Annotated in this window: 213 protein-coding genes, 4 tRNA genes, 1 other RNA gene, 2 pseudogenes and 1 riboswitch (2 of these 221 running past the window's edge); of the genes and pseudogenes, 104 read left to right on the top strand and 116 right to left on the bottom strand. The window is 51.4% G+C overall.

The features are described from left to right. Positions 1-79, bottom strand: partial view of a YfgG family protein gene (locus tag D5398_RS03620; protein ID WP_120506366.1) — the start only. It extends 140 nt beyond the left edge of the window; only the first 79 of its 219 coding nucleotides appear in the window; the start codon lies at positions 77-79; its stop codon lies off the left edge, out of view. 516 nt (positions 80-595) lie between these two features. On the opposite strand from D5398_RS03620, the gene D5398_RS03615 reads away from it, so the two are divergent. Next, the gene (locus tag D5398_RS03615; protein ID WP_120506365.1) at positions 596-2,827 is read left to right on the top strand and encodes a sensor domain-containing phosphodiesterase; all 2,232 of its coding nucleotides are present in this window, start codon (positions 596-598) and stop codon (positions 2,825-2,827) included. A gap of 96 nt (positions 2,828-2,923) precedes the next feature. Here D5398_RS03615 and ppx read toward each other — a convergent pair whose 3' ends face one another. The 5 genes from ppx to purM form a co-directional block, all read right to left on the bottom strand. Further along, positions 2,924-4,468, bottom strand: coding sequence for an exopolyphosphatase (gene ppx, locus D5398_RS03610; RefSeq protein WP_120506364.1), 1,545 nt, complete (start codon positions 4,466-4,468; stop codon positions 2,924-2,926). 22 nt (positions 4,469-4,490) lie between these two features. Further along, positions 4,491-6,560 (bottom strand): polyphosphate kinase 1, encoded by a 2,070-nt coding sequence (gene ppk1 / locus D5398_RS03605; RefSeq protein ID WP_120506363.1) that lies wholly within the window; start codon positions 6,558-6,560, stop codon positions 4,491-4,493. A 320-nt stretch (positions 6,561-6,880) separates the two neighbouring features. Next, a complete protein-coding gene (gene speG, locus D5398_RS03600; protein ID WP_120506362.1) occupies positions 6,881-7,456 on the bottom strand; it encodes a spermidine N1-acetyltransferase in 576 nt (191 codons plus the stop codon). Positions 7,457-7,676: 220 nt separating this feature from the next. Next, entirely contained in the window at positions 7,677-8,315 is a 639-nt protein-coding gene (gene purN / locus D5398_RS03595; RefSeq protein WP_120506677.1) for a phosphoribosylglycinamide formyltransferase, read from the bottom strand. A gap of 45 nt (positions 8,316-8,360) precedes the next feature. Next, entirely contained in the window at positions 8,361-9,398 is a 1,038-nt protein-coding gene (gene purM, locus D5398_RS03590; RefSeq protein ID WP_120506361.1) for a phosphoribosylformylglycinamidine cyclo-ligase, read from the bottom strand. Between the two features lie 232 nt (positions 9,399-9,630). Between purM and upp the strand changes: the two genes are divergently transcribed. The 3 genes from upp to hda all read left to right on the top strand — a co-directional run bounded on the left by upp (position 9,631) and on the right by hda (position 12,518). Further along, the gene (gene upp, locus D5398_RS03585; protein ID WP_095925026.1) at positions 9,631-10,257 is read left to right on the top strand and encodes a uracil phosphoribosyltransferase; all 627 of its coding nucleotides are present in this window, start codon (positions 9,631-9,633) and stop codon (positions 10,255-10,257) included. A gap of 96 nt (positions 10,258-10,353) precedes the next feature. Continuing rightward, positions 10,354-11,646: a uracil permease gene (uraA, locus tag D5398_RS03580; RefSeq protein ID WP_120506360.1), complete on the top strand. Its 1,293-nt coding sequence runs from the start codon at positions 10,354-10,356 to the stop codon at positions 11,644-11,646. Between the two features lie 164 nt (positions 11,647-11,810). Continuing rightward, the gene (gene hda / locus D5398_RS03575) at positions 11,811-12,518 is read left to right on the top strand and encodes a DnaA inactivator Hda (protein WP_013576559.1); all 708 of its coding nucleotides are present in this window, start codon (positions 11,811-11,813) and stop codon (positions 12,516-12,518) included. A gap of 48 nt (positions 12,519-12,566) precedes the next feature. Here the strand turns inward: hda and arsC are convergent, their stop codons facing one another. Together arsC and bepA are read right to left on the bottom strand one after the other, a co-directional pair. Continuing rightward, complete coding sequence (arsC, locus tag D5398_RS03570) at positions 12,567-12,923, bottom strand: arsenate reductase (glutaredoxin) (RefSeq protein ID WP_120506359.1); 357 nt, start codon at positions 12,921-12,923, stop codon at positions 12,567-12,569. A 27-nt stretch (positions 12,924-12,950) separates the two neighbouring features. After that, positions 12,951-14,480 (bottom strand): beta-barrel assembly-enhancing protease, encoded by a 1,530-nt coding sequence (gene bepA / locus D5398_RS03565; protein WP_162940719.1) that lies wholly within the window; start codon positions 14,478-14,480, stop codon positions 12,951-12,953. Between the two features lie 260 nt (positions 14,481-14,740). Here bepA and D5398_RS03560 point away from each other — a divergent pair, with 260 nt between their 5' ends. Continuing rightward, a complete protein-coding gene (locus tag D5398_RS03560) occupies positions 14,741-15,805 on the top strand; it encodes an AI-2E family transporter (protein WP_120506357.1) in 1,065 nt (354 codons plus the stop codon). 88 nt (positions 15,806-15,893) lie between these two features. Here D5398_RS03560 and bcp read toward each other — a convergent pair whose 3' ends face one another. Together bcp and D5398_RS03550 are read right to left on the bottom strand one after the other, a co-directional pair. After that, positions 15,894-16,361 carry a thioredoxin-dependent thiol peroxidase gene (gene bcp / locus D5398_RS03555; RefSeq protein WP_120506356.1) on the bottom strand — a complete coding sequence of 156 codons (468 nt, stop codon included), beginning with the start codon at positions 16,359-16,361 and terminating at the stop codon, positions 15,894-15,896. A gap of 25 nt (positions 16,362-16,386) precedes the next feature. Then, complete coding sequence (locus D5398_RS03550) at positions 16,387-16,953, bottom strand: glycine cleavage system transcriptional repressor (protein ID WP_120506355.1); 567 nt, start codon at positions 16,951-16,953, stop codon at positions 16,387-16,389. 145 nt (positions 16,954-17,098) lie between these two features. On the opposite strand from D5398_RS03550, the gene dapA reads away from it, so the two are divergent. The 7 genes from dapA to ypfH all read left to right on the top strand — a co-directional run bounded on the left by dapA (position 17,099) and on the right by ypfH (position 24,296). Then, a complete protein-coding gene (gene dapA, locus D5398_RS03545; protein WP_120132684.1) occupies positions 17,099-17,980 on the top strand; it encodes a 4-hydroxy-tetrahydrodipicolinate synthase in 882 nt (293 codons plus the stop codon). Positions 17,981-17,996: 16 nt separating this feature from the next. Next, positions 17,997-19,076: an outer membrane protein assembly factor BamC gene (gene bamC / locus D5398_RS03540; protein WP_120506354.1), complete on the top strand. Its 1,080-nt coding sequence runs from the start codon at positions 17,997-17,999 to the stop codon at positions 19,074-19,076. A 56-nt stretch (positions 19,077-19,132) separates the two neighbouring features. Further along, positions 19,133-19,846, top strand: a complete 714-nt coding sequence (gene purC / locus D5398_RS03535; protein WP_015698209.1) for a phosphoribosylaminoimidazolesuccinocarboxamide synthase — start codon at positions 19,133-19,135, stop codon at positions 19,844-19,846. Between the two features lie 219 nt (positions 19,847-20,065). Continuing rightward, a complete protein-coding gene (ypfJ, locus tag D5398_RS03530; protein ID WP_120506353.1) occupies positions 20,066-20,944 on the top strand; it encodes a KPN_02809 family neutral zinc metallopeptidase in 879 nt (292 codons plus the stop codon). A gap of 114 nt (positions 20,945-21,058) precedes the next feature. Further along, the gene (locus D5398_RS03525) at positions 21,059-21,511 is read left to right on the top strand and encodes a DUF441 domain-containing protein (protein ID WP_120506352.1); all 453 of its coding nucleotides are present in this window, start codon (positions 21,059-21,061) and stop codon (positions 21,509-21,511) included. A gap of 5 nt (positions 21,512-21,516) precedes the next feature. Next, positions 21,517-23,511 carry a tRNA(Met) cytidine acetyltransferase TmcA gene (locus D5398_RS03520; protein ID WP_120506351.1) on the top strand — a complete coding sequence of 665 codons (1,995 nt, stop codon included), beginning with the start codon at positions 21,517-21,519 and terminating at the stop codon, positions 23,509-23,511. A gap of 134 nt (positions 23,512-23,645) precedes the next feature. Further along, entirely contained in the window at positions 23,646-24,296 is a 651-nt protein-coding gene (gene ypfH, locus D5398_RS03515; protein ID WP_120506350.1) for an esterase, read from the top strand. An 86-nt stretch (positions 24,297-24,382) separates the two neighbouring features. On the opposite strand, the gene D5398_RS03510 is transcribed toward ypfH, so the two are convergent. The 6 genes from D5398_RS03510 to D5398_RS03485 all read right to left on the bottom strand — a co-directional run bounded on the left by D5398_RS03510 (position 24,383) and on the right by D5398_RS03485 (position 29,276). After that, positions 24,383-25,483 carry a phosphoserine transaminase gene (locus D5398_RS03510; protein ID WP_120506349.1) on the bottom strand — a complete coding sequence of 367 codons (1,101 nt, stop codon included), beginning with the start codon at positions 25,481-25,483 and terminating at the stop codon, positions 24,383-24,385. 2 nt (positions 25,484-25,485) lie between these two features. After that, positions 25,486-26,766: an ATP-grasp domain-containing protein gene (locus D5398_RS03505; RefSeq protein ID WP_120506348.1), complete on the bottom strand. Its 1,281-nt coding sequence runs from the start codon at positions 26,764-26,766 to the stop codon at positions 25,486-25,488. Positions 26,767-26,896: 130 nt separating this feature from the next. Further along, positions 26,897-27,082 carry a YpfN family protein gene (locus D5398_RS03500; protein ID WP_120506347.1) on the bottom strand — a complete coding sequence of 62 codons (186 nt, stop codon included), beginning with the start codon at positions 27,080-27,082 and terminating at the stop codon, positions 26,897-26,899. A gap of 10 nt (positions 27,083-27,092) precedes the next feature. Next, a complete protein-coding gene (locus D5398_RS03495; RefSeq protein WP_120506346.1) occupies positions 27,093-27,767 on the bottom strand; it encodes a M15 family metallopeptidase in 675 nt (224 codons plus the stop codon). Further along, a complete protein-coding gene (gene dapE / locus D5398_RS03490) occupies positions 27,764-28,891 on the bottom strand; it encodes a succinyl-diaminopimelate desuccinylase (protein ID WP_120506345.1) in 1,128 nt (375 codons plus the stop codon). Before dapE ends, D5398_RS03495 begins: the two co-directional genes overlap by 4 nt. Before the next feature lies 1 nt (position 28,892). Then, entirely contained in the window at positions 28,893-29,276 is a 384-nt protein-coding gene (locus tag D5398_RS03485) for an ArsC family reductase (RefSeq protein WP_120506344.1), read from the bottom strand. 200 nt (positions 29,277-29,476) lie between these two features. Between D5398_RS03485 and ypfM the strand changes: the two genes are divergently transcribed. After that, complete coding sequence (gene ypfM / locus D5398_RS25825) at positions 29,477-29,536, top strand: protein YpfM (RefSeq protein ID WP_152328030.1); 60 nt, start codon at positions 29,477-29,479, stop codon at positions 29,534-29,536. 189 nt (positions 29,537-29,725) lie between these two features. Here ypfM and acrD read toward each other — a convergent pair whose 3' ends face one another. After that, entirely contained in the window at positions 29,726-32,881 is a 3,156-nt protein-coding gene (acrD, locus tag D5398_RS03480) for a multidrug efflux RND transporter permease AcrD (protein ID WP_120506343.1), read from the bottom strand. A 335-nt stretch (positions 32,882-33,216) separates the two neighbouring features. Here acrD and D5398_RS03475 point away from each other — a divergent pair, with 335 nt between their 5' ends. Then, positions 33,217-33,501, top strand: a complete 285-nt coding sequence (locus tag D5398_RS03475) for a winged helix-turn-helix domain-containing protein (protein ID WP_208645890.1) — start codon at positions 33,217-33,219, stop codon at positions 33,499-33,501. Between the two features lie 72 nt (positions 33,502-33,573). Beyond that, entirely contained in the window at positions 33,574-34,164 is a 591-nt protein-coding gene (gene nudK / locus D5398_RS03470) for a GDP-mannose pyrophosphatase NudK (RefSeq protein ID WP_120506341.1), read from the top strand. Positions 34,165-34,257: 93 nt separating this feature from the next. Here nudK and D5398_RS03465 read toward each other — a convergent pair whose 3' ends face one another. Then, positions 34,258-35,433 (bottom strand): DUF3298 domain-containing protein, encoded by a 1,176-nt coding sequence (locus D5398_RS03465; RefSeq protein WP_120506340.1) that lies wholly within the window; start codon positions 35,431-35,433, stop codon positions 34,258-34,260. A gap of 253 nt (positions 35,434-35,686) precedes the next feature. Here D5398_RS03465 and D5398_RS03460 point away from each other — a divergent pair, with 253 nt between their 5' ends. After that, a complete protein-coding gene (locus tag D5398_RS03460; protein WP_120506339.1) occupies positions 35,687-36,757 on the top strand; it encodes a DUF1176 domain-containing protein in 1,071 nt (356 codons plus the stop codon). Positions 36,758-36,834: 77 nt separating this feature from the next. On the opposite strand, the gene ybcJ is transcribed toward D5398_RS03460, so the two are convergent. After that, positions 36,835-37,053, bottom strand: a complete 219-nt coding sequence (gene ybcJ, locus D5398_RS03455) for a ribosome-associated protein YbcJ (RefSeq protein WP_112287597.1) — start codon at positions 37,051-37,053, stop codon at positions 36,835-36,837. Between the two features lie 32 nt (positions 37,054-37,085). Beyond that, entirely contained in the window at positions 37,086-37,958 is an 873-nt protein-coding gene (gene folD, locus D5398_RS03450) for a bifunctional methylenetetrahydrofolate dehydrogenase/methenyltetrahydrofolate cyclohydrolase FolD (protein WP_120506338.1), read from the bottom strand. Positions 37,959-38,154: 196 nt separating this feature from the next. On the opposite strand from folD, the gene D5398_RS03445 reads away from it, so the two are divergent. The 5 genes and pseudogenes from D5398_RS03445 (at position 38,155) to D5398_RS03430 (ending at position 44,235) form a co-directional block, all read left to right on the top strand. Further along, entirely contained in the window at positions 38,155-39,066 is a 912-nt protein-coding gene (locus D5398_RS03445) for an L-lactate dehydrogenase (RefSeq protein ID WP_120506337.1), read from the top strand. Positions 39,067-39,212: 146 nt separating this feature from the next. Continuing rightward, a tRNA-Arg gene (locus D5398_RS03440) sits at positions 39,213-39,289 on the top strand. Between the two features lie 195 nt (positions 39,290-39,484). Next, a pseudogene (locus D5398_RS03435) lies at positions 39,485-40,693 on the top strand (tyrosine-type recombinase/integrase). 289 nt (positions 40,694-40,982) lie between these two features. Then, positions 40,983-41,642 carry a hypothetical protein gene (locus D5398_RS25585; RefSeq protein ID WP_244216705.1) on the top strand — a complete coding sequence of 220 codons (660 nt, stop codon included), beginning with the start codon at positions 40,983-40,985 and terminating at the stop codon, positions 41,640-41,642. After that, positions 41,605-44,235 carry a hypothetical protein gene (locus tag D5398_RS03430; RefSeq protein WP_244216704.1) on the top strand — a complete coding sequence of 877 codons (2,631 nt, stop codon included), beginning with the start codon at positions 41,605-41,607 and terminating at the stop codon, positions 44,233-44,235. The genes D5398_RS25585 and D5398_RS03430 overlap by 38 nt, the downstream gene beginning before the upstream one ends. A 566-nt stretch (positions 44,236-44,801) precedes the next feature. Here D5398_RS03430 and D5398_RS03425 read toward each other — a convergent pair. From D5398_RS03425 to D5398_RS03325, 21 genes are all read right to left on the bottom strand, one after another. Then, a complete protein-coding gene (locus D5398_RS03425) occupies positions 44,802-46,724 on the bottom strand; it encodes a UvrD-helicase domain-containing protein (RefSeq protein WP_120506336.1) in 1,923 nt (640 codons plus the stop codon). 10 nt (positions 46,725-46,734) lie between these two features. Next, positions 46,735-48,783: an ATP-dependent nuclease gene (locus tag D5398_RS03420; RefSeq protein WP_120506335.1), complete on the bottom strand. Its 2,049-nt coding sequence runs from the start codon at positions 48,781-48,783 to the stop codon at positions 46,735-46,737. Positions 48,784-48,865: 82 nt separating this feature from the next. Further along, on the bottom strand, positions 48,866-49,612 hold the full coding sequence (locus D5398_RS03415; RefSeq protein WP_120506334.1) for an HNH endonuclease: 747 nt from the start codon (positions 49,610-49,612) through the stop codon (positions 48,866-48,868). Positions 49,613-49,796: 184 nt separating this feature from the next. Then, positions 49,797-50,897 carry a type VI secretion system baseplate subunit TssG gene (tssG, locus tag D5398_RS03410; protein WP_120506333.1) on the bottom strand — a complete coding sequence of 367 codons (1,101 nt, stop codon included), beginning with the start codon at positions 50,895-50,897 and terminating at the stop codon, positions 49,797-49,799. Further along, on the bottom strand, positions 50,861-52,636 hold the full coding sequence (gene tssF / locus D5398_RS03405; protein ID WP_120506332.1) for a type VI secretion system baseplate subunit TssF: 1,776 nt from the start codon (positions 52,634-52,636) through the stop codon (positions 50,861-50,863). Before tssF ends, tssG begins: the two co-directional genes overlap by 37 nt. After that, positions 52,633-53,154: a type VI secretion system lipoprotein TssJ gene (gene tssJ, locus D5398_RS03400; RefSeq protein WP_120506331.1), complete on the bottom strand. Its 522-nt coding sequence runs from the start codon at positions 53,152-53,154 to the stop codon at positions 52,633-52,635. Before tssJ ends, tssF begins: the two co-directional genes overlap by 4 nt. Next, positions 53,151-55,460 (bottom strand): T6SS phospholipase effector Tle1-like catalytic domain-containing protein, encoded by a 2,310-nt coding sequence (locus tag D5398_RS03395; protein ID WP_120506330.1) that lies wholly within the window; start codon positions 55,458-55,460, stop codon positions 53,151-53,153. The genes tssJ and D5398_RS03395 overlap by 4 nt, the downstream gene beginning before the upstream one ends. Continuing rightward, a complete protein-coding gene (tli1a, locus tag D5398_RS03390) occupies positions 55,448-56,005 on the bottom strand; it encodes a Tli1a family immunity protein (RefSeq protein WP_120506329.1) in 558 nt (185 codons plus the stop codon). The genes D5398_RS03395 and tli1a (D5398_RS03390) overlap by 13 nt, the downstream gene beginning before the upstream one ends. Beyond that, positions 55,993-56,505 (bottom strand): Tli1a family immunity protein, encoded by a 513-nt coding sequence (gene tli1a / locus D5398_RS03385; protein ID WP_341868504.1) that lies wholly within the window; start codon positions 56,503-56,505, stop codon positions 55,993-55,995. The genes tli1a (D5398_RS03390) and tli1a (D5398_RS03385) overlap by 13 nt, the downstream gene beginning before the upstream one ends. 10 nt (positions 56,506-56,515) lie before the next feature. Further along, positions 56,516-57,292, bottom strand: coding sequence for a toxin Tle1 chaperone Tla1 (tla1, locus tag D5398_RS03380; protein ID WP_120506328.1), 777 nt, complete (start codon positions 57,290-57,292; stop codon positions 56,516-56,518). Positions 57,293-57,309: 17 nt separating this feature from the next. After that, the gene (locus D5398_RS03375) at positions 57,310-60,648 is read right to left on the bottom strand and encodes an ImcF-related family protein (RefSeq protein ID WP_120506327.1); all 3,339 of its coding nucleotides are present in this window, start codon (positions 60,646-60,648) and stop codon (positions 57,310-57,312) included. Then, a complete protein-coding gene (locus D5398_RS03370) occupies positions 60,635-61,777 on the bottom strand; it encodes a hypothetical protein (RefSeq protein ID WP_120506326.1) in 1,143 nt (380 codons plus the stop codon). Before D5398_RS03370 ends, D5398_RS03375 begins: the two co-directional genes overlap by 14 nt. Next, complete coding sequence (locus tag D5398_RS03365; protein ID WP_208645864.1) at positions 61,774-62,037, bottom strand: PAAR domain-containing protein; 264 nt, start codon at positions 62,035-62,037, stop codon at positions 61,774-61,776. Before D5398_RS03365 ends, D5398_RS03370 begins: the two co-directional genes overlap by 4 nt. Then, the gene (locus D5398_RS03360) at positions 62,034-64,412 is read right to left on the bottom strand and encodes a T6SS phospholipase effector Tle1-like catalytic domain-containing protein (protein ID WP_120506325.1); all 2,379 of its coding nucleotides are present in this window, start codon (positions 64,410-64,412) and stop codon (positions 62,034-62,036) included. Before D5398_RS03360 ends, D5398_RS03365 begins: the two co-directional genes overlap by 4 nt. Further along, the gene (gene tli1a / locus D5398_RS03355) at positions 64,400-64,909 is read right to left on the bottom strand and encodes a Tli1a family immunity protein (RefSeq protein WP_120506324.1); all 510 of its coding nucleotides are present in this window, start codon (positions 64,907-64,909) and stop codon (positions 64,400-64,402) included. The genes D5398_RS03360 and tli1a (D5398_RS03355) overlap by 13 nt, the downstream gene beginning before the upstream one ends. A 10-nt stretch (positions 64,910-64,919) precedes the next feature. Further along, positions 64,920-65,141 (bottom strand): YceK/YidQ family lipoprotein, encoded by a 222-nt coding sequence (locus D5398_RS03350; RefSeq protein ID WP_120506323.1) that lies wholly within the window; start codon positions 65,139-65,141, stop codon positions 64,920-64,922. After that, entirely contained in the window at positions 65,138-65,911 is a 774-nt protein-coding gene (tla1, locus tag D5398_RS03345) for a toxin Tle1 chaperone Tla1 (RefSeq protein ID WP_120506322.1), read from the bottom strand. The genes D5398_RS03350 and tla1 (D5398_RS03345) overlap by 4 nt, the downstream gene beginning before the upstream one ends. 12 nt (positions 65,912-65,923) lie before the next feature. After that, on the bottom strand, positions 65,924-68,308 hold the full coding sequence (locus D5398_RS03340) for a type VI secretion system Vgr family protein (protein ID WP_120506321.1): 2,385 nt from the start codon (positions 68,306-68,308) through the stop codon (positions 65,924-65,926). A gap of 44 nt (positions 68,309-68,352) precedes the next feature. Further along, on the bottom strand, positions 68,353-68,997 hold the full coding sequence (gene tssL, locus D5398_RS03335) for a type VI secretion system protein TssL, short form (RefSeq protein WP_120506320.1): 645 nt from the start codon (positions 68,995-68,997) through the stop codon (positions 68,353-68,355). Positions 68,998-69,364: 367 nt separating this feature from the next. Beyond that, complete coding sequence (locus tag D5398_RS03330) at positions 69,365-70,324, bottom strand: glycosyltransferase (protein ID WP_120506319.1); 960 nt, start codon at positions 70,322-70,324, stop codon at positions 69,365-69,367. A gap of 487 nt (positions 70,325-70,811) precedes the next feature. Next, positions 70,812-71,240, bottom strand: a complete 429-nt coding sequence (locus D5398_RS03325) for a putative zinc ribbon protein (RefSeq protein ID WP_120506318.1) — start codon at positions 71,238-71,240, stop codon at positions 70,812-70,814. Between the two features lie 163 nt (positions 71,241-71,403). Here D5398_RS03325 and D5398_RS03315 point away from each other — a divergent pair. Beyond that, positions 71,404-72,572, top strand: a protein-coding gene (locus D5398_RS03315; protein WP_120506316.1) for an IS3 family transposase whose coding sequence is annotated in 2 segments (ribosomal slippage) — positions 71,404-71,653 and positions 71,653-72,572 — 1,170 coding nt in all. Because the reading frame shifts where the segments join, the coding sequence is not laid out codon by codon here. A gap of 38 nt (positions 72,573-72,610) precedes the next feature. On the opposite strand, the gene D5398_RS03310 is transcribed toward D5398_RS03315, so the two are convergent. The 4 genes and pseudogenes from D5398_RS03310 to D5398_RS03300 all read right to left on the bottom strand — a co-directional run bounded on the left by D5398_RS03310 (position 72,611) and on the right by D5398_RS03300 (position 78,605). After that, complete coding sequence (locus tag D5398_RS03310; protein ID WP_162940710.1) at positions 72,611-73,726, bottom strand: hypothetical protein; 1,116 nt, start codon at positions 73,724-73,726, stop codon at positions 72,611-72,613. Positions 73,727-75,763: 2,037 nt separating this feature from the next. Continuing rightward, a pseudogene (locus D5398_RS25760) lies at positions 75,764-75,897 on the bottom strand (integrase); the annotation flags it as partial. Between the two features lie 76 nt (positions 75,898-75,973). Beyond that, a complete protein-coding gene (locus D5398_RS03305) occupies positions 75,974-77,563 on the bottom strand; it encodes a carboxylesterase/lipase family protein (RefSeq protein ID WP_120506314.1) in 1,590 nt (529 codons plus the stop codon). A 328-nt stretch (positions 77,564-77,891) separates the two neighbouring features. After that, complete coding sequence (locus D5398_RS03300; protein ID WP_120506313.1) at positions 77,892-78,605, bottom strand: DUF2461 domain-containing protein; 714 nt, start codon at positions 78,603-78,605, stop codon at positions 77,892-77,894. Positions 78,606-78,921: 316 nt separating this feature from the next. On the opposite strand from D5398_RS03300, the gene D5398_RS03295 reads away from it, so the two are divergent. From D5398_RS03295 to D5398_RS03265, 7 genes are all read left to right on the top strand, one after another. Next, entirely contained in the window at positions 78,922-79,485 is a 564-nt protein-coding gene (locus tag D5398_RS03295) for a YagU family protein (protein WP_120506312.1), read from the top strand. Between the two features lie 245 nt (positions 79,486-79,730). Beyond that, on the top strand, positions 79,731-80,294 hold the full coding sequence (locus D5398_RS03290) for a sugar O-acetyltransferase (protein WP_120506311.1): 564 nt from the start codon (positions 79,731-79,733) through the stop codon (positions 80,292-80,294). Positions 80,295-80,464: 170 nt separating this feature from the next. Then, positions 80,465-81,229 carry a bestrophin-like domain gene (locus tag D5398_RS03285; RefSeq protein WP_120506310.1) on the top strand — a complete coding sequence of 255 codons (765 nt, stop codon included), beginning with the start codon at positions 80,465-80,467 and terminating at the stop codon, positions 81,227-81,229. Between the two features lie 462 nt (positions 81,230-81,691). Further along, entirely contained in the window at positions 81,692-82,087 is a 396-nt protein-coding gene (locus tag D5398_RS03280; protein WP_120506674.1) for a (R)-mandelonitrile lyase, read from the top strand. A gap of 295 nt (positions 82,088-82,382) precedes the next feature. Then, positions 82,383-83,450, top strand: coding sequence for a diguanylate cyclase (locus D5398_RS03275; protein WP_120506309.1), 1,068 nt, complete (start codon positions 82,383-82,385; stop codon positions 83,448-83,450). Between the two features lie 32 nt (positions 83,451-83,482). Next, entirely contained in the window at positions 83,483-83,836 is a 354-nt protein-coding gene (locus D5398_RS03270; protein WP_120506308.1) for a hypothetical protein, read from the top strand. A gap of 24 nt (positions 83,837-83,860) precedes the next feature. Next, positions 83,861-84,379 (top strand): cupin domain-containing protein, encoded by a 519-nt coding sequence (locus D5398_RS03265; protein WP_120506307.1) that lies wholly within the window; start codon positions 83,861-83,863, stop codon positions 84,377-84,379. 50 nt (positions 84,380-84,429) lie between these two features. Here D5398_RS03265 and D5398_RS03260 read toward each other — a convergent pair whose 3' ends face one another. After that, entirely contained in the window at positions 84,430-84,675 is a 246-nt protein-coding gene (locus D5398_RS03260; protein ID WP_120506306.1) for a hypothetical protein, read from the bottom strand. 311 nt (positions 84,676-84,986) lie between these two features. On the opposite strand from D5398_RS03260, the gene D5398_RS03255 reads away from it, so the two are divergent. The 4 genes from D5398_RS03255 to cspE all read left to right on the top strand — a co-directional run bounded on the left by D5398_RS03255 (position 84,987) and on the right by cspE (position 89,774). Beyond that, positions 84,987-87,077 carry a prolyl oligopeptidase family serine peptidase gene (locus D5398_RS03255; RefSeq protein ID WP_120506305.1) on the top strand — a complete coding sequence of 697 codons (2,091 nt, stop codon included), beginning with the start codon at positions 84,987-84,989 and terminating at the stop codon, positions 87,075-87,077. Between the two features lie 202 nt (positions 87,078-87,279). Continuing rightward, positions 87,280-88,410 carry an ABC transporter substrate-binding protein gene (locus tag D5398_RS03250; RefSeq protein WP_120506304.1) on the top strand — a complete coding sequence of 377 codons (1,131 nt, stop codon included), beginning with the start codon at positions 87,280-87,282 and terminating at the stop codon, positions 88,408-88,410. Between the two features lie 215 nt (positions 88,411-88,625). Continuing rightward, positions 88,626-89,387 carry a DUF2076 domain-containing protein gene (locus D5398_RS03245; RefSeq protein WP_120506303.1) on the top strand — a complete coding sequence of 254 codons (762 nt, stop codon included), beginning with the start codon at positions 88,626-88,628 and terminating at the stop codon, positions 89,385-89,387. Between the two features lie 177 nt (positions 89,388-89,564). Continuing rightward, a complete protein-coding gene (gene cspE, locus D5398_RS03240) occupies positions 89,565-89,774 on the top strand; it encodes a transcription antiterminator/RNA stability regulator CspE (protein ID WP_009636912.1) in 210 nt (69 codons plus the stop codon). A gap of 64 nt (positions 89,775-89,838) precedes the next feature. On the opposite strand, the gene D5398_RS03235 is transcribed toward cspE, so the two are convergent. From D5398_RS03235 to crcB, 3 genes are all read right to left on the bottom strand, one after another. Then, a complete protein-coding gene (locus tag D5398_RS03235) occupies positions 89,839-91,026 on the bottom strand; it encodes a multidrug effflux MFS transporter (protein WP_120506302.1) in 1,188 nt (395 codons plus the stop codon). A gap of 8 nt (positions 91,027-91,034) precedes the next feature. Next, positions 91,035-91,691, bottom strand: coding sequence for a TetR family transcriptional regulator (locus D5398_RS03230; RefSeq protein ID WP_120506301.1), 657 nt, complete (start codon positions 91,689-91,691; stop codon positions 91,035-91,037). A gap of 458 nt (positions 91,692-92,149) precedes the next feature. Next, positions 92,150-92,533, bottom strand: a complete 384-nt coding sequence (gene crcB / locus D5398_RS03225; RefSeq protein WP_120506300.1) for a fluoride efflux transporter CrcB — start codon at positions 92,531-92,533, stop codon at positions 92,150-92,152. A 113-nt stretch (positions 92,534-92,646) separates the two neighbouring features. On the opposite strand from crcB, the gene D5398_RS03220 reads away from it, so the two are divergent. Next, on the top strand, positions 92,647-93,081 hold the full coding sequence (locus tag D5398_RS03220) for a GNAT family N-acetyltransferase (protein ID WP_120506299.1): 435 nt from the start codon (positions 92,647-92,649) through the stop codon (positions 93,079-93,081). 4 nt (positions 93,082-93,085) lie between these two features. Here D5398_RS03220 and D5398_RS03215 read toward each other — a convergent pair whose 3' ends face one another. After that, positions 93,086-94,432 carry an aminotransferase class I/II-fold pyridoxal phosphate-dependent enzyme gene (locus tag D5398_RS03215; protein WP_120506298.1) on the bottom strand — a complete coding sequence of 449 codons (1,347 nt, stop codon included), beginning with the start codon at positions 94,430-94,432 and terminating at the stop codon, positions 93,086-93,088. Between the two features lie 210 nt (positions 94,433-94,642). Between D5398_RS03215 and D5398_RS03210 the strand changes: the two genes are divergently transcribed. The 5 genes from D5398_RS03210 (at position 94,643) to D5398_RS03190 (ending at position 99,338) form a co-directional block, all read left to right on the top strand. Further along, positions 94,643-95,599, top strand: coding sequence for a substrate-binding domain-containing protein (locus D5398_RS03210; RefSeq protein WP_120506673.1), 957 nt, complete (start codon positions 94,643-94,645; stop codon positions 95,597-95,599). A gap of 44 nt (positions 95,600-95,643) precedes the next feature. Then, positions 95,644-96,438, top strand: a complete 795-nt coding sequence (locus D5398_RS03205) for a deaminated glutathione amidase (protein ID WP_120506297.1) — start codon at positions 95,644-95,646, stop codon at positions 96,436-96,438. 217 nt (positions 96,439-96,655) lie between these two features. Next, entirely contained in the window at positions 96,656-97,564 is a 909-nt protein-coding gene (locus D5398_RS03200) for an ABC transporter substrate-binding protein (protein ID WP_120506296.1), read from the top strand. Further along, on the top strand, positions 97,561-98,544 hold the full coding sequence (locus tag D5398_RS03195; RefSeq protein WP_120506295.1) for an amino acid ABC transporter permease: 984 nt from the start codon (positions 97,561-97,563) through the stop codon (positions 98,542-98,544). Before D5398_RS03200 ends, D5398_RS03195 begins: the two co-directional genes overlap by 4 nt. After that, a complete protein-coding gene (locus tag D5398_RS03190; RefSeq protein WP_120506294.1) occupies positions 98,541-99,338 on the top strand; it encodes an amino acid ABC transporter ATP-binding protein in 798 nt (265 codons plus the stop codon). The genes D5398_RS03195 and D5398_RS03190 overlap by 4 nt, the downstream gene beginning before the upstream one ends. Before the next feature lie 33 nt (positions 99,339-99,371). On the opposite strand, the gene D5398_RS03185 is transcribed toward D5398_RS03190, so the two are convergent. Continuing rightward, positions 99,372-100,436, bottom strand: coding sequence for a diguanylate cyclase (locus D5398_RS03185; protein WP_120506293.1), 1,065 nt, complete (start codon positions 100,434-100,436; stop codon positions 99,372-99,374). A gap of 257 nt (positions 100,437-100,693) precedes the next feature. Between D5398_RS03185 and tatE the strand changes: the two genes are divergently transcribed. Beyond that, complete coding sequence (gene tatE, locus D5398_RS03180; RefSeq protein WP_120506292.1) at positions 100,694-100,900, top strand: twin-arginine translocase subunit TatE; 207 nt, start codon at positions 100,694-100,696, stop codon at positions 100,898-100,900. A 144-nt stretch (positions 100,901-101,044) separates the two neighbouring features. Here tatE and lipA read toward each other — a convergent pair whose 3' ends face one another. The 14 genes from lipA to leuS form a co-directional block, all read right to left on the bottom strand. Beyond that, entirely contained in the window at positions 101,045-102,010 is a 966-nt protein-coding gene (lipA, locus tag D5398_RS03175) for a lipoyl synthase (protein WP_095921145.1), read from the bottom strand. 308 nt (positions 102,011-102,318) lie between these two features. Then, a complete protein-coding gene (locus tag D5398_RS03170; RefSeq protein ID WP_120506291.1) occupies positions 102,319-103,257 on the bottom strand; it encodes a YbeF family transcriptional regulator in 939 nt (312 codons plus the stop codon). 165 nt (positions 103,258-103,422) lie between these two features. Continuing rightward, positions 103,423-104,106 carry a lipoyl(octanoyl) transferase LipB gene (gene lipB, locus D5398_RS03165; RefSeq protein ID WP_120506290.1) on the bottom strand — a complete coding sequence of 228 codons (684 nt, stop codon included), beginning with the start codon at positions 104,104-104,106 and terminating at the stop codon, positions 103,423-103,425. 72 nt (positions 104,107-104,178) lie between these two features. Continuing rightward, the gene (gene ybeD / locus D5398_RS03160; protein WP_013576500.1) at positions 104,179-104,442 is read right to left on the bottom strand and encodes a DUF493 family protein YbeD; all 264 of its coding nucleotides are present in this window, start codon (positions 104,440-104,442) and stop codon (positions 104,179-104,181) included. A gap of 124 nt (positions 104,443-104,566) precedes the next feature. After that, on the bottom strand, positions 104,567-105,775 hold the full coding sequence (gene dacA / locus D5398_RS03155; protein ID WP_120506289.1) for a D-alanyl-D-alanine carboxypeptidase DacA: 1,209 nt from the start codon (positions 105,773-105,775) through the stop codon (positions 104,567-104,569). 172 nt (positions 105,776-105,947) lie between these two features. Beyond that, a complete protein-coding gene (gene rlpA, locus D5398_RS03150) occupies positions 105,948-107,096 on the bottom strand; it encodes an endolytic peptidoglycan transglycosylase RlpA (protein ID WP_120506288.1) in 1,149 nt (382 codons plus the stop codon). A gap of 9 nt (positions 107,097-107,105) precedes the next feature. After that, positions 107,106-108,218 (bottom strand): peptidoglycan glycosyltransferase MrdB, encoded by a 1,113-nt coding sequence (gene mrdB / locus D5398_RS03145; RefSeq protein ID WP_120506287.1) that lies wholly within the window; start codon positions 108,216-108,218, stop codon positions 107,106-107,108. Positions 108,219-108,224: 6 nt separating this feature from the next. Beyond that, complete coding sequence (gene mrdA / locus D5398_RS03140; protein ID WP_120506286.1) at positions 108,225-110,129, bottom strand: peptidoglycan DD-transpeptidase MrdA; 1,905 nt, start codon at positions 110,127-110,129, stop codon at positions 108,225-108,227. A 38-nt stretch (positions 110,130-110,167) separates the two neighbouring features. Then, positions 110,168-110,638, bottom strand: a complete 471-nt coding sequence (rlmH, locus tag D5398_RS03135) for a 23S rRNA (pseudouridine(1915)-N(3))-methyltransferase RlmH (protein WP_112287631.1) — start codon at positions 110,636-110,638, stop codon at positions 110,168-110,170. A 3-nt stretch (positions 110,639-110,641) separates the two neighbouring features. Next, entirely contained in the window at positions 110,642-110,959 is a 318-nt protein-coding gene (rsfS, locus tag D5398_RS03130; RefSeq protein ID WP_015698163.1) for a ribosome silencing factor, read from the bottom strand. A gap of 206 nt (positions 110,960-111,165) precedes the next feature. Continuing rightward, positions 111,166-111,846, bottom strand: coding sequence for a nicotinate-nucleotide adenylyltransferase (nadD, locus tag D5398_RS03125; RefSeq protein ID WP_120506285.1), 681 nt, complete (start codon positions 111,844-111,846; stop codon positions 111,166-111,168). 14 nt (positions 111,847-111,860) lie between these two features. Beyond that, on the bottom strand, positions 111,861-112,901 hold the full coding sequence (gene holA, locus D5398_RS03120; RefSeq protein ID WP_120506284.1) for a DNA polymerase III subunit delta: 1,041 nt from the start codon (positions 112,899-112,901) through the stop codon (positions 111,861-111,863). Continuing rightward, a complete protein-coding gene (lptE, locus tag D5398_RS03115) occupies positions 112,898-113,536 on the bottom strand; it encodes an LPS assembly lipoprotein LptE (protein WP_120506283.1) in 639 nt (212 codons plus the stop codon). Before lptE ends, holA begins: the two co-directional genes overlap by 4 nt. Positions 113,537-113,550: 14 nt before the next feature. After that, complete coding sequence (gene leuS, locus D5398_RS03110) at positions 113,551-116,133, bottom strand: leucine--tRNA ligase (protein WP_120506282.1); 2,583 nt, start codon at positions 116,131-116,133, stop codon at positions 113,551-113,553. Between the two features lie 268 nt (positions 116,134-116,401). Between leuS and D5398_RS03105 the strand changes: the two genes are divergently transcribed. Further along, positions 116,402-116,899, top strand: coding sequence for a zinc ribbon-containing protein (locus D5398_RS03105; protein ID WP_120506281.1), 498 nt, complete (start codon positions 116,402-116,404; stop codon positions 116,897-116,899). A 45-nt stretch (positions 116,900-116,944) separates the two neighbouring features. On the opposite strand, the gene D5398_RS03100 is transcribed toward D5398_RS03105, so the two are convergent. The 9 genes from D5398_RS03100 to miaB form a co-directional block, all read right to left on the bottom strand. Further along, positions 116,945-117,670, bottom strand: coding sequence for an amino acid ABC transporter ATP-binding protein (locus tag D5398_RS03100; protein ID WP_013576488.1), 726 nt, complete (start codon positions 117,668-117,670; stop codon positions 116,945-116,947). Beyond that, a complete protein-coding gene (gene gltK, locus D5398_RS03095) occupies positions 117,667-118,344 on the bottom strand; it encodes a glutamate/aspartate ABC transporter permease GltK (RefSeq protein ID WP_120506280.1) in 678 nt (225 codons plus the stop codon). The genes D5398_RS03100 and gltK overlap by 4 nt, the downstream gene beginning before the upstream one ends. Before the next feature lie 2 nt (positions 118,345-118,346). Continuing rightward, the gene (locus D5398_RS03090; protein WP_120506279.1) at positions 118,347-119,087 is read right to left on the bottom strand and encodes an amino acid ABC transporter permease; all 741 of its coding nucleotides are present in this window, start codon (positions 119,085-119,087) and stop codon (positions 118,347-118,349) included. 188 nt (positions 119,088-119,275) lie between these two features. Then, positions 119,276-120,172 carry an amino acid ABC transporter substrate-binding protein gene (locus D5398_RS03085; RefSeq protein WP_120506278.1) on the bottom strand — a complete coding sequence of 299 codons (897 nt, stop codon included), beginning with the start codon at positions 120,170-120,172 and terminating at the stop codon, positions 119,276-119,278. Positions 120,173-120,610: 438 nt separating this feature from the next. After that, complete coding sequence (lnt, locus tag D5398_RS03080; RefSeq protein ID WP_120506277.1) at positions 120,611-122,140, bottom strand: apolipoprotein N-acyltransferase; 1,530 nt, start codon at positions 122,138-122,140, stop codon at positions 120,611-120,613. Positions 122,141-122,147: 7 nt separating this feature from the next. Next, entirely contained in the window at positions 122,148-123,026 is an 879-nt protein-coding gene (gene corC, locus D5398_RS03075) for a CNNM family magnesium/cobalt transport protein CorC (RefSeq protein ID WP_056771527.1), read from the bottom strand. Positions 123,027-123,126: 100 nt separating this feature from the next. Continuing rightward, the gene (gene ybeY, locus D5398_RS03070; RefSeq protein ID WP_120506276.1) at positions 123,127-123,600 is read right to left on the bottom strand and encodes an rRNA maturation RNase YbeY; all 474 of its coding nucleotides are present in this window, start codon (positions 123,598-123,600) and stop codon (positions 123,127-123,129) included. Next, positions 123,597-124,673, bottom strand: a complete 1,077-nt coding sequence (locus D5398_RS03065) for a PhoH family protein (protein WP_208645860.1) — start codon at positions 124,671-124,673, stop codon at positions 123,597-123,599. The genes ybeY and D5398_RS03065 overlap by 4 nt, the downstream gene beginning before the upstream one ends. Before the next feature lie 244 nt (positions 124,674-124,917). Further along, entirely contained in the window at positions 124,918-126,342 is a 1,425-nt protein-coding gene (miaB, locus tag D5398_RS03060) for a tRNA (N6-isopentenyl adenosine(37)-C2)-methylthiotransferase MiaB (protein WP_120506672.1), read from the bottom strand. A 187-nt stretch (positions 126,343-126,529) separates the two neighbouring features. Here miaB and ubiF point away from each other — a divergent pair, with 187 nt between their 5' ends. After that, positions 126,530-127,714, top strand: coding sequence for a 3-demethoxyubiquinol 3-hydroxylase (gene ubiF / locus D5398_RS03055; protein WP_120506274.1), 1,185 nt, complete (start codon positions 126,530-126,532; stop codon positions 127,712-127,714). A 129-nt stretch (positions 127,715-127,843) separates the two neighbouring features. Here ubiF and D5398_RS03050 read toward each other — a convergent pair. The 7 genes from D5398_RS03050 to nagB all read right to left on the bottom strand — a co-directional run bounded on the left by D5398_RS03050 (position 127,844) and on the right by nagB (position 134,433). After that, a tRNA-Gln gene (locus tag D5398_RS03050) sits at positions 127,844-127,918 on the bottom strand. 44 nt (positions 127,919-127,962) lie between these two features. Then, positions 127,963-128,039 (bottom strand) — tRNA-Met (locus D5398_RS03045). Positions 128,040-128,267: 228 nt separating this feature from the next. Further along, entirely contained in the window at positions 128,268-129,932 is a 1,665-nt protein-coding gene (gene asnB, locus D5398_RS03040) for an asparagine synthase B (RefSeq protein WP_120506273.1), read from the bottom strand. Positions 129,933-130,295: 363 nt separating this feature from the next. Beyond that, positions 130,296-131,048, bottom strand: a complete 753-nt coding sequence (locus D5398_RS03035) for an HAD-IIA family hydrolase (RefSeq protein ID WP_120506671.1) — start codon at positions 131,046-131,048, stop codon at positions 130,296-130,298. Positions 131,049-131,105: 57 nt separating this feature from the next. Beyond that, positions 131,106-132,329 carry a DNA-binding transcriptional regulator NagC gene (gene nagC, locus D5398_RS03030; protein WP_120506272.1) on the bottom strand — a complete coding sequence of 408 codons (1,224 nt, stop codon included), beginning with the start codon at positions 132,327-132,329 and terminating at the stop codon, positions 131,106-131,108. A gap of 20 nt (positions 132,330-132,349) precedes the next feature. Beyond that, a complete protein-coding gene (nagA, locus tag D5398_RS03025) occupies positions 132,350-133,489 on the bottom strand; it encodes an N-acetylglucosamine-6-phosphate deacetylase (protein ID WP_120506271.1) in 1,140 nt (379 codons plus the stop codon). Between the two features lie 143 nt (positions 133,490-133,632). Then, entirely contained in the window at positions 133,633-134,433 is an 801-nt protein-coding gene (nagB, locus tag D5398_RS03020; RefSeq protein ID WP_120506270.1) for a glucosamine-6-phosphate deaminase, read from the bottom strand. Between the two features lie 500 nt (positions 134,434-134,933). Here nagB and nagE point away from each other — a divergent pair, with 500 nt between their 5' ends. The 4 genes from nagE (at position 134,934) to chiQ (ending at position 141,000) form a co-directional block, all read left to right on the top strand. Continuing rightward, entirely contained in the window at positions 134,934-136,880 is a 1,947-nt protein-coding gene (nagE, locus tag D5398_RS03015) for a PTS N-acetyl glucosamine transporter subunit IIABC (protein WP_120506269.1), read from the top strand. Positions 136,881-137,086: 206 nt separating this feature from the next. Beyond that, positions 137,087-138,757, top strand: coding sequence for a glutamine--tRNA ligase (glnS, locus tag D5398_RS03010; RefSeq protein WP_120506268.1), 1,671 nt, complete (start codon positions 137,087-137,089; stop codon positions 138,755-138,757). A gap of 424 nt (positions 138,758-139,181) precedes the next feature. Beyond that, positions 139,182-140,645 (top strand): chitoporin ChiP, encoded by a 1,464-nt coding sequence (chiP, locus tag D5398_RS03005; RefSeq protein ID WP_120506267.1) that lies wholly within the window; start codon positions 139,182-139,184, stop codon positions 140,643-140,645. A gap of 13 nt (positions 140,646-140,658) precedes the next feature. Next, on the top strand, positions 140,659-141,000 hold the full coding sequence (chiQ, locus tag D5398_RS03000; protein ID WP_162940709.1) for a ChiQ/YbfN family lipoprotein: 342 nt from the start codon (positions 140,659-140,661) through the stop codon (positions 140,998-141,000). 162 nt (positions 141,001-141,162) lie between these two features. Here the strand turns inward: chiQ and fur are convergent, their stop codons facing one another. Together fur and fldA are read right to left on the bottom strand one after the other, a co-directional pair. After that, positions 141,163-141,618: a ferric iron uptake transcriptional regulator gene (gene fur / locus D5398_RS02995; protein WP_015698140.1), complete on the bottom strand. Its 456-nt coding sequence runs from the start codon at positions 141,616-141,618 to the stop codon at positions 141,163-141,165. A 314-nt stretch (positions 141,619-141,932) separates the two neighbouring features. Continuing rightward, positions 141,933-142,460 (bottom strand): flavodoxin FldA, encoded by a 528-nt coding sequence (gene fldA / locus D5398_RS02990; RefSeq protein ID WP_112287653.1) that lies wholly within the window; start codon positions 142,458-142,460, stop codon positions 141,933-141,935. A gap of 408 nt (positions 142,461-142,868) precedes the next feature. Here fldA and D5398_RS02985 point away from each other — a divergent pair, with 408 nt between their 5' ends. Then, the gene (locus tag D5398_RS02985) at positions 142,869-144,542 is read left to right on the top strand and encodes a methyl-accepting chemotaxis protein (RefSeq protein ID WP_120506265.1); all 1,674 of its coding nucleotides are present in this window, start codon (positions 142,869-142,871) and stop codon (positions 144,540-144,542) included. 75 nt (positions 144,543-144,617) lie between these two features. On the opposite strand, the gene ybfE is transcribed toward D5398_RS02985, so the two are convergent. Together ybfE and ybfF are read right to left on the bottom strand one after the other, a co-directional pair. After that, a complete protein-coding gene (gene ybfE, locus D5398_RS02980) occupies positions 144,618-144,899 on the bottom strand; it encodes a LexA regulated protein (protein ID WP_056772022.1) in 282 nt (93 codons plus the stop codon). 262 nt (positions 144,900-145,161) lie between these two features. Then, complete coding sequence (gene ybfF / locus D5398_RS02975) at positions 145,162-145,944, bottom strand: esterase (protein ID WP_120506670.1); 783 nt, start codon at positions 145,942-145,944, stop codon at positions 145,162-145,164. A 238-nt stretch (positions 145,945-146,182) separates the two neighbouring features. Here ybfF and seqA point away from each other — a divergent pair, with 238 nt between their 5' ends. From seqA to D5398_RS02960, 3 genes are all read left to right on the top strand, one after another. Next, the gene (seqA, locus tag D5398_RS02970) at positions 146,183-146,740 is read left to right on the top strand and encodes a replication initiation negative regulator SeqA (protein ID WP_120134903.1); all 558 of its coding nucleotides are present in this window, start codon (positions 146,183-146,185) and stop codon (positions 146,738-146,740) included. 25 nt (positions 146,741-146,765) lie between these two features. Then, on the top strand, positions 146,766-148,409 hold the full coding sequence (pgm, locus tag D5398_RS02965; protein WP_120506264.1) for a phosphoglucomutase (alpha-D-glucose-1,6-bisphosphate-dependent): 1,644 nt from the start codon (positions 146,766-146,768) through the stop codon (positions 148,407-148,409). Between the two features lie 172 nt (positions 148,410-148,581). After that, positions 148,582-149,298: a PadR family transcriptional regulator gene (locus D5398_RS02960; RefSeq protein ID WP_120506263.1), complete on the top strand. Its 717-nt coding sequence runs from the start codon at positions 148,582-148,584 to the stop codon at positions 149,296-149,298. On the opposite strand, the gene kdpE is transcribed toward D5398_RS02960, so the two are convergent. The 6 genes from kdpE to D5398_RS02930 are packed head-to-tail and all read right to left on the bottom strand — an operon-like array spanning position 149,288 to position 157,189. Beyond that, on the bottom strand, positions 149,288-149,977 hold the full coding sequence (gene kdpE, locus D5398_RS02955; protein WP_112287658.1) for a two-component system response regulator KdpE: 690 nt from the start codon (positions 149,975-149,977) through the stop codon (positions 149,288-149,290). The genes D5398_RS02960 and kdpE overlap by 11 nt on opposite strands. Beyond that, a complete protein-coding gene (gene kdpD / locus D5398_RS02950; RefSeq protein WP_120506262.1) occupies positions 149,974-152,670 on the bottom strand; it encodes a two-component system sensor histidine kinase KdpD in 2,697 nt (898 codons plus the stop codon). Before kdpD ends, kdpE begins: the two co-directional genes overlap by 4 nt. An 18-nt stretch (positions 152,671-152,688) precedes the next feature. Next, on the bottom strand, positions 152,689-153,282 hold the full coding sequence (kdpC, locus tag D5398_RS02945) for a potassium-transporting ATPase subunit KdpC (protein WP_120506261.1): 594 nt from the start codon (positions 153,280-153,282) through the stop codon (positions 152,689-152,691). An 18-nt stretch (positions 153,283-153,300) separates the two neighbouring features. Then, positions 153,301-155,367: a potassium-transporting ATPase subunit KdpB gene (kdpB, locus tag D5398_RS02940; protein WP_120134898.1), complete on the bottom strand. Its 2,067-nt coding sequence runs from the start codon at positions 155,365-155,367 to the stop codon at positions 153,301-153,303. Positions 155,368-155,410: 43 nt separating this feature from the next. Beyond that, positions 155,411-157,099 carry a potassium-transporting ATPase subunit KdpA gene (gene kdpA, locus D5398_RS02935; RefSeq protein WP_120506260.1) on the bottom strand — a complete coding sequence of 563 codons (1,689 nt, stop codon included), beginning with the start codon at positions 157,097-157,099 and terminating at the stop codon, positions 155,411-155,413. Further along, positions 157,100-157,189: a K(+)-transporting ATPase subunit F gene (locus tag D5398_RS02930; protein WP_071823630.1), complete on the bottom strand. Its 90-nt coding sequence runs from the start codon at positions 157,187-157,189 to the stop codon at positions 157,100-157,102. It abuts the gene before it with no gap. A 305-nt stretch (positions 157,190-157,494) separates the two neighbouring features. On the opposite strand from D5398_RS02930, the gene D5398_RS02925 reads away from it, so the two are divergent. The 5 genes from D5398_RS02925 to D5398_RS02905 all read left to right on the top strand — a co-directional run bounded on the left by D5398_RS02925 (position 157,495) and on the right by D5398_RS02905 (position 162,158). After that, positions 157,495-157,701: a YbfA family protein gene (locus D5398_RS02925; protein WP_013576456.1), complete on the top strand. Its 207-nt coding sequence runs from the start codon at positions 157,495-157,497 to the stop codon at positions 157,699-157,701. 276 nt (positions 157,702-157,977) lie between these two features. Continuing rightward, positions 157,978-158,931 (top strand): YbgA family protein, encoded by a 954-nt coding sequence (locus D5398_RS02920; protein WP_120506259.1) that lies wholly within the window; start codon positions 157,978-157,980, stop codon positions 158,929-158,931. A gap of 10 nt (positions 158,932-158,941) precedes the next feature. After that, the gene (gene phrB, locus D5398_RS02915; protein ID WP_120506258.1) at positions 158,942-160,372 is read left to right on the top strand and encodes a deoxyribodipyrimidine photo-lyase; all 1,431 of its coding nucleotides are present in this window, start codon (positions 158,942-158,944) and stop codon (positions 160,370-160,372) included. A 33-nt stretch (positions 160,373-160,405) separates the two neighbouring features. Beyond that, a complete protein-coding gene (locus D5398_RS02910) occupies positions 160,406-161,389 on the top strand; it encodes an MBL fold metallo-hydrolase (RefSeq protein WP_120506257.1) in 984 nt (327 codons plus the stop codon). A 25-nt stretch (positions 161,390-161,414) separates the two neighbouring features. Beyond that, a complete protein-coding gene (locus D5398_RS02905) occupies positions 161,415-162,158 on the top strand; it encodes a type 2 GTP cyclohydrolase I (RefSeq protein WP_120506256.1) in 744 nt (247 codons plus the stop codon). Between the two features lie 117 nt (positions 162,159-162,275). Here D5398_RS02905 and D5398_RS02900 read toward each other — a convergent pair whose 3' ends face one another. Next, the gene (locus D5398_RS02900) at positions 162,276-163,667 is read right to left on the bottom strand and encodes an MFS transporter (protein ID WP_415838525.1); all 1,392 of its coding nucleotides are present in this window, start codon (positions 163,665-163,667) and stop codon (positions 162,276-162,278) included. A 278-nt stretch (positions 163,668-163,945) separates the two neighbouring features. Between D5398_RS02900 and pxpB the strand changes: the two genes are divergently transcribed. Genes pxpB through nei form a run of 5 tightly spaced genes read left to right on the top strand, consistent with a single transcriptional unit; the run spans position 163,946 to position 167,721 of the window. Then, complete coding sequence (pxpB, locus tag D5398_RS02895) at positions 163,946-164,611, top strand: 5-oxoprolinase subunit PxpB (protein WP_120506254.1); 666 nt, start codon at positions 163,946-163,948, stop codon at positions 164,609-164,611. Then, a complete protein-coding gene (gene pxpC, locus D5398_RS02890; protein WP_120506253.1) occupies positions 164,605-165,534 on the top strand; it encodes a 5-oxoprolinase subunit PxpC in 930 nt (309 codons plus the stop codon). The genes pxpB and pxpC overlap by 7 nt, the downstream gene beginning before the upstream one ends. Beyond that, complete coding sequence (pxpA, locus tag D5398_RS02885; protein ID WP_120506252.1) at positions 165,524-166,261, top strand: 5-oxoprolinase subunit PxpA; 738 nt, start codon at positions 165,524-165,526, stop codon at positions 166,259-166,261. Before pxpC ends, pxpA begins: the two co-directional genes overlap by 11 nt. A 15-nt stretch (positions 166,262-166,276) precedes the next feature. Further along, a complete protein-coding gene (gene pcp, locus D5398_RS02880; protein ID WP_120506251.1) occupies positions 166,277-166,927 on the top strand; it encodes a pyroglutamyl-peptidase I in 651 nt (216 codons plus the stop codon). Then, a complete protein-coding gene (nei, locus tag D5398_RS02875; protein ID WP_120506250.1) occupies positions 166,927-167,721 on the top strand; it encodes an endonuclease VIII in 795 nt (264 codons plus the stop codon). Before pcp ends, nei begins: the two co-directional genes overlap by 1 nt. A gap of 63 nt (positions 167,722-167,784) precedes the next feature. On the opposite strand, the gene D5398_RS02870 is transcribed toward nei, so the two are convergent. Then, positions 167,785-169,068: a citrate synthase gene (locus D5398_RS02870; RefSeq protein ID WP_120506249.1), complete on the bottom strand. Its 1,284-nt coding sequence runs from the start codon at positions 169,066-169,068 to the stop codon at positions 167,785-167,787. Positions 169,069-169,953: 885 nt separating this feature from the next. On the opposite strand from D5398_RS02870, the gene sdhC reads away from it, so the two are divergent. The 23 genes from sdhC to pnuC all read left to right on the top strand — a co-directional run bounded on the left by sdhC (position 169,954) and on the right by pnuC (position 191,995). Beyond that, positions 169,954-170,343 (top strand): succinate dehydrogenase cytochrome b556 subunit, encoded by a 390-nt coding sequence (gene sdhC / locus D5398_RS02865; protein ID WP_101077384.1) that lies wholly within the window; start codon positions 169,954-169,956, stop codon positions 170,341-170,343. After that, complete coding sequence (sdhD, locus tag D5398_RS02860; protein WP_112168980.1) at positions 170,337-170,684, top strand: succinate dehydrogenase membrane anchor subunit; 348 nt, start codon at positions 170,337-170,339, stop codon at positions 170,682-170,684. Before sdhC ends, sdhD begins: the two co-directional genes overlap by 7 nt. 3 nt (positions 170,685-170,687) lie before the next feature. Beyond that, positions 170,688-172,454 carry a succinate dehydrogenase flavoprotein subunit gene (sdhA, locus tag D5398_RS02855; RefSeq protein WP_095921203.1) on the top strand — a complete coding sequence of 589 codons (1,767 nt, stop codon included), beginning with the start codon at positions 170,688-170,690 and terminating at the stop codon, positions 172,452-172,454. 19 nt (positions 172,455-172,473) lie between these two features. Then, positions 172,474-173,190: a succinate dehydrogenase iron-sulfur subunit gene (locus D5398_RS02850; protein WP_120134884.1), complete on the top strand. Its 717-nt coding sequence runs from the start codon at positions 172,474-172,476 to the stop codon at positions 173,188-173,190. Positions 173,191-173,595: 405 nt separating this feature from the next. Beyond that, positions 173,596-176,403, top strand: a complete 2,808-nt coding sequence (sucA, locus tag D5398_RS02845; RefSeq protein WP_120506248.1) for a 2-oxoglutarate dehydrogenase E1 component — start codon at positions 173,596-173,598, stop codon at positions 176,401-176,403. 45 nt (positions 176,404-176,448) lie between these two features. Further along, positions 176,449-177,678: a 2-oxoglutarate dehydrogenase complex dihydrolipoyllysine-residue succinyltransferase gene (gene odhB / locus D5398_RS02840; RefSeq protein WP_120506247.1), complete on the top strand. Its 1,230-nt coding sequence runs from the start codon at positions 176,449-176,451 to the stop codon at positions 177,676-177,678. A 92-nt stretch (positions 177,679-177,770) separates the two neighbouring features. After that, positions 177,771-178,937 carry an ADP-forming succinate--CoA ligase subunit beta gene (gene sucC, locus D5398_RS02835; protein WP_113876027.1) on the top strand — a complete coding sequence of 389 codons (1,167 nt, stop codon included), beginning with the start codon at positions 177,771-177,773 and terminating at the stop codon, positions 178,935-178,937. Continuing rightward, positions 178,937-179,809 (top strand): succinate--CoA ligase subunit alpha, encoded by an 873-nt coding sequence (sucD, locus tag D5398_RS02830; RefSeq protein ID WP_013576436.1) that lies wholly within the window; start codon positions 178,937-178,939, stop codon positions 179,807-179,809. Before sucC ends, sucD begins: the two co-directional genes overlap by 1 nt. 701 nt (positions 179,810-180,510) lie before the next feature. Next, complete coding sequence (gene cydA, locus D5398_RS02825) at positions 180,511-182,079, top strand: cytochrome ubiquinol oxidase subunit I (RefSeq protein ID WP_120506246.1); 1,569 nt, start codon at positions 180,511-180,513, stop codon at positions 182,077-182,079. Positions 182,080-182,093: 14 nt separating this feature from the next. Then, positions 182,094-183,233 (top strand): cytochrome d ubiquinol oxidase subunit II, encoded by a 1,140-nt coding sequence (gene cydB / locus D5398_RS02820; RefSeq protein ID WP_120506245.1) that lies wholly within the window; start codon positions 182,094-182,096, stop codon positions 183,231-183,233. Between the two features lie 10 nt (positions 183,234-183,243). Next, entirely contained in the window at positions 183,244-183,357 is a 114-nt protein-coding gene (cydX, locus tag D5398_RS02815) for a cytochrome bd-I oxidase subunit CydX (RefSeq protein WP_013576433.1), read from the top strand. A gap of 2 nt (positions 183,358-183,359) precedes the next feature. Further along, positions 183,360-183,653 (top strand): cyd operon protein YbgE, encoded by a 294-nt coding sequence (gene ybgE, locus D5398_RS02810; RefSeq protein ID WP_120506244.1) that lies wholly within the window; start codon positions 183,360-183,362, stop codon positions 183,651-183,653. Positions 183,654-183,802: 149 nt separating this feature from the next. Beyond that, complete coding sequence (gene ybgC / locus D5398_RS02805; protein ID WP_095921211.1) at positions 183,803-184,207, top strand: tol-pal system-associated acyl-CoA thioesterase; 405 nt, start codon at positions 183,803-183,805, stop codon at positions 184,205-184,207. Next, on the top strand, positions 184,204-184,893 hold the full coding sequence (gene tolQ / locus D5398_RS02800) for a Tol-Pal system protein TolQ (RefSeq protein WP_120506243.1): 690 nt from the start codon (positions 184,204-184,206) through the stop codon (positions 184,891-184,893). Before ybgC ends, tolQ begins: the two co-directional genes overlap by 4 nt. Positions 184,894-184,904: 11 nt before the next feature. Next, a complete protein-coding gene (gene tolR / locus D5398_RS02795; protein ID WP_013576429.1) occupies positions 184,905-185,336 on the top strand; it encodes a colicin uptake protein TolR in 432 nt (143 codons plus the stop codon). Positions 185,337-185,449: 113 nt separating this feature from the next. Beyond that, the gene (gene tolA, locus D5398_RS02790) at positions 185,450-186,682 is read left to right on the top strand and encodes a cell envelope integrity protein TolA (protein WP_120506242.1); all 1,233 of its coding nucleotides are present in this window, start codon (positions 185,450-185,452) and stop codon (positions 186,680-186,682) included. A gap of 130 nt (positions 186,683-186,812) precedes the next feature. After that, positions 186,813-188,105 (top strand): Tol-Pal system beta propeller repeat protein TolB, encoded by a 1,293-nt coding sequence (tolB, locus tag D5398_RS02785; protein ID WP_120506241.1) that lies wholly within the window; start codon positions 186,813-186,815, stop codon positions 188,103-188,105. A 47-nt stretch (positions 188,106-188,152) separates the two neighbouring features. Then, positions 188,153-188,662: a peptidoglycan-associated lipoprotein Pal gene (gene pal, locus D5398_RS02780; protein ID WP_095921214.1), complete on the top strand. Its 510-nt coding sequence runs from the start codon at positions 188,153-188,155 to the stop codon at positions 188,660-188,662. Between the two features lie 9 nt (positions 188,663-188,671). Further along, positions 188,672-189,463 (top strand): cell division protein CpoB, encoded by a 792-nt coding sequence (gene cpoB / locus D5398_RS02775; RefSeq protein ID WP_120506240.1) that lies wholly within the window; start codon positions 188,672-188,674, stop codon positions 189,461-189,463. A gap of 197 nt (positions 189,464-189,660) precedes the next feature. Then, a tRNA-Lys gene (locus D5398_RS02770) sits at positions 189,661-189,736 on the top strand. 13 nt (positions 189,737-189,749) lie between these two features. After that, a non-coding RNA gene (locus D5398_RS02765) (RtT sRNA) lies at positions 189,750-189,869 on the top strand. Between the two features lie 297 nt (positions 189,870-190,166). Then, entirely contained in the window at positions 190,167-191,231 is a 1,065-nt protein-coding gene (gene nadA, locus D5398_RS02760) for a quinolinate synthase NadA (protein ID WP_120506239.1), read from the top strand. A gap of 41 nt (positions 191,232-191,272) precedes the next feature. Beyond that, positions 191,273-191,995 carry a nicotinamide riboside transporter PnuC gene (gene pnuC / locus D5398_RS02755; protein WP_120506669.1) on the top strand — a complete coding sequence of 241 codons (723 nt, stop codon included), beginning with the start codon at positions 191,273-191,275 and terminating at the stop codon, positions 191,993-191,995. Positions 191,996-192,062: 67 nt separating this feature from the next. On the opposite strand, the gene zitB is transcribed toward pnuC, so the two are convergent. Both zitB and D5398_RS02745 read right to left on the bottom strand, forming a co-directional pair. Continuing rightward, on the bottom strand, positions 192,063-193,016 hold the full coding sequence (gene zitB / locus D5398_RS02750; RefSeq protein WP_120506238.1) for a CDF family zinc transporter ZitB: 954 nt from the start codon (positions 193,014-193,016) through the stop codon (positions 192,063-192,065). Between the two features lie 126 nt (positions 193,017-193,142). Then, a complete protein-coding gene (locus tag D5398_RS02745; RefSeq protein WP_120133721.1) occupies positions 193,143-193,472 on the bottom strand; it encodes a protein YbgS in 330 nt (109 codons plus the stop codon). 200 nt (positions 193,473-193,672) lie between these two features. Between D5398_RS02745 and aroG the strand changes: the two genes are divergently transcribed. After that, a complete protein-coding gene (gene aroG, locus D5398_RS02740; protein ID WP_120506237.1) occupies positions 193,673-194,725 on the top strand; it encodes a 3-deoxy-7-phosphoheptulonate synthase AroG in 1,053 nt (350 codons plus the stop codon). 68 nt (positions 194,726-194,793) lie between these two features. Here aroG and D5398_RS02735 read toward each other — a convergent pair whose 3' ends face one another. Then, positions 194,794-195,267: a GNAT family N-acetyltransferase gene (locus D5398_RS02735; protein WP_120506236.1), complete on the bottom strand. Its 474-nt coding sequence runs from the start codon at positions 195,265-195,267 to the stop codon at positions 194,794-194,796. A gap of 137 nt (positions 195,268-195,404) precedes the next feature. Here D5398_RS02735 and D5398_RS02730 point away from each other — a divergent pair, with 137 nt between their 5' ends. Continuing rightward, positions 195,405-195,728: a hypothetical protein gene (locus D5398_RS02730; protein ID WP_120506235.1), complete on the top strand. Its 324-nt coding sequence runs from the start codon at positions 195,405-195,407 to the stop codon at positions 195,726-195,728. A gap of 256 nt (positions 195,729-195,984) precedes the next feature. Here D5398_RS02730 and gpmA read toward each other — a convergent pair whose 3' ends face one another. From gpmA to galE, 6 genes are all read right to left on the bottom strand, one after another. Further along, complete coding sequence (gene gpmA, locus D5398_RS02725; protein ID WP_120506234.1) at positions 195,985-196,737, bottom strand: 2,3-diphosphoglycerate-dependent phosphoglycerate mutase; 753 nt, start codon at positions 196,735-196,737, stop codon at positions 195,985-195,987. Positions 196,738-196,941: 204 nt separating this feature from the next. After that, on the bottom strand, positions 196,942-197,277 hold the full coding sequence (locus tag D5398_RS02720; protein WP_120506233.1) for a PsiF family protein: 336 nt from the start codon (positions 197,275-197,277) through the stop codon (positions 196,942-196,944). A 164-nt stretch (positions 197,278-197,441) separates the two neighbouring features. Continuing rightward, positions 197,442-198,488: a galactose-1-epimerase gene (gene galM, locus D5398_RS02715; RefSeq protein ID WP_120506232.1), complete on the bottom strand. Its 1,047-nt coding sequence runs from the start codon at positions 198,486-198,488 to the stop codon at positions 197,442-197,444. Then, entirely contained in the window at positions 198,482-199,630 is a 1,149-nt protein-coding gene (galK, locus tag D5398_RS02710; protein ID WP_120506231.1) for a galactokinase, read from the bottom strand. Before galK ends, galM begins: the two co-directional genes overlap by 7 nt. Beyond that, positions 199,627-200,679, bottom strand: coding sequence for a galactose-1-phosphate uridylyltransferase (gene galT / locus D5398_RS02705; protein ID WP_120506230.1), 1,053 nt, complete (start codon positions 200,677-200,679; stop codon positions 199,627-199,629). Before galT ends, galK begins: the two co-directional genes overlap by 4 nt. 19 nt (positions 200,680-200,698) lie before the next feature. Continuing rightward, positions 200,699-201,715: a UDP-glucose 4-epimerase GalE gene (gene galE / locus D5398_RS02700; RefSeq protein WP_120506229.1), complete on the bottom strand. Its 1,017-nt coding sequence runs from the start codon at positions 201,713-201,715 to the stop codon at positions 200,699-200,701. Positions 201,716-201,890: 175 nt separating this feature from the next. Between galE and D5398_RS02695 the strand changes: the two genes are divergently transcribed. Beyond that, positions 201,891-202,157: a hypothetical protein gene (locus tag D5398_RS02695; protein WP_162940708.1), complete on the top strand. Its 267-nt coding sequence runs from the start codon at positions 201,891-201,893 to the stop codon at positions 202,155-202,157. Here D5398_RS02695 and modF read toward each other — a convergent pair. Both modF and modE read right to left on the bottom strand, forming a co-directional pair. Then, positions 202,152-203,621, bottom strand: coding sequence for a molybdate ABC transporter ATP-binding protein ModF (modF, locus tag D5398_RS02690; RefSeq protein ID WP_120506227.1), 1,470 nt, complete (start codon positions 203,619-203,621; stop codon positions 202,152-202,154). The two genes, D5398_RS02695 and modF, sit on opposite strands and share 6 nt — an antisense overlap. Before the next feature lie 123 nt (positions 203,622-203,744). Then, positions 203,745-204,527, bottom strand: coding sequence for a molybdenum-dependent transcriptional regulator (modE, locus tag D5398_RS02685; RefSeq protein WP_120506226.1), 783 nt, complete (start codon positions 204,525-204,527; stop codon positions 203,745-203,747). Between the two features lie 188 nt (positions 204,528-204,715). Here modE and D5398_RS02680 point away from each other — a divergent pair, with 188 nt between their 5' ends. Continuing rightward, positions 204,716-204,871: an AcrZ family multidrug efflux pump-associated protein gene (locus tag D5398_RS02680; protein ID WP_120506225.1), complete on the top strand. Its 156-nt coding sequence runs from the start codon at positions 204,716-204,718 to the stop codon at positions 204,869-204,871. Here D5398_RS02680 and D5398_RS02675 read toward each other — a convergent pair. Then, positions 204,868-205,062, bottom strand: coding sequence for a hypothetical protein (locus tag D5398_RS02675; RefSeq protein WP_120506224.1), 195 nt, complete (start codon positions 205,060-205,062; stop codon positions 204,868-204,870). The two genes, D5398_RS02680 and D5398_RS02675, sit on opposite strands and share 4 nt — an antisense overlap. A gap of 70 nt (positions 205,063-205,132) precedes the next feature. On the opposite strand from D5398_RS02675, the gene modA reads away from it, so the two are divergent. The 3 genes from modA (at position 205,133) to modC (ending at position 207,840) form a co-directional block, all read left to right on the top strand. Beyond that, positions 205,133-205,906 carry a molybdate ABC transporter substrate-binding protein gene (gene modA, locus D5398_RS02670; protein ID WP_120506223.1) on the top strand — a complete coding sequence of 258 codons (774 nt, stop codon included), beginning with the start codon at positions 205,133-205,135 and terminating at the stop codon, positions 205,904-205,906. Positions 205,907-206,087: 181 nt separating this feature from the next. Then, positions 206,088-206,777 carry a molybdate ABC transporter permease subunit gene (modB, locus tag D5398_RS02665; protein ID WP_120133709.1) on the top strand — a complete coding sequence of 230 codons (690 nt, stop codon included), beginning with the start codon at positions 206,088-206,090 and terminating at the stop codon, positions 206,775-206,777. 1 nt (position 206,778) lies between these two features. Next, complete coding sequence (gene modC, locus D5398_RS02660) at positions 206,779-207,840, top strand: molybdenum ABC transporter ATP-binding protein ModC (protein ID WP_120506222.1); 1,062 nt, start codon at positions 206,779-206,781, stop codon at positions 207,838-207,840. Positions 207,841-207,851: 11 nt separating this feature from the next. On the opposite strand, the gene D5398_RS02655 is transcribed toward modC, so the two are convergent. Then, positions 207,852-208,115: a helix-turn-helix transcriptional regulator gene (locus D5398_RS02655; RefSeq protein WP_120506221.1), complete on the bottom strand. Its 264-nt coding sequence runs from the start codon at positions 208,113-208,115 to the stop codon at positions 207,852-207,854. Between the two features lie 144 nt (positions 208,116-208,259). Here D5398_RS02655 and D5398_RS02650 point away from each other — a divergent pair, with 144 nt between their 5' ends. After that, positions 208,260-208,529 carry a helix-turn-helix domain-containing protein gene (locus D5398_RS02650; protein WP_120506668.1) on the top strand — a complete coding sequence of 90 codons (270 nt, stop codon included), beginning with the start codon at positions 208,260-208,262 and terminating at the stop codon, positions 208,527-208,529. A gap of 63 nt (positions 208,530-208,592) precedes the next feature. Here D5398_RS02650 and D5398_RS02645 read toward each other — a convergent pair whose 3' ends face one another. Next, positions 208,593-209,414, bottom strand: coding sequence for a pyridoxal phosphatase (locus D5398_RS02645; protein ID WP_120506220.1), 822 nt, complete (start codon positions 209,412-209,414; stop codon positions 208,593-208,595). A 181-nt stretch (positions 209,415-209,595) separates the two neighbouring features. Between D5398_RS02645 and pgl the strand changes: the two genes are divergently transcribed. Then, the gene (gene pgl, locus D5398_RS02640; protein ID WP_120506219.1) at positions 209,596-210,594 is read left to right on the top strand and encodes a 6-phosphogluconolactonase; all 999 of its coding nucleotides are present in this window, start codon (positions 209,596-209,598) and stop codon (positions 210,592-210,594) included. Positions 210,595-210,847: 253 nt separating this feature from the next. Next, positions 210,848-211,069 (top strand): hypothetical protein, encoded by a 222-nt coding sequence (locus tag D5398_RS02635; protein ID WP_120506218.1) that lies wholly within the window; start codon positions 210,848-210,850, stop codon positions 211,067-211,069. A gap of 98 nt (positions 211,070-211,167) precedes the next feature. On the opposite strand, the gene D5398_RS02630 is transcribed toward D5398_RS02635, so the two are convergent. The 4 genes from D5398_RS02630 to D5398_RS02615 all read right to left on the bottom strand — a co-directional run bounded on the left by D5398_RS02630 (position 211,168) and on the right by D5398_RS02615 (position 214,862). After that, complete coding sequence (locus D5398_RS02630; protein ID WP_120506217.1) at positions 211,168-212,448, bottom strand: putative acyl-CoA thioester hydrolase; 1,281 nt, start codon at positions 212,446-212,448, stop codon at positions 211,168-211,170. 122 nt (positions 212,449-212,570) lie between these two features. Beyond that, complete coding sequence (locus tag D5398_RS02625; protein ID WP_120506216.1) at positions 212,571-213,053, bottom strand: kinase inhibitor; 483 nt, start codon at positions 213,051-213,053, stop codon at positions 212,571-212,573. Positions 213,054-213,090: 37 nt separating this feature from the next. After that, positions 213,091-213,783, bottom strand: a complete 693-nt coding sequence (locus tag D5398_RS02620; RefSeq protein ID WP_120506215.1) for a type 1 glutamine amidotransferase domain-containing protein — start codon at positions 213,781-213,783, stop codon at positions 213,091-213,093. A gap of 41 nt (positions 213,784-213,824) precedes the next feature. Then, positions 213,825-214,862: an NADP-dependent oxidoreductase gene (locus D5398_RS02615; protein WP_120506214.1), complete on the bottom strand. Its 1,038-nt coding sequence runs from the start codon at positions 214,860-214,862 to the stop codon at positions 213,825-213,827. A 271-nt stretch (positions 214,863-215,133) separates the two neighbouring features. Here D5398_RS02615 and aphA point away from each other — a divergent pair, with 271 nt between their 5' ends. After that, positions 215,134-215,847 (top strand): acid phosphatase AphA, encoded by a 714-nt coding sequence (aphA, locus tag D5398_RS02610; protein ID WP_120506667.1) that lies wholly within the window; start codon positions 215,134-215,136, stop codon positions 215,845-215,847. Between the two features lie 53 nt (positions 215,848-215,900). Here the strand turns inward: aphA and D5398_RS02605 are convergent, their stop codons facing one another. Together D5398_RS02605 and D5398_RS02600 are read right to left on the bottom strand one after the other, a co-directional pair. Beyond that, positions 215,901-216,680 carry an ABC transporter substrate-binding protein gene (locus tag D5398_RS02605; RefSeq protein WP_120506213.1) on the bottom strand — a complete coding sequence of 260 codons (780 nt, stop codon included), beginning with the start codon at positions 216,678-216,680 and terminating at the stop codon, positions 215,901-215,903. Positions 216,681-216,720: 40 nt separating this feature from the next. After that, positions 216,721-217,875, bottom strand: coding sequence for a methionine aminotransferase (locus tag D5398_RS02600; protein WP_120506666.1), 1,155 nt, complete (start codon positions 217,873-217,875; stop codon positions 216,721-216,723). 155 nt (positions 217,876-218,030) lie between these two features. Between D5398_RS02600 and D5398_RS02595 the strand changes: the two genes are divergently transcribed. After that, positions 218,031-218,984 carry a LysR substrate-binding domain-containing protein gene (locus tag D5398_RS02595; protein ID WP_120506212.1) on the top strand — a complete coding sequence of 318 codons (954 nt, stop codon included), beginning with the start codon at positions 218,031-218,033 and terminating at the stop codon, positions 218,982-218,984. Here D5398_RS02595 and bioA read toward each other — a convergent pair whose 3' ends face one another. Next, the gene (gene bioA, locus D5398_RS02590; protein ID WP_120506211.1) at positions 218,985-220,262 is read right to left on the bottom strand and encodes an adenosylmethionine--8-amino-7-oxononanoate transaminase; all 1,278 of its coding nucleotides are present in this window, start codon (positions 220,260-220,262) and stop codon (positions 218,985-218,987) included. A 128-nt stretch (positions 220,263-220,390) separates the two neighbouring features. On the opposite strand from bioA, the gene bioB reads away from it, so the two are divergent. The 4 genes from bioB (at position 220,391) to bioD (ending at position 224,233) form a co-directional block, all read left to right on the top strand. Further along, positions 220,391-221,428, top strand: a complete 1,038-nt coding sequence (gene bioB, locus D5398_RS02585) for a biotin synthase BioB (RefSeq protein WP_120506210.1) — start codon at positions 220,391-220,393, stop codon at positions 221,426-221,428. 3 nt (positions 221,429-221,431) lie between these two features. Then, complete coding sequence (gene bioF / locus D5398_RS02580) at positions 221,432-222,583, top strand: 8-amino-7-oxononanoate synthase (RefSeq protein ID WP_120506209.1); 1,152 nt, start codon at positions 221,432-221,434, stop codon at positions 222,581-222,583. Next, positions 222,567-223,358, top strand: coding sequence for a malonyl-ACP O-methyltransferase BioC (bioC, locus tag D5398_RS02575; protein WP_120506208.1), 792 nt, complete (start codon positions 222,567-222,569; stop codon positions 223,356-223,358). Before bioF ends, bioC begins: the two co-directional genes overlap by 17 nt. A 197-nt stretch (positions 223,359-223,555) precedes the next feature. Further along, a complete protein-coding gene (gene bioD / locus D5398_RS02570) occupies positions 223,556-224,233 on the top strand; it encodes a dethiobiotin synthase (RefSeq protein WP_415838526.1) in 678 nt (225 codons plus the stop codon). Positions 224,234-224,237: 4 nt separating this feature from the next. Here the strand turns inward: bioD and D5398_RS02565 are convergent, their stop codons facing one another. After that, positions 224,238-224,948 (bottom strand): ABC transporter ATP-binding protein, encoded by a 711-nt coding sequence (locus tag D5398_RS02565; RefSeq protein WP_120506206.1) that lies wholly within the window; start codon positions 224,946-224,948, stop codon positions 224,238-224,240. A 16-nt stretch (positions 224,949-224,964) separates the two neighbouring features. On the opposite strand from D5398_RS02565, the gene D5398_RS25410 reads away from it, so the two are divergent. From D5398_RS25410 to D5398_RS02550, 4 genes are all read left to right on the top strand, one after another. Further along, positions 224,965-225,288: a hypothetical protein gene (locus D5398_RS25410; RefSeq protein WP_162940707.1), complete on the top strand. Its 324-nt coding sequence runs from the start codon at positions 224,965-224,967 to the stop codon at positions 225,286-225,288. A gap of 649 nt (positions 225,289-225,937) precedes the next feature. Then, positions 225,938-227,944: an excinuclease ABC subunit UvrB gene (uvrB, locus tag D5398_RS02560; protein ID WP_120506205.1), complete on the top strand. Its 2,007-nt coding sequence runs from the start codon at positions 225,938-225,940 to the stop codon at positions 227,942-227,944. 59 nt (positions 227,945-228,003) lie between these two features. Beyond that, positions 228,004-228,372, top strand: coding sequence for a VF530 family protein (locus tag D5398_RS02555; protein ID WP_120506204.1), 369 nt, complete (start codon positions 228,004-228,006; stop codon positions 228,370-228,372). Between the two features lie 40 nt (positions 228,373-228,412). Next, positions 228,413-228,937: an isochorismatase family protein gene (locus tag D5398_RS02550; protein ID WP_120506203.1), complete on the top strand. Its 525-nt coding sequence runs from the start codon at positions 228,413-228,415 to the stop codon at positions 228,935-228,937. Positions 228,938-229,003: 66 nt separating this feature from the next. On the opposite strand, the gene D5398_RS02545 is transcribed toward D5398_RS02550, so the two are convergent. After that, a complete protein-coding gene (locus tag D5398_RS02545) occupies positions 229,004-229,912 on the bottom strand; it encodes a gluconeogenesis factor YvcK family protein (protein ID WP_120506202.1) in 909 nt (302 codons plus the stop codon). Between the two features lie 270 nt (positions 229,913-230,182). Continuing rightward, positions 230,183-230,340, top strand: a riboswitch (molybdenum cofactor riboswitch). Between D5398_RS02545 and moaA the strand changes: the two genes are divergently transcribed. Beyond that, positions 230,330-230,686, top strand: the 5' end (the start) of a protein-coding gene (gene moaA / locus D5398_RS02540) for a GTP 3',8-cyclase MoaA (RefSeq protein WP_120506201.1). 630 nt of this gene lie beyond the right edge of the window; 357 of the gene's 987 nt are visible here — the first part of the coding sequence; its start codon is at positions 230,330-230,332; its stop codon lies beyond the right edge, outside the window. Its footprint overlaps the riboswitch before it by 11 nt.

The raw sequence follows: 230,686 nt of genomic DNA, 5'->3' as shown, positions 1-230,686 counted from the left end.
AGACCAGGCGTCCTAACAAAATAATGAAGCTGATCGATAAAACGATTTTCGTCATTGTGATGTTGGTTTTTCGAGACATAATGTGATCGCTTAAGTAAATCGTTGCTCCGGTGGAAGGATGAAGAACTGCAAATGATAACGTTTACAATATATAACACATCTAAACGAGCAGCCAGATAATCAAATAAAGGTGAAGTGGCGTTTTATCCTTTTTTGGAAAAAATTCTGATTTCAGGAATTTTCCTTTTTCTTCGGATTATTCTATCTGACTGGATATAAAAAGCATTTTTGTTAATCACAAGGTAAATTTGTTTAAGATGATTTTTATGTGAAATCACAAAGATTGTGTTTAATGATCTGCATCAAGAGATTTAAGATAAGTCACATTAGAATCCAGCCATATTTTTAAAGCGTTGTACTCTGGCCTCCGCTGTATTCTTTTTTCTTCAGTTGTTTTATGTGAAATGACGTTTTTACTACGATAATTCAGGACGGAGCCTGCAACTGCGGTTGTCAGCCTGCTTGTCTGACGTCCGTTACACAATGAATCATTCACCGCGGCATGAAGTTCATGCGCAAAACTTAGATGGGCTGAATGCGTAAACTTTTTTCCTGGCATGAGATTCGCCATAAATGGTGGGGACTTCCCGTCATTTGCGCGCTGGTGTTGATCCCCTTAACCTCATGGCTTTCTCCGGTCATATATTTGCCAGAAGGTCGCACCTATCTGATTTATATGCCATTGGCGACGAGTGTTGCGTTGCTGATGGTTTTTGACTGGGCCGCTTTGCCCGGGATCATCCTGACATTGTTCCTGCGTTATTATTTCAGAGTCGGCGCAGAAATGGCGACGCTGCTGACGGTGATTTATTTCACCTCTCTTTTTCTGGCCTGGCTCGGATACCGCTGGCAGGCCGGGAACCGCTGGTCGGCACCTTTAGGCCTGATGAATCTGGCATGGATCCGTGTCGGTTGGCTGCTTATCTTCCTCACTTTTTTCTTCATGATTGTGCTGCAAATTGTGGTTGAAAGCGGGTTGCTGCCGGGTTACCTGGGGCTGGTCACTGCTGAGTTTGTGACGTTGCGCACCCTCATCAATTTGCAGGCGATGATCATCGGTATTTTGCTCAATTCGCATATCATTTACCTGGTTATCCGCATGATGCGTCAACCCCGCTACTGGCGCGTGTTGCGTATGATGCTGCGAAAGCAACGGGCGCCTGGTGTGAAAACCACCGAAATGGTGCTTTGGTTCCTGGTCTTGGGAATCATGGTGACGCTGCTGTGCGTGCCAGGGATAAGCGAGCCCTTCACTAAAATTTTGCTGAGTGACTACACTCTGACGCTGCTTTTCCCTGTGATGCTGTTCGGGGCATTACGCTATGGCTATTACTTCATCAGCATCGTATGGAGTATTACCCTCACTATTTTATTCTTCAATTATCAAGGCTATATCTCAGAAACTGGTTTTATTCATAATCTGGTATTTGTCTCTGCGCTAATGCTGGTTTACACCATCACTCTGTTGCTGATGGCGGCGCTTTCTTCCCGTCAGCGTCTTCTGATGAAGAAATTCAGCTCAGCTGCCTTGCAGGATCCGGTATTTGGTTTGCCCAATCTGCGTGCCTTTAACCGCGATTTAGCACGCCATCCGCGTTCCATGCTCTGCTTCATCCGCGTGTCGGATATGGATGTGCTCAGCCGTAACTACGGTATGCAGCTGCGGATCCAGTTCAAACAGCAGCTGGCGGCCGGACTTAAACCTTCCCTCCAGCCTGGCGAGCGCGTGTATCACTTACCCGGCTATGATCTGGTTCTGCGCCTCAACTGCGAAGATGCGGATATGAAATTGCAGGGGCTGCATGATTATCTGGAGGATTTCCGCCTGATCTGGAACGGGTTGCCGTTGCATCCCAACATTGGTTTGTCCTACTGCACGGTGTATTCGCCTGTCGAACATCTGCCTATTCTGCTGGGTGAACTCAGTGGTATTGCGGAAGTTTCACTGACCACCGGTCAGCCGGAGTCGAACAAAAGTGATCACAGCCAGGTTCAGCTCGAGATCAGAGACAAAGTCGACATGTTGCACAAAATTCAGCGTGCGTTAGACGACGATCGCTTTGTGCTGATGGCCCAGCCGATACTGGGTGTGCGCGGTGACAGCTACCACGAAATCCTGCTGCGAATGTTTGATGGCTCGCAGGAAGCGCTGGTGACGCCGGACAAATTCCTGCCAGTCGTCCACGAATTTGGGTTGTCTTATCAGATGGATATGTGGGTGCTCAAACATTCACTGATGTTTATCAATCAGAACCGTGTCCGTTTGCCGAGCCTGCGTTTTGCCGTGAACTTCACGCCCTCGACGTTATGCCGCCCGACATTTACCCGCGACTTTAAATCGCTGATGCTTGAATATGAAATTGAGCCGTTCCAGATCGTACTGGAAGTCACCGAATCGCATCTCCTGCAGAATATGAAATATGCTGATTTCGCGATGCGGGAATTGCGCGCTTATGGCTGCCGGATTGCGATTGACGATTTCGGTACGGGTTACGCCAGTTACGGGCGTCTGAAAGCCATTCAGGCCGATATCCTGAAAATTGACGGCAGCTTTGTGCGCAATATGCTTACCGATTCACTGGATGCTTACATCGTGCAGTCTATTTGTCAGGTTGCACGTATGAAGCACCTGTCGATTGTGGCGGAGTATGTGGAAACGGAAGAACAGAAAGCCGCGCTTCATGCGCTGGGTGTCGATTACATGCAGGGTTATCTGGTAGGTAAACCGCAGCCACTGACCACATTGCTCGATTTCCAGACATCCTGATTTTTGCGGGAAACCAGCACGTAGAAACTAAAAAGCCCTCTGAGCACGCTGTGCCAGAGGGCTTTTTTATCGCGACTTTTTTAAAGCAATAACCGATCAGTCTTCCGCTGTCGCGTCTTCTTCTTCGAGCATCAGTTTCCAGCCCGTGACGTCATTCCAGTAACTCTGTTCTTTCTCAAAATCCAGCTGAACCAGATTGTTCTGCGCCAGATATCCGGCCGGGAAACGCAGTGTCCAGTGGTTATCATCGGTAGATAACCGCAGGGATTCCGGCGTGGTCGTCGACTGGCGCTGGTTATTGAGCAACGCGCCAAGGCGCAGCAGCTGGATCAGCGGAATGTAGTGCTTCTTCTTAAACAGGTTCAGGCGCGGCAATTCTTCCAGCCTGATGGCCTTACGATGAAAACGCACCAGCGTCGCCAGCAGCGTTTGCTGTTCCTGATTAAAGCCCGGCAAATTGGTGTTTTGCAGGATATAAGAAGAGTGGCGATGCATACCTGTGTGATTAATGCTCAGACCGACTTCATGCAACATAGCGCTGAATTTCAGCAGAGATTCCAGCTGTGGCTGCACCAGTTTGGTATTTTGCGCTAACCACTGGCTGTAAAGTTGCTCAGTAGTTTCCAGCACACGGCGTGCCTGCTCCCGGTCGATATTGTAATGCTCGGCCAGACTTTTCGCAGTCCGTGTGCGGATGTCCTGATGGCGGAATCGTCCTTCCATCTCATACAACACACCTTCACGCAGCGCACCGTCGGAAAGACGCAGCTCTTTCACCGCCAGCGCATCAAATACGCCGCGCAAAATCGCGAGTCCCGGCACAAACACTGACTGACGGTCTTCCGATAAGCCCGGCAGATCCAGTGCATCGAAATTTTTAAAGTTCAGCACCGCTTCAGTCAGCATTTCCAGTCGTTCAGGCGTGATCAGTCCGTCTTTTTCACCCATCTCGACCAGCACTTCATGAGCGGCTTTGATGCTGCCGGACGCGCCCAGGGCATACTGCCAGCCCTGCAATCGATATTGCCAGGCCAGAGTTTCCAGCTTCTGAGCGGCGGCAAGTTGTGCGCGCTTGAAGTTGCTGCGACTGATTTCGCCTTCCGGGAAAAACATCTGAGCAAAACTGACACAACCCATACGGCGACTTTCCGCCAGTAAAGGCTCGAAATCTTCACCGATGACCAGTTCCGTCGAGCCGCCACCGATGTCGATCACCAGCTTGCGGCCTTTTTCCGGCTGTGTATGTTCAACACCCATAAAAATCAGACGTGCTTCTTCCTGCCCGGAAATAATTTCAATCGGGTAGGGGATCACTTCTTTGGCGCGCTTGAGGAATTCCTCAGCATTCACCGCCTGACGCAGGGTATGTGTTCCCACGATAGTGACGTTACTTTCCGGAAAACCTTGCAGACGTTCTGCAAATAAAGCCAGGCAATCCAGCCCACGTTGAATGGCTTCTTCACTGAGCACACTCTTATTGTCGAGACCATCCGCCAGATGAACCCGTTGTTTCAGGCGACCTAAGACCTGCATCGCGCCATTAACCACGCGCGCGATGACCATGTGGAAACTGTTCGAACCCAAGTCGATTGCCGCAATTTCCTGTGGCTTGGCGTTCATTGGGCTGTTTTTAAGGGGCATAGTTATGTAGCGCTCCAGAGGTTCAGGCTTGCTGACTTTGTTGTTCCAGATCTTTCAGATATTCGTAAATCGCCAGCTGCGCACGCACCTTGCGACGATTTCCGCGTGGAACATACCGGTTGCTCAGTTCTTTATCAATCACTCTGGCTTTTACCGTGTCATTAAACAGCAGTTCGAGAATATCCAGAACGCGCTGTTTAAGGCGTGGATCGAGCAGGGCGACAGCAACCTCAATTCGGTAATCGATATTGCGGGTCATCCAGTCAGCAGAAGACAGGAATACTTTAGTATCGCCACCATTTTCAAACACATAGACACGGTCGTGCTCAAGATAGCGGTCAATAATACTGGTGACCTGAATGTTTTCGCTAAAATCCGGTAAATTCGGTACCAGCGAACACATGCCGCGGATCAACAGACGGATTTTCACTCCGACGTTAGACGCGACGTAAAGACGATCAATCAGGCCTTTATCTACCAGGTTATTGATTTTCAGTGTAATGCTGCCGGTGCCACCTGCCTGTACATTAGCAATTTCTTTGTCGATCAGGCGATACAGCATGTCACGCGAGTTTTGCGGCGACACCATCAGATGTTCGAAAGAGACCGGCCGGTACGGGTTCTCAATAAAGTTGAATACCCGGCGGACTTCGTTGGTGATGCGGGCATCGGCAGTGAGCAGCGAATAGTCGGTATAAAGGCGGGCAGTTTTCTCGTTAAAGTTGCCGGTCCCAATATGAGCATAGCGGACAATCTCATCACCTTCGCGGCGGGAAATAAGAAAGAGTTTTGCGTGAATTTTCAGGCCCGGCGCAGAGAAAATAACGTGTACACCGGCTTCTGTCAGACGTTTCGCCCAGTGAATGTTAGCTTCTTCATCGAAGCGTGCCTGAAGTTCGACGACGACCGTCACTTTCTTGCCGTTATGCGCAGCGTGGATCATCGATTCGATGATGCGTGAATCTTTCGCAACGCGGTAAATATTGATTTTTATGGATAAAACGTTCGGATCGAACGACGCCTGACGCAGCAGTTCCAGCACGTGTTCAAACGTGTGATACGGATAATACAGCAGCACGTCCTGTTCGCGGATCGCCGCAAAGCCGTTACGGAATTTATCGAACCATAAATGGCGCAGACGTGGCAGCGGGCGGTTGACCAGATTGGCTTTACCGACGTTCGGGAAGCCGATGAAATCTTTAAAGTTATGGTAGCGGCCACCGGCAATCACTGAATCATAATTGGAGATGCCCAGCTTGCCGCGCAGCAGTTCCACCATTTCATCTGGCATATCGCGCTGATAAACAAAACGTACCGGCTCGGCGGTCAGACGCTGTTTCAGGCTCGACGACATCAGTTCCAGCAGGCTCGATTCCATTTCTGTGACCAGATCATATTCGGCATCACGGGTCATTTTCATCGAATAGGCATTCAGTGCATCGTAATCAAAGAAGCCTTTGAAAATATCATCCAGACAATAACGCAGAATGTTATCCAACAGGATCATTGGCTTACGGCGACGCGGCGCTTCCGGTGGCAGATTGACGAAACGCGGCACTTTATCCGAAGGAATTTCCAGCAGCGCGTAGTGAATTTCTTCGCCACGGATGATTTCAACCGCCAGATAGGTGTAATCGTCTTTAAGGAACTGCACCAGATTGGTGTCATGATTAATCAAAATCGGCGTGATGTGCTGGCGCAGGTGATGTTTGAAATACTGGCGCAACCAGGCTTGCTGGTTTTCAGAAACCTGACGTTCGTTAATCAGGAAGATCTGATTACGTGCCATTTCCAGCAGCAAATCGTTGTAAAGGCTGTCAAATTCCTGATCAATACGCAGAACTTTTGCCTGAATTTTCTTCAGCAAATGGCGGGATGCGCCCAGAAAGCCTTGTTCTTCACTGATGAGGATCCGCCGTTTTAAATCGGCAAAACGGACTTTATAAAACTCATCCAGGTTATTGGAGTAGATCCCTAAGAAACGCATCCGTTCGATCAGGGGATTGCTTTTGTCTGCCGCTTCCTGCAACACGCGCTCATTGAAGGACAGCCAGCTTAGTTCTTTCTCGATATAAAGCTTTTCCTGACCCATTTTCACTCCGTTCATTTGGCTTGCAACCTGGCCCATACAGGCAAATTTGCCCGAAAACACCGCAATTTAGCTCAACCTATTCTTCATGTTACGGGCCATTTTTAAAATCAGCGCAACAGGAAGCTGTCAGTGAGAGGGGCCTAGTGTCTACTATCAATATTGCGAAAGATTGACAGGAAAGTCCAACACAACAGGGGATGATTTCAGGAGAGTTTATATCAGGGGAATAAATGAGAGAAAAAGGTGGGAAAAGTCTTTCCGGTGAAGGAGTTCATCTCCCCCCCACCGGTAATTTTTTGAATGATTTTTACCGCGTAAAATTAAACCGCGCTGGCGCCAATCAGTGATTCAGGTTTGACCTGAACCGGTTTAGTTTTGTACTTCGCCAGGAATTGCGGCTGGAAAATACACATGCGGATAGCACTGCGGTATTCACCGTTCACAAAAAATTCCTGTTTCAGTTCACCTTCAAGCTCAAACCCTAATTTGCTGTAAATGTGGATCGCCTTTTTATTTTCTTTATCGACGATTAAATACAGTTTGTAGAGGTTCAGAACCGAGAAGGCATAATCCATTGCCAGACGGACGGCATCACCGGCGAAACCTTTGCCCTGATGCTGCGGGTCGATGATGATCTGAAATTCTGCACGGCGGTGGATATGATTAATTTCAACCAGCTCCACTAAACCCACAGGTCCGCCCTGGAATTCAATGATAAAGCGACGTTCGCTCTGGTCATGGATATGTTTGTGATACAAGTCGGTCAGTTCGACGAAAGCCTCGTAAGGTTCTTCAAACCAGTAACGCATGATGCTGGCGTTATTATCAAGACGATGAACAAACGACAGGTCGTCCTTTTCCAGTGGACGTAATCTGACGCTGTTATTGCTAAACATGGGGTGTTCCTCAACTATAAAAGCCGTTTTATGAGGGTAACCTTCGTAAATATGAGGTCTGAAACAACCGTGTTTCAGATGAAGGTCGGCGCACAAACGACGTTTAAACGTGCGCCGGGATGTGCATTATATCGGGTGAAATGTAAACAAATGTCAAATGACGGAAAATAAAAAACCGGCACATGGCCGGTTTATAGTGAAATCATTGCCTTTAAGCAGCTTAATCTTCGGCGTAACCCTGCACAGACAGCGGATTATTATCGAGAATTGCCTGACCGTTTTTCAGTGACAAACGTTCGTCAGCGAACCAGCCGACCACCAGCGGATAAATGTTGTGCTCCTGCGTTTGCACGCGGGCAACCAAATCTTCTTCCGTATCGTCAGCAAAAACCGGCACTTTGGCCTGCAAAATAACCGGGCCGCCGTCGAGTTGTTCAGTCACGAAGTGCACGGATGTACCGTGTTCAGCATCCTGATTTTCAATCGCCTGACGGTGAGTATGCAAACCCGGATATTTCGGCAACAGGGAAGGGTGGATATTGATCATGCGTCCGGCAAATCGCTGAACGAACTCAGCGCTCAGAATACGCATGTAACCGGCGAGCACCACTAAATCTGGCTGGAAAGTCTCAATAGCATCGGCCAGTGCAACGTCAAAAGCGGTGCGATCTTCATAGGCTTTGACATCCAGCGCATGGGCCGGAATATCAGCTAAACGGGCTCTTTCAAGCCCGTATGCGGCCGCTTTATTACTGAAGACTGCACTGATTTTTGCGTTGATTCGTCCCTGCTGGCAGGCATCGATCAGGGCCTGTAAATTGCTTCCCTCGCCCGATACCAGAACCACAATCCTTTTCATATCCATACCTGTCGTCTTCAGTGAGTAGAGTGAGCTGACGCCTGCTTACCCGATAACGACGCGCTCAGCGGAGTCAGAGGCCTTAACATAGCCAATTTTCCACGCTTTTTCACCATTGTCATTCAGCAACGTAATTGCCTTGTCGGCAAGCTCAGCCGGAAGTGCGACAACCATGCCCACGCCACAGTTAAAGGTGCGGTACATTTCGTGACGGCTGACGTTACCGGTAGTCTGCAACCACGTGAAGACATCCGGCCATTGCCAGCTGGCTTCTTCGATGATGACCTGAGTATTTTCCGGCAGTACGCGCGGAATGTTTTCCCAGAAGCCGCCACCGGTCAGGTGGACGATGCCGTGAACTTCCACATTTTCGATCAGGTTGAGGATCGACTTCACGTAAATTTTGGTCGGTGCCAGCAGATGATCGGCCAGAGACTTGCCTGCCAGTGTGGTGGTTTCCGGGTCAGTTTTGCTGACTTCCAGAATTTTGCGCACCAGAGAGTAACCATTGGAGTGCGGGCCGCTGGCTGCGAGGCCGATCAGCACATCGCCGTCAGCCACTTTGCTGCCGTCGATAATTTCTGATTTTTCCACCACGCCAACGCAGAATCCGGCGACGTCGTAATCTTCGCCGTGGTACATGCCCGGCATTTCAGCGGTTTCGCCGCCGACTAACGCGCAGCCAGACTGTTTACAGCCTTCTGCAATGCCGGTGATCACACTGGCGGCGATATCGACGTCCAGTTTGCCGGTGGCGTAATAGTCGAGGAAGAACAGCGGTTCAGCGCCCTGAACGATCAAATCGTTGACGCACATCGCGACCAGGTCGATACCGATAGTATCGTGGCGTTTTAAATCCATCGCCAGACGCAGCTTGGTGCCAACGCCGTCGGTACCCGAAACCAGTACGGGTTCACGATATTTTTGCGGCAGCGCGCAGAGAGCACCAAAACCGCCCAATCCACCCATAACTTCCGGGCGACGGGTCTGTTTTACTACACCTTTAATGCGATCTACCAATGCGTTACCGGCATCGATATCTACGCCTGCGTCTTTATAGCTGAGAGAGGTTTTGTCGGTCACTGCGAAGTCCCCACGGCGGTTTGGGTTGGTGGTTGAAGAATAAAGCGGGGCAATTCTAACAGTGGAAGCAAACGTTTGCGAGCGCCTTATTCGATGATGGTTTTCAGGCTGTCTATACTCTAACCGAGTTCCTAATGATCTGGATCAGGCAATTGGCTGTGGCGTTCAAAAAAAATGGCGTTATAATCTCGCGATTTTTTTTTGCAGCTCAACCACCTTAGGAGAATAAACAATGAAGATCGTCGAGGTGAAACACCCGCTGGTGAAACACAAGCTGGGCCTGATGCGTGAGAATGACATCAGCACGAAACGTTTTCGCGAACTGGCTTCTGAGGTGGGAAGTCTGCTGACATATGAAGCGACGGCTGATTTAGAAACTGAAAAAGTGACCATCGAAGGCTGGAATGGCCCGGTGGAAATCGATCAGATCAAAGGCAAGAAAATTACCGTAGTACCCATCCTGCGTGCCGGTCTGGGCATGATGGAAGGCGTACTGGAACACGTTCCGAGCGCGCGTATCAGCGTTGTCGGCGTGTACCGTGATGAAGAAACCCTCAAGCCTGTGCCTTATTTCCAGAAGCTGGTTTCTAATATCGAAGAACGTCTGGCGCTGGTCGTTGACCCGATGCTGGCCACCGGTGGTTCTATGATTGCCACCATTGACCTGCTGAAAAAAGCCGGCTGCCAGAGCATTAAAGTGCTGGTGCTGGTTGCCGCTCCTGAAGGGATCGCCGCTCTCGAAGCCGCGCATCCGGACGTTGAGCTCTACACCGCCTCGGTGGATCAGGGACTCAACGAGAAGGGCTACATCATTCCGGGGCTCGGTGATGCGGGCGACAAGATATTTGGTACGAAGTAAGCAATTAGCCGACTGAAGAGTCGGTTTTTTTTTGGAATTTTTTTGCACGTCATACACAACACAACACAACATCACACCATTGAGAGGATCACATTCATGACCCGTCGTGTCATCGGGGTAAGCGAGCGTCCGCCATTGCTGCAGACAATCCCCCTGAGTTTTCAGCATCTGTTTGCCATGTTTGGTGCCACCGTTCTGGTTCCCATTCTGTTTAAGATAAACCCGGCAACGGTGCTGCTGTTTAATGGCATAGGGACGTTGCTGTATTTATTTGTCTGTAAAGGGAAGATACCGGCATACCTCGGTTCAAGCTTCGCGTTTATTTCTCCGGTGTTGTTACTGTTGCCGATGGGGTATGAAGTGGCGCTGGGCGGATTTATTGCCTGTGGCGTGCTGTTCTGTCTGGTGGCGCTGATTGTTAAGAAAGCAGGGATTGGCTGGATCAACGTGATGTTCCCGCCTGCGGCGATGGGCGCAATCGTGGCTGTCATCGGGCTTGAACTGGCGGGTGTGGCGGCGAATATGGCCGGATTACTGCCTGCCGAGGGTGCACCGGTGGATTCCACCACCATCACTATTTCTCTGGTGACGCTGTCGGTGACGATTTTGGGGTCCGTATTATTCCGCGGTTTCCTGGCGATTATCCCGATCCTCATCGGTGTGCTGGTCGGATATGCGCTGTCGTTCTTTATGGGCGTGGTCGATGTTTCTGCCATTGCCAACGCGCACTGGTTCGCGCTGCCAACCTTCTATACGCCGCGTTTTGAATGGGTCGCTATCCTCACGATCCTGCCTGCGGCGCTGGTGGTCATTGCCGAGCACGTCGGGCATCTGGTCGTCACGGCCAACATCGTGAAGAAAGATTTGCTGCGTGATCCGGGCCTGCACCGTTCGATGCTGGCGAATGGTTTGTCGACCGTGTTGTCCGGTTTCTTCGGTTCTACTCCGAACACGACGTATGGCGAAAACATCGGCGTGATGGCGATCACCAAGGTTTACAGCACCTGGGTCATCGGCGGCGCGGCTATTCTGGCAATCCTGCTTTCCTGTATCGGGAAACTGGCAGCGGCTATTCAGGCGGTACCGGTTCCGGTTATGGGCGGCGTTTCACTGCTGCTTTACGGCGTGATCGGCGCATCAGGTATCCGCGTGCTGATTGAATCGAAAGTCGATTACAACAAAGCGCAGAACCTGATCCTGACTGCGGTGATCCTTATCATCGGCGTCAGCGGTGCGAAAATCCACATCGGGGCCGCTGAGCTGAAAGGCATGGCGCTGGCGACGATCGTCGGTATTTTCCTGAGCCTGTTGTTCAAAGTGATCGAGATTTTCCGCGGCGAAGAACAGATCATTGATGTTGAAGATGAGCGGGAAAATCCGCCAGTCTGATCATGATCATTCCTGGCCGGCAGGCAGCCGCTTGCCGGTCAGGTGCTCGGATCGCAAGCGGTCGCACCGGGCACAGTTCATTTCACAACGGATCCTTGCTAGAATTCGGCAGTTCCTTTTATTGACGTGACAACATCTGCGGTCTTCATGCCGCTTCGGTTGAGGTGCTTCTGAATACGCCGGCACAGCTTTCCCTGCCACTTTATCTACCCGATGATGAAACCTTTGCCAGTTTTTATCCGGGGGAAAACCCTTCTCTGCTATCTGCCATTCAGAGCGCATTGCATCAGGAACACGGCACTTATATTTATTTCTGGTCACGCGAAGGCGGCGGCCGCAGCCATCTTTTACACGCAGCTTGCGCAGAATTATCGCAGCGCGGTGAGGCGGTGGGGTATGTGCCATTAGACAAGCGGGCTTATTTCGTGCCGGAAGTTCTGGACGGCATGGAGCATCTGGCGCTGGTGTGTATCGATAATATCGAAGGCATTGCCGGTGATGATGAATGGGAAGCGGCTGTTTTCCATCTCTATAACCGCATTCTTGAAACCGGTCGCACGCGTTTGTTTATTACCGGCGATCGTCCTCCGCGTCAGCTGAATCTCAGCCTGCCGGATCTGGCTTCCCGTCTCGACTGGGGTCAAATCTATAAACTTCAGCCACTTTCTGACGAAGAAAAACTTCAGGCATTGCAGCTGCGCGCCAAACTGCGTGGTTTTGAACTGCCGGAAGACGTAGGCCGTTTCCTGTTGAAACGTCTGGACAGGGAAATGCGTACGCTGTTTATGACGCTGGATCAGCTGGATCGCGCTTCAATTACTGCACAGCGCAAACTGACGATCCCGTTTGTGAAGGAAATTCTCGGGCTGTAACCTGAAGGGATGTCCGGGTTCGTGAACCGAACCCGAACGCAAAGCAGATTATAAAATCTCTTTCACTTGTTCCGGCGGACGCCCTAATCGCGCTTTGCCGTTGGCGACCACAATCGGACGTTCAATCAGCCGCGGATGATCGGCCATCGCCTGTAAAAGTTGTTCCTCGCTCAGGTCGGTATCTTTCAGGTTCAGATCCTTGTAAATCTGTTCACCTTTTCGCATCAGTTCCCGTGCTGAGCTAAAACCCAGCAGCCCGATCAGTTCTTTCAGCTTATCCACCGAAGGCTGCGTTTCCAGATACAAAATTACTTCCGGCTCAATGCCTTTCGCTTCCAGTAATTTCAGTGTCTCACGGCTTTTTGAACAAGCCGGATTGTGGTAAATCGCGACATCATGTGGCATTAAAGTATCTCCATTCTTGTGCTGAAATCAGCCTTTCTGATACTGACGGAATCGCCCTTGCAACTGACGAAGCTGGTCGATGCGTGCGTCATATCGGGCCTGTTCCAGACTGCCTAATTTTTGCAATGCGCTGGCGTTGCTCAGCATTTCAATCGCCTGATCCAGACGACCGATTAACGCCATGCTTTCCGCTCTGGCGGCCAGTTCCTGCGCGCGTAAACCCTGCGCTGCGGCGGCCTGAGATAATAAATCCCAGCCATTCGGGTCACCTGGGTAATTGAAAGTATAGCGGTTGAGAATCTTCATGGCATTGGCCGGTTTCGCCCCTTCAAGGTAAGCGTTGGCCAGATTGAGCTGCAGAACCGGATTTGAGCTGGTCGCCGCACCGGCCTGTTCCAGCCGTGCAATAGCCTGCGGCGCACGTTTGCTGTCGATATCAGTATCGGTCGCTAAATCCAGTAACCATTCATTGCCGGGATTTTGTGCCAGCAGCGGATCGAGGATCGCGCGCGCCTGATCGTATTTTTTCGCTTTATAGAATTGCAGCGCATGACCGTATTTTGACGCCAGTTGCTCACGGATATTGCCGTTGCTCAGCTTCAGCAAATAGTCATCGCTCAGCGGGAAACTGTCGGAACCGTACATCCCCAATATGCGCACTTTTGCCATGGTGTAATCTTGTGAAGATTGTACAACCGGGTGCGCCATCTGGTTCGCGCGGTTGCGGATATCGGCCAGACGGCTGTCCGGCAGGGGATGAGTCAGCAACATTTCCGGGGGACGGGTCGAGTAACTGGCCTGATCGGCGAGTTTTTGCAGGAATGCAGGCATCGCCTGCGGATCGAAACCGGAACGCTGTAATACCTGAATGCCGATACGGTCCGCTTCCTGTTCATTGCTTTGCGTGAAGCTGATCATACCTTGCTGCGTTCCCGCCAGCGTACCGGTCAGCGCCGCCATCCCCATTTGCGGGCTGGCCATCGCCAGCAGAATAGAGCCTAATGCGCCCACCCAGGTCAGCGGGGCATTACGCTGTTGATCTTCCATTGCTCGCGCCAGATGGCGCTGGGTCACGTGGGAAATTTCGTGCGCCATAACGGACGCCAGCTGGCTCTCATTATCGGTATAACGGAACAGGGAGGAGTGGATCACCACGTTGCCGCCGAAGAAAGCAAAGGCGTTCAGCTCATCGTTATTGACGATGAAAAAATGGAAAGGGGTACGCACAGAATAAGCGTGAGCCACCAGACGCTGCCCCAGTTCGTTGATGTACTGATTGAGCAGCGGATCGTTAATCAGCGGCGTACTGGCGCGCATCTGACGGACGTAAAAATCGCCCATCTGCAATTCCTGATTAATACTCAGCGTGCCACCGGCGGTCGTACCGATATCAGGTAACTGGTCGCTCACCGGCGGAGCTAAAGGTGAACTGGTTTTGGCAGAACTCACCGGCGTTGACCAGAATGAGCTGTCATCAGCGCCTGCCGGCAGGATACTGCCAGCAAACAGGCTGCCCAGACACAGGGCAATCACCGTTTTTTTCAACCGCATTACCATAAACATTTGCTTCCCAATGAGTTAACCGCGTTACTAATAAGCTTTTAAAGCCTTTCTTCCATGAACTGCATTGCAGACCGTTATTTTGTGGCGCTTTTCTTTGCGCCGCTCTCTATAGTAGCTATCCTCGTGAGAGTTTAAAACACTGTGCACCTACAGTTGTGTGACAACGAATTTTGAAGATAGTTACTTGTGTCTGAGCGCGCAGGGAACGAACAGCGCAAACTCGTCAGGCCGGGAAATTACAGGAGCGTTATCTGATGTTGGACATGTTATTACAGTGGTATCGCCGTCGCTTTACCGACCCGCAGGCTATCGCCCTGCTGGCCATTCTGGTCGCGGGTTTTTGTATTCTTTATTTTCTCAATGGCATCCTTGCTCCGCTTCTGGTGGCGATTGTTCTGGCGTATTTACTGGAATGGCCAACCGTTCGTCTGCAGCATCTCGGGCTTTCCCGTACGCTGTCGGTCAGCGTTGTACTGATTATTTTCGCCGGTATTTTGCTGCTGGGAATGTTCGTGATTGCGCCGGTTACCTGGCAACAGGGCGTGAATCTGATGACAGATTTACCCAGTATGCTTAACCGTTTTTACGATTTTGCGGCCACCTTACCTAAGCGTTATCCGGCGCTGGTCGATGCCGGTATCATCGATATGATGGCTGAAAATATGCGCAGCAAATTGTCCGGGCTGGGCGAGTCAGTAGTGAAATATTCACTGGCGTCGCTGGTCGGCCTGCTGACACTGGCGATTTACCTGATTCTGGTCCCGATGATGGTGTTCTTCCTGCTTAAGGATAAAGAGCAAATGCTCAACGCTGTCCGCCGTATTTTACCGCGCGATCGCGGGCTGGCAGGGCAAGTCTGGGAGGAGATGAATCAGCAGATCACCAATTATATTCGCGGAAAAGTGCTGGAGATGATCATCGTCGGTGTCGCCACTTATCTGGTGTTTGTGGTGATGGACATGCGTTATTCGCTGCTGATGGCGGTGCTGGTTGGCGTGTCGGTGCTTATCCCTTATATCGGCGCGATGCTGGTGACAATTCCGGTGGTGATTGTGGCAATGTTCCAGTGGGGGCTCGGCGCAGATTTCTGGACGCTGATTGTCGCGTATCTGGTTGTTCAGGGGCTGGATGGCAACGTGATCGTGCCGCTGTTGTTCTCAGAGGCGGTGAACCTGCATCCGCTGGTGATTATTCTGGCGGTGGTGGTGTTTGGCGGGCTCTGGGGATTCTGGGGCGTATTCTTTGCGATACCGCTGGCGACGCTGGTGAAAGCCGTAGTGCACGTCTGGCCGGATGAATCACTGAACGAAACGGTCTGAAAACCGGCACCAGGTAAAAATAAAAAAAGCGCGTCTGCGCTTTTTTTTATGTCCACAAACCAGCCACTTAGGCTGTTTACTGTAACGGTTATTTACCGTTTAAGTATTCCATGACGATGTCATGGTGATTAGTGGTTTTGAAGTCGTCGAACACTTTCTCAACTTTGCCATTGCCATCGAGCAGGAAGCTGATGCGGTGGATGCCGTCGTAGGTTTTACCCATAAAGGATTTTTCACCCCAGACGCCAAACTGCTCACAGACCTGGTGATCTTCATCGGAAAGCAACGTGAAGTTCAGCAGTTCTTTTTCAGCAAAACGCGACAGTTTTTCTGGCTTATCGGTGCTGATCCCCAGCACTTCAACGCCTGCACTTTTCAACTGATCCATGTTATCGCGCAGTCCGCAGGCCTGTACCGTACAACCGGGGGTCATGGCTTTTGGATAGAAATAGACCAGGACTCTCTGTCCCTGGAAGTCGGCCAGATTAATTTGTTCACCGTCTTGGTCGGGTAAACTAAATTGCGGCGCAGGATCACCGGCTTTCAGTGGGCTCATTGTCATTCTCCGTATCTTTCAGCTGTTACTGCAGTTTATCTTCATTCTCAGAATAACTAACGACGTTAATACTGCCTTGCGCTTTCAGTTCTGTACATAGCTGATGAAACGCCTGCTCAATAATTGTCGGATCGGTATTCGCCGCACTGTGGGCGGTGATCTGGATAGAGAGCTGCGCAGGCAATGTCGCGTCCGCCGGACGGGTTTTTGACGCGAGTTCGGCGATATTCATCTGATGTGTATCGAATAAATCTGTAAAACGCTCAATCAGATGTGGCGAATCTTTCACTTCTACTTTCACCCACACTGTCGCAGGCATCGGCGGGCGTTCATGCGCGCTGGTGCGTTTCATCACAATCAGCAATTCAAGTTCCGCCCCTTTTTGCGGCAGGGTGGATTCAATCAGGGTGATGGCGTTCCAGCTGCCGGAAAGCAGCATGATGAACGTAAACTCATCGCCCAGCATTGCCAGCCGGCTGTCTTCAATATTACAGCCGCAGCTGCTCACCTGTCGGGTAATAGTGTTCACGATACCAGGGCGGTCGGCACCTAACGCGGTGATGACCAGATAATGTTGTTGTGGCTGCGGCAAAATGAGTCTTCCTGTCGTGCTTTGGAGTATTCCCAAGGTAAACATAAAAAAAACCGCCGGACAAGCGCTTACCGCTCGTTGATTGCTTGCTTTTGCAGTGGTGTCAAAAGTACCATGAGTGACCTGTTTGTGGAGGGGAAGGTCAATGTTTACGGGAAGTATTGTTGCACTGGTTACGCCGATGGACACCAAAGGTGCCGTCGATCGCGCAAGTCTGAAAAAACTGATTGATTATCATGTGTCCAGTGGTACTGCGGCGATCGTTTCCGTTGGTACAACCGGCGAGTCGGCAACGCTGAGCCACGATGAGCACGGAGACGTGGTCTTACAAACACTGGAGCTGGCCGATGGTCGCATTCCGGTGATCGCAGGCACAGGTGCAAATGCCACCGCTGAGGCGATTTCTCTTACGCAACGTTTTGAAAATAGTGGCGTTGTTGGCTGTCTGACAGTCACCCCTTATTACAACCGTCCGACCCAGGAAGGCCTGTATCAGCACTTTAAAGCTATCGCTGAAAACACCTCCCTGCCGCAAATTCTCTACAATGTGCCTTCACGTACCGGCTGCGATATGCTGCCGCCGACCATCGCGCGTTTAGCAAAATTGAAGAATATTGTTGCTGTTAAAGAGGCAACAGGGAACTTAAGTCGTGTTAGCCAGATCCAAGTGCTGGTTGATGATGAAGATTTCATTCTGCTGAGCGGCGATGACGCCAGTGGTCTGGACTTTATGCAGCTCGGAGGCAAAGGCGTTATTTCCGTTACTGCTAACGTCGCTGCCCGTGAAATGGCACAACTTTGTGAGCTGGCTGCTCTTGGCAACTTTGCCGAGGCGCGTCGCCTGAATCAGCGCCTGATGCCTTTGCATCAGAATTTGTTTGTAGAAGCAAACCCAATCCCGGTGAAATGGGCCTGTAAGGCACTGGGCTTGATGGCAACCGATACGATGCGTCTGCCTATGACGCCGTTAACAGATGCTGCCCGTCCGGTCGTGGAAGAAGCATTAAAAAGCGCCGGTTTGCTGTAACTCTTAGGAAGATTTGATGGCCTCTTTATTTGACAAGAATAGTTTCCAGATGACCCGATTGCAGAAGACTGCCGTAGCGAAAGTCGTGGGTGTTTCCCTGATTATGCTGCTGGCCGCCTGTTCCAGCGACCAGCGCTACAAGCGCCAGGTGAGCGGTGATGAAGCCTACCTGGATGCACCAGCTCTGCATGAGCTGAAAGCACCATCAGGCATGATCCTGCCTGTGCAGAACGGGACTTATGATATTCAGTCTGGCGCAATGCAAGGCGCTGTGGGCAAACAGCTCGACATTCGTCCACCAGCCCAGCCGCTGGCCTTGCTGAACGGCTCCCAGACTCAGTTCTCCGGCGACACCAGTACCGTGCTGCTGGAAAACACGCCGCAAAACCGTGACTTGTGGAACAACGTTGTTAAAGCTGTTGAGCAAAATAAATTCAAAATTGCCAGCCGTGATGACGCAAACCAGACGCTCTCCACCGATTTCGTTGACTGGAATCGTGCGGATGAAGACTTCCAGTATCAGGGCCGTTATCAGATCAGCGTGAAACAGCAGAGCTATCAGCTGGCATTGACCGTGAAAACGCTTGAGCTGAAACAGCAAGATAAAGCGGTGACCGCGACAGCTGAAATCCAGCGTTACAACAGCCAGATGATGAACGCCATCACGGCGAACCTGGATAAAGTGCAGCAGGATACTCAGGCGCGTCTCGATAACCGTCGCGTAGGCGAAATCGACGTCCAGAGTGGCGCTGATGATACCGGCTTACCGGTGCTGATCGTCCGTGAATCTTACGGTGTCGTCTGGGATCGTCTGCCTAATGCCCTGGCGAAAGCAGGCATGAAAGTGACCGACAGCAGCCGTCCGCAAGGCACAATGTCTGTGACATACAAACCGCTCAATGACGATGCGTGGCAGACGCTGGGTGCGAAAGATCCGGGCCTCAGCTCCGGTGATTACAAACTTCAGGTTGGCGACCTCGACAACCGTAGTAGCTTGCAGTTCCTTGATCCGAAAGGACATGCTCTCAGCCAGTCGCAGAACGACGCGATGGTGGCGGTCATGCAGGCCGCGTTTAGCCAGAGCAGCGCAAAATAATACCAAGGGGCTCCGGCCCCTTTTTACATCTGTTTTTTCCACTGGAGTAAGTAAAGATGCAAAAGTTAGCTGAGTTGTATCGCGGCAAGGCGAAAACCGTCTACACCACCGAAAACCCGGACCTTCTGGTACTGGAGTTCCGTAACGATACGTCAGCACTGGATGGTCAGCGTATTGAGCAGTTCGACCGTAAAGGTATGGTTAACAACAAATTTAACCATTTCATCATGGCTAAGCTGGAAGAAGCCGGTATTCCTACTCAAATGGAACGCCTGTTGTCTGACACTGAAGTGCTGGTGAAAAAACTGGATATGGTCCCGGTTGAATGCGTTATCCGTAACCGTGCTGCTGGTTCGCTGGTAAAGCGTCTGGGCATTGAAGAAGGTCTGGAACTTAATCCGCCATTGTTCGATCTGTTCCTGAAAAACGATGCGATGCACGATCCGATGGTCAACGAATCTTACTGTAAGACGTTTGGCTGGGTGAACGAAGAAAATCTCGCGCGCATGAAAGAGCTGAGCTACAAAGCCAACGACGTGCTGAGCAAATTGTTTGATGATGCAGGTCTGATCCTGGTCGACTTCAAACTGGAATTCGGTCTGTTCAACGGAGAAGTGGTGCTGGGTGATGAATTCTCTCCAGACGGCAGCCGCCTTTGGGATAAAGAAACCCTGAACAAGATGGACAAAGACCGTTATCGCCAGAGCCTCGGTGGCCTGATCGAAGCTTATGAAGAAGTGGCTCACCGTATCGGCGTAAAACTGGACTAAGTGAAGTAACTTTTTTTAGCCGGACTGCGCAATCGTTTACGCGGTTTACTCTAAACGGGTGATGGCCTCTGTCACCCGTTCTCTTTCGTGCTTTTAATTTTCCTCTTTTCAAACTGTTTTCTTTCATTTAATTCCCCGCCCCCTAAAATTACCTCCTTTCGCAGATGGTATTAACTGCATGTGCTGGCTAGTCTTAAAAAAACAGTCTGGAGGTGGATTATGCGTTGGCAAGGGCGTCGCGAAAGCGACAATGTAGAAGACAGACGCGGACAGGGATCTAACGGCGGCGGCGGTTTGGGTGGCGGAGGAATGCGCCTGCCTATTCGCGGCAAAAGCGGTATTGTGATCATTATTGTGGTGTTGGTTGCCGGTTATTACGGCATCGACCTGTCTCCGCTGATTGACGGCGGGCAGTCCGGCGGTATGCAGCAACAGACACAGTCGCAATCGATCAGTCCGAAAGATGATGAACAGGCTAAATTCACCTCGGTGATCCTCGCCTCGACGGAAGACACCTGGAAAGAAATTTTCCAGAAACAGGGCATGACTTATCGTGAGCCGAAACTGGTGATGTATCGCGGGGCAACCCGTACCGGCTGCGGTACCGGGCAGTCCGTAATGGGCCCGTTCTATTGCCCGGCGGACAGCACGGTGTATATCGATTTGTCTTTCTATCAGGAATTACAAAACAAACTCGGCGCAGGCGGTGATTTTGCGCAGGGGTATGTTGTGGCGCACGAAGTCGGCCACCATGTGCAGAATTTACTGGGTACCGAACGTAAAGTCCGCCAGATGCAGCAGGGTGCATCGCAGACTGTGGTGAATCAGCTGTCGGTGAAAATGGAATTGCAGGCTGACTGTTACGCCGGTGTCTGGGGACACGCCATGCAGCAGCAGAAAGTTCTGGAAGAAGGCGACCTGAAAGAAGCGCTGGATGCTGCGCGTGCCATCGGCGATGACCGCTTACAGCAGCAGAGTCAGGGGCGCGTTGTGCCGGACAGCTTCACTCACGGAACGTCCGAGCAGCGTTATACCTGGTTCAAGCGCGGATTTGATACCGGTAATCCTGATCAGTGCAACACCTTCGCCAGTCGCTGATTTAGGGGCAATAAGCTCTGGTCTGCCGGTAAAAACTGTTCAATAATCAATGACCGATCCAGGGGGGCTCCGTGAGCCTCTCTTTTTTCCTCATGTTGAACCGCTGGGATTGCCATGGCTTTTCTCGATCCAACCCTTTTGATTTTACTCGTCTTCGCCGGTCTGGGCATCATCAGCCATAACAGCGCCGTCACCATCGCAATGTTCTTCCTTCTTACCGTGCGGATTACGCCGCTGAACAACTTTTTCCCGTGGATTGAAAAATACGGCCTGACCATCGGCATTATTATTCTGACCATTGGCGTGATGGCACCGATTGCCAGCGGAAAAATCAGCGCCAGCACCGTGATGCATTCATTCTTCCACTGGAAATCCATTGTCGCCATTCTGGTCGGCGTTCTGGTGTCCTGGCTTGGCGGGCGTGGTCTGACGCTGATGGGCACGCAGCCGCATCTGGTGGCGGGTTTACTGGTGGGCACCGTGCTGGGTGTGGCGATGTTCAAAGGTGTGCCGGTCGGGCCGCTGATCGCCGCCGGTCTGTTATCGATGATTGTCGGTAAAACCTGACGGCAATGGATATCGTGCTGAAAAACAGCCTGCAACAGCAGATGCAAAAGCAAGGCGTGCGCCGGTTACTGGTTATCAGCGGCGAGGCCCGCTGGTCTGCCGTTCAGGTGGTGCAGTTCATCGACGGGCAGGCGGGGGACTGGCTGTGGCTGAGTGATTCACCGCCGGATAACGTGAATGCCTGTTCGGCCACAGCGGCGCATACGTTGCTCGGACAAGACATTCTGCATGGCGTGTTTGATGCACGCTACGGCCTGAATGCGGAGGCGCTGGCGGCATTCTCCGGCACGCTGAAAGCCGGAAGCTGGCTGATTTTACTGGTACCGCAATGGAACCAGTGGGCAGAAAGCCCCGACGCCGACAGCCTGCGCTGGAGCGAACAGCCGCAGGCCATTCCGGCTCCTCGTTTTATTCAACGTTTTCAGTCTTTGCTCGTACAAGATCGCAGCATTACGGTATGGCGTCAGGGACAGCCTTTTGAACTCGCGCCGCTGCCAGCTGCACCCGACTGGCAGGTACCCGACGGCCAGCCTACGCCCGCGCAGCAGCAAATTTTACAGCAACTGATGCAGGCCACATCCGGCGTCTGGGTGTTGACGGCGCCGCGTGGCCGGGGGAAATCGACTCTCGCGGGCATGCTCACTTTACAATGGCCGGGTATTTGCCTTGTGACCGCACCGGGTAAAGCCTCAGCCAGTCAAATCCTTAATCAGCAGACAGAGCCGGCCCGATTTATCGCGCCGGATGCGTTGCTTTCGTTATGTCGCGAAGGCGCGGTGACTGACGCTGACTGGCTGATTATCGATGAAGCGGCGGCAATTCCGACGCCGATGCTGTCAGAACTGATTGCGGCATTTGTGCGTGTTTTACTGACCACCACGGTGCAGGGTTACGAAGGCACCGGGCGCGGATTCTTACTCAAATTCTGTGCGTCGTTGCCGCAGTGGCAGGATCTGCGTCTGAAAGCTCCGATCCGCTGGTCATCCGCCGATCCGCTCGAGCCGTTCATCAGCGATTTATTGCTGTTTGATGAGCATCTGCCGGATGCCGATGCGACGGGCGGCGCATCAGAAATATTCCCGGTTCAGGCCGACGACTGGCTGACGGAACCGGCGCTTTTAGAAGATTTCTACGGTCTGCTGACCAGCGCGCATTACCGCACCTCACCGCTGGATTTACGCCGTCTGCTGGATGCACCGGGCATGACTTTCAGCGCGTCACGAATCAAAAATACGCTGACCGGCGCGCTATGGCTGGTGGATGAGGGCGGACTGAGCGCTGAACTGGCGCAGGAAGTCTGGGCAGGCAGGCGGCGTCCGCGCGGTAATCTGGTGGCGCAGTCGCTGGCGGCACACGCAGGTTTCCCCGAAGCCGCCGTATTACGTTCACGGCGCGTCAGCCGGATTGCGGTACATCCCGCGTTTCGCCGTCAGGGCATCGCCCTCGATTTGCTGGCGGAACAAAAACAGTGTGCGCAGCAGGCGGGGCTGGATTTTCTGTCGGTGAGTTTTGGCTACACTTCAGATCTGGCGTCATTATGGCAGCAGGCCGGATTCCGGCTGGCGCGGATCAGTACACAAAAAGAAGCCAGCAGCGGATGTTATGCCGCGATGGCGATATTACCGCTCAGTGCGGCAGGACGTGCGCTGGCGGATAAGGCCTGGCATCAGCTTAACCGCGACTGGCGCTGGCTGGCACCGCAGATGGCGCTGGAATTGCCGTTAAACAGCGCGGCAGATACACAGCCTGATGACGCAGACTGGCGCGAACTGAACGGATTTGCCTTTGCTCATCGTCCGCTGGAAAGCAGTTTACCGGCGCTCAACCGCCTTCTCTTACACAGCGCTTTGCCGCTGACCGGGCTGCGTGCTCATTTGCAACGGGGAGAGAGCGTGGCGGAAATTGTCGTGGTGCTCAAGCTTTCCGGCCGCAAAGCCCTGCTGAGCCACTGGCGTCAGGAAGCACAACAGGCGCTGAGAGACGCAGGGGCTGCGGAATAAATCAGCGGTTTCGTTGTAAAAAATGGAAAGACTCGTTCAATAAATCCCAATTTCACTGACCGGCAGGCGGCGTATAGTGACATCATTAATTTAGATCAGGAACTTACAATGGCAACTTACGTCGGGAGACAGCAATGAGCTCAGAACAGATTATCGTCCAGCAGCCGGAAGAAAGCGCTGACCAGCTGATTCTATTATTTCATGGCGTGGGTGATAACCCGATTTCCATGGGCGAAATCGGTAAGTTTTTCGCTGTTTCATTCCCGCGGGCGCAGGTGATCAGCGTCGGCAGTCCGGATATTTGTGATTTTGGCCGCGGCTTCCAGTGGTTCTCCGTGCAGGGTGTGACAGAGCAAAACCGTCAGCCGCGCGTGGATGCTGCGATGCCGGCCTTCGTGCAGATTATCCGCGACTGGCAGCAGAAAACCGGTATCACCCCGAAACATACCACGTTGGTGGGCTTCTCTCAGGGCACCATCATGGCGCTGGAATCGACGAAAGTAGAAGAGCATCTGGCGTCGCGCATTGTCGCCTTCAGCGGACGTTTTTCTTCACTTCCGGAAAAACCGATTGCTGCCGGTACGGTGGTGCATTTCATTCATGGCGATCAGGATCCGGTGATCAATCCGTTCCAGTCGAAAAGTGCGGCGGAGCGCCTGAAAACGCTGGGCTGCGACTGTACTCTGGATCTTCAGGCAGGTATGGGACACGGGCTGGATTCGCACATGATCAACACCGCCATTGCGCATCTGAAAAACTACGAGCCTGAATCACATCAGAACTGATTTTACCGCGCATCTCTCATAAAAAAGCCCCCGGCAGTCTGACAATCGGGGGCTTTTACTCTCTGTTTTTCTCTGACAGCCGGTAATTATTTGCGGTTTTTCCGCATGAAATCATCCATGAAGTTAGTCAGCTTTTCTGCTGCCGGCAGCGACAATGCGTTGTAGATAGACGCACGGATACCGCCAATGGCGCGGTGACCCGACAGACCCGAGAAACCGGCTTCATGGCTTTCTGCCAGGAATTTCTTCTCCAGCACTTCATCCGGCAGTTTGAACGCCACGTTCATTTGTGAACGGTCCGCTTTGCTGCTCCAGCCGTTGTAGAAACCGTCGCTGTTATCAAGCATTGCGTACAGCAGTTCCGCTTTGTGGCGGTTGGTCTGTTCCATATTCTCCAGGCCACCGACGTCATTGAGCAGCCAGCGTGTGACCAGCAGCACCACATAAATCGCAAATACCGGCGGGGTATTGAGATTGGAATGGGATTCCACCTGACGACGGTAATTCAGAAACGATGGCAATTCATCAGGCGATGCTTTCACCACGGTGTCATGCACCAGTACGATAGTGACGCCAGCCGGGCCGATGTTTTTCTGGGCATGGGCGTAAATCACTGAGAATTTATTGGCATCGCAGGGTTTAGACAGGAAATCAGAGGACATATCGCAGACGCGCGGTACATCGTCGCGGCCGAGAACGCGCTGGAACTGCAATCCTTCTACCGTTTCGTTGGAAACGTAATGCAGATAAGGTGCGTCCGGAGAAAACTCCAGTTCCTCATCCGCTGGAAGGCGGTTGAAGCCGCAAGATTCGCCGCTCCACAGCACTTTCACCGGCCCCTCGCGACGCGCTTCGGTTACTACTTTACTGCTCCAGTAGCCGGTATCCAGGTATTCCGCCGCATGTTTCTGACCACGCAGCAGCGTCATCGGCACCATCGAGAATTGCTGCGTCGCGCCGCCCTGCAGGAACAGAATGTGGAAATCTTTCGACAGGCCAAGCAGCGTGCGGATGTTGTTTTCGGTTTCTTCGACAACGGAAGCAAACCAGTCAGAGCGGTGGCTGATACCGAGGATCGACAGACCCATTTCCGGGACTTCTTTAATTGCGGCTTCAACCTGCGCGAGTACCGTTTCCGGTAATGCGCCGGGACCACCGGAGAAATTCAGAGCGTTACGTGAAATCATGATTATTTTTTTCCTTCTGGCGCATCAGCCGATGCACCGCTGTGCGCAAAAGCACGGGATAACAGCAACTCGCGGCATGCTGTTTTAACTTTATTCATAGGGATTTGCTTGTGCGGGAACATCACTTCCAGATCCATGGCGTGTACAACCATGGCCGGATCGATTTCAAAGACCAGCAAACTGCCGTCGGGGGTTTCGCTGCAATCGATGCCCAGATAATCGAGCCGGGTGGTCTCAAAAATGGCCTTCAGCGCCTGCTGATGACGGGCAACGAATTCGTGAAAGTTATTCAGGAATTCGGCTTCTTCTTCGCGTTTTTTCTGATCTTCATACATATTCGCGTTGACGTAATGCACCATCCAGTGTGACGAAATCGCCATATGACAGGCATATGGCACGCCGTCGATCAGCGAAATACGGTATTTGCGGAACTGGCCATCGGCATTGCTGTAATCGATGAACTGCGACAGGAAATAATCTTCCACCTGCACGCGGGTCAGATAACTTTCCAGCTCTTCCTGACGGGTGACTTTTTCCAGACCGTGACCGCCGTGTGAACCGGCAGGGCGCAGGATCACCGGAAAATCGCTGCCGGGCAGGGCGCTGCTCAGGGCGATTTTGCCTTCTGCTACTGCCGAAAGTACGGAAAACGTCACCGGATGCGCCTGCGCAATGGTTAATCCCGTCTGATTCTGCAACAGCGTGCTGGCGTTATGTCGCTCGGAGCTGGGGATATGTTGCGGCGCATTGATCACCGGCACCGGCCACTGGCGGGTGATACTTTCCAGCTGCTCTAACAGGAACAGGTTTTCGGTGGTGGCGCTGATACCGACCATCAGTAAATCATGCTCCGGGATCGGCGCTTCAAACGGCGCTTCGGGAGTAATGTAGTAATAAATCAGCTCGATATCGCTGTTTTCCAGCAGACAGTCGAGTGGCACGTTAGCAGACAACGTACCGGGCACCATCAGCATCAGCAGGCGCAGTTTTGCCGGTTGCTGCGCGGCATGAAGGGTATAAACCTGCTGCATGGCCAGCGCCTGTTCCTGAATCGTCAGGCCGAGTTCGGTGCGTTGCAGGCACAGCATGACGGTGGAAAGGTTCATCCACAGTACGGCGTCATCGGGGTTTTGCTGCGCGCGTGTCACCAGCTCCTGTGCGATGTCAGTGCATTCATCACCGGCGATGCTCATACGTAAAAACGGAGCCAGCCCCAGAAATTGTGTGGCGTCGAAATTCTCAGACGCAGCCTGATCGGGGTGGGAAATAGGTAGTGTTTGCAAAGGACTTGTTCTCTCCGTACATCGGTTTCACGTTGCATGTTACCGGCAGGGGAGAAAGTCAATCGGCGGAGAATCGCTACATTTTCCGCCGACTAATACTGATTAGGAGATTTTACAGGACAGGTCGGGCTTACTTTTTCTTAGGCCAGTCGTCATCGTTATCCCATTCCGCATTGTTGTCGCGGTGCGGGGGGATCTCTGGTTTGTCTTTCAAAAATTTCTTCACATCAACGCGGTTCAGCTCTTTGATCCCGCTGATAAACATCCCGACCAGTATGATCAGAACGATCCACCAGTAATCTTTGATCCACTCCATGGTGTGCTCCTTAAAGGGGTGAGAGGGCGATAAATCGCGGAAATATCTCCGCCATCTGACCGGTTAACCAGTCAGCGGCGGCTACTTCCTGTCCTGTCCAGGCGCTGATGAGAACCTGCGGTGAAAGCAACTTCTCGCATTCCTGCGCCAGCGGACGGTAACTCAGATGCCAGGGTTCAATGGCGACGCCACCGGTATCTTCTGCGTACGGGCGGTAAAAACCAAATTCTGCCATATGTGCCGAAAGCCACTGATTCAGCGGATAAAAATAGCCGCCTTCTTCGTATTCCCACGGCTCCAGTTGCAACTTTTTATCGGCCGGTAACAGCGAGGGATCGTACACATCCAGATCACTGCCCCAGTGATGGCGACTGGCGCCCGGCAGCGCAGACCAGCGCAAAATCAGCTCACAACGTTGTGCTGTGGTTAACTCACTGATATCCACCGGCTGGCTGTTCTTATCTAATACTGGTCGCTCGCCGCGAAATTTGCCATTCCAGATAGCCAGTTGACGACTGAAATCACGAAAAGTGCTGGCCGGTTGTAAATCAAAACCGGCTGCACTGGCGGCCTGACGCATTTTTTCAAATGCCTGTATCGCCTCTTTTTGCAACCGGTGCGGGCCCTCGCCCAGCATCACCAGATGCGCATCAGAGCGACCGGTCAGCATTTCATGGCTAATCATGCGACTAACTGTTCCATGATGCGCTGATACATGCGGCTGAGAACCTGCAAATCTGCCGCGTGAACGCATTCATTGATTTTGTGGATGGTGGCGTTAACCGGACCCAGTTCGACGACCTGAGCGCCCATCAGCGCAATGAAACGTCCGTCGGAGGTGCCGCCGGTCGTTTGCAGTTCCGGCGTAATTTCACTGTAGTGACGCACGGCGTTAACCACCGCATCCACCAGCGCACCGCGTGATGTCAGGAACGGCTGACCCGAAACCACCCAGTTCAGGGTGTATTGCAGGTTATGACGATCCAGTAATTCTGCTACGCGCTGTTTGATGATGGCATCGGTCAGTTCGGTGCTGAAACGGAAATTGAACTGCACATACAACTCGCCGGGAATAACGTTATTGCTGCCGGTACCGGCATTGATATTGGCTATCTGCATGCTGGTCGGCGGGAAGAATTCGTTGCCGTTATCCCACACGGTAGCGACCAGTTCATTCAAAGCGGGCATGGCGCGATGCACCGGATTGTCCGCCAGATGCGGATATGCCACATGTCCCTGAACACCGTGAACGTGCAGGTTGGCAGTCATCGAACCCCGGCGGCCATTTTTAACAATATCGCCGACGCGCGTGGTGCTGGAAGGTTCGCCAACCAGACAGTAATCGAGGCGCTCATTGCGCTCCATCAGCGCGTTGACCACTTTGACGGTGCCGTTTACCGCGCTGGCTTCTTCATCTGAGGTGATAAGAAACGCCAGACGGCCCTGATGATTCGGGTTAGCCGCAACGAAACGTTCTGCTGCGACCACCATCGCCGCCAGCGACCCTTTCATATCTGCCGCACCGCGACCATACAGCATTCCGTCGCGCAGCGTAGGCTCGAACGGACCGGTCACCCAAAGTTTGTGGTCGCCGGTGGGCACGACATCAGTATGACCGGCGAAGGCGAGGGTTATACCTTGTCCGCGTGTGGCCCAGAAATTCAGGGTATCGCCAAAATGCATCGGCTCCACGTGAAAGCCAGCGGCTTCAAGGCGGGCAATCATAATTTCCTGACAGCCTGCATCGTCCGGGCTGAGGGAAGGGCGGCGGATTAACTGTTGGGCTAAATCGAGAACCGGACAACTCATGTTACTTCACCTGTGCGAGGAATTGCTGATAGGTTTCTGGTTTGAATCCCAGCAGGGACTGACCATCGGTGGCCAGTAAAAATGGGCGTTTGATTACCGCAGGCTGTTCGAGCATCACGGCTTTAGCGCTGGCTTCGTTATCGCAGGCTGCGCGCGTGGCTTCATCGAGTTTACGCCACGTCGTCCCGCGGGTATTGAGCATGGCTTCCCAGCCTTGTTTGTCCAGCAGGTTCTGCAACAAATCGTCATCCAGCCCTTCGACCCGGTAATCATGAAACTGATATTCAACCCCGTTATCTTCCAGCCAGCGACGGGCTTTTTTTACGGTATCGCAATTTTTTATGCCGTAGAGAATAAAAGAGGTTGGAGCAGAAGTCGTTGCCATAGAAAAACGTAACCTGTCAGTAAAATAAGAACTTTTTATCCGTATAAAAACGGGCGTAAGGATAGGGCACATAATGAGGCAAAACGCCCGCAGGATCCAGACGGGGGCGGGATTGTGATCGTGCTTAAAAAATAATGACGGCCTTTTTACATGGTCAAAAAACAGACGTATAATCCGTCTGTCCAATCAAGGGGAGTAAAATGTTAGAGCAAGAATTAGGTAACTGGAAAGACTTTATCGACCGTATGTTGAAAGCGTAATTGCCCCACATCGTTACCGTTAAAGCAAAGAAAAGATTTATTCTCAGTGCAGCACGTCATTATAAAAAGCGTTTGTTCAGGAAGACCATTACGTCCGATTTAGCGACGATTCTCACAGCCAGTAAATCATTAATAAAAAAGGCGTTAATTCACATTAACGCCTTTTTTGTTGCCTGTTATCCAGGGCCGTTATTTATGTTGTGCGGGTACCGTCTCAACAATATCGGCAATCACCGGATGTGCCTGTTTTCCGGGAAAACGACGGCGGATTAACACAAAGAACAGCGGCACGAAGAAGATGGCCAGAATGGTCGCGGAAATCATGCCGCCGATGACGCCGGTGCCAACCGCGTGCTGACTGCCTGAACCGGCACCCATGCTGGTCGCCATCGGCAGAACACCGAAAACAAACGCCAGCGATGTCATCAGAATCGGACGCAGACGCATTCTCGACGCTTCGAGCGTCGCTTCCAGCAATTCTTTGCCGCGAACATTCAGGTCATTGGCAAACTCAACAATCAGAATGGCGTTTTTCGCCGATAGCCCGATGATGGTCAGCATCCCGACCTGGAAATACACATCGTTTTCCAGCCCGCGCAGCCATGTCGCAATTACCGCGCCCAGTACGCCGAGTGGCACCACCAGCATGACCGAGAACGGAATGGACCAGCTTTCATACAATGCAGCCAGACACAGGAAGACCACCAGCAGGGAAATGGCATACAGCGCCGGAGCCTGGGAGCCTGACAATCTTTCCTGATACGACAGACCTGTCCATTCGAGGCCAATACCCACCGGCAGTTTAGCGACCAGCTTTTCCATATCATCCATCGCTGTACCGCTGCTGATGCCCGTTGCCGGTTCACCCACAATTTCCAGCGCGGAATAGCCGTTGTAACGTTCCAGACGTGGTGAACCGGTCAGCCATTTGGACGTGGCGAAAGCGGAGAAGGGCACCATGGTTCCGGCAGAATTTCGCACATACCAGCGATCAATATCGTCGGGCAGCATGCGGTATTGCGCACCGGCCTGCACATAGACTTTCTTAACACGGCCACGGTCAACGAAGTCGTTGACGTAAGTCGAACCCCATGCGGTGCTCAGTGTACTGTTGATATCAGCAATCGCCACACCCAGCGCCTGCGCTTTCACCTGATCGATATCGATCTGTAGCTGCGGGCTGTCATCCAGACCGTTGTGACGTACGCGGGTCAGGTTGCTGTCTTTTGAGGTCATCGCGAGTAACTGATCGCGCGCCGCCATCAGAGCGTCATGGCCGAGACCGGCGTGATCCTGTAATTCCATATCAAAGCCAGTCGCGCTGCCCAGACCGTTAATGGCTGGCGGGCTGCTGGCGATGACGCGGGCTTCTGTGATTTTGTTAAACGCTTTGGTGGCTCGTTCAATCAGGGCAAAAGAAGAATCGTCCGGGCCGGTGCGGTCATCCCACGGGGTCAGACGCACGAACATACGCGCCACGTTCTGCCCGTTACCGCCTGGCCCTGCACCGATGGTGGAGAACACCGAGAGTACGTCTTTCTTATCTTCACTCAGAAAATACTTTTCGACCTTTTCCACGACTTTTTGTGTTTGCTGCAACGTCGAGCCTGGCGGTAATTGCACCTGTACCGTGAACACACCACGGTCTTCCAGCGGCAGGAACGAGGTCGGTAATTTAATAAACATCACTGCCAGCACGGCAACCAGCGCGGCATACGCCAGCATGTAGCGCACGCTGTTTCGCAGAACCCGCGCCACGCCGCTTTCATAACGACGGGCATTGCGGTCGAACATGCGGTTAAACCAGCCGAAGAAACCGCGTTTGCCGTGATGATGGCCTTTAGCGATAGGTTTGAGAATGGTTGAACACAACGCCGGGGTCAGCGTCAGCGCGACGAACACTGACAGCACCATTGCGGAAACAATGGTGATGGAGAACTGACGGTAAATCGCGCCGGTGGTGCCGCCGAAGAAGGCCATTGGCACAAATACTGCCGACAGCACCATGGTGATGCCGACCAGCGCGCTCTGAATTTGTCCCATCGATTTTCGCGTAGCCTCTCTGGGGCTGAGGCCTTCTTCGCTCATCACGCGCTCGACGTTTTCAACCACCACGATGGCGTCATCCACCAGCAGGCCGATGGCAAGCACCATCGCGAACATCGTCAGAGTATTGATGCTGTAACCGAACTGATGCAGCACGGCGAATGTCCCCAGCAACACTACCGGCACGGCAATCGTCGGGATTAGCGTTGCGCGGAAGTTTTGCAGGAACAGGTACATAACAAGGAACACCAGCACAATGGCTTCAAACAGCGTTTTCACCACGTCAGTGATCGCCGCTTTAACGAACGGCGTGGTTTCATAGGCTATTTCAGCTTTCAGCCCGTGCGGATAATAATGAGAAAGCTCATCGAGGCGCGCACGGACGGCTTTGTCCGTTTGCAATTCGTTGGCACCGGACGCCAGTTTCACGCCCATACCGGATGCGGCCTGCCCGTTATAACGGCTGAGCAGGGCATAGTTTTCCGCGCCGAGACCGATAGTGGAAACATCGCCGAGTTTAACCTGCGACCCGTCCTGGTTCACTTTCAACGTGATCTGGCGGAACTGCTCCGGCGTCTGCAACTGCGCCTGGGCATTAATGGTGGCATTCAGCGCCTGAAAATCTACCGAAGGCGCACCGCCAAGCTGACCGACAGCCACCTGACTGTTCTGCGCTTTAATCGCCGTGACGACATCGGCGGTAGTCAGCTGATAATTATTCAGCTTGTCCGGATCGAGCCAGATACGCATGGCGTACTGCGAACCGTAAGCATCGATGCTGCCGACACCGGGCACGCGGCTCAGCGGATCCTGAATATTGGAAGCTACGTAATCGGCGATATCCTGCTTATCCATGCTGCCGTCTGTGGAAACAAACGCCACCATCATCAGGTTGGTATCACCGGTTTTTGACACCGTGACGCCCTGGGTCTGCACGTCCTGCGGCAGACGTTTAAGCGCCTGTTGCAGCTGGTTTTGCACCTGCTGGAGCGCTTCGTTAGGATCGGTACCGGCGGTAAAACTCAGGGTAATCTGTGATTTACCGTCGTTACTGCTTTGCGATGACATATACATCAGATTATCGAGGCCAGTCATGTTCTGTTCGATAATCTGGGTAACGGTGTTTTCTAATGTTTGTGCTGATGCGCCGGGATACGTTGCAGAGATTCTGACGTTTGGCGGAGCCAGATCCGGATACTGTTCAACCGGCAGAAAATAGATCGCGAGCGCCCCGGTCAGGGAAATGATGATCGCTAAAACCCAGGCAAAGATTGGGCGATCGATAAAAAAGTTAGCCATGCTTCAGGAACCTCGTTGTCACTCTGGCGTGAGTGACTAACATCAGCAAACAAACACAATGCCAGTAATCTGGCAAAAAAATCCCCTGAGCAACGTCTTCTCAGAAGCGGTCTCAGAGGCGGTACTGTCCCGGCGGGACGGAGCGAGTGTCAGAGTGTAGTTCTACGTTAAAGCACTTTACCTGCTCGCAACGTATAAAACGTGGAGAAATAAAGGAGATAATGTAAAAAAGCCACCCCGTACACGGGGTTATCTCTCAGCGATATTCGCCGAAACAGTCTACTCTTTGGCTATCTTCATTTTTATGACACCCCGCAGGAGCTGTCCAGATGAGTTTGCCCATGAATTCCGTGTTTGCCCGTCGTTTATATCTTTGCTGGTTGCTCAATAATGAACAAAAACCGAATGTACCAAAACTGATGGAAATCACCGGCTGGCCGCGGCGCACTTTGCAGGATGTGCTGAAAGCACTGCCCGGAATGGGCGTCGGGCTGGAGTTTGTGCAGCAGGGTGTGCGCAACAACGACGGTTATTATCAGCTCTCGAGCTGGGGGCCGTTCGATCCCCAATGGATTGAGCGTCATAGCGAACAACTTCTGGCCGCGATTGAGCACGGTTGACTGTAGCGGCTGCGGCTGAATCCGGCTATGCTGTCTGGCTTCTCTCACCACTTCTGAGCGGAGGCACGCAATATGTCATCTCATGACAAGTCATCCAGAATCGAAAATGTCCAGAACCAGTTACTCTCTGATAACTGGTATGTACTTCGCAAATACACCTACGATTTAATCAAGCGCAATGGCGAACGGCAGCCGCAGTCCCGTGAAGTGTATGACCGGGGAAACGGGGCGACTATCCTGCTTTATAACCGGCCTAAAAAAACAGTTTTGCTGATCAAACAATTCCGTATGCCGACCTACGTCAATGGCAACCCGACCGGGATGCTGCTGGAAACTTGTGCGGGTTTACTGGACAACGATTCGCCGGAAGACTGCATCCGTAAAGAAGCGATTGAAGAAACGGGTTTTGCGGTGGGCAAGGTAGATAAATTGTTTGAGGCCTACATGTCGCCGGGCAGCGTGACGGAAATTGTTCACTTTTTTGCCGCGGAATACGATGAGTCACAGCGTCAGAACGCCGGTGGTGGCGTGGAAGATGAAGATATCGATGTGTTGGAAGTGCCGTTCACCGAGGCGCTGGCGATGATCAAAGATGGCCGCATTAAAGACGGCAAAACCATCATGCTGTTACAACATGCGCAAATTCAGGGCTGGCTGGCGTAACATTATCCTCACTGAGTTTCAGTAAAAAGGCACTTGCGGGTTAATGCCGTCACCTCAAGTGACCGGCATTAACCTACGGGTGCCTTTTGTCTTTTACGGTTCCTGGCTGATGGCAACGCTGCCAGCGTGACCTTTCATCGCTGACCACGGCAGAACTGTCCATTCCGGGCTTTCGCATGAACGTAATACCCGGGCAAAGGTCGGATCAAAATACAGTCCTTTGTTCGTGAAATACCACGCCGGGAATTGCCAGACCGACGGATCTGAATAATCACAATCATCGTCACTTTCTTCGGTCGGTTTTTTCATTTGCTGCGGATGCGCTGCAGTCAGCTGTTTCACCAGCCACGGTGCCCATTTTTTATCGCGGTACTCAGCAAACGTATCAAAACCGACGTCATTTTTGCCCGTCAGCGTACGGTCTTCTGCGTTCAGATAATGGAAAGGCGCACCTTCACCGACCCAAACCACATCTTCCAGCGTCAGGGTTTCTGCGGTTTTGGCATTGAGGTTAACTGGCGCTTCGCCGAAATCGGGATGTGCACCGCCGCAGTCATAAGACGTAAACACGCTGACACTGACGATTTCGTCACTCAGATATTCCGGTGTCACAGTCTGCTGATATTCTCCCTGACCAAACCGGCTCGCACCGAGCATACAGGCATGCCAGCCACTGACTTCCTGCCATAAACGGGTGCGCAATTTCTGGTTAATCGCCTGTATTTCCGTTTCCGGATAGCCCGAAACGATTTCAAACAGGCTGATTTTAGATTGCGGTTCCGTCCACCATTGCAGCTGGTAACCCATGAAGTTCTCGCTTTTACCTGCTTTGAGTTGCAGCGCAGATAACCGCAGATATTCGTAGGGATCGGTATGAATAAGCGCACTCAGATAGCCGTCGTCCATGCCCGCAGCAGGCAGTTGCACGGGTTGCAGCGATACCGACAACGTTTTTCCTTGCGGATTGGTCCAGTGGCCTTGCCAGCCGCCATTTTCATCTTTGGTCAGGGCCAGCTCGGGACGCGGCGTATCGTCAAAATCGTCCAGGCCCTCCTGAAGTTTTAGTTCCTGACCATCCAGCGTACCGTTCAGGGGCAAATCTAAATGATATTTCTGATAGAAATAGCGACCAGTGACTTCGTCTGGTTTATTTAAATCCAGCTCAAGCACAATGCTGGTTTTACCCAGCGTGCCGGAGTACACCACCGGTGGCTCTTCAGCCAGTGCGGGTAGTGAAAACAAGGCTATCAGCCAAATCCATAACTTCATCTGAATCTCCCGGAGAAATGAAAGTCATCCTTTGCCATTATTTTTCGTTATTGGCTTTGCCAGTGTACTGAATGTTTCGCTACGTCACCATTACGTGATTTCATATCAGATGAAAAATTATCCTCTGCAAAAGTACAATCTGACCGGGTATCTCTTTCTTATTTCGAATAAAAAATGCTGCATTGTTGGCAGTCTCTTGTCGGGTGTTACGCTATTATCAGAAAGATAAATCCAAACAGAGCTGAAACTCAAAATGTGCAGATGGATAACCGCCCCTTTATACCTGCTGACCACAATGCTGGCCTTTAGCACGCAGGCTGAGCCGTTACAGGCTATTTATAGCGACTGGCAGGTCAGTTGTGACAACCTTAACCATTGTGTCGCGCGCAATTCTCAGGATGGCCAGGAACTGGTCATGAAAATCTCCCGTGAAGCCGGACCGGAAGGAAAATCATCAGTCAGTATTGATTATCAACGTAACAGTGATGAACAGAGTGCTGATGTGCCGATTGCCAGCCGCCTGCAAATGAATGGCAAAACTCTGAGCTTTAATCACCGTGAATGGGATGTCAGTAAAAAACATCTTTCCACGAATAATCGTCTGGTGGTGAATGACTTTATCGCCACCATTCGCGAGGGCAGCACAATTTCGCTGGCGGGGAAAGCGGATCCGGCACAGCCGGTGCATCCGGTGATTTCCCTGAAAGGGATAAAAGCCGCATTACTTGCCATTGATGCCCAGCAGGGGCGCGTCGGCACCAAAACGGCATGGGTTAACCGCGGGGCCAAACCCGCAAATACCGTACCGCCTGTTCCGGTCACGCCTGTTCTGCCTCGTTTCAGCGAGCCGCAGGGGTTAACGGAATCTGAAATTTCCGCCATCACGCAAAATGCTGCCACAACCATTGAGAACAACGATTGCAGTCTGGATCCTTCTGAACGTGAAGTGCATATTTTTGCCTTAAGCAGCGACAAAGCGCTGATGACCGTAAACTGCGATATGGGTGCGTATAACCTGTTCGCGCTGGGTTTTCTGGTCAGCCGGCAGGCGCCTTATAAGATGGACGATCTGGCGCTGAATATGCCGTTTAAACTGGGCGAAGATGAAGAGTCACCGGAACTGATCAATGCCGATTTCGACCCTAAAACGGGCATGCTTTCGACGTATGACAAAGGGCGCGGTATCGGGGATTGCGGTGTTTCATCACGCTGGATATTCGACGGGAAGGTTTTTCGTCTGGCGGCGTTTGCTTCTGAACCGAGCTGCGATGGTTACAGCAGCGGGGGCGAATGGCCGGTACTTTGGGTGACGCAAACCCCGTAGTTTGAACGTACAACAACAAAAAGCCCTGTCAGCGCGAAGCTTGCAGGGCTTTTTTTGTCATAAAGAATCTGAGTATTTTACTCGGACGCTTTAACAACGACTTTATTGCTGGCGAACTCAACGTTCATATCAGCAACGATTTTGCAGCGTTTACGGGTTTCGACTTTACCGTTGACCATAACCTGGCCTTCAGCAATCACTGCTTTCGCAGTACCGCCGCTGTCACACCAGCCCATAAATTTGAGCAGGTCGCACAGTTCTACGTGCGGGTGTTTTTCGAGAAAGAAAGTTTCCATGTGTTCCTGACTTTTTGTGTAGTGCGAATTGTTTAAGGCTTACTGGCGCTGATGTCGTGATATTCCTCGCACGCCTGCAAGGTATTTTGAATCAGCGTCGCGACCGTCATCGGGCCAACGCCGCCCGGCACCGGTGTGATAAAGGAAGCGCGCTCAGCGGCGGCATCATATTCCACATCGCCGACAACTTTACCACTTTCCAGACGGTTAATACCGACATCAATGACAATCGCGCCCGGTTTAATCCATTCACCGGGAATAAAGCCTGGTTTGCCGACGGCGACAACCACCAGATCGGCATTCTCGACATGATGGCGCAAATTTTTGGTGAAACGATGCGTAACGGTCGTGGTGCAACCGGCCAGCAGTAATTCCATGCTCATCGGACGGCCAACAATGTTGGAAGCCCCGATAACCACCGCGTTCAGACCGAAAGTATCGATGCCGTAACGCTCAAGCAGGGTTACGATGCCGCGCGGTGTGCAAGGGCGCAGTGTTGGCGCACGCTGGCAAAGACGACCAACGTTATACGGATGGAATCCATCAACGTCTTTATCCGGATGAATACGTTCCAGCACTTTAATGTTATCGATACCAGCTGGCAGCGGAAGCTGAACCAGAATGCCGTCGATTTCGCTGTCGTTATTCAGTTTATCAATTAAACCCAGCAACTCGCCTTCGGTGGTGGTGGCGGGTAAATCGTAAGAGCGTGAAATGAACCCGACTTCTTCACACGAACGGCGTTTGCTGGCGACATAAATTTGTGACGCCGGGTTTTCACCCACCAGGACTACCGCCAGGCCCGGAGCACGTTTTCCTTCGGCCAGTCGTTGTTGGACACGCGCTGCAACTTCGCTTCTGACTTGCTGCGCAATCGTTTTACCGTCAATAATCTTTGCTGCCATCAGGGAGTAAATCCATCAATTAATAAATGCAGGGGATGCGCCTATTTTGGCAGAAGCGGCGCGCGCTGTCAGGCGCTGAATGCGAATTACTTGTTTTATACCGGCAGAATTACCGGCGGGAATTTAAGCTGAGACAGTGGCGGAAAAAGTGGCTATTTTAGAAGCAGGTCTTTTTAAATCATAAGGAAAGGAAAGAATGGCGCGCAAAGTGGGGATCATAGGTGCCGGTCATGTCGGCGCTGACGTTGCATTTTCTTTAGTCACACAGGGATTGTGTGACGTGATTGTTCTGCTCGATGAGAATGAACCTAAAGCCGCCAGTCAGGCGCTGGAGTTACGTGATATGGCGTCGCTGACCGCTTCCCGCGTGCAGGTCATCGCCAATGATTACAGCGAACTGCAAGACGCCGACGTTCTGGTGATTGCAGTAGGTCCTAAAACCTTACTGCGCGAAGACCGCCTCGAAGAACTCGCTGAGACCCGCGCTGCCGTTCGGGAAGTGATCCCCCGCGTGATTGCCAGCGGCTTCGGCGGCGTCATCGTCAACATCACGAATCCGTGCGATGTCATTACCCAGATTATCCAGCAGACCAGCGGATTCCCTGACTCGCAGGTATTCGGCACCGGTACGTCGCTGGATACCGCACGCATGAAACGTGTGGTTGGCGAATTCTTTGGTATCGATCCGAAAAGCGTGACCGGATATGTGATGGGCGAGCACGGTGAATCACAGTTTGTCGCCTGGAGCACGGTGACGCTGGGCGGTCGCCCTGTGGCAGAGCTGGCAGGCGACCGTGACGTCGACTGGGCCAAAATGGACGACGCCGTACGTGGCGGAGGTTGGAACATCCTGCAAGGGAAGGGCTGGACCAGTTTTGGTATTGCTACTGCCACAGCACGGCTGGTCGATGCGATTTTGTCAGACGCGCACAGCATCTATCCTGTTTCCGCTAAGGATGAGGAGCTCGGTGTTTATATTGGTCAGCCAGCGGTCATTGGTAAAAAAGGTATCGTGCAAACGCTTCAACCGGAACTGACAGCTTACGAAGGTGTGGCGTATCACGCTTCCGCCCGCGTTATCGCTGCCGCGCTGCAATCCGAAAAATAGCCGATACTCATGACATAACGTTGCAAAGCCGTCCGGGAATATCTGCAAATTGTTCAGGCATTAAGCAGTGAGTTCGAAAGCCATTGACTCATCCCGGTCTGCCCGTATAATCCGAACCCGCAACGCTCCCGAAAGGGACAAGCAATGCGCCCTTAGCTCAGTTGGATAGAGCAACGGCCTTCTAAGCCGTAGGTCACAGGTTCGAGCCCTGTAGGGCGTACCATTTCGAAGTAAACAGACGTCATCTGACGTCTTTTTTTATGCCTGAAATTCAGTGAGTTGACTGATTTTAGCGCGTCGAAATTCTCTCAGAGTCTACCTACACCTACCGGCATCAAGTAGTATCTGTTGGTATATGTGATGGTACATCCCCGTTCAATGGAATCTTGTACCAGCAGCCAGCAACGGAGGGCCTCAAATGGCATTAACCGATGTGAAGGTAAGAAGTGCAAAGCCCACGGATAAGCCTTACAAGCTGACCGACGGCGAAGGAATGCATTTAATTGTTCACCCCAATGGATCTAAATACTGGCGCTTACAGTACCGTTTTGAAGGTAAACAAAAGATGTTGGCGTTGGGTATCTATCCTGAGATTTCTTTATCTGATGCGAGGCAGCGAAGAGATGAAGCTAAACGGCAAGTTGCTAACGCTATCGACCCCAGTGAACAGAAAAAGGTTGAGAAACAAGCTCGCAAAGCGACAGTGGAAAATACCTTCAAAGCGGTCGCCCTGGAATGGCATGAGTACAAACGCCCTAACTGGTCCAAAGGCTACGCGGAAGACATTATGGAAGCGTTTGAAAACGATATATTCCCATATATTGGTAAACGCCCGATTACAGAAATCAAGCCTCTGGAGATCCTCAGCTCACTTCGTAAACTCGAAAAACGTGGTGTTCTCGACAAGCTGCGTAAAATCCGGCAGGCCTGCAACCAGGTGTTTCGTTACGCCATTGTTACGGGTCGCGCTGAATCTAACCCAGCATCCGAGCTAGCAAGTGCACTAACTCCGCCAAAATCTGTGCACTATCCGCACCTGTTAGCGGATGAACTTCCTGCATTCTTAGAGGCTCTCGCCGCTTATTCCGGTAGCCCAATAACTCGACTGGCGACAAAGATTCTAATGTTAACAGGAGTTCGTACTGTTGAACTCCGTATGGCCGAATGGTAAGAGTTCGATTTTGATAAGCGAGTTTAGGAAGTTCCGGTAGAAAGGATGAAGATGCGCCGCCCACATCTGGTGCCATTGTCCGATCAGGTTGTGGCAGCACTACGTGAAATCCAGGCTGTGACAGGTCGCTACAATCTGGTATTCCCTGGGCGTAACGACATCACCAAGCCGATGAGCGAAGCGAGTATTAATCAGGTACTGAAAAGGATTGGGTATCACGGAAAGGCGACTGGCCATGGTTTCAGGCACACGATGAGTACTATCTTGCACGAACAAGGCTATAACACGGCATGGATCGAGTTACAGCTTGCTCATGTGGATAAGAACACTATTCGTGGCACGTACAACCATGCGCAGTATCTGGAGCAGCGTAGGGAGATGTTGCAGTGGTATGGGGACTTTGTGGATGGGTTGGAGGCTAGGGGAATCGCAGTAAATATTCGTAAAAAGGCATAAATTTTCTGCAGCTACAGGATGTAGCATCTATCGCTACAAGCAATGCTGTAGCTCGACGTAAATTGAGCCACAGCTTGCAAATGTGAATTAAAACGCGGTTCGTGGGGCACAACCATGCACAGTATCTGGAAGGGTGGCGAGAAATGATGCAGTGGTATAGTGATTACATAGCTAGCTTGTCTGAACATAGGCCCACTACTGGTGTTTTATTCAAAATAACAGTAGGAATAATAATTCCAGTGAATAAACACAACGGTTTGATGTCGGTGACAAATGGAGCATAAAAATCATGAAAGTACAGGAAGCCAAATTTTCATCTAAAGAATTTTTAAAGCGTCGTCGTCCAGAAAAATTTTCTGATTCAACGATCCGAGAAACAGGGTCTTTAGATAGAGTTGTACTTGAACATTTTCTTTCTACTCTAAATACAAGAAATCAAGAATTGCAATTCGAAGATTTTGCAAAAAGAATATGTGAGAAAATAATTTGCCCTAATCTCCTTGAGCAGACTGGCCCTGTAGCTGGTGGCGATGGTAAAACTGACACACAAACCTTTCCAGTTTCGGAACAAAGTAAGATTCTTTGGTTCGAAGGAGTTAATGATACATCAAATAAAGAACGTTGGGCCTTTGCGGTAAGTACCCGTAAAGACTGGAAGAAAAAATGTCATGAAGATGTACTTAAGATAAAAGAAACAGAGCGTGGGTATACTAAAGTATTTTGCGTAACGAATCAATCTGCAAAGTCCAATATTCGTTCAGAGGTTGAGGATACACTAAAAACAAAAACTGGAATAGATGTCCGTATATTAGATATTAATTGGCTATTAGATCAAATTTACAAAAACCATTTTGAGCAATTGGTCATTGATTCATTGTCAGTTCCAACCCAATATAAAAGAGAAGTTATTTTTGGAGAAAATGATTATAAGAAACATAAAAAAACATGAAGAATTAACCGAGTATATTAGAGAGAAAATAAACCCTGCTGAAATTTCATATGAACAAGTGGATATATTTTTAGAAATTGCAGAGTTAAGCGCTGAACTTGAGAAACCACTAATTGAAACACAAGGTCTATTTGAAAGAGCAATAAAAATCTCAAAAAAATTCGGGACTAATCAACAATTGTTAGATGCGTATTATCAATACGCCTGGAAGTCCCATTTTTGGATGGAAGATTTTAATCTCCTCGAAGAAAATCTTCAATTAGCCTATGAAAGTATAGCATCCTCAACTAATTCCTCAAAATGGGAGAAAGTATTAAACTTAGTAACAGTTCATAAAAGTTACATTAGACTTAACAACGCAACATCTACAATCGACATCGAGAATATTGAACGTAACATGCTCGCCAAACTAGATGAGATAGCTGACGATGAATCACGTCCCAGTAATGCACTCACAGCGAGAACTCACAAAGCTATTTATAAATTGACAACGTTTTCAGATGTAGAAGATGCTTCGGTTGTATTTGAAGAGTTACATGAAATTTTTAAAAATAGTGGGAATTTAATAGGCTATCCCTTTGAGAAAAACTTCCAACTATTGAACGAACTAGATGACATTTTTTTCGAGGTAGATGCATATGAAAATTTATTAGACTATATGACTGAGCAATCTGCTGTTAGAGGTGGTGAAGTTAAAGGGGCATTATTAAATCTACGAAGAGGTATAAAGAGGATTCAAAATGGTCACCATTATCAGGCAATCAAGTATTTAGGAAAATCTTTTATTCCACTCTATAAAGAGGAATCACGAGATAATTTTATATTAGCATTAAAAGCTATTGCTTATGCTTACGAATCCATTGGGTTGCTATGGAGTTCACGTTCAAGCTTGCTTCTATCCGCTTCTTTGATTACAGAGAACTACTGGAAGTATGATGAGATATCATTAAAGCAGGCTGAGATTTATTATAGTTTATGCCTAACAGAAATAAAACTAGGGAAATTAGCACATGCCCTTTTATGGTATGAATTGTTTTTAATAATTAACCAGAATATCAGTGATAGCTCGTTCAGTGATAAAGAAAGTCAGCAGGTCGATTTTTACATAAGTCAACTCATTTTGAACACTAATCTAAAGGAAATAAATCGACAGAGTAATATTCCTGATGAACTCGATAGATTAGGCCTTTTTGTATCATCGGGATGTCTTAAATATGCTTTAGGTTATATTGAATATTTTGCGCGTGAGTACGAAGTTATTGCAGATAATGATAATAATGATTTTTTGCAAAAAATACGTGACTTTGATGCTGGATTTAATATTCAAGGTATAAAAGATAGCCATGACAAACGAGGAGTACATACATCTTTTATTTTTGGATGCACCATAGAAATTAACTTTCCGAATCGGTCACCATTTATAGAGTTTTCAACTAATATCTTATCACTTTTAGAGAGTGCTTTTGCAACTTGTACGATTGATAACATCCATCTGAAAGAGGCATTTTTAATTATTGAAGTAATAGCAGATGACGAAGGTGACTTATCCTTATCACATGAAATAAATAGCAATAGTGGAAAACTAAACCTTACAGTAAATTGTTCTGGTTTTGATACAAGTGATTTTAGAATCGATACTCAACAAAAAATCACCAATGAATTCAAGAAAATAGTATTTGTTCTTGTCCCCGAATTATTTTTTATAACAAATACAGAATACATTGAAAAAATGATATTCGAAGATGCTGCATTCGACAGAGCAATTAGTTTCGGTGCCTGTATCAAAGCTATTGAAAATGTTCTTGGAAATGATATTGATCAACAAATTAAGAAAATTTATTCCACAAATGCTGAAAAGAAAACCTACCCTCTTCTAAGAGATAAATCCTGGGATAGTGAATTTCCGAAAGTGTTGGACATCGAGTATGTAGATGATCCAACATTTGGAAAAGGAAGAATGCCTGAAAAGGAACTTAACTCCGAAAATATAACACATAAAGATTATTCCATACAAAGTCTAATCAAACCTCGTCTGTGGGATAGAACACGCTGGAAAGGGGTGGGCTTCGTTCAATTCAAAGCATGTCACCCAGGATTATATCTTCTATTTAAAGACTCCTGTGTGGGTGAAGATATTTTTAAAGATCTTATATCATCTGTAGGCTTATCAGATAATAAATCCAGATTACGTGTTTGTATCGTCAAAGGTATCTCAGTTAAAAAACCAGCTCATTATAGAGTACTGATATCTGAGAATATGAAGAATTCTCCAATGACTAAAAGAATGACGATGATCAGCCGAACTAACACGATGACTCCCGATAACAATGTCAACCTTGATAGATTCCTTGCTGCTTATCATTCCTGCGGAAAATTTTATCTCGGATGTGATGCAATGCTAAAGAATATTACTACTGATTCTCCACGAAAAGAGAGTCTAGGAATAGAAATGAGTACGTTAGATGTTAGGTGGGCATGGGAAATTGGCTTGAATGATGTTGATTGTATTGGTGTCAATTTAGATGACGATGATCCATATATTCCAGATGATGTAGCTGATGCTCCATTATTAGAGTTGATAAATGCCAAATAGTATTATGCTATGAGGAACACCGCCTCTTTAAGGGGGCGGGTTCAAAACAGTTCTTTGAAAATCACACAGGAAACATGTATTAACTCAGAGCTGAACTGACAGTTTCGGTTAGTTATAAAAGTATCTTTCAAATTACAACTGGCTTAAATGCTTCTCAGTTTAGAGGAATTTTAATAATTCCAATAATTAATCTTAATTGTTGTATATAACACAGCAATCTCTGATGGGTTATTTCCTTACTCTACAACTCAACAACACATTCAAGTCCGTGATGTGATCGAGAAGACCAGCCTCGAAGGCAAGTCTTTGGATAATAAAATCGTCCTTGGTCGGCCGGAATACTACCTTGTCACGGCTCTAACCTTCTGAAGGTCTAGATATTAACCGAATATGTTACAAGGGATCTGTGAACCACAGCTTTGTTTTATTGGATAATACAAGGTGCTATTTGTAATGCCCGTGTATGGCCCTACGCTGCCAGCATTCGTTTACAAAACGGTCGCTGCTAGTAAGAAGCGGGCATTTCTTAATCAAGAACATGGATGCATCATGCTAGCATGTACTTTTCAATCCACCTCTTCTATATGCCATCCTTTAATTAAAAGGGCATCACGCAAAGCCTGTGAAACACGGCTTTCGTTCGCTGCAAGGCATAACAATCTCGTTGGTCGAGACATTGCTACGTAAAGGTTGCGCATTTGTGCCTGTTGTGTTTTTGGAAGCTTTGAGATGTTTTTGGCAGGTTTCCCTGCAATATACTCAAGTCCCAGTGCAACATCGAACTTACGACTGGACCCACCGTAGGATTCAAGGATTAAAGATGCGGCATGAGTTTCGCCTTTCATCCCTGCAACCGTGCCGAGTCCAATGTCGAGGCATCTCCCCTGAAAACTAATTTCACATCTCGTCGAGGTAGAAGTGCCTAGTATCCCACTCACCCCTGCGTCTTCGAAGACACTCAGTCCCTTAAATTTCTCAAGACTTAGATCTTCAGGAAGGTATGGTTTTAGTTGCGTGTAGAGCGACTCGATTAGTGCATCTCGCTGACCATCTGAACAAAGTTCCTCACCGGACAATGCGAGCTGCCGTGTTAACTTATCAATTGTCCCTGTGGGTGTAAAAGCCTTTGCCGCTCGTGGAAGTGCTCGTGCATCACGAATATCTTGCGCCAACGATGCCTCAGATGCACGCAGAACAAGCAATAACGCTCTACGAACGTCAGAAACTCTTGAACTCAACGATGTTTCTTTCAAAGCTCCTTTACTGTCCCCGACAAGACTCCAGAAACTTTCTGAGCGTATTCCTGCACTGAACTTGTCTCCGCCATAGGTTGGACAGTAATCAAGAAGATGACGACCTGCGTCAACGTTGCTCTCACCGGTTTTGCGAGCGCTCATAGCCTTAACCTCGCAGACACCAATATTGTCTTCGCTCAACTGGTCAATAACGATTTGACCAAAGCGTTCGACCACTTTGATTGCACTATCCGTTTTGTACAAGAGTAGGACTGGGGCATGGACATTTTCGGCCTCACCAACAACAGCCTCTCCACTGACCCGGACACACCCTACAGCATCGGAAATTGATTTACCGAACCGTTTGCTGGTGCGTATACATCCATACCCAGCCCGTGGGAATGTGAGTAATTCAGCATGTTCTTCATCAGAGAGAATCTTCTGATCGATATCCCCAAAACGTTGCATCACTGACCGACCATCGAAAATACGATTCAACAAGGACTCTTGTTCCCAAGAGGTATCCTGCATCTCATCGATGAACACCATTGGGAAACGACGATGCACAACATCAAGAAGTCTTGGGCAGGTCTGGAGCACTAGGTCAGCAAATGCAAACATGTCACGATGGCGAAAAATACCCTGAGCAGACAGAGTATTCTTCAGCTCAATCAAAGAGTTGTAAGACTTTGTATGCGATGCAGGCAGGCAGCCACTTTCAACATGCACGCTAAGCGCCGCCGTTCGATAGAAAAGCGTAGTGGCGATACCTTCACCATTCCTCTGGTTTTCCAGATAAATGCGAAGGCCTGCAAATTTTCTCGTCAGCAATAGAGAACGAGCTTTATCCGCGAACACCAGATCATCAATGACATCAATTTTCTCTCCCAAACTACGCAGTAAGGGCATTGCAAAGAAATGATTGACGAAGCTATGGATAGTACCGATGAAATGGGGGTAGCTCAGAAGCTGAGATCCTTCGACCGTTCCCGCCAGGCGATGTGCAATCTCATTACGAGCAACGTTAGTGTGACTTAGAACACATATGCCTCGGCGTGCATGAGGCCATTTCCTAGCCAGCAACAAAAGTTTTGCTGCAAGCAGCGATGTCTTCCCACTTCCGGGTACTGCATTAAAATCATGCGATCCGTTTTCAAGTAGGGCTGAACGACGTTCAGCATCGTCAAAGTTCAGGTCTCTGGCTAGCGTCGTCAGTTCGACTAAGTCGTCTGGAGAGAGATGGACAGCACTCATTTATAATCTCCTAGATACCGTTTGTTGCCGCGTTAGCCGGAACGGTAGAGCTTGCCGACATGGCTGTTGTTACTGCCGCCGTAGTTGCACCAGTCGATATGGCAGCTCCGGTAACAGCCCCCGCCACCGCAGAGGATTTGGATTTTAGATCTATCGTCAGGTGTGATAGTGCAGTTTGCAGGTATGGAGGTAGTTTATTGAACAGTTCGTCATTCGTGCCATACGCACCTGTAGAAACCAGCTCAGCTGCATACTGAGCAGCTATGGCTTTCGAAGCTTTTTTCTCTTGAAGAGGCTGATAAATAATTGCAGCGAGAGCTTCATCGGAATGACCCGAAGCCTCCAGCGCTAACCAGTTTGTTTCTTCCGCTGCAAGTGTATCAACTTCGTCGCTTTCTTCTAACCTTTCATTGCGTGACTTAGCCTTTACGGCAAGAGAAATAGCTAGGTACATCAGCTTAGCGCAACCGTAGTGCGCAAGATCATATTCGAGTGTCCACCGGTCTGAAACGCAGACGATCGTGTTACCGCCTTCCGCTCGGTCCTTCTTGTTTTGCACCACTTGCTTAATTTCATCAGCGTCATAATCCGAATCGAAGCGCTTACCCTGAGCGGGTTTTGAAACGTAGTTTTTTGCTACGTCAGGCACAATGTCCCGGTCTGTCAGGCATACGACCGGTATTGGGATACCCGGGCCGGTGCCTTCTCGTTGGAGAATGCGGGCGTAATGGTAAAGCCCGGTATTTCCAACGTTAACAAGTGATACACTGTGCTTTGAGAATGAGCGACCACACATCTCTGCAATAGCTGGTAGCAAGATTGCTTCAGCAGGCCCTTCCACCATCATGACACCGCGTGCAAAAAATAGATTCGCTTTGGTTGCATCGATAAAACGGCGAAGGAAAGAGTAGTCGGTGCGCTTTAGTTTCGTTTTGCCGACAGCTAAAGGGAAGGTCTGTGCCTTGTGCACCAATGTTATATCTTCAATGCGTGCAGTTGATACCAAAGAAGGGCTGTGCGTCGTCATAATAACCTGAACCCGCTTATGCGTCTGATCATCGTTAGAGTGCTCTTTCAGGAGATCCATCACGCGCTCTTGCAACTGAGGGTGGAGATGCGCCTCTGGTTCCTCAACGAGAAGGAGGCCCAGTTCTTCGCCATCTCGCAGCAGCACCAGTTCAGTAGCCATAAACAATGCATTGTTGTACCCAAGGCCGCGAGCGCAACGAGCGTCAGGATCAATGTGTGCTCCAGGAAGCAGCGACAGCTCGAACTTCTCCAGAATAGGCGTGAGCGCTAGATTAGGTGCGATACGAATGCGCGACTGAATTGCATCTCCAGAAAACGCAAATTGGCTCAAATAGTTGTCATTGATGTCTTTCTCTACGCTTTTGATTACTTGATGTTGACCAAGGTGGTGCTGAGTGAACGCCATCAGACCAACTAGTCGGGTAGGGATGTTAGCTGGCATTGACTGATCGAAGTCGTTTACCTCTTGCCCAGCAATAAGGTTATGGGCTCCAAGAATCTGGGACAGACGTGATTGGCGCCCTGAACTTAACTCCGCCTCAGCATCGCGTAGGGGCCTTAAGTAGGTTGCTCGCACCAGCTCTCTTACCGCGTAACCCACTTCTGGCCCACTGCCATTTACTCCAGTCCGCACAATAGTTTCAACACGTGAACGCTTAGTTGCTTGGGGTGGGTGGAAGCGTGCCTCAAGATGCAGAATAAGCGAACAAGTTCCATCTTCACCAAGTGTCAACCATTCAAGGACTGAAGCTTCCTGATCGGTACTTAGCCCACACAGAGTGGCTTCGATACAAAGAGTATTAGATCGAATTGCGCCGTGAATGTGAAAATCTTGCTCAAAGAGACGGATGTTTTCATAACTGGTCGTCAGCAGCACCTGGCGGATAGCATCAACGATACATGTCTTCCCTGCATCATTTTCTCCTACAAGGATGTTTAGCCCCGGATTGAGCTCCCAGTCGAGGGCCTGTGTGGATGTACTATCTCCAAAGGCACGATAGTTACGTGCGCTGATGTGTTTCAGATACATGTTCTCTCCTTAGTAGAAATCTCTCATTTGATGCATCGTAGATGAAACGGAATGACGACATTAAGTTCTAAATTCATGTTAGTTAAAGTGATGGGAAGTGGACTTTGACGCGAGGTTTTCTCAACATACTGCCTTCCAGTGCTGTATAACGCAGGTCATCTTTTGCTTCATCTGACAGGTGAATGACGCCATCAAGAATAAGCAGGTGGCCGGAATCCAGCAGCGTATGCAAATCCGCGGCGAGGCAGATTCCGTTTTCGACGCTCGCATTACCTCCGCTAGCGTGACTAACGATATGGGCGGCCTCGAGGGCGAGCCGTGTACCGGTAATAGCACACTGGTTTTTCCAGTTTGATATCACTGCACGTCTGAAACGTCCCTGTGCAGGGCGGATCTCCGCTCGAGTGTATTTTTTTTCAAAACCAGAAAAATGAGGCACCGATAGCCGTTCACGCTCTAACTCGCTTTTATATTGCGCATAAAGCTCGCCATTCTCCATCTCGTCAAGCTCATCATCGCGCCAGCCAGCATTCAACAATTTCCTGCGTGCGGCGCTGTAATCACGGACGGATTTATCCGACAGGTCACCCCGGCGCTCCAGCACAACGGTATGATCTCCGCGCCGGACAGACTTTGTTCTGTCACCGACCTGCATTGCCTCCCCGCCAGATTCAGCAATAAGGTCGGCACGCCACGCGGCATGGAAAATGTTCTCGCCCACGTATTTGTTCGCTGCCGCTGCGCTGCTGAAACGCTCGGCATCTACGTATACCCAATATCGCCTTTTTTTCATCCGCTCGGCTTGTTCCGGTGTGTAACGCTGCGTCATTAACACGATCCTCTTTGACCACATATTTGCGACTTCGGTCTGTATATCGAAATGCGCCTTGTTGTTCCCGTCAGAGTATCAAATACCTCAACCTCAGATGTTGCGATCTATATTCCCGTTTTTCTCAGAGCCGATACATCGGCAGCGATAAGCTGAGTATTTAGGCAGAAAAGGGCGTCCAGCGTTAACCGGTAAACATTTTCTTTATTTCAACGTTTTTATCCCTTATCCGACCCAGTTTCATCTTCACCTGCTCCGGCATGTCATCCAGATTATCTTCCCGTAACCCCATTACGACGTTATATCCCATTAGCAGCGAACGGTCGCCCAGGCGTGGCAGTGGAGCCAATTCTATCGGGATGGTCAACTTCAGGCTGGCGTCATAATCACATCCCAGATACACACGCAACAAAGTAAACACGTCTTCACGCAACTGACCGCCGGGCAACCAACCTTTGGCTTCCTCAGGGTCTTCGGTATACATCTCCACGCCAATACTGTAATTCACATCCGCTGTTTCACTGCCAAGAACCAGATGATCCCCCAACCTTTGCTGCTCCGAAAACGAGAATCTGGCCCTTTTGGCCGCTGGCATTATCGCTACCTGGTGGGGTTTGACGGTTACTCTGGTATTCGGAGCCTGAGAGATAATGACGCTGGCAATACCTTCAGCAGTCCGTGTCGGGCGCACCAGGGGCTGTAATAGCGCCAGCAACCTCGAGGCCGGGGGCGTGTTGGTATGCGTGATACCCGCCAGCGCCATCATGTTTTGCGACATATTGTCGGTACCGCCCGCTTCGAAGGTGGCGGGATAGCTGTATTTACGCCAGATGCGGTAAAACTGCGTCATGATCCGGTGGTTGAAGATATCCAGAAAGGCTTCCGTGGCGTCATGCCCATCACGTCGTTGAGTGATGTCATCGATGTAACTGGTCGGCAGCGGTGAATCGATGCCATACAGCCCCATAAAAGTGGTTCTGACCGTGGGCGGATCGTTCGGAAAGTCCGGGTCTGTTTCTACGGTTTTGAGTTCGCTGACCGGAAAACCCATACCTGGATGCGGGCGAAAGCGTACTGGATCGTCGTTGGGATTAAAGGTGCTGCCGAGTGGGGGACGTTCCGGTGTCAGTTCTTCCAGAATCTGGCAAAAACGGTAGAAGTTAAACTCCGGTGTCCGGTCCTTGCCCTCTGCATCTTGCCAGAAAGCAGGCAGTGCGTCGGGATGGTCATCATCGTAGCGGTCACTCATCAGAACAGCACCCGCTTCAAACGTCTCTCCGGCCATGCCCAAACGATACCTGAATGTTTTAGCGTAACTGTTAGCTGAGTCAGGCGGCTGATACTGGCGTATTGGGTATAAAATTGCTCAAGGATCTCACTGAAAAGTCGTGCATCCCCAATTCCGCTGTATTGGTTTTCATCGAGAGTTACGCTGATCGCCACACCGTGCCAGCCCTCGCCCGGATAGTGGATCTGTTTATAATCCACATGCTGGATCCCTTCGATTCGCCGTGCGTTGTCAGGATCTTGTGTCCAGTTCAGCAGGTTCAGGGCATGGCGAAGTGATTCTGTGTCCATCAGGTGTGCCAGCGCCTGAGGGTGTAACAGCGACATAACCTGCCATTGGTATCGCTCAGTAGTTGGCGGATAGCCTGGCAACGTAGGAGCATGGCGCGTGCGGCAGTGCAACGTCAGGTTGCCGACTACAGCACGGCCATCAAATACCGCACTTTTCAGTGCCATGCGCGGGTAGTTACCGTTGGTACAGGTCATGTTTAGAAACAACGTCGGGTCTTCTTCCTGCCTATCCTGCTCGAAGGCGCTGCCGCCCAGCATCAGAACGGTATCGTTAAGTCCGTGCGGGCCACGTTGCATCCGGGTATGAAAATACCGTTCCGGCCACTCTTTTTCGTATTTAAGCAGCCCGCTTTTATGACGAAACTGGCTGTAAGGCGTATAGAGAACGCTATCTTGCGTTTCCGTTCCGGAGACGATATCGACGCTGTAAATTTCGGTGTGGTGGTCGCGCAGTCTGTGCGGGCGTAGGCGGTAATCTTTGATCACCGGATGCAGGTGAAGAGGCTCCGCATTAAGGGTGAAAAGATTAATTACCGGTACGCAGTGAATCCGCAGCGCATCGGCCGTTACGGGAAGGTCGCGGGGCAGTGGGGTACTGAGGGTGATCTCAATATCAAAATGACGGATCCCTTCAGGGAACGTAATAGTCTCCAACCCGCTTAGCGTCATAAAAGCGAATCGTGCCGGGAAGGTGAAATATTCCAGCCATGGCCTGACTTCTCCGCACAGCGCCGGGCTGTGGCTGTCTGGCCATAGGGGTGTCCAGTTCTGCTGCCACGTTGATTGTAACGTTCCTTCAAAGGGTTGAGGGTCCGGATTACCCGCCATACGTACGGCAAGCTGCTGTACATGATGGCCCAGTGCCAGATAGAGCGCGGAACGCAGTGCCGGATCGGCGTTAATGTACAGTGGCAGATTGCTGAGGTTCATCTGGCTGGGATCGGCCTGCGGGCTAAATACAAAGCGAAGTGTCAGCACCTGCCGCCCATCAGTCTGAACACTGTGCGTCAGCGTCTCAAGATCCAGCGGATGGAGAATAAGTGCCTGGGTTGTCCGGTACGGGCAGCGTAGCCCGCTGGCGTCTATCGGTTGAGTAAACAACTCGGTGCCGGCAGGCATGACTTCATCGCGTACCTGTGTGAGCTGATCGGGCGACAGTTCTACCACGGCCAGCGAAGGTAACGTGCGGTTAATAATGGGCAACAGATGGGAAAGTAATGGCTCGGTTATTTCCGGGACATCGTCATCAATTTTCTGACGAATACGGGCCATCATAAAAGCAAAGCCCTGAAAAAGGCGGTTTACGGAGTCGTCCAGCGGCACAGTGCTGCTGTCGAGGCCGAGCTCGCGGGCTTTCTCCGGAAACTTTTCAGCAAACTCCAGACCCGCAGCCTTCAGGTAGCGCATCTCACCATCGTAATAGCGTAAGAACTCATCGTCGGTCATTTTGCAGGTCTCAGCGTTAGCGTACTGTTGTTCACTTCAATAATGCGTGGTTCATCCGGATCTAAGGCATCACGTGGGATCACCAGCCGCCAGGTATTACTGACCCGGTCGGGAGTGCGGAACAGACCTACGATGGCAACAAATTGGGCTCTTTTATCCATTGGCATGTCCAGAGTGACGGCTTCATTCGGAATGATCCGCACTGTTTTTTCGACAAGCTGGCTGACCTTCAGCGTTTCCTCCGGCTGCGTCAGCAAGGTCTGATAATCGGCCCCATCGAACGCTGTTCGCTCAGTTAGCTGATACACCCGCAATGTTGCAGGCATCGTGACCTTATTATCATCCTGATTAAATGCTGCACGCGGATCGAACTGCAAATGCAGGGTTTCCACGCTGCGGTAAAACACGGCATGCGCCACGCTGGCCGTTCCTTGCGTGACGCTGTGCGTGAGACCACAGCCGCTGAGTATCAGTAGGGGAAGCATGACATTTATGCGAACGAGTTTTTTCAGCGTCATACGACCTCCACGCCAGACTCTTTCAGATAATCCGATAAAGATGCGGTCATCTGGTTATGCTGGCTGGTAAGTGCCTGCTGTGAGGCCTGTGCCGTGACAGTGCCATAGTCTTTGGATGGCGTCGCCATTGCCTGAGACGACAGGGTCTGCGTTACGCCGGTGGCCATATCTGTCACCTTATGTACCTCAGACGCAATGCCGTTGACCTGCTGTTGTTCGACTTTATAAATCACGCGATCGGAGGTAGGGGCTGCACCGACAACCTGACCAGCGACAGAAATCAGCTGCAATTGCTTATTGCCGATGTCGCCGCAGTAAATCATGCGATAACGAAAATAGCCGCCCCACAGTTCCCTGCTCCCTAAGGCGGAATGCATAAACCAGGCGCGGGAGTCATGTACCTGATCGTCATACAAAGCCAGAATTTCTGACATCTCTGGGTCTTTAGTTCCCCAGCCGAGGTCATTGGTGAAAAGCTTTGAATAAAGACGGTCGCCGTCGGCTTTCATCTGTTTATATTCAGCCGCTTCATCATCACCATTCACCAGATAAATGGCGTGCTGTGGGATAGTATCCAGAATGACCTGCAGGGCGCTTCTGCGATCCCGGAACCAGTCGAAATAGTCACTGCGAAACTCACTGGCAGCTTCTCTGAGTTGTTGCTGAGCTATGCTTGGATCGTAATCAGGCAATCCTTGTTTGTTTATATCCTGCTGCAATATCAGATTACGTGGGTTTTGCTTTGCTGCTTTGCGCGCATTTTGTATCGCTTTTTGAGATGCGTCGTGGGCATCTTTTTCTTTATCCAGTCCGTCTTTATCGAGCTGAGGAGCAGCTTTGAAGAAGGGTTGGCCTTCCATGTTATTCCGGGCGTAGCGGCCAATACGCCACGCGGTGATCCACCCAATCTGGTCGACAACGGCGCTTTCCAATGTTTGAGATAGCTGATAAGCGCGATAGCCGGGTTCCGGCGTTTCTTCTCCATCTCCCCCTTGTGTTGAGGTATTAAGCAGGGTCTTCCGCCAGATGTTGAAGCGTTTTGCAAGTGAAGGCGTGATATCAAACTCTTTTATTGAGCTTTGCGACATTGCTCTTGAAGGCTGAATATCTTTGATTAATTCAGTTACTAATTCAGGAGAGACTACCAATGGTGCTCCTGCAGAAAACGCCGCTGTATAGAGATCGTGAAGTACGATTTGCGAGAGTAGTTCACCTACTGCTCCACATGCTTTTCCCTGGTCTCCTGGTGGATACCCTCCCCCGATATCGGAATGCATACCGGGATAGACTACCTCTTGGGTATTAGCAGGATAGCTGCCATCGGGACGCCGAACCGAATCTAACGGGAAACACAGTCTTTGTTCATGTGCGGCAATAAAATGACGGCAGCATTTGATAAGTCCAGGGAATCGCCTTTCATCAGGCAATTGCTGTGTACCGTCAGCCCATCCCATATGCCCTGCAGAACCAGGGCCCATATGAGCTAACCCCACCGAAGGAACAGTGTCCAAAATTCCCAAAAATTCGATACTCAGCGGTAAACCCAGAATTGTCATTTCCGGGCGGGAGGCGCCTGAAGGTGTTTCGAATAATTCAGTCAGCCAATTCACGAATGCCCGAGCCTCAGCGGCACCGCGTGAGAAACCGTAGATAAACAGCTTGATATTCAGCAGATGGGGTTTTGCCTCTTTGACTTTGCTGCGCAGTGGGGCAAGGAGCTTATTGAATGCGATACGCCGGGGCACCTCACCGGTTAATGGTAAGTGCGCGACCATTCCGGGGAGTTGTGATGCAGCAACGGTGTCATCTAAACGCTTATGAATTGGGTCGATGGCATAGCTTAGGGCATCGATGAGACGCAATAATGCCCAGTTAATCCGATTTTCCCCCCCAGTGGCGAAGGTAAGCCCTGCCATGCTGTAATCGAACTCACCAATTTTGGGGAAAGGTGTACCAACACCAGGAATGTAATATGAAAAGTATCCTTTACTTTCAGCTTCAGGTCCCTGATAAGAAGCATGAAAAAGTTTGGCTATATTTGTCGGATGTGAAGGTTTTGCAATGTTCGTATCATTTTCTTCGTTGTTTCCAGTCCCATCAAAAAATAAACTGATGTGCAGGCTCTGGCTGCATACTGACCCTACCCGCCGACCGACTGACGCGCTCAGATGATTGCGAAAATCATCGGCTTCTTTGATCTGTTTTTTATAATTATCGTTAACCTGCTGCTGGGTTAACGGCAAGCGCCCCTGCTCAGGAAACAACGGAGGAGCCCAGACTGGTAACGCGAGGCTTATTTTGGACATGTTGCTGGCTCCTTCATGTTTAAAGGCTCTTTGATGGGATAGTCCGGTTGTCCATAACCAGAACAAGATGTAGTCACTTTGACTTGATGACAGACCAAGAAATGAACCACAAAGGCACAAGCATGATCGTATTGCGGGATATCTACGACGACGCTATGTTGCTGATAGTTAGCCGCATGTTTTGCATAAGCTGCGCGGTATGCATCAGTACCTAGTGGTGGTAGTTCTGCATATGGTTCTGGATCTGTTTCCCACTCAATTTTTGCCTGCATTCCTGGATACCATTTGTCAGGTAGCATTACGCAGCAGGTATTTCCCGTAAGGCCGCCGCCATAACCATTAACTGAGAAATGGTTAATCCCCTGTAACGTATGGTTGATGCCTGCAAGGTTTGCTCCACTGTATTCATCGCTATTTGCCTGTGAGCAAGCGGATGCCAACAAAACCAACATCATAAGACCTAGCTTGGTCAGAGAATGTAATAGCCTTTGAGCCGCAAACAAAGGAGGAGCCCAGGCTGGTAACGCGAGGCTTATTTTGGACATGTTGCTGGCTCCTTCATGTGCAGAGGTTCCTTGATGGGGTAATTCGGGGTGCCAAAACCTTCACATACGGTAGTAACTTTGACGCGGTTGCAGGTTAAGAAATGCACCGTCATGCCGCAGCGTTCTTTATCATAAGCGGGGATTACAACAACCGTGCTGTGTTGCTGAAAGCTACCTGTAACCTGCTTCTCCCAGGCCTCATATTTATCTCTATCCTGGTAACCTGGAAAAGGAGGTGCAGTTTTTGGGTCCGTTTCCCACTCAATTTTCGCCTGCATTCCCTGATACCATTTATTGGGAAGCATCACACAACATGTATTCCCAGAAAGGCTACCGCCATACCCATTAACCGAGAAATGGTTGATACCTTGCTCTGTATGATTAACCCCTCTTAGATCTCCCGCCGTATAGCCATCGCTATTTGCCTGTGAGCAACCAGAAATAATAAGTAATCCGCCCAGAACCAGACTTCGAAGCACTTTCCCTATCCGCATCATCATTCGTATTTCCTTATTTATCGGTTTGGGTAGCTGGAGAGTTTTTGAAAAACTTCAGTGCATATGTCGTTAAATCACCGAAATAATTTTTTGTGCTCGCATCAGATACCGCGTTCAGGCAACGTTTAAAGTTCTGTTCTTTTGTCACTGAGGGATCGTTTAGCTCTTTGGCCAGTAGCTCTGCGTCACTGATACAACCCAGTATTTCTATCTGAGCATCCGTCACGTAAATTGAGTCAGGTTTATCTGCCAACATATTGCCGGGCGCATAAGCACCCGCTTTCCAGACAATTTTCTGATCGCGGTCCTGCCAGCTCCACAGCAATGCCAGATGTGAAAATGCCGATTGCTGTTCTGGTGTCAGAACATGTGAGAACAGCAGGGGAAAAATGCGGGTATCGTAAAAACGTAAAAGACCTGTCTGCTCGCCCCACCGGATGTCAGCCAGGGTATGCAGATGTTGGGTCAGTTGCTCAAATGGCAACGGAGTGATCGCCAGCAGCAGACGCGGCGTGCCCTGAAAATGCAGCATCAATTCAGATAGCCAGGCTTTGTGCTGCCAGATGGACCAATGCAGCCGCATCAGCAGCGGGGCCTGATCGGCTAAGGCTTCTTCCGGGGTACCCTCAAACAGCGAGTGCCAACTGACTGGCGGGTCTAAATGGCGTAGTGCCTCGAGCAGAGACGAAGGCCAGCCGGCCTGATCGACCAGTACGTCGATATGATCCTGTCCTGCGCGGATACAAAGGTTTTCAGCCTGAGTAAGCCAGTGTTCGTGATGTTCCGTCATTTTGTGATCCCTTTTATTTAATAACCGCGCGCTGTATCCAGCTCAACAGCGTCAAATATCCGCGCCGGCAGGGTAAAGCCTCGTAGGTCCAGCAACGCCAGTGGACCTTTGCCCAGTTCAGTGCGCAGCATGTAATTAAGAGCCAGCCCGTCCGGGGTTATCCATGCTACTCGGTAAGTGTTATCACCGAGTTCGGTGACCAATGCCTTATCCAGCAGGCGGATAAAGCCCCAACTACCGGGGAAGTCCCCGTACAGGCGGGCTCCGGCTTTCACGCTGGTCCAGCTCAGCAGCGTCTGCGGCTGCCAGCGATTATCCGGCCAGGTCATGGTTTGCCAGCTTTCCATCTGGTTGAAGTATTTAAGCGTCTGGCGATCGACCACCAGTTCCGACTCCACTACATCGCGTGACGGTTTGCCCATCAGCTCGAAATGCAACTCGACGTCGCCGTGGTTAAACGCCACGTTGGCGATGCGTGTCAGTTCATTGAGCGCTGCGAGAAATTCCGGGTTGAAGGTCAGTCCCTGGGAATTCATGGCATCCGGTACCCAGTTGTCACCTTCTTTACGCAGGATCCCACCAAGACGTGTCTGGATGAACTGCACGATGTTGCCGGTATCGGTACGGAGGAACTGGGCCATCTGCGGGAGCGATGCCTCACTTTTGCGGTCAACGAACGGGTAGCGACCATTGAAAGCCTTGTTCCAGCTGTTCACGATCTCAGTCTGCCATTGGGTATTAATACTCTCTGCGGTCGGCGCTAATACCTGCTGCCACGCCTGAACCATCGGCTGCACAAACATGGCCTGACCAAAGCCACTCCACTCTTGCCCAAGGCTGGCCGCAATCAGGCTGCCATAATCGCGGGTGTCGGTCAGATCCACCGCCTTCCCCTGAAATACTGTCAGCGCCAGTGACTGCATCATCGCTTGTGGATCTGGCGCATTGGTGACCTGCTGCAGCTTCAGACGCACGCGGGTGATACGGGTCAGGAAGGTTTGCAGGCTGAGATTATTGTTGCCCTGGCCGCCGGCCGTGCCTTCCATCAGCGAGAGGAGAGGACCAAAGGTGTCATCGAGCGGGCCGTGCGCGCCAGCTTGTTGGTCAATGACCGGTTTTTTACGGGTGTTCAGTAAATCCTGCGCAGATTTCACCAGCGAATCGGACAGCCCTTCGCCGGATTGTCCTGCTTTCCCCTGATAGGCTAGGGTATTCATCAGGGCAATCAGCGGTGACTGACGCACATCGGCCATTAATGTGAGCTGGTCAATGGAATCTGACAGGCTCGCGGCCTGTTGCCATTGCATGCTGTTGAGGAAGTTTAACCAGGCGCTGGCGTAGTCGGTGAAGTACCGTGCTGTCAGGCGCTCCTTCAGCGCCTGGGGATCCACATCTTCGCTCACTGAATGCTGGCTGTCGCTGAGCACCCAGTCGATTTCATCGCGTCGGCTTTTGACCACTTTAGCGAGCGCGGGCTCGACTTCCTCTTCCCATGCCTTGCGGGTAAATACGCCAGGCACCACTTCTTCGGTAGAGAACAGCTTGCTGCTATCGATGTCATTGACCATCTGCGACAGCGTCATGTCGGCGTAGTCGCGGGACACCTGATTCAGTACTTCCTGATAAAGCGTGGTTTCCGCATTATTAACGCCAATTTGACGCAGCAGAGAGGTACGTACTGCGTTCACCTGCCTCATGTCCGGGTTAATGCGGCTCTGTGGATGTGCAAACAGATTTTGTGCGTAAAAACTTAACAGGGCGGGCCCGGTGCCCTGCCAGACGCCGGGATTTACACCCTCGCGCTGTGGCCAGCTTTTCATCATCGTCTGCGTATAGAAGACGGGCTCCATTTTTTCAGGGTGCGCCATCATCAGGTAGGCCTTGAGCAGGTTGTAGGTTTCTTTCGCCTGAGTGGTACGAAGCGGACTGGCCGGTGGCAGGGCCTGAAACGCGCTGAGTTGTTGTTGCAAATGCTGTGCGGCGGCATCACGAATCAAAGGCGTATTGATGCGGGTATAGCTGGCCCAAAGGGAATTCAGCAAGCTGTTATTCTGGCTGAGGCCGAACCGGCTATACCAAGGCGCACCTGCCGATGCCCGGTATTGCAGACGGCCAATTTCCCGCTGCAGCGCGTATTGGCTGAGCAAGCGCTCTTCCAGCGGTTTATGGGCGTCCATTGCGGTGGCAACCAGTTCGCGGTCTTCGCTCATCTGGTGACGGTTAACGGAGAATGACAGCAGAGAACCCGCCGCCCAAAGCAGAAGCAAGATCCCGGCACACCACTGCGCTGTTTTTACCCAAGGCATACCGGTGCGTTCAGGATGCTGTTGTCCGGTGTAACGCGTGATGCCGTGCCAGCTGGCATTTGGTAACCAGCCGTGGCGGGGCAGGGGAGCTGCGGGTGTGAGCGGCAGGCTGAACATTATGCCTGCGAGTGGCAGCGCCGCCGCACCTGTTCTCAGTGTATCGGCGAGTTGGTTCAGGCGTGTTATGCCGCCCAGCCGAAGATGCTGTGCCAGAGAAATTAAAAAACTGTGCTGTCGGTTAAGCAGAACTTGCTGCATGCCCCTTGCCGTCAGCGGTTCAATCAGGGAAGTGAGGGATACCTGAATGGCATCACTGTTGGATTTTGTTGTGAATTCACATCCCACAGCCTGCGTCTCACGGCCTTTCTGTTCCCACTCACTGCTGTGAATTTCCCACAGCCAGACAGGGACTTTCCATTTTAACGCTTCATACTGTTTTTGCAGCTGTCGCGCCACCGTGTCTAAGGTTTCACGCAGTTTTGTCTGCGTCGGGTTCACCGCCCAGACAATGCCGTCGAGCGGACGGCGGCGCAGCTTGCGCCAGGCGCTGATTCGTGCAATATCGGGTTCAGCCTGTGCGGAGCCTCCCCACAGCAGAACTGTGTTTTCACCCTCAAGCCACTGTTGCGCGATAAGCCCCGGCACTGCCTGTTCCACTTCGGCTTCTTCCCCGACCACCATCATGATGCGCACTTTGCGTTTCCAGCAGCGGCCGTAGCGGTGACGCAGATGCGCTGCAATATTAGTTTGCCCTATTACAGGGACTTTGGAATTCACTGGTGCGGCGTCTTTGCCGGTCAGATTTCGGGCATTAAGTTCTGCAAGCGCCCGCCAGGCCAGAATAAATATCGGGCAAAACCAGACCAGGGCAAGCCAGGTCATAAAGGCCCAGAACGCCAGCTGATTGAAGGTTACCGCTGGTGCACCCAGTGCATCACCTGCAAAAAAATAGAGGCCGGCACCGATAACGACCAGCAGGGTAATGGTCAGGATGTATCCCGTGACCAGCCAGAACAGGGAACTGCGGCGTTCAGTATCAGACGTTGCCATAAGGGGCAGTGACTCCGGAAATAAAGTGGTGTTCAGGGTGTTGTGCCATCCAGGCGCAGGGCTCAGCCTGCTGGTCGCTGTGCAACAAAGCCTGGGTGGCAGCAATAAAAGGGGAAAGGGCAGAGAGTTCACCGAAGTACGGCATCAGCACGTGCTCAACTGCCGACCAGCCTGAAGGCAAGACGGCATTCATGCTGGCGGTATCCATGGCAAGACATGCGGTGGGCACTTCGCTCAGTGAGGCAGTGCGCGTCAGCTGTGCAACCAGCTGCTGCGCAGACTGATTACTCTCAGGCAGCAAGACTTCAGGTCGGTACAGGGCGGTTTTTCCCTGATGGCCAACAATCCACGCAAAGGCAGCTTCACCGGCGGGCTGGTCTGTTGGACTTTTCGCGAAATGACCCACGCCGGCGCACAGTATCCAGTGAGTTTCATCCGTTTGTTCGTGAAAGCGGTCAATAACAGCATCGAGGTTATCCACGTTTTGCAGTGCAATGCTTTCACCCGACGCAGTCAGACTGTCCTGCGCGAGAGCGGCCTGAAATACTGCCAAGCTGTCGTTGTCGCCATGCCAATAGATAGTCTGCAAGGTGCGACCGGCCTCAAAGTCAGGCACATGGTTCAGCACCTGACGGGCAAGCAGTCGGGCAAGAGCCTCTGTTCGGTTAGACGTGCTGTTGAGCAACAGCGGGCAGCGCAGCGCAAATCCTCCGGCACTGTTTATCACAGGTACCGGAGGGACCGGTTTGGCGCTGAGCAGTGCACGATAGATTTCGGATTTGTCGCCTAATGAGCCGATAAGCACTGCCTGCTCAACTGGCAGCGCCAGCGAACGTCGCTGCCACCAGTTGTCCTGTGCTTTTTTTATTACCCCCTGATAGCTGTCGCGGTTGTGCAATGCCACCTGATACACCAGATAGCGGATAGAAACGGCAAGCAGCCAAAGCAATAACGGTAATCCCGCTGCCCAGAACCAGAACACCGGCGTTTTGGTCGATTTACCTTCTGGCCACATCAACATAGTGGCCAGCGCCGCCACCAGCCAGACAACCGGCAGGGCGGCCCACCAGCGTCGCCAGCGTGCAGATGGTGGTGTCACGTAATCCGGGTAAATGGGCGGTTGTTTCATGCCTGAATATCCATATGCGCGAGTGAGCTGACCAGCCTACAACCACACTCACAAAGGTGACCATCCAGCGCCACCTGCTTGCCGTTTATCGTGCTGCCGGACGTCCCCTGAGCAATGCGCGTCGCGCCGTGTTCGTTGCACACCGCGCTGTCACCCACGCAGGCAGCCGGTTTACCAAAGGCGTCGAAACTGCCGCTGGTTACCTGACCACCGTAAGGGTGCAGCGTATCGCCAACTCTAACGAGTTTTTTCAGCGTCATACCAGCTCCGTGCCCACTGATTCCAGATAGTCCATCATGCTTTTCATCGACTGTTGATGTTGACTGTCAACGATCTGCTGCTTTGTTTGTGCAATCACTGCGCCACTGTCTTTGCTTGGTTTAAACAGCTCGGCGGCATTGTCCAGTAGCGGTATTGGTGCACCCGTTATCGCATCAGTGATGGTTCGCTCCAGCATATATGCCCCAGCCGTTCCGGCTAACCCGCCAGCAATACCTTTAAGGTTTTTGCGCTTCACGCTGTAAATCACACCGCCCACCACCGTGGCTGCGCCGATAAGTTGTCCGGCCACGGCAAACAGGTACTGGTCTTTATTGCTGGCACTACCGCAATAAATGGAACGATAGAAGAAATAGCTGCCCCACGGCTCGCGAGTGCCCAGCGTGGAATGCATAAACCAGGCGCGAGAGTCATGGATTTGGTCGTCATAAAGTGCGAGCACTTTAGCCAGGCGAGGGTCTGTAGTATCAGCACCATTGTGGCCGGAGAACAGCAGGGGATACAGACGATCGCCATCGGCTTTTATCTCACGGTATTCAGTGCGTTCGTCGTCGGTATTGACGAGGTAGATGACGTTCTTCGGGATAGTTTGTACTAGAAACTCCCATCCTTCCTGAGGGCGCATTACATCAAAATAATCACTACGGAATTCTTCTGCGGCTTCTCTTAACTGTTGCTGTGCAATATCCGGATCATAATCAGGTATGCCTTGTTTATTGAGCATGTCCTGGGCACCCGGTGCTTTCGGGTTTTGTGCCGCGGTTATACGGTCTTTGGCTATCTTTTTCTGTGTCTCTTCTTGGGATAACTTGTCCAGACTTAACTGACCAGCAGAGCTTTGTTTTGCCTGATTGTAGAAAGGTTGCTGCAAATAGCCGCGATGTGCATAGCGGCCAATGCGCCATGCGGTGATCCAACCAATCTGTGCCACGACAGCATCTTCTAAAGATTGAGACAGCAAATGAGGTTGATAGCCAGAAGTGACTTGCTCAGCAGGTTCAGCCAGTTCGACAGCGGGTAAGAGGGTGGTTCGCCAGGCGTTAAAACGTTCAGCTAAATCAGGTGATACATCAAATTCCAATATTGAATCAGAAGACATTTTTCTTGATGGTTGTTTTGCCTTAAGTTCCTCAGGGATAACATTCTCTGGTACAGAAAGTGGAGAGCCTGCTTCTAAAGCCGCAGCGTACATATCATGCAAAATGATTTGTGAAAGCAGAGAACCAACACCTTCACGCCCTTTGCCCTGATCGCCTGGCTGCTTTTTTTCTGAGTCACCGGCCGGATAGCCTCCACCGATATCAGAGTGCATTCCTGGGTATACAACTTCTTTAGTAAAGGCAGGGTAAACACCTTCCGGACGACGGACGGAGTCCATTGGAAAACAAAGTCGCTGTTCATGTGCAGCTGCAAAATGACGACAACATTTTATTAGGTTAGGGAATTTTGACTCGCTCGGTAGCTGCTGCGTGCCATCAGCCCATCCCATATGACCATCGCTCAAGGGGGCTATATGTGCGATACCAACGGATGGTACGGTATCCAATAGTCCTAAAAACTCAATGCTGAGGGGGATGCCCAGTAATGATTGTTGCGGGAGTTTTTCACCTTTGGGAGTTTCAAATAGCCCGGATAACCAGTTAACAAAGGTACGAGCTTCGGCGGCACCGCGAGAAAAGCCGTAGACAAACAATTTAATTTTTAGCAGTTTAGGGCTATGTGTTTCTACAAGAGGATTTAGCCCCAATTCATTGATTGTGCTTAAAAACTCTCTTTTACGGTTTGATTGTCCTTCTATCCCGCCCAAATACATGGAAGTACTCATTTTCTTGATTTTGGCTTTTGCATCGCTGGCATTCAGTCTTTTATGGGCCGGCGCGGTAAGCGTATAACTCAGTGCATCAATGAGCATCATCAATGCCCAGTTAATACGATCTTCACCACCCGTGGCATACATCAAACCACCACCGCTGTAATCCATTTCTCCAATATCAGGAAATGGCGTACCGACACCAGGCATGTAGTATGAAAAATACCCTTGCTCTTCCGCTGAGGGAGGATAGGCAGCGTGAAACAGTTTTGCGATATTCGTCGGATGGGTCGGGTTAGCTAGTTCAGAGTCATGCTTATTATTGTTTCCCGTACCATCGAAAAATAGGTTGATATGTAGACTCTGGGAGCAGGTAAAACCATTACGCCGCCCGGTGTCTTGATTAAACTGTTGTAAATATTCGTTTTCTTCCCTGCGTTGCTTTTTATAGTTTTCATATACTTCAGCTTCAGATGTAGGTAAACGTCCTTGCTCAGGGAAAAGAGGTGGAGCCCACACAGGAGATGTATGCTTTATTTCGGACATGAGGCGGGTTCCTTCATGTTCATTGGTTCTTTAATTGGATAGAGGGGCGAACCAAAGCCATCAATTCCTGCATACACTTTCACTTTGTTACATGGTAGGAAATGCACATCCAGGCCGCCGCTTTTGTCATATTGAGGGATTTCAACATCGGCACTATGGCGTTGATAACTTCCCTCCACTTGTTTTTTCCAAGCCAAGAATTTTGTGCGATCCGAATAACCAGGGAAAACAGGAGCTGTTTGAGGATCAACCTCCCACTCTACGTGCGCTATTAACCCCGGACGCCATTTATCCGGGAGCATCACGCAGCAAATATTACCGGTCAGTGTTCCACCGTAACCATTTACAGAGAAGCGATTAACAGTCTGGCCAGGAACATGGTTATATCCCCTCATATTCCCACCGCTGGATTCATTTTCTCCAGCCTGAGTACATCCCGAAGCGGCTAACGTCAGCAGCAACATCATTCCCTGAACATATCTAATGAATTTATTCATCTCTCTTTCCTTAGATGTGGCAAAAAGCATCTACTGGCAGCAAAATGGTATCCATTACTGCAGAAAATGGGACATCGAGAAAAAACGGGGGCACGAGTGTGCCAATTTTCACTGCTTTCTTTGTCCCATCGTAATATCCATCTGTACATCCTCCTTGATCGATATGTTCGGCCAGAGAAATACATCCTGTAAGAGACGTACAAGCTAGGACTATCAGCATAAATTTATTCATTTAATCAATTCCGTATTTTCAAAAATTCGTCTGGCTGCTGGGTAATTTACTAACTCCCCAAAATACCCATTCCGGCTGGCATCCAACGCCACATCAAAACAGCGGCTAAAATGCTGCTCTCTGGCCAAGCTCCCGCGTTCAAACTGTGGCATTAGGTTTTGCGCATCGGTAATACAGCCCAGCAACTCAATCTGAGTATCTTCGACCGATAGCGGTTCCGGTTTCTCTAGCAGCATATTCCCTGGAGCATAGGTGCCCGCTTTCCAGACAATTTTCTGATCGCGGTCCTGCCAGCTCCACAGCAATGCCAGATGTGAAAATGCCGATTGCTGTTCTGGTGTCAGAACATGTGAGAACAGCAGGGGAAAAATGCGGGTATCGTAAAAACGTAAAAGACCTGTCTGCTCACCCCACCGGATGTCAGCCAGGGTATGCAGATGTTGGGTCAGTTGCTCAAATGGCAACGGAGTGATCGCCAGCAGCAGACGCGGCGTGCCCTGAAAATGCAGCATCAGTTCAGATAGCCAGGCTTTATGCTGCCAGATGGACCAATGTAGCCGCATCAGCAGCGGGGACTGATCGGCTAAGGCTTCTTCCGGGGTACCCTCAAACAGCGAGTGCCAGCTCACCGGCGGATCCAGATGGCGTAAAGCTTCGAGCAAAGGTGAAGGCCAGCCAGCCTGATCCACCACTACATCGATATGACCCTGTCCGGCCCGGACACAAAGATTTTCAGCCTGCGAAAGCCATTGTTCGTGCTGATCCTTCATTGCAATATTCCTTTATCCGCGTTGCACAAAACCCATCGCTTCTTCCTGAGCTTTCTTCAGGCAATCCTTACACACTGACTGTGGCAGCTCCGGCAGCGGGAAGTCCTGACTGGCCGGTGCCTCCCAGACATGAGCACCTTTCAGGCTCATTTTGCTCGGACCGTGGATCTCGATTTCACCGCCCGGAGACAGACGGATATAGGCACCGCCGCAGGCCAGCGTGATGCCGTTTTTGGCCGTCAGCTGAAGCATGCCTTGCACAGATTGCACGGTGACGTCTTTCAAGGCCGTCAGTCCCATTGTGTCGCCATGGGATTCCACCGTCAGCGGACCTTTGCCGGAGACCACGCGCACGCCTTCCTGTTGGGAAAGGAGCGAAATTGCCTGGCTGGCGTTAATGCCAAGACGTTGACCGCTGGCTAACTGAGTTTCACCGGTACTTTGCAGATGCAGGCTGGTACCACTTTTCAGCAATATGGTTTCCGGGCTGACGGCCGCAATGCCTTTGGGCGCGCTGAGTAACATCGCGGGGCTTTTAAGCTGATCGGCACCGGTTGCAAATGATTTGAGGGGGCTGACATCAGGCTGAAGATTATGGTGCGACTGGGTGATGGTCTGCCAGTCGCCCATCTGGCTGACTGCACCTTTGATCAGGCTGATGGCCGGGAACATATCCAGTACATTACCTGTCGCGGTCTGCTGCGCATCGGCGCTGAGGAAAAGCCCTTTACCGGCACGCAGCGCACCAAAACTGTCTGAACGTAGTTCAAAACCTTCGCCGCGTTTATTTCTTTTTGAATCGACAATATGGCCCAGCGAGATTTGAGATTTTCCGCCGTACTCCGTAGAAATTTTGACGTGTTCGTAGCCTCTGCGGTCCTCAAGTCGAATCTTATTATTAGATGGAGTGCGGATCACATTGCGCTGATAGTTATAAAGCGAGACGTGATCTTCGTGCCGTGAATCGTGCATCGCACAAAGAATATAAGGGCGGTCCGGGTCACCGTTGGTGAAGGCAATCATCACCTGAGAGCCCGGTATTAACGGGAAATGCCAGCCGTGCATATCACCGGCATAAGGTTTTGCCAGCCGCACCGGCAGGCTTTCAAAACCTTTCTTCCAGGTGGTGTTGAGGTCAAACTGAAACTGAACGTGATAGCGGCCGACTTCATCCAGCTCGGCGTACTGCGCATTCTCAACCGGGCTGGTAACACGAGCTAATACTGTGCCGGCGATCTCAGGCCTCGGCCACAGTGCCGGGCGATAGGGTTTCATCGGATCATGTGGGATCGCGGTAAACCGTACGGTATACGCTGTACTGCGACCAATATCTTTGGATTCAACCGATGTCACTAAAATGCCATCCGGGGCATCCGGCCAGTTTTTGCCGGGCGTGGTGATGAGCATGCCCGGACGTAAATCCATGCAGTTTGACTGCCCTTCAAAGGTAGTCTGTTCGGTAACCAGGCGTTCCTGACGACGCTTTGCGAACCAGCGACCTTGTTCAGGTTCTTCCCTGTACTCCTTCCCCTGTTCCTCATATCGCTCACCATAGCGATAAACTTCCCCGCGCAAGCTTTCCTGCTCGGGGTTTGTTTGCACCAGAGCCTGCATATCTGCCTGTGCATCGCGGTAATACTCGTCATTCATCCGCACCTGTTTCGGCATGGACTGACGCTTAACCGACATATCCCATACTGACTCAAGCCCGCCGTCGAATAACCCTGCAGGATGACGGAAAGGAATTGCCGGGCCGGTGGCCCAGGCGTAGCTGCTATCGCCAAGTACCATGACGTCACGGCGGTTTTCTTCGTCATAAGCGAAGTAGTAAAACACCCCGACGCGTGCCAGGTGGCGCTGAATAAACGTCAGGTCACTTTCGTCCCAGGAGATATAGAAATCACGCGGTGGGTATTGCGTGTTGAGCTGGTAACGGTAATCGAGCGAGGAGAATTGGTGGCGCTTGAGAATATCTTCCGCTGTGCCAATCACACTTTTGTGTTGGTAGACCGCGTAGGTCAGGCTGTTATTTAACAGCGCAAGGCGTGGCTCCAGTGTTACTACGTAGCGAGTTTCATCGGCTGAACTGCCGCACTGCTGAAAAGCCGTCACCATTCCACGCAATACGCGAGGTTTTACGGTCTGCCAGGGCCCACCATCGGGGTAGAAGAGAAACAGCGCACTGGTATTGATCAGGAGTTCAGCCGGTATATCTGCCGTCGGGCTGGTCACCTCAATGGTATATTTCCAGGGCTGGCTAATGGCTTCATAGCCTGAGAATTTGAGCACTGAAAGAATGACATCGGGGCGCTGCTTTTCCAGCTCAGAGACTTTCAGCTGGTAGTGATTGTGAATGCCTATATTTTCGCCGGCGATGGCGTAATCCTGAATACTCATAATTTATTCTTCCTGAACAATTGTCCTGCAAAGAAAACGCGTACCTATCCCTGAAACCACAGATTTAACAAAGACTGAAGATAGGCATGCAAGCCCAGTGAAAGGCCAACGACCGCAAGCAATCCTAAAGCACCAATGAACCACGCGGACCGCAGCCATGGATGACGCTGCAGTACATTTTGGGAAGCGATGATAGGTGCAGATAAGTGAATAGTGCCGTGTGGGAGCATATTCGACAGCTCAGTCAACAACCCCTGGCGTTCAGGGTTATTGGGATCTTTGATGTATTTCCCCTGAAATCCCAGAGTTTGTGCCCGGTGATAACAGGTGAGTACCGCAATATCGGGAGCGGGTTGGCGCAATAGTTGCCGGACACGTTCGAAAAACTGGTCACCCGCATCCATGGAGCGGAAAAAGTGAACCTGCAGAGGGGCACTGAGCCAGTAAGAGTTGGGAGTTGGGTGATTAGGACGATATAGCACCGACTCATCAAGCAGCGCACATTGTACCCAGGTAATCTGAGCACAGCTTTCTTCACTGAAGCCTTCTTCAGCAAGCGCTTTCCGGGAGCCCTCTATAAGAGCAATACCTTGCTGGTGCAACTCATGGTCGTCGGGTAAAACGCCGCCATTTTTAAGGCGTAATACAAATAACCAGGTGTCCTGAAGCAGTCCATCGACAGACGTCATGTTTCTAGCTCATCCATGAAAGTTCGAAAAGGGTGATTAAAAAATCCCTATAATCAGAAAGCGTATTCCTAAAGTGGGAGATATGTTGATTAAATAAATGTAACAAAATACTAATTATGATTAGTGGAATAGATAACTAATAGAGACAAAAAACGAAAAGTGATGAGATAAATCCCTTTCTACAAGGCTATGGAGAGAGAGGTAGGTTTTTACAAACTTATTTCAAAATGTAAATTTAAAATTAAATTTCAGATTTTTCATATTGCATATTAAGAATTTTCTTGCAAATAGAGAGTGTGCATTTATCCTGAAAATGGAAAGTGAACCATATTTTTTGACAGGAGGAGTGCCTGAAGTGGTTCTCAGATTATAAAAGTTTTCCGAACAACTTAATGAAGAAAAATACATCACTCAGGCTGTTAATTCCTCTAAACAAATCACCAGCTGAAATGCTTTCTCTGAAGCATGACCTTACTCCGACCTTGTCCCCCACGTTATTCCTAAACAACCCCAAAAAATGCCGAGCTTCGACCAAAGCATGCCGGAACAAAAACAGGCTGATGTCTTTGTTTTCCTCCAGCCTGGCAAGCCGGATAATCTCCGCAATGACTTCAATGTAGCTTTGTGCCCTGACATCATAATAATCGCGCCGGTGGGTGATGGAATGCGCATTCACCTTATAGGTGTAATCCTTGCAATCAGAAAGATAAAAACGGCCGTTGCTGACTGCTAGATGAATGGTCCAGAGGATATCTTTGTGGCTTTTGCCGGAATGAAAGAAGAGGGAATGCTGCCGGATATAGGACGATTTGATGATCTGCAGCCAAAGGTAGTGCGGCCATTCGCGGTGCGTCACGCAGTGGCGTATCCACTCATGTCCGGGTAAGGATTGTTCGTAAGGTTGCCTGGTGTGTACGGGCGTTCTGGAAATTCCTGAACCCGTGCGCCAGGCATTGAAGATCACCACATCGGCCTGAGTGTTTATCGCGGTCTGCCAGCGTGCAAAGATGAACCCCTCTTCAACGTCGTCATCTGCATCAAGAAATATTACCCACTCACCATGGTGAATATCCAGTGCGGCATTGCGTGCCGCGTAAACGCCCTGGTTTTCCTGCTCAATTACAATGAGCCGGTTGTCGCAGATATCCCGGATAAGATTGCCGGTACCATCAGTGGAACCGTCGTTAACGATAATGAGTTCAATAGCGACACGGGTTTCGCTGAGGATCTTGCTGATGAGGTGACTGATGGTCTCTGCCGCGTTATAGACAGGGATAATGACGCTGACCTCGATTACGGCCTGCCGGTCTTGCTGAATGAGCGCCATTTAATCATTGTGCCTTTGGACTGGGATTTCTCTTCTTTCTCGAATTTCCAATTGTATGTCGTATAAGCATTCCTCGCAGAGCTCTTTATCCAGCGCGAATAACCGTTCGATGAAGTTTCTTTTTTTATTACATCGGGTACATCTTTTCATGTTCATCTCTTCGCGGCTGCATCGTTCGAGCAAGGTGGCCTGGTGTTGGCGTACTCATCTGATGCAATAATGGTTACCTGAGGGACGATTAGTTTCTGGCACCCCTGCAGTGATGACATAGCAAGCCCCACAGCGGTAATCCGCCGTGATACAAAGCCATTTATCGTCAACAATGGAAGCCAAGGATAACCAGAGGGATTGCTGAAAAGATAATCGTTTTGATAGATCGATAATTAGATATCGATCGTTATCACCGATCGATGCAAAGCAGCTAGTGATAGTGGTTTGTTGCGTGTTATATCCCAGTCACTTTTCTGAGTGGATGTTCGAACCTGAGTTACTTTGCAAACTTTACAGACAAGGTCAGTGCATTTCTGTTTTTCACTTCCGTGCAGTACAGACTGTTACCGCAGCGAGGACAGTGTTTAAGTCCGAGGAATTCGTAATCACACATCACGCAGATAAAGTGCCTAGGTTGAGGATCTCCCAAATGAAAGGATTCATGCAGGGCTGTTGCCCGGGCAACAGTGGAGAGTTGCGCGGGTCTGTGGGGTAAAAGCAAATAGGGGCATTCTTCTAAACGGTTGATGTCGCTATTTTCAAGGTCGTGTTCAAAAAAACGACCTTCCGCATGCGTGATTCGAAAATGCAAAGGGTTTAAACAGCCCTCGCAGTAACAACGCAGCGATGCTGGCAGAGGATATAACTCTGCTTTAACCCACCCGCCATCATGGGTAACGCCACGCTTTATTTTCTTAAATTGCATAGATGCGCCTCTTGCCGCGACCGGCTGTAGTCATTGGGTGGTTTTTCGGATGAATAAGCAGATTGCAATACGATTGGAAGTGTTAGGGGGCTGAAGTGGTTTACTGAATTTGGCCATCTGAACAGAGGTGATATGCTCACCTCAGAACAATACAGGTGCTCCAATGAAAAGAAGAAATTTCAGTCCTGAATTCAAACGCGAATCCGCTCAGCTGGTTGTCGACCAAAATTACACCGTCTCTGATGCTGCTAAGGCAATGGATGTTGGCCTTTCCACTATGACGAAATGGGTCAAACAACTGCGTGATGAGCGTCAGGGCAAAACGCCAAAAGCCTCCCCGATAACGCCGGAACAAATCGAAATACGTGAACTCAGGAAGAAGATACAACGTATTGAAATGGAAAACGAAATATTAAAAAAGGCTACCGCGCTCTTGATGTCAGACTCCCTGAACAGTTCTCGATAATCGGGAAGCTCAGGGCGCGTTATCCTGTGGCCACTCTCTGCCATGTGTTCGGGGTTCATCGCAGCAGCTACAAATACTGGAAAAACCGTCCTGAAAAGCCAGACGGCAGACGAGCTGTATTACGCAGCCAGGTACTTGAGCTGCATGGCATCAGCTATGGTTCGGCTGGAGCAAGAAGCATCGCCACAATGGCAACCCAGAGAGGCTACCAGATGGGGCGCTGGCTTGCTGGCAGGCTCATGAAAGAGCTGGGGCTGGTTAGTTGCCAGCAGCCGACTCACCGGTATAAGCGTGGCGGCCATGAGCACGTTGCTATCCCGAATCATCTTGAGCGACAGTTCGCTGTAACGGAACCAAACCAGGTGTGGTGCGGTGATGTTACCTATATCTGGACGGGTAAGCGCTGGGCGTACCTCGCCGTTGTTCTCGACCTGTTCGCAAGAAAACCCGTGGGCTGGGCAATGTCGTTCTCTCCGGACAGCAGACTCACCATGAAAGCGCTGGAAATGGCATGGGAAACGCGCGGTAAGCCCGTCGGGGTGATGTTCCACAGTGATCAGGGCAGTCATTATACGAGCAGGCAGTTCCGGCAATTACTGTGGCGATACCGAATTAAGCAGAGTATGAGCCGACGTGGAAACTGCTGGGATAACAGTCTAATGGAGCGCTTCTTCCGGAGTCTGAAGAACGAATGGGTGCCGATGACGGGTTACGTAAGCTTCAGCGATGCAGCTCACGCAATAACGGACTATATCGTTGGATATTACAGCGCACTGAGACCGCAAGAATATAATGGTGGGTTATCACCAAACGAATCGGAAAACCGATACTGGAAAAACTCTAACGCGATGGCCAGTTTTAGTTGACCACTTCAGTTCTAAATATCTATTGACTTGTGGAGCCGCTATACAGCGGCTTCATTTACAGAACGTCGAAACCTTAAGGTTGACGTAAATATAAGTAAAAAACCTATAAAGAACTCACCACGTATGAATAAGTTATCGAATATCATAAACATAGACAAAGAAGAGAAGTATACTATAAATGCTAACTTAACTCTCTTAGGTGTGAATAAAAGCCCAATGTAATAAAAAATTATTTGGAGTATGATTTGAATAATAACCCCTGAAATTCCAAATATTCTCGCCGGGGCGGAAAATGCCGTTCCTGCGTTCAAATGCGATTTGACCAAGTCAATAAAAAACTCCGTATTCCCTGTGTATTTAGCAATTGTATTGGGGAGTATTACATCTGAAAATAAACTACCACTACACGAACCATAGCTTATTGCCATATTGCAACCATAACCATAGGTATCATAATCCATGAAGTTTAAGTAAAGATTATAAACTGGGCTTGCGATGTATAACCAAATCCAATAAAAACTATCACCTATAGAGGCACCTGCAGAGTTAGCACCACCTATTTTTATGATATAGTTGTCTATATAGTCGCCTGATATTTGCTGCCTAATGTTACCTAATACTCCAAAAGCAAAAATAATACCTAGGATTGATGCTGTTATTTTTATATATTGAATCTTTGATAGCTTATGTCTTATGACGATTGATATTAGCATTACCACGAATGATATCATCATTAACTGGCGAGAAAGTATAGCTGACGATACAAGAAAAGAAACAAGCAGGCAGCAAGCTGTTTGCTTAACACCAGAATACAGCGATGCAAAGAGCACACTAATTATTGCACTTGAATAAAATATTACATGCAGAACTGGCAGTCCAGCAAAGCCATCCCTCCCAAGCGGGCTCAAAGCAGGTATTCCGTAAATTGAAAACTCTACAAAAAAACCTGCTAATGATATAATTAGAAATCTCTTATACAACGTGCTATTTCCAAGGGCCTCATTCAAATCCTGACGCTTGGCTTTTACCGTTATAAAAGAGAATGCAAGGTATAAAAATATAATAACAAGCAGGTAGGTAACACTATTAGTGTTAGGCGACTCGTAGAAATCAGACAGATTAAATGATGTCAAGATTAAACCAATGGTCATCATGAGACATATATTTAGAGGGAATGTAATGAGCCTGATCATTTACAATGACGCCCCAGTTGAGACTAAATCAAAAGCCTTAAATATACATATAAAAACAAATGATATAATAATAGGAATTAGATCGTCAGATGATTTGAACATCAGAGGCCTATTGTTATACTGATGTGTGCATAAGTTAATTAATTTCTCTCTACGCTTACTTAAAAACATACCTTAAGTCTCATTTTAACGATGGAAGCAATGCGGATATTATAAGTATAAAAACCTATGATGTCATTTTTTATATAAAAATTAGGAAAGTTAGACATCTGAAGTGGACTCTGGCTTAAATCAGGATGCAGCCGGCTTCGAGAGAGCGTCAGAAAGTTACTGCTACTCAAGGCAGAGTAGTGCTAGATTTCCATTTTGACCATTCCATGTCCTCGCGTCTCACCTAATCAAAGCTAAATGGTTAACTCGTCAGCGGTGAGTGTAATGTTTAACTCAAAAAGTGGAGTCAATATGAACGGAATAACAATACTAGTTGGCATACCTGAGTCACTGGCCTGTGGAGTGGGTTACACGGCAAGAAAGGATGACACATTTGCGATGTAGGGCTAAAAAGCGTGATCGTTATAGTTTCCTGAAACAAATAAAGGCAAACATCTTATGCTACCAGAACAATAATCATTGTTAATGGATGCGGAGTTGTGACAAGAGGTAATGGTTAGAAAAACACGGATTGAAAGTTATATCTAGTTAAAAATCTGGCAATTTGAGGTGCCAGTAAAACTGTAATTTATTTTCTTAAAAGAATAGACTTCAAATTAAATTATAGTTACACTTCCAATCAATGGAAAAATAACATACAAATAAAGGCATGCATTATCGCTACCTGGGGGGAAGTTAATGTAGGTCCCTCTATTAATTTAAATAAAGAGTTTGATGGTTATATAAGAAACTCAAGGTTGCACGTGCTTTATGTGTTTCTTACTATTTTACTTAAAAAGTCCAAGCTCGAGGAATATTTAATTACTTAAACGTTAGGAAGTATAATTGTTAGTACTAAATAGTACGCGCTTAATACGCCAAATAAATTGGTAAGGAGTATGTGAAGGGGGGTATTCCCATCTAAATTAAAGGAGGGTTGATTGTAAATTTAGGAATGTGATCGCTGATGTTGTGCTAACTATAGTAATCAGTAATGATATTTAGAATATTTGATTTATATATACACTCGCTATCTATTTGTTGGGATATAATCCGCCCAATAGTCATAAGCTATCAATAATAAGTTGTGGAAGCAATATTTATTACCCATGATGGATGAAATAGGTTTTTTGATGCGGTAAGCTGAGTTATAAGATGAGTGGCTATAGAGAATGTGACGGTGACATATTTATTATTGACTGCCGATTACAATTATGATGTTTATTAATGGTACGCAATGTGTAAATTATATTCTTTATACGTATAGAACGTTCACAATGCCTTATAAAAGATACTTAATTGACTCTGTGTAATGATATGCTTCAAAGCCTGAGTTAATTAATTTAATTTAATTAAATTAAATGAAGAAACGAATAAGGAAATATTATTCTTTTAAATTAATCTGAGATGAATGTAAAAAAGCGGGCTTTACTTTTATTGCTTGCAGAGAATTCTGCAACGAAGATAAACACCTGAACGTGGTAAATAAAACGAAATAATATGCATACCCTACTGCTGAACCCAAATGAAGTCTGATGACAGCCTGTACAACTTCATGTTGAAAGGGTGAGACAAAGATGGCATGCATAAGGAATGATGAGCCTTAATCAGGTTTGTCGTCTTTTTGCATATTGGGACGTTTGAGCGAAGCTACATTCGGTAAGTTAATGATTTTTGCATGGTTCTTATAACTTCTAAGCCGTAGGTCACAGGTTCGAGCCCTGTAGGGCGTACCATTTCAAAACAATCAGTTAGCTTCCCTTCATGCCCGCCGAAATTTACGAGTGGGACAGATTTGGGACAAAAAACTCCAAAAATAACGTTTATCTGCTTCGTATGCCGGGTTTAATGAGTTGGCGCCAGATGCGCGAGCCGGAGTATCTTCTCGATCGATTCCCGGTCACCCATTACCTGTAGAACAAACACGGAACCCATGTGTGTCTCAGGTCGTGGGAACCAAAGTTTTCGATCCCGGCCCGCTTCTGGCTTTACCTTGTAACTAAAATACTATGGCTGCTAATCCCCGCCAGACAAGCCGACGGGGCGTATAACGAGTATTTACCGAGCCTGAGTGGTAAACAAACCACAATGGTGAAGTTTACGGTAATCACTTTCTTTCATGATTTGCGTTTTGCCGCCAGCCTTAAAGATTATCCGTTGCGGTGAAGATTCAGACCATACAGGCCAAATCACCGGTCCTTTAGGGCCTCCCCGTGATGTCAGACTGCCCCAAAATCCCCGCATGGTTTTTGCAAGTTTTTCCTGCTCTTTAGTGAGACGGTTAGGGACTATCTTCTCTCCCCATATATAGGGCAATTCAGCACTGTGTGGTATGCCAATGTCAAACGAAGAAGGGATAGTTGTAAACGTACTGATAGGGGCCGTTACGTCAGAAAACTCATAAGCATAGACAGTTGTCCATTTTGCCAGAGCCTCAATGGCAACACTTGCCGGGCATATGTACGTCTGGTCGGCGTCCAGGCTACCCAATGCGAGACCCGGACTTTTTCTTGCGTCGGAAGCATAGGCTGCGAATGTGGCAGTGGCTTTCTCACCCATCCGAGTTCTTACCTCGTTTTCGTATTGCGCTTTATCGACAGGCTGATCAACCATGTCATTGGCTGCATATACAAAGAGCCGGGTTTCATCCCTCGTGTTACCAACTATCATTGGAACATGATTGAATTCTCCCGCCCTGAAAGCCTCAAGAGTCGCCTTCGGTTGCGCCGGAACGCCCGAAACGGTGGTGAGGCTAAATTTAGACTTTGTTTGCGCGTCAAGAACCTCAGAAGGCGTTTTCGAGCGTAAGCATGCCAGTTTATCCTTGCTGTCATTACAACCAATAGCTTCTACGAATTTGTCACCGGTTTTGACCGCCTGTTCATTCGGTACGCTTTGGCAGTCTCTTCCACTCTCAATTATCGCGCCCTGGAAAAGACCTTTAGCTTCTGGCGAAGCCACGAGAAAACACACAGCCCTCGCGCCTGCGGACTGACCTGCAATAGTGACTCGCTGAGGATTGCCACCAAAGGCTGATATATTATTTTTAACCCAGCGAAGCGCTTCAATCTTATCCAGATCGCCATAGTTACCACTGCTGCTGCCATTTTTAGATTCTGTATTCAACTCGTTAAGTGCCAGGTAACCCATTGCGCCGAGGCGATAGTTGACCGTCACGATGATATTCCCGGCTTCAGCAAGCTCCCTCGGATCCCAGTCGCTTTTAGAGCCGTTTACCGAGCCGCCACCATGAAAGCCGACAATAACCGGCATGTCATGACGTCGGGAATTTGGCACATAAACATTGAGTGTCAGACAGTCCTCTTTCCAGCTTGCCGGCTTGTCCGGACGCCAATAAACGGCTTTCTGAACGCATTCATTGCCGGATCCGTCTGCCTTAAAAAGATGAGTGAATGGCTTTACCTGCTCAGGCGCAGCCCATCGAAGTTTACCGACCGGTGGCTGAGCATAAGGTATTCCCTGATACAGTGAGATCGCACCGCTTTTTGTACCCAGAATTCTTCCTACAGGGGCGTGTATTGTGTGAGCTATTGCATTTGTAGTTAACGTCAGCAATGCGATAGCGAGCAACCGGACCGAAAGCCGAGCGTTGAGATGATGACTAAAAAACGTAGTATTTTTTTTCATTACCTTTTCACCTTGTGTAACACATTAGAATTTTGGTGGTGTTGTCCTCTCATAAAGAACGTTGGCGATTTTCATTGAGCCCAAAAACAAAAAAACCTGACCTCCGGCGGGTGCCGGAAATCAGGTTTTGCCTGCCGAAGCAGTAACAATCCAATCTAATTACACTATCAGTTTCATTCACAGCCTCAATGCGTTACGAACAAATGCGTGACGCAGATCGTTTTTGACCCGACATATCATAAGGTCACAACGTTTTTTGAGTTCTGTCACCTGTTCATCCTGAGTGTGCGAAATGCCACCCGGAGGATGCCTGGTATCTCACTGAATTTTAGAAATCCAGCTCAAGCGCAAAACACAGATACGCCATCAGTGGTGCGCAATATCTGAACTGCTCAGCACAAAATTCGACAACATCGGATCTGCACAGATCCTCAAAGGCGATGTTTTTAATCGCGATGAAATCTTTGCGTTTTAACTCAGCCAGCAGCGGATGATTTTTATCGAAGCCTCTTGGCGGACGACTCAGGCTGTCGCCATCCATCACAAATCCGTTATCGTGCAATGTCTTCAGTGCTTTCTGATAAGCGTTTGGATTTTCGTCAATACATGCGCGAATGGCGTTCAATGCTTTCGATTCCGGATGCCAGATCCCTGCCGCGATAAAACAGCCGTCTTCGGCGATGTGCAGATAGAGTCCCGGAGCGTGGACATCTTTGCCCTGAAAATGACGAAACTGAATCCCGACATTGGTCTTGTAAGGTGTTTTGTCTTTGCTGAACCGGCTGTCGCGCTGCGGGCGCATCAGGCTTCCACCGACCTTCTTCGAAACGGCGGTCAGCCTCGGTGAAATGGCAATAATCTCTGGCTGCATTTGCTCGATAAACCGCAGAGCAGGGGTTCTGAGAGTGTTCTCGTATTCATCCTGATTAGCCTTAAACCAGTCACGGGTGTTGTTTTGTCCGAGTTTATTCAGAAATTGCAGACCGGCTGCGCTAAAAATTGTCCCTGCCACAACCGGCGTTTCAGGTGTCTGAGTTGTCATTATCGATGAACCTTTCTTGCTGCAAATGGATGATGCCTGAGGGAATGTTAGCGAGTTTTCTGCGCGGCTGCTACGGGCTTACACATTGTCGGCATATTATGTATGGCTAATATCCCGCGCTGGCTTGATTAGGATATTAATTAGTTAATATTATGGTTTGGAGTTGGATTTATTTTAAAGTGAATATAAAATCCCCGATAATAGAATTAATGTCTTTTTTTGCGGGGAAATATAATTAAATCCTGACGAAGATCAACCTGGAAGATCAGTAAGGTTTTACCCTCTCTGAGGGTTTAACATTACAACTGGGTGATTTATGAAAATAAAAGAGTTTTTTGTTTTGACAGCGCCTAATCGCCGCCGCTATGGTGTCGCTTTATTTATTGGTATTATTTCCGGTATCCTATCGGCATTTGTCAAATGGGGAGCAGAGGTGCCTTTACCACCGCGCACTTTCTCCGGCGGGCGCGATGAATTTAATCCACCTTACCTGTTTTTGAAAGATTACCTGGGTATTGATCCTACTCAGGCTATTTTTCACTTCTCCGAACACATTATTAACCCTGTCCATATTACTCATATCATTTTCTCTCTGACTTTTGCGATTGGCTATTGTCTGGTTGCTGAAGTCTTTCCGAAAGTGAAATTATGGCAAGGTGCGATGGCCGGTATTATCGCCACCGTTGCTGTACATTGGATTTTTATCCCGTTAATGCACCTTTCACCGCCCTTATCAGGGATCCCACCAGATGAGTACATTTCAGAATTACTGGGACATATCTTCTGGTTCTGGACGATTGAAATGATCCGTCGCGATTTGCGAAACAGAATAACGCGTCAACCGGATCCGGAAGTGCCATTGGATTCACCTTTCCGTTAAGGCGTTTTTTTGAAGTGAGCCTGTCAGGAGAGTCTGACGGGCTTTTGTATCCGCCGGGGTTTTGATGTTCGCACTCAGGGAGAAGTATCCACCCAAAAGCAGAAATTCTCATCCTTCCCTCAGGTGATCCTCATCACAAAAAATACCGCACAGCACGATAGTGTATATATGTGCCTTTCCTGCTCTCATTTTGCAGGCGAGTTTTGCCTATCGTAACCGCTGAATACTTTGAGGGAGAGCGGCTAATGCGTGAACGAGATAAAATGACTCGCGGTTTGGATTACCATATTAATGATGACGAATTACGTGAAATCCGTTTTCGGACCCGCGATAAAGTGGACGAATTTAATGCACTGAGTGCTCGTCAGGCCACCGAGAAAGAAGCGCTTATCAGAACCCTATTTGGAGCGGTAGGAAGCAATGTTCATTTCGAAAAAGGAATGCGTATTGATTACGGCATCAATACCACGATCGGCAATAATGTTTTCATCAATTTTAATTTTGTCTTACTCGATTGCGCACCGGTCACGATAGGAAACAACGTTTTTATCGGGCCTGACGTGCAGATATATACCGCACAGCATCCGCTGGATATTGAATTACGGCGTGAACATATTGGCAGTGCGCAGCCGGTGAGTATAGGTCATGACGTCTGGATTGGCGGCGGATGCGTAATTTTACCCGGCGTGACGCTGGGTGATGGCTGCACGGTTGGTGCAGGCAGCGTGGTAACCCGTTCAGTACCTGCTGGCGCAGTCGCCTGTGGTAATCCATGCAGGGTGATCCGCTATAACGTGCAAGATAACTGAGATGACTGTTTTAGTGTTTCAGGGACAGTTTATGCACTTCTGATCGTATTCCTTCAAGATGTTAAGCGGTTGCTCTCATTTTCTTCCCGTTTACTTTTTAAAAATGAGCCATACTTGAGAGGCGCAAATCAGGTTTATTCCGAATTTTCAACGTCTTTGAAGGAATGTCTATGCAGCCATTGTTAAGTCATCCGGCTTTCTTTTTTGTGGCCTGTTTTGCTCTGATGTCACTGGGTGGGTGCGGGAGTATCTTTTTATTACGTCGCCAGAAAAAACTCGATAATGATGTACTGGAAGATTTTGGCATCGTACAGGCAGCAACGTTAACGCTGCTGGCGCTGCTGATCGGGTTCAGTTTTTCCATGGCGGTCAGCCGTTATGATCAGCGAAAAAACTATGAAGAAGAAGAAGCCAATGCCATCGGGACAGAATTTTTACGCGCGGATTTGGCGCAGGAAGGCAATGCCGGGAATATCCGTCAGTTGCTGAAAGATTATCTGGATCAGCGGCTGGCGTTTTATCAGACCAGTGCTCCGAAAGAGCTGGAGAAAATCAGTGCGCGAACAGGGGAGCTGGAAACTAAGCTCTGGCAATCTGTATTGACTGAAGCGAAAAGCAATCCTACTCCGGTGGTGGCTTTACTGGTTTCCGGCATGAATGATGTGATTAATACGCAAGGCTACACGCAGGCTGCATGGTGGAACCGGATCCCGACATCAGCCTGGGCACTGATGATGGTTATCTCTTTATTCAGCAGTATGCTGGTGGGGTACGGAGCGCGCAGCAATTCAGCCAAGAGCGCCTATTTGTTTATTTTTCCGTTGATGATTTCACTTTCTATGGCTCTTATTGCCGATATCGACAGCCCACGTGGTGGCTTAATTCGCGTTGCACCTCAGAACCTGATCAGTTTGCACAACTCACTCGGGCCCTGATAATCAGCGGATAATAATACTTAAGTGGGATACGATTATAGGGCTGTATTCCGCGCATAAAAAAGCCCGCTCCAGGCGGGCTGCAAATGCAGAATAAAACAATATTTCTTAAAGTATGCACAGGATGATTTAAAATATAAATAAAATCAATTAATTATCTTATAAAATAAAGGCTGTGAGCATTAATTGCTATTTTTGATCAATTATTGATCACTCTGACAGTTTTTATTTACCGTGTCATCTTCATCAAAGGGTAACGCATTATTCGAGACTTTCTTATTTTACCCTGAATTAAATCAATTCAGTTTTCCGTAATTTAACTTAAGTCATTTATGAATCAAATTCATAACACCATTCTGATTTTGCCCTCTGGTCGCAGCCCGCTAACGGCGATATTGTTGCCTTACAATGAAATGGCCAGCGACAGCCTGTGCCGAAGCGGAGAATGAAATGACTGATAAAATGAGAATCACCAAAAGCGGTTCTGTCCCTTCACAACAGGGTCCGGAAAATTACTTTACCGGTAAAGTGCGTATTGATTCACCTTTCAGCGGCACCGAATCCGCCCGTGTTGGTGGCGCGACAGTGACCTTCGAACCTGGAGCCCGTACCGCCTGGCATACGCATCCGCTGGGTCAGACACTGATTATTACTCAGGGGCGCGGCTGGTTGCAGGAAGAGGGCGGTGAAATCCGTGAGATGAATGTCGGCGATATCGTGTGGATCCCAGAGGGGGTAAAACACTGGCACGGCGCTACGCCGGAGAACGCCATGACTCATATCGCCATTGCCGAATCCCTCAACGGCAGCCCGGTTGAGTGGATGGAAAAGGTGACTGAAGCTCAGTATTCAAAATGATTTACCGCTATACATCCGGCCTTCGGCTTTGCTGCAACCTGAAATATTTAGCGTAAAACCTCTGGTCTCTTCGTGATCCTGCCCGGTGCTTCCGGTCAGGATTTTACCGTTCTGGCCGCATGGCTATTTTCGATTTTCTGTTTTTTTAACCTAAATTCTCTCATTTAGGAGCAATGCCTCTTATTTAAGCCTAAAAACCCCGCTGTTCGGGCTATTAAAACCCATGCTTTCTGTAGCTCTCTGATAAGCAACTCGACTACTATAAATAGACATCAACTTAAGAGTCGCCTCAGGTATGCCATATTATTCTCCCGGTGAAAGCCTCGTTCGTGAGCGTTCAGATCGCTTCTTACGCCGAATGTACTTTATGCGCATGCTGGGCACGTTCCTGTGCTTTTTCCCGGTACTTTCTGTTCTTCTGGAGCGGGGCGCTTCCTGGGTTGCGGTCACTCTGCTGGCGCTGAATGCGTTTGTCTGGCCACATGTCGCTATGCTGATTTCCCAGCGTTCGAAACAGCCCAATCAGGCTGAATTTAGAAACCTGGCTTTTGATGCAATTGCCGGTGGCGCCTGGGTTGCGCTGATGGGCGTTTGCCTGCTGCCCTCGGTGGTGATCACTTCCATTCTGATTGCTGACCGGTTTTCTGCCGGAGGCTGGCAATTACTGCGCCGTGCGGCGCTGTTTTACTGCATCGGATTTATTATTTGCTGGCCGTTCACCGGGATGACTTTCTATACCACTGTAACCGACCGGACGTTATGGCTGACATTGCCTCTTTCCTCGATTTATATTATTGCTTTCAGCGCCGCCAATTATTCGATCTCAAGAAAGCTGCGCGATAAACAGCATGAGCTGGAAAAATCGGCGCTGATGGATCCTTTTCTAGGATTACCCAACCGTCGGTTACTTGACCGGCGACTGATGCTGGAATTTGAACGTTCCAGACATGACCTGGCCTGCCTGATGGTGCTGGGCGTGGATGATCTGAAAATGGTGAATGATTTATTCGGGCGTGAAGCCGGTGATTATGTTTTGCGATCGGTTTCCGCTATTTTGCGTCAGGAAACGGGGCAGAATGATTTTCCTGCTATTCTCGGTGGCGATGAATTTGTGGTTATCTTGCCAGGCATTTCAGAAGAAGAAGCTTATGCTGTTGGTTACCGGTTACTACTGAAAACGTCCGAAATTCGTTTATCGCAAGATGAGGGTTTTCAATGTTCGCTGAGTATTGGCGTGGCAACATCGAAGCATCATGAGAATTACAACCAGTGGCTGGCGACGGCGGAACGTGCGCTGGTGAATGTAAAACGCAATGGCAAAAACAGTATCGGCAGCGCGGGCAGGGCTGAAGCCGTAGCTTAATGATACTGAACACACATTTTCCCGGATGAAAAATGAAAAATATTAAAATAATGATGTTGGCAGCAGTTGCAGTGACGGGTTTTCTGGCAGGATGTTCATCGATAGATAAACCTGTAGGGGCTGAAACCTACCGCCCTGCGAATTTTGATGCGTCTTTTGCTCAGGGCGAGGCGAGTTATACCACGTCGGTGTTCTCGATACTTGAACGCCATCGTCGTGCGGATACTTACAAGAAGATCTTCGAATTCTGTAATGGCAAATTCCAGACGCTGGGCGAAAGTGACGACGGCGAAACCATGCATATTCGCTTTGCCTGTTTGCCAAAAGAAACGGTTCAGACCCAGAGTTCCTATTCTACGCAGCAGAAATCCCCTTCACTTTACTGAGCCTGAAGCTTACGCGGAGGTTGTATGAGCAAGGAAAGACCTGATTTTATCCGTCACTGGACTGAGCTCGAGGGCGCTGATGACAGCAATTATCCCGGCGATGATGAGCTGATGTCGATTGGCGCGCCACTGGGAAAAGCACTAGGACTGACGCGCATTGGTATTCATCATGAACGTCTGTTACCTGGCCGACGCACCTGTTATGCCCATGCGGAAAGTTCAGAAGATGAATTTGTGTATGTGCTGGAAGGGCATCCTGATGCCTGGGTCAACGGCACATTACACCGGCTGAAAGCGGGCGACGCCGTAGCGTTTCCACAGGGTACCGGGATCTGCCATACCTTTATCAATAATACAGATGAGGAAGTGCGGTTGCTGGTCGTGGGTGAAGCTAATAAACCGGAAAACCGGATTTATTATCCGCTTAATCAGGAATACGAAGCGACGCGCAAAGACCGCTGGCAGGATGTTCCGCAGCAGGAATTTGGCGGCCACGATGGTCTTTCCGATTCAAGAAGACAGCAAATTAAGAAGCCGGTTTAGAAACCGGTCTTTCTGTTCCTGCTGCAAATTCCTCTTTAATCACTGAGTGATTACTGGATGGAAAGCGACTGCCAGCGTTGCTGACAATAGGGCATCATTTTATGAATCTTCAGGCTTCGCGCCTGATGATGATTCAGGGAATAGCCTTCCGGTGTGATCTCTAAAGTGTCACCGGCTTTCAGGGTGAAATCGTTATCCACAGACAGGATCAGCTTCAGATTTCTGAATGCCTGAATGCAGATATACTTGAGTCCCGTCTGAGGGATATTCAGGATATCTATGATTTTCCATTCCATATTCTCACTCCTTTCTTGTTACTGTCTGATTTCTCGTGAGTCTTTCTGCCTCTTTTTTTAACTCAAAAGTCCGTCATGTTTTGTCATCACAAAGTAATGATTTCTTTATAGGCGTTCCGATACGTTCAATGCTTGAACTGACTCACAAAAGAGGCACTAAGAACTTTCGCAGATCGCAGAATGAATCAATTAGGACAAAATGCATTTATCAGCAATGGACTTTGGAAATGAAAACGAAAGCAAAAAGACTTGAAATGACAACGATAAAACAGGTATTTCTGAATCCTTTCTGATTTTCAGGGCTGAACATCATGACAACTGATTCATTATCTGTGCAGCCGGATGACTTCATCTGGCTGGAAGGATTACGCAACGAAAAAGCGCTCGAATGGGCACATGAGCAAAACGCCATTACGCTGGCGGCTTTCACTAAAGGCAGCGAATTTAATCCCCTGCGCGAAAAAGTGCTGAAAGGGCTGAATTCTCCGGAGCAGATCCCCGTCGTCTCAAAGTGCGGCAACGACTGGTACAACTTCTGGCAGGATGCCCAGAATCCAAAAGGATTACTGCGCAGAACCTCGCTTGAAGAGTTTCGTAAAGCGAAGCCAAAGTGGGAAACCGTGCTGGATATCGATGCGTTGGGTAAAGCCGAAGGCAAAGACTGGGTTTATCACGGCGTGTTCGCGCTTAAGCCTGACTTTAACCGGGCGCTGATTTTTCTTTCACCGGACGGTGGCGACGCCTCAGAAGTCCGCGAGTTTGATTTACGGACGCTGGAGTTTGTCACTGACGGTTTTTTCCTGCCCGTCGCCAAAAGCCGTACCGGCTGGATTGATTATGACCATCTGTTCGTCGCCACCGACTTTGGTGAAGGCTCACTGACCGATTCCGGTTATCCGCGTATTGTAAAAATCTGGCAACGAGGGACACCGCTCTCAGAAGCCAAAACGGTGTTCAGCGCAGATAAAAAAGACATGCTGGCGGCCGGCTATCACGACAGTTTTAAAGGGTTTGAACGCGATTTTGTGGTCCGCGTTATAGACTTCTTTCACCGTGAAGCTTATGTGCTGAATGCGCAAAAAGAGCTAACCAGAATAGACCTGCCCACTGATGCCAAATTCAGTACCTGGCGCGACTGGCTGCTTATCCAGCCTTCAAGCGAGTGGCAGATTAATGGCGAAACCTGGCCTTCCGGCTCGCTGCTGACGGTAAACTTTGATGCGTTTTTGGGCGGTGATCGGGCGCTCAAGCCCCTGTTTATACCCGGTGCGAACTCCTCTCTCAGCGGTGTGACGGCAACCCGCGATCAGCTCAACGGCTATTCCTTCACCCGTGATCACATTATCCTCAGTATCACGCAGGATGTGGTAAACCGCCTCGAAGTGCTGACGCCGGAAAACGGGGAATGGCGGCGCGAACCGTTCGGCAAAGTGCCGGAACTGAGCAAAATCAATGCCTGGGGCGTAGATGACGATACCAATGAATATTTCATGAGTGTCAGTGGGTTCCTGCAACCGGCGAGTTTATCACTCGGCAATCTGGATAACGGCGCGGCGGTGGAGGCCGAACTGCTGAAACAGGATCCGTCGCATTTCGATGCATCCCGTTATCAGGTCAGCCAGCTTTTCGCGCAATCTGATGACGGCACGCGCGTCCCGTATTTCGTTGTGTGTCGCAAAGAGGTGGTTTACGACGGGAAAAATCCGACGTTACTTTATGGCTATGGCGGTTTTGAAGTCTCGCTTGATCCGTATTATCTCGGCGTCAGTGGTGTGTCGTGGCTGGACCGCGGCGGCGTGTTTGTGGTTGCCAATATTCGTGGCGGTGGCGAATACGGGCCGGAATGGCATAAAGCGGCGTTGAAAGAAAAACGTCTGCGGGCGTATGAAGATTTCGCATCTGTCGCCAAAGCGCTGATCGCCAGCAACATCACCTCTCCGGCACATTTGGCTGCGCAGGGCGGCAGTAACGGTGGCTTGCTGGTCGGGAATATGCTGACGCGCTATCCGGAATTGTTCGGGGCGATTGTCTGTGAAGTCGCGCTGCTGGACATGTACCGTTATACGCAAATTTCGGCAGGCGCTTCGTGGATTGCCGAATACGGCGATCCGCAAAAGCCGGAAGAGTGGGCGTTTATCCGCGAGTTTTCGCCGTACCATAATCTTGATGCGACGAAAAAGTATCCGCCGGTACTGATTACCACTGCCACCAGCGATGATCGCGTCGGACCGGATCATGCACGTAAAATGGCGGCCAAAATGCAGGCGATGGGCATCCCGGAAGTATATTTTTACGAGAATACCGACGGCGGCCACAGTGCGGCGGCAGACAAGGCGCAGTCTGCTTTTAAGCGCGTAATGGTGAGTGAATTTCTGCTGCACTTCCTGGGACGCAAAGCATAGGCAGAAGCGGACTCAATGATCTGCTGACTTAAGCTAAACGGGATGCCCCAAGGGTATCCCGTTAATATTTCGACATGTTTTATCCGCCATAAATTTTTCTAAAAACATTGCCCCGCCAATCCTTCCTTGTTTATTATTTCGGCTTCACTTGATAACAATTATCAAAATCATTTCTTATTCATTCTCATCTTCGGGTAATCACATGTTAAAGAACACCGCTCGCGTGCTGTCTGTTGCAGGTATGATGGCTGCCTCATCCTCAGTTTTTGCTACCACCTATCCGGTGACCGTGACCGATATGGCCGGGCAAAAAGTCACTATTGATAAAGCACCGCAGCGTGTGATTTTGCAGGACGGGCGTGATTTGCTGGCGCTGGCAGTACTGGATAAAGCCAATCCGTTCCAGCATGTGGTGGCGTGGAATAACCTGCTGAAGAAAACCGACAGCGGTACCTGGGATATGCTGAAAAGCAAATGGCCTGATTCAGCGAAAATCCTCGATATGGGATTCAGCGACAAAGGGCAGGTGGATTTGGAAACGGTCATTGCTAAAAAACCTGATCTGATGATTGCTCAGGTGCGTGCCAAAGACTCGCTGGCACAGGCTGGCGTGCTGGAGAAACTGGCTGCGCTGCATATTCCGGTGCTGTTCGTGGATTACGAACTGGATCCGGCCAAAGACACGGCGCCGAGCATTGATCTGCTGGGTAAAGTGATGAATCAGGAAGACAATGCCCGCGCTTATACCGCGTTTTATAACGAGCATTTCCAGAACATCCAGAAAGTGGTTTCGGCCATTAAAACCAAACCCAATGTCTTCATTGAGCCGATTGCCGGACGCGACGATTCCTGCTGCTTTACCCATGGTAATGCAGGCTGGGGCAAGCTGATTCAGGCCGTTGATGCCAACAATATTGGTTCTAAGCTGTTGCCGGGTGCATCAGGCACTGTTTCTCTGGAACAGGTTATCAGCATGAAACCGGACGTTTACATCATGACCGGTTCGGCGCGTCCTGCTTCCGGTTCCGTGACACACATTCTGCCGTTTGGGTACGGCGCGAATGAAGCTGATGTCGATAAACAAACTAAAGTTCTGCTTTCCCGTACAGGCGTTGCGCAGATCCCGGCGGTCAGTGACAAACATGTTTACGGCGTTTATCATCAGTTCTACAACCACCCGTACAACATTGTCGGTATGGAATATCTGGCGAAATTTATCTATCCGGAACAGTTCAAAGATTTAGATCCGGCGAAAACCTATCACGATATCGTGCGTAATTTCACTAACCTGCCGGATCAGGAATTCATCCTGGGCTGGACGCCGAAAAAGTAACATCTGACATTTGTCCACCTTAGGTTTAATGACTCCGCTTGTGGTCACGCAGGCGGATTTTCAATCCCTCCGCGTACTTTCTGCACGAACTTTACCTCCGTCACATTTGTTGACACTCCGTTAATTCATACAAAAATATAACTGTATTACTGTATCTGCATAACGCCGGCGGGCATCGTTCATGGCGTCGTACGACACATCAATAAGGTGAATTTATGCAATCTGAAGAACAGCGTTTAATTGACGGGCTTTTTAGTCGCTTACAACAGGCTGAGTCCAATACAGCACCGCGTGATGCGGAAGCTGAGCGTGTGATTCAGGCCCATATTCGTCAGCAGCCGTCCGCCCCGTATTACATGGCGCAGGCGATGATTATTCAGGAAGCGGCGCTGACCAAGCTCAATGCGCAGGTGCAGGAACTGCAACAGCAGAACGAGCAGTTGCAACAGCAGGCGCAAACCGCCAAACCGCAAAGCAGCGGTTTTCTTGCCGGTTTGTTTGGCGGCGGTTCCTCACAGGCCGCGCCACAACGTCAGACGTCACAGGGCAGTCAACCGATCCCTGGCACTCAGGCGTGGGGAAATCAGCCTCAGCAACAGCAATATGCTTCACAACCTCAACAGCAGGCTCCGGCGCAGGCTGCGCCTCAGCAACCCGGTTTTTTAGGCAGCGCATTGCGAACGGCGGCGGGTGTTGCGGGCGGTGTGGTGCTGGCCGATATGCTGACCGGCATGTTCCATCACAGCCAGCCGCAGGAAATCGTCAATATTATCGAAGAGCCGCCAGTGCAGGATCTCAATCCGGCTGACAGCAGTTTCCTCGACAACAATCAGGGTTTCGGGAACGATCAAAACTTCGATAGCGGGCTGCCTTCCTGGGAAGATGCCTCACTGCGCAACGATAATTCGGATCTGGGGTTCGGTTCTGACAGTTTTGATTCAGATGATTACAGCAACGACGACGATTCGTTTTTCTAACTGTTTGATGTCATAAGGCTATTAAACGCCTTTTTGGCAGAAGGAAACTGCAACAGAAAACGAAGAGTGAGAGCTTTATCGCTTATTGCCATCAGAATTCTGGACAAAAGTGAAATCTGTTGCTGTACTGTATTTGACACACATTTTGTGTCCAACATTCACGTAAAGGTAAGTTTGATGTCTAAGATTAAAGGTAGCGTTAAGTGGTTCAATGAATCTAAAGGTTTTGGTTTCATTACCCCTGAAGATGGCAGCAAAGATGTTTTCGTTCATTTCTCTGCTATTTCAAGCAACGGTTTCAAGACCCTTGCTGAAGGCCAGCGCGTAGAGTTCGAAATCACCAATGGTGCCAAAGGCCCGTCGGCTGCTAACGTTATCGCTATCTGACTTTAGCCGAATTCTAAAAAACCCGCCGAAGCGGGTTTTTTTTTGCCTGTCGTTCGTTAAATTATTACGCGGGTTTGCGTACCAAAAGCGCGAACATCAGGATAGCAATCGCGTAACAGCCGAGAATGGTCAGTCCCATCGACAGCGCCGGATGACTGCCAAAACCGGTAACAGGGACCGCCAACGCGCCAAGCGCAAACATACAAACTCCCAGCAATGCCGATGCACTCCCCGCGTTCTTCCCCTGACTTTGCATCGCGAGCGACCCCGCATTCGGGCCGATAATCCCGATGACCATTACCGAGAAGAACAGCGGGATCAGCAGCATCACCAGCGGCGCGTTAAGGCTGGCGGAGATCACCAGCGTTACGGACGCCACGGCGGCAATGCATAATCCCGCTTTTACCAGAGCCAGTTCACCAAAACGACGGCTCAGACGGGTAGAAACCTGTGCAGAAATCACCAGTCCGATGCCGTTGATCGCAAAGCACAGGCTGAACATCTGCGGGCTGAGATGATAAATCTGTTGCAGTACAAACGGTGAAGCGCCGATATACGCAAACATTCCTGCCATGATAAATCCCTGCGTCAGACACAACCCCATAAACGGGCGGTGTTTTAGCAAACCAAAAATCGAAAACAGCATACTCAGAATTCCGCCCCTGGCGCGCCGTTCGGGCAACAACGTTTCATGCAACTTCAGGGAAGAAAAGCTGAATAACAGGATGGCGATAAGCGCCAGTACGCCGAATATTCCCCGCCAGTTCACCCAGTTGAGTAATGCGCCGCCGAGCACTGGCGCGATGATGGGCGCCAGTCCGTTGACCAGCATCAGCAGAGCGAAAAAGCGCGTTAACTCATGTCCGTTATACAAATCTCTGGCCACGGCTCGGGAGAGTACTGCGCCACCGGCACCGGCGATCCCCTGCAACAGACGGGCGACGATCAGCTGATCAATGTCCTGCGCGACGGCACACCAGACCGACGCGGCCAGCAATAAAGCCAGCGACCACAATAAAGGACGCATACGGCCATAGCGGTCGCTCAGCGGGCCAAACAGCAGCTGGCCGAAACCGAGGCCGAGTAAACCGGCGGTCAGGCTGAGTTGCGCACTGGCGGTGGAGGTACTGAGATCGCCTGCCATTTCAGGCAGTGCGGGAAGGTATAAATCGGTGCATAAGGGACCCAGTGCGGCGAGAGAGCCTAGCACCAGGGCATAACCGAGGCGTTTTTCTTGCAGGTGAGCGCTCATGGTAAAGGTTAATCCGGTTTGCTGGTGATTGAATCCGTTTCGAAGAGGCTCTGGAAGTAGCGATGGTATATGGCTTCCAGAAGCTCTGCGTCGGCGTGAACTGTCGTCATACGACGAAATGCGGTGCCTTCACAAATGACGGCTAAAGTTTCCACCTTGGCCGTCATTTCAGCCTCTGAAAATTGCGGGAAAGTGGCACTGAGCAGAGATTTTGCTTCGTTAAACAACTGTTTTTCAGAGTCGCGCCAGATTTTTTCCACGGCAGGATTGCGGGTCGCTTCTGCGGCGACTTCCAGTATCAATGCGTGGTCAATTTCGGCCTGTTCTTTTTGTTCAGCGCACAGTTCTTCTTTATACGGCGCGCTGAGATTGCCAATCCGGCGGTGTGCCAGATTGTGCGCCACCTGTTGCAGGTTGTGGGCATTGCCTGTCATCAGCCTGATTTTTTTCATGACAATTCGGCGAACAATTTCTTCGATAATGGCGTCTTTATTGGCGAAATAGCGGTAAATCTGTCCCACACTGAGCAGTGAAGTTTTCGCGATTTCAGCCATGCCTGCACCATGAAAACCATGCTTGCGAAAACACAGGCGTGCTGCGGCAATAATCTGGTCGCGTCGTGCGCTGATGCGCGCGTCTTTAGTGCATTGTTGTGGGTGAAGCATGTTTTCCCTGAGAATTTTGCTGACATTGACTGTGAACGATCATTCTCAAGTATAGGCAATAAGGAGGAACAGGTAAATATTTGTATTATGAATGGAATGAAAAGTGACGTTTCGTTTCAGCGTCATTAAGCCCGGCGCAGAAATGCAAACGGCGCAATCAGGAAGAGTGCGCCGTTAACGGAAAAGGGGGACGTGCTGAAATTACAGAGGGTTATGCAAAGTATGCCTGTAAAAAAGCAACCACAGTCAGGACACAAAGGGCAACTGTCAGGAGCTCAGAAGACGTTTTTGGAACAGAAAACATGCCATACCTCGAAAATAAACCAGAGTGAACTGAGGCTATTATCTGCACATAAGATGAAGGAAACATTAAGAAAGGGCGGAGGATTAGAATCTGTATCACATATTTATCATGCAGATGCCTTTTGTCATAAAAAAGGCATCCGCGAAAGATAGGATCAGTGCGCGCTAAACCAGCTGACCAGCATGAAGGCCAATAAAGTCATGGCCAGGGAACCGGCAAGATTGAGCGCCATATTGAGCAGGGCGGCACCAAAACGACCATCCTGTAACATGTAGACGACTTCGAGTGAGAAGGTGGAGAAGGTGGTCAGGCCGCCGCAAAAACCGGTGGTGATCAGCAGTTTCCAGACCGGATCGATATGAGTCAGACGGGCGAAAAGGGCGATACCCAGGCCAATAATAAAGGCGCCGACCAGATTTACCGTCAGTGTACCCACCGGTAATACCGGGCTCATCCCGTTCATTTTAAGACTGACATACCAGCGAACCACGCTGCCAATACCACCACCAATAAAGACTGCAAGTAAGGTGCTAAACATAGGAATGCCTTAAAAAAGCGATAAATTCAGAAAGGGCCGGGCGCTAAGTTTACCTCGCGTCACAGGGCTTGTGTAGCCGCGATACAGAAACAGTGTGTAACCAGGAAAACGCTATGTTAATCAGAGAAGGTGTAGTTTCAGATGCGCAAATTCTGGCGCAATTATTGGGCGATTTGGATTATCCCAATACGCCGGAAGCCGTAGCAGAACGTGTGGTGAAAATGGCCGCTAACCCGGACAGTTGCCTGCTGGTCGCTGAAGCAGAAGGCAAGGCGGTGGGCTTTATCTCATTGCACTATATTCCGCAGATCGCACTGGCCGGAGAGTTCTGCCGGGTGAGCTATTTATGCGTCAGCGACCAGTGTCGTGGCGCAGGTATTGGCCAGAAACTGTTGGATGAAGCAGAACGTCTGGCGGCGGAACGCGGTTGTGACCGTATGGAAGTCCACAGCCACACCCGCCGCGTGCGCGCCCACCAGTTCTACGCGCGGGCGCAATACGAAGAGTCGCCGAAATATTTGCTCAGGCATTTACAGAAAAAATCCTGAGCAATCAGGCACCCATTGCCAGAACCAGTGCATCGGCAATCAAATCCACCTGCTCCGGTTTCACCTGACTGGTACTGATGCGGATAAACTGCCCCGGCCCGATGCGGCTGCGTTCGCCGGGCAGAACAGCTATACCCCGCGCAGCCATCGTCACCAGTGCGAACTGCTCTGAGGGCACCGGGATCCACATTGCAAGGCCGTCGCGCTCGGGAATGTTAATTCCACGTATACGTAAGGCGTCGGACATGGCTTTGCGGCGTTGCGCGTAGACGTTTTTGGCATGCGAAATACCTTCCTGCGTTTTCGGATCTTTTATCAGCCACGCCAGCGCTTCCTGCAAAATACGGCTCGACCAGCCGGCGCCAAAGTTACGAAATGATTTGATTTGTTTGATTAAATCGTTTGAACCGGAAATAACCGCCAGCCGTAAATCCGGGCCATAGGCTTTGGAATAAGAACGGACATGTACCGTCCGGTCAGGCAACCGGCTGCCCATACTTACTGGCGGATAACAGGACAATTGCCCGATGCCGTCATCTTCAATGATCAGCGTATTGCTCTGACTGAGAATTTCCGCCAGAGCAGCATAACGTTCCGCATTGATGGCGTGACCACAATGTGAGTGTGTGCGCGGCTGATAAATAAACGCGGAGGGATTTTTTAGCAGAGCCTGAGCAAGAGATTCCGGCAGCGGACCGAACTCATCGCATTTCACCGCGAGCACCTGCGCGCCCAGATTGTCCAGCATATCCAGCAAACGGGTGGCCGTCGGATCTTCAATCGCTACCACCGAACCCTGCATCAGCAAGGTTTGCAGCGTCAGATTCATCCCGTCAAAACCACCGTCCGCAGACATAAACGCCGGTGCGTCATAAGGCCAGTCGTGTTTTGCCGCTTCAAGTAAAGATGGCGCGATGGCCTCACGCTGGTAGCTGTTGAGATTATCAGCGCCAACACCGTGTTGCATGGCTTCGAGCAGGTTCGGCAGTAATTCAGGATCCGGCGAAGACAGCGCCAGATCCGCGATAATATGTTCGCCAAAATTGCCGATTTTCTCAAAGCGTGCCGGTCTTGGCGAGAGCATGTCCCCGCACACCCAGACGCCGTTGCGGCCGCGACCGGCGATCACTTTCTGACGCCGCAGCTGCCCCCACGCGGCGGATACCGTGGCCGGACTGACCCCCAGCGCCTGCGCCAGTTCGCGAACGGCGGGAAGGTGCGTCCCGATTTCAATCACACCGGAACGAATCAACGCTGCGGTTTCAATCGCAATGCCCCGCATGGAACGATCCTGTAATTGGGTCGCTAACCATTGTGCATCCAGTGTTTTTTCAAGGGGATTTTCTGCCATTTTCTCGCCTTTTGTTCAGTAACAAAGAATCTATTGTACATATTAATTTATGCCATTAGTATCAAACTTAGTCAACGGAGGCGATAAAATAATCATATTGCGATGAAGATGGTCTCCTTCGTAAAAGAATTTGGTGTGTTTGCCGGAAAGTTTGTAAACGCACAGTTGTTTTTCTGCATATCAACCATGCTGACACTTAAGGGGACGGATGTGACGATTACCATCAGGCTGGCTGTTCGTGACTGGGATTATTTTACGCCGCTGGCGTTAGGTGACCTCAAACCGGAAGGCTTTAATCTTGAAATCGATCGGGTGGGTACGTTAGTCGATAATCTGGGCACCAGCGATAAATACGATGCGGGCGAAGTGTCTTTCAGCCGCTACGCACAAGGGCGTGCGCGGGGCGAATCCGATTTGCTGGCTATACCGCATTTCCTGATGCGCGGTTTCCGTCAGCGCTGCATCATCACCCGTGAAGACAGTCCGCTGACTGAACTTTCACAGCTGGCAGGTAAGCGTATCGGTCTGACCGGCTGGCAGGATTCCGGCAATACCTGGACCCGCACATTACTGGCGCTGGAAGGCGTGGGCATTGAAGATGCGAACTGGTATGTCGGTCGTCTGACCGAAGCGCATCCGGTTGTGGACCGGCTGGCCGGTTTTGGCCGTGAAGGTCGTATTGAAGCGGTGCCGGAAGAACGCCCGATGATGGAGTTGTTGCAGGAAGGCTGGCTGGACGCAATTTTCACGCCTTTCATGCCTGATGGTTTCTTCAAGCCTGGCTCTGGTTTTCGTCAGTTCCAGCCGGATTTCCGTGCTGCCGAACTGGCCTATTTTAACCGCGTCGGCTATATCCCTGGCATTCACCTGCTGGCGATTAAACCCTCGCTGGCGGAAGAACATCCGTGGCTGCCGCAGGCGCTGAGCGACATCATTGACCGCTCTTATCAGGTCTGGATGGATAAGCGTGCCAAATATGCCGATACCACGCCGTGGTTGCTGGACGATTTACGCCGCACAGTCGTCGATTTACCTGCGGACTGGAATGCAAACGGTTACGCAGCCAATGAAAAGATGATCGACGATTTTGCTCATGAATTGCATGCGCAGGGACTGACGGCTAAACGTCTGACTCCGCAGGATTTGTTTCCGAAATTTGTCCGCTGAGATCTAACCACTTGCCTGAATCATCAGGTGACAGGGGAGTTAAAATGAAAGTTGCATTAGGTCAGTTTGCCGTTTCCCGTGAATGGGAAGCGAACGTCGAAACGTGTCTTTCGCTGATGGCGAAATCACTGGAAGCAGGCGCGGATTTGCTGGTATTACCGGAAGGTATTTTGGCGCGCGATATCACTGATCCGGATCTGGTTTTGAAAGCGGCACAGCCGCTGGATGGCCCGTTTGTCAGCCAGTTGCTGGCGGCCAGTCGTGGCAATCAGATGACTACCATGATGAGCGTTCACACACCCGCACCGGACGGTCGTGCCTATAACGTCCTGATTTCAATCCGTAATGGCGAAATTATTTCTGAGTATCAGAAACTGCATCTTTATGATGCGTTCTCTTCACAGGAATCAAAAAATGTCACCGCCGGGGATGAAGTGCCGCCGCTGGTAAATGTCGCCGGTTTTAACGTCGGCCTGATGACCTGTTATGACGTGCGTTTCCCGGAACTGGCGCGTCGTCTGGTACTCGATGGAGCAGACGTACTGGTTCTGCCCGCCGCATGGGTGAAAGGCCCGCTGAAAGAAATGCATTGGGAAGTGCTGGTCACGGCGCGCGCACTGGAAAACACCACTTATATGGTGGCGGTGGGCGAGTGTGGCGAGCGCAATATCGGCAACAGCATGGTCGTCGACCCGCTGGGTGTGGCCATCGCTCGCGCAGCAGAAGCCCCGGCGCTGGTGTTTGCCGAACTGGATAAAGATCGTCTGGCACATGCCCGCAAAGTGTTACCGGTGCTGGCAAACCGCCGGTTTGGTCTACCGCAATTACGTAACGACTGATTTTCGCTGCCGGTCCTCAACGGCGGCCACGATTTTTAAGCTGTACCGCGCGCCTCACCAGGGAACGCGTTTGTATTTGATAGAAAACGTAAAATAAAAAGTCTTAAAAAAAGCTTCTCAAAGAAGCCTCCGGAAATCCGCCATGGAAGGCGCTCACTATAAATACACAACATTCATAAACTCACAGACCGACTTTTTCGACAGAGGAAATAAGATAATGATGGCAAAAAAATTACGTCAGGCTGCTGTTCTGACCGCTGCATTACTTTCCGTATCTTCCATGAATGCCTTTGCTGCTGAAAATGTGTCAATCCCGACGCAGACGATGGATCCGGCGATCCACGCTAAATTGCCTGCGGATATTAAAACGTCAGGCGTGATGACGTCGGTTAACAACGGGTCTTTCCCTCCGTATGAAATTGTCACCGGCGCAAATGGTCTGGATGGCGCAAGCGCAGATCTGGCGCACGCACTGGCCGAAGTGTTAGGCGTAAAGATTCAACATGCTTCCGTGAGTGGCTTATCTGGCATCCTAAGCGGTATGGCGGCAGGCCGTTACCAGATGGGCATTGGCCCGATTGGTGATTATCCCGACCGGCAGGCGAAAAATGATTTCATCGATTTTGTGAAAGAGTACGTGGTGTTCGGCGTGCGTAAAGGCAACCCGGAAAAAATCAATTCTCTTGATGATACCTGCGGTAAACGCATCGCCGTCATGGCCGGCGGGTCAGCTGAACAGGTTATCCGTAAGCAATCGGATGTATGCGTGAAAGACGGTAAACCGGCAGTGACGGTGCAATCTTTCAGTGACCAGCCGACGTCTATTCTGGCCGTGCGCTCAAACCGTTCCGATGCATTCTTCTCTTCTCAGGCACCGCTGACGTACTTCGTGGAAAAAGCCAACGGTCAGCTTGAACTGACCGGCACCGGTAAATCCAACGGATTTGGCGATATCTTCCAGGGCACCGTTGTTGCTAAAGATTCTCCGGTACGTGACGCGATCCTTGCTGGTTATCAGAAACTGTTCGATAACGGTACGTACGGCATCATCATGAAAAAATGGGGTCTGGAAGGTAATATGATTCCGGCACCGGGGATCAACCTGGCAAAGGCGCAGGCTAAATGACTGATAAAACGTATAGTTCAAAGCCAGCAGTCAAGGACGACTATACGCAGGATCCACGACGTAACGTTGAGTTTTCCCATGCACCGCGTAACTACGGTCGCTGGATTGCCTGGATAGTTGTGCTGCTGATTGCCGCTGATGTGATTTGGGCGGTGTCCCGCAACCCCAATTTCGAATGGCACGTGGTGGCGCAGTGGTTTACGGAAGGGACTGTCATCAAAGGCCTGGGCGTTACGCTCGGCCTGACCGTGGTCTCGATGGTGCTCGGCGTTTTCATCGGCCTGATGCTGGCGATTGCCCGTTTGTCTGACAGCATGTTGCTGCGAAGATTAGCAGGATTGTATATCTGGTTCTTCCGCGGTACGCCGCTGCTGGTGCAATTGCTGTTCTGGTACAACATGTCAACGCTGTTCCCACGGGTGGTGATCGGTATCCCGTTTGGCCCGCAATATTTTAGCTGGAATACCAATGATCTGATCACACCACTGACGGCGGCGATTGCTGGTCTGGCGCTGAATGAAGCGGCGTATATGGCGGAAATCATTCGTGCCGGTTTGTTATCGGTGGATAACGGTCAGGGCGAAACCGCGCAGGCATTTGGCATGAGCCGTGGTCGCGCGCTGCGTCGGATTATCATCCCGCAGGCGATGCGTTCGATAATCCCGCCGACGGGTAATCAACTTATCAGCATGATTAAAGCGACGTCACTGGTCAGTGTGATCGCCATGGGTGACTTACTGTATTCGGTGCAAACCATCTACAACCGTACCTTTGAAGTGGTGCCCATACTGATGGTGGCGGTGATCTGGTATCTGTTTATTACCTCATTGCTCAACCTCGGGCAGTCCGCGATTGAACGCTATTATTCCCGCGGCACGCGCCGGACGCTGACTAACGTAAAACGACGTCAGACCAATGCGGAAGAAAAAGCCGCGCCGATCATTAACTCGCCGGGCCTGGCCCGCAGGGAGGACTTATGAGTCAAATACCCTCCGGCACTCAGCCATCCGAACCGGCATCACTGGTGACTGCACGTAACGTGCATAAAAGTTACGGTGATAATGAAGTGTTGAAAGGCATTGATCTGGATGTGAAATCGAGTGAAGTGGTGGTGATCCTCGGGCCATCAGGCTCGGGTAAATCAACCTTCTTGCGCTGTATTAATCATCTGGAAGATATTGATCGTGGCTCGATTATGGTGGGCGGTGAGCAGATTGGTTACGAGATGCGTGGTGACCGTTTGCATAAATTGTCTGAACGGGCCATTGCGCGTCAGCGCCGGGATATCGGTATGGTGTTTCAGCAATTCAATCTTTATCCGCACATGACCGTGCTGCAAAACATTATCGAAGCCCCAGTTGGCGTGCATAAAGAAAGCCGACATGACGCAGAGAAATATGCCCGCGAGTTGCTGCAAAAAGTGGGTCTGAGCGATAAAGCCGATGCGTATCCGCGCCATCTTTCCGGCGGACAACAACAGCGCGTGGCGATTGCCCGGGCGCTGGCGGTGAAACCGAAGCTGATGTTGTTTGATGAGCCGACTTCCGCACTGGATCCTGAGCTGGTGGGCGAAGTATTAGCCACCATGCGGGATCTGGCGCAGCAAGGGCTGACAATGATTGTGGTCACCCATGAAATCGGTTTCGCGAAAGAAGCCGCTGATCGTGTGGTGTTTATGGATCGCGGGGTGGTGGTGGAGCAGGGCGCGGCGGATGAGGTGTTAGTGAATCCTCAGCATCCGCGCACGCAGGCTTTCCTCAGCCGTTTCATCTGACAATTACGGGCTGAAACCGGGAAAGCGATCGGTCTAATCGGCTATCTCGACCCGGTTTCGCCCGTTTTTCTTCGCAATATACAGAGCATTATCGGCGGCATTCAGCCAGTGAGTCGGGGTATCCTGCGCATCATCGCATTCGGCTATTCCTGCGCTGATATGGAGCTGTAATTCGGGATGATGCGGAAACAGGCTGTTAGCCAGGCGGCTTTGCAGCCGCTCTGTCGCCCGTTTAGCCTGAAGTTTAGTGCTGTGTGGTAAAATTGCCGCAAATTCATCACCGCCGAAACGCCCGATAATATCCGCAGTGCGCATGGTTTGTTGCAGTTCCTGAGCCAGCAAAATAATGGCCTGATCGCCAACGCTGTGGCCGTAGTTATCGTTGATGCTTTTGAAGTGATCGATATCAATCAGCACCAGCGTGGTTTTGTGCCGGTAACGGCGGAAACTCTCCAGCTCAGTTTGCAGTAGCGATTCCCAGTGACGGCGGTTATAAAGCCCTGTCAGACCATCTCGTACGCTTATCTGCATAATCGCCTGTTTGTGTTCGGCGAGTTTTCGTGATGTCCGGTAGGTGACATTACCGAGGAAAATCGGGTAAATCATGATCATGGGTAAACAAAGATAAAGCTGGAACGGCGTGGTTTCGGGCAGGAAAGGAAGTTTCGCTACCCACAGCAATGTCAGCGCAACGGTAATTTGCGCGATAACGCAGCGAAAGAATAACGTCTTGCCACCTGCCGAGATATTATTCATACCCATCATGGCGAAAATGGTCGCAGAGGGCAGGGCGTTGAATCCCATCACGGCAATCCAGATGCCGCCGAAGATCGTGTCAATCTGCAGGTTATTAATTTCACTTTTAAATGGCGTCGCCGACTGTTTTGCTTTCCAGTAGGCAAGGTGCGGCCAGATAAAACTGTTGAAAAACAGCAAAAGCCACAGCCAGCCAGGCGTTGAATGTTCAATCATTACCGAGCCGACACAAAAACTGCCTGTGCCCAGTCCGACAATACGGGGGAAGTAAGTCCGTTTCGCAAAACGCAGTCCGGAATGATGAGTATCGTTAACCAGAGTCGTATGAAGCTTTTTCGGCATCAGTTCTCATTAAGGGTTTGCAAACCCGGGTTGATAAAACGGGTCGAAATCAAATTAGACGTTGTTTTGCTGCAAATAAAGACAGAAGTACTTTATGCGTATGCTATTCACGCTCATAATAGCTCACTATGGTCATAATGCGCACAGTTCTGGATCCGTTCTGTTACATTTTCGGGTTGTATTAACGTCGCGAATGGCCGTTAATAGCGACAAATTGTCACTGCTGTTTTCCAGCACTCAGTGTAAAGAAGGTATGTATGGAAGGTCTAAGTATTACTAAATTGTTGGTGGTCGGCGTGCTGATCGTCCTGTTGTTCGGTACCAGCAAACTGCGTTCTCTGGGCGGCGACCTGGGTGCAGCACTGCGTGGCTTTAAGAAAGCCATGAATGATGATCCGGCTCCGGCAGCTGCTGAAAAAACAGCAGAAGAAAAACCGGCTGAACGTGTCGAACATAAAGACTGAGAATTCGTTTCAAAAGTCTTTTAGTTTCTGCTTACGTGAAAAGCCAGACGTAAAAAAGGTTGTTCTTGCGAACAACCTTTTTTGTTTTCTGCGATAAGAAGTAACAAAATGTTAAATCGCAGCGCCTGAACGCGACGTCTGACTTTATTTAACTTCTAAGCCCTTGGCTTGCAGATCGGCGTGATAAGAAGAACGCACGAACGGACCGCAGGCCGCATGGGTGAAGCCCATTTCCATCGCGGCTTCTTTCATCTGATCGAACTCTTCCGGGCTCACGTAACGCTGAACCGGCAGATGGTGACGGCTTGGCTGCAGGTACTGGCCGAGTGTCAGCATGGTTACACCGTGGCGACGCAGATCGCGCATCACTTCGATGATTTCTTCGTTCGTTTCGCCAAGACCCACCATCAGACCTGACTTGGTTGGGATTTCAGGGTGCGCTTCTTTAAAGCGTTGCAGCAATGTCAGCGACCATTCGTAGTTCGCACCTGGGCGAACCTGACGGTAGACGCGCGGCACGTTTTCCAGATTGTGGTTAAACACATCCGGCGGGCTGGCGTTGAGAATATCCAGTGCGCGATCCATACGGCCACGGAAGTCCGGTACCAGCGTTTCGATTTTGATGGTCGGGTTTTTCGCACGGATAGCCGTAATGCAGTCAGCAAAGTGCTGGGCACCGCCATCGCGCAGATCATCACGGTCAACGGAAGTGATAACCACATAACGCAAGCCCATATCGGAGATGGTTTGCGCCAGTTTTTCCGGCTCGTTGGTGTCTGGTGCGGTCGGACGCCCATGTGCCACATCGCAGAACGGGCAACGACGGGTACAAATAGCGCCGAGGATCATGAAGGTCGCCGTGCCATGGTTGAAGCATTCGGAAAGGTTAGGACAAGCCGCCTCTTCACAGACAGAATGCAGGCCGTTCTTGCGCAGCGCTGATTTAATGCCCTGAATTTTCGTTGAGTCGGCAGGTAATTTGATTTTCATCCATGCCGGCTTACGTAACATTTCCTGCCGGTCACTGACCACGGTTTTCACCGGGATTAACGCCATCTTGTCTGCATCGCGGTATTTGACGCCGCGTTCCATCTGAATCGGTTTACTCATAATCTTGCAGCTTCCAGGTTTGTCACTCGTTACCCGAGTTTTTTCAGGACATTCAATGAACTGGCTGATTCATCAAAAAAAGTAGAAATAATGCGGAAATTATATCATTGAAGCATCCCTTCGTTCAGCCCTTCGTCATGGCCGGAAGTGCTAAATGCTGCAATTTTTTAACCTGAAATCCATGTAAGGGCGAAAATTTCGCAACCAATTTCTATTCATCATATTGAAAATTAGAATAATTTCAATCAGGCGCTTGGTCTGAACCTCTGGTGTTAACAATGTGTAAATATTTTTTCTAAATGGAAAATTTACAACGCCGAAGCAATTTCCTGTCGGGAGAAGGCTTCACCGATCACATTAATAATCCTGCTGAGCGTTTTGTCGTTTTTCGCTGACTTGTTATACATCATCAGGATGTCGTAAGGCTGTACCGGTAAATCACATTGCAGTTTTTGAACCGGGAAGGCGGGCATGAAAATATCGACCATTCTCTCCGGCAGGACAGCCAGTAAATCAGAACCGGAGACCATCGAAAGCACATTGATCGCGTTGAAACTGGCGAAGGCAACAAACCGGTCCGGCAGGGCTTCGCCTATCTCAAACTGCATTCGTTTTAAATCACCCACAGTTGTCACGACGCTGGCGTACTGCTGGCTTGCAGCCTGTTCTGCGCTTAGTGTTTTGTCGATCTGTGGATGATTTTTCCGGCAAACAAGCACTGTTTTATCCGACATCAGCCGGATGCTATTTATTGACCGGTTAAATTGCGGGCTGATATCAATAACCAGATCTGCACGATGCTGAATCAGCGTATCTTCCGCATCGGTAAGCGGCACATGTTGCAGGATGTAGTGGCTGTTAATTTTCTCGAGTTCGCTAAGGATCAGCGGAAAGGTAATTTGCGCGATAAACGGGTAGCAGCTGATGGTCAGAACGCGGGATTTATCATTATCGCTGGTGAAATCCAGACCGGTGAGAATAGAACTGAACCCCTGACTGATGTGTTTATGCAGATTGGTGGCATACGCCGTCGGGCTGATCCCCTGTCCGTCGCGGATAAATAACGGATCGGGAAAAATATTACGTAATTTTTGAATCGACTGACTGACAGAAGAGGGCGTCAGATTGAGTGCGTTTGCGGCGTGTACAATGCCTTTATTGAGATAAACCGCTTCAAAAATAGTCAGTAAATTGAGATCAAGATTGCGAAGTTTATTTAAACTGGCACTGCTATCTTTATTATCCATATAACATTCCTGACAGTGTAAAAGACTGTCCCGGCAAGTGAGGGGCCGGGGAGTGCGCTTATCCGTAAGCGATGAGATGCTGAAGACGTAACGTGCTGATATTATAATAAAATGAATCGTAACTCTTGTAATAAGTGACCCATCTGCAGGTAACTGGAAGGAAAATCACAGCACCTGAGGTGCGTAGTGTTCAATCTGCCATGGCAGATAATCCACCTGCTGGTAATCGAGACAATGGTTAAAGGATTTCACCAGAACAGGCATGACCTGATCAACCGTTAATCCTGGCTTTTCGAGACTGGCCTGAGTCATTTCGAGACCGGCATATCCGCAGGGATTAATACGATGGAAAGGTTCCAGATCCATATCAATATTCAGTGCCAGACCATGTAACGAGCAGCCTTTACGAATGCGCAGACCGAGCGAGCAAATCTTTTTGCCATCAACATAGACACCCGGCGCATCGGCACGGGGATAGGCATCAATAGAAAAATGCGCCAGCGTATCTACCACAGTTTGTTCGATAGCGGTGACCAGCTGACGGACGCCGAGTTTTTTTCTTTTGAGATCAACCATCACGTACATCACCTGCTGGCCGGGTCCATGATATGTCACCTGACCACCGCGATCGCTCTGAATAACCGGAATATCACCGGGCATTAATACGTGTTCAGCTTTGCCAGCCTGACCTTGCGTAAAAACGCGCGGGTGCTGAACCAGCCAGATCTCATCCAGTGAGTCAGCGTTACGGTGTTCAGTGAAATGGTGCATGGCCAGTGAAACGGGTTCATAAGGCTGCAGGCCAAGCTGGCGCAGTACGATACGTTCTTGCGGATTATGTGGTTGCACGGCAGTTATCGTCAGTCAGAGAAGGGGAAAACGCGCGAAGTTTGGCTTTCGCGCGTATCGATCAGAAAGGGCTTACAGCACCATACGGACAATTTCGATATTACCCAGCTCATCGTACAGGGTTTCGACCTGATCGATGTGAGTGGCCGTGATCGTAATAGAAACGGAGTGGTAATTCCCTTTACTGCTCGGTTTTACCTGAGGATTGTAGTCACCAGGCGCATGGCGTTGCACGACTTCCACAACCTGGTCCACCAGCTCGGGTTGTGCCAGGCCCATTACTTTGTAAGTAAAGGGACAAGGGAATTCGAGCAGTTCGTTCAGTTTGGTTTTCATGTGCACTCCAGCGTGTTGTACAACGTATTAAGTTTTGTCTCTAAAAGTATAACTCCCGCCGTAGCGGGAGCCATAATCTATACCGTTTATATGGGGATTGTTGCAAACTTTTTCAAGCAGCAACTTAGCCGAACCAGTGGTGGAACATCAGTTTGATGTAATCCACGATGCGACCGAAGAAGCCGCCTTCTTTCACTTCGTTCATCACCACCAGTGGGCGTTCATCAATCGTTTTGCCATCAAGCTGGAAGTTGATTGAGCCAACCACCTGATTTTTCTGCAACGGAGCATGCAGTTCAGGGGTATTGAGAACATAGCTGGCTTTCAGGTCTTTCATGCGGCCACGCGGAATAGTCAGGTAAGCATCTTTCTCGACACCCAGCGCAACGCGGTCGGTATCACCAAACCAGACTGGCTCAGAGGCAAATTCTTTACCGGCTTTCAGCGGAGAAACGGTTTCGAAGAAGCGGAAGCCCCAGGTCAGCAGCTTTTTACTCTCAACTTCACGGCCTTTATAGGTATGACCGCCCATGACGGCAGAGATCAGACGCATCTGACCTTCAGTCGCGGAAGCCACCAGGTTATAACCTGCTGATTCAGTATGACCCGTTTTAATGCCATCCACGTTCAGGCTGTTATCCCACAGCAAACCGTTACGGTTCATCTGGCGGATATTATTGAAGGTGAATTCTTTCTCTTTGTAGGTGGCGTACTCTTCCGGCACATCACGGATCAGCGCCTGACCAATCAGCGCCATATCGCGGGCGGAGCTGTACTGACCGGCTGCATCAAGGCCATGTACGGTACCGAAATGGGTATTTTTCAGACCCAGTGCGTTCACGTAGTTGTTCATGATAGCGACGAAAGCGTCCTGGCTGCCGGCAACATGGTCGGCCATCGCCACACAGGCGTCGTTACCTGATTGCAGGATGATCCCGCGGTTCAGCTCAGAAACCGGCACACGATCGCCTGGTTTGAGGAACATCAGGGAAGAGCCTTTGAACACCGGATTGCCGGTCGCCCAAGCGTCCTGACCTACGGTCACGATATCCGTCGGGGAGATTTTGCCGGCTTTGATGGACTGACCAATAACATAACTGGTCATCATTTTTGTCAGGCTGGCAGGGTCGCGGCGTGCGTCGGCATTCATTTCTGCCAGAACTTTACCGGAGTTGTAGTCGATCAGGACATAGGCTTCAGCATCAATTTGCGGAACGCCAGGGATCATTGTTTTTAAATTAACATCGTCGGCATAGGCGGACGCTGCACTCAAAGTGATTACGGTGCCAAATGCGAGGCTTTTGACTAAACGTGAAGTATTTACAAGTTTCATGATCGGGACAACAACATCCGTGGGAGTAAGTGATAAACGTGCGCCACTATAGCAGAAGAGTCATAAGTCAGACATCTTCGATTACCGGCGCTTACTGACTTTTACTTATAAGAGCGGGTGCTTATAAGAAAGGGCACTTATAAGAACGGGGCCGCAGCCCCGTATTTTAAAATTACATACTGGCAGTGACGAAGGACTGCTGCTGGGCTTCACTGGACAGTCGCTGCTTCAGCTGTTCAGCCTGCTGGCGGGTGCTGAACGGGCCAAGCTGCACGCGGTAAGTGCTGCCATTCGCCTGCACTTTACCCGGTACAGAGAAACGCTGGCTGAGGCTTTTTTGCCACAACTGCGCGTTCTGAGGATTGCTCAGTGCGCCAACCTGCACCATATAGCCTGATGTTGGGATTGCCGAAGTATGTGCAGGTGTTGCGGAAGTGGCCGCAGCGGCTACCGGTGCGGCACTGGCGACAGCAACCGGTGCTGCTACTGGTTCGCTGCCTTCTAACACGCCCTGACGCAGGGGCGTAGGCGCGCTCAGAAACCCGCCGCCGCTGTTACCAGACTGAGTGGTCGCCGCTGGCGCTGAAGCTACCGCACCACTGTTATCTTCGTCATTGGTTAATGGCGCAGCATTCGGATTGCTCAGGGTACTGTTGCTGATCGGGCGCACATCGGAGGTATCGACCGGCTGAGCGCTGAGCGTAGGCGTGCCCATGCTGCTGGCACCTAAACTCGGGCGCGATGGCAGAGCGTAAGATTGCTTCGCGACTGTTGTACCAATTGTCCCCGGGCCAGACAGAGTGCCATCTTGTGCCACGTTGATAAAATCGATACGAACTTTAGTACTGTTGGTCAGATTCAGGCGATCTGCTGCGGCCTGTGACAGATCAATGATTTTGCCAGGCACGTAAGGGCCACGGTCGTTAACACGTACCACCAGCATACGGCCCGTTGCCATATTAGTGACACGAACATAGCTGGGAATTGGCAGCGTCGGATGAGCGGCAGTCATGGCAGTCGGGTCGAATTCTTCACCGATAGCAGTCATATTGCCGCCATTTTCCTGGCCATACCAGGCGGCCTGACCGACCTGGGAGAAATTGGACGGGTCTTTGATTATCTTATAGGTCTTACCGTTAACGGTATAATCCTGCATCGTGCCCTGATTATAAGGTTCGTAACGCGGATCAGCCCCGCCGATTTCCACCACAGGGCCGTTGTAGGCTTGTTGCGGTGCCGGTTGTTGTTGCTGGGTATCGTCAGTGGCACAGCCACTTAACAGCAAACCGATAATGACAGCTCCAAGCCACTCCTTACGCATTGCTCACCTCTATAAATTTTTTGACAACATTTTTCGATGAGTATGTATCGACATGACGATACCAAACCCTGCCATTAACACGATAAGTGCTGACCCGCCATAGCTGACCAGAGGCAAAGGTACCCCAACTACCGGGACAATGCCACTGACCATGCCGATGTTAACAAAGACATAAACGAACAGGATCAGCATCAGTCCGCCGGACATCACGCGCCCGAAAGTGGTTTGCGCATTGGCGGCAATCACCAGTCCGCGCATGATGAGGCACAGGTACAAGCCCAACAGTACCAGCACGCCTATCAGGCCAAGTTCTTCAGCCAGTACAGCAAAGATAAAGTCGGTGTGTCGTTCCGGCAGGAATTCCAGCTGCGATTGCGTACCGTGCAGCCAGCCTTTGCCGGAAAGGCCACCCGAACCGATGGCGATTTTTGACTGAATAATATGATAGCCCGCACCCAGCGGATCGCTTTCCGGATCGAGTAACATCATCACGCGGTCACGCTGATAATCGTGCATCAGGAAGAACCACAAAATCGGGATAAACGCGGCAACCAGAATCGCGGCAACGGCGATCAGTTTCCAGCTCATGCCGGACAGGAACAGAACAAACAGACCAGAGGCGGCGATCAGAATCGAGGTGCCCAGATCGGGCTGCGCGGCCACCAGCAGGGTAGGAATAAAGATCAGCGCCAGGGCGATAGCGGTATTTTTTAGCGACGGCGGACAAACGTCACGGTTGATAAAGCGTGCGACCATCAGAGGTACGGCGATTTTCGCCAGCTCCGATGGCTGAAATTTGATGATCCCCAGATCCAGCCAGCGTTGCGCGCCTTTACTGATACTGCCGAAGGCATCCACCAGCACCAACAGGAATACGCAGAAGATATAGAGATAGGGTGCCCAGCTTTCATAAACGCGCGGCGGGATTTGCGCCATGACCAGCATGATCACCAGACCCATCAGGATCTGCCCGATTTTACGCTCCATCATGCCCATGTCCTGACCGCTGGCGCTCCACATGACAAACGCACTGTAAGTCAGCAGCGCAAGTACGATCAGCAACATTGTCAGGTCGATATGCATTTTCGACCACAATGATCTTTTCTGTTGGTTCTCAGTCATTGACGGTTAATCACCTTCGGTTCCCGGCGGCGCTGGCGCGTCAGCCGGTAATTGTGTCTTATTGTCGCCCAATAAAATATGGTCGAGTATCTGGCGGGAAATTGTGCCCACCGCCGGACCTGCACCACCGTTTTCCAGCACCACGGCCACGGCCACGGTCGGTTTGTCATACGGGGCAAAAGAGGTCATCAGCTTATGGTCACGCAGATGCTCAGCGATTTTATGCGCATTATAGATTTCATTGGCTTTCAAACCGTAAACTTGTGCTGTCCCGGATTTAGCCGCCGCTTTGTAAGGCGCATCCGCAAAATATTTACGTGCAGTCCCGTTAGGGCGGTTAGCCACGCCATACATTCCGTCTTTGGCGATTTCCCAATAGCCGGAATGAATGTCACCAATCTGTGTGGTTTCCTGTTGTTTATACGGCACTTGCTGGCCATCGACTTTGGTGCTCAGCAGCAAATGCGGCGTTTTGACATCGCCGTCATTAATCAGCGTGGTCATGGCTTTCATGATTTGTATTGGCGTAGCGGTCCAGTAGCCCTGACCGATACCCACCGGAATGGTGTCGCCCTGATACCACGGCTTTTTGAAGCGTTTAAACTTCCAGTCACGGTTTGGCATATTACCGCTGCGTTCTTCCGATAAATCGATGCCGCTGTAGTGCCCGTAACCAAATTTGCCCATCCACTCGGAAAGACGGTCGATCCCCATATCATAGGCCACCTGATAGAAGAAAGTATCAGCCGATTCCTCAAGTGCTTTGGTCACATTCAGACGACCATGCCCCCAGTGTTTCCAGTCACGATAACGCTTGTCTGACCCCGGCAACTGCCACCAGCCCGGATCGAACAGCGAAGTGTTTTTAGTGATCACGCCAGATGTGAGTGCAGAAACCGAAATGTACGGTTTCACGGTCGAGGCTGGCGGGTAAACACCCTGTGTAGTTCGGTTAATCAGTGGCTTGTTCGGGTCATTGAGCAGCATGCTGTAATCTTTGCTCGAAATGCCGTCTACAAATAAGTTGGGATCATAACTTGGGTTAGACACCAGCGCGCGGATAGCTCCGTCCCGTGGATCAGTGACGACCACGGCGGCACGGCTGCCGGTCAGCAATACTTCAATATATTGCTGTAAAGGCAGGTCGATGGTCAGGTAAATATCTTTCCCCGCCTGAGGGGGCTCTTCATGAAGCTGGCGGATAACGCGGCCACGGTTATTAACTTCAACCTCTTCGTAGCCGGTTTTACCGTGCAGGGTATCTTCGTAAAAACGCTCAATACCGAGCTTACCGATGTCGTGCGTCGCCGCGTAGTTGGCGAGAATGCCGTCTTTATCCAGACGTTCCACATCGCGGTCGTTAATTTTCGACACATAACCGATCACGTGCGTCAGGGCGGAACCGTAAGGATAATAGCGGCGCTGATAGCCTTTGACTTCAACGCCGGGGAAATGAAACTGGTTCACGGAGAAACGCGCAACCTGGACTTCGGTCAGGGCAGTTTTAACCGCAATAGAAGTAAAACGCCGCGAACGCTGACGTTCTTTTTTGAAGTTGTCGATATCATCATCAGTGAGATCAACAATCGGTCTGAGGCCTTCGAGCGTGGCCTGCAAATCGTCGACCTTTTCCGGCACCAGTTCCAGCTGATAAATAGTCCGGTTCAGCGCCAGCGGGGTGCCATTGCGGTCATAGATAATCCCGCGGCTTGGCGCAATCGGCACCAGCTTGATGCGGTTATCATTGGAACGGGTTTGGTAATCCTGAAACCGGACAATTTGCAGATTATAGAGATTGAAGGCCAGGACACCGCTAAGTAGCAGAATGCCGATGAACGCCACCAGTGCACGGCGCACAAAGAGGGCTGATTCAGCCGTATAGTCGCGAAAAGGGTTACGATCTATTTTCATCCCACTACTTAATTCATGTTGCTGACATTCACCACCCGTTATTCGCGGTGGTATGGATGATTAGTGGTAATACTCCAGGCACGGTAAAGACTTTCCGCGACCAGAACCCGAACCAGCGGGTGAGGAAGTGTCAACGGAGAGAGCGACCAGCTCTGTTCCGCCGCAGCCTTGCAGGCCGGAGCTAACCCTTCCGGACCGCCGATCAGCAGGCTGACATTTCGTCCGTCCTGTTTCCAGCGTTCCAGTTGTTGCGCCAGTTGCGGGGTTTCCCACGGTGTCCCTGGAATATCCAGTGTCACAATGCGATTCCCTTTACCGACAGCGGCCAGCATCAGCTCGCCTTCTTTCTCAAGAATGCGTTTGATATCTGCGTTTTTCCCGCGTTTCCCTGCCGGAACTTCTGTCAGTTCAAACGGCATGTCTTTGGGAAAACGGTGCAGATAATCATTGAAACCGGTTTGTACCCAGTCAGGCATTTTAGTGCCGACGGCGACAAGTTGCAGCTTCACGCATCAGCCCCAGAGTTTCTCAAGCTCATACAACTGGCGGCTTTCTTCCTGCATAACGTGAACGATCACTTCGCCCAGATCGACAACGACCCAGTCAGCTTCGTTAATGCCTTTCACGCCCATCGCATCAAGGCCGACGGCTTTAATTTCTTCAACCAGATGTCCGGCGATGGACATAACATGGCGGCTGGATGTACCGGTACAAATAATCATGCAGTCAGTGATGCTTGATTTACCTTTAACATCAATGGCAATGATGTCTTGTGCTTTCAGGTCGTCGACTTTATCGACAACAAAATCTTGGAGCGCTTTACCTTGCAAAGGTTCCCCCTGGGGATGTTTGAAACAATTGACACCACAAGACGTTCGCCGGTGTGGCACCGAAGCGACAGTCAGTCTCATGATGGATAAACATAGCGGTTATCAGGAAAACGGCCTAAAACGTTTAACAATCAATACATTGTATTGGTCAGTGACGCAGCGTTATCGAGAGCCGAAATTAAGCGGCGCAGTATAGCACGCGTTCGCTACTGGCGGTACAAGCCCTGCGATTCTATATAGCGCTCAACGGCGGCTGGCAGTAAATCTGAGCAATCGAGCCCCGCATGGCGCCGTTCACGGATTTCCGTCGCTGAAATATCCAGCAGCGGGGTATTGGCCTGATAAATGAATCCGCAAGAATTCTGTTTGAGCTTTTCAGCGTCAGTCACCCTGTGGGCGTCATACCAATTCTGCAATTCCGGCGTATCGAGTTGCTCTTTGTAGCCGGGTCGCGCCATCACTACCAGATGACAAAAATCCAGCAGTGATCCCCAGCGGTGCCATTTGTGCAACGTCAGCAATGAATCCTGTCCAATGATAAACGCCAGCGGGCAATCATCGCCATGTTCTTTACGTAACGTTGCAAGTGTCCCGATGGTGTAGGAGGGCGTATCGACCGTCAGTTCGCGCGGATCAACTGAAAACAGCGGGTCTGCGGCGACCGCAAGTTCCACCATTTCCAGACGCTGCTGCGCACTGGCTTCGGGCTGCGGCCGATGCGGCGGGACATTATTAGGCAGCAGGATCACCTGATCAAACCCGGCGATTTTCGCCAAACTGGCCACCGGTTTCAGATGACCGTAATGGATTGGATCAAAGGTTCCGCCAAAAAAAGCCAGCAACGGCGCAGGGCCGGAGGATGAAGTAAGAGAGGCGTTACGCGGCATACTGATACCTGCCTTCAATACGAACCCAAATCAGCGAACTGAGTGGGTAATGGTTTTCCACATAATAGCATGGAGAGACTTTCCAGCTCTGACCAGACTGACTGGCCGTAATCTTGTTTGAGCGTAATTTCCATCTGAGTCAGTAAACGCACGGCCAGAGAAAGTTGCTCAAGGGATAAGCGTTGTAGTGCCTGCGTCACCAGTGCCCGGCGGTTTTGCCAGACTTTTTGCTGATCAAATAAAGTGCGAAGCGGCATGGTATCCATTTTGCGTTTCAGATTCAGCAACATCAGAAGTTCGCGTTGCACGGTGCGCAGTAAAATAACCGGCTCGCTGTCTTCCTGTTGCAGCTGACGCAAAATGTGCCAGGCGCGTTTACTTTTACCCGCAAGCAGAGCATCCAGCCAGTGATATGGCGTAAAGTGCGCGGCATCATTCACGGCTTCTTCGACGCGCGGGAGCGTGAGTTTGCCATCCGGATAGAGCAGGGAGAGGCGTTCCAGAGATTGCGCTAACGCCAGCAGATTGCCTTCATAGCAATAGCACAACAGCTGATTGGCGGGCTCATCAAGCTCAAGGGATAATTCTTTTGCACGGCGCGAAACCCAGCGCGGCAACTGCGCCTGTTCGGGAGTCTGACAACTGACAAAGACGCCTTTATCACTCAGCGCTTTAAACCATGCGCTGTTTTCCTGGGCTTTGGTCAGCTTTGTTCCACGTAATAACAGCAGAATGTCATCATGCAACAACGTCGTCAGCTTAAGAAGTTGTTCGGCTACCGGCGCTGTCGGGCCATTTTCGGGCAGGATAAGCATCAGAGTCTGACGGCTGGCGAAAAGACTGAGTGCCTGACAGATGCTGAAGATCGACTCCCATTCCGTATGGTTATCAATGATAAAAGTGTAATGCTCCTGGAAATCAGCCAGCTGGGCCGCTTTGCGGATGCTGTCCTGGCTTTCCTGTAGCAGCAAAGGATCGTTGCCACATAATACATAACAAGCGCGCAGCCCCTCACGGAGCTGCGCGGCAAGTTGTTCCGGATAAACTCGGATCATTTTACAGAAGTGCTTGAAGAAGTCGTTGGTGGCACCTCTTTGGTATCATCAGACGACTTGCTGGCAGCGGATGAACCGGTAGAAATGACTTCTACCTCACGTCCGCTGACATCTTCTGCTTTGTGCAGTTCAGAGGCATGAACGGTCAGCAACTTACGGATCAGCTGCTGGGCAGCCTGTTGACGCATTTCCTCGATAATAATGTCCTGCTCGTTATCTTTTGCCAGCGCCGTTAACGGGTTGTCAAAGAACGAACGGAACACTTTCACGTGGATTGGATAAATGTCTTTACCCGGCATCAGAACCGTTGCACTCAGGTTCATCTCCATCTGGTACTCAGCGGTTTTACCGTCCTGGAAGATTGACGCCGTACTCTGGCCAGTGACTTCCGGACCAATGCGCAGCGACGGGATATCTTTACGCTGCTGCGTAGTTGGATCTTCAACAATGGTCACATTGCTGAGACGCAGCTGAGTCCTGATATCACGAGTCATCGGACCATACGGATCCCCACTGTCTAAAACAATTGTTTGCAGTTCGTCAGGAACGTTGGTTTTTCCACGTAAATGGAATCCGCAACCTGCTGTCACCATGACTGCGGCTGTCAGCAGCAGTGTCACTAAGGGATGTCGCACAGATCCTCCTTGACTCAACCTACAACCAGGTTAAGAAGTTTGCCTGGGACGTAGATTACTTTGCGAACCGTAACCCCATCCAGATATTTTGCGACCAAATGCTCTTGTGCCGCACGCTCGCGCACTTGCTGCTCGGTAGCATCAGCGGCTACGGTGATTTTAGCACGCACTTTACCGTTCACCTGTACCACGACCAATTTAGAGTCTTCAACCATTGCCTGTTCGTCAGCCTGCGGCCACGGCGCGGTATCGACGTCGCCTTCACCTTTCAGTGACTGCCAGAGCGTGAAGCACACGTGTGGAGTGAACGGATAAAGCATACGCACAACCGCCAGCAACGCTTCCTGCAGCAACGCACGATCCTGTTCAGTCTCCTGAGGAGCACGTCCCAGTTTGTTCATCAGTTCCATCACGGCCGCGATGGCGGTGTTGAAGGTCTGACGACGACCAATATCATCGGTCACTTTAGCGATAGTTTTGTGCAGGTCACGACGCAGATCTTTTTGCGCTTCATTCAGCGAAGCAGCGTCCAGAGCAACGGTTGCGCCTTTTCCGGTGTGTTCGAAGGCCAGTTTCCACACACGTTTCAGGAAGCGGTTTGCCCCTTCAACGCCAGATTCCTGCCATTCCAGAGTCATTTCAGCCGGAGAAGCGAACATCATAAACAGACGCACGGTATCGGCGCCGTATTTATCCACCATCACCTGCGGGTCGATGCCGTTGTTTTTAGACTTGGACATCTTGCTCATGCCAGCGTAAACCAGCTCGCGGCCCTGCGGATCGGTCGCTTTAGTGATACGGCCTTTCTCGTCACGTTCAACTGTGGCATCCGTCGGGGAAACCCAGATACGTTCGCCGTTGCTGCCGGTGTGATAGAAAGCGTCAGCCAGAACCATACCCTGACACAGCAGACGTTTTGCCGGTTCGTCGGAATCGACCAGACCTGCATCACGCATCAACTTGTGGAAGAAACGGAAATACATCAGGTGCATGATGGCGTGTTCGATACCACCGACATACTGATCAACTGGCAGCCAGTAGTTTGCAGCAGCCGGATCCAACATGCCTTCGTCGTATTGCGGGCAGGTATAGCGCGCGTAATACCATGAGGATTCCATGAAGGTATCGAAGGTGTCGGTTTCACGCAGACCCGGAATACCGTTCACGGTGGTTTTGGCCCACTCCGGATCGGCTTTAATCGGGCTGGTGATACCATCCATTACGACGTCTTCCGGCAGGATAACCGGCAGTTGATCTTCTGGCGTAGGAATAACGGTACCGTCTTCCAGGGTGATCATTGGAATTGGTGCACCCCAGTAACGCTGACGGGAAACACCCCAGTCGCGCAGACGGTAGTTCACTTTGCGCTGACCAACGCCAAGGGCGACCAGTTTGTCAGCAATGGCATTAAAACCATCTTCGTGGTTCAGACCGTCGAATTCACCTGAATTGAATAACGTGCCTTTTTCGGTCATCGCTTCTGCGGTGACGTCTGGCTGGCTGCCATCAAGATTCAGGATGACAGGTTTAATTTGCAGATCATATTTGGTCGCAAATTCCCAGTCACGCTGGTCGTGTCCAGGTACAGCCATTACTGCGCCGGTGCCGTATTCCATCAGAACGAAGTTGGCAGCCCAGATCGGCAGTTTTTCACCGGACAGCGGGTGAATGGCATAAAGACCCGTCGCCATGCCTTTTTTCTCCATCGTCGCCATTTCTGCCTCGGCAACTTTGGTATTGCGGCATTCGTCGATGAATTCGTTCAGTGCAGGATTGTTCTGCGCACCCAGCTGTGCCAGCGGATGACCGGCAGCGACAGCCACATAGGTCGAGCCCATGAAGGTATCCGGACGGGTGGTGTATACCGTCACTTTTTCGTCGCTGTCTGCCACGTCAAAAGTGATTTCCACGCCTTCAGAACGACCAATCCAGTTGCGCTGCATGGTTTTCACCTGCTCCGGCCAGCTTTCCAGCGTGTCCAGATCGTTAAGCAGCTGATCGGCGTAGTCGGTGATTTTGATGAACCACTGAGGGATTTCTTTGCGTTCTACTTTGGTATCGCAACGCCAGCAGCAGCCGTCGATAACCTGTTCGTTCGCCAGAACGGTCAGGTCATGCGGGCACCAGTTCACCGCGGAAGTCTTCTTATAGACCATGCCTTTTTCGTACAGCTTGGTGAAGAACCATTGTTCCCAGCGGTAATAATCTGGTTTGCAGGTCGCGACTTCGCGATCCCAGTCATAGCCGAAGCCCAGCAGTTTAAGCTGGTTCTTCATGTATTCGATGTTTTCGTACGTCCACGGCGCAGGCGCAGTGTTGTTTTTCACCGCAGCACCTTCAGCAGGCAGGCCGAAAGCGTCCCAGCCGATTGGCTGCAGAACGTTTTTGCCTAGCATACGCTGATAACGGGAAATCACGTCACCGATGGTGTAGTTGCGCACGTGTCCCATATGGAGACGACCTGACGGGTAAGGCAACATGGAGAGGCAGTAATATTTCTCCTTGCCAGGCTGTTCGGTAACTTTGAAGGTTTGCTTCTCTTGCCAGTGAAGCTGAACGTGTGACTCGATGTCTTCTGGACGGTATTGCTCTTGCATGGCGGCCGGTGGTCCTGTGAGTGAAAACAGCTACGCCTGTAGCTCAAAAAGTTTTAATCAAAAGATCCGCATAGCATAGCTGATAAGCGGATGGTGCAACAACACCCAGCGAAGGCTAAAGGGAATTTCTGTCCGCTATTGGCGCAATATTCATAATCTGAGAGCCAGCACGACATAATCTGCGCAACGGATCAGGGATTTACGGCTAAAATAAAGTCAATGCGCTTTCGTCAGGCAAATGGTTACGTCAGTTCAAGGAGAAGCAAATATGAGCAATATTACGCAATCTTACCGCCAGCTTGTGGCCTCACTCACTGAACGGTTAAAAAATGGGGAGCGTGATATCAGCGCGCTGGTGCAGGATGCCCGTACAGAGTTGCAAAACGAAGGCAAATTATCTGAAATCCAGATTGAGCAGTTAACGTCTGCGGTAAGGCGTGACCTGCATGAATTCGCACGCAGCTATTCTGAAAGTCAGCAGGCCGTGGCAGAAGATGACGGCACGGACAGCGTATTTATGCGGGTGATAAAAGAAAGCCTGTGGAAAGAGCTGGCGGACATGACCGACAAAACCCAGCTGGAATGGAAAGAAGTCTTTAAAGATGTCAGCCATCACGGGATTTATCACAGCGGGGAAGTGGTCGGGCTGGGGAATCTGGTGTGCGAAAATTGCCATTTCAACTTAGCGGTTTATACGCCGGAAATTCTGAGCAAATGTCCTAAGTGCGGGAATACTGAATTTACACGCCGTCCGTTTGAGCCTTGATTGCCAATGACCTGCCCCGACGAAGCGGGGCAGGCTTTATTCTTATCAGTGCAGGATTTTCGCCAGGAAGTCACGCGCACGGTCTGATTCGGGATTATTGAAGAAATCGTCTTTATTACGATCTTCCACAATCTTACCTTCATCCATGAAAATCACGCGGTTCGCCACTTTACGGGCGAAGCCCATTTCGTGCGTGACCACCATCATTGTCATGCCTTCGTTTGCCAGTTCAACCATCACGTCCAGCACTTCGTTGATCATCTCCGGATCAAGCGCAGAAGTCGGTTCGTCAAACAGCATTGCGATCGGATCCATACACAAGGCGCGGGCAATCGCGACACGCTGCTGCTGTCCACCGGAAAGCTGGCCGGGGAATTTATTGGCATGCGCGGATAAACCCACGCGATCCAGTAATTTCAGGCCTTTGTCTTTCGCTGCGGCTTTATCACGTTTCAATACTTTGACCTGTGCCAGCGTCAGGTTATCGATGATGGAAAGATGCGGGAACAGTTCGAAATGCTGAAACACCATGCCCACTTTGGCACGCAGTTGCGCCAGATTGGTTTTCTTATCATTCACCGGCGTGCCGTTAACCAGGATCTCGCCTTTCTGAACCGGCTCCAGACCGTTAACGGTTTTAATCAGCGTCGATTTACCTGAGCCTGATGGCCCGCAAACCACCACAACTTCACCTTTTTTAACTTCGGTGCTGCAATCGGTAAGCACCTGAAAGTGCCCGTACCATTTAGAAACATTCTTCAGTGAAATCATGAAACGGTCCTTTTCTTCAAATAACGCACCAGCAAGGAAGCACAAAGGCTGATAACAAAGTAAATAAGTCCTGCAAACAGCACCATCTCAACCAACGTACCGTCACGGTCGCCAATGTTGGATGCACTGCGGAAGAAGTCCGCCAGGCCCAGAACATATACCAGTGACGTATCCTGGAATAACACGATGGCCTGCGTCAGCAGCAACGGCACCATGGCGCGGAAAGCCTGTGGCAAGATCACCAGCTTCATCGACTGCCATTGCGTCATACCCAGCGCCAGCGCGGCAGAAGACTGACCGCGTGCGATACTGATGATCCCTGCGCGAATAATCTCTGAATAGTAGGCCGCTTCAAACAGCGCAAACGCCACCATCGCAGAAATCAGGCGGATATCGGTTTTAGGCGACAGTCCGAGCACTTTTTGCAGAAAGCCCGGCACAATCAGATAAAACCACAACAGCACCATCACCAGCGGAACGGCACGGAACACATTAACGTAGGCCGAAGCAAACCAGCTGATGGGTTTGAAGGTCGACAGGCGCATTACCGCCAGCAGCGTGCCCCACAAAATACCGACCACAATCGCCAGCGACGTAATCTTCAGCGTAATGACCATGCCTTGCCACAGATAGGGCAGGCCGGGGCCAATAGAACTCCAGTCAAATTCATGCATGCTTATTTACCTCCCATGTTGCCCGGCAGGCGGACTTTCCGTTCTACAAAGTGCATCAGCAGCATGATGACGGCATTAATCAGAACATAGGCCAGGGTAATTGCAGAGAAAGACTCATACGCATGCGCTGAGTAATCCAGCAATTTACCCGCCTGCGCCGCCATATCCACCAGACCAATGGTCGAGGCGATGGCAGAGTTTTTAACCAGGTTGACCATTTCAGAGGTCATCGGCGGCACAATCACGCGATATGCATTCGGTAAAAGCACATAGCGGTACGTTTGCGGCAGGGTAAGACCCATCGCCAGACCTGCATTGCGCTGTCCGCTTGGCAGTGACTGGATGGCAGCACGTACCTGCTCGCACACGCGGGCAGCGGTAAACAAGCCGAGACAAATTACAGATGAGGTGAAGAATTGCACATCTGGCGCCAGTTCTGATTTAAACCACATGCCGATATTTTCCGGCAACAATTCAGGAACGACCAGATACCAGATGAAGAACTGCACGATCAATGGGACGTTACGGAATAACTCGACGTAACACGTACCAATGCCGGAGAGGATGCGGTTGGGGACGGTACGAAGAATACCGAACAGAGAGCCGACGAAGAAGGCGATGATCCATGCGCAAATTGACAGCGCGACAGTGACCTGAAATCCATTCCAAATCCAGCCCAGATAAGTGGTATTACCGAAGGGGGCTTGTTGCAGAAAAATGCCCCAGTTCCAATCTATTGACATAAAAACTCCGTAAAACGGGTAATGAATTACCCTCTGAGTGATGACGTAATCCGCCTAAAGTGAATGGGAAGAAACGCGGGGTGGGGAACGACCACCCCGCATCTTTATCATCACAGGCTGGTGGTCCAGCCTTATATTTTAGTCACTTTTCACTCTTCTCTTGGTTATACCTGTCTGTCTGGTATTTCTTACAGCGCTTTATCGTTTGGCGCTTTGAACAGAGCTTTCATGTCTTCTGACAGTTCAAAGTTCATGTTCAGGTTTTTCGGAGGAATAGGTTTTTTGAACCAGGTTTCAAACCATTTGGTGGCTTCACCGGAGCTCTGAGCTTTCACGATGGTGTCATCAACCAGTTTTTTGAACTCGGCATCGTCTTTACGCATCATGCAGCCATAGGCTTCTTTGGACTGCGGAGTGCCGATGATTTCCCAGTTATCCGGTTTTTTGGCTTTAGCGCGTTCACCGGCCAGCAGGGCATCATCCATCATGAAGGCAACGGCACGACCCGTTTCCAGCGTACGGAAAGAATCACCGTGATCTTTCGCACTGATGATACGCATATCCAGTTTCTTCTCTTCGTTCAGCTTGTTGAGCAGAACCTCTGAAGTAGTACCGGAAGTCACAACGACGGTTTTGCCTTTCAGATCAGCAAAATCTTTAATGTCAGAACCTTTTTTCACCAGCAGACGAGTACCAATCACGAAGATGGTGTCAGAGAACGCGGCTTGTTGCTGGCGTTCCAGGTTATTGGTGGTGGAACCGCACTCAAAATCGTAGGTGCCATTTTGTAACAGTGGGATACGGTTCTGGGAGGTGATCGGCATCATCTTGACCTGCAGGTTTGGCAGATCGAGTTTTTTCTTCACGGCATCAACGATAGCGTCAGAATAATCCTGTGAGTAACCCACGACTTTTTGTTCGTTATTGTAATAAGAGAAGGGCACTGAGGATTCGCGGTGACCCACAACGATAACGCCGTTGTCTTTGATTTTTTTCAGGGTACCGGTCAGTTCTTCTGCGTGAGCAAAGCTGCTTACGGTAACGCTTGCCAACAGTACTGATAATGCCAATTTGCGCAATTGCATGTCCAACTCCTTGCTGTCATTAGGGATCCAAACTAAGGGATCAGAAAGTACTAATGCCTCGTCATATGAAGCTAGAAAATAACTGAATGTGAATATTATGAAACCATATTGTTTCTTTTTTGAGACGAGACGCGCACCAATTCGAAGCAGTTAAACAGCTGTGCACTTAAAAAGTGCAAGAGGATCAGCCTGTTTGTATCAAAATGATGCATCTCGTCCCAAAAAATCACTAAACAGATATCTTTCAATCAGATGAAGCAAGAGTCGTGCCAGTTAACCCGATTTAACTTCATTAGCAGACATTCCGGCAGCGCTAAATGCGGTAGTCGCAACAATCGGCAGCAGGTAAAAGGGTGGGAGAAGAGCAGATCAGGAAAGGTTGCAACAAAAAAGAACAGGCGCCCTGAGGCGCCTGCTTTAAGAGCGAAATACAGATAATCAGGATTTACGACGTCCGAGCCATAATGCCGCACCGGCCATGACTATCGTCGCAAACCACACCGGCCACCAGCCCACGCGGGCATATGGCGTCATGCCGGTTGTTGGCGTGACTTTCACGTTCAGAACCTGGCGGGTGAACTGCGGGATTTCATGGGTCACATCGCCCTGAGCATTCACAACGGCAGTAACGCCATTGTTAGTGCTGCGCAGCAACGGACGGCCAAGTTCCAGTGAACGCATACGCGCCATCTGGAAATGCTGCCACGGACCAATAGAGTGCCCGAACCAGGCATCATTAGAAATCGTCAGCAGGAAATTAGTGTCCGGTTGCAGGTTATCGCGCACCTGTTCACCGAAGACCACTTCATAACAAATCGCCGTGGTCAGATTCAGGCCGCTGACCACCAGCGGTTTCTGCACGTAGTCACCGCTGGTCAGCCCTGACATCGGCAAATCGAAAAACGGTGCCAGAGGACGAAGAATGGCTTCGAGCGGTACGAATTCACCGAATGGCACCAGATGGTGCTTGTTGAAACGGTTTTCGTCCGGGTAGCGATACGGCTTCTCCCCGCCGAGCACGATGGCACTGTTATACACCTTCATGCCTTCTTCATTGCGGCGTGCATCGATAATGCCGGTGATTAACTGGGTGCCGTGTGAGCGGTAAATATTATCTACCATGCTCAGGAAACCCTGCTGATCGGATTCAATGTCTGAAATGGCGGATTCCGGCCAGATGATCAGGCTGGATTTGCCAACGTACGGACGGCTGAGATCCAGATAGGTCTGCAACGCGCTTTCCAGTGCTTTCGGATCCCACTTCATCGACTGCGGAATATTGCCCTGAACCAGTGCCACATCGACCGTTTTATCGGTTTGTTCCTGATACCAGTGGATATAGCGCAGCGGCCATGGCAGCAGCAGCATAGCGACAGCGATAATCCCCGGCGTGAGGCGACGCTGATGTATCGCGTACACAATCAGCCCGCTCAGCGAAGTCAGTAAAATAGTGATGCCGTCGACACCGGTAATCGGAGCCAGACCTTTCAGCGGGCCGTCGATCTGACTGTAGCCGAACTGCAACCACGGGAAACCGGTCAGCACCCAGCCACGCAGGAACTCAGTAATCTGCCACAAAGCGGGCGCGCCAAGCGCCAGTTTCCACCAGGTGGTTTTCGGCCACAGTTTGCTGAACAAACCGGCAAAAAGCATCGTATACAGCGACAAATACGCTGCCAGCAATACGACCAGGAAAAGGTTAATCGCTTCCGGCATGCCGCCAAAGGTGGCGATACTGACATAAACCCAGTTTACACCACTGCCAAAAAGACCCATTCCCCAGAAAAAACCGATCAGTGCGGCCTGAGGCGGACGGCGATCGAGCGTTAATGCCAGCAGACCGCACAGCGAAATAATCGCCGCAGGCCAGAAGTCATAAGGGGAAAATGACAGCGTGCCACAGGCACCGAAAAAGAGCGCCAGCAGGGCGCGAACCCGCTGGCGTTGATATAAAGAGGCAATTGCCATGGAGTGATTATTCTTCCAGTATCGGTTGCGGCGCGTCGTCCGGTATTTTTACGTGAACCTGAATGATACGGCGGCTGTCGGCCATCGCAACCTTGAACAGGTAACCGTCAATTTCAATACTTTCACCACGCGCCGGTAAATGGCCGAATGACTGCATCACCAGACCACCAATGGTATCGACTTCGTCGTCACTGTAGTTTGTCTGGAATACTTCATTGAAATCTTCAATCGGCGCGAGTGCGCGGACGGTATACGTATGACGGCTGAGCTGGCGGATATCCAGATCTTCTGCTTCGTCGTACTCATCATCGATTTCGCCGACAATCAGTTCGAGAATATCTTCGATAGTGACCAGACCGGAAACGCCGCCGAATTCATCAACGACTATCGCCATATGGTAACGCTGGGAGCGGAACTCTTTCAGCATACGGTCTACGCGTTTGCTTTCAGGAACCACCACCGCGGTTCTCAGCACCTTATCGATGCTGAATGGCTCAGACGTTGTGCGCATAAACGGCAGCAGGTCTTTGGCCATCAGGATGCCTTCAATGTGATCCTTATCTTCGCTGATCACCGGGAAGCGTGAGTGCGCGGATTCGATGATCACATCCAGACACTCCTCCAGCGGTTGATTGCGTTTTAGCGTGATCATCTGAGAACGTGGGATCATGATGTCCCGGACGCGCTGCTCGGCGATATCCATCACGCCTTCCAGCATGTCACGGGTATCAGGGTCGATCAGATCGTTTTGTTCAGAATCACGGATCAGCTCAACCAGATCGCCACGGTTTTTTGGTTCACCGTGAAAAAGCTGGCTAAGGATAAGGGAAAAGAAGCCCTTCTTGGGACTGGGGCTGTCACTATTTTGTGAATGGTCATCGCTCATGGCGTTTGGTTTGGTTTACTCGTGTTAGTGAAAATTATGCGAAACGCCTGCGGGTGATAAACCTTCACCGGGCAGGCGCTGCGCGAGTTTACTGAAATATTCAGTGGTCTTCTTTCTCTGAAATATAAGGATCCGGATAACCCAGACCCTGCATGATTTCAGTTTCAATCGATTCCATTTCTTCGGCTTCTTCGTCAACGATATGGTCATAGCCGAGCAAATGCAAACTGCCGTGAATGACCATATGCGCCCAGTGAGCCAGAAGTTCTTTATCCTGCTCTTTCGCTTCTTTCTCAACGACCTGGCGGCAAATAATCAGGTCACCCAGAAGCGGCATCTCCATACCCGGAGGTGCTTCGAAAGGGAAGGATAACACGTTGGTGGGTTTATCCATGCCACGATAAGTCATATTCAGTTCGTGACTTTCCGGAATATCGACCAGACGGATAGTCACTTCTGATTCTTCCTGAAACTGCGGCAACACGGCTTCAAGCCAGGTCTGGAAGTCATTTTCTGACGGTAAACCTGCGGGTTCTTCGCAGGCAATTTGTAAATCTAGAATTACCGTATTCATTGACTGGCCTGTGGTGTTGAGCTGTTTTGATGTTCATGTTTACGCTCTGCGGCAATCGCATCGCGGCGTTTTTGATCTTCTTCTTCCCAGGCTTCGTACGCGACAACAATGCGCGCAACCACCGGATGACGAACTACGTCTTCACTGTGGAAGAAGTTAAAGCTGAGCTCTTCAACGGAAGACAGCACTTCAATCGCATGACGAAGACCTGATTTCTGATGACGTGGCAAGTCGATTTGCGTGACGTCACCGGTGATCACCGCTTTGGAGTTAAAACCAATACGGGTCAGGAACATTTTCATCTGTTCGATAGAGGTGTTCTGGCTCTCGTCGAGAATAATAAAGGCGTCGTTCAGGGTTCGGCCACGCATATACGCCAGCGGGGCGACTTCAATGACGTTACGCTCAATCAGTTTTTCAACTTTTTCAAAGCCGAGCATTTCAAATAATGCGTCATACAGCGGACGCAGATACGGGTCGACTTTTTGACTGAGGTCTCCCGGCAGGAAGCCCAGTTTTTCACCGGCTTCCACCGCAGGGCGGGTCAGCAGAATACGACGCACTTCCTGACGCTCCAGCGCATCCACCGCAGCGGCCACGGCCAGGTACGTTTTACCGGTCCCCGCAGGGCCAATACCAAAGGTGATATCGTGGTCGAGAATGTTGGCGATGTACTGTGCCTGATTTGGCGTCCGCGGCTTCACCATCCCGCGCTTGGTTTTGATAATGACCGCTTTACCGAAATCCGGCACGCTTTCTGCCGTCTGTTCGAGCACCCGGCTTTCTTTAATCGCCAGATGGATCTTTTCAGGATCGATATCCTGGATTTCACCGCGCAACGGCGCCGTGTCGACATATAAATCACGCAGGATGTCGGCGGCTGCCGCAACAGGCAGACTCTTACCGACCAATTTAAACGCGTTATCACGACGGTTGATTTCAACGCCCAACCGGCGTTCCAGTTGTTTGATATTGTCATCAAACGGCCCGCACAGGCTCAGCAAACGCTGGTTGTCTTCGGGCTCCAGTAAAATCTCTTGTGTTACAACGTTCAAACGAATCCTTTGGGTCACTTAGGACCTGTTGTCATTTCACCCGGCTCATTACTACTTTCAGCCGTCAACCATACCTGAGTTAATAATACATCCCCTTGGCAAAATATGCTGCGCCGCGGCGGCAGTTGCAGGGACCTTCATCCGAATATGCGGCCTTTGCCGAAAAATTAAACCCTAACGATGAAGGTATTAGCGAAAAACTCAAAAGAAACAGGACGCCGTAGCGCCCTGTGGATATCAGGTTATGCATCACTAATATGATTCAGGGTTGATACATTCCAACGCCCAATTCATTTTCTTTACGGGTGCGTTCGATGACGGATTGCGGAGATTCATGCAGACGCAGTGCCATCTGTTCTTCGGTGCGCACAACCACACCGCGCAGTGAGTTGGCATAAACATCGACAATTTCGACATCCACGAACTTACCAATCATATCCGGCGTGCCTTCGAAATTAACCACGCGGTTACATTCGGTACGCCCTGTGAGCTCCATAATGTCCTTACGCGACGTGCCTTCCACCAGAATGCGCTGAACGGTGCCCAGCGTGGCGCGGCTGAAACGCATAACCTGTTGCGTGATTCGGTCCTGCAACAGCGCCAGACGCTGTTTCTTCTCGTCCATGCCCACGTCATCCACCATATCTGCCGCCGGTGTGCCTGGACGCGGAGAATAGATGAAGCTGAAACTGACGTCGTAATTCACCTGTGCAATCAAATCCATCGTGCGTTCAAAATCATCGTTCGTTTCGCCAGGGAAACCAATGATGAAATCTGAACTGAAATGAATATCCGGACGTGCGGCGCGCAGTTTGCGGATAGTCGATTTGTATTCCAGCACGGTGTGAGGGCGCTTCATCATCGTCAGAATGCGATCAGAACCGCTCTGAATAGGCAGGTGCAGGAAGCTCACCACTTCAGGTGTGTCTTTGTAGACGTCGATAATGTCATCGGTAAATTCGACCGGATGACTGGTGGTGAAGCGGATGCGATCGATGCCGTCAATCGTCGCCACCAGACGCAGAAGCTCAGCAAAGGTGCAGATGCCGCCATCAAAAGAATCGCCGCGATAGGCATTGACGTTCTGGCCCAGCAGATTGACTTCACGCACCCCTTGCGCGGCCAGCTGTGCGACTTCAAACAGTACGTCATCGCACGGACGGCTGACTTCTTCGCCACGGGTATAAGGCACCACGCAGAAGCTGCAATACTTGTTGCAACCTTCCATGATGGACACGAAAGCCGTCGGGCCGTCGGCGCGCGGTTCCGGCAGACGGTCGAATTTTTCGATTTCCGGGAAACTGATGTCCACGACCGGGCTTTTGGTGCCGCGAACGTGGTTTACCATTTCCGGTAAACGATGCAGGGTTTGCGGACCGAAAACGATGTCGACACAAGGCGCGCGTTTACGCAGCATTTCGCCTTCCTGCGACGCGACGCAGCCACCGACGCCGATAATGAGATCAGGGTTTTTCTTTTTCAGTAATTTCCAGTGTCCGAGCAGGCTGAACACTTTCTCCTGCGCTTTTTCCCTGATTGAGCAGGTGTTGAGCAGCAGGATGTCTGCTTCTTCAGCGTTATCCGTCAGCTGGTAACCGTGGGTGCTGTCGAGAAGGTCGGCCATTTTAGATGAATCGTATTCATTCATCTGGCAGCCCCAGGTTTTTATGTGCAGTTTTTTAGTCATCAGCGTGTCAGTACTCAATACGGGGAACGTTAGATCGGCAATGCCGCAGTGCATAGCATAGTTCAGGGGCGCCATTGTAAACCCTCACTCCGGTGCTGACCAGTGCAGGAAAGTAGCTTAGGCCCTGATGCTGACACAAAAATCCGGTACACTTCGCATAATGAACTGAACAGAAAGCCGGAATAAAATGAATAATTCTGAGAAGACATTTGATGCAGTAATAGTCGGTGGCGGCATGGTTGGCGCGTCTGCGGCGCTGGGGCTGGCAAAACAGGGGTTGCAGGTCGCACTGATTGAGAATGAAGCGCCTGCCGGATTTGACCCTTCAGCACCCGCTGATTTGCGTATTTCCGCCATTGGCTGCGCGTCTGTCCGATTTTTACAGAAACTGGGCGCTTGGGAAGCGGTTGAGAAAATGCGCTCGGTGCCGTATCGCCGGCTTGAAACCTGGGAAGTGGACGGTTCTGATGTGAAATTTGACGCGCAATCGCTCGGATTGCCGGAGCTGGGATTCATGGTCGAAAACCGGGTGTTGCAGTTAGCACTGTGGCAGCAGTTTGACGTACTCCCGAATCTGACGCGTTTTTGTCCGGCAAAGTTACGCCACCTTTTACAGCACGATGATCAAACCTGGTCTCTGCAACTGACTACCGGTGAATTGTTGCACACGAAACTGGTGATTGCTGCCGATGGGGCGAATTCCCTGGTACGTCAGCTGGCGGGAATTGGTGTGGATGGCTGGGAATATCGCCAGCACTGCATGCTGATTAATGTTGAAACCGAAACGCCGGATCAGGATGTTACATGGCAGCAATTTTTCCCATCCGGGCCGCGTGCGTTTCTGCCGCTCTTCGGCCATCAGGCCTCGCTGGTCTGGTATGACAGCCCGCAGCGCATCCGTTACCTGAAAACGCTGAATATGCAGCAGCTCACGACAGAAGTGATGCAGGCTTTCCCGGCGCGTTTGGGCAATATCAAAGCCATATCCGCAGGGGCGTTCCCGCTGGTTCGCCGTCACGCTCAGCGTTATGTCTTACCGGGACTGGCGCTGGTTGGTGACGCGGCGCATACCATCAATCCGCTGGCAGGGCAGGGCGTGAATCTGGGGTATCGCGACGTAGAGGCACTGTTATCAGTGCTGGAAAAGGCGCGTGACCACGATGAGGCATGGAGCAGCGAGAAAGTTTTACTGCGTTATCAGCGTCAGCGTCGTCTGGATAATTTGCTGATGCAAAGTGGCATGGATTTGTTCTACACCGCCTTCAGCAACGATCTGGCACCGGTGAAAGTGCTGCGTAATCTGGCGCTGATGACCGCACAGCGTGCCGGCGCACTGAAAACCAAAGCGCTGAAATATGCGTTAGGGATTTAACGAAGTTAAGGCTGGCGGGGAAACATCTTTGCCAGCCTTTATTTTTTGCATATTTTCATAGTAGTTAACATGCAAAATGATTAAAACGCAGAAAAGCAAAAAGCCCGCACGAGGCGGGCTTTCTTAATGTGGCTGGGGTACCAGGATTCGAACCTGGGAATGCTGGTATCAAAAACCAGTGCCTTACCGCTTGGCGATACCCCAATTTTGTTTCTCACTACCTTTTGAGTAGTGTACTGCAAGTAAGATGGTGGCTACGACGGGATTCGAACCTGTGACCCCATCATTATGAGTGATGTGCTCTAACCAACTGAGCTACGTAGCCATCTTTTTTCGCGCTACCTTCATCGGCGTTGCGGGGCGCATTATGCGTATATGACCGTTTTGCGTCAACACCTTTTTTGGAGAAAAAGCCCTGATTGCGTCCATTTGTCTGGCTTATAACCACTCTGGTGATAAATTGGACAAAAGACATTATTTTTACTGGCTTTACCCATAGAAAAACGGGCCTGGAGAGGCCCGTTTGCTACAAGGAGAATTACCGGTAAATCGATTATTTGTAGGCGGACTGATGTACGCCCACTGCACGGCCAGAAGGGTCATCCATGTTTTTGAACGCTTCATCCCACTCAATTGCTTTCGCGGAAGAACAGGCCACTGAAGGGCCACCAGGCACGCATTCAGCCGCGCTTGGAACCGGGAACAATTCTTCAAAAATCGTACGGTAAAGGTAGCCTTCTTTTGAAGTCGGTGTGTTATACGGGAAACGGAAATGCGCAGTTTCAAGCTGCTGATCGGTGATCTGCTGAGAGGCCACTTCTTTTAAGGTATCGATCCAGCTATAACCTACGCCATCAGAGAACTGTTCTTTCTGACGCCATGCCACGCTGTGTGGCAGATAAGACTCGAAACATTCACGTAGGATATGTTTTTCCATCTTGCCGTTGCCGCACATTTTGTCTTTCGGGTTGATACGCATCGCGACATCGAGGAATTTTTTGTCCAGGAAGGGTACACGGGCTTCCACACCCCAGGCTGACATCGCTTTGTTGGCACGCGCACAGTCATACATGTGCAGGGCAAGCAATTTACGCACGGTTTCTTCATGGAATTCTTTGGCGTTCGGCGCTTTGTGGAAATACAGGTAGCCGCCCAATACTTCGTCTGCGCCTTCGCCAGATAACACCATTTTGATGCCCATCGCTTTGATTTTACGCGACATCAGATACATCGGCGTAGATGCACGGATAGTTGTAACGTCGTAAGTTTCGATGTGATAAATAACATCGCGGATAGCATCAAGACCTTCCTGCACGGTGAAATGAATTTCGTGGTGCACGGTGCCTAAATGGTTGGCCACTTCCTGAGCTGCGCGCAAATCAGGTGAACCTTCCAGACCGACAGCAAAGGAGTGCAGCTGCGGCCACCAGGCTTCGCTCTGATCTTTATCTTCGATACGGCGACCGGCAAATTTCTTGGTGATCGCGGAAATCACGGATGAATCCAGACCACCGGACAGCAGCACGCCGTAAGGCACGTCAGACATCAGGTGACTTTTCACTGATTCTTCCAGTGCATCTTTCAGGGCAGCAGCGTCAGTGACGTTGTCTTTGACGTTTTCGAAGTCAAACCAGTCACGCTGGTAGTATTCGCGAATTTCACCTTCCTGGCTCCACAGATAGCTGCCAGCCGGGAATTCTTTGATGGTGCGGCAAACGGGTACCAGCGCTTTCATTTCAGAAGCGACATACATGTTGCCGTGTTCGTCGTAGCCCATATACAGCGGGATGATGCCCAGATGGTCACGGCCGATCAGGTACGCGTCTTTTTCTGTGTCATACAGAATAAAGGCGAACATGCCTTGCAGTTCATCGAGGAAGGCAGGGCCTTTCTCCTGATACAGCGCCAGAATCACTTCACAGTCGGACGCGGTCTGGAATTCATATTTGTCGCCCAGTTCTGCGCGCAGGGCCTGGTGGTTGTAAATTTCGCCGTTAACAGCCAGAACGTGAGTATGTGCTGCGTTGTAAAGAGGCTGTGCGCCGTTGTTCACGTCCACAATGGACAGACGCTCGTGCGACAGAATCGCTTTGTCGCTGGCAAACACGCCGGACCAGTCTGGTCCGCGGTGACGCATGAGGCGCGACAGTTCCAGCGCTTTTTTGCGCAGCTCGACGGAGTCAGTTTTGATATCGAGCACACCGAAAATTGAACACATATTACTTTCTCCCTAACGACGTTTCTCTGGCTGTCATTTTTATGTTTATGAATGAGGATCAACGTTGCCGTTATTACAGTTTTAGCCGGCGTTTGTTGCGTTGCTGACTATGAAAATGCGTCAAAACCCCCATGTTGTGCAAGTGGTTTAACGCTCTTCTGATAAATAGTTGGTTGATGGTAGGTGTTCTTTAGCGAATCACCAGTTTTATGGCGATTTCATTAGCGGATTGTTAATTTAATTGCCAAAAATTGAGGAGGATTCAAAAAAAGAGAAAAGTGGATAAATATCAGACAGCAACACGAAAAAAAAACGAGCCGGAATAATCATCCAGGCTCGTTTTCATAGAGTTCTCTGTGGACGTTAAATCACGTCAATATCGGCAACGGAAGGATAAATCCAGGTCGGGCGGAAGGGCATGCCCTCAATATCATTGAGAGTGGAAACACCGGTCAGCACCAGAATGGTTTCCAGACCTGCCTGGAAGCCCGCCAGAATGTCGGTGCGAAGGTTATCGCCCACAATGACGGTGTCTTCAGAATGTGCCTGCATTTTATTGAGCGCTGAGCGGATTATCCACGGGCTCGGCTTGCCCACGTAAAATGGCTGGCGGCCGGTAATTTTTTCGATAGGTGCACATAACGCGCCACAGGCCGGGACAAAGCCATGCCCGTGATTATCCGGGTTGGTCGCGATAAATCGTGCGCCATTGGCCACGAAATAGGCGGCTTTATGGATCATGTCCCAGTTATAAGAACGGGTTTCGCCAACAATCACGAAATCAGGATTGATATCGGTAATAGTGAAACCGGCTTTATACAGTTCATGGATCAGCGCACCTTCGCCGACGACATAAGCCTTTTTGCCTTCCTGACGTTTCAGGAAATCAGCGGTGGCCATCGCGGAGGTGAAAAATGCACTTTCAGGGACTTCAAGACCGGCCGCGCTGAAACGGTTTGCCAGATCCTGCGCTGTCTGGGAAGGGTAGTTAGTGAGAATAACTAACGGCATTCCCTGTTCCTGAATTCGCGCCAGAAAACGGTCGGCGCCGGGTACTGCGGTATTGTCGTGCAGCAGCACGCCATCAATGTCACAAATTACGTTCTTTATTGTCATGATTTCCAAACCCACATTTTCAGTCCCATTCCTGGCAGCCCGATACTATAGCACGTCTCAATTTTCCATCAGACGCTGCAACAGAACGCCATTGAGCATAGCCCGTTTGACCAGCGCAAAAGCGCCAATTGCGGACTGATGATTCAGGGCTGAAGTCACTACCGGTAAATTGCGGCGGAAATCTTTCAGAACCTGCGCATTAATACAGCTCTGAATGGCCGGAAGCAGTACTTTGTCGGCTTCCGTGATTTCACCGGCAATCACCACTTTTTGCGGATTAAACAGGTTAATCGCAATAGAAACGCCTTTACCCAGCTGGCGACCCACATGCTCAATCACTTCAGTAGCCAGCGCATCGTGGCGATTGGCGGCCTTACAAATGGCAGAAATCGAACAGTCTTCCAGACTCAGTTTGCTGGCATAGCCTTGTGTCAGCAGATGGCGCACACGGTTTTCGATGGCGGCATTTGCTGCAACGGTTTCCAGACACCCGAAATTTCCGCAATGACAGCGTTCGCCCAGCGGATCGATTTGGATATGGCCGATTTCACCGACGTTGCCGTTACTGCCAAGAAAGATCTGGCCGTTAACGATGATCCCGGCCCCGGTTCCGCGGTGTAAGCGAACCAAAATGGAGTCCTGACAGTCGCGGGTCGCACCGAAGTAGTGCTCTGCCAGCGCCAGACTGCGGATATCGTGGCCGACAAAACTGGTGACTTTGAATTTTGCTTCCAGCGCATCCACTAATTTCCACCCGCCGACGCTGATATGCGGCATGTAGCGCACGATCCCTTTATTCGGATCGACCAGCCCCGGAAGGATGACAGAAATGGCAATCAGTTCGCGGATTTTACGTTGATTCAGCTCGATGAACTGGGCGATGGCTTCGAACAGCGCGTTCTCAAGCGTTTCCTGAGTGCGTTCAGGCAGGGCGTAATGTTGCTCTGCCAGCGATTTAGCACTGAGATCGTAGAGGGTAATCGTCGCATCGTGGCGGCCAAGGCGCACCGCAATGGTATGAAAAGGGCGGGTTTCGGTAATGATGGAAATTGCGCGGCGGCCTCCGGTAGAAGCCTGCTGATCCACTTCTTTAATCAGCCCGCGCTCAAGCAATTGCCGCGTAATCTTGGTGACACTGGCGGGCGCTAACTGGCTCATGTCGGCAATCTGAATGCGCGAGATGGGGCCTTGTTGGTCAATCAGGCGGTAAACCGCCGCCCCGTTTAACTGCTTAACCAGATCAACGTTGCCGATTTGTGCCTGCTGTCCGCCAGTTGTCATCAATGCTGTTATCCGCTCAATTAAACTTCGTCACCATTAACGATAGTTTTTGTGATTTTAAAATCATGAGTGAACGCGGTGAGGTTAGCGACTTTACCTGCTTCGATGCTGCCCAGCTGGTCATCAAGACCAATGGCGCGAGCCGGATAAAGCGATGCCATACGCAGCGTCTCATCCAAAGCAATTCCGACATGTTCGACGCTGTTTTGCACCGCTTCGATCATCGTCAGCGCAGAGCCGCTCAGCGTACCGTTTTCGTCCACACAGAGTCCGTCACGGTAGTATATTGTTTTACCAGCAAAAATGAACTCATCAATATTCGCGCCAGCCGGAGCAGTGGCGTCCGTGACCAACACCAGCTTTTCGCCTTTGAGCTTTTTCGCGTTGCGGATATTAGCCCAATCCACATGCAAACCGTCTGCAATGACGCCAGTGTACACTTCAGGCGTATCGAAGATTGCACCAATAAGGCCAGGCTGACGACCGGTAATGGCGGGCATTGCATTATAAAGGTGCGTCGCAAAGCTGATCCCTGCCGCAAAACCGGCACGCGCTTCAGCATACGTAGAATTTGAATGGCCAGCGGAAATCACAATCCCGGCATCACGCAACTGGCGGATATATTTCGCATCAACCTGTTCCGGGGCCAGCGTCAGCTGAGTGATCACGTCAGCATTCGCGCAGAGGAAATCAATCATGGCGCTGTCTGGCAGGCGGATGAAGGCAGGATTATGCGTGCCTTTTTTCGCCGGGCTGAGATATGGCCCTTCCAGATGAAGTCCCAAAGCCTGGTTCGGATACTTTTCCAAATAGGTGCGCATCACGCTGATACCGTGTTTCATGTAGTCATCGCTACAGGTGATAAGCGTCGGTAAGAAACTGGTACAGCCGGATTTTTCATTGGCTTTTTGCATGATTTCTAACGTTTCTACGGAAATAGCTTCCAGAGAATCGTTGAACTGCACGCCGCCACAACCATTAAGTTGCAGATCGATAAATCCGGGGGCAAGAATGGCGCCATCCAGACTGCGGGTTTCCACATTCGCCGGCAATTCACTCACCGGGCAGACACGTTCGATTTTGCCATCCGCAATCACGACCGCGTGGTTATCCAGAACGTCATGACCGGTATATATCCGGCCCTCAATCAATGCGTACATCATGCCCCCATTCCCCTAAATCATTTGAGCCGCAGCGGCGTTGGCTGCTTTCACTCACTCCGGTCACTTACTTCAGTAAGCTCCCGGAGATTCGTTCAGTTGCCGCCTTGCTGCAACTCCAATGCTTTCGGGGACTCAGTTAATTAAAGATTTTTCATATTTTCCGCTTCTAACTCGCGGAAATATTTAACAGTTTTGACTTTCAGTTCCATGGTGGACGGTTCGTCACATACCATAACGGCTTTGGCGTGCAATTGCAGGCAGCTGATGGTCCACATGTGGTTAATGTTGCCTTCAACAGCGGCTTCCAGAGCCTGTGCTTTCGCATGACCGGTAACCAGAATCATCACTTCTTCCGCATCCAGCAAGGTCCCCACGCCAACGGTCAGGGCGAATTTTGGCACCTGAGACACATCGTTGTCGAAGAAACGTGAGTTCGCGATACGGGTTTCATGAGTCAGTGTTTTGATACGCGTACGTGAAGCCAGTGAAGACGCTGGTTCGTTGAATGCGATATGACCGTCGTTGCCCACGCCACCCATGAACAGGTTAATTTTGCCGTAAGACTTAATTTTCGCTTCGTACTGGCGGCATTCTTCGTCAACGTCTGGCGCATTACCATTGAGCAAGTTGATGTTTTCGCGTGGAATATCAACGTGGTCAAAGAAGTTTTTGTACATGAAAGTATGGTAGCTCTCAGGATGTTCCTGTGGCAGACCGACATATTCGTCCATGTTGAAAGTGACGACGTTCTTGAAGCTAACCTGGCCTGCTTTATGCATGGCGATTAAATGTTTATAAGCTTCAAGAGGGGTACCACCGGTAGGCAGGCCCAGAATGAAAGGACGTTCGGCAGTCGGTTTAAAAGCGTTAATGCGTTCAACGATATGACGTGCAGCCCATTTGCCAACTTCAGTGGTGGTGTTTAAAGGAATAAGTCTCATCACGTACCTCTAGTTTCAGAATATTGAATATACTGTTGATATCCTTTGTCCTTGACCTTGCAGGGGCGTTGGCTGCTCTCGTTCACCCGAATCACTTACCTGTGTAAGCGCATCGGGATCCACTCGATTGCCGCCTTCCTGCAACGTCAATGACTGCGGATATACGTAGTCAAAGTAAAAACTAAGTTCGTCAGTTCAAAGGCGGTCTTGTTAAGCGTAAACCACCGCGGCGGTTTATGAATGGCACAATGCCGTCTAGATTTTTTTAATGATAAAATAAGTTTTGTGTGAAGACCAGTCTGATGGCATGTTATGACCTCTTTTTGGTGACATTTCTCACAAAAAGAGAGGTTTTAATTTGCGATACGAAATAATCTTTTTACACTCGCAGTGCTGTTAGTTATAAGTCAGTCGGTTAAATCGGAACGGTAAATGTAAAGGTAGTAACCATACTAATTAAACTACTTAGGTGATTCGCCTGACGGCGGATAGGGGGAAATGTGAATATTCTTGGATTCTTTCAGCGTTTAGGCAGAGCGCTTCAGCTGCCGATAGCCGTACTACCGGTCGCTGCATTATTGCTGCGTTTCGGTCAGCCTGATCTTCTTAATATGCCTTTCATCGCGCAAGCCGGTGGCGGGATTTTCGATAACCTCGCATTAATTTTTGCTATCGGTGTGGCATCCAGCTGGTCTAAAGACAATGCGGGTGCAGCAGCATTAGCGGGCGGTATTGGTTACTTCATCCTGACTAAAGCGATGGTGACCATTAACCCAGCGGTAAACATGGGCGTGCTGGCTGGTATTATTACTGGTCTGGTGGGCGGTATGGTTTACAACCGCTGGTCTGATATCAAACTGCCTGACTTCCTGAGCTTCTTCGGTGGGAAACGCTTCGTTCCTATCGCAACGGGCTTCTTCTGTCTGATTTTGGCCGCTATCTTCGGTTACGTCTGGCCTCCGGTGCAGGATGCAATCCGTGCGGGCGGGGAGTGGATCGTAGGGGCTGGTGCATTCGGTGCAGGTATCTTTGGTTTCGTAAACCGTTTGCTGATCCCAACAGGTTTGCATCAGGTTCTGAATACCATTGCATGGTTCCAGATTGGTGACTTCACCAACGCTGCTGGGACTGTATTCCACGGTGATATCAACCGCTTCTACGCGGGTGACGGCACTGCAGGGATGTTCATGTCCGGCTTCTTCCCAATCATGATGTTTGGTCTGCCAGGCGCAGCATGTGCAATGTACTTTGCAGCACCGAAAGAGCGTCGTTCGCTGGTGGGCGGTATGCTGGTATCCGTTGCTGTGACGGCATTCCTGACCGGTGTTACTGAGCCGTTAGAATTCCTGTTCATGTTCCTTGCTCCGTTGCTTTACTTAGTACACGCCATCCTGACCGGGATCAGCCTGTACATCGCAACCGCACTGGGTATTCACGCAGGCTTCTCCTTCTCTGCAGGTGCCATCGACTATGCGTTGATGTACAACCTGCCGGCAGCAAGTAAAAACGTCTGGATGTTGCTGGTGATGGGTGTGGTCTTCTTCATCATTTACTTCGTTCTGTTCAGCGTCATCATCCGCATGTTCAACCTGAAAACACCAGGTCGTGAAGACGACGTTGATCATATCGGTGAACCTGAAGCAAACAGCAACACTGAAGAAGGTCTGAATCAGCTGGCTGTGAGCTACATTGGGGCTCTGGGTGGTTCTGATAACTTCAAAGGGATTGATGCCTGTATTACCCGTCTGCGTCTGAACGTGAAGGATGCCGGTACCGTTGATGACGCCGCGTGTAAACGTCTGGGTGCATCAGGTATTGTTCGTCTGAACAAACAAAGCATTCAGGTTATCGTCGGTGCTAAAGCAGAATCTCTGGCTGATGCCATGAAAAAAGTGATGGCACGCGGTCCGGTTCCTGCAGGTGTAGCGACACCCGTTGCTGCGGTAAAAGCGGCTCCTCAGGCTGTGCCAAACAGCGTGAAAACTGTGGTTGAAACGCTGGTTTCGCCGGTCACCGGTGACATCGTTGCGCTGGAGCAGGTGCCTGATGAAGCATTTGCCAGCAAAGCCGTCGGTGATGGCGTGGCTATTCGTCCGACCGATAAAATCGTGGTTTCTCCTGCGGCCGGTACTGTGGTGAAAATCTTCAATACCAATCATGCGTTCTGCCTGGAAACTACTTCCGGTGCTGAGATCGTGGTGCATATGGGTATTGATACTGTTGCACTGAATGGTCAGGGCTTTACCCGCCTGGTCGAAGAAGGCGCAACTGTCGTCGCGGGTCAGCCTGTACTGGAACTGGATCTGGATTATCTGAACGCCAACGCGCGCTCAATGATAAGCCCGGTTGTGGTCAGCAACATCGACGATTATACCGGTGTGATTTCTCTGGCCAGCGGCTCAGTGGTTGCCGGTCAGACCAAACTGTTCGAAATCCAGAGTAAATAATTCTGCTGATTAAGTAACAGTCGAAAGCAGAGCAAAAAGTCCAATCGCGGGAAGAGAGCAATCTCTTCCCGCTTTTTTTATTGCTTCTAAGCAGACGCCATGCAGATAACCACGATTTTATGCAACTAACGGTTGTTTCCTTACGTGGCTTGTTGGAACATAAGCGGTTATCCGTAGAGTCAAATGTCGCGTAGAGGAATTGCACAATGAGTGAGGCAGAAGCCCGCCCAACAAATTTTATCCGTCAGATTATTGATGAAGATCTGGCGACCGGGAAACACAATACCGTTCATACCCGTTTCCCGCCCGAGCCTAATGGCTATCTGCATATTGGTCATGCGAAATCTATCTGCCTGAATTTTGGCATCGCGCAAGACTATCAGGGGCAGTGCAACCTGCGTTTTGACGATACCAATCCGGCAAAAGAAGATATTGAATTCGTTGATTCAATCAAACACGACGTGCAATGGTTAGGTTTCGACTGGAGTGGTGATATTCATTACTCTTCGGATTATTTTGATCAGCTGCACGCCTACGCGCTGGAACTGATCAATAAAGGTCTGGCTTATGTTGATGAACTGTCTCCAGACCAGATCCGCGAATACCGTGGCTCCCTGACATCGCCTGGTAAAAACAGCCCGTTCCGCGATCGCAGCGTAGAAGAGAATATCGCGCTGTTCGAAAAAATGCGTAACGGCGAATTTGCCGAAGGCGCTGCGTGTCTGCGTGCAAAAATCGATATGGCTTCGCCATTCTTCGTGATGCGTGATCCGGTGATTTACCGTATCAAATTTGCAGAACACCATCAGACCGGCAACAAATGGTGCATCTATCCGATGTACGATTTCACCCACTGCATTTCCGATGCGCTGGAAGGGATCACACATTCACTGTGTACGCTGGAGTTCCAGGACAACCGCCGTCTGTACGACTGGGTGCTGGATAACATCAGCATTCCATGCCATCCGCGGCAGTACGAGTTCTCCCGTCTGAATCTCGAATACTCCATCATGTCCAAGCGTAAGCTGAATCTGCTGGTGACGGATAATATCGTTGAAGGCTGGGATGATCCGCGTATGCCGACCGTTTCCGGTCTGCGTCGCCGTGGTTACACTGCCGCGTCTATCCGTGAATTCTGCCGTCGTATCGGCGTGACGAAACAAGATAACAACGTCGAAATGATGGCGCTGGAATCCTGTATCCGTGATGACCTGAACGAAAACGCACCACGCGCCATGGCGGTTATCAATCCGGTTAAAGTGATCATTGAAAACTTTACCGGTGATGACGTGCAGATGGTGAAAATGCCGAACCATCCGAGCAAACCGGAAATGGGTTCGCGTGAAGTGCCGTTCACCCGTGAAATCTATATCGATCAGGCCGATTTCCGTGAAGAAGCCAACAAACAGTACAAACGTCTGGTGCTGGGCAAAGAAGTTCGTCTGCGCAATGCGTATGTGATCAAAGCGGAACGTATCGAGAAAGATGCAGAAGGTAATATCACCACCATCTTCTGTTCTTACGATATCGAAACGCTGAGCAAAGATCCTGCTGATGGCCGCAAGGTGAAAGGCGTGATCCACTGGGTTTCTGCGTCTGAAGGTAAACCGGCGGAATTCCGTCTGTATGACCGTCTGTTCAGTGTTGCTAATCCTGGGCAGGCAGAAGACTTCCTGACCACGATCAACCCGGAATCGCTGGTGATTGCCCATGGTTTTGTTGAGCCTTCTCTGGTGGCTGCTCAGGCTGAAATCAGCCTGCAGTTCGAGCGTGAAGGTTACTTCTGCGCCGACAGCCGCTACTCAAGCGCGGATAATCTGGTATTCAACAGGACCGTCGGCCTGCGTGACACATGGGAAAGCAAACCCGTTGCGTAATTGCCTCTGAACAGTTTGTTTTGACCGACTAAAAGTTAAACGCAGCTCCGGCTGCGTTTTTTTATGTCTGATGCCAGCCAATTTTGTTTTTCATCGCGAATTAATGTGTTTTTGATGTTTGCTTTTTAAACCTTGTTTTGGTGTGCTGAAACGTTTTAATTATCGTTTTCAAACGTCATTACTCTGATTTAATTATTTATTTTCATTATTTCCCTGCTTAATCCCTCACCATAGTCTTTTGTTACACTTTTTCATCTTTATGTGCACTTTGTCATATTTCGGCGATCAATGATTAATTACTCATTGATAATTCGCGTCGCGAAAAATACTCTTGATGGTGATTTATCCGGTTACGCCTCTGGCGGCCGCTTTTAATACCCGTTTGGGTTTTGTACGTTTTTTTAGTCAAAAATGAGGAATTTCTATGCACAAGCACCTTAACAGGGGCAGGGGATCGGCTTACCTGAAACCTGCACTTTATTCTCTTGCCGGCACCTTATTGGGTGGCGGAATGATGTTTTCTGAAGACGCCAAAGCGGCTGGCTTTATTGACGATTCGACCCTGACCGGCGGTGTGTATTACTGGCAGCGTGAACGTGACCGCAAAGACCTTAATAAAACCAAAGAAGAAACCCGCCCTGACGGCACAAAAGTCACGGTGAACAATCCTGATTACGACAAGTACGCCACCAACCTTTCGCATTCCACCGCTAACCTGAATCTCGATTTTTCCTCCGGCTATGCCTGGGATATGTTCGGGATCGACGTCGCCGCTTTTACTGCCATTGAATTAGCTGAAGCCAGCGACAGCGGCCATCCAAACGAAATCGCGTTTTCCTCTAAAAACCACGCCTACGACGAAGATTATTCGGGCGATAAAGGCGGGGTCAGCCTTTATAAAGCTGCCGGTAAATTTAAATACGGCGGATTCTGGGGACACGCAGGTTACATTCAACCAACCGGTCAGACACTGATTGCGCCACACTGGAGCTTCATGCCGGGTACTTACCGCGGTGCGGAAGCGGGCTACAAGCATGACTTCGGTGATCCGGGCGAACTGAGTTTCTCCTACATGTGGGCTGACGAATACAAATCCCCATGGCATCTGGAAATGGATGATTTCCGCCAGAACGATAAGAAAACCGGTGTTTCGTATATCCATTCTCTCGGCGCGAAATACGACTTCAAAAATGATTTGGTACTGGAAGGCGCTTTTGGTCAGGCTGAAAGCTACGTCGATCAGTACTTCGCCAAAACGTCGTATAAAATCGATCTGATGGGCAATCCGCTGACTACCAGCTACCAGTTCTATGGCGCGGAAGACCGCATCAGCGACAAGAACGATCCGAACAGCTTGTATGACGGACTGGCCTGGTTGCAGGCGCTGACTTTCGGTTACACCACCGGCCAGTTTAACTGGCGTCTGGAAGGCACGATGGTCAAAGCGGAAGGTAATCAGGGCTACTTCCTGCAACGTATGACTCCGACGTATTCGTCTTCAAACGGTCGTCTGGACGTATGGTGGGATAACCGTTCGGACTTCAACGCCAACGGCGAAAAAGCAGTGTACGCCGGTGTACTTTACGATCTCGCGAAATGGGATCTTCCAGGCCTCGCCGTCGGGGGTTCTTATGTTTATGCGTGGGACGCCAAACCGAGCACCAACGCCGCCTACGATCAGAGCCAGCGCCTGAAAGAGAGTGCCTGGAGTCTGGATGCGCTTTACACCATTCAGGAAGGCCGCGCGAAAGGTACGCTGTTCAAACTGCATTACACCCAATACGACAACCATTCGGATATTCCGAGCTGGGGCGGGGGTTACGGCAACATATTCCAGGATGAAAAAGACGTGAAATTCATCGTTATTGCTCCATTCACTATTTTCTGAGGTCGTTATGTCGATGAATAAATTACTGATGATTGTGGTATCGGCTGTTCTGCTGGCAGGGTGTGCGCCAACCGCCGATCAGGCTCAAATATCCAAAACGCGTGAAGACTACAGGGCGTGTATTAATACGTCGGAAGGTAATCCGGACAAACTGGCGACCTGTCAGGTGCTACTGGACAAGCTGAAGCAGGAAAAAGCCCATCAGAAATTTGCCGAACAGGAAACGGTGCGCGTGGTGGATTATCAGCGTTGTCTGACGGCGCGTAAAACCGGTGATGGTCAGGCATATGCGGCGGATTGCGGTAAAATCTGGCAGGAAATCAAATCCAGTAATGCGCCTGCACCCGCTAACTAAACGCAATGTTTTGGCATAAGCTTCATTGAAACAAAACCCCGGCTTGCCGGGGTTTTGTCGTTTTAGCGGCATCCGTTTCTTATCCCGAACCGCAGGCATAAAAAAACCGCTTTTCAGCGGTTAGTTTATTCAGACGACTTGCGACAACAAAAACCGGGCAAATTAGTGCGCAGGTTTGTCGTTGTGCAGAGATTCATCTTCACGGCAGTCGCCTGCTTCACAGTGGCCGTACAGATACAGACTGTGGTTGGTCAGTTTAATACCATGTTTCTTAGCAATCTCACGCTGACGACCTTCAATATATTCGTCACGGAATTCAATCACACGACCGCAATCCAGGCAGATCAGGTGATCGTGGTGATGTTGCTGAGTCAGTTCGAATACGGACTTGCCGCCTTCGAAGTTATGACGGGTGACGATACCGGCATCGTCAAACTGGTTCAGAACACGGTAAACCGTGGCGAGACCAATTTCTTCGCCCATATCAATCAGTTGCTTGTAAAGATCTTCCGCACTAACGTGATGACCTTCCGGCGCTTGCAGCACTTCCAGGATTTTGAGGCGCGGAAGCGTGACTTTTAAGCCGGCTTTCTTCAATGCGGTGTTGTTGTCAGTCATGCGGATTCAGTCCTGTTACTATGTGCTAATCAAGTTGAGGCATGCAGCCTGTGGCATCGGCGGCACAAAATTGTTCGTTTGCTGTTCTTCGTTTAGGGGAAGTGTGCCCATTCTCGTAAACGACAGCCTGTTAATAAAGATCACAAATTACCTGTCACATTAATAATGCAACGACTTGATCGATAGAAAAAACAGATGAACTCAGTGTACCTTGATACGACCGAAAGTTACAATTTTGTAGCGGTTAAATTGTTAATTTCAGTAATAGTTTGGCCCTTCAATTGTAGAATAAATCCTCAGGGCCAACAGGGTTTTTAGCCAATAATTTCTGAAAGGCTGAGTTCTTCTGTGATCTGTTTCACCCACGCATCTACACGTTCAGCAGTCAGTTCCGGCTGACGGTCTTCGTCAATTGCCAGTCCGATGAAGTGCTTATCATCAGCCAGGCCTTTAGAGGCTTCAAAATGATAACCTTCCGTTGGCCAGTGGCCGACAATCACCGCGCCGCGTGGCTCAATGATATCGCGCACGGTACCCAGTGCATCGCAGAAATACTCGGCATAGTCTTCCTGATCGCCGCAGCCAAACAGGGCCACCAGCTTACCTTCGAAATCTATCTCTTCGAGCGATGGGAAAAAGTCGTCCCAGTCACACTGCGCTTCACCGTAATACCAGGTTGGAATTCCGATCAGCAAAATATCGAATTTTTCCAGATCCTCTTTGCTGCTCTTCGCAATGTCATGCACCTCAGCTACATCTTTACCCAATTGTTTCTGGATCATTTTAGCGATGTTTTCGGTGTTACCTGTATCGGATCCAAAGAAGATACCTACAACGGCCATAAGATTACCTAACCTCTTGTTCTAAATGAAGTGCCCTGCATTGCAGGCAATAATAGCGAAGATGATACCAAACTCGCGAGGCGGAGAATATGTTTCTGCTCGCCTTCTTAACCGGGGAATAAGTGTATCGGGCAATATTTTAAAGTGTTATCGCCATCGTGTGCTAATTAACCTTAATGTTCCTGAGGTTAAAAGCAAAGTTAAGAAATAACTCTGCTCCTTCCTTAAGTTTATGCAGGTCCAGCCGATAGATGATGCGAGAGCAATCTCATCATAATAAAGAAATCGATGCCCGGAGAGGTGTTCAAACATGTCCGGGGGCGTAAGCCTGCGGGTGACTTGTCTTGATTCTCCGCATCCCCGTCAATCCTCAGACCAGAAACAGTTCTGTTTCGAGAGAGGCATATCGTGCAGTTTTTGAAAAATATTACCATCAGGGCCGCTTTATTAACCATTCTTGGCATCTTTTGCGTGATGTGGGCCGGTGTTTCGATTTATACCGTCACATCACTTGGCACATTGACGCAAAACACCAGTAACAGTACCGAGCTGGTCAACAACATGACGCTGATCAGCAAAGGTAACGATCAGTATTTCCGCACAGTGACACGTCTGAGCCGCGCTGTTGCACAGCTTCAGGCGGATCCGACAAAAGGCAGTGAGACTTTTGACACCGCCAAACAATCTCTCGATGGACTGACACAGGCGCTGGCCAGTTTTAAAACGGCTGCACATCCAGGTTTAGAAGATTCTGCCGTTCAGGAACTGATCACCAGCTGGGAAAACCTGCTGACCCAGGGCGTTACGCCGTTATTCAATGCTGCCAGCAGCAAGAATATCGATACCTATAACCAGTTAGCCAATACCACGGTTCCGGCACTGAGCCGTAATTTTGGTTCATCAATGGAAAAAGTCAGCAGCCAGATTGCGGTTGATTTTAAGGCGGCACAAACTGAATCCAATCATCTGACCTACATGAGCAAAGTTATTCAGCTGAGCGCATTCGGGATTGGTTTGCTTCTGTTGCTGCTGACCGATCGTTATCTGGTGATGGCGCTGGTGAAACCGCTGGATAAAATCCGCGATCACTTCGCGGTGATCGCCAGCGGTGACCTGACGCATTATCTGGAAGAGTTTGGTAAAAACTGTGCCGGTAAACTGATCCCGCTGCTGAACGTGATGCAGTCGAGCCTGGTGAATACGGTGCAGACGATCCGTAACTGTACAAACCATATCTATCAGGGCGCGTCAGAAATTTCAGCGGGCAATAACGATTTGTCCTCGCGAACGGAAGAACAGGCTTCTGCTCTGGAACAAACCGCAGCCAGTATGGAAGAACTGACGGCGACGGTGAAACACAACGCTGATAACGCTCATCACGCCAGCCAGCTGGTGATTGAAGCTTCCGGCACGGCGCAGAAGGGCGGCAATATTGTGGCGGATGTGGTTAGCACCATGAAAGACATTTCCGGCAGCTCGAAAAAGATTGCTGAAATTACGTCTGTCATCAACAGCATTGCTTTCCAGACCAACATTCTGGCGCTGAACGCGGCGGTAGAAGCCGCGCGTGCGGGCGAGCAGGGTCGGGGATTTGCGGTGGTCGCCAGTGAAGTGCGCAATCTCGCACAGCGCAGCGCCCAGGCAGCGAAAGAAATCGAATCGCTTATCAGTGAATCGGTTTCCCGCGTCGACAGCGGTTCCAGACTGGTGGAAAACGCCGGTCTGACCATGAATGAAGTGGTGCGCTCGATTACGCATGTCACCGATATCATGGCGGAAATCGCTTCTGCATCTGATGAGCAGAGCAAAGGCATTGGTCAGGTAGCGGTCGCGATCACGCAGATGGACAGCGTGACACAGCAGAACGCCTCGCTGGTGGAACAGGCTTCGCAGGCGGCAGTTTCTCTGGAAGAACAGGCTTCATTGCTTAATAACGCCGTGGCTACATTCAAACTCAGAGACAACGTGACCAACGTGAAGGGCCGGCCAGCGAAAGCGATTTCTGCCCCGTTGCTGCGTCCGGATACCGGGTTGCTTTCGGTGAATGGCGCGAAAAGCTCGGAAAATTGGGAAACATTCTGAGTGGTAAAGGGTAGATCAGAGTAGATAAAGAAAGGAAAAACAAACGGGTAGCCTGGAAAGGTTACCCGTTTTTACTCAGCCTTCATGACCGTTAAGATGCGCCAGCAGCATCTCTTCAATCAGTTCGCTACGACTGATATTACGTTCTTCAGCCAGCTTGTTGAGCGTATCAACAGCATCGGCATTCATTTTCAGCTCAACGCGACGCAGACCGCTCGCTTTATCGCGGCGTAACTGGTTGCGCTTGTTGATCCTGAGCTGTTCATCACGGGATAGCGGATTTGTTTTTGGACGCCCAGGACGGCGGTCATCTGCGAACAGATCAATCGTCGTGCGATCCAGTTGTTCTTTTGCCATAGGTAGCGGTACAACCAGGGAAGTTTTTACATCGGAAAACGGCAAGCCGATTCCTGACGAGCGTTTCACACATTTCGGGCTAAGAAACCCTGACCCAATTTACCCCCCGCGACTCAGCCTGAGTGAAACGGGGCGGCAAAATTATAGCGCGCAATCATACACTGGCGTGCCTGGAGTTCACAACGCCTGATTGCCCTGATTTCATGATAACTTTCTAAGTTGTGCAGACTTTTTGCACAATTTATCCCCAGGATGTTAAACCTTAGTCCACATCGATGAAACGGTGAACAGCGCGCAGCACGGCCTCAGGTTTTTCTGCATGAACCCAATGTCCGGTTCCGGCAACCACATAGGCTTTTGCCTGCGGGAACTGGCGGCCAATATCTTCACGGTAAGCATCCTGCACGTACGGAGACAATCCGCCGCGGATAAACAGCGCCGGATGATCCCACGCCGGTACCTCTTCCCAGCCGGTGATGGTTGCGTATTCACTGTGTAAAACCGGGACGTTAAAGCGCCATTCCCCCTGCTGGAAGGACTTAAGCAGGAACTGAATTACGCCGTCTTCCTTTATATACTCGCGCATACATTCGGTGGCGGACGTACGGTCACGTAAACCGGCTGCGGTGACGGCATTAATCGCCGCAAAAATTTCATCGTGACGGCGCACACGGTAATCCACCGGCGCGACATCAATGGCAATCAGTTTTTCGATGCGGTCAGGGATAAGTGCGGTCAGTGCCATCGCCGCTTTTCCGCCCATCGAATGGCCGATAACGATGATTTTTTGGAAACCAACTTCATCCAGCGTTTCTGCTAAATCCTGCGCCATGGCGGCGTATGACATTTCACCGGAACGTCCTGACTGGCCGTGATTACGCAAATCGACCTGTAACACTCTATGCTGTTGTTTCAGGTCGCGGCCCAGAACGCCCAGATTATCAAGGGTTCCGAACAGACCGTGGATTAACAAAACCGGCAGGGCATGGCTGCCAGCGACTTCAGGTTCTTGCAGGCGATAATGTAATTTCATGGCGAAGTTCATACTGATAAACGATTCCATTAGGTTATCATGAGTTGCGGATGATTTTTTTAAAACAGAAAGTTTCTGCCAGATGCCTGAACGGGATTTGACTACCAGGAACTTAACAGGCCGGAGCCTGCATGCAGCAAAAACGGGAAGTAGTCTGGTTTTTGCTTCGCGGCACAATTCCCCTGTTTGTTACTGTGTAGAAATTTGTATAATCCTTTTGAATTAAGTAGAAAAACAGTACTGGATAAAGATGAAAACTATTGAGGTTGACGAAGAACTCTACCGCTACATTGCCAGCCACACGCAGGCTATCGGTGAAAGTGCGTCTGATATTTTACGCCGTATGTTGAAGTTTACTGCCGGACAGACCGCTCCTGCCGCGCCAGTGAATACTTCCGTTATTGCCGGCACTGTTGCACAGGAAAAACCTGTTGCCGCCGCTGCAGCACCGACTTCGCGTGATAAAGTCCGCGCCGTCCGTGAACTTTTGCTGTCTGACGAATACGCAGAGCAGACCAAAGCGGTGAACCGCTTTATGTTGATCCTGTCTACCTTGTATGGCCTGAACCCGAAAGAATTCGCCGTTGCGACCGAGTCATTAACGGGCCGCACGCGTACCTATTTTGCCGGTGACCAGCAAACCCTGCTGCAAAACGGCATTCATACCAAGCCTAAACACGTTCCGGGAACGCCGTATTGGGTTATTACGAACACCAACACAGGTCGCAAACGCAGCATGATCGAACACATCATGCAACTCATGCAGTTCCCGGCGGAACTGACTGACAAAGTGTGCGGCACCCTCTAAATTTCAGCGTAAGGGAGAAGCGCCAGTGGCTAATCACCCCCGTGCAGGGCAACCTGCTCAGCAAAGCGATTTGATTAATGTGGCGCAGTTAACGTCACAGTATTACGTTCTGCAACCGGATCCGGCTAACACCGCGCATGCTGTGAAATTCGGCACGTCCGGCCATCGCGGTAGTTCGTTGCGTCACAGCTTTAATGAAGCGCACATCCTGGCCATTGCTCAGGCAATTGCTGAAGTGCGTAAAGAGCAGGGCACCACCGGCCCATGCTACGTGGGTAAAGACACGCATGCGTTGTCCGAACCGGCGTTTATCTCTGTGCTGGAAGTGCTGACGGCGAATGGCGTGGATGTCATTGTTCAGGAAGATAACGGTTTCACGCCAACACCGGCAGTGTCTCACGCAATCCTGACGCATAACCGCAACGGCGGCGCGCTGGCTGATGGCATCGTCATCACCCCTTCGCACAACCCACCTGAAGATGGCGGCATCAAGTACAACCCGACCAACGGTGGTCCGGCAGATACTAATCTGACCTCCGTGATTGAGAAACGCGCTAACGCACTGCTGGCTGCCAAACTTGCCGGCGTGAAACGTCAGTCTCTGGATCAGGCGTGGAAAGGTGGTCATCTGGTTGCACAAGATCTGGTTCAGCCGTTTATCGAAGGCCTGACAGATATCGTTGATATGGCCGCAATTCAGAAAGCGGGCCTGAAACTGGGCGTGGATCCGCTCGGCGGTTCCGGTATCGAATACTGGAAGCGTATCGCTGAGCACTACAAACTGGATCTGACGCTGGTGAACGATGAAGTCGATCAGACTTTCCGTTTCATGCATCTCGACCACGACGGCGTGATCCGCATGGACTGCTCGTCTGAATCCGCAATGGCCGGTCTGCTGGCGCTGCGTGATAAATTCGATCTGGCCTTTGCCAATGACCCTGACTACGACCGCCACGGCATTGTGACGCCAGCCGGTCTGATGAACCCGAACCATTATCTGGCGGTGGCGATTCAGTACCTGTTCCAGCACCGTCCGCAATGGGGCAAAGACGTTGCCGTCGGTAAAACGCTGGTTTCCAGCGCTATGATCGACCGTGTGGTGGAAGATTTAGGCCGTAAACTGGTGGAAGTGCCGGTCGGTTTCAAATGGTTCGTTGATGGCCTGTTTGACGGCAGCTTCGGTTTTGGCGGCGAAGAAAGTGCAGGGGCTTCTTTCCTGCGTTTCAACGGCACTCCGTGGTCCACCGATAAAGACGGCATTATCATGTGCCTGTTGGCTGCGGAAATTACCGCGGTCACCGGCAAGAACCCGCAGGAACATTACAACGAGCTGGCTGCCCGCTTTGGCGCGCCAAGCTACAACCGTATTCAGGCACCTGCGACTCACGCGCAGAAAGCCGCGCTGTCCAAACTTTCTCCAGAACAGGTGAAAGCCGACACGCTGGCCGGTGACCCGATCACTGCTCGTCTGACCAACGCACCGGGTAACGGCGCGTCGATCGGCGGTCTGAAAGTAATGACCAAAAACGGCTGGTTCGCGGCACGTCCGTCCGGTACGGAAGAAGCGTATAAAATCTATTGTGAAAGCTTCCTCGGTGCTGAACATCGTGAACAAATCGAGAAAGAAGCGGTAGAAATCGTCAGCAAAGTGCTTGCCGACGCAAAATAAGCCACTCTCTTCATCTCATCAAAAGCGCTGATAACTCAGCGCTTTTTTTTTGCGCGAAATTGAGGTGTAAAAAAGATATATCTAAATGCGCAATAAAACTTGCCACTGTCTAAAATCCGATCTAGTTTAGATATATCGAAATTATTCGATATATCTAAATAGGACGTAAATTATGTTTAGCAAAATGTTTGAAGGCCGCCATCGCGGTCATGGTTGCAGGGAAGAAGGGCATCGCGGTCATTGCCGCCACGAATCAGAACGCAGCGATCACAGCGAGCGCCACATGTTACGACGTGATGGTCGTCATCGTGGTGAAGAACGTGGTGAAGAAGGGCGTGAACGCCGCGGACGTGGCGAAGGTCGTCGCGGGGGCCGTGGCGAGCGCGGTGTACATCGTCTGTTTGAACACGGTGATTTGCGCCGTGTACTGCTGGCGCTGGTGGCGAAAAAACCGAGCCACGGTTATGAGCTGATCAAGGCGATTGAAGAAGCCTCTTCCGGTCTTTACGTGCCAAGCCCTGGCGTGATTTATCCGACGCTGACGCTGCTGGAAGAGCAGGATTTCCTCGAGCCTGTTGCGACCGGTAATGGCCGTAAAAGCTATCAGATAACCGAAGCCGGTAAAGTGGAACTGGCGCAACATCAGGCTGCGGTGGATGTGATTTTTGCCCGTCTGGCTGGCGCTCAGCGTCCGCGTGAAAACAATCTGGCAGAAGGTATTCATGAATCGATGCACCGCCTGCGTCACGCGTTGCGCGGCAACATGATGCGTTCGGATCTGACGCCGGAGCAAGTGGTGCGGGTGAGTGCGATTTTGCAGCAGGCCGCAGAAAGTCTGGAAGCCGAATTTGGTGAAGCAAAACCGGAAACTGATGAGCCTAAGGCATAAAACGATAGCCCACGCCGGTTTCGGTCAGTAAATGACGTGGCCGGGTGGCGTCGGCCTCCAGTTTCTGGCGCAAATGCCCCATGTAAATGCGCAGATAATGGCTGTGTTCGACATAATTCGGGCCCCAGACGTGGCTCAGTAACTGACGCTGAGTAATAACTTTGCCGCTGTTTGCCAGCAATTCAGCCAGCAGGCGAAACTCAATCGGCGTCAGATGACAGTCTTCACCGTTACGCTGTACGCGGCGGTTAATCAAATCCACCGTTACATCAGCAAACGTCACCAGCGGGCTTTCCTGTGAACTGCCCGCATGACGGCGCAACGCAACGCGCACCCGCGCCAGCAGTTCACCGACGCCAAATGGCTTGGTCAAAAAGTCATCGGCACCGGCATCCAGCGCCGCAATTTTGTCTTCTTCGCTCGTGCGTGCCGACAGCACAATTACCGGGATGGCGCTCCAGTGACGCAAATCGCGGATATATGTCAGGCCGTCACCGTCCGGTAATCCGAGATCGAGAATTATCAGATCCGGTTTACGCGTACCGGCTTCTATCAGCCCGCGTTGCAATGTCTCACTTTCAAATACCCGCAAGCCTTCCGCCTCGAGTGCCGTGCGCACAAAGCGGCGGATCTCTTTTTCGTCTTCCACAATTAAAATATTTACCGGGGATGCGCTCACGTTGCCTCGTCGATGTCAGTTTCCATATCCGCCTCCATCTCAGGCAGGGCTTCCAGCGGCAGCCTGAAACGGAAACGCGCGCCGCCGTCAGGGCCATTCTCAGCCCAAATTCGTCCGTCGTGCACTTCAATAATGGCACGACAAATCGCTAATCCCAACCCCACACCGGGAATGGCTGACTCTTTATTTCCACGGGCAAATTTTTCGAAAATAGCGTGCTCGGCACCGGCCGGAATTCCCGGACCGTTATCCCAGACTTCGATTTCCAGCCACTCATCCAGCGGCGTGGCTTTGATGCCAATAGTCGCGCCGGTTCCGGCATATTTATGGGCATTTTCCAGCAGATTGATCAGCACCCGTTCAATCAGACTGGCATCGCAATTGACCAGCACCATCTCATTCGGTAAATCGATTTCGATGTGATCGTGCGCGAGCACCGGTTCGAGCATCCGTAACGCGCTGCCGGTGATTTCTTCCACCGACTGCCACTCTTTGCGCAGATTAAATCCGCCTGACTGAATGCGCGCCATATCCAGCAAATTATTCACCAGCCTCGTGGTGCTTAGCACCTGCTGGCGGATCTGGCTGGCCTGCGGAGCGTGCTTCGATCCTTCCGATGCCAGATCCAGCGTGAGGATTTCTGCTTGTCCGAAAAGTACCGTCAGCGGCGTGCGTAAATCGTGGGAAAGCGCGGAGAGCAGCGAGTTTCTCAGTTGCTCGCGTTCGGTTTCCAGCCGCGCCGTTTCAGCGCTGGCCGCCAGATGCAGACGTTCGAGCGCATTGGCAATCAGCACCGTAAAGGTCTGCAACAGGCGTTGCTGTTCCGGCACTAACAGCTGGCGGATATTCGGCGGTTCAACTGCCAGCAGACCACGCGATTCGCCGGAAGCTATCAGCGGCAGAAGCTGATACGGCACCCCCGGCAGGGTATCGGTACCCGCACCGGCAGGCATTTTTTTGTCGAAACTCCAGCGGGCGATGGCGTCATCCACCACAATCGACGTGATTTCACCGGCAGGCTGCGCCAGTTCACCGTTCTCCTGAGGCAGCAAAATAGCGGTTTTGGCATTCAGGCTGGAAGAAATAAAATGCCGGCTGGTTTGCGCGATGGCTTCCGGCGTCAGCGACTGACTCAGCCCTTTGGACATTTCATACAAATGCTGCGCACGCTTTTCACGGTGGCGCGCAATACGCGCCTGATAACGCACACCGGCGGTCAGATTCCCGATCAGAATACCGACCAGCAACATCACGCCAAACGTCACCAGATATTGTGCGTCAGTGACCGCCAGCGAGCCGCGCGGCTGCACGAAAAACAAATCAAAACTGACGACGTTGATCACTGCTGCCAGCACTGACGGCCAGCGACCATAGAACAGCGCCACCACGACCACGCCAAGCAGATACACCATCACCAGATTGGCCTGGTCAAACGTCGGCACCAGCCATTGTGACAGCACGGTAATCACCGCACACAGCGCCACGGCCAGTGCACACCCCCGCAACTGGCGGCTGAAACGGTCAGCGAAAGTGCGGGAGTCCTGTTCTTTGCGGGCATTATTCTGCGGCGCATCTTCCAGCCCGACGACGATGAGATCGAGATCCGGCGCGAGATCCGCCAGTTTATCGGCAAAGCTGGCGCTGAATTTCCAGCGTTTTTCGCGGCGGCGGCCGGTCATGATTTTGCCCAGACGATGCTCGCGGGCGTAACGTAAAATCGCCTGTTCTTCCTGCGGATCAGAGAGCGTGGCAGTTTCCGCGCCGAGTTCCTGCGCCAGTTTCAGAGAATGCAAAATGGCGCGGCGCTGGCCTTCCGGCAGACGGTGCAGACGCGGAGTTTCCACGTAGACGGCGTGCCATACGCAGCCGAGGCGTGCGGCCATGCGTGATGCGACACGTACCAGTTTTTCATTGCCGCCGCCGTGACCAATGCACAGTAACAGCGCGTCGCGGGTATGCCAGACGCGGTTAACCCCCTGATCGTCGCGATATTCCCGCATCTGATCGTCCACGCGGTCAGCGGTGCGACGCAGGGAAAGTTCGCGCAGGGCAATCAGATTACCTTTGCGAAAAAAGTGTTCGATGGCGCGTTCGGCCTGACCGGGGATATAAACTTTGCCTTCTTTCAGGCGCTGACGCAGGGAATCGGGGGGTAAATCTACCAGCACCACTTCGCTGGCGTCATCAAACAAACGGTCGGGAACAGTTTCGCGAATAATAATGCCGGTGACGCCGCTGACCACATCGTTCAGGCTTTCCAGATGCTGAACGTTGACGGTGGTAAATACGTCGATTCCGGCATCGAGCAACTCTTCGACATCCTGCCAGCGCTTCGGATGGCGGGAACCTGCGGCATTACTGTGCGCCAGTTCGTCCATCAGGATCAGGGCAGGGCGGCGGGCCAGCGCGGCATCCAGGTCAAACTCCTGCACCTGACGACCACGATGGTTTATGCGTTTGGGCGGTAACAGAGAAAGCCCCGGCAGCAGCACCTGTGTTTCCTGCCTTCCGTGGGTTTCCACCACGCCAACCAGCACGTCGAGGCCGGTGGCGCGCAGGCGCTGTGCTTCCTGTAACATGGCGAAAGTTTTCCCGACGCCCGCGCAGGCGCCGAAAAAGACTTTCAGTTGCCCGTGTGGCTTCTCGTTGGCGAGCGCCAGCAGGCTGTCGGGATCGGGGCGATCGTCTGTCATATCATCCTGTCAGGTTGATTAATTGGCTTTCAGTTCATCCAGCGCTAAGTTCAGGCCGAGCACATTCACGACGTCAGGGCCGAGGAAACCAATCAGCGGCGATGATGTATTATCATCAATCAATTTATTCACTTGCGCCAGTGGCAGACCGCGTGCGGCAGCAATGCGTGGAGCCTGCCATTGGGCGGCCTCTGCTGAAATCTGCGGATCTAAACCGCTGCCGCTGGCGGTCACCAGATCCACCGGCACCGCCGCAGGACTTAGCGGATTAGCTTTGCGCAGCGCCGCCACACGGTCTTTCACCGCCTGATCCAGGGCCGGATTACTGGCCGCCAGATTGCTCCCACCGGAAGCCATCGGGTTATATGGCGAGTCGGAGGTGACAGACGGACGTCCCCAGAAATAATCATTGCGGCTAAAATTCTGCCCGATCAGTTCTGAGCCAATCACTTTATTGCCGCTGTCTTTAATCAGCGACCCCATTGCCTGGGGGCGGAAAACCAGCTCAGAAACGCCGGTGGTCAGCAGCGGATAAACGACGCCGGTCGCCAGCGTCAGCAGAACCGTCATCACCAGAGCCGGGCGGACATAGGTCATTCTTTTAACGGACATAATGGTCTTCCTCAAAAATCAGCTCAGATGTAAAACAGTCAGGATCACATCAATCAGTTTGATACCGGCAAACGGCACCAGCAGCCCGCCGACGCCATAAATCCACAGGTTACGGCGCAGCAGCGCGGCGGCACTCATGGCTTTATAGCTCACGCCTTTTAGGGCCAGCGGGATCAGAAATACAATCACCAGGGCGTTGAAAATAACCGCCGACATAATGGCCGAAGACGGCGACGTCAGATGCATCACGTTCAGCGCATTCAGCTGCGGATAGGTCGCCGCAAACGCCGCCGGGATAATCGCGAAATACTTCGCCACATCGTTGGCGATACTGAATGTGGTCAGCGAGCCACGGGTCATCAGCATCTGTTTACCGATATGTACCACTTCGATCAGCTTGGTCGGGTTGGAATCGAGATCGACCATGTTCCCGGCTTCTTTCGCAGCCTGCGTCCCCGAGTTCATCGCCACTGCCACGTCGGCCTGAGCCAGAGCCGGGGCGTCGTTGGTACCGTCGCCGGTCATTGCGACTAAGCGACCTTCCGACTGGTACTGACGGATAAGCGCCAGTTTGGCTTCCGGCGTGGCTTCGGCGAGAAAATCGTCAACGCCCGCTTCGGCGGCAATCGCGGCGGCGGTCAGACGGTTATCCCCGGTGATCATCACCGTTTTGATGCCCATTTTGCGCAGCTCGGCGAAACGTTCCTTGATGCCGCCTTTGACGATATCTTTCAGCTCGACCACGCCCAGCACTTTCGCGCCTTCCGCCACGACCAGCGGCGTGCCGCCTTTACGCGCCACGTTTTCTACCAGTCCATCGACGGCTTTCGGGAACGTGCCGCCGTTCGATTCCACGTGACGACGAATCGCATCCACCGCACCTTTACGGATGCTGCGCTCACCGACGTTAACGCCGCTCATGCGGGTCTGTGCGGAGAAGGGCACGAAAGTCGCATTCAGCGAATGAATGTCGCGTTCGCGCAGGTTAAAGCGCTGTTTCGCCAGCACCACGATACTGCGGCCTTCCGGCGTTTCATCAGCCAGAGAGGATAACTGCGCGGCATCGGCCAGTTCCTGTTCCGTCACCTGAGGCGCGGGCAGGAACTGCGATGCCTGGCGGTTACCGAGCGTGATGGTGCCGGTTTTATCCAGCAGCAACACATCCACGTCACCCGCGGCTTCCACCGCACGACCGCTGGTGGCGATCACGTTAGCTTCCAGCATGCGACTCATACCTGCCACGCCGATGGCTGACAGTAAGCCACCAATGGTGGTCGGGATCAGACACACCAGCAGCGCAACCAGCACGGTGATGGTCACCGGAATACCGGCGTGACTGGCGCCCACACTGAATAGCGAGAACGGGTACAGCGTGGCTGTTGCCAGCACGAACACCAGAGTCAGCGCCACCAGCAAAATGGTCAGCGCCACTTCGTTTGGTGTTTTCCGACGTTTCGCGCCTTCGACCATCGCAATCATGCGGTCTAGGAAAGTATCGCCGGGGTTCGCCGAACACTCGACTACCAGCCAGTCGGACAACACGCGCGTCCCGCCGGTGACCGACGAGAAGTCGCCGCCGGATTCGCGGATAACCGGCGCAGATTCACCGGTAATGGCGCTTTCATCCACCGACGCCCCGCCGACCAGTACTTCACCGTCGCACGGCACGGTATCGCCTGCCTCGATCAGCACGTAATCGCCTTTGCGCAGCGTATCAGCGGCGACTTTAATCACCGGTGATTCAGGGCGGGGTTCATAAATCTTTTTCGCCCAGCTGGTTTTCTGCACGCCTTTCAGGCTCTGGGCCTGCGCCTTGCTGCGGCCTTCTGCCAGCGCTTCAGCGAAGTTGGCAAACAGCACGGTGAACCACAGCCACAGTGACACGCTGCCGGTGAAGGCCGCGCTGCCGTCAGTACGGTGCAGCAAAATTGCCAGCCAGATAAGCGTGGTCAGAATGCTGCCCAGATACACGACGAACATCACCGGGTTGCGCCACTGAACGCGGGGATCCAGTTTTTTCACCGAATCCAGCAGGGCAGTGCGGATCAGACGGGGTTCAAATAACGCACGTTGTTTACGACTCATCTTTTTAGTCTCTATATTCATCAGTTCAACGAGTTACGCAGCATTACTGTGCTGACCAGACCTGCAAATGTTCCGCGACCGGCCCCAGCGCCAGCGCCGGAATAAAGGTCAGCGCGCCCACTAAGAGCACGGTACCAACCAGCAGGCCGATAAACAGCGGACCGGACGTCGGCAGGGTGCCGTTGCCTGCCTGCTGGCGCTTTTTCGCCACCAGTGAACCGGCAATCGCCAGCACAGGAATAATCACCCCGAAGCGGCCGAAGAACATGCAGGCTGCCAGCAACAGGTTGTAGAACGGAGTGTTGACGCTCAACCCGGCAAACGCGCTGCCGTTGTTGTTGGAGGCGGAAGACACCGCGTACAGCACTTCACTGAAACCGTGTGCACCGGGGTTTAAAATCCCCGCTCTACCGGCGTCGGTGACCAGCGCCAGCGCGGTACCCAGCAAGACCAGCGTCGGCGTGACCAGGATTGCCAGCGCAGTCATCTTCATGTCGTAAACGTCGATTTTCTTACCGAGATATTCCGGTGTGCGGCCAATCATCAGCCCGGCGATAAACACCGTCAGCAGTACGAACAACAGCATGCCGTACAGACCGGAACCCACGCCGCCGAACACCACTTCACCAATCTGCATCAGCCACATCGGCACCATGCCGCCAAGTGCGGTAAAGGAATCGTGCATGGCGTTGACCGCACCGCACGAGGCCGCCGTCGTCACCACCGCATACAGGCTGGAGGCCAGAATGCCGAAGCGGCTTTCCTTACCTTCCATATTGAAGTTGCTGTCAGCGCCCAGCATCGTGAAGTGCGGGTTGCCTTTGAGTTCGGCGTACATCACCACCACTACAGAAACCACGAAAATCACCGACATCGCCCACACCAGTGCATGGCCCTGACGGTTGTCGCCGACCACACGGCCAAACGCGAAACACAGCGCGCAGGGGATAATGAAAATCGCCAGCATCTGCACCATGTTGGTCAGCGCTGTCGGATTCTCAAACGGATGTGCGGAGTTAGCCCCAAAGAATCCGCCACCGTTGGTGCCGAGCATTTTGATTGCTTCCTGCGAAGCCACCGGCCCCATCGGCAATGTCTGTTGCAGACCTTCCAGCGTAGTGATGTGCTGATACGCCTCGACGTTTTGCAGCACGCCCTGACTGACGAAAAACAGCGCCAGCAGGAAGGACACCGGCAGCAGCAGATATAAGGTGATGCGCCATAAATCCGTCCAGGCATTACCGATGGTTTGCGCTGAAGGGCGCGCAAAGGCGCGGATCAGGGCGAATGCTACGGCGATACCGGTTGCAGCAGAGAGGAAGTTTTGGACGGTCAGTCCGACCATCTGACTGAGATAGCTCAGCGTGCTTTCGCCGCTGTAAGCCTGCCAGTTAGTGTTGGTGACGAAACTCACCGAGGTGTTGAAAGCCAGATCCCATGACAGTCCGCCAAAATGCTGCGGGTTCATCGGCAACACGCCCTGCGCCATCAGCATCACCGTCAGCACAATGATGCCCAGAATGTTGAATACCATGATCGCCAGCGCGTACTGCCACCAGTTCATTTCAGCCGGGCTGCTGCCAGACGTGCGTAAAACACCGTTTTCTATGCGCTGAATAAATGCGCCAGTTTGTCCTTCAATCAGTTGAGCAATAAAGTTTCCCAGTGGTTTTGCCAGCAGCAAAAGCACCAGCATAAAACTGGCAATCAGTAAGGATCCGGTTGCGGCCATTTAAAAATCCTCCGCATTCAGCAGGGCATAGACCAGATAGCCGAGCAGCAGAAGAACCAGTAATGCGCCGCAGATTACGCCAACACTCACAATCCACCTCCACAGGTGTGTTTTTATGTTGTGGCGAGAATAAGGAAAGGCAGGAAAAGATCCTGAAAAGAAATAACGCCTGCGTGTAAAAAAAGTATAAAAATGCGCAAAAAATGAAACTCAAAATAAACTTTAATTGCGTATTTATTTAACCATTCTGTAACTCAATTACAGCGATAGGGCAAAATTGGCGAAAATTTACACTTCAAAGTGGTCAGATGAGTAGTAAAATTTCATCAATTGCAGTATATTTTTCGCAACTTACAGTTTCCGAAAAATATGACAGGAGCAACGCTATGAGTGCTATGAATGATTACACGCCGTACACAATGACCCGCATACTGGCCCGCCGCGCTTTTGTTATCGCAGCCGGTGTCCTGGCTCTGCCGGTAATGCTGTTCCGCGCTGACCGCGCCCGTTTTTACAGCTATTTACACCGCGTCTGGATGAAAACCAGCGATAAGCCGGTGTGGCTGAGTCATGCTGAGATGGCGACACAAGATTTCTATTGAGTTAGCTCCCTCCCCTGCGAAGGGGAGGGCTGGGGTGGGGTATTAAGGTCAAAAACCAGATTTGAAGTTTTCATAAGCAGTTGTTTGGTCTGCTAAACCCCTCCCGGCCTCCCCCTTGCAGGAGAGGAGCCTGAAACCCCGTTTCCCCGACGGGGTTTTTTATTGCCCAGCGATAAACCTGTACAACATTATTTTTATGTATAACTTGTGCTATGGTTATACATGCAGGTGATGAAGTTCAGGCACCCCTCTTTTTCTTAATTCCGGGAGCTGACCATGGCGAAAACAATTCCAGTTGGCATCAGTGCATGTCTGTTGGGTGATAACGTCCGTTTCGATGGCGGCCATAAACGCCTGGCGTTTGCCGTCGAGCAGTTGTCACCTTATGTGCGCTTTGAGTCGATCTGCCCGGAAATGGCCATCGGCTTACCGTCACCCCGCGCGGCGCTGCGTCTGATTAAAAGTGACGATGGCGTGATCATGCGTTTCAGCAACGACGAAACCACCGATCTCACTGAGAAAATGCAGGCCTACGCCGAGAAACGCGTCGCGCCGCTTGATCATCTTTGCGGCTATATTGTCTGCGCAAAATCCCCCAGCTGCGGGATGGAACGGGTGCGTGTTTACAGCGCCAACGGCAAAGATGCTAAAAAATCCGGTGTCGGGATTTATACCGCCGAGCTGATGAAACAGCATCCTTGGCTGCCGGTGGAAGAAGACGGTCGGCTGAACGATCTCGTGCTGCGCGAGAATTTCGTCGAGCGTATTTTTACGCTTTTTGAGCTGAATCAGCTGCGTGAAAGCGGTCTGACGCGCGGCAAGCTGATGGCTTTCCATAGCCGCTATAAACTGATTTTGCTGGCCCATTCTCAGCCGGAATATCGCGAGCTGGGGCGCTTTGTCGCCGCGATGGCAGACTGGGATTCCCTCGATAAATACTTTGACGAATACCGTCTGCGGCTGATGAATTTGCTGCGCCACAAAGCCACGCGCCGTAATCACACCAACGTGCTGATGCACGTTCAGGGATATTTCCGCAAACAGCTGAGTTCGCCGCAACGTCAGGAACTGGCCGGACTTATCGACCGTTATCGTCAGGGCATGCAACCGCTGCTGGCGCCCATCACTTTACTCAAGCATTACATGTCGGAATATCCGGACGCTTATCTGGCTGATCAACGCTATTTCGAGCCATACCCGGAAGCCTTAAAACTTCGATACGGACATTAAAAGGAGTGTTATGACCACGCATTTAGTCTGGTTCCGTGGTGACCTGCGGATAACCGATAACCGCGCGTTGCATGCCGCCTGTGAAGATCCGCAGGCGCGGGTGATTGCCCTTTTTATCGCCACGCCGGAACAGTGGAAACAGCATGAAATGGCGCCGCGTCAGGCGATGTTTATTTATCAGCATTTGCAGGCGCTGCAACATGCGCTGGCGGAGCGCGGTATCGGGCTGCATTACCATCAGTGTGATGATTTTGCCGACAGCGTGGACTGGCTGAAAGATTTCTGTGAAGCCGAAAAGGTGGATGCGCTGTTTTACAACAAACAGTATGAAATCAACGAGCGTCAGCGTGATGCGGCACTGGAAAAAGCGGTCAGTGAATCGGTCATCTGCCACGCTTTTGACGACAGTCTGCTGTTGCCGCCGGGCTCTGTCACGACCGGCAATAATGAGATGTACAAGGTCTACACGCCTTTTCGACGGGCATTTTTATCCCGCCTGACCGAGTCCGACAGCCGTTCTTTGCCTGCGCCGCCAGCCCGCGAGAATGCAGGAAAAGTGGTGATGCACCGGCTGATGCCGTTCGATTATCCGCTGGCCGATATTGGTGAAGATTTTGCGATTGGCGAGGACGCCGCCCGTAACCAGCTGCGCAGTTTTTGCCGCGAACAGGTGCAGGATTATCTCGAGCAGCGCGATTTACCGGCGGTCGATGGCACCAGTTCGCTGTCGCCGTATCTGGCCATTGGCGTACTCTCCCCACGCCAGTGTCTGAACCGTCTGCGCGCCGAATGCCCGGACGTGCTGGAGAAGACCGAAGGTGGCGCGTTCGGCTGGCTGAATGAACTGGTGTGGCGTGAGTTTTACCGTCATCTGATCGTCGCCTGGCCGAAGCTTTGCAAACATCAGCCGTTCGTCGAATGGACCGACAATGTACGCTGGCGTCATGCGCCGGAAGAATTACAGGCATGGAAAGACGGGAATACCGGTTATCCGATTGTCGATGCGGCAATGCGCCAGCTCAATACAACCGGCTGGATGCATAACCGCCTGCGTATGATTGTCGCCAGTTTTCTGGTGAAAGATTTGCTGATCAACTGGCGCGAAGGCGAGCGGTATTTCATGTCACAATTGCTCGACGGCGATCTGGCGGCCAACAATGGGGGCTGGCAGTGGGGCGCTTCTACCGGCACCGACGCCGCGCCGTATTTTCGTATTTTCAATCCGACCACGCAGGGCGAACGTTTTGACAAAACCGGGCGTTTTATTAAAGCCTGGGTGCCTGAGCTGGTGGATGTTCCAGAAAGAGACATTCATCAACCGCATCGCTGGGCTGAAAAACATCATCGCGTGCTAAACTATCCGCTGCCGGTTGTCGATCACGCGCGGGCGAGAAAAGACACGCTTGCGGCGTTTGAGGCGGCAAAAAACCGGTCTGACTGACCTTATTCTCTCACCACGACAAGGAGCGATGTGATGAAAAAACACCTGCTGGCGCTGATGCTGGCATGCTGGGCGGGACAGGCCACCGCGGGATTTGATGTGGTGGCGCTCGGCGTGAACGGCGGCGTCGAAGAAGGCAATCTCACCTCGTACCTCGTCAGAAGTGACGATCAAAAACTGTATCTCGGCCTGGATGCAGGTTCTGTTTTACCGGGCATCCGCAAGGCACTGGATAAGGGCAGCTTCCCGCAGGTGACGGCTGAAAATGCCGCGCCGCTGACCCCGCAGGGCGCGGTTTTCCGCAACCTGATCGGCGGATACTTTATCAGCCACGGTCATCTCGACCATCTGGCAGGGCTGATTATCAGCTCGCCGGAAGACAGCAAAAAACCGATTTACGGCACGGCGGACACCATCGGCACGCTGCGTCAGCACTATTTCAATGGCCGCGTCTGGCCGAACTTCACCGATTCTGGCAGTGGTTTGCGCATTGGCACTTATCGCCTGAATCAGCAACGTCCGGCGCAGCGCTTTTCCCTCGGCCTCACCGGTCTCGATGGCACTCTTTATCCCCTCAGCCACGGTGGCACGCCATCAAGCATGATACTGGTGAGCCGTCACAAACAGTCGTTTGCCTTCTTCGGTGATACCGGCCCCGATGAAGTGGAAAAATCAAAGAACCTGGATACCGTCTGGCGCGTGCTGGGTGATGAGGTCAAAGCGAAACGGCTGAAAGGCATCATTATCGAAACGTCTTATCCCGATGGTGTGCCAGACAGCAAACTGTTCGGGCACCTGACTCCAGAGTGGCTGCTGAAAGAACTGGGGCAGTTGCAACAATATGCGGGGGGTGAGGGCTCACTGAAAGATCTCACGGTGATTATCAGCCACGTCAAACCAAGCCTCAAAGCGGGTGCTGATCCTGAAAAAGAGATCATGTCGCAACTGGAGAAAGGCAATAATCTGGGCGTGAAGTTTGTCAGAATGGCGCAGGGTGATAAATTAGCGGTCAAATAGACAATCTACCAATAAGAGAAACGCCATGAATAATCTCCAGCTGGAAATGCTGATCAACCAGAAACTGGACGTCGGTAATTTCAATGATTACGCCCCTAATGGTTTACAGGTAGAAGGCCGTCGTAACGTGCAGCGTGTGGTGACCGGTGTGACCGCATCTCAGGATTTGCTGGATGCCGCCATTGCCGTAGAAGCTGACGCAATTCTGGTTCATCACGGTTATTTTTGGAAAAATGAACCGTCGGTGATCCGTGGAATGAAACGCAATCGCCTGAAAACTCTGCTGGTCAGTGATACCAATTTATACGGTTATCATCTGCCGCTTGATGCGCACCCTGAACTGGGTAACAACGCGCAACTGGCGAAACTGTTCGGGATTAGCGTGCTGGGTGAAGTGATGCCGCTGGTGCCTTACGGCGAACTGGAAAAACCGCTGACCGGTGAAGAATTGCGTCAGCGTATAGAAGTAACCCTTGACCGTAACGTGCTGCACAGCTCGCAGGGCGGACCGGCTGAAATCCGTCGCGTTGCCTGGTGTTCCGGTGGCGGTCAGGGCTTTATCCAGCAGGCGGCAGAATTTGGCGTGGATGCCTTTATCAGCGGCGAAGTGTCAGAACAAACTATCCATATTGCGCGTGAAATGGGGATCCATTTTTATGCTGCCGGCCATCACGCCACAGAACGTTACGGCGTGAAAGCGCTGGGCGAATGGCTGGCTGCGGAACATGGATTAGATGTTATGTTCATTGACATCGATAACCCTGCCTAGGGGCTATCTTATTTGCCAATTTGAATCCGGGCAGTGCTCGCGACAGTCACGTACTCAGGGTACGCTCCTGTCCCTGCGCGCTGGCCGAATCCAAACTGCCTGCAACGATTACGCCCCTTACTTATGTATCGTTTTATCAGTTATCTCTTCAGAAACGCTGTCTTCCAGCAGGGTAAATGCCCGCTGTAATCCGGTATCCACTTCTGGGTCTGCGCCCTGCGGTGGATACTTGCTTTCTTCTTCCTGTTCCTCTGCGGTTTCGCTTTCCTCCGATCGGGGTTCGACGACGTTTTCCGGTGCGGGCATGGTTTCCTGAATCATCTGCTCATCAAACGCCGGATTCAGCGCCGGAGAGAGCGGCGAACTGCTCAGGCTGTCTGGCATGGCGATGTGCGGAACCGGCGCATCGACCGCCATCTGCGTTTCTTCTTCTTTTTTCGACGTCCGGCTCAGAGCAACAATTCCGCCGCCGCAAAGGGCAAAAAAGGCGTAGAGAATATTACCGCCGAGCGGTTCGATCAGCGCGCCGACCGCCAGCGGGCCAATACACGCCCCCACACCAAACGCCATCAGCAGACAGGCTGAAAGCGAAACACGGCGCTCCGGCTCAATCATGTCATTGGCAAGAGCGACGACCAGCGGGTACAACGTGAACTGCATCAGGCTGACGATAAAACCAATGCCGAGCAGCAGCGGGAACGAGATATGTGTCAGCAGCGCCAGCGGTATGGCCGCCACCGCCAGCAAAATGGCATTAATGCGCATCAGCATGTTGCGGTTATAGCGATCTGACAGCCAGCTCAGCGGGAACTGCGCCAGTAATCCGGCGAAAATTGCCAGCGCCATGAACAGGCCGGTTTGTTGTGTGCTCAGCGATTGCTGGCTGGTGTAAATCGGCGCCAGCCCGTAGAAGGAACCGACCACCATGCCAATCAGCAGCGTGATGGCCAGCACTTTGGGGATCGCGCCGATAAAGAATTTCAGTTCCATCGGAGCCGGTGACATATGGCCGACGTTAGTGCGCGTCGTCAGGGCAATCGGCACCAGACACAAGGCAAAACACAGCGCGATAACGATAAGCGTACTGACGCCTAAATCGCTGTTGAGCATCAGCACCACCTGACCGAGCGCCATCCCGAGATAAGACGCCACCATATAAAAGCCGAACACTACGCCGCGCTGGTTAGCTTCAGCCTGATCGTTGAGCCAGCTTTCCAGCACCATATATTGCACCATCATGCACAAGCCGATGATCAGGCGCAGCACCACCCAGACGGGAATAATGTCGGTCAGGCCGTGTCCGAGCACTGCAGCGGTAATGATGCCGGAACAGGATACGTAAGCGCGAATGTGCCCGACGCGTGCGATCAGGATATGGCCGACTTTACCGCCGATCACCAGCCCGATGTAGTTAGCAGCGATAATCGCCCCGATCATCGCGCCACTGACGTGGACAGCGGACAGACGCAGGGAAATGTAGGTGGTCAGCAGGCCGGAGCCCAGCAACATCAGTAATGTCGTGGTGTAGAGCGGAAAGAAGAGTGCTAATGGTTTTCTCACAGGCCATCCCTATTGTGTAACGAAGGCGTTATCCAAACGCTAAAAAAAAACAGCAACTTTTCTGAGAGTACCAGTTGCGGGCGGCGGGCGAAACCTCAGTATCCGGCTCAAACGGGCAGATGAGTTGACATCACCACTCGATTTCACGCATAACTGATAACAAATCACATACTATAGCTTTAGTGAATAACCTGATGATCCACAACCCTTCTTTGAGGAGTGCCTGAGTGCAACGAGCACGATGTTACCTGCTGGGTGAACGCGCGGTAGTGCTGGAACTGGAACCCCCGGTTTCGTTGGCGAGCCAGCAACGTATCTGGGGACTGGCTCAGCGTTTACAGGACCGGGCGATGTATCCCGGTGTCCGCGAAGTTATACCCGGTATGAATAATCTGACAGTGTTACTTACCGACGCGCAAAGTTCGGCGCTGGACGCGATTGAGCGCCTGCAAACCTGGTGGGAAGAGAGCGAAGCGATTGAGCCTGCATCCCGACTGATTGAAATTCCGGTGATTTACGGCGGCGCTCAGGGGCCGGATTTAGAGCATGTCGCGCACCATACGGGCATGACGCCGCGTCAGGTGGTGGAATGCCATTCGGGTATTGATTACACCGTCTATTTTCTCGGTTTCCAGCCGGGTTTCCCTTATCTGGGCGGCATGTCAGAGAAACTCACCACACCGCGTCACGGCGAACCGCGTCTTTCGGTACCCGCTGGCTCGGTCGGTATCGGCGGCAGTCAGACAGGGATTTATCCGCTCGCGACGCCGGGCGGCTGGCAGCTGATCGGACAAACGCCTCTGGCGATGTTTGATCCGCTGCGTGAAGTACCGACATTGCTTCTGCCGGGTGACAGCGTGCGCTTCGTGCCACAAAAGGAGGGCGTATGCTGAAGATTTTACGCGCAGGGATGTTTACCACCGTTCAGGATTTAGGGCGTAACGGTTATCGTCAGCAGGGCGTCAGCCAGTCCGGTGCGCTGGATGCACCGGCGCTGCGGATTGCCAATCTGCTGGTCGGCAATGATGAAAATGCTGCCGGTCTGGAAATCACGCTGGGTCAGTTCAGTGCGCAGTTCCACCGTGAAGGATGGATTGCGCTGACCGGTGCGGGCTGTCACGCGCAGCTTGATGGCAAAGAAATCTGGACCGGCTGGAATTATGCGGTGAAACCGGGGCAGGTTCTGACGCTGAAAATGCCGACACGCGGTATGCGCAGCTATCTGGCCATTTCCGGTGGCATTGATGTGCCTGAAGTCATGGGATCGCGCAGTACGGATCTGAAAGCCCAATTCGGTGGTTTTCAGGGGCGTCAGTTGCAGGATGGCGATCAGTTGCCAACCGGCGATTCGCACCAGCAGCCGAAGCACTCCGGCGGCATTAAACAGCTGCTGTTCGGCAACCGTATCCGTGCTTTGCCGGGCCCTGAATATCAGGAATTCAGCGCTCAGTCGCGCGAAGAATTCTGGCGTGCCTCGTGGCAGCTCAGTCCGCAAAGTAACCGTATGGGATATCGCCTGCACGGGCATGTTCTGAAGCGCGAAACTGACCGCGAAATGTTGTCGCACGGTCTGTTGCCCGGTGTGGTACAGGTGCCGCACGGCGGGCAGCCTATTGTGCTGATGGCCGATGCGCAGACCACCGGCGGCTATCCGCGTATCGCCTGCGTGATTGAAGCGGATTTGTATAATCTGGCGCAAATCCGTCTGGGTGAGCCGGTGCATTTTGTTCAGTGCACACCGGCTGAGGCGCAGAAAGCGCTGCGTGAACAGGCGCAGTTTATAGAACAGGTCAAACGGGGGCTGCATGGTCGTTGATCTTAATGCGGATTTAGGCGAAGGCTGCGCCAACGATGAGGCTTTGTTGCAACTGGTCAGTTCCGCCAACATTGCCTGCGGATTCCATGCCGGTGACGCACAAACCATGCGGCAATCCGTGCGCTGGGCGCTGAAGTACGGCGTGGCGATTGGCGCGCATCCGAGCTTTCCCGATCGTGAAAACTTTGGCCGCACCGCGATGCGGCTGCCTCCTGAAACGGTGTACGCACAGGTGGTGTATCAGCTCGGTGCGCTGGTGGCCATTACCCGTGCAGAAGGCGGGAAAATGGTTCACGTTAAGCCACACGGTATGCTTTACAACCAGGCCGCAACCGACGCGATTCTGGCTGATGCGATTGCTCGCGCGGTGCATACCATCGACCCGGCGCTGCGCCTGGTCGGGCTGGCGGGAAGTGAGTTAATCCGCGCGGGTGAGCGGCTCGGGCTGCAAACGCGTCAGGAAGTATTTGCTGACCGGCGGTATCAAAGTGACGGCACGCTGGTACCGCGCAGTCAGCCAGATGCGATGATTGAAAGCGACGAACTGGCGCTGGATCAGACACTGGCGATGGTTCAGCAAGGTAAAGTTCTCAGCCGCGAAGGTCTCTGGGTGCCGGTCAGCGCCGATACTGTCTGCCTGCACGGTGACGGTGAACACGCACTGACTTTCGCCCGCCGGTTGCGGGAAGCGTTTGGTGAGCAACAAATTCAGATCAGCGCGGGCTGATCTTAGGGAATATCGATGCGTAAAGTTCTGGTAACGGGTTTTGAGCCTTTTGGCGGTGAGCGCGTGAATCCGTCATGGGAAGTGGTGAAACAGCTGGGTGACCTGGAATTATCCGGCGCGCAGATTGTGGTGCGCCAGTTACCGTGCGTTTTTGGCAAAGCCATTGATGCGCTGAATGCGGCAATTGACGAGATCCTGCCCGAAATGGTGATTTGCGTCGGACAGGCGGGCGGGCGTGTGGATTTCAGCCTCGAACGTGTGGCGATCAACGTCGATGATGCGCGTATTCCTGATAACGAAGGTCATCAGCCGGTGGACGAAACGATTGTCGCTGGCGGACCTGCGGCCTATTTTTCCTCACTGCCGATCAAAACGATTGTCAGCGGATTACGCGAATCCGGCATTCCTGCGTGCGTGTCACAAACCGCCGGAACCTATGTCTGTAATCACGTGATGTACGGCCTGATGCACCGGCTGGCGCAACCTTCCTGCAAAGTGGTAAAAGGCGGTTTTATCCATATTCCTTATCTGCCAGAGCAGGCGGCGAAACATCCCGGCGCGCCAAGTATGTCAGTACACACTGTTCTGAACGCCCTTGAGCTGACTATCGCGATTGCGTTGCACACTGAACAGGATTTGAAAATTGCCGAGGGTGCGACTCACTGATGCCTGAAGGTCCTGAAATCCGCCGCGCCGCCGATTTGCTGGCGGCGGCGGTGGTTAATAAGCCACTCACGGATGTCTGGTTTGCATTTGGCGCACTCAAGCCCTATCAGTCAGCGTTACGCGGTACAAAAATCACGTCGATTGAAACGCGCGGCAAAGCGCTGCTGACGCACTTTTCCAACGGACTGACGCTTTACAGCCACAACCAGCTATATGGTGTCTGGCGGGTGGTCAACGCCGGTGAAGTGGCGAAGGAGACCAGGCGGTCCCTGCGGGTAAAACTGGAAACCACCGAAGCCGCAATTCTGCTGTACAGTGCCTCCGAAATCAGTATTTACGATACGGCAGAAATAGAAAATCATCCGTTTTTGCAACGTATCGGGCCGGACGTTCTGGATGAGCGGTTAACGGTGGCGCAGGTACGTGAGCGGTTACTTTCGTCAAAATTCTGCAACCGTCAGCTGGGTGGAATGTTGCTGGATCAGGCATTTCTGGCGGGGCTGGGGAATTATCTTCGCGCGGAAATTCTCTGGCTGGCAAAACTGCTGCCGGATCATAAGCCGAAAGATCTGAACGACACGGAGCTGGATGCGCTGGCGGACGCCTGTTTGTCGGTTGCCCGCTTGTCTTATGCCACGCGCGGAACCATGGATGAGAATGTGCATCACGGCGCGCTGTTCCGATTTAAGGTGTTTGGCCGGACAGGGCAACCCTGCGAGCGCTGCGGTGATCCGATCGTCAAAACCAGCGTGTCATCACGACCGTTTTTCTGGTGTCCGGTGTGCCAGGTTTAGCCCAGGCGCAGAAATGAAAAAGGCTCCCGTGGGAGCCTTTTTGTTCAGCTTAATCAGTAAAGATTATTTTTTCAGCTGAGAGTGGAAATCGCGTTTGTCGTAGCCGGTATACAGCTGACGAGGACGGGCGATTTTAATGCCTTCCTGATGCATTTCGCTCCAGTGAGCAATCCAGCCAACTGTACGCGCCATCGCGAAGATAACGGTAAACATGGAAGACGGAATACCCATCGCTTTCAGGATGATGCCGGAGTAAAAATCGACGTTCGGATACAGTTTTTTCTCGATGAAGTACGGGTCGTTGAGCGCAATGTGCTCAAGTTCCATCGCCACTTCCAGCAGGTTATCTTTCAGATCCAGTTCTTTCAGCACTTCATGACAGGTTTCACGCATCACGGTGGCGCGCGGGTCATAGTTTTTGTAAACACGGTGACCAAAGCCCATCAGGCGGAACGAATCATTTTTGTCTTTCGCACGCTTAACGAATTCAGGAATGTGATCCACGCTGCTGATTTCTTCCAGCATTTTCAGCGCAGCTTCGTTGGCGCCGCCGTGAGCCGGTCCCCACAGGGACGCGATGCCCGCAGCGATACAGGCAAACGGGTTAGCGCCAGAAGAACCGGCGGTACGCACGGTAGATGTTGAGGCGTTTTGCTCATGGTCAGCGTGCAGGATCAGAATACGGTCCATCGCGCGTTCCAGAACCGGGTTCACTTTGTATTCTTCACACGGTGTGGAGAACATCATGTGCAGGAAGTTACCGGCATACGACAGGTCGTTGCGCGGATAGACAAACGGCTGGCCGATAGAATATTTGTAACACATGGCCGCTACGGTCGGCATTTTGGACAGCAGGCGGTAAGCCGCGATTTCACGGTGACGTTCATTTTCGACGTCAATCGAGTCGTGATAAAACGCCGCCAAAGCACCGGTCACACCACACAGCACAGCCATCGGGTGAGAGTCACGACGGAAACCATGGAACAGGCGGGTGATTTGCTCATGAACCATCGTGTGACGGGTCACATTGGTTTTGAATTCTTCGTACTGTTCCGGAGTAGGGGTTTCGCCGTTAAGCAGCAGATAGCTCACTTCCAGGAAAGTAGATTCTTGCGCCAGTTGATCAATCGGGAAGCCGCGATGTAACAGGATCCCCTCGTCACCGTCGATAAAGGTGATTTTAGATTCGCAAGATGCAGTAGACGTAAAACCGGGGTCATAGGTGAAAAAACCTTTCGCGCCTAACGGGCGGATATCAATCTCATCCTGGCCCAGCGTGCCGGATAGCACATCTAGTTCGATCGGGTCGTGACCTTGTAGGGTAAGTGTCGCTTTCTTATCAGCCATTTACAGTCTCCTTAGCGCCTTATTTTTAAAAATCCCTAACAACAGAAATGCCTGGAAGCGACGCCTTGTAAGGTCATTATTATTGTCAGCCTTAGCTCTTCGATCGAATTCAAAAGGGAACGTAGAGCTGAGTCGAATTGCAGTCTCAGACTGCTCTGTGACAAACAAGCGGCGTTTCATCGTTGTTAAAGATTCGGTAAATCATTACTGTTCTGTCACTCAGTACCTGTGAGAAGCATGAGGATTTACACAATCACCACTTTTGCATAACTTGAGCCATCAGGGAAGACCCGTCTTTGCGATTGTGTGATCCACTGATTCTTCAGAAACTTTCACCATTTTGGTGCGTCAGGCGAAAGCCGGTATGTGCTCAGTATCACAGTCCTATAGGAATAACTCATTTGTAATGGAAATGTTGATCAATTGTCAAACCAGATAATTTATTTTGTGTCTTTTGTGAAAAGTGAGAGATAACTCACTGTTTCAAAGAAATGTGAATAAAGCATTTGTAGGGCAATTGTAATAAGAATGTGATCAACCTATACTCCTACAAGGTCTCCGGGCAATCCGAAGTAGGAGCACCCAGCACTCTCTTTTTTGTCTTAGATTTTATGAAAATGGACTTAAAGGAAAATACATTTCTGCGCCGTTTAAGCACATCGGATGTCGTTGTTTGAGCGCGGGAAATGTCGGGCTTTTAGCTCAGCTTTCCAAAGTTATTGGTGTTGTGGGAAGGCGGCAAGCAACCGAATCCCTATGAGCTGACATTGGTCAGTGAGCAGGGTGAGCGCGCGCAGCCAACGCACCCACAGCGACAAGAACCAAGGAAAGAGTGCTGTCTGACATACTGCTCCGGTCCGGAGGAAGTAAAATAATAAGAGCTGTGTGGGCAAAACCGTGAAAAAACAAAGACCTGTCAATCTGGATCTGCAAACGATCCGGTTTCCTGTTACTGCGATAGCGTCCATCTTACACCGAGTCTCTGGCGTAATTACCTTCGTCGCCGTCGGTATCCTCCTCTGGCTTTTAGGCCTGTCTCTCTCTTCTCCTGAAGGGTTTGCACAAGCTGCCGCCATCATGAATAGCTTCTTCGTTAAATTCATCTTTTGGGGAATACTCACTGCGCTGGCCTATCACGTTTGCGGTGGCATTCGCCATTTGCTGATGGATTTTGGCTATATCGAAGAGAGTTTGGCTGCCGGTACCCGTTCTGCCCAGGTGGCAATCGGTCTTACCGTCGTGCTGTCAATTCTGGCTGGAGTCCTCGTATGGTAAGCAACGTTTCTGCGTTAGGGCGCAATGGTGTGCACGACTGGCTGTTACTTCGTGCTTCCGCAATTATCCTCACCCTGTACATCCTCTATATTCTGGGCTTCGTGGTTCTGGCTCAGGAACTGACATTTGATGTCTGGCATGGCTTCTTCGCTTCCTCCATCACCAAAGTATTCACACTGCTGGCGCTGCTGTCGATTCTGATCCACGCGTGGATCGGCATGTGGCAGGTGTTAACGGACTATGTGAAACCGGTAGCTGTCCGGCTTGTGCTGCAACTGGCCATTGTCGTGACGCTGGTGGTTTACCTACTTTACGGAACAATTGTTGTTTGGGGAGCGTAGTAAATGAATCTGCCAGTCAGAGAGTTCGATGCTGTCGTTATCGGCGCAGGTGGCGCCGGTATGCGTGCCGCGTTACAAATTTCACAAATGGGGCTGTCTTGCGCCCTGATTTCTAAAGTCTTCCCAACCCGCTCCCATACGGTGTCAGCGCAGGGCGGTATCACCGTCGCGCTGGGTAACACCCATGAGGATGACTGGGAATGGCACATGTACGACACCGTAAAAGGTTCCGACTATATCGGTGACCAGGACGCCATTGAATATATGTGTAAGACCGGCCCGGAAGCGATTCTGGAACTGGAACACATGGGGCTGCCATTCTCCCGTCTTGAAGACGGCCGTATTTATCAGCGTCCGTTTGGCGGCCAGTCGAAGAACTTCGGCGGCGAGCAGGCGGCACGTACTGCGGCAGCGGCTGACCGTACCGGTCACGCCTTGCTGCACACGCTGTATCAGCAGAACCTGAAAAATGGCACCACGATTTTCTCCGAATGGTATTCACTGGATTTAGTGAAAAACCAGGACGGCGCGATCGTCGGTTGTACGGCTATCTGTATCGAAACCGGTGAAGTGGTCTACTTCAAAGCCAAAGCCACCGTGCTGGCAACCGGCGGTGCAGGCCGTATTTATCAGTCCACCACTAACGCCCATATTAATACCGGCGACGGTGTCGGCATGGCGCTGCGTGCAGGCGTGCCGGTTCAGGATATGGAAATGTGGCAGTTCCACCCGACCGGTATCGCCGGTGCTGGGGTTCTGGTGACAGAAGGCTGTCGTGGTGAAGGCGGTTATCTGCTTAATAAAGATGGCGAACGTTTCATGGAACGTTATGCGCCGAATGCTAAAGACCTGGCGGGTCGTGACGTGGTGGCGCGTTCAATCATGATCGAAATCCGTGAAGGCCGCGGCTGTGAAGGTCCGTGGGGCCCGCACGCTAAACTCAAACTTGATCATCTGGGTAAAGACGTTCTGGAATCCCGCCTGCCGGGTATTCTCGAACTGTCGCGTACCTTCGCACACGTCGATCCGGTGAAAGAACCCATCCCAGTTATCCCTACCTGCCACTACATGATGGGCGGTATTCCGACCAAAGTGACCGGTCAGGCGCTGCGTGTTAACGCGCAAGGTCAGGATGAAGTGATTCCAGGGCTGTTCGCAGTCGGCGAAATTGCCTGCGTATCGGTTCACGGCGCTAACCGTCTGGGCGGCAACTCACTGCTGGATCTGGTGGTGTTTGGCCGTGCCGCAGGTATGCATCTGCAGGAATCTATCACCGAGCAGGGCGAAAGCCGCGATGCATCTCAGGATGATATCGATGTGTCTCTGGAACGTCTGAACCGCTGGAACAACACCCGTTCAGGTGAAGATCCGGTGGCTATCCGTAAAGACCTGCAATCGTGCATGCAGAACAACTTCTCGGTCTTCCGCGAAGGTGATGCGATGGCGAAAGGTCTGGAAGAACTGAAAGTGATCCGCGAGCGTCTGAAATCAGCGCGTCTGGATGATACTTCTTCAGAATTCAACACCCAGCGCGTCGAGTGTCTGGAGCTGGATAACCTGATGGAAACCGCGTTCTCTACTGCCGTCTCCGCAAACTACCGTACAGAAAGCCGTGGCGCACACAGCCGCTTTGACTTCCCTGAGCGTGATGATGCGAACTGGTTGTGCCATACGCTGTATCAGCCGGAAACGGAAAGCATGACCCGCCGTGAGGTGAACATGCAGCCTAAGCTTCGCGCGGCGTTCCCGCCGAAAGCGCGTACTTACTAGGGCTAAGCGGAGACAGACTATGAAAATTGAATTTTCGATTTATCGCTATAACCCGGACGTAGATGACGTTCCGTACATGAAAGATTACGTGCTGGAAGCCAAAGACGGGCGCGACATGATGTTGCTCGACGCGCTGATTTTGCTGAAAGAACAGGATCCGACACTGGCTTTCCGCCGCTCATGCCGTGAAGGCGTCTGCGGGTCAGACGGCGTCAACATGAACGGTAAAAACGGTCTGGCGTGTATCACGCCGGTATCGACGCTGCGTAACGGTAGCAAGAAAATTGTTATCCGTCCGTTGCCAGGTTTGCCGGTTGTGCGCGACCTTGTTGTGGACATGGGGCAATTCTATAAGCAGTATGAGAAGATTAAGCCTTACTTGTTGAATGATGGGAAAAATCCTCCGGCGCGTGAACACTTACAGATGCCGGATGAGCGTGAAAAGCTGGACGGATTGTACGAATGTATTCTTTGCGCCTGCTGCTCAACGTCCTGTCCTTCGTTCTGGTGGAATCCGGACAAATTTGTCGGTCCGGCGGGTCTTCTGGCCGCTTACCGTTTCCTGATCGACAGCCGCGACACTGAAACACAATCGCGCCTTGACGATCTGAACGATGCTTTCAGCGTATTCCGCTGCCACAGCATCATGAACTGTGTAAGTGTGTGTCCGAAAGGTCTGAACCCGACCAAGGCGATTGGCCATATCAAATCCATGCTTCTACAGCGTGGTGCCTGAGTGGTTTAGGTAACGCAATCAGCGGGAACTCAGGTTCCCGCTGTTATTTAGTTACCCCCTGTTTTGCACTTTCTTTAGTTACAAATGCGGTAACTGCGGCAAGGATAGCAAATAAGTAATTTTTTAATAACAAAGTAGCAACAAGTGCAACAAAGTTGCGCCTGACTGGAGTAAGATAGCCGGGTCAAAATCAGGGAGATAAAGGGGCAGTCAAAAGAAAGGAAGAGAAAACAGGGCAACTTCAAAAATCACTCAGCCAGATGGATGATTTCTGAAGGTTCCTTGAAGAGCCAAATGCTCAACCAACGAACTGTTTTAGTAAGGAAAACCGTTTTACCGCGGTGTATCACGGTCAATATTATTAACCACGGCGAAAACTAAAGCTTCAAAGCTTAAGGGATCACGATGCAGAACGGCGCAATGAAGGCCTGGCTGGATTCCTCCTATCTGGCGGGTGCAAACCAGTCTTACATAGAACAACTCTATGAAGACTACTTAACCGATCCTGGTTCCGTTGACGATAGCTGGCGTTCGATTTTTAAACAGCTACCAACAGTGGGTGTGAAACCAGAGCAACTCCATTCTCAAACTCGGGACTACTTCCGCCGCCTGGCGAAAGACGCGTCACGTTATAACTCCTCCATCAGCGATCCTGAAACGGATGCCAAGCAAGTCAAGGTGCTGCAATTAATCAACGCCTTCCGCTTCCGTGGCCATCAGAACGCGAACCTTGACCCCCTCGGCCTGTGGAAACTCGACGATGTTCCTGACCTGGATCCTGCGTTCCATCATCTGACTGAAGCTGATTTCCAGGAGACCTTCAACGTCGGTTCATTTGCCATTGGCAAAGAAACCATGCAGCTCGGCGAGCTGTATAAAGCCCTGAAGCAAACCTATTGCGGATCCATTGGTGCGGAATATATGCACATCACCAACACAGAAGAGAAGCGCTGGATCCAACAGCGTATCGAATCTGTCGCAGGTCGTGCGAATTTCACCAATGATGAGAAGAAAACCTTCCTGAAAGAACTGACCGCAGCTGAAGGTCTGGAGCGTTATCTGGGTGCGAAATTCCCGGGTGCAAAACGCTTCTCTCTCGAAGGTGGCGACGCGCTGGTTCCTATGCTTAAAGACATGATCCGTCATGCCGGCAAAAACGGGACTCGCGAAGTGGTGCTGGGTATGGCGCACCGTGGTCGTCTGAACGTGCTGATCAACGTGCTGGGGAAAAAACCTCAGGACCTGTTCGACGAATTCTCCGGTAAGCATAAAGAACACCTGGGTACCGGTGACGTGAAATACCACATGGGCTATTCGTCGGATGTGGAAACCGAAGGCGGCATGGTTCATCTGGCGTTGGCGTTTAACCCGTCGCACCTGGAAATCGTCAGCCCGGTGGTTATCGGTTCTGTTCGTGCCCGTCGTGATCGTCTGGACGAAGCGCGCAGCAACATGGTTCTGCCAATCACCATTCACGGTGACGCGGCAATTACCGGTCAGGGTGTGGTTCAGGAAACCCTGAACATGTCGCTGGCACGCGGTTATGAAGTGGGCGGTACAGTGCGTATCGTCATCAATAACCAGGTGGGCTTCACCACCTCGAATCCAAAAGATGCGCGTTCCACCGATTACTGTACCGATATCGCGAAAATGGTGCAGGCGCCGATTTTCCACGTGAATGCTGATGACCCGGAAGCGGTCGCTTTCGTGACCCGTCTGGCACTGGATTTCCGTAACACCTTCAAACGTGACGTCATGATCGACCTGGTTTGCTACCGTCGCCACGGCCATAACGAGGCCGACGAACCTAGCGCAACCCAGCCGCTGATGTACACCAAGATCAAAAAACATCCGACGCCACGTAAGATCTACGCTGACGTCCTGACTGAGCAGAATGTTGCCAGCCTTGAAGATGCGACAGAAATGGTCAATCTGTACCGTGATGCGCTGGATGCCGGTGAATGCGTAGTGGAAGAGTGGCGTCAGAATGACATGCACACTTTCACCTGGTCACCGTATCTGAATCATGAGTGGGACGAGCCATACCCGAATAAGGTTGAGCATAAACGTCTGCAGGAACTGGCGCGTCGCGTCAGCCATGTGCCGGATGCGATTGAAATGCAGTCGCGCGTTGCCAAGATTTACGGCGACCGTAACGAGATGGCCGAAGGTAATAAGAAATTCGACTGGGGCGGCGCAGAAAATCTGGCGTACGCTACGCTGGTGGACGAAGGTATTCCGATTCGTCTTTCCGGTGAAGATACCGGTCGTGGCACCTTCTTCCACCGTCATGCTGTGATCCACAATCAGAAAAACGGTTCCGTGTACGTGCCACTGGCTAATATCCATAACAGCCAGGGTGAGTTCAACGTCTGGGATTCCGTGCTTTCCGAAGAAGCGGTACTGGCGTTTGAATACGGTTATGCCACCGCTGAACCTCGCACCCTGACTATCTGGGAAGCGCAGTTCGGTGACTTCGCCAACGGTGCGCAGGTGGTTATCGACCAGTTCATCAGTTCCGGCGAACAGAAATGGGGCCGTATGTGTGGTCTGGTCATGCTGCTGCCGCACGGTTACGAAGGGCAGGGGCCGGAGCACTCCTCCGCGCGTCTGGAACGCTATCTGCAACTTTGCGCTGAGCAAAACATGCAGGTGTGTATCCCGTCTACCCCGGCGCAGGTTTACCACATGATCCGTCGTCAGGCACTGCGCGGTATGCGCCGTCCGCTGATCGTGATGTCACCGAAGTCACTGTTGCGTCATCCTCTGGCGGTTTCTACGCTGGAAGAACTGGCCGACGGCAGCTTCCTGCCAGCGATTGGTGAAGTTGACGAGCTGGATCCAAAACAGGTTAAGCGCGTGGTGATGTGCTCCGGTAAGGTTTACTACGACCTGCTGGAACAACGTCGCAAAAACGAGCAAACCGATGTGGCAATTGTCCGCATCGAGCAGCTGTACCCGTTCCCGCACAAAGCGATTCAGGAAGTGCTTGAGAAATTCTCACACGTTCATGATTTCGTCTGGTGTCAGGAAGAGCCGCTGAACCAGGGCGCGTGGTATTGCAGCCAGCACAATTTCCGTGAAGTGATTCCTTTCGGGGCTTCTTTACGTTACGCAGGACGCCCGGCCTCTGCCTCTCCGGCAGTCGGCTACATGTCCGTTCACCAGAAGCAACAGCAAGATCTGGTTAACGATGCGCTTAACGTTAAATAACGCGTTGGCGTGAGTTAACACTATGGAACATAAGAAGGATTTATAATGAGTAGCGTAGATATTCTGGTCCCTGACCTTCCTGAATCCGTTGCGGATGCGACGGTTGCCACCTGGCACAAAAAGCCGGGCGACAGTGTTGAGCGTGACGATGTATTGGTAGAAATTGAAACCGATAAAGTGGTTCTGGAAGTCCCGGCAAGTGAAGCCGGTATTCTGGACAGCATTATCGAAGACGAAGGTGCCACCGTGATTTCCCGTCAGATCCTGGCGCGTATCCGTCCTGGCAACAGCTCCGGTAAGCCAAGCACTGAGAAAAGCTCCGAAAAAGAAGCGACTCCTGCGGCACGCCACACGGCAGCACTGGAAGAAGAGAACAATGACGCACTCAGCCCGGCTATCCGTCGTCTGATTGCTGAACATTCTCTGGATGCCAGCGCCATCAAAGGCAGCGGTGTCGGCGGTCGTCTGACCCGTGAAGATATCGAACAGCATCTGGCGAAAGCCAAAGACGCTAAACCGGCAGCCGCGCCAGCCGCAGCTCCGGCAGCGACCAGCGCCGCGCCGGCTCTGGGTTCACGTAGCGAAAAACGTGTTCCTATGACCCGTCTGCGTAAGCGTGTTGCTGAGCGTCTGCTTGAAGCGAAGAACAGCACTGCGATGCTGACGACCTTCAACGAAATCAACATGAAGCCAATCATGGATATGCGTAAGCAGTACGGTGATGGTTTCGAAAAACGTCACGGCGTGCGTCTTGGCTTTATGTCTTTCTATCTGAAAGCCGTCGTTGAAGCGCTGAAACGCTATCCGGAAGTCAACGCGTCTATTGATGGCGAAGATGTGGTTTACCACAACTACTTCGACGTCAGCATTGCTGTATCGACTCCACGTGGCCTGGTAACGCCGGTTCTGCGTGACGTAGATACCCTGGGCATGGCTGATATCGAGAAGCAAATCAAAGAGCTGGCGATTAAAGGCCGTGACGGCAAACTGAAAGTGGAAGAACTGACCGGCGGTAACTTTACCGTGACCAACGGCGGCGTCTTCGGCTCCCTGATGTCCACGCCAATCATCAACCCACCACAGAGTGCGATCCTGGGCATGCATGCCATTAAAGATCGTCCTATGGCGGTTAATGGTCAGGTAGTGATTTTGCCAATGATGTATCTGGCACTGTCCTACGATCACCGTCTGGTGGACGGCCGTGAATCGGTCGGCTTCCTGGTGACCATTAAAGAAATGCTGGAAGATCCGGCTCGTCTGCTGCTGGACGTTTAGTCCCGGCACAGCGAAAGATTAGAGATCGAAAAATCTGCGGCACAGTTCGCTGTGCCCTGATAAGCCTTCCTACTAAGAATGGATAGAACATCATGAATTTACACGAGTATCAGGCGAAACAGCTGTTCCTGCGCTACGGCCTGCCAGCACCATCAGGCTTCGCCTGTTCCACTCCGCGCGAAGCGGAAGAGGCTGCATCGAAAATCGGTGCCGGTCCGTGGGTGGTGAAATGTCAGGTTCATGCCGGTGGCCGCGGTAAAGCGGGCGGCGTGAAAGTGGTTAAAAGCAAAGAAGAAATTCGCGCTTTTGCTGAGCACTGGTTGGGTAAACGTCTGGTCACTTACCAGACAGATGCCAGCGGTCAGCCGGTTAACCAGATCCTGGTTGAAGCCGCAACGGATATTGATCAGGAACTGTACCTCGGTGCGGTAGTTGATCGCAGCTCCCGTCGCGTAGTGTTCATGGCGTCTACAGAAGGCGGCGTGGAAATTGAGAAAGTGGCTGAAGAAACGCCACATCTGATCCATAAAGTTGCACTGGATCCGCTGGCAGGTCCGCAACCTTATCAGGGTCGCGAACTGGCTTTCAAACTGGGTCTGACCGGTAAGCAGGTTCAGCAATTCACCAAGATCTTCATGGGTCTGGCGAATATCTTCTTAGAGCGCGACCTGGCGCTGATCGAAATTAACCCGCTGGTGGTGACTACCGCTGGTGACCTGATCTGCCTTGACGGCAAACTGGGTGCGGACGGTAACGCCTTGTTCCGTCAGCCAGAATTACGCGAAATGCGTGATTACAGCCAGGAAGATGCCCGTGAATCTCAGGCAGCTCAGTGGGAACTGAACTACGTTGCGCTCGACGGCAACATCGGTTGCATGGTGAACGGTGCCGGTCTGGCAATGGGTACCATGGATATCGTGAAACTGCACGGTGGCGAGCCGGCTAACTTCCTGGATGTTGGCGGTGGTGCAACCAAAGAACGCGTGACCGAAGCCTTCAAAATCATCCTTTCTGATGAAAAAGTGAAAGCCGTCTTCGTTAACATCTTCGGCGGTATCGTACGTTGCGACCTGATCGCCGACGGTATCATCGGTGCGGTGGAAGAAGTGGGCGTCAGCGTACCGGTTGTGGTACGTCTTGAAGGTAACAATGCCGAGCTGGGTGCCAAAAAACTGGCAGACAGCGGTTTGAACATCATTGCAGCGACCAGCCTGACGAATGCGGCTCAACAAGTTGTCGCGGCAGTGGAGGGGAAATAATGTCGATTTTAATCAACAAGAACACCAAAGTTATCTGCCAGGGTTTTACCGGTAGCCAGGGGACTTTCCACTCCGAACAAGCCATCGCTTACGGCACAAAAATGGTTGGCGGCGTAACGCCAGGCAAAGGCGGCACCGAGCATCTGGGTCTGCCAGTGTTCAATACTGTACGTGAAGCGGTAGAAACCACTGGCGCAACCGCATCAGTGATCTATGTTCCGGCACCGTTTTGCAAAGATTCCATTCTTGAAGCGCTGGATGCAGGCATTAAACTGATCATCTGTATCACTGAAGGCATCCCGACTCTGGATATGCTGGTTGTTAAAGTGAAACTGGATCAAAGCGATGCAGTGATGATCGGGCCAAACTGCCCGGGTGTTATCACGCCTGGCGAATGCAAAATCGGCATTATGCCTGGCCATATTCACCTGCCAGGCAAAGTGGGTATCGTTTCCCGCTCCGGTACTCTGACTTATGAAGCCGTGAAACAGACCACTGATTACGGTTACGGCCAGTCTACCTGCGTCGGTATCGGCGGTGACCCGATCCCGGGCTCTAACTTCATCGATATCCTGAAACTGTTCCAGGAAGATCCACAGACTGAAGTGATCGTTATGATCGGTGAAATCGGTGGTAACGCAGAAGAAGAAGCTGCCGCGTACATCAAAGCACACGTGACCAAACCGGTTGTGGGCTACATCGCGGGTGTGACTGCGCCTAAAGGCAAACGTATGGGCCACGCAGGCGCCATCATTGCCGGTGGTAAAGGCACCGCAGACGAGAAATTTGCAGCACTGGAAGCGGCCGGCGTTAAAACCGTTCGCAGCCTGGCAGATATCGGCGAAGCCGTGAAATCTCTTCTTCCGCAATAAGCATTACCGGTCGCGCCGGAACAAAATTCCGGTGCGATTTAAGTCGATTTACATAAGAAACAGATTCGACATGTTGGCCGCCTTCGGGTGGCCTTTTTTATTTTAGGTGAAATATTTAACATTTGCCGAATTGAGCTATATTTATTAACACAGCACGATACGTTCATTGGAAATAAAAGGTTAATAATTAGGTTTCAACAGGTAGCTAAATAGATATTTATGGCAACCATAAAAGCACAATTAATTAACATTGAGACCACCGTTAAAGCTCAATGAAACCAACGGTTAACATTCTGAAATATTTTTTTAGAAATTGATGTGGATAATATAGAAATAAACAAGGAGATAGGCTTAAATTGCGGCAGATCAATTACAGGGTTTTTTACTGTTTTGTTCTTAAATTGACCTGTACACGGGAATCCGCTTTGGGTCACTAAAAAACCTATTTAATGTGTGGGATTACTGGCGTAACATATTGGTCCTGTAACATCAGCTTTATGTATGTTTACTTTTCCCCGCGATTTCGCCTGTTCATCAGCCTCTTAGAGGCTTACTGTCCTTGCGCTTTCCGGGTTCAGAATGCCTGCCGCTGGCATTTCTGTTCTACACACATTTGAATACTGGTAGTCATGAGGCGTTCCGGCAACCGGTTCGTCAAAGATCGCAATTTGGGGTCTTCCTCCGAGGAGCAAGGGGTCAAGATGTTTGATATCGTTGAACTGTCGCGTTTACAGTTTGCTTTAACAGCCATGTACCATTTCCTATTTGTCCCATTAACGCTGGGTATGGCGTTTTTACTGGCAATTATGGAAACGGTTTATGTGCTTTCTGGCAAACAAATCTATAAAGATATGACCAAATTCTGGGGCAAACTCTTTGCAATTAACTTTGCATTGGGCGTTGCAACGGGTTTAACCATGGAATTCCAGTTCGGTACTAACTGGTCATATTTCTCACATTACGTCGGTGATATCTTCGGTGCGCCTCTGGCAATCGAAGGTTTGATGGCGTTCTTCCTGGAATCCACTTTAGTCGGTCTGTTCTTCTTCGGTTGGGATCGTCTTTCTAAAGTTCAACACATGACAGTGACCTGGTTTGTGGCGCTTGGCTCCAACCTGTCTGCCTTGTGGATCCTGGTGGCGAACGGCTGGATGCAAAACCCGATTGCTTCCACCTTCAATTACGAAACCATGCGTATGGAAATGGTCAGCTTCTCTGAGCTGGTCCTGAACCCGGTTGCGCAGGTTAAATTCGTTCACACCGTAGCGTCCGGTTATGTGACTGGCGCGATGTTCATTCTGGCTATCAGCTCTTACTACCTGCTTAAAGGTCGTGACGTCGGTTTCGCAAAACGCTCATTTGCGATTGCTGCAAGCTTTGGTCTGGCTGCCGTACTTTCCGTTATCGTGCTGGGTGATGAATCCGGTTATGAAATGGGTGACGTGCAGAAAACCAAACTGGCGGCTATTGAAGCCGAGTGGGACACTCAACCCGCACCGGCCAGCTTCACGCTGTTTGGTATGCCTAATCAGGACAAAATGGAAAACGAATATTCAATTCAGATTCCATACCTGCTTGGTCTGATTGCGACGCGTTCTGTTGATACGCCGGTGACCGGTCTGAAAGACCTGATGGCGCAACACGAAGTGCGTATCCGCAATGGTATGAAAGCGTACACCCTGCTGGAAGAACTGCGTTCGGGTAACACTGATCCGAAAGTGCGCAGCGATTTCGAAAATGCTAAGCAGGATCTGGGCTACGGTATGTTGCTTAAACGCTATACCGACAACCCGGCAGGTGCGACTGATGCACAAATTCAGAAAGCGACCAAAGATTCTATCCCGCGCGTTCTGCCACTTTACTTCGCATTCCGTATCATGGTTGCCTGCGGCATCCTGATGTTCGTGCTGATTGCGCTGTCCTTCTATACCGTATTGCGCGGCAAGATTGGTCAGAAACGCTGGTTACACCGCGCGGTATTCATTGGCCTTCCATTGCCGTGGATTGCTGTCGAATCGGGCTGGTTTGTGGCCGAATATGGCCGTCAGCCTTGGGCGATTGGTGAGGTGTTACCGACTGCGGTTGCACACTCTTCCCTGACGGTGGGTGATGTACTCTCCTCGATGATCCTTATCTGTGGCCTGTACACCCTGTTCCTGATCGCTGAAATGTTCCTGATGTTCAAATATGCGCGCCTGGGCCCAAGCAGCCTGAAAACTGGCCGTTATCATTATGAACAAACTTCAGCGCCACTTGAGCAAGCTCGGTAATAGGGAGTCCACTTATGTTTGATTATGAAGTTTTACGGTTCATCTGGTGGGTGCTGATTGGCGTGCTGTTTATCGGCTTCGCAGTCACCGATGGATTTGATATGGGCGTAGGGATCCTGGTGCGCATTATCGGTAAAACCGATACTGATCGCCGCGTGATGATCAACGCCATCGCCCCGCACTGGGACGGTAACCAGGTCTGGCTGATCACGGCCGGTGGTGCATTATTCGCGGCATGGCCGATGGTGTACGCAGCCGCATTCTCGGGCTTCTACGCCGCGATGGTGCTGGTGCTTTGCGCCTTGTTCTTCCGTCCGCTGGGCTTTGACTATCGTTCAAAACTCGAGAGCCCGCGCTGGCGGGGCATGTGGGACTGGGGCATCTTTATCGGTAGCTTCGTGCCTGCACTGGTGTTCGGTGTTGCGTTCGGTAACCTGCTGCTAGGTGTACCATTCCATATCGACAACGATTTGCGTCTGTTCTATACCGGCAATCTGCTGGGCCTGCTGAATCCGTATGGCATTCTGGCTGGTCTGGTCAGCCTGACCATGCTTATCACGCAAGGTGCGACCTATCTGCAAATGCGCACTGTGGGTGAACTGCACCTGCGTACCCGCACCGCGTCGCAGATTTCTGCGCTGGTGATGATGGTGTGCTTCCTGCTGGCAGGTATCTGGTTAGTGAAAGGGATTGATGGTTTCACCGTGACGTCTGTTATGGACCATGCTGGCCCGTCTAACCCGCTGCGCAAAACGGTGTCTCATGAAGCAGGTGCATGGCTGGCCAACTTTAACAAGACCCCTGGCCTGTGGGCAATTCCTGCACTGGGTGTGATTCTGCCACTGCTGACCATTTTGTTCTCTCGCCTGAACAAAGCGGCGCTGGCGTTCATCAGTAACTCACTGACTATCGCCTGTGTGATCCTGACGGCGGGTATCACTATGTTCCCGTTCGTGATGCCGTCAATCACTGAGCCGAACGCCAGCCTGACTATGTGGGATGCGACATCCACCTTGCTGACGCTCAAAGTGATGACCGTTGTTGCCTGTATCTTTGTGCCAATCATTCTGATTTACACCTCATGGGCGTATTACAAGATGTTCGGTCGCCTTGATAAGCACTACATCGAGAACAACAAGCATTCGTTGTATTAAGGAGAACACCATGTGGTATTTTGCCTGGATCCTCGGCACCTTACTGGCTTGCTCATTCGGTATCATTACCGCGCTGGCGTTTGAACACAGCGAAGCCAATAAAGCGGCTAAAGAAGAGAAGTAATAATGAGTGTGATCGTGGATAAACTCTACGCCATCACAGACAAGGGCCCCTTGCGGGCCCTTTCGCTTGTGATGTCACTGGTACTTGCCGGTTGCGTCTTCTGGAAGCCGGGCCTGTTTGCCTCGTCAACCAGTCAGCTGGAAGTCTGGCACGGGATCATCCTGATATGGGCAGTCTGTGCCGGAGTGGTTCACGGCCTTGGTTTTCGTCCGCATAAATCGGTATGGAAGGCGTTCTTCTCACCGATACTTGCCATGATTGCGCTGGCCGCAGGACTTTTTTACTTTTTCAGCTGATTCTTTGCTGAAATAAAAGACAAATTTACACTATTCTTCCTATGGGCCGCTCCGGCCCATAATTATTTTCGTTCCAGCAATGCAACCCATTCCCAACCCCAACTCACTTGAGTATAGTAGTGCCGTCAAATTGCATTACGGGATGTAGAGTGAGTAATTCGTTGTTCCGATGGCCGGTTCGTGTCTATTACGAAGACACAGACGCGGGAGGTGTGGTCTACCATGCCCGATACGTCGCCTTTTTTGAAAGGGCTCGCACAGAGATGTTGCGCCAACGCAATTTTCACCAGCAACAGCTGCTGGGAGAACATGTCGCTTTTGCTGTCCGCCGCATGACGGTCGAATACTTTGCACCAGCTCGCCTAGATGACCTGCTGGATGTCCAGAGTGAGATTACGTCCATACGCGGAGCTTCTCTTACTTTTGCACAACGAATTCTTGATTCGCATGGAAACCTTCTGAGTTCTGCAGAAGTGTTAATTGCGTGCATTGATCCACACCAAATGAAGCCACGTGCGCTTCCTAAGTCTATTGTCGCGGAGTTTAAGCAGTGACTGACATGAACATGCTTGATTTATTTTTAAAGGCCAGCACCCTGGTTAAGCTGATTATGCTTATCCTGGTGTGCTTCTCTGTCGCGTCCTGGGCGATCATCATTCAACGCACGAAAGTGCTGAATGCCGCCACCCGTGAGGCAGAAGCGTTTGAAGATAAATTCTGGTCCGGTATTGAGCTTTCCCGTTTGTATCAGGAAAGCCAGGGCCGTCGCGAAACCCTGAGCGGGGCAGAGCAAATCTTCCATTCCGGTTTTAAAGAGTTTGCGCGTCTTCATCGTGCCAACAGCCATGCGCCAGAGTCTGTGATTGAAGGCTCTTCACGTGCGATGCGTATTTCCTTTAACCGTGAACTCGAATCCCTTGAAATGCATATTCCATTCCTTGGCACCGTAGGTTCCATCAGTCCGTATATCGGCCTGTTCGGTACGGTCTGGGGGATCATGCACGCCTTTATCGGTTTAGGTTCTGTAAAACAAGCGACCCTGCAAATGGTTGCACCGGGTATCGCAGAAGCACTGATCGCAACTGCGATTGGTTTGTTTGCTGCTATCCCTGCGGTTATGGCCTATAACCGCCTGAACCAGCGTGTGAACAAGCTTGAGCAAAATTACGATAACTTCATGGAAGAATTTACGGCCATCCTGCACCGTCAGGCTTTCTCTCGCGAAACCAGCAGTAACTAAAGGGGGAGAGCATGGCTCGTTCACGAGGTCGTCGTAACCGTCGCGAAGGCAAGTCGGAGATCAACATTGTTCCGCTGCTGGATGTACTGCTGGTTCTGTTGCTGATTTTTATGGCAACAGCACCCATCATTACCCAGAGCGTGGAAGTCGATCTGCCAGACGCGACGGATTCCAAAACGGTATCCAGCGATGATAATCCGCCAGTGATTGTCGAAGTCTCCGGCGTGGGTCAGTACACCATTGTGGTGGATCATCAGCGTATGGAACAATTGCCTGAACAGCAGGTTATCGCGGAAGCGACCAGCCGTATTCAGGCCAATCCGAAGACGGTATTCCTGATCGGCGGCGCAAAAGATGTGCCTTATGATGAAATCATCAAGGCGCTGAATATGCTGCATCAGGCTGGCGTGAAGTCTGTCGGATTGATGACACAACCTATCTGAGGATAGGTAATTTGTAACACTTATTTGAAACCCGGCATTCTCTGGCTTGTTAAAAGTATGACAGGCAGTACAGGAAACCGGGTTTTTAGTAATCCTGTCTTGGGAAATCTATTTTGGTAAAGGCAACTGCAACTGAACAAAACGATAAGCTCAAACGCGCCGTTATTGTTTCGGTCGTTCTGCATATCATCATTATAGGCCTGCTGATTTTGGGATCGCTGAACGAAGATACCAGCATGAGTGGTGGCGGTGGCGGCAGCGATATCTCTGCCGTAATGGTTGATCCCAGTGCTGTGGTCGATCAATACAATCGCCAGCAACAGCAACAGGCTGATTCCCAACGTGCTGCGGCAGCGCGTCAGAAAAAATCGGAACAACAGGCTGAAGAGCTTCAGCAGAAACAGGCCGCAGAACAACAGCGCCTGAAGGAACTTGAAAAAGAGCGTCTGCAAGCGCAGGAAGATGCGAAGCAGCAGGCTCAGGACCAGGCTCAGCAGCAAAAACAAGCTGAGCAAGCCGCGGAACAGGCGAAAGAACAACAGAAGCAGGCTGAAGCTGCTGCTGCACAGGCGAAGTCCGAAGCGGCAAAAGCGGCTGCGCAAGCCAAAGCGGATGCAGCTAAAGAAGCGGCTAAAGCACAAGCTGACGCGCAGAAAAAAGCCGCTGCTGATGCTCAGAAAAAAGCAGAGGCTGAAGCCACCGCCGCTGCTGCCGCTGCGAAGAAACAAGCTGAAGCTGACGCGAAGAAAGAGGCGGCTGCAGAAGCTAAAAAACAAGCTGCTGCTGAAGCTAAAGCACAGGCCGCAGCTGATGCAAAAGCACAGGCTGATGCCGATGCCAAAGCGGCAGCAGATGCGAAAGCCGCTGCCGCTGCAGAGAAAAAAGCAGAAGCTGCCGCAGCATCGAAGAAAGCCGCAGCCGATAAAAAAGCTGCCGCTGCCGCCGCTGCGAAAGAAGCGGCTGATGCCAATAACTTATTTGATGGTCTTGCCGACTCCAAGAATGCGCCGAAAGGCTCAACAGGTGGTGGTGCTTCTGCTCCGGCAGGGAAGGGGACTCAGAAAAAGGCAGGCGCATCAGGTGCCGATATTGCGAACTATGGCAGCCAGATTAAGGCCGCCATTGAGAGCAGATTCTATGACGCGTCATCCTATGCGGGTAAAACCTGTTCGTTGCGCGTTAAAATGAACCCGGATGGCTCGCTTATCAGCGTGTCGGCGGAAGGTGGGGATCCTGCACTTTGTCAGGCAGCGCTTGCCGCAGCCCGACAGGCGAAGTTCCCGAAACCGCCTTCTGAAGCAGTCTATGAAGTCTTTAAAAATGCTCCGATAGATTTTAAACCGTAGAAAGATGAAAATAATTTCTTTTCAGAATTTTACGATAGATTGCAGGGTGTAATTCTAGTTTTGTATGCGTTGGTTTGTTAAAATTCTGCTAAATTATCGCGGGCAGATACGTCCAGATAAGGGAGATACAATGAAGCAGGCATTTCGAGTAGCGTTCGGCCTTTTGATGATGTGGGCATCTGTAGTTCATGCAGAAGTTCGCATTGAAATTACCCAAGGGGTAGATACAGCTCGCCCGATTGGCGTTGTGCCATTCAAATGGGCTGGCCCGGGTACACCACCTGAAGATGTGGGTGGTATTGTTGCAGCTGACTTACGTAACAGCGGCAAGTTCAATCCTATTGATGCATCACGTATGCCACAACAGCCGACCTCTGCTGCAGAAGTGACTCCTGCTGCATGGACCGCGCTGGGCATTGATGCGGTTGTTATCGGTCAGGTTCAGCCTGCAGCCGATGGCAGCTACGTGGTGTCTTACCAGCTGGTTGATACCTCTGGCGCACCAGGTACCGTGCTGGCACAAAACCAGTACAAAGTGACCAAACAATGGTTACGTTATTCCGCCCATACCGCCAGTGACGAAGTTTTCGAAAAACTGACCGGTGTTAAAGGCGCATTCCGTACCCGTATCGCCTATATCGTGCAGACCAACGGCGGTAAATTCCCGTATGAACTGCGCGTAGCGGATTATGACGGTTACAACCAGTTCGTGGTTCACCGTTCACCGGAGCCACTGATGTCTCCGGCCTGGTCTCCTGATGGCAGCAAACTGGCGTATGTAACCTTTGAAAGCGGTCGTTCAGCACTGGTTGTTCAGACACTGGCAAATGGCGCGATCAAACAGATTGCTTCATTCCCGCGTCACAACGGTGCACCGGCATTCTCTCCGGATGGCAGCAAACTGGCCTTCGCTCTGTCAAAAGACGGTAGCCTGAACCTGTACGTGATGAACCTGTCTTCGGGTCAGATCAGCCAGGTGACAAACGGTCGTAGCAACAACACTGAACCAACCTGGTTCCCGGACAGCCAGAATCTGGCGTTCACTTCGGATCAGGGCGGTCGTCCGCAAGTTTATAAAGTAAGCATTAATGGCGGTGCGCCTCAGCGTCTGACCTGGGAAGGCTCGCAGAATCAGGACTCTGACGTAAGTGCAGATGGTAAGTTCCTGGTGATGGTGAGCAGCGCCAGCGGTAACCAGCACATCGCTAAACAAGATCTGGCAACGGGAGCCGTTCAAACATTGACGGACACGTTCCTGGATGAAACGCCTAGCCTCGCACCAAACGGCACCATGGTAATTTACAGCTCTTCACAGGGTCTGGGTTCCGTATTGCAGTTGGTATCGACTGATGGGCGCTTCAAAGCGCGTCTTCCGGCAACTGATGGACAGGTCAAATTCCCTGCCTGGTCGCCGTATCTGTAATGCATAGAAAACTATGTATGGCAAAAAATTATAAAAGGATCGAATAGATGCAACTGAATAAAGTGCTGAAAGGGCTGATGCTGGCGTTGCCTGTACTGGCAGTAGCTGCTTGTAGTTCTCACAAGAACGCAGACAACGACCAATCTGGTATGGGTCTGAACTCTGGCGCAGGCACTGAAAACGCTAACATGTCTTCAGAAGAGCAAGCTCGTCTGCAGATGCAAGAACTGCAGAAAAACAACATCGTTTACTTTGGCCTGGACAAATACGATGTCTCTTCTGAATTCGCTCAGATGTTAGACGCGCACGCAGCATTCCTGCGTAGCAACCCGTCTTACAAAGTGACTGTAGAAGGTCATGCTGACGAACGTGGTACTCCAGAGTACAACATCGCCCTGGGCGAACGTCGTGCTACTGCTGTTAAAATGTACCTGCAAGGCAAAGGCGTTTCTGCTGATCAAATCTCTATCGTTTCTTACGGTAAAGAAAAACCAGCTGTACTGGGCCATGACGAAGCGGCATACGCTAAAAACCGTCGTGCAGTACTGGTATACTAAGAGAATAGTATGAACAGTAACTTCAGAACTCACCTGTTGGGTCTGTCGTTACTGGTTGGCGTAGCGGTCCCATGGGCCGCTACTGCCCAAGCGCCAATCAGTGATGTCGGCTCAGGCTCGATAGAAGATCGGGTCACCTCTCTGGAGCGTATTTCTAACGCTCACAGCCAGCTATTAACCCAACTCCAGCAACAACTTTCTGACACCCAACGTGATATGGATACTCTTCGTGGTCAAATCCAGGAGAACCAGTATCAGTTGAGTCAGCTTGGTGATCGCCAGAAGCAAATTTTTAATCAACTGGATAGTTTAAGCCAGGGCAATGCCGGAGCCGCCAGTACGGGCGCTGCAGCTGCCACAGGTGACGCGTCCGGTTCTGCTGCCGCAACGCCGGACGCGGGTGCTGCACAAGCTCCTGCAAGCACCGGTGACGTGAACAGTGATTACAATGCTGCGGTTTCACTGGCGCTGGAAAAGAAACAGTATGATGAGGCGATTGCTGCCTTTCAGAGTTTCGTAAAAAAATATCCTGATTCAACTTATCAGCCTAACGCCAATTACTGGTTAGGACAGTTGTATTACAACAAGGGTAAAAAAGATGACGCTGCGTATTATTTTGCAGTCGTGGTCAAAAACTATCCTAAGTCTCCAAAAAGTTCTGACGCGATGTTCAAGGTTGGGGTGATCATGCAGGAGAAAGGTCAGGCTGATAAAGCTAAAGCCGTCTTCACGCAGGTTGTAAAACAGTACCCAAATACCGATGCGGCAAAACAAGCTCAAAAACGTTTATCTGCAAAGTAGTTCCTCATTCAGGTCTGGAAAATGTACATATCGTGCATTTTCTGGGCTTGAGTGTGTGAAACGCCATCAGTTAGCACTCTTTCTGAAAATTAAAGTTGCACTGAAAAGTTAAATAAGTAATATATGCCGCCGTTGCCCAGACAACTCCAAACGGCTAACGCTGTCAGAGATTTAGGCAATATGCAGTAGGTTTAGATGGGCCGTTAGCTCAGTTGGTAGAGCAGTTGACTTTTAATCAATTGGTCGCTGGTTCGAATCCAGCACGGCCCACCACTTTTAAAGTGGAAATGTAGTGAAGCAGTGCAGGATGAGAACCACTGGTTCGAGCCGAGCGAAGCGAGACGACAACGCGCAAGCGTTGCCCGCAGGGCGAGGTGAAACCGAGTCAATCCAGCACGGCCCACCACTTTTTTGTGAAACCATCTAAATTGCAGAATTCAGAGAAAAGCGCCTTTTGGCGCTTTTTTCGCATCTGACGCCCTAAACTTCCTTCCATCGCGATATTCATTTCTCCTGCAATTTGCTCACATCCCGGCTATTTTAAGTGCAGTAAACATTTTAAGCCTTATGGCTAATATCTGGACGACTTTCCCTACATTTTGCGGTATTTTGTTTAGCATACAAAACCAACAGGTTTCAGGATGCGATCTGTTACGGCTTCTGGCTTTCCGGGCATGCTGCCTGACTGAATGAGATGACGAGTATGAGCGAAACATTGGATCTGAATGCGGCGGTTTATCCTTTTCCTCCTAAACCCGCTGTTCTGAGTGCAGATGAAAAGACCTTCTATAAAGAGAAGATCCGAAAACTGCTGAAGGAACGTGATGCCGTGATGGTGGCGCATTACTACACTGATCCTGAAATTCAGGCGCTGGCAGAAGAAACCGGCGGCATCGTTGCTGACTCACTGGAGATGGCGCGTTTTGGTAGTCAGCATCCTGCTTCTACTCTTCTGGTTGCCGGTGTGAGATTCATGGGTGAAACGGCCAAAATCCTCAGCCCGGAAAAAACAGTTCTCATGCCGACGCTGAATGCCGAATGCTCGCTGGATCTCGGCTGTCCGGAACAGGCTTTCTCAGATTTCTGCGACCAGCACCCCGATCGCACCGTAGTGGTCTACGCTAATACCTCGGCGGCGGTAAAAGCCCGGGCCGACTGGGTGGTCACTTCCAGTATTGCCGTAGAACTGATTGAGCATCTTGATAGTCTGGGCGAAAAAATCATCTGGGCACCGGATCGTCACCTTGGTAATTACGTTCGCAAGCAGACAGGAGCTGATGTCCTGTGCTGGCAGGGCGCCTGTATCGTCCATGACGAGTTTAAAACCCAGGCCCTGACCCGAATGAAAGGCTTGTATCCCAATGCCGCTGTCCTGGTGCATCCTGAGTCTCCTCAGGCGATTGTGGATATGGCTGACGCCGTGGGTTCCACCAGCCAGCTGATCCAGGCGGCGAAAACGCTGCCACAGCAACAGCTGATCGTGGCGACCGACCGCGGGATTTTCTACAAAATGCAGCAGGCGTGTCCGGATAAAGAATTATTCGAAGCGCCGACAGCAGGCGAGGGCGCAAGTTGTCGCACCTGCGCACATTGTCCGTGGATGGCGATGAACGGCCTGAAAGCCATTGCTGAAGGTTTGGAGCACGGCGGAGCAGACCACGCGATAGAAGTGGATGAGGCGCTGCGTGTGAAGTCACTGATCCCGCTGAACCGCATGCTTGATTTTGCCGCACAACTCAAATTACGCACACAGGCCAAAGCCCTGTAAGCCAAACGCGATGTGACTGACGAGAAAGGAAGGACGCGATGATGGATTTTTTCAGTACCAGCAATATTCTGGTTCATATTCCACTCGGGAAAGGGGGATATGACCTGTCGTGGATTGAAGCGGTTGGCACCATTTTTGGTTTGCTTTGTATCTGGTACGCCAGCAAAGAAAAGCTGATCAATTATGCGTTCGGTCTGATCAACGTCACCTTATTTGCGATCATCTTCTTTCAGATCCAGCTTTACGCCAGCCTGCTGCTGCAGATCTTCTTCTTTGCCGCCAATATCTATGGCTGGTATGCGTGGAGTCGTCAGACAGCCGATCAGGAAGCCGAATTGCAGATCCGTTGGTTGCCGCGTGGAAAAGCGCTGATATGGGGTGTGGTGTGCGTCGCAGGCATTCTGCTGATGACGTTTAACATCGACCGCGTATTCGCCGCGCTGACGTTGCTGGCGGTCAATCTGATGCAGGCGCTGGGGCTGAATGTGCAGATGCCTGAATTGCAGCCGGATGCTTTCCCGTTCTGGGATTCATCAATGATGGTGCTGTCGATTGTGGCGATGCTGCTGATGACACGCAAATACGTCGAGAACTGGCTGCTTTGGGTGGTTATCGACGTGATAAGCGTGGCGATTTTCGCGTATCAGGGGGTTTATGCGATGGCTCTTGAATACGTGCTGCTGACGCTGATTGCACTTAACGGCTCTTGGCTGTGGATCAAAAGTGCAAAGCAAAACGGTTCACAGCCTTTGCAAACAGCCTGATATTCCGGCCGTTAATAAAAAACGCCTCCTTACCGGAGGCGTTTTGCTTTCTGCCATTGATGAACGGTCAGTGATGATGGTGTGCATGGCTGTGACCGTGATGGTCATGTTCCGCGCTGGCAACCGGTGTTTCATTTATCTCGCAATCTGGCGTTTCACAGCGGCCATACTCCATCTGAATCGTCGCATGCCCGATACGGCATTTCTCCAGCAAATGACGCTGAATGCGATCAAGCAGCGCATCGTGGTCGTGCGGGGGGACGACCTGAACATGCAGCGTCATCAGCCTTTGTTCTCCAATCTGCCAGACATGAACGTGATGGACATTGCGCACTTCCGGGATACTTATCGACAAATCACGGCGCAATTTATCGATATCAATTTCTTCAGGCGTGCCTTCCAGCAATTCATGAAAACTTTCCCGCAGCAGCCGCCAGGCGTTGTTCAGCACCAGACACGACACCAGCACCGACAGAATCGGGTCGATTGGCGTCCAGCCGGTGTACATAATGATCAGCGCAGCAGCTACGGCTCCAATCGAGCCCAGTAAATCCCCCAGCACATGCAATGCAGCAGCGCGCACGTTGATGTTGGCTTTTTCCTGACCCTGATGCAGCAACCAGAACGCCAGAATATTAGCAAACAGACCGGCGATAGCGATGACCAGCATCGTGGTGCCCATGACCGGCTGCGGATTGAAGAAGCGGGCAATAGCTTCCCAGACGATCAGCACCACAATCACTAACAACGCCGCGGCATTAACGAAAGCCGCCATGGTCGTCAGGCGCAGATAACCAAAGGTATGGCGCGAATTAGGTTTACGTTTCGCAAAACGCACCGCCATCAGAGCCACAAGCAAAGCAGCAGCATCGGTAAGCATATGACCGGCATCCGCCAACAACGCCAGAGAGCCTGAAATCAGGCCGCCAATGACTTCAGCCACCATAAAGACAACGGTGACAAGGAAAGCCAGCAGCAGACGGCGGCTATTTTTATCCTGCGGTAACAGGGAAGAGGACATAGTTATATTCACAAAAAGGATGAACAGAGAGGATCACAATAACGTAATCACATTGCGTTGCAAGAAGGGCGGGAGATCAAAAAAGAGGAACCGAAGTTCCTCCTGAGCAAGAGACTACCAGCGTATTTATTTACCGGTTTCTTTTGATTGCGTGGTTCCAGGCGCCTGGTCAGGACAACGTCCGTCCTTACACATCGCTTTCTTATGCTCTTTGTTTTTGCTCATGTGATGCTCGGTGGTATCCGTTTTGGTGTTCACTTCATCGGCTGGCTTATTCGTGTTGTTAATCTGGTCATTATCAACACTTTTTGGTGCCATTTTCTGAATCGAACCCGGCGAGCCGGACTGGTTAGCCTGGCCGTTGTTATCACCCGCTGAGGTATCACCGGCAGCGAAGGCCGCGCCTGTTGTCAGAGCCATGGTGGCAGTCAGTAACATGATTGCGAGCTTTTTCATAGTGTCATCTCCATTGTTTCAGAAAGGTCCGTGGTCGTGTTTCATGTGTCTGATAAAAGCCTAGCCAAATAAATCATGTCCTAAATCAAAATGAGACTATTCGTAAGTGTAAAAGTAGGTTTACACTGATGCCCAATACCGCTAGATTGAAGGCGGTCAGCGTTTCGCTTTGTCTCTTATGAATACCCAATGGAATAGCTATGAATTATCAAAATGACGATTTACGCATCAAAGATATTAAGGAACTTTTGCCCCCTGTTGCTCTTTTGGAAAAGTTTCCCGCCACCGACAAAGCGGCAAAAACCGTCTCTCATGCCCGGAATGCCATTCATAAGATCCTGAAAGGAAACGATGATCGACTGCTTGTTGTTATCGGTCCTTGTTCTATCAATGATCCGAAAGCGGCTAAAGAATACGCCGCACGCCTGTTGAAAATGCGTGAAGAATTGCAGGGTGAGCTGGAAGTGGTGATGCGTGTTTATTTCGAAAAGCCGCGTACTACTGTGGGCTGGAAGGGGCTAATCAATGATCCCCATATGAATAACAGCTACCAGATTAATGACGGTTTGCGCATTGCCCGCAAATTGTTACTTGATATTAATGACACCGGTTTACCTGCTGCTGGTGAATTCCTGGACATGATCACGCCACAATATCTGGCAGATTTAATGAGCTGGGGCGCTATCGGCGCACGTACGACAGAATCTCAGGTACACCGTGAGTTATCCTCCGGTTTGTCCTGCCCGGTAGGTTTCAAAAACGGAACCGACGGCACCATCAAAGTGGCTATCGATGCCATTAACGCCGCAGGCGCGCCGCATTGCTTCCTGTCTGTGACCAAATGGGGTCACTCCGCTATCGTGAATACCAGCGGAAATAACGACTGCCATATCATTCTGCGCGGCGGCAAAAAGCCAAACTACAGCGCGCAGGATGTGCAGGAAGTGAAAGAAGGCCTGAAAAAAGGCGGTCTGCCAGCCCGTATCATGATCGACTTCAGCCATGCCAACAGCAGCAAGCAATTCAAAAAGCAGATGGAAGTCTGTGAAGACGTTTGCGGACAAGTTGCTGGCGGTGAACAGGCTGTGATGGGCGTAATGGTTGAAAGCCACCTGGTGGAAGGTAACCAGAGCCTCGACAGCGGCGAGCCACTGGTTTACGGCCAGAGCGTGACCGATGCCTGCATCGGCTGGGAAGATACTGAAGTGCTGCTGCGTAATCTTGCCAACGCGGTTAAAGCGCGTCGCGGTTAATTCCCGCGCACAGTAAAGAAATATCGGGCCCCGTAAATACGGGGCTTTTTATTTTCTGCGATCCCGGATTACAACTCGCATCGCATATCCATGCAGCGCAAATCGGCATTCGCCATGTCTGAACGATACAAACTTTCCTTCACCAGACTGAACCCGTTCCTCTGATAAAACCCAAAGGCGTTAGGCGTGGAAGCCAGCGTCAGAGAGGTGAATCCGCGGGATTTAGCCTCTGCTTTGATGGCTGCCAGTATCTGTGACGCCAGACCTTTACCTTCCGATTCCGGTAATGTAAAAACGGCTTCAACGCTGCCATTTTCTAGGTCAAGAAAGCCGGTGGCTACAGGCGAATCATCATCGGGACCCGTTGCGACAAAAAAGGGATTACGGGTAATAGCCCTGGCAAATCCCGCAGGCATCTGAACTGGCGTCCAGGCCATCACAATCCCGGCGTCATAAGTATCTTTACATCCGTGGCGGATAGCCTGATTTCTTATTTCCCAAAGTAATTCTGCTTCATCGGGGGAGGCGAGTCTTATGGGCATTATTTTCTCCTGAGTAAAGATGTTCAGTATGAAGTTACACGAATTCGCTGCTCAGTCTGTTGAATAGGAAGTTTATTTTTTCGCCCCTGGGTGTAACATTCTATTTTGCTGTCAATTAATAAATACAGGGATGGGGAATGAACGCTGTGCAGATAAGAACAATTGAAATCCGTAAAATCACCGCAGGAACTGTCTATAAATTGGTGTCTGTCGGTATGCTGTTTGCTGCGTTACCTTTTGGTTTACTGGCAGGGATTATGGGGGCATTTGGCTATGACGTTGTTTCGCTGAATGGCAAATACGTGTATGGCATTACCGCGTTTATCACCGCGCCAGTCCTTGCCTGCTTAATATCACAGGTTTTCACGGTATTCTTCGGAGCCTTTATTTGCCTGGGGTTGTGGGTTTTCTCACGTTTTAAACGGATGAATATCAGGATAGTGGAAGATTCAAAGGCCTGATGCAGGGAGAATAAAATGGACACCGGGGATGAATTGGACAAAGCCATTCATAAAGCCAATGAAAGAGAACGTTATCTCTGGCGGTACGCACGCTGGGTTGTCAAAATCTTGTGGTTTTGCTTGATAATGGCTTTTTTTGTGCAATTAATAACACGTTTTTTTAAGTGCTTCTGAATACACATAGAGCAAGAAAAAAGGGACCTTTCAGTCCCTTTTGCATTTGCATGTCTTCTGCGATAACACAGAAAACGCGAAATTACTTCGCTTTACCCTGGTTTGCCACGGCCGCTGCTTTCGCTGCGATTTCGTCGGCGTTACCCAGATAGTAGCGTTTGATTGGTTTGTAGTTTTCGTCGAATTCGTAAACCAATGGAACACCAGTAGGGATGTTCAGTTCCAGAATTTCTTCTTCGCTCAGGTCGTCGAGATATTTGACCAGTGCACGCAGGGAGTTACCGTGTGCAGCGATGATCACGCGCTCGCCGCTGGCGATGCGCGGTTTGATCACGTCAGTCCAGTAAGGGATTACACGTTCGATGGTCAGCGCCAGGCTTTCAGTCGTTGGCAGTTCTGCCGCAGTCAGTTTTGCATAGCGTGGATCATGGCCTGGGAAACGCTCATCAGCGCGATCCAGTTCTGGCGGAGTCACAGCGAAGCCACGACGCCATTGTTTAACTTGCTCGTCACCGTATTTCTGAGCGGTTTCTGCTTTATCCAGACCCTGCAATGCGCCGTAATGACGTTCGTTCAGTTTCCAGGATTTCTCAACCGGCAGCCACGGCTGGTTCAGTTCGTCCAAAACGCTCCACAGAGTGTGGATGGCACGTTTCAGCACGGAGGTATAAGCGAAGTCGAATTCGAAGCCTTCGTCTTTAAGCAGCTGACCCGCAGCTTTTGCTTCAGTGCGACCCTTGTCGGACAGTTCAACATCATGCCAACCGGTAAAACGGTTTTCTTTGTTCCACTCACTTTCACCGTGTCTTACCAGCACCAGCTTGGTTACAGCCATAGCTAAACTCCTCAGTTAACTGAATTTTCAATGATAACGGTTATCATTATAGGGGCTTGGCCTCCCGGACAGCAATCTGAAACTTCCTTAGGAAGCCTTTGCGGGACGCCGTTTGCATTAAACATAACGAATTTGCTGCGGCGATGTAAAACAAAACGCGCGAACGGTCTCCCGCGCAGCGCGTTTTGTGCAAAAGGACAGCAGTCAGCTGGCTTTTTTCAGGCAGGTACTCATGTAAGTTTTACGGGCATCGCCTTTGAGCTCTTTTTTCGCCGCGTCTGCGTTACAGGTTTTCATTTTCTCCTGCTGAGGCGTCATATTTGCCGTTGCCGGTTTGGTTTCTGCCTTAAGGCACTGGCTCATGAATTTTTTACGATCGTCGCCTTTCAGTGACTGGGTGGTGGCCTGCTGATTACAGTCGGTCATCTTTTGGCGTTGCTCAGTCTGAGCAGGGGAAGGCACTTTAACAGGATCGGCAGCCAGAGCGGAGCCAGCCGCGCACAGCGTTGCCAACAGGGATAACACAACAGGTAAACGCATATCGAACTCCTTATTAAACGTCCTTTTATGCAGGACACTCTCTAAGCGTAGATGCGGGAAATGCCTTTAGCTGAAAATGTGCTGATACAGATGCGTTGTGAGTCACAAATTCGCAGAAGTCGGAATACAGGAAGACAGGGCCGGGCGACCCTGTCCTTAAAGCATTACAGCGCGAAGAACTGATAAGTCGTGGCAGATTTATACGTCTGTCCCGGTTTAATCCAGCAGCTTGACTGTGGCCAGGTCGCGTGGTTCGGGCTGTCTGGCAGGAATTCACTTTCCAGCGCCACACCGCTGTAGCTGGCATATTCGCCGCCGCTGCGATTGGGTGTTCCGCCCAGGAAATTACCGCTGTAGAGCTGAACGGCTGGCGCTGAGGTAAACATGGTCATTTTCACTTTACCGTCCTCAGACCACAAATGCGCTGCCGGATTAGTACTGGCGTTGCACGAGCGGTTCAGCAGGTAAGCGTGGTCATAGCCTTTCACCCGTTGCTGATCGCGGTCAGTGAGGAAATCTTTAGCCAGCGTTTTTGCGGCATTGAAATCCATACCGGTATGCTCAACCGGCGTCGGATCGGCGCACGGAATACCGTCGCTGTCGACTGGCAGGAAGCGGTCAGCAAACAGTTGCAGCTTGTGCTGGCGCGCATCAGTCCCTACGCCGTCGAGATTGAAATACGCGTGATTGGTCAGATTTACCGGACACAGCTTATCGACAGTCGCTTCGTAACGAATTTCCAGACGGTTATCGTCAGTCAGCTGATAATGCACTTTGGCAGTCATATTGCCCGGATAACCCTGATCGCCATCGGCAGAAAACAGTTCAAAAGTCAGTTTCTGCGCGGTTTGCTCCAGGATTTTCCAGCGACGCGCATGGAAACCTTCCGGCCCGCCGTGCAGCTGATGAACGCCCTGATTGGCGACCACCAGATGCGGTTTGCCGTCAATTTCAAACTGCGAGCGGGCGATGCGGTTGGCGTAACGCCCCACGGTGGCACCCAGGTACGCGCTCTGATTCATGTATTCCAGCGGCGACTGACAGCCGAGCAGCAGCTCACGCGTGGAACCGTCCGCCAGCGGCAGCGTAAAGGATAACCAGGTCGCGCCCCAGTCCATAAATGTGGCGGTTGCGCCCGCCGCATTCTGTAGCGTCACCTGTTCAAACGGCTGGCCATCGGGCGCCAGCTGTGTGTTTTCAGGTTTTAGCATATGCCTGCTCCTTGTGAAGCGGTACAAACGTAGAAGGTTTCTTTCAGGCCGCTGTGGGCGTGATATTGCTGTTCAACCGCCTCACGGACTTTTTCCACCATACCTTGCGGAACCAGCGCCACGATGCAGCCGCCGAAGCCACCGCCGGTCATACGCACACCGCCTTTATCGCCAATCACTTCTTTGACGATTTCTACCAGCTTGTCGATTTGCGGTACGGTGATCTCAAAATCATCGCGCATGGAGGCGTGAGATTCCGCCATCAGTTCGCCCATACGTTTCAGGTCACCGCTGGCCAGCGCATCCGCTGCCGCCAGCGTGCGGTCATTTTCTGTAATCACGTGACGTGCACGACGGGCCACCACCGGATCCAGTTCATCCTGAATGGAAAAGAACAGGGCAGGGTCAACGTCACGCAGCGCTTTCACGCCGAAGAAACGGGCCGCCACTTCGCATTGTTCGCGACGGGCATTGTATTCGCTGTCAACCAGACCGCGTTTCACGTTGGAATTGATGATGACTACCGCTGCGCTTTCCGGCATGGAGACCGCACGGGTTTCCAGCGAACGGCAGTCGATCAGCAGCGAGTGATTTTCTTTGCCGAGTGCGGAAATCAGCTGATCCATAATGCCGCAGTTACAGCCGACGAACTGGTTCTCAGCTTCCTGGCCATTCAGCGCCAGCGCCACGCCGTCCAGCGGCAGGTCGTACAATGATTTCAGCGCCTGACCGACCGCCACTTCCAGCGATGCCGATGAACTCAGGCCCGCGCCCTGTGGCACGTTACCGCTGATCACCATATCTGCGCCGGAGAAATCCTTGTTGCGCAGCATCAGATGTTTCACCACGCCACGCACGTAGTTGGCCCATGGGTGCGCATCGGTGTGTAAAATCGGTTCATCGAGAGAGAAGCTGTCTTCGTCATTATCGTAATCGGCGGCGATGACGCGGATCGTGCGGTCGTTGCGTTGCGCGCAGGCGATGACGGTTTCATAGTCGATGGCGCATGGCAGCACGAAGCCGTCGTTATAGTCGGTATGTTCGCCAATCAGGTTTACGCGGCCCGGTGCCTTGATGGTAATGGTCGCAGGGTAGCCAAATTTATCGGCAAAGATTTCCAGGGTCTTGGTTTTCAGTTTCATTGTTTTTCTCCGGCCTCACGATAATGAACATCACTCACCGCCCGCAGACGCTCTGCGGCTTGTTCCGCTGTCAGGTCGCGTTGGGTTTCGGCCAGCATTTCGTAGCCGACCATGAATTTGCGCACTGTCGCTGAACGCAGCAACGGTGGATAGAAATGCGCATGCAACTGCCAGTGTTCGTTGTCGCCTTCAGTAAACGGCGCGCCGTGCCAGCCCATTGAATACGGGAAGGAGCACTGGAACAGATTGTCGTAGCGACTGGTCAGTTTTTTCAGCGCCAGGGCCAGATCACTGCGCTGTTCATCAGAAAGCTCAGTGATACGTTTCACGTGCACTTTCGGCAGCAAAATCGTTTCGAACGGCCACGCCGCCCAGTAAGGCACCACCGCCAGCCAGTGTTCCGTTTCGACCACTGTACGGCTGCCGTCTGCCAGCTCGCGCTGCACGTAATCGACCAGCATCGGCGAACCCTGTTTGTCCAGGTAGTCACGTTGCAGGCGATCTTCACGCTCGGCTTCGTTTGGCAGGAAACTGTTGGCCCAGATCTGACCATGCGGATGCGGATTCGAGCAGCCCATCGCGGCGCCTTTATTTTCGAAAACCTGCACCCACGGATAGGTTTTTGCCAGATCCGCACTCTGTTCCTGCCAGGTCCTGACGATTTCCGTCAGCGCTTCCACCGACAGTTGCGGCAGCGTTTTACTGTGGTCCGGCGAGAAGCAAATCACACGGCTGGTGCCGCGTGCGCTCTGAACGCGCATCAGCGGGTCTTCGCTTTCCGGCGCAAATGGCGTGTCCGGCATCAGCGCGGCATAATCGTTGGTGAACACAAAGGTGCCGGTGTATTTCGGGTTTACATCGCCGGTCACGCGGGTATTGCCCGGACACAGGAAACAGTCCGGATCATGTGCCGGCAGCACTTCCTGCGAAACCGCTTCCTGCTGGCCCTGCCACGGGCGCTTGGCGCGATGCGGGCTGACTAAAATCCACTGATCGGTCAGCGGATTGTAGCGGCGATGCGGGTGATCAATCGGGTTAAACGTTGTCATAAACTTTCCTTAGTGCTCCTTAATCCGGATAGCCCTGCGGGTTTTTCGACTGCCACAGCCAGGTGTCATTGGCCATATCTTCCAGCGTGCGGGTGACTTTCCAGTGCAGCTCATTCGCCGCTTTAGTCGGATCCGCCCAGTACGCCGGTAAGTCGCCATCGCGACGTGGCGCAAACTTGTAATTCACCGGCTTACCACAGGCTTTGCTGAAGGCGTTAACCACATCCAGTACGCTGTGACCAAAGCCCGCACCCAGGTTATAAATATGTACGCCCGCTTTGTTATGCAGGGCCTTCATCGCAGCGATGTGACCGTCGGCCAAATCCACCACGTGGATATAGTCACGCACGCCGGTACCGTCCGGGGTCGGATAATCGTTGCCGAAGATGGCCACGGACTCACGACGACCTACCGCCACCTGCGCGATAAATGGCATCAGGTTATTCGGCACGCCCTGCGGATCTTCGCCCATCAGACCAGACGGATGCGCGCCGACCGGATTGAAGTAACGCAGCAGCGTCATGCTCCATTCCGGTTCTGCACGCTGCACATCTTCCAGAATCTGCTCGACCATCAGTTTGCTGCGGCCATACGGGCTGGAAGGATTGCCGGTCGGGAAATCTTCAACATACGGCGTTTTTGGCTGGTCGCCATACACGGTTGCCGAAGAGCTGAAAATCATGTTTTTGACGCCCGCAGTGCGCATTGCTTCGAGCAATACCAGTGTGCCGGTGACGTTGTTGTCGTAGTACGCCAGCGGTTTTGCCACGGATTCACCCACGGCTTTCCAGCCCGCGAAATGAATCACGGAGTGAATATGATGTTCACTGAAAATTTTATCGAGGAGGGCGCGGTCGCGAATGTCCCCTTCATAGAACAGTGGCGTTTTACCGGTCAGCGTATTAATACGCTCAAGCACGCTGACTTTACTGTTGTGAAGGTTATCCAGAATGATTGGCGTATAGCCTGCATCAATCAATTGCACGCAAGTATGACTGCCGATGTAACCGCTACCACCTGTGACTAAGACGTACATAAGAGCTCCCCGATGATTATCTTGATGCAACGATATCACGCTGCAAGGCTGAAAAAGGTGATCCATCCCCAATAAAATGGAATCGCTTACACAAACAGTTTACCACCTTTCAGGGAGTCCAGACAGGTCCCGTGCGCCGTACACAAAGCCTGCAACTTAGGGTTGTAAGTCAGAAATGATGGCTCGTGTAATCGCTTACACTGAATTATCTGCGTTATCCGAATCATCCGTTATCGTGATTTTTCAGACAACATCCCGATTGTGGCGCTCATTTTTTCCAGCAGCCAGCAGCATCGAGGTTATCCTCGCGCTGCTTACGTTGTTGCTGCGAAATGCTCCCGGTCATCAGGGGGGCGAAACCGGGTTTTCATTGCTGGGGGCACTGGCGCTGGCGGGTGTTGTGACAGCGCTGATAGCCCCCGAAAAAGGCAGGAAGTTATAATGCGTCGATCTGATAACGGTAAATATCGCCATCGGGGATAAAGCTCAGGCGATGTGTAATACATTGCGGCGCATCTTCGGCGTGATGCGAAACAAACAACAGCTGCGTTTCGCCTTCGCCAATCAGAATATCGACAAAACGGCGTACCAGCTGGCGGTTGATCGGATCCAGCCCCTGTAACGGTTCGTCGAGAATCAGCAAGGCAGGATGTTTAACCAGCGCGCGGGCAATCAGCGCCAGCCGCTGTTGTCCCCAGGATAAACTGTGGAATGGCGTATCACCGGCATCGCCGCCCAGACCGAGCAATTCCAGCCATTGTGACGTCAGAAACCGCTGGCGATCAGACACGGCCTGATAAATTCCGATCGAATCGAAGAAACCGGAAGTAATCACATTGCGCACGCTGGTGCTGACGCGGTAATCCAGATGCAGGCTGCTGCTGACGTAACCGATGTGGCGTTTGATATCCCAGATGGTCTCGCCGCTGCCACGTCGACGACCAAACAGCGTCAGATCGTTACTGTATCCCTGAGCGTGGTCGCCGGTAATCAGACTCAGCAGCGTGGATTTACCTGCGCCGTTCTGGCCGGTGATCTGCCAGTGCTGACCGCTTTCTACCTTCCAGCTCAGGTTATGCAAAATCGGTTTGTCGTTGTACTGCACCACGCCGTCACGAAGTACGATCAGCGGACTGTCTGCTGGCGGGCTGATGCGGGTAGTCGGATCCTCGGCTTCGGGCACGGCCATACCGCTCAGGCTTTCGCTGTGCGCCAGTTGTGCGACCAGCGCATCGGCCATCACCTGCTCGCGGGGCCCCACCGAGGCCAGCGTACAGTCAGCCAGTACGCCGACATTTTTCACAAACGCAGGAATGTCATCGAAGCGGTTAAGCACCAGCACCATCGTCTGGCCTTCGCCAGAAAGCTTCTCAAGTAATTCTGCCAGCTGCGCGCGGGCGTTGACGTCGAGGCCGTCAAAGGGTTCATCCAGGACCAGCAAATCGGGTTGTTGCATCAGTACCTGACACAGCAACGTTTTGCGGGTTTCACCGGTCGATAAATATTTAAAGCGGCGGTCGAGTAATTTCTCAATACCAAACTGCGCGGCAAGCGCGGCGCAACGGGCCGGATCACGCACTTCATCCTGAATGATTTCTGCGGTCGTGCGGCCGGTGTCGTCTTCACCTTCACTCAGTAAATCGGTGTTGTTACGCTGCCACTCATCGGCCACCAGTTTTTGTAATTGTTCGAATGAGAGGCGGACGATATGCGCAAAACTGTTTTCGCGCAGCCCCTTAAGCAACGTCAGGTCACCCGCCAGTGCGCGGGCGAGAGCGGATTTACCGCTGCCGTTTGAGCCGACAAACGCCCAGCTTTCGGCCTCTGCGATGTTGAGTTCAGAAAGTGTGAGGGTTCGGGTATCGCTGAGGCGGAAAACGCCTTGCGAGATATGCAACGACGACATCATTCATCCCTTATTTAGAAATAATTATCAAACAAGGGATAAGCGCTGCACCTTCGCAAGTCAATTGACAATTCTGCAAAATGAAAACGCTGATTTTGCAAGATACTGATTCATTGCCCTTTATTAGCACAGGGTGGCAATAATGACCTTATCGTCGTCGAACTGGGCAAAGACCGTCTGACCGGTTTTCAGCGCCAGATTATCCATATCGGCATTGGGCACCGTGGCGCACAATGTTTCGCTGCTGAGTAATTTCACCAGCACTTCGCTGTTTTTCTCGCCGCGCTGAATACTGGTGACATCGCCGCGCAACGCGTTGTGGGTGTTTTCAGCGTTGAATCCGAGCGTTATCCACGGCGCTTTAATCAGCACCAGCACCTCTTTATCCGGCGTCAGCGCCAGACGGTCGGCACTTTGCTCGGTAATGGCCGCGCGGATTTGCGTTTTTCCATCCGCCAGCAGGATATCAATATGCTGCTGAACGGTCTGATGCGTGCGCTCCACCACCGTACCGAAGAACTGATTGCGTGCGCTGGTTTGCAGTGAGAAACGCGAAATCGCCGCCAGCAGGCTGTCGAGCGGCAGGGAATCTTCTTTCAGCACATCAAAAGCTTTTTGCTGGATTTGCGCCAGCAACTCATAAAGTTGGATCAGGCGCTCGCCGTAAGGGGTCAGCACCGCACCGCCGCCGCCTTTGCCGCCGGTACTGCGGTCAACCAACGACTCATCCGCAAGCTGATTCATCTCATTGATGGCATCCCATGCGCTTTTGTAACTGATCCCCGCAAGCTTTGCGCCCTGACTGATTGAACCGGTGTGACGCACTTGTCGCAATAATTCGATACGACGTGGATCGGCGAACAAGCGTTGCTGGAGCTTGAGAGTTAAGAGAATTTCGGCTTGCATTGCGGCTTCCTTATATGAATCATGCTGTATTGTCGCCGCTAAACCTGCAGGCAGGCAAGTTGGCTAAATGCTAAAGTAATTACAGTCCCGTGCTGTTATTATCAGCCACAGTTTGATTTACGTTTTTGACTTCATACAAGAAGTCCTACACCGTCTGCGGGCGGTTCAGCCAGCTAAGTGAGGCTATCATGTTAGAATTATTAGAAAGTTTGCTTTTCGCTGCCATCATGGTGCCAGTTTTCATCGCTGTGATCCTGGGTTTGATCTGGGGACTTGGCGAAGTATTCAACATCATCTCCCACGTTGGTCACTCTAAAGAGTCCCGCGAGAAACCTCATTACTAAAAGATGAGTGTTTGCTGAGAAAGCATTTTCCAGAAGCCCGGCCATTGTGCCGGGCTTTGTATTTTTAAGGTCATGACACGTTTTTGGGTCAAAACAATTTCAGAAACAGAACCCACTTCCCGCCTGAGATCAAAAAACTGCTGGTTCTTCAACAGACCACGGATAAAACGCATGACATCGTATTTTTCCACGTTATATTTATTTCTACATAACGTTATGCCTGCATAACGAATTCGCTATCTATAACAGGAAGGAAATCCGATGAAATACACCTGGGGCAAATTACTTACCGCGACCGTTTTGATGGCTGGCGTCAGTGTTCAGGCGCAGGCCGCCGAAAAAATCACTGTTTTTGCCGCGGCGTCCCTGACCAACGCATTACAAGATATCGCCACCCAATATCAGAAAGAAAAAGGTGTGCAGGTTGTTTCTTCTTTCGCGTCATCTTCGACGCTGGCTCGCCAGATTGAGCAGGGTGCGCCTGCGGATATGTTCATTTCTGCCGATCAGCAGTGGATGGATTATGCCGTTAGCAAACAGCAAATGGTCGATAACACCCGTTACACCTTACTGGGCAATGAGCTGGTGTTGATTTCTGCTACCAACAGCAAAATCGATAAAGTCGACATCTCTGATAAAACCGAGTGGACCAAACTGATTGGCGACAGCCGTCTGGCGGTCGGTGATCCAGACCAAGTTCCTGCCGGTATCTACGCGAAAGAAGCGCTGCAAAAACTGGGTGCCTGGACCACGCTGGAGCCTAAACTGGCGCGTGCCAGCGACGTTCGTGCGGCAATGGCGCTGGTTGAGCGTGAAGAAGCACCGGTTGGGATCGTTTACGGTTCTGACGCCGTTGCCAGTAAAAAAGTGAAAGTGGTCGGCGTCTTCCCGGAATCCAGCCATAAACCGGTTGAATACCCGATGGCGATTGTTAAAGATCATGACAATGCCACCGTTAAAGGTTTCTATGATTATCTGAAAACTCCTGCGGCAGCGGAAATCTTCAAAAAATACGGTTTCACTCCGCGCGGTTAACGTAATCTGTCCGTCTGACAAAACACTTAAGCCATCGCCGCAAGGGATGGCTTTTTTGTCTCAGCGCCTTCCCGCCCCGGCTTATACTTTACGGATGCGGGCAGCCGCGATTAAAGGCTTTTAAATTTTTGCCGATATTTTATCTTTAGCAGCACATTTACTTCAGGATTAACAAACCGACATGATGTTGAGTGAATATGAGTGGCAGGCGGTACTTCTTAGTCTGAAAGTATCGAGTCTGGCCGTTGTTTGCAGTCTGCCTCTTGGAATTCTGATGGCGTGGATCCTGGTCCGCTGCCGCTTTCCCGGCAAATCCCTGCTCGACAGCATTATCCATCTGCCGCTGGTATTGCCACCGGTGGTCATCGGCTATTTGTTGCTGGTAGTGATGGGGCGACGCGGCTTTATCGGCCAGCGTTTATATGAATGGTTTGGTTTCAGCTTCAGTTTCAGCTGGCACGGCGCTGTGCTTGCGTCCGCCGTGGTGGCATTTCCGCTGATGGTCCGCGCGATACGCCAGTCACTTGAAGCGGTTGATCCTAAACTTGAACTCGCTGCCCGTACGCTCGGTGCTTCGCCGTGGCGGGTCTTTTTCACCATTACTTTGCCGCTCTCGGTGCCCGGCGTCATTGTCGGCGTCGTGCTGGCCTTCGCCCGTTCACTGGGCGAATTTGGCGCTACCATTACCTTTGTGTCGAACATCCCTGGCGAGACCCGCACCATTCCGCTGGCGATGTATACCCTGATTGAAACGCCGGGCGCGGAAAGCGCCGCCGCCCGCCTTTGCGTGCTGGCGATCCTGTTGTCTCTGGCAGCATTACTGATTTCTGACTGGCTGGCAAAACGCAGCCGTATCCGGCTGGGAGGCTGAAATGCTTGAACTCGATTTCAGTCAAAAGCTGGGCGATTTAGATTTACAGGTCACGCAAACTTTACCGGCGCAGGGGATTACGGCCATTTTTGGCCTGTCAGGTGCTGGCAAAACGTCGCTGATCAACGCCATCGGCGGGCTGACAAAGCCTGATAATGGCCGCATCACCTTAAATGGCCGCATCTTATCGGATACGCAAAACAACATTTTTTTGCCGCCTGAGAAGCGCCGTGTAGGCTATGTTTTTCAGGATGCGCGGCTGTTCCCGCATTATCGCGTGAAGGGAAACCTGCAATATGGCATGGCGGCGTCGATGCGTGGTCAGTTCGACAGCATCGTCCGTTTGCTCGGCATTGAAGTTTTACTGGATCGTTTTCCGCTCACTTTGTCCGGTGGCGAAAAGCAGCGCGTGGCGATTGGCCGCGCATTACTGACTGCGCCGGAAATTCTGCTGATGGATGAACCGCTGGCGGCCCTGGATATCCCGCGTAAGCGGGAGCTGATGCCGTATCTGGAGCGTCTGGCGCAGGAAGTCAGTATTCCGATTTTATACGTCACCCACAGCCTGGATGAGATTCTGCGTCTGGCGGAAAAGGTGCTGGTACTGGATGCCGGAAAAGTGCTGGCGATGGGCGCACTGGAGGAAGTATGGGCGAGCAATGTGATGCGTCCGTGGCTGCCAAAAGCAGAGCAGAGCAGCGTGCTGAACGTCAGCGTGCTGGAACATCACCCGCGTTATGAAATGACGGCCCTGGCGGTGGGGGATCAGCGGTTGTGGATAAGCAAAGTGGAAGAAGCGCCCGGCACGCCGCTGCGTATTCGTGTCAATTCCACCGACGTTTCTCTGGTGCTGCAACCGACAGCCAATAATAGCAGTATCCGTAATATTCTGCCCGCCAAGGTGCTGGAATGCCTGGATATCGGCAATCAGGTGGAAGTGAAACTGGCGATGGCCGATCACATTATCTGGTCCCGCATTACGCCGTGGGCGCGCGATGAGCTGATGATCCGCGCCGGACAGTGGCTTTATGCGCAGATCAAAAGTGTGTCGGTAAACCGTTAATCTGTCGTGCGTTATTTTTCCGGTGCGCGAAACACTTCGTAAAGCGCCAGAATCTGTTCGGCAAACGCATCGTCAATGATATAGAAATAACATTCCGGCACGTTCAGAACGCGGGCGAAATGACACATGGTGTCGAAGTTCGGGCTGTACGTGCCGCTTTCATATTGAGAAACCCGCGAGCGCGCGGTGCTTTCATCAATACCCGCTAAAACGCCTAATTTTTCCTGCGTAAGTTTTGCTTTTGCTCGTGCTGACTTCAGTCGGTGAGGGATCATAACCAATAACCATAAAAACTGTATTGACGTTATGTTAAGCATCCCTTAACATCATTGTTGTTTAGAGTTACTGAACGTTGTAACCGGAAAGTGTAGTGAACATTTCTGATGACTGTATCAATAACGAAAGGAAGAACGATGAAAATGGAAAATGACTGGCATCCCGCAGATATTATTGCCGGATTACGTAAGAAAAGAACCACACTGGCAGCGGTATCACGTCAGGCAGGTTTGGGCTCTTCAACGCTGGCAAACGCGCTGGCGCGTCCCTGGGCAAAAGGTGAAATGCTGATTGCACAGGCGCTGGGTGTTCCTGCGTCAAGCATCTGGCCAAGTCGTTATTTCGACGACAAGCACTGTCTGATCACCCGTTCAATCAGAGCTGCAAAGGTAAAAGCGGAGAAAGAAGAATAACCCATGTCCGGGTCAGAAGAATAACGCCTTCCCTTTAAAGCAGGGGAAGGCGTACAAGACTAATCAGTTCAGCACTTTACTGCGGATAACGTCGGCGATCCCCGGCGTTTCATGGTCGCCAATGACCAGCGCCGCCCGTTCTTTGATTGCGTCAGCCGCATTGCCCATCGCCACACCCAGACCGACATTTTCCAGCATGCTCAGGTCATTGTAGTTATCGCCGAACGCGACCACATCCTGCATGCTCATGCCCTGAGATTCGACCCATTCCTGCAAACGACGACCTTTGCTGTTGCCACCTTTGGCGACATCAACCTGATCGTGCCACGACCATTCGCAGGCCAGACCGAGCTCGTTTTCCACCTGCGTTGCAAAAGTATGCAATGCGTCGAGATCCTGATGCGAAGTCGCGAATTTCCAGATGGACTGCGCTTCATCAGCCGCCTCGCGCAGGCTGTTAACCTGAATAATGTTCGGGCGCTGATTTTCCGGCAGGGTTTGCCCCCAGGCGATAGAACGGCTCACATGACCGCTGGGTTGCTGATATTGCATGGCATCATCGACATACAACAAACCGTGGATACCGTGATACTCCAGCAGGTCGATCACTTTTTTGGCTTTCACACTGTCGAGCGGATCAGACGTTAAGACCTTACGAGCCTGATAATCATACAAATACGTGCCGTTACAGCAGATAGCAGGTGTATCGAGCTGCAATGCCTGATAAAACGGATGTATTGCCACGTGATGACGTCCGGTGACCACGACCACTTTGACACCTTGTGCACGGGCATCGGCCAGCGCGGCAAGGGACTCAGGAAGGATACGTTTTTGGCGGTCAAGCAGAGTACCGTCGAGATCGAGCGCGATAATGCGATAAGTCATGAGCAGTCCGTCGTAAGTGAGGGAGTATCGGAGAAATTATCGCCATATTACCTTTTTTAGCCTGCTAATTAAACCGCGTATACGGCACTCATCTGGCACTAAAGGTGCCGCCGTAACGTGTTAACCTGAGCTACGCTATAAAAAAACATAACGACTCATTCAGTCTTAATAAGGAGATGTGATGAAGCAAGTTGTCTACGTTGCCAGCCCTGAGAGCCAGCAAATCCACGCTTTTCGTCTGGCGGACAATGGTGAACTGAGCCTGCTGCAAACGGTGGAAGTTCCGGGACAGGTGCAGCCGATGGTGATCCATCCTGATGGTCATCGTTTGTATGTCGGCGTTCGCCCTGAGTTCGGTGTGCTGACTTACCACATTAACAGTGAAGGTAAACTGGAAGAGGGCGCGATGGCACCCTTACCGGGCAGTCCGACGCATCTGGGCATCGATCTGCAAGGACGTTTCGTGTTCTCGGCTTCTTACAGCTTCAATAATGTCAGCATTCATCCTTTGAATGAAAAAGGTCACGCGCTGGCACCGGTGCAGGTTCTGGAAAATATTCAGGCGCCGCATTCAGCCAATATTGATCCGACCAACCATCTGCTGATGATCCCGGCGTTGAAAGAAGACCGCATCCGCCAGTTTGATTTCAGCGTGAAAGGTGAGGCAACGCCTCATGCTTCTGCTGAGCTGAAAACCGTGGAAGGTGCCGGTCCGCGCCACATGGCATTCCATCCGAATCATCATTTTGCCTACTGTGTCAATGAGCTGAACAGCAGTGTGGATGTGTACCAGAAAGATGTCGCCAGCGGCGAATATCGTCAGGTGCAGACTCTGGGCATTATGCCGGATGATTTCTCCGGTACCTGTTGGGCGGCCGATTTGCACATTACGCCAGACGGTAAATACCTCTACGCCTCAGACCGTACCGCCAGCCTGATTTCTATCCTGACCGCCTCGGCGGATGGCAGCGAACTGAAGCTGGTCGGGCATCACGCCACTCAGACACAGCCACGCGGTTTCAATATCGACCATTCCGGCCAGTTCGTGATCACTGCCGGTCAGAAATCTGATGCGATTGAAGTGGCGAAAATTGACCCGCAAAGCGGTCAGCTGACGACACTCAAAACCTACCCGGTGGGCAAAGGCCCGATGTGGGTAAGCATTTTGGAAATTAATTAATCACCAGGGGTAACTGGTTATTTTCACTAATGTTTACTTTTCATTAGAACAATAATTCCGCCGTGATACTATGATCAAGCCCCTGTATTAAGGGGCTTTTTTATTTCCTGATGCTTCCTGGTAATAGTTAAGAGTAATTTCATTTCCTGCTAAATGTTATTCCGCACTGTCGATAACTCTCCCGTATTTCACTCATTCCCCGGTGGTATTTGCCGCCTGAGAATCAGTCCTTTTGGAAATCCGGGAGAAGACAATGAACGTACTTTCAGGGATCGCTGGCCGGGTTCACCATGCCACCCTCGCCGGTAAACTGGGCGCAGGCTTTGCGCTGGCAGTGGCAGAAATGGATACCGTGACGCAGCAAAACGCCGCGCTGGTTCAGCAGTCAGCCAGTGCGGCGGCTTCCCTCGATGAACAGGCGGTGAATCTGGAGCGCACGGTTTCAGTATTCCGCCTGGGCAACGAAGCGCTGTAATCCTTACTCTGCACGACATTCTCAAAACGAAAAAAACCGCCGGAAGGGAAATTACCCCGGCGGTTTTTTATGACGTTAATTCACTGCGTCAGACGAAATTACTTCGCTGGCTGTGTCAGCACGTTGTTGTACTGCCACAGGCGGTTGAAGTTGGTGTCGTTCAGATTACGCTGTTGTTTCTCATCTTTCGGCACGTTGCCTGCAAACGGCTGGCCGGAGAAGACGGAAGCGCCCCACGGGTGCAACTGGTCATAGCTGTTGTCGAAGCTGCTGTCACGGATAACCAGCTGGCTGCTCGCGCCTTCAGCATCCCACGCACGGCCCATTTTCGCTTTTGCGGCCTGCTCGAAACCGCGGTCGCCGGTCAGGTTACTGTCGATAACCAGGAAACCGTACGGCGCGGTTGCCGGCGTATTCGGTGCAAAGACGGAAGCCTGTTTCACACCACGGCTGCTGACAGTGTGGAATTCAACGTGATCGAACACTGCATTAGCGCGACCAAACACGTAATCCACATCACCGACGATCAGGCTGTTATGCACGTAAACACGGCTGTAACGGTTGTTGTCAGTCTGATTATGGATATTGGCGGTGTTGGCCATAAAGGTGTTCTGGCGGCCAATCAGGCGCACATTATCCAGAATGATGTTATCCCCGTCGGTACGCAGTGCCACCGCCGAGTGATCGCCGCCATCCACGGTATCAAGCAGAGAATTACCAATGGTCAGATTCTGCAATTGCAGGCCGCTGTTCTGAGACCAGACGGTCGCGGTACAACCGGTGCCGATGGTTTCAGTGGTCAGCGTTGCGCAGTTCTGGAACATATAATATGCGCGGTCTCCCGGCAGGAATTGGCCGGCAGGGCTGACAGTTGAACGGTAAACGGCTGGTGCTGCTGAAGCTTCCAGGCCTTGTGCCAGAGTCACATCAGCGGAGCTGTTGCCTGCACCGAACAGGGTGATTGGCGGTGCGCCAGCGGGAATATAAACCGCGCCGTTATAGGTGCCCGGCAGGATTTTAATGAAGATACGTTCGCCGTGGTTACGCACTGCCAGCGCAGCATTCACTGCCTGCTGAACGTTCGCGTAAGCTGCGCCGTCGGTGCCTAACTGCGGGCCGACCACGAAGTCGGTTTTCGCGCCGTCAGTGCTTGCCAGTTTAGGGAACCAGCCCTGCTGCTGAACCTGCAAAGAAGGGCCGCCAAAGGCCAGATAATTTTTCGCTGTAAAGTTGGCCGCTTCGTCCGCAGATAACACGGGCAGTGACGCGGTGCCCGGAGCAACCTGGCTGGATAAGCCTTGATGGCTGCTGCTACATGCCGCCAGGATCAGGCTGGCAGACAACATAGCGCACGCGCGCGACAGGGTGGAAATTTTCACTGTGACTGACTCCTTGATGAAGAAGATTGTTCTTTTTTTTCAATGTTGCGGTCATCGCCGCAATAAAAAAACGGTGGCCAGTAAAACTGACCACCTTTTCTGCGTCTTTTATACCACAGGAATCAGCTGTATATCACTGTCAGTGATGCTTTGCCGAGAGTATGGAAATGCACATTGAAGCCGAGATAAGCACCGCTGGCATTTTCATCCACTTCCAGCGTTTCTGTATCGATGGCGTATACGGTGAAATGATAGTGATGATGTTCGCCCTGCGGAGGGGCTGCGCCGCCATAACCGGCTTTGCCAAAGTCGGTACGGGTCTGCACGGCACCGGCAGGTAAACCGCCTTTACCGGAGCCCGCGCCTTGCGGCAATTCGGTCACGTTTGCCGGAATATTTGCCACGCCCCAATGCCACCAGCCGGAACCGGTCGGTGCATCGGGGTCGTAAACGGTAATCACAAAACTTTTGGTGCCTTCCGGTGCGCCGGACCAGGCCAGATGTGGCGAAAGATTGTCGCCGTTGTAGCCCATGCCGTTAAAAACCTGCGTTTCCGGCATTTTTTCGCCATCGCGCAAATCATTACTGGTCAGTGTAAATGCCATAAAATCCTCATCATTGGGTGAAGGGTTGCCTGTCAGATTACTTGCTGATTTCAGCCCCGCCCAGCATTTTCAGTAAGGCCTGGGCGACCGTTTTGGAAGACGCAGGATTCTGGCCGGTAATCAGCTTGCCATCGGTGATGGCATAAGGACGCCAGTCGGCGGCTTTGCTGTAATCGCCGCCGTTTTTCTTCAGCTCATCCTCGACCAGGAAGGGCACGATATCGGTCAGGCCGACGGCGTCTTCTTCGCTGTTGCTAAAACCGGTCACACGTTTGTCTTTGACCAGCGGTGTGTCGTCAATCAGAACATTGCGCAGCACACCCGGTGCATGACATACGGCAGAAACCGGCTTATCCGCCTTCCAGAATGCTTCGATCAGCGCAATGGAATGCGCATCTTCCGCCAGATCCCATAGCGGCCCGTGACCGCCGGAATAGAAAATAGCATCAAAGTCATCAGCACTGACCTCACTGAGCTTCACGGTATTCGCCAGCGCCTGTCTGGCTTTGTCATCCTTGTGAAAACGCGCAGTGGTTTCCGTCTGGGCATCCGGCTCAGAACTTTTCGGATCCAGCGGCGGTTGCCCGCCTTTCGGCGAGGCCAGCGTCAGTTCAGCGCCTGCATCCAGAAATTCATAATAGGGAGCGGTGAATTCTTCCAGCCAGAACCCTGTTTTCTTGCCGGTTTCGCCGAGTTTATCGTGTGATGTCAATACAATCAGTAATTTCATGTTACCTCCTGTGGACGCCGTCAGCTGACATTAAGTGTTAATCAGTCCTGACCGACACGAACAACCAGTTTGCCAAAGTTTTTACCTTCGAGCAGACCAAAGAACGCCTGCGGTGCGTTCTCCAGTCCTTCCACCACGTGCTCGCGGAATTTGATTTTTCCGGCTTCAAACCATTCGCTCATCTGTTTTGCAAACTCAGGATAGCGATGGCCGTAATCATCAAAAATAATAAAGCCCTGCACGCGCATGCGTTTCTTCAGGATAGTCCCGGTCAGCAGTGACAGGCGATCTTGTCCGTCACTGAGCCCGGTGGCGTTGTACTGTGAAACCAGACCGCACACCGGAATACGTGCTTTGGTGTTGAGCAGCGGCAGCACCGCGTCAAATACAGCACCGCCGACGTTTTCGAAATACACGTCGATACCGTCCGGACAGGCTTCTTTCAGACGTTTATCCAGATCCGGCGCACGGTGATCCAGACATTCATCGAAACCGAAATGCTCTACCGCGTAACGGCATTTCTCTTCGCCGCCCGCGATCCCTACCACGTGGCAGCCTTTGATTTTACCAATCTGCCCGACCAGCGATCCGACCGGCCCGGTCGCCGCCGCCACAACCAGCGTTTCGCCGGGTTTCGGTTCGCCGATATCCAGCAGGCCCATAAAGGCCGTGAAGCCTGGCATACCCAAAACGCCCAGCGCCAGGGAGGGCTGTTTCAGTGCCGCGCCTTCCAGTTTCTTCACCGCTTTGGCGTCGGCAACGGAGTAATCCTGCCAGCCGGTGCTGCCGACCACTAGATCACCGGCTTTAAAATCCGGGCTTTTTGATTCCACAACGCGCGAAACTGCACCACCGGTCATTACTTCACCGATTTGTACCGGCGCAGCGTAGGAGGGGGCGTCGCTCATGCGTCCGCGCATATAGGGATCGAGCGAAAGCCACACGGTGCGCAGCAATAACTGGCCGTCTTTGGCTTGCGGTAACGGAGCCTTTTCCAGACGGAAATTGTCATCGACAGGTTTACCGTGAGGACGTGAAGCCAGCACGATGCGGCGGTTTTCAGACTGTAACTGAGGCATAGTCATTCCTTTTCGTTTTCTTATAAGAAAGTTAAAAGCTAACGTAATAGGGAATAAGTATAGGACGCGAAACGGTTTTCGAACCAAGCGCTTTATGCCATGTTTGAATAATTCGGAGGGTTTTACCCCGAAATGTGACCATCATCTTTTCCTATGACATCCGCCGGAAAATTCCTTTAAATCTGTGAGTTGCGCAGGTATGGTCGTAAAGATTTTTGACCAGTTGCTCCACTTTATCTGCAAGATTAATAAGCATAAAAAAGGGATCCAAATGCGTAAAACTCCTCTGGCACTCAGTGCCATTTTCCTGCTGCTCAGCCTGAATCACACGGCTGTCGCGAAAGACGCCAATCCTGCACCGCTGTATCCGGGGGTGAATGTCGCGCAACTCGCGCAGCAATCGCCGGTTCATTGGGTGTCTGTCGCTCAGATTGAAAACAGCCTTAATGGCCGCCCGCCAATGGCAGTGGGGTTTGATATTGATGACACCGTATTGTTCTCCTCACCGGGCTTTTATCGCGGCCAGGTAGAGTTTTCACCCGGCAAACAGGATTACCTGAAGAACCCGCAATTCTGGGAGAAGATGAACAATGGCTGGGATGATTTCAGTATGCCGAAAGACGTGGCGAAGAGCCTGATTGCCATGCACCTCAAACGCGGTGACAGCATTTACTTCGTGACCGGTCGCAGCGAAACCAAAACGGAAACTGTGACTAAAACCCTGCAGAATGATTTCCAGATCCCGCAGGACAAAGTGAATCCGGTGATTTTTGCCGGTGACAAAGCCGGGCAGAACACTAAAGTTCAGTGGCTGAAAGACAAGCAAATCAAAGTGTTTTACGGCGATTCTGACAACGATATTACTGCCGCTCAGGCCGTGAGTGCGAGGGGGATCCGCGTACTGCGCGCCTCAAACTCCAGCTATAAACCGTTGCCGCAAGCCGGTGTGTTTGGCGAAGAAGTGATTGTGAATTCGGAGTTTTAAGCTGCACCCTCCCCTTCCCAGGGGAGGGCAAACCTAATCTGGCCCGTGCGTCTTTACTTCACGCTCACATCAATATCGCCAAAATATTTCTTCGAAAGCTCTTTCACGATGCCCTCTTTTTGCACTTTCACGATGGCGGCATCCAGTTTTTCTTTCAGCTGGGCATCACCTTTACGCAGGCCGAACGCAATGCCGCTGCCGAGAATTTTGTCATCGCGCACGGCGTCGCCGACAAAGCCGTAATCTTTACCGTCCGGACGTGACAGGAAACCGCTCTGACCCGCTGGCGCCAGCACTAATGTGCCGTCGAGGCGACCGGAAGACAGATCGAGATAAACCTGGTTCTGATCCTGATAAGAGACGATATCCACGCCTTTCGGTGCCCAGTGCGCCTGTGCGTAACTTTCCTGAATCGAGCCCTGCAACACGCCGATGTGTTTGCCTTTAAGCGAATCAACGGTTGGCAACAGGCCGGAATCTTTCTTCGCGATCAGTTTGGAAGGCACGCGGTAAATCACGTTAGTAAAATCAATCGCCTGACGACGCTTTTCCGTCACGTTCATTGCGGAGTTGATCGCATCAAATTTACGTGCCTGAAGGCCCGCAATCAGACCGTCGAATGAGGTATCAAACCATTCGCATTTCACGCTGGCGGCGGCACATACCGCGTTGCCCAAATCGATATCAAAACCTTGTAACTCACCGGTCGCACTCTTGGATTCAAACGGTGGATATTGCGCTTCCAGACCGAATTTGAGCGTGGAACCGTCCGCCAGTGCGGAGAAAGAAGCCACGGCACAACCTAACAGCAATGCGATTTTCAACTTTTTCATTATTCACAATTCCCCAGCGTGATGAAGATAAATGCAAGGCTCAGACGCGACACAGGCGGCGTGCGCCCTCGTACAGCGTGTCGTTGTCTTTGGCGAAACTCAGGCGGATAAGCCCGGTAGGTTTGTTATTGCTATAAAAAGCCGACAGCGGGATGGTGGCAATCTGATGATCGCGGATCAGGCTCAGCACAAATTCGTCGTCGCTCAGCGGGCTGAAATGACTAAAACGCGCCAGCATAAAGAAGCTGCCACGACTTGGCAGTAATTCAAAGCGGGATTCGCTGAGCGCTTCGGCCAGCAGGTCGCGCTTTTGCTGATAAAAATCTGCCAGACCTAAATAACTTTGCGGATCTGCCAGTGCTTCGGCGAAAGCTACCTGCATCGGCGTATCGGCGGAGAACATCATAAACTGATGCACTTTACGGATTTCATTCATCAGTTCCGCCGGTGCCAGGCAATAGCCCACGCGCCAGCCGGTGACGTGATAAGTTTTGCCGAATGACGACACAATCACACTGCGTTCGGCCAGTTGCGGATGGCAGGCCATGCTTTCATGGCGCTCGCCGTCGAACACCACATGTTCATACACCTCATCGGACAAAATCACGATGTCGGTGTCTTTGGTCAGCGCGGTCAGACGTTCGATATCGAAATCAGTGAAAATCGCGCCGGTCGGATTGTGCGGGCTGTTAATGATGATCATCCGGGTGCGGCTGTTGATCGCACTCGCTACCTGATCCCAGTCGATGCTGAAATCGTCCATCGACAGGCCGATGGCGACCGGTTTCGCGCCCTGCAAACGGACAATCGGTGCGTAGCTGTCAAACGACGGTTCGAAATAGATCACCTCATCGCCCGGATGCACCAGTGCGCTGATAGCGGAATACAGGCCTTCGCTGGCGCTGGCAACCACAGTCACTTCGCTGTCAGCGTCATATTTGCAGCCGTAAAGCGCGTCGACTTTGGCAGAGAGCGCATGACGTAATGCTGCCACGCCGCTCATCGGCGCATACTGGTTATGACCTTCGCGCATGGCTTTGGCGACGCTTTCAATCAGCGCGGGCTGACAGGAAAAGTTCGGCGCGCCTTGCGATAAATTCAGGGCATTATGCTCGGCACTGAGCTGGCCGATAACGGTAAAAATAGTGGTGCCGACGTCCGGTAATTTAGACTGCGGCGACATGGCGCTCTTCATAGCATTTCCCCAATAAAACAGGCCGGGCGGCCATGAGAAGGTATAAAAGGGTGTTGAATGATTAAGCAACAGTTCCCCTGTGCCGACAATGGAAAGTTTGTCATACTCGTTATGATCTGAAGTCATGGCTTTATGACGTTTCTAACGAGGTAACTGTGAGTTTTTCGCCTGAACTGCCGTACCTGAATTTACCCTCACTCAACGTGCTGAAAACCTTTGCCGTGGTCGCGCAGACGCTGAATCTGACCCACGCCGCGTCGTTGCTGCATATCACGCAGGGCGCGGTAAGCCGTCAGATAACCGGACTGGAAGCCACGCTGGGTTATCCGTTATTTTTACGCCAGGCCCGCGGGCTGACGCTGACACCGCGCGGGGCGCAGCTCTTGCCGCCGGTACAGCAGGCGCTGACGCTGATGGGCGAAGCCCTTAAACGCGTCGGTTCTCATCCTGATACGTTGCGCATTAAATGCCCCACCTGTTCGATGCGCTGGCTGTTACCACGGGTTATTCAGCTGCAAAACGACCGGCCTGATATGCAGATTGAGCTGACGGCCTCTATCGCGCATGGGGTGGATTTCAGTAGCGAGCATTTTGATGCTGCCGTGGTGTTTGGTCGTCCGCCGGAATCGCCGCGCCGCGCGCATCATCTGTTTGATGAAGTGCTGACGCCGGTCTGTGTGCCGGATTTTTTGCCGCGTCATAAAGGGCAAACGAAAGTGGCAGATCTTGAGGATAAAACGCTATTGCACCCGACGCGGGATCGTCGCGACTGGCTGTTATGGCTGCGGGAAGAGGGCGTTCAGGGGTTGCCTTCCGCCAAATCCCAGCATTTTGACACGCTGGATCTGGCCATTAATTCGGCGTTACAGGGCTATGGCGTGGCGATGGGGGACCTGACGTTAATTGAGGACGATTTACAGGCGGGGCGGATTGTCGCACCGTTCCCGCTGTGCGTGGCGAGCGGTGCGTCTTATACGTTGCTGTATCCGGAAAACCCTACGCCCGCGCTGAAAGTGGCGATTGATTTTCTCAATGAAGAAGCGCGGCTCAGCCGGGAAAAACTGAGCGCGCTGTTATCGACGTCGCACCGGTTAGTCAGTGCAAACTGATCAGTACAGCGCAGCCAGCGCGTTGGCGATTGCGCCGGTCAGTCTGCTCAGTTCTTGAGCCGAAATGATATACGGCGGCATCAGGTAAATCAGTTTACCGAACGGGCGGATCCACACGCCTTGCCCGACGAAATGCTTCTGCAACTGCGCCATGTCGACCGGCTGGCGCATTTCCACTACTCCAATTGCGCCCAGCACCCGCACATCGGCAACGGCCGGATGTTCAGCCAGCGGCTGCAATTCGGTTTTCAGTTGTTTCTCGATACCCATCACCTGTGCCTGCCAGCGATTTTCAGCTAACAGCCGCAGGCTGGCATTGGCGACAGCGCAGGCCAGCGGATTGCCCATAAATGTCGGGCCGTGCATGAAACATCCGGCCTCGCCATTACTGATCACTTCAGCGACGTGGCGCGTGGTTAAGGTGGCAGAAAGCGTCATATAACCGCCGGTCAGCGCCTTGCCGAGACAAAGAATATCCGGCGAAATTTTCGCATGATCGCAGGCAAACAGTTTACCGGTGCGACCAAAACCGGTGGCGATTTCATCGGCAATCAGCAATACGCCGTACTGATCGCATAAATTGCGCACGCGTCTGAGGTACAGCGGATGGTAAATCCGCATACCGCCCGCGCCCTGAACCACCGGCTCCAGAATGACCGCCGCGATTTTGCTGTGATTCTCGTCGAGCATTTTGGCGAACGGCGCGATGTCCGCCTCATCCCATTCCCCGTCAAAACGGCTTTGCGGCGCATCAGCAAACAGATGCTGCGGCAGATAGCCCTGATACAAACTGTGCATCGAATTTTGCGGGTCACAGACGGACATCGCGCCAAACGTATCGCCATGATAGCCGTTGCGCAGCGTCAGTAAGGTCTGACGTTTTTCGCCGTGCGCCTGCCAGTATTGCATCGCCATTTTCAGCGCTACTTCTACCGCAACCGAACCCGAATCCGCCAGAAACACGCATTCCAGCCCGGCAGGCGTCATCTCCACCAGACGACGTGAGAGAGCAACCGCCGAAGGATGCGTGATCCCGCCAAACATTACGTGTGACATTTTTCCGATTTGTTCGACTGCTGCCTGATTCAGTTGCGGGTGATTGTAACCGTGGATCGCCGCCCACCAGGACGACATACCATCCACCAGCTGGCGGCCATCTGCCAGTTGCAACATCACGCCGGACGCGGATTCCACCGCATACGCCGGCAGCGGTTTGGTCATGGACGTGTACGGATGCCAGATGTGGCGCTGGTCGAATTCAATATCGGCGGGTGTCATAAAGAGTCCTGCGGGTGGTGAGTCGTAAACTAAAAAACAATTTTAACGTTGACGGTAAACCAAAACAAATCAAAAATGGTTTACGGACTATGAAAAAATATAACTGAACACTTTTTAAAGGAGTCGCAATGACTACCCGCACCCACTGGACGCTGGAAAAAACTCAGGCGTTGTTCGATAAGCCATTCCTGGAGCTGATGTTTGAAGCTCAGCAAATTCACCGTCAGCATTTCGATCCGCGTCAGGTGCAGGTCAGCACCTTGCTGTCGATTAAAACCGGTGCCTGCCCGGAAGACTGTAAATACTGTCCGCAGAGCTCCCGTTACAAAACCGGGCTGGAATCTGAGCGTCTGATGCAGGTTGAACAGGTGCTGGAATCTGCACGTCAGGCAAAAGCCGCCGGTTCGACCCGTTTCTGCATGGGCGCTGCGTGGAAAAACCCGCATGACCGCGACATGCCCTACCTGGAACAAATGGTGCAGGGCGTGAAGGAAATGGGTATGGAAACCTGTATGACGCTCGGTACGCTGAACACGACTCAGGCGCAGCGTCTGGCGCACGCCGGACTGGATTTCTACAACCATAACCTCGATACCTCACCGGAATTTTACGGCAGTATTATCACCACCCGCAGCTATCAGGAACGTCTGGATACTCTGGCGGAAGTGCGCGGTGCGGGCATTAAAGTCTGTTCCGGCGGCATTGTCGGTCTGGGCGAAACCGTGAAAGATCGCGCCGGTCTGCTGATGCAGCTGGCGAATTTGCCGGTGCCACCGGAAAGCGTGCCAATCAACATGCTGGTGAAGGTTAAAGGCACGCCGCTGGCCGATAACGACGATGTGGATCCGTTCGATTTCATTCGTACCATCGCCGTGGCGCGCATCATGATGCCGCAATCTTACGTGCGCCTTTCCGCAGGCCGTGAGCAGATGAGCGAGCAGACGCAGGCGATGTGTTTTATGGCCGGTGCCAACTCCATCTTCTACGGTTGCAAACTGCTGACCACGCCAAACCCGGCGGAAGATAAGGATCTGATTCTGTTCGGCAAACTGGGGCTGAATCCGCAGTCATTCGAAACAGAAATGGGCGATAACCAGCAGCAGGCCGCACTGGCCGAACAGCTGGTTCATGCCGATACCGAACAGTTCTATAACGCGGCGGTATAACCGGTGAGCTGGCATACGCGGATTAACGATGCGGTCGCGGCACGTAAAAAGGCGGCGGCTTTTAGAGTGCGCCAGCCTAACCGTGGTGGCAGCGCACGTTTTCTGACGCAGGACGGACGACGTTATCTGAATTTTTCCGGTAACGATTATCTTGGCCTGAGTCAGGACGCTGATGTGATCGCCGCGTGGCAGCAGGGCGCGTCAAAATACGGCGTCGGCAGCGGCGGTTCCGGGCACGTTACCGGTTACAGCGAGGCGCACGCTGAGTTTGAGCAACAGCTGGCGCAGTGGCAGGGATATCCGCGTGCTTTGTTGTTTATTTCCGGTTTTGCAGCCAATCAGGCGATTCTTGCGGCACTGATGCAAAGTGATGATCGCGTGCTGGCGGATAAACTCAGCCACGCGTCGTTGCTGGAAGCCGCCGCCCATGCGCCTTCGCAGCTGCGGCGTTTTCACCACAATCAGCCGGATTCCCTGCAACGTTTGCTTGAAAAACCGGTCAGTGGTGAAACGCTGGTGATCACGGAAGGCGTGTTCAGCATGGACGGTGACGCTGCGCCACTGGCTGATCTGCATAACCTGTCCAAAGCCCACGACAGCTGGCTGATGGTCGATGACGCGCACGGTGTGGGCGTTATGGGTGAAGAAGGGCGCGGAAGTTGCTGGCAGCAGGGCATCAGACCGGAGCTGCTGGTGGTCACATTCGGAAAAGCGTTCGGTTGCAGCGGTGCGGCAGTGCTATGTGATGATGCGACCGCCGGTTACCTGTTGCAGTTTGCCCGCCATCTGATTTACAGCACGGCGATGCCCGCTGCACAGGTATGTGCTTTGCAAGCCTCGCTGACACGAGTCCGGCAAGATGACGGCCTGCGTGGTAAACTGTCGGCTAATATTGCCCGTTTTCGTGCAGGTGCGACCGGTTTGCCCTATCAGCTGACCGGTTCGCAGACCGCGATCCAGCCCGTTATTGTGGGTGAAAACCAGCCTGCGCTGGATCTGGCTTCGGCGTTGCGCGAACGCGGGTTGTGGGTCAGCGCCATCCGTCCACCGACGGTGCCGCCAGGCAGTGCGCGTCTGCGCCTGACCCTGACGGCGGCGCATGAGCCGGAAGATATCGATTTTTTGCTGGAGTCCCTTCATGGGTGCAGTCACTGAATTAGTGAACAAACAAGCGGTGGCCGACGCCTTCAGTCGCGCCGCCATCAGTTATGAAAACGCCGCACAATTGCAGCGTGATGTGGGCGAGGAATTACTGGCGCTCGCGGCACCGTATCTTAACGATGCGGGCAATCTGGTTGTCGATGCAGGCTGCGGCACCGGTTATTTCAGCCGTTACTGGAAAGCGCAGGGCAAAAAAGTCATCGCGTTGGATCTGTCCGAAGGCATGTTAGATCGTGCCCGCGAGCTGGATTCCGCCGACGAATATGTGCCGGGCGATATCGAACGTTTGCCGTTTGCCGACAATTCTGTCGACATTTGTTTCAGCAATCTGGCGGTGCAGTGGTGTAACGCCTTGCCGCGTGCGCTGGAAGAGATGCACCGCGTCACCCGCAACGGCGGGCTGGTGCTGTTTTCCACGCTGGCAGAAGGTTCGCTAAATGAACTGGCTGCGGCCTGGATGAAAGTCGATGGCCGCCGTCATGTGAACCAGTTTCTGACGCCGGACAAAATCGCTGAAGCCTGTGCGCCCTATCGCCACGAAGTAACCTTCAGTGACCACGTGGCTGAATTCCCCGATGTGATGTCACTGATGCGCTCGCTGAAAGGCATCGGCGCGACGCACATCAAAAATGGCCGCCTCGGCGGTCTGGGCGGCAGGGAACGTCTGCAATTGCTGGAAAAACACTACGTCCGCCGCGACGGCATCCTGCCGCTCAACTACCGACTGGTCTACGGTATTTTGCAAGTCGAAGAACTGATCCCACGTTAATAAAGCTCCTCCGGTTGAAACAGGCCATTCAGCTCCCTCCCCTGCGAAGGGGAGGGTTGCGGTGGGGTATTAATGGCAACGCTGTCGTCGTCTTTAAAACCCCTCCCGGCCTCCCCCTTCGCAGGGGGAGGAGTAAAAGCACAGGTTTCAGTGCGGGGAGGGAGCTAACCAACACCAGGCTTTTATTAAAATAAATCATGAAAAAATACTTTATTACCGGCACGGATACCGAAGTCGGAAAAACCGTCGCCACCACCGCATTTTTGCAGGCAGCCGCACGCGCCGGACATAACACAGCCGGATATAAACCGGTGGCATCAGGCAGTGAAATGACAGGCGAAGGGCCGCGTAACAGTGACGCTCTGGCGTTACAGGCTTACAGCACAGTCGGATTGCGTTATGAAGAAGTGAATCCGTGCACATTTATCGAACCGACGTCGCCTCATATCGTCAGTGAACTGGAAAAACGTCCGATTAACCCGCAGGTGTTATCCGCTGGGTTACGTCATCTGGAACCACTGGCTGACTGGGTGGTGGTGGAAGGCGCGGGCGGCTGGTATACGCCGCTGACCGCGGATTATACCTTTGCTGACTGGGTTATCGCCGAGCAGTTGCCGGTCGTTTTAGTGGTGGGGATGCGCCTTGGCTGCATTAACCACGCCGTGCTGACGGCGCAGGCCGTCGCACAAAGCGGGTTGCATCTGGCGGGCTGGATAGCCAACGACGTGCAGGAAACGGGGACGCATCATCAGGCATATATGGATACGCTCACGCGTATGCTGCCTGCGCCGCTGCTGGGCGAGATCCCGTACCTGAGCGTCGATCTTGACGTTGATCTGGGGCAATATCTGGACCTGGATCGCCTCAGTCAGTAAGCCGTCAGACTGTCAGATAATTTTTGACTAACGTCTCATCGAGCTGGGCCAGCGTTCCCTGCGCAACGTTGCGGCCGCCATCGACCAGACAAAACCGGTCGGCCACGCTGCGGATAAACGGCAGTTTATGGCCGACCAGCAACAGTGTCAGTCCGAGGTCACGATTCAGGCGGTGAATAATATTGCCCATATTTGCCGCCATTGACGCGCTGGTGTGCTCGGTCGGTTCATCGAGTATCAGTAACTCCGGTTCCTGAACCAGCGCACGGCTGATCGCCAGCTGTTGCTGCTGGCTTTCATCGAGCTCTCCCGCCTTATGCGCACCCATCTCCTTTAATGTCGGAAACAGGTCATAGACTTCTTCCGGTACTCGGCGTGTCTTATTGCGGCTCGCCATCATGGCGATTTGCAGATTTTCATCGACACTCATTTGCGAAAAAATCTGCCGCCCCTGTGGCACATAGCCGATACCGATTTGTGCGCGGCTTTCTACCGGCAAATTCAGCAGACTTTGCGGTTCTTCATCGCGCGACTGCCAGGAAATAGCACCGCTTTTCACCGGGAGATGGCCCATGATGCAATTGACCAGCGTCGTTTTGCCCACGCCATTTCGCCCAATCAGGCAGGTGCACTGCCCGCGGTACAGTTCGAGATTGATGTCCCACAGAATATGTTTTTGCCCATAGTACTGATTAACGGATTTTACACTTAACATCAGACATACCTCCCTCATGGAGCTTTTCACCGGACAACATTTTGACGGCCACTGTCATGTTTCTGACATTTATGTTCCGCTGTATGTGCTTTCTACAGGGGAATCCTTCACGAAATCTCTTCAAAGGGTGAATTTGCAACTCTCAGGCCAAGTTTTATCAGGCGGTGATAAAAAGAGAGGTTACGCAGCTGTTAACAGCCATCATGCAGATGATTTAGGATTATTCATGAGTATTGTCAGGATTTTGAGATTCACCGTGATGAGCAAAAAAACAAAACTGCACTTTGGCAGTGCCAGCTTCACTGATTTTGGTGCAAGGTTTGCGCCGTTCAGAAGCTGAAAAATCCTGCTCAGCTGCACTTTTGGGTTTTGCAAGGAACATCCGCCCGGAAATCTAGGCAAAATAGGCATAAATAAGGAGATAAAAAAGATAAAAAATACCTAAAAAAGACCTCTCAGGCGCTGACCGAGCAAAATACGGTTTTTTACCAACTCCCGCCGCGCTTGGCGTGCTGAGACTTATCCACTATTCCTGTGGATAACCTTGTGCATGAGAGTAAGAAAAGTTGCTACAGACGAGTCAGGACGCGGGTTCCGCTCAGTTTGCCCGTATTCGCAGCTTTTTGATGATGCTGTTTTTAATCAATGAGTTAGTTAAAAGCAATACAGCCGTAATTCGTTCGTCATAGTTGTGTCAATCTTCGTCAAGCTGTGGTCAGAAAGTGAATAGTCGTCAATTTTTGGATAAAAATGTCTTCTGATGGTGAGAATTCTCATTTGGCTCAACCTAAAAAAGTGCAGTTACAGCAAGATGTTAAAACGGCTGCTGATTATATCGATTGGAAGCTGGTTTTATATACAGTATTATAGCCAGGGTAAAATCAGGGCTGGCAAAAATTGCGAAGTCTTTCATACTATTTTTCCTCGAACTGTTCACCGGTTCAGCCCGTAAGGCCTTGTGCATTTTCATTTCAGTCAGGTAGCCCGTCATGAGTAAAGAGTTCAAACTGCATTCCGAATTTAAACCGTCAGGCGATCAGCCTGAGGCGATACGCCGCCTGGAAGAAGGGCTGGAGAACGGTCTGGCGCACCAGACGTTGCTCGGGGTGACCGGTTCAGGCAAAACCTTTACCGTGGCGAATGTGATTGCTGATCTGAACCGTCCGACGATGGTTCTTGCCCCGAACAAAACGCTTGCGGCGCAGCTGTATGGCGAGATGAAAGAGTTCTTCCCGGAGAACGCCGTCGAATATTTTGTCTCCTACTACGATTATTATCAGCCCGAGGCATATGTCCCGAGCTCAGACACATTTATCGAAAAAGACGCCTCAGTGAACGAACACATTGAGCAAATGCGTCTTTCTGCGACTAAAGCCCTGCTGGAACGCCGGGATGTGATCGTGGTGGCATCGGTTTCTGCGATCTACGGTCTGGGCGATCCCGACCTGTATCTGAAAATGATGCTGCATCTGACCAAAGGGATGATTATCGACCAGCGGTCAATTCTGCGCCGACTGGCAGAGCTGCAATATGCGCGCAATGATCAGGCTTTTCAGCGCAGTACTTTCCGCGTGCGCGGCGAAGTCATTGATGTGTTCCCGGCGGAATCGGACGACCTGGCGCTGCGCATTGAGCTGTTTGATCAGGAAGTCGAGCGCCTGTCGTTGTTTGATCCGCTGACCGGTCAGGTTCAGCACGAAGTGCCGCGTTTCACCATCTATCCGAAAACGCACTACGTCACGCCGCGCGAACGTATCGTGCAGGCGATGGAAGAAATCAAAGTGGAGCTGGCTGACCGTCGCAAAGTATTACTGGCCAATAACAAACTGCTGGAAGAACAGCGCATCAGCCAGCGCACGCAGTTTGATCTCGAAATGATGAACGAACTCGGATACTGCTCCGGTATTGAAAACTACTCGCGATATCTGTCTGGCCGCGGACCGGGCGAGCCGCCTCCGACGCTGTTTGACTATCTGCCCGCCGATGGCCTGCTGATTGTCGATGAATCCCACGTCACCATTCCGCAAATCGGCGGCATGTACAAAGGTGACCGCTCGCGTAAAGAAACGCTGGTGGAATACGGCTTCCGTCTGCCTTCGGCGCTGGATAACCGCCCGATGCGTTTTGAGGAATTTGAAGCGCTGGCACCGCAAAGTATTTATGTCTCGGCGACGCCAGGTAAATACGAACTGGAGAAATCCGGTGACGATGTGGTCGATCAGGTGGTACGTCCGACCGGACTGCTGGATCCGATTATCGAAGTGCGACCTGTAACCACGCAGGTGGACGACTTGCTGTCTGAAATCCGTAAACGCGTGGCGATTAACGAGCGTGTGCTGGTCACCACGCTGACCAAACGTATGGCCGAGGATTTGACCGAGTATCTGGAAGAACACGGCGAGAAGGTGCGTTATCTGCACTCTGATATCGATACCGTCGAACGTGTGGAGATTATCCGCGATTTGCGTCTGGGTGAATTTGATGTGCTGGTCGGGATCAACTTACTGCGCGAAGGGCTGGATATGCCGGAAGTGTCGCTGGTGGCTATCCTTGATGCTGACAAAGAAGGCTTCCTGCGTTCAGAGCGTTCCCTAATCCAGACCATTGGCCGCGCGGCACGTAACCTCAACGGTAAAGCGATTCTCTACGGCGATAAAATCACTAACTCTATGGCCCGCGCCATTGAAGAAACGGAACGTCGCCGCGCCAAACAGGAAGCCCACAATCTGGAAAATGGCATCACGCCGATGGGGCTGAACAAGAAAATTTCCGACATTCTGCAACTCGGCCAGCCGAAGACCAAAAAGAATAAAGACAAACGCGATGCCGAAGCGGCGCAAACCTTCAAATCGCTTACGCCGAAAGCACTGGAGCAGCGCATCAAAGAGCTGGAAAGCAAGATGTATGCGCATGCACAAAATCTGGAATTCGAAGAAGCGGCCAACACCCGCGACGAACTCCATGCATTGCGCGAGCAGTTTATTGCCATTTCATAAACCTGAGATGCTAGACTGCGCGGCCTTAAATTTGAAAACGTAAACCGAAGAGCGAGCCAATGACTGATACACCACAAAACCCTGGCGCAGCGAAAGATCCGCTGCACGGCGTCACGCTGGAAAAACTGCTGACAACGCTGGTGGATAACTTTGGCTGGCCCGCACTGGCCTCGCAGGTCAATATCAATTGCTTTAAAAGCGACCCGAGTGTGAAATCCAGCCTGAAGTTTCTTCGCCGCACGCCGTGGGCGCGCAAGGAAGTAGAAACACTGTATCTGGATTTCATCGAAGGCCATCTGCGCCCGGATATGACCCGCAGCAAGCGCCGTACGCCGCTTTCTGCACAGGCACCGCAAAAGCCGAAAGTCAGTACCGCGACGCCCGCTGCCGATAGCCCGTGGAATAATCATCCGCTGGTGAAAAAGTAATTTACGCGCATTTCATTCTGGTCATTTGAGGGGAAAAGTCGTGCCTGAGCAAAACGTTCTTATCGTAGTGGATATGCAAAACGGGGTATTCGCTTCCCCGCGTTATGACCGCAGCGGACGGGGTGAGCGTATTAATCAGCTGATTGACCGGGCAGGGCGCGTTATTTTCATTCAGCACGCTGAAGGTGAGATGACCCAAGGCAGTGAATTCTGGCAGCTGTTACCTGAGCTTCATCAGCCCGAAAGCGCGATTTCTGTGACCAAAACGGCCTGTGACTCTTTCTATCGCACCACGCTCGACGCGGTACTGAAAGAACTGAATGCGACCCGTTTTACGGTATGCGGTTGTGCGACAGATTATTGTGTGGATACGACCATTAAAATAGCTGCCAGCAAAGGTTATGCCGTTACCGTCGCGTCTGACGCGCATACCACCGGTGATCGTACGCACGCTACGGCGCAGCAGCTGATCGGTCAGCATAATGAAGTCTGGCGTGAACTGTCGGTGCCGGGTAATCCGGTCATGGTCAAAACCACCGCTGAAATCCTGGCTGACTGGAAGTAAATTCCGTTTTCCGGACGCAAAAAAGGCCGCATCGCGCGGCCTTTCATATGTCTGCTCTTCAATAAATCAGAGCATCTTTTGTAGCGCTTCTTCGATGGCCGCACGCAACATATCGCGGTCATGACGATAGGGCACATCGCTGGCTTCGAGCGGGCTTTGAATAATCAGATGTTCCGCGGCGCTCCCGCCAATTTTCACTTTAGGCCCCACAATCGCCGCATCCGCGCGGCGGCCGATACGGGTTTCAATCATATCCAGTTTGTGATCCAGCGTCAGCGAGGCGGCAGCAACGCTCAGTTCTTTCCCCAGATTACCGATATACACAATGTGCGCACGGCTGCGACGCAGCGCAGTGGTGAGGTCTTTCATCAGCAACAACGGCATCAGGCTGGTGAAGAAACTGCCGGGACCAATCAGGATCAGGTTAGCTTCCGCAATCGCCTGCAACGCTTCGCGGGTGGCGGGCACCTGAGGTTCAAGCCGCAGTTCGCGCGGGATTTGCGTCAGCTTATCGACATTCACCTCGCCGTGAACGGTTTCACCGTTGGCGTCAATGGCAGCCAGATCGACCGGTTGTTCTGACATCGGGATAAGTTCTGCATCGACTTTCAGCAGACTTCGCACCAGATTGATCGCTTCGAGCGGACGCACGGTCAGGTGATCAAGCGCGCGCAGCATCAGATTACCCAGATTATGTCCGTCCAGTTCGCCCTGACCGCTGAAGCGATATTCGAACATCGCGGAAGCGAGGCTCGGCTCGGTAATCAGCTGATTCAGGCAATTGCGCATATCGCCCCAGGCAATGCCGCCTACTGAACGGCGGATGCGACCGGTCGAACCGCCGTTATCGGTGGTTGTCACGATGCCGGTCAGGCGCGGGCCAAGAGGAGAGAGGGAAGACATCACGCGGCCAAGCCCGTGACCTCCGCCTAATGCCACCACCCGGTCGAGATCGGCTAATGTTCGGTTGCGCATGGTTTTCCTTACAATGGGGAGTGGCGGTTAAGTCAGTTTCCTGCGGGGATTTTACCTAACTTTGCAACAAGATGTTATCACTTAACTGCACGACATTCGCACTCTCAGAGTATTCAAAATCAAGCGCTTTTAGTCTTGAAAATGCAGCCTTTTGTCGTTAAAAGTCGTTATATATCAAAATGCATAACGAAAAACCACCTTGGCGATCCGGACTTTGCGGCGTTAGAATATCCCCCGTTACCCCGTATTCATCATCAGTCCGCTATGGACGGGATGGATCAACTCCTAGCCCTGGTTCCTAAGTTGCCTTTCTGACGCAGTTCCCACAGAAACAATATGGAGCCCTGGCCGTGACAATAAGTCACCAGGGTGCACGGCAGAAATGCCCGCATCTCCCGTATTTGGAAAGGTGTTAAGGTGCTTCAACTTACTGATGCTTTTGCCCGCAAGTTTTATTACTTGCGGCTGTCGATCACTGACGTGTGCAATTTTCGTTGCACCTATTGTCTGCCGGATGGCTACAAGCCGCACGGGCACAGCAATAAAAGTTTTCTCTCGCTCGATGAAATCCGTCGGGTCAGCCGCGCGTTCGCTAATTTAGGAACGGAAAAAGTGCGCCTGACCGGTGGAGAACCGTCGCTGCGCCGCGATTTCTGCGAAATTATTGCCGCAGTGCGCGAAAATCCCTCCATCAAAACCCTCGCGGTGACCACTAACGGTTATCGCATGGCGCGTGATATCACTCAATGGCGCGATGCCGGTCTGACTAACATC

The organism is Rahnella bruchi, assembly GCF_003614975.1.
In the GTDB taxonomy this organism is placed as follows: domain Bacteria; phylum Pseudomonadota; class Gammaproteobacteria; order Enterobacterales; family Enterobacteriaceae; genus Rahnella; species Rahnella bruchi.
The sequence above is the reverse complement of the archived record's forward strand: the minus strand, read 5'-3'. Positions and strand labels throughout refer to the sequence as shown.

Bases quoted from the DNA above. Each gene is read 5' to 3' on its own strand.
- D5398_RS03615 (WP_120506365.1), top strand. From the start codon at position 596: ATGCGTAAACTTTTTTCCTGGCATGAGATTCGCCATAAATGGTGGGGA.
- ppx (WP_120506364.1), bottom strand. From the start codon at position 4,468: ATGCCCCTTAAAAACAGCCCAATGAACGCCAAGCCACAGGAAATTGCG.
- ppk1 (WP_120506363.1), bottom strand. From the start codon at position 6,560: ATGGGTCAGGAAAAGCTTTATATCGAGAAAGAACTAAGCTGGCTGTCC.
- speG (WP_120506362.1), bottom strand. From the start codon at position 7,456: ATGTTTAGCAATAACAGCGTCAGATTACGTCCACTGGAAAAGGACGAC.
- purN (WP_120506677.1), bottom strand. From the start codon at position 8,315: ATGAAAAGGATTGTGGTTCTGGTATCGGGCGAGGGAAGCAATTTACAG.
- upp (WP_095925026.1), top strand. From the start codon at position 9,631: ATGAAGATCGTCGAGGTGAAACACCCGCTGGTGAAACACAAGCTGGGC.
- uraA (WP_120506360.1), top strand. From the start codon at position 10,354: ATGACCCGTCGTGTCATCGGGGTAAGCGAGCGTCCGCCATTGCTGCAG.
- arsC (WP_120506359.1), bottom strand. From the start codon at position 12,923: ATGCCACATGATGTCGCGATTTACCACAATCCGGCTTGTTCAAAAAGC.
- bepA (WP_162940719.1), bottom strand. From the start codon at position 14,480: ATGGTAATGCGGTTGAAAAAAACGGTGATTGCCCTGTGTCTGGGCAGC.
- D5398_RS03560 (WP_120506357.1), top strand. From the start codon at position 14,741: ATGTTGGACATGTTATTACAGTGGTATCGCCGTCGCTTTACCGACCCG.
- bcp (WP_120506356.1), bottom strand. From the start codon at position 16,361: ATGAGCCCACTGAAAGCCGGTGATCCTGCGCCGCAATTTAGTTTACCC.
- dapA (WP_120132684.1), top strand. From the start codon at position 17,099: ATGTTTACGGGAAGTATTGTTGCACTGGTTACGCCGATGGACACCAAA.
- bamC (WP_120506354.1), top strand. From the start codon at position 17,997: ATGGCCTCTTTATTTGACAAGAATAGTTTCCAGATGACCCGATTGCAG.
- purC (WP_015698209.1), top strand. From the start codon at position 19,133: ATGCAAAAGTTAGCTGAGTTGTATCGCGGCAAGGCGAAAACCGTCTAC.
- ypfJ (WP_120506353.1), top strand. From the start codon at position 20,066: ATGCGTTGGCAAGGGCGTCGCGAAAGCGACAATGTAGAAGACAGACGC.
- D5398_RS03525 (WP_120506352.1), top strand. From the start codon at position 21,059: ATGGCTTTTCTCGATCCAACCCTTTTGATTTTACTCGTCTTCGCCGGT.
- D5398_RS03520 (WP_120506351.1), top strand. From the start codon at position 21,517: ATGGATATCGTGCTGAAAAACAGCCTGCAACAGCAGATGCAAAAGCAA.
- ypfH (WP_120506350.1), top strand. From the start codon at position 23,646: ATGAGCTCAGAACAGATTATCGTCCAGCAGCCGGAAGAAAGCGCTGAC.
- D5398_RS03510 (WP_120506349.1), bottom strand. From the start codon at position 25,483: ATGATTTCACGTAACGCTCTGAATTTCTCCGGTGGTCCCGGCGCATTA.
- D5398_RS03500 (WP_120506347.1), bottom strand. From the start codon at position 27,082: ATGGAGTGGATCAAAGATTACTGGTGGATCGTTCTGATCATACTGGTC.
- D5398_RS03495 (WP_120506346.1), bottom strand. From the start codon at position 27,767: ATGATTAGCCATGAAATGCTGACCGGTCGCTCTGATGCGCATCTGGTG.
- dapE (WP_120506345.1), bottom strand. From the start codon at position 28,891: ATGAGTTGTCCGGTTCTCGATTTAGCCCAACAGTTAATCCGCCGCCCT.
- D5398_RS03485 (WP_120506344.1), bottom strand. From the start codon at position 29,276: ATGGCAACGACTTCTGCTCCAACCTCTTTTATTCTCTACGGCATAAAA.
- acrD (WP_120506343.1), bottom strand. From the start codon at position 32,881: ATGGCTAACTTTTTTATCGATCGCCCAATCTTTGCCTGGGTTTTAGCG.
- nudK (WP_120506341.1), top strand. From the start codon at position 33,574: ATGTCATCTCATGACAAGTCATCCAGAATCGAAAATGTCCAGAACCAG.
- D5398_RS03465 (WP_120506340.1), bottom strand. From the start codon at position 35,433: ATGAAGTTATGGATTTGGCTGATAGCCTTGTTTTCACTACCCGCACTG.
- D5398_RS03460 (WP_120506339.1), top strand. From the start codon at position 35,687: ATGTGCAGATGGATAACCGCCCCTTTATACCTGCTGACCACAATGCTG.
- ybcJ (WP_112287597.1), bottom strand. From the start codon at position 37,053: ATGGAAACTTTCTTTCTCGAAAAACACCCGCACGTAGAACTGTGCGAC.
- folD (WP_120506338.1), bottom strand. From the start codon at position 37,958: ATGGCAGCAAAGATTATTGACGGTAAAACGATTGCGCAGCAAGTCAGA.
- D5398_RS03445 (WP_120506337.1), top strand. From the start codon at position 38,155: ATGGCGCGCAAAGTGGGGATCATAGGTGCCGGTCATGTCGGCGCTGAC.
- D5398_RS25585 (WP_244216705.1), top strand. From the start codon at position 40,983: ATGAAAGTACAGGAAGCCAAATTTTCATCTAAAGAATTTTTAAAGCGT.
- D5398_RS03425 (WP_120506336.1), bottom strand. From the start codon at position 46,724: ATGAGTGCTGTCCATCTCTCTCCAGACGACTTAGTCGAACTGACGACG.
- D5398_RS03420 (WP_120506335.1), bottom strand. From the start codon at position 48,783: ATGTATCTGAAACACATCAGCGCACGTAACTATCGTGCCTTTGGAGAT.
- D5398_RS03415 (WP_120506334.1), bottom strand. From the start codon at position 49,612: ATGACGCAGCGTTACACACCGGAACAAGCCGAGCGGATGAAAAAAAGG.
- tssG (WP_120506333.1), bottom strand. From the start codon at position 50,897: ATGGCCGGAGAGACGTTTGAAGCGGGTGCTGTTCTGATGAGTGACCGC.
- tssF (WP_120506332.1), bottom strand. From the start codon at position 52,636: ATGACCGACGATGAGTTCTTACGCTATTACGATGGTGAGATGCGCTAC.
- tssJ (WP_120506331.1), bottom strand. From the start codon at position 53,154: ATGACGCTGAAAAAACTCGTTCGCATAAATGTCATGCTTCCCCTACTG.
- D5398_RS03395 (WP_120506330.1), bottom strand. From the start codon at position 55,460: ATGTCCAAAATAAGCCTCGCGTTACCAGTCTGGGCTCCTCCGTTGTTT.
- tli1a (WP_120506329.1), bottom strand. From the start codon at position 56,005: ATGTCCAAAATAAGCCTCGCGTTACCAGCCTGGGCTCCTCCTTTGTTT.
- tli1a (WP_341868504.1), bottom strand. From the start codon at position 56,505: ATGATGATGCGGATAGGGAAAGTGCTTCGAAGTCTGGTTCTGGGCGGA.
- tla1 (WP_120506328.1), bottom strand. From the start codon at position 57,292: ATGACGGAACATCACGAACACTGGCTTACTCAGGCTGAAAACCTTTGT.
- D5398_RS03375 (WP_120506327.1), bottom strand. From the start codon at position 60,648: ATGGCAACGTCTGATACTGAACGCCGCAGTTCCCTGTTCTGGCTGGTC.
- D5398_RS03370 (WP_120506326.1), bottom strand. From the start codon at position 61,777: ATGAAACAACCGCCCATTTACCCGGATTACGTGACACCACCATCTGCA.
- D5398_RS03365 (WP_208645864.1), bottom strand. From the start codon at position 62,037: ATGACGCTGAAAAAACTCGTTAGAGTTGGCGATACGCTGCACCCTTAC.
- D5398_RS03360 (WP_120506325.1), bottom strand. From the start codon at position 64,412: ATGTCCGAAATAAAGCATACATCTCCTGTGTGGGCTCCACCTCTTTTC.
- tli1a (WP_120506324.1), bottom strand. From the start codon at position 64,909: ATGAATAAATTCATTAGATATGTTCAGGGAATGATGTTGCTGCTGACG.
- D5398_RS03350 (WP_120506323.1), bottom strand. From the start codon at position 65,141: ATGAATAAATTTATGCTGATAGTCCTAGCTTGTACGTCTCTTACAGGA.
- tla1 (WP_120506322.1), bottom strand. From the start codon at position 65,911: ATGAAGGATCAGCACGAACAATGGCTTTCGCAGGCTGAAAATCTTTGT.
- D5398_RS03340 (WP_120506321.1), bottom strand. From the start codon at position 68,308: ATGAGTATTCAGGATTACGCCATCGCCGGCGAAAATATAGGCATTCAC.
- tssL (WP_120506320.1), bottom strand. From the start codon at position 68,997: ATGACGTCTGTCGATGGACTGCTTCAGGACACCTGGTTATTTGTATTA.
- D5398_RS03330 (WP_120506319.1), bottom strand. From the start codon at position 70,324: ATGGCGCTCATTCAGCAAGACCGGCAGGCCGTAATCGAGGTCAGCGTC.
- D5398_RS03325 (WP_120506318.1), bottom strand. From the start codon at position 71,240: ATGCAATTTAAGAAAATAAAGCGTGGCGTTACCCATGATGGCGGGTGG.
- D5398_RS03310 (WP_162940710.1), bottom strand. From the start codon at position 73,726: ATGATGACCATTGGTTTAATCTTGACATCATTTAATCTGTCTGATTTC.
- D5398_RS03305 (WP_120506314.1), bottom strand. From the start codon at position 77,563: ATGAAAAAAAATACTACGTTTTTTAGTCATCATCTCAACGCTCGGCTT.
- D5398_RS03300 (WP_120506313.1), bottom strand. From the start codon at position 78,605: ATGACAACTCAGACACCTGAAACGCCGGTTGTGGCAGGGACAATTTTT.
- D5398_RS03295 (WP_120506312.1), top strand. From the start codon at position 78,922: ATGAAAATAAAAGAGTTTTTTGTTTTGACAGCGCCTAATCGCCGCCGC.
- D5398_RS03290 (WP_120506311.1), top strand. From the start codon at position 79,731: ATGCGTGAACGAGATAAAATGACTCGCGGTTTGGATTACCATATTAAT.
- D5398_RS03285 (WP_120506310.1), top strand. From the start codon at position 80,465: ATGCAGCCATTGTTAAGTCATCCGGCTTTCTTTTTTGTGGCCTGTTTT.
- D5398_RS03280 (WP_120506674.1), top strand. From the start codon at position 81,692: ATGAGAATCACCAAAAGCGGTTCTGTCCCTTCACAACAGGGTCCGGAA.
- D5398_RS03275 (WP_120506309.1), top strand. From the start codon at position 82,383: ATGCCATATTATTCTCCCGGTGAAAGCCTCGTTCGTGAGCGTTCAGAT.
- D5398_RS03270 (WP_120506308.1), top strand. From the start codon at position 83,483: ATGAAAAATATTAAAATAATGATGTTGGCAGCAGTTGCAGTGACGGGT.
- D5398_RS03265 (WP_120506307.1), top strand. From the start codon at position 83,861: ATGAGCAAGGAAAGACCTGATTTTATCCGTCACTGGACTGAGCTCGAG.
- D5398_RS03260 (WP_120506306.1), bottom strand. From the start codon at position 84,675: ATGGAATGGAAAATCATAGATATCCTGAATATCCCTCAGACGGGACTC.
- D5398_RS03255 (WP_120506305.1), top strand. From the start codon at position 84,987: ATGACAACTGATTCATTATCTGTGCAGCCGGATGACTTCATCTGGCTG.
- D5398_RS03250 (WP_120506304.1), top strand. From the start codon at position 87,280: ATGTTAAAGAACACCGCTCGCGTGCTGTCTGTTGCAGGTATGATGGCT.
- D5398_RS03245 (WP_120506303.1), top strand. From the start codon at position 88,626: ATGCAATCTGAAGAACAGCGTTTAATTGACGGGCTTTTTAGTCGCTTA.
- cspE (WP_009636912.1), top strand. From the start codon at position 89,565: ATGTCTAAGATTAAAGGTAGCGTTAAGTGGTTCAATGAATCTAAAGGT.
- D5398_RS03235 (WP_120506302.1), bottom strand. From the start codon at position 91,026: ATGAGCGCTCACCTGCAAGAAAAACGCCTCGGTTATGCCCTGGTGCTA.
- D5398_RS03230 (WP_120506301.1), bottom strand. From the start codon at position 91,691: ATGCTTCACCCACAACAATGCACTAAAGACGCGCGCATCAGCGCACGA.
- crcB (WP_120506300.1), bottom strand. From the start codon at position 92,533: ATGTTTAGCACCTTACTTGCAGTCTTTATTGGTGGTGGTATTGGCAGC.
- D5398_RS03220 (WP_120506299.1), top strand. From the start codon at position 92,647: ATGTTAATCAGAGAAGGTGTAGTTTCAGATGCGCAAATTCTGGCGCAA.
- D5398_RS03215 (WP_120506298.1), bottom strand. From the start codon at position 94,432: ATGGCAGAAAATCCCCTTGAAAAAACACTGGATGCACAATGGTTAGCG.
- D5398_RS03205 (WP_120506297.1), top strand. From the start codon at position 95,644: ATGAAAGTTGCATTAGGTCAGTTTGCCGTTTCCCGTGAATGGGAAGCG.
- D5398_RS03200 (WP_120506296.1), top strand. From the start codon at position 96,656: ATGATGGCAAAAAAATTACGTCAGGCTGCTGTTCTGACCGCTGCATTA.
- D5398_RS03195 (WP_120506295.1), top strand. From the start codon at position 97,561: ATGACTGATAAAACGTATAGTTCAAAGCCAGCAGTCAAGGACGACTAT.
- D5398_RS03190 (WP_120506294.1), top strand. From the start codon at position 98,541: ATGAGTCAAATACCCTCCGGCACTCAGCCATCCGAACCGGCATCACTG.
- D5398_RS03185 (WP_120506293.1), bottom strand. From the start codon at position 100,436: ATGCCGAAAAAGCTTCATACGACTCTGGTTAACGATACTCATCATTCC.
- tatE (WP_120506292.1), top strand. From the start codon at position 100,694: ATGGAAGGTCTAAGTATTACTAAATTGTTGGTGGTCGGCGTGCTGATC.
- lipA (WP_095921145.1), bottom strand. From the start codon at position 102,010: ATGAGTAAACCGATTCAGATGGAACGCGGCGTCAAATACCGCGATGCA.
- D5398_RS03170 (WP_120506291.1), bottom strand. From the start codon at position 103,257: ATGGATAATAAAGATAGCAGTGCCAGTTTAAATAAACTTCGCAATCTT.
- ybeD (WP_013576500.1), bottom strand. From the start codon at position 104,442: ATGAAAACCAAACTGAACGAACTGCTCGAATTCCCTTGTCCCTTTACT.
- dacA (WP_120506289.1), bottom strand. From the start codon at position 105,775: ATGAAACTTGTAAATACTTCACGTTTAGTCAAAAGCCTCGCATTTGGC.
- rlpA (WP_120506288.1), bottom strand. From the start codon at position 107,096: ATGCGTAAGGAGTGGCTTGGAGCTGTCATTATCGGTTTGCTGTTAAGT.
- mrdB (WP_120506287.1), bottom strand. From the start codon at position 108,218: ATGACTGAGAACCAACAGAAAAGATCATTGTGGTCGAAAATGCATATC.
- mrdA (WP_120506286.1), bottom strand. From the start codon at position 110,129: ATGAAAATAGATCGTAACCCTTTTCGCGACTATACGGCTGAATCAGCC.
- nadD (WP_120506285.1), bottom strand. From the start codon at position 111,846: ATGCCGCGTAACGCCTCTCTTACTTCATCCTCCGGCCCTGCGCCGTTG.
- holA (WP_120506284.1), bottom strand. From the start codon at position 112,901: ATGATCCGAGTTTATCCGGAACAACTTGCCGCGCAGCTCCGTGAGGGG.
- leuS (WP_120506282.1), bottom strand. From the start codon at position 116,133: ATGCAAGAGCAATACCGTCCAGAAGACATCGAGTCACACGTTCAGCTT.
- D5398_RS03105 (WP_120506281.1), top strand. From the start codon at position 116,402: ATGAGCAATATTACGCAATCTTACCGCCAGCTTGTGGCCTCACTCACT.
- D5398_RS03100 (WP_013576488.1), bottom strand. From the start codon at position 117,670: ATGATTTCACTGAAGAATGTTTCTAAATGGTACGGGCACTTTCAGGTG.
- gltK (WP_120506280.1), bottom strand. From the start codon at position 118,344: ATGCATGAATTTGACTGGAGTTCTATTGGCCCCGGCCTGCCCTATCTG.
- D5398_RS03090 (WP_120506279.1), bottom strand. From the start codon at position 119,087: ATGTCAATAGATTGGAACTGGGGCATTTTTCTGCAACAAGCCCCCTTC.
- D5398_RS03085 (WP_120506278.1), bottom strand. From the start codon at position 120,172: ATGCAATTGCGCAAATTGGCATTATCAGTACTGTTGGCAAGCGTTACC.
- lnt (WP_120506277.1), bottom strand. From the start codon at position 122,140: ATGGCAATTGCCTCTTTATATCAACGCCAGCGGGTTCGCGCCCTGCTG.
- corC (WP_056771527.1), bottom strand. From the start codon at position 123,026: ATGAGCGATGACCATTCACAAAATAGTGACAGCCCCAGTCCCAAGAAG.
- ybeY (WP_120506276.1), bottom strand. From the start codon at position 123,600: ATGAATACGGTAATTCTAGATTTACAAATTGCCTGCGAAGAACCCGCA.
- miaB (WP_120506672.1), bottom strand. From the start codon at position 126,342: ATGACTAAAAAACTGCACATAAAAACCTGGGGCTGCCAGATGAATGAA.
- ubiF (WP_120506274.1), top strand. From the start codon at position 126,530: ATGAATAATTCTGAGAAGACATTTGATGCAGTAATAGTCGGTGGCGGC.
- asnB (WP_120506273.1), bottom strand. From the start codon at position 129,932: ATGTGTTCAATTTTCGGTGTGCTCGATATCAAAACTGACTCCGTCGAG.
- D5398_RS03035 (WP_120506671.1), bottom strand. From the start codon at position 131,048: ATGACAATAAAGAACGTAATTTGTGACATTGATGGCGTGCTGCTGCAC.
- nagC (WP_120506272.1), bottom strand. From the start codon at position 132,329: ATGACAACTGGCGGACAGCAGGCACAAATCGGCAACGTTGATCTGGTT.
- nagA (WP_120506271.1), bottom strand. From the start codon at position 133,489: ATGTACGCATTGATTGAGGGCCGGATATATACCGGTCATGACGTTCTG.
- nagB (WP_120506270.1), bottom strand. From the start codon at position 134,433: ATGAGACTTATTCCTTTAAACACCACCACTGAAGTTGGCAAATGGGCT.
- glnS (WP_120506268.1), top strand. From the start codon at position 137,087: ATGAGTGAGGCAGAAGCCCGCCCAACAAATTTTATCCGTCAGATTATT.
- chiP (WP_120506267.1), top strand. From the start codon at position 139,182: ATGCACAAGCACCTTAACAGGGGCAGGGGATCGGCTTACCTGAAACCT.
- chiQ (WP_162940709.1), top strand. From the start codon at position 140,659: ATGAATAAATTACTGATGATTGTGGTATCGGCTGTTCTGCTGGCAGGG.
- fur (WP_015698140.1), bottom strand. From the start codon at position 141,618: ATGACTGACAACAACACCGCATTGAAGAAAGCCGGCTTAAAAGTCACG.
- fldA (WP_112287653.1), bottom strand. From the start codon at position 142,460: ATGGCCGTTGTAGGTATCTTCTTTGGATCCGATACAGGTAACACCGAA.
- ybfE (WP_056772022.1), bottom strand. From the start codon at position 144,899: ATGGCAAAAGAACAACTGGATCGCACGACGATTGATCTGTTCGCAGAT.
- ybfF (WP_120506670.1), bottom strand. From the start codon at position 145,944: ATGAACTTCGCCATGAAATTACATTATCGCCTGCAAGAACCTGAAGTC.
- seqA (WP_120134903.1), top strand. From the start codon at position 146,183: ATGAAAACTATTGAGGTTGACGAAGAACTCTACCGCTACATTGCCAGC.
- D5398_RS02960 (WP_120506263.1), top strand. From the start codon at position 148,582: ATGTTTAGCAAAATGTTTGAAGGCCGCCATCGCGGTCATGGTTGCAGG.
- kdpD (WP_120506262.1), bottom strand. From the start codon at position 152,670: ATGACAGACGATCGCCCCGATCCCGACAGCCTGCTGGCGCTCGCCAAC.
- kdpC (WP_120506261.1), bottom strand. From the start codon at position 153,282: ATGTCCGTTAAAAGAATGACCTATGTCCGCCCGGCTCTGGTGATGACG.
- kdpB (WP_120134898.1), bottom strand. From the start codon at position 155,367: ATGAGTCGTAAACAACGTGCGTTATTTGAACCCCGTCTGATCCGCACT.
- kdpA (WP_120506260.1), bottom strand. From the start codon at position 157,099: ATGGCCGCAACCGGATCCTTACTGATTGCCAGTTTTATGCTGGTGCTT.
- D5398_RS02925 (WP_013576456.1), top strand. From the start codon at position 157,495: ATGAATGATTACACGCCGTACACAATGACCCGCATACTGGCCCGCCGC.
- D5398_RS02920 (WP_120506259.1), top strand. From the start codon at position 157,978: ATGGCGAAAACAATTCCAGTTGGCATCAGTGCATGTCTGTTGGGTGAT.
- phrB (WP_120506258.1), top strand. From the start codon at position 158,942: ATGACCACGCATTTAGTCTGGTTCCGTGGTGACCTGCGGATAACCGAT.
- D5398_RS02910 (WP_120506257.1), top strand. From the start codon at position 160,406: ATGAAAAAACACCTGCTGGCGCTGATGCTGGCATGCTGGGCGGGACAG.
- D5398_RS02905 (WP_120506256.1), top strand. From the start codon at position 161,415: ATGAATAATCTCCAGCTGGAAATGCTGATCAACCAGAAACTGGACGTC.
- D5398_RS02900 (WP_415838525.1), bottom strand. From the start codon at position 163,667: ATGTTGCTGGGCTCCGGCCTGCTGACCACCTACATTTCCCTGCGTCTG.
- pxpC (WP_120506253.1), top strand. From the start codon at position 164,605: ATGCTGAAGATTTTACGCGCAGGGATGTTTACCACCGTTCAGGATTTA.
- pxpA (WP_120506252.1), top strand. From the start codon at position 165,524: ATGGTCGTTGATCTTAATGCGGATTTAGGCGAAGGCTGCGCCAACGAT.
- pcp (WP_120506251.1), top strand. From the start codon at position 166,277: ATGCGTAAAGTTCTGGTAACGGGTTTTGAGCCTTTTGGCGGTGAGCGC.
- nei (WP_120506250.1), top strand. From the start codon at position 166,927: ATGCCTGAAGGTCCTGAAATCCGCCGCGCCGCCGATTTGCTGGCGGCG.
- D5398_RS02870 (WP_120506249.1), bottom strand. From the start codon at position 169,068: ATGGCTGATAAGAAAGCGACACTTACCCTACAAGGTCACGACCCGATC.
- sdhD (WP_112168980.1), top strand. From the start codon at position 170,337: ATGGTAAGCAACGTTTCTGCGTTAGGGCGCAATGGTGTGCACGACTGG.
- sdhA (WP_095921203.1), top strand. From the start codon at position 170,688: ATGAATCTGCCAGTCAGAGAGTTCGATGCTGTCGTTATCGGCGCAGGT.
- D5398_RS02850 (WP_120134884.1), top strand. From the start codon at position 172,474: ATGAAAATTGAATTTTCGATTTATCGCTATAACCCGGACGTAGATGAC.
- sucA (WP_120506248.1), top strand. From the start codon at position 173,596: ATGCAGAACGGCGCAATGAAGGCCTGGCTGGATTCCTCCTATCTGGCG.
- odhB (WP_120506247.1), top strand. From the start codon at position 176,449: ATGAGTAGCGTAGATATTCTGGTCCCTGACCTTCCTGAATCCGTTGCG.
- sucC (WP_113876027.1), top strand. From the start codon at position 177,771: ATGAATTTACACGAGTATCAGGCGAAACAGCTGTTCCTGCGCTACGGC.
- sucD (WP_013576436.1), top strand. From the start codon at position 178,937: ATGTCGATTTTAATCAACAAGAACACCAAAGTTATCTGCCAGGGTTTT.
- cydA (WP_120506246.1), top strand. From the start codon at position 180,511: ATGTTTGATATCGTTGAACTGTCGCGTTTACAGTTTGCTTTAACAGCC.
- cydB (WP_120506245.1), top strand. From the start codon at position 182,094: ATGTTTGATTATGAAGTTTTACGGTTCATCTGGTGGGTGCTGATTGGC.
- cydX (WP_013576433.1), top strand. From the start codon at position 183,244: ATGTGGTATTTTGCCTGGATCCTCGGCACCTTACTGGCTTGCTCATTC.
- ybgE (WP_120506244.1), top strand. From the start codon at position 183,360: ATGAGTGTGATCGTGGATAAACTCTACGCCATCACAGACAAGGGCCCC.
- tolR (WP_013576429.1), top strand. From the start codon at position 184,905: ATGGCTCGTTCACGAGGTCGTCGTAACCGTCGCGAAGGCAAGTCGGAG.
- tolB (WP_120506241.1), top strand. From the start codon at position 186,813: ATGAAGCAGGCATTTCGAGTAGCGTTCGGCCTTTTGATGATGTGGGCA.
- pal (WP_095921214.1), top strand. From the start codon at position 188,153: ATGCAACTGAATAAAGTGCTGAAAGGGCTGATGCTGGCGTTGCCTGTA.
- cpoB (WP_120506240.1), top strand. From the start codon at position 188,672: ATGAACAGTAACTTCAGAACTCACCTGTTGGGTCTGTCGTTACTGGTT.
- nadA (WP_120506239.1), top strand. From the start codon at position 190,167: ATGAGCGAAACATTGGATCTGAATGCGGCGGTTTATCCTTTTCCTCCT.
- pnuC (WP_120506669.1), top strand. From the start codon at position 191,273: ATGGATTTTTTCAGTACCAGCAATATTCTGGTTCATATTCCACTCGGG.
- zitB (WP_120506238.1), bottom strand. From the start codon at position 193,016: ATGTCCTCTTCCCTGTTACCGCAGGATAAAAATAGCCGCCGTCTGCTG.
- D5398_RS02745 (WP_120133721.1), bottom strand. From the start codon at position 193,472: ATGAAAAAGCTCGCAATCATGTTACTGACTGCCACCATGGCTCTGACA.
- aroG (WP_120506237.1), top strand. From the start codon at position 193,673: ATGAATTATCAAAATGACGATTTACGCATCAAAGATATTAAGGAACTT.
- D5398_RS02735 (WP_120506236.1), bottom strand. From the start codon at position 195,267: ATGCCCATAAGACTCGCCTCCCCCGATGAAGCAGAATTACTTTGGGAA.
- D5398_RS02730 (WP_120506235.1), top strand. From the start codon at position 195,405: ATGAACGCTGTGCAGATAAGAACAATTGAAATCCGTAAAATCACCGCA.
- gpmA (WP_120506234.1), bottom strand. From the start codon at position 196,737: ATGGCTGTAACCAAGCTGGTGCTGGTAAGACACGGTGAAAGTGAGTGG.
- D5398_RS02720 (WP_120506233.1), bottom strand. From the start codon at position 197,277: ATGCGTTTACCTGTTGTGTTATCCCTGTTGGCAACGCTGTGCGCGGCT.
- galM (WP_120506232.1), bottom strand. From the start codon at position 198,488: ATGCTAAAACCTGAAAACACACAGCTGGCGCCCGATGGCCAGCCGTTT.
- galK (WP_120506231.1), bottom strand. From the start codon at position 199,630: ATGAAACTGAAAACCAAGACCCTGGAAATCTTTGCCGATAAATTTGGC.
- galT (WP_120506230.1), bottom strand. From the start codon at position 200,679: ATGACAACGTTTAACCCGATTGATCACCCGCATCGCCGCTACAATCCG.
- galE (WP_120506229.1), bottom strand. From the start codon at position 201,715: ATGTACGTCTTAGTCACAGGTGGTAGCGGTTACATCGGCAGTCATACT.
- D5398_RS02695 (WP_162940708.1), top strand. From the start codon at position 201,891: ATGATGGCTCGTGTAATCGCTTACACTGAATTATCTGCGTTATCCGAA.
- modF (WP_120506227.1), bottom strand. From the start codon at position 203,621: ATGTCGTCGTTGCATATCTCGCAAGGCGTTTTCCGCCTCAGCGATACC.
- modE (WP_120506226.1), bottom strand. From the start codon at position 204,527: ATGCAAGCCGAAATTCTCTTAACTCTCAAGCTCCAGCAACGCTTGTTC.
- D5398_RS02680 (WP_120506225.1), top strand. From the start codon at position 204,716: ATGTTAGAATTATTAGAAAGTTTGCTTTTCGCTGCCATCATGGTGCCA.
- modA (WP_120506223.1), top strand. From the start codon at position 205,133: ATGAAATACACCTGGGGCAAATTACTTACCGCGACCGTTTTGATGGCT.
- modB (WP_120133709.1), top strand. From the start codon at position 206,088: ATGATGTTGAGTGAATATGAGTGGCAGGCGGTACTTCTTAGTCTGAAA.
- modC (WP_120506222.1), top strand. From the start codon at position 206,779: ATGCTTGAACTCGATTTCAGTCAAAAGCTGGGCGATTTAGATTTACAG.
- D5398_RS02655 (WP_120506221.1), bottom strand. From the start codon at position 208,115: ATGATCCCTCACCGACTGAAGTCAGCACGAGCAAAAGCAAAACTTACG.
- D5398_RS02650 (WP_120506668.1), top strand. From the start codon at position 208,260: ATGGAAAATGACTGGCATCCCGCAGATATTATTGCCGGATTACGTAAG.
- D5398_RS02645 (WP_120506220.1), bottom strand. From the start codon at position 209,414: ATGACTTATCGCATTATCGCGCTCGATCTCGACGGTACTCTGCTTGAC.
- pgl (WP_120506219.1), top strand. From the start codon at position 209,596: ATGAAGCAAGTTGTCTACGTTGCCAGCCCTGAGAGCCAGCAAATCCAC.
- D5398_RS02635 (WP_120506218.1), top strand. From the start codon at position 210,848: ATGAACGTACTTTCAGGGATCGCTGGCCGGGTTCACCATGCCACCCTC.
- D5398_RS02625 (WP_120506216.1), bottom strand. From the start codon at position 213,053: ATGGCATTTACACTGACCAGTAATGATTTGCGCGATGGCGAAAAAATG.
- D5398_RS02620 (WP_120506215.1), bottom strand. From the start codon at position 213,783: ATGAAATTACTGATTGTATTGACATCACACGATAAACTCGGCGAAACC.
- D5398_RS02615 (WP_120506214.1), bottom strand. From the start codon at position 214,862: ATGCCTCAGTTACAGTCTGAAAACCGCCGCATCGTGCTGGCTTCACGT.
- aphA (WP_120506667.1), top strand. From the start codon at position 215,134: ATGCGTAAAACTCCTCTGGCACTCAGTGCCATTTTCCTGCTGCTCAGC.
- D5398_RS02605 (WP_120506213.1), bottom strand. From the start codon at position 216,680: ATGAAAAAGTTGAAAATCGCATTGCTGTTAGGTTGTGCCGTGGCTTCT.
- D5398_RS02600 (WP_120506666.1), bottom strand. From the start codon at position 217,875: ATGAAGAGCGCCATGTCGCCGCAGTCTAAATTACCGGACGTCGGCACC.
- bioA (WP_120506211.1), bottom strand. From the start codon at position 220,262: ATGACACCCGCCGATATTGAATTCGACCAGCGCCACATCTGGCATCCG.
- bioB (WP_120506210.1), top strand. From the start codon at position 220,391: ATGACTACCCGCACCCACTGGACGCTGGAAAAAACTCAGGCGTTGTTC.
- bioC (WP_120506208.1), top strand. From the start codon at position 222,567: ATGGGTGCAGTCACTGAATTAGTGAACAAACAAGCGGTGGCCGACGCC.
- bioD (WP_415838526.1), top strand. From the start codon at position 223,556: ATGAAAAAATACTTTATTACCGGCACGGATACCGAAGTCGGAAAAACC.
- D5398_RS02565 (WP_120506206.1), bottom strand. From the start codon at position 224,948: ATGTTAAGTGTAAAATCCGTTAATCAGTACTATGGGCAAAAACATATT.
- D5398_RS25410 (WP_162940707.1), top strand. From the start codon at position 224,965: ATGGAGCTTTTCACCGGACAACATTTTGACGGCCACTGTCATGTTTCT.
- uvrB (WP_120506205.1), top strand. From the start codon at position 225,938: ATGAGTAAAGAGTTCAAACTGCATTCCGAATTTAAACCGTCAGGCGAT.
- D5398_RS02555 (WP_120506204.1), top strand. From the start codon at position 228,004: ATGACTGATACACCACAAAACCCTGGCGCAGCGAAAGATCCGCTGCAC.
- D5398_RS02545 (WP_120506202.1), bottom strand. From the start codon at position 229,912: ATGCGCAACCGAACATTAGCCGATCTCGACCGGGTGGTGGCATTAGGC.